This window comes from Comamonas sp. HJ-2, assembly GCF_053615495.1.
This window is the reverse complement of sequence record NZ_JBSIFD010000003.1, coordinates 1-224,073: the sequence shown is the minus strand read 5'-3', so window position 1 is coordinate 224,073 and position 224,073 is coordinate 1. Positions and strand designations below refer to the sequence as shown.

Genomic DNA, 224,073 nt, shown 5'->3' with positions numbered 1-224,073 from the left:
TGCTGGGCCAGTCCGATCTGCTGCGCCTGAATTTTGGCGTCTTCATCCTGCATACCGTGCAGATGTCCATGTGGGTGGCCGTGCCTGCCATGCTGGTGCAGGCCGGTCTGGCCAAGGAGCAGCACTGGCATATCTATCTGCCGGCCGTGCTGCTGTCCTTTCTGGCCATGGGCCTGCTGTTTTCCATGGAGCGCAAGGGCAAGCTGCGCAAGGCCTTGCTGGGAGCCATTGGCCTGGTACTGGTCGTGCAGATCGGTCTGGGCATGCTGGCCGCCAGCGGCACCATTCCGACGGTCTGGTGCATGGCGCTGCTGATGTTTCTTTTTTTCTGCGGCTTCAATGCTCTTGAAGCCACCCAGCCAAGTCTGGTCTCGCGCATGGCTCCGGCGCCGCTGCGTGGTGCGGCCTTGGGTGCCTACAACACGCTGCAGTCGCTGGGCCTGTTTGCCGGTGGCGCTGTCGGTGGTGCAGTCGCCAAATTTGCGGGCGTGCCGGGCTTGTTCATCATGACGGCTGTGCTCGTTGCCCTGTGGCTGGTCGTGACCTGGCCGCTGCGCCCGGTGGGGCGTCACTGACTTACAGCAACACCCTCTGAGGCGCTGTGCGCCTAGGCGGCCCCGCCTTCCCCCTCTCTGCTACGCGGAGGGGGGACGCAGCCCTCGTAGCGGGGCTGCCCTTGCTCGGCTGCTCGCGCGCAGTGGCCCCTTTCCTGCTGGGGCACCATGTATCGCCGTGATGGGATATAGGGCAATCCCGTGCTCGTTATGGCTGGCTTGGGGCAGAATACGAGGTTCATTGGTTCGGGACCTTTCTTGACTACCCGGGCCACTTTTTGAAAAGGTATCTCTATGGCATCCGTCAACAAAGTCATCATCGTCGGCAATCTGGGTCGTGACCCCGAAATGCGCACCTTCCCCAGCGGCGATCAGGTGGCCAATGTGACCATCGCCACCACGGACCGCTGGCGCGACAAGAACACCGGAGAAAACCGCGAAGCCACCGAATGGCACCGTGTGGTCTTTAACGGCAAACTGGCCGAAATCGTGGGTCAGTACCTGCGCAAAGGCAGCCAGGTCTATGTGGAAGGCAGCCTGCGCACCCGCAAGTGGACCGACCAGGCCTCCGGCCAGGAACGCTACGCCACCGAAATCCGTGCCGACGCCATGCAGATGCTGGGCAGCCGGCAGGGCGGTGGTCAGCAGCAAGGCGGCTACGGCAGTGATGATGGCTATGGCGAAAGCAGCTACGAAGCACCCCGCCGTCAGGCTCCCGCTCCCATGCAGCAGCGCCCCGCACCGGCACCCATGCAGCAGCGTCCTGCTCCTGCACCCATGGCTCCTCCCCCCCAGCGCGCAGCTTCGGGGTTTGACGACATGGATGACGACATCCCGTTCTAAATCACGGATAGGTGGCTGTCGCCACTTTGCAAAGATTTGCAAAAAAGCCCGCGCTTTCAACGAGCGCGGGCTTTTCTTATATGGCGACTTGATAGATTGCGGGTGCGATTCCAAAGATGCTGCAGCCGAATGACAGCAAGGTTGAAAATTTCAATCGAATAGCTGGCTTCATCGAATTAGTGCAATAAGATGCAGCATGCAAGCGCGTTTCATCCAGTTACGATTGATGATTCAGCGCTGAATCACACACTCAAGTGGGAGTGGTCCTAGCCAGTGCAGCCAAGCAGGACTTGGCGTTTCCTCAGGAGCTTCGAGCATGCCGACTTTGGTCATCTCAATCGACGGCGCAGTCATCAAGGAAGTACAGCTCACCAAGGAGCGCACGACCTTGGGTCGTCGTCCTTACAACGACATCGTGATCGAGAATCTGGCGGTCAGCGGCGAGCATGCCGTGCTCACCATCTCTGGCGGCAAGGTCAGCATTGAAGACCTGCGCAGCACCAACGGCACCTATGTCAACGGTCGCGCCATCCAGAAGCAGGACCTGCTCAACGGCGACCTGCTGGACATTGGTCGCTACAAAATCCGCTTTCTCGATACCGTGAATGCCGATTCGAGTGCCCCGTCGCCTGCCCAGAGCAGCAAAAAGGCGCTGGCGCATATTTCCGAAGAGGCAGACAGCGGCTATGCCAAAGTCGCCAGCCCCTCCGGGTTTGGTGAAATCTCCAGCTTCAGTTCCACCATCCAGGGCTCGCTCGCCGCACTGCCCGAGCGCCACGCGGTGATTCGCATGCTCACCGGCAGCCTGGCCGGCAGGGAAATACCTCTTTTCAAGGTCGTCACCACCCTGGGCAAGCCTGGTGTAGCCATCGCCTCCATCACCCAGAAGCCCCATGGCTTTGTGCTCACCCAACTGGAGGGAGCAAGCGAAGACCTCAAGCTCAATGGCCAGGTGGTGGGCCCTCTGTCTGTGCCGCTGCTCAATGGTGACACGGTGGACCTGGCAGGCAGCACCATGCGCTTTGTCGTGGAGTGACTGGCCGGCTTGACGGGTGTTAAGCGTGTGACAAATTTGTCACCGCTTGCGATTGGATCGCCAAAATTGTTACTCAAACTCGCGTTCGTGTTGCCAAACGTGTCGTCTGGTGCAGGCTCTGCCTCTGTCAAATTGTTGGCATGCAGCTTGCTTGATACCTTGGGTCTCATCCAACTAGGGAGTTTGAAATGAAGCGTTCCATTCAAAAGGGTTTCACCCTGATCGAACTGATGATCGTTGTGGCGATCATCGGTATTCTGGCTGCCGTGGCTCTGCCTGCTTATCAGGATTACACCGCGCGTGCTCAAATGAGCGAAGCATTCACGCTTGCTAGCGGTCAGAAAGGTGCTGTTTCAGAATATCATGCAAGCAATGGTGCATTCCCTGCAACCAACGCATCTGCTGGAATTGATGGAAATATCACTGGCAAGTATGTCTCTGATGTTGTTGTGGGGACAAGCGGTGTGATTACTGCAACTATGAAGTCGACCGGAATTTCTGATGGAATTAAGGGTAAGAAAATTACGCTGACTCCGACAGCTGGTAGCGGATCTTATACATGGGTTTGTGGAACTGATGCACTTGGAAAGTATTTGCCTTCCTCTTGCCGATAATAAGTTGAAAACAAAGCCCCTTCGGGGGCTTTTTTTTATGAAAAAAATATCTTTATTGTTTTTATTTTTAGCATTTACGATTCCGTATCGTAGTGTGCCATGGCCGTCTTTCTATATGGACGGTTTTGCCTTGCTTTCGGTTATATTTTTTATTTTCTCAAATAAAAGTAATCAAATATATTTTTCAATAAATAAATATACCTTGTTTATATTTTTATTCATTTCCATGATAATAATTCAATATTTATTTAGAAATGATATTTTTTTGCAAAATGTAATTTTAGGTGTTTCTTATTTGGTATTTTCTTTTGCTGCATTTAATTTTTTGGCAACATCTAAAAACGACGATTTTTTTATTGATTTGATTATTGTTGTTATTTTTGCATCAGTAGTAAATGTTGTTTTTCAATTGATTCAGTTCTTTGATGCAGGAGATTGGTGGAGAAATTTTATCCTTCCATTGATTGGAAATAGGCCATATTCAAATTTTGGGCAGCCAAATCAACTTGGAACATTTTATGTTTTCTCTGTTGTGGGTGTAATTTTGTTGTTTGAGTATAAAAAAATAAAACTAATAGAGTTGATATTTTTGACTTTATTGATTAGTTGCGGAATTGCGTTAACTGCATCAAGAACAGCGCTATTATCTATAATTTTGGTTTTTCTGTTATGTGGAGCTTTTGATAGAGACCGTATTAGGCATGGGTCCTATTTTTTGTTTGTGCTCCTTGGCGTTTTTACATTTTATTGTTTTTTCAGCATCTTTTCTTTGTCTAGAGAGATGGTGGGCCAAGATGTCAGCTCTGGTAGATTTGATTTGTGGAATATGATGTTTGAAGCATCACGCCAAAAAATTTGGGGTGGTTGGGGCTTTGATAATACACTAAATGCAAGTTTTGATTTTGTTGATTTTTATCCTGGCTGGTATCATCAAGCAATTGCGCAAACACATAATCTATTTTTTGATTTTATTATTTGGTTTGGTTTTCCAATTGGGGTGGGATTGTTCTCATTATTTTTGTATTCTGTTTTTGATGTTTTTATAAAGAATAAAAATTCAAATAAAATATTAATTTTCTATGGAGCAATGCCATTTTTGGTACATTCTATGTTAGAGTACCCATTGCATTATTTCTACATGCTAATCTTATTCTCATTAACAATGGGGTGTCTTTATAATGGTAATGGGCCAGTGGTAAACATTAGTAAATATTTCTACACACTGCCAGTTTTTGTTTTTTGTGCTATTTTGGGTTTCATTTCTATTCAATATATACAAGTAAAAAATATAATTGACCTTCAACGAAGATCTATTGTCTTAAATGGATTCATTCCTGATCAAGATCCAATTAAAGTTCAAATGATCGATGCATTACAAATACATGCAAATCTATTAAAAAGATCAGAGAATTACTCTAATGAAGACTTTGAAAATTTAGAGAGAGTAATAAAAAAATATCCTGTTGCAGTTAGCTTTAAAAAGTTAATTAACCATTTTGATGATGAAGAAAACTGTTCATCTGCAAAATTTTGGTATGAAAAATCAAAAATAATTTTAGGTGAAATTGATTTCGATAATATGAATGTAAATCCACTAAAGTGCCTCAATAATAATCCGTCTTCCCCCCCCGCTTCTCCATCACCCTGACCCCGCCCATCACCATCCCCTTATCCACCGCCTTGCACATATCGTAGATAGTCAGCAAGCCGACCTGCACGGCGGTCAGGGCTTCCATTTCCACGCCGGTCTGGCCTTTTAGCTCGACGGTGGCGGTGCAGAGAATGGAGCTGGATTCGGGCTCCAGCTCGAACTCCACGGCAACGCGGGTCAGGGCCAGGGGGTGGCACAAGGGGATGAGGTCGCTGGTCTTTTTGGCGGCCATGATGGCGGCGATGCGGGCCACGCCCAGCACGTCGCCTTTTTTGGCCGTGCCAGCCTGCACAATGGCCAGGGTCTCGGGCTTCATGGTGATGCGGCCTTCGGCGACGGCGATGCGATGGGTGCTGGGCTTTGCTCCAACGTCCACCATATGGGCCTGGCCCTGGGCGTCGAAGTGGGTAAGAGAGGACATGGCGGTTCTTTCCGGCTGCAGACGGGTTCGATTCTGCGGCGCAATCAGGGTTGAGCGGGTGGTGGGTGGCGGCTATACCTGGGCATCACAGGCGGGCATCTCGCCGCATCCATCAATCAAGGCATCATAGTGGGGTGTTGAACGGTCGGCATATGGAAGATCCGTATGCTGGCAATGCTGTGATTGCCATGCCATTTTTGATGCCAAAACTGCGTACAGTTCATATTCTAAAAGCGCTGACAGCTTCTGTTTTGATAGCTATTCAGGCCATATCCCCCTTGGCTTCCTCTGCGCAGGCGGCGGGCTTGCCGACCCTGGGCGACGGCGCATCGTCGCTGACCACGGGCGAGGAGCGGCGTCTGGGCGATTCCATCGCCCGCGAACTGTATCGCGACCCGGACTATCTGGACGACCCGGTGCTGCAGGAATATGTGGAAGGCATCTGGCTGCATCTGCAGGATGCGGCGCGCAAGAATGGCGAGCTGTCGCCCGAGCTGGAGGAGCGCTTTGCCTGGACGCTGCTCCTGGGCAAGGACCGCCAGGTCAACGCGTTTGCACTGCCCGGCGGCTATATGGGCGTCTATCTGGGCCTGATCGGCGTGGTCAGCAGCGGCGATGAGCTGGCCTCGGTCATTGCCCATGAAACCAGCCACATCACCCAGCGCCACATTGCCCGCATGATGGCCCAGCAAGGCAAGCAGACGCCGCTGATGCTGGCTTCCATGCTGCTGGGCGCCCTGGCGGCCACGCGCAGCCCCGATGCAGCTATGGCCATCATGATGGGCGGTCCGGCGGCGGTGATGCAAAACCAGCTGAATTTCTCGCGTGCCATGGAGAGCGAGGCGGACCGCATGGGTTACAGCCTGATGTCTCCTGCGGGCTTTGCTCCCCAGGGTTTTGTGAGCATGTTCGGCAAGCTGCAGCAGGCCAGCCGGCTCAATGACAACGGCAGCTGGCCCTATCTGCGCAGCCACCCGCTGACCACACAGCGTATCGCGGACATGGATTCGCGCATTCCGCCCGGCAAGCGCGCGGCCGACCCCGTGCCGACGCTGGAGCATGTGATGATGGCGGCGCGCGCACGTGTGATCTCCAACCCCGGTGTCGAGGTGCGTCGCCAGTGGGCCAGGCTGCCGCGTTCCGGCAGTTTTTCCAGCCTGAGCCAGTTCGAGCAGGTTGCTCAGCTCTATGCCGCGACGCTCAGTGCCATGTATCTGCGCGACTGGCCGCTGGCGCGCGAGATGGCGCAGCGGCTGCTCGCGGCGACGGCGGGCAACGCACCAGCGAATATTCAAGCCAGATGGCTGAATGCCGAGCTTGAATTCAAGGCCGACAACCCGCAGGCGGCCTTGGCGGCCTTGCCGCTACAGTCCGGCAATGCCCCCCAGGCGGCGCCCAGGGTCACGGCCAGCGGCAATCTGGCCGGGCCGCGCGAGGTCGGGCCACGTGAGGCCGGGCCAAGCCTGGCCACGATTGACGTGGTGGAGCAGGTCGCACCACGCAGGCCGCAGCTCTTGCTCAAGACGGAAATCCTGCTCAGGCTCAACCAGGCAGGCTCCATGGCCAGCCCCTTGCAGACCTGGGTGACGGATCATCCGCGCGATGGCTCGGCCTGGCAGACGCTGGCGCGCGTGTGGCGCAGCCAGGGCCAGGAGATGCGCGCCCTGCGGGCCGAAGCAGAGGCCCAGGTGGCGCACTATGACTACGCGGCAGCGGTGGATCGCTTCAAGGCCGCGCAGGATCTGGCCCGCAAGGCCGGCGCCAGTGCCGATTACTTCGAGGCTTCCATCATCGACACGCGTTTGCGTGCCGTGGACGAGTTACTCCGGGAACAGCTGCGCGACAAGGCGGTCAATAAGTAGGCCCAGCACCGAGTAGATCAGCGCACCCAGCATGGCGGCCCAGAAGCCGGTGACATGGAAGCCGCCGAGGATGCCGGAGGCCATCCAGAACATCAGACCGTTGACCACCAGCAGGAACAGGCCCACGGTGATGATGGTCACGGGCAGCGTCAGTATCACCAGGATGGGGCGAATGATGGTGTTGAGCAGGCCGATGACCAGGGCCGCAATCATGGCCGAGCCGAAGCTCTGTACCTGTACGCCGCTGTAGACATAGGCGACCGCGAGAAGAGCCGCCGCGCAAAGAAGCCATTTGACGAGGATTTTCATGCTGGCCAGCATAGCAGCAGGCCGTGTCTGCGGTCATCGCGGCGCAGCATAAAAAAGCCTTGCGAGGTGTTGGCCGCGCAAGGCTTATTTTGAGAGTGCTTGAAGCTCTTAAATCGAGAGCGAGTCGTCGATCACAAAGCCCATCATGGCGGCAATCGCCGCCATGGTGCCGGGCAGATTCCAGCGGCCGCCGGTGGCGCCTGTCTTGGCATTGGCCTTGACGGGAGCGGCTTGCACGACCTCCTGCTTGGGGCGGCGGGCGTCGATGATCTGTGCTGCGCCATGTTCCTGCTGCAATTCGGCGACCAGCTCGGTCAGCGGGCCCTTGGCCAGCACGGCGGTGACCTTGCCTCCTGTCGTCGCCATCACGGGCATCAGCGCCGCAAACAGCTTGTCTGCCCATTTGCCGCGCCAGTTCTCGCGAGCGCGATGGCTGACCCATTTGCTCACACGGTGGGTCATGCGCGGAGCACAGGCCACCAGCAACCAGTGGGAGGAAGCCGCCTGGCTCGATCCCGCCAGTGCCTCGAGCATAGGCTGGGCGTATGTGGCGTCATCCACGTAAACAATGATGGGGTTCAAAGTGCGTCCTAACGGGAACGAAGGTTGAAGAATGCGGCACATCTGTAGGAATGTGCCGACTTGTTTCTATTGTGAGTCGTGAAGGCTGCGGTCAGTTCCCGCATTCCTTCACGAATTGCTGGGTTTTCCAGACTTAGTGGGCTGCAACCGCGGGGCGGCGGCTGGCAATGAACTTGCCCAGGGCCAGAACCAGCAGTGCGCCGCCGATATGGGCTGCCCAATACAGGGTCTTGGAGATCTCGGCCAGACCTTGTGCATCGGTCGTGCCCAGCTTGGGCATCCACAGCCACTTGTCGGTGTTCACGAACACGGGGTCGGTCACGAACATGCCGCCCGCGATCCAGCCCAGCAGCATGCCGCCGGCCACGATGATCATGGGGAAGCGCTCCATCAGCTTGATGACCAGCTGCGAGCCCCAGACGATGATGGGCACGGAAATCAGCAGACCCAGCACGATCAGCAGCATCTGGTGGTCGCCCGAGCTCTGGGCTGCGCCGGCGATGGCGATCACGTTGTCCACGGACATCACCAGGTCGGCGACGATGATGGTCTTGATCGCGGCAAACAGCTTGTCGCTGCCTTCGATGTTGTCGTGACCTTCGTCATCGGGAGCAATCAGCTTGATACCGATCCAGATCAGCAGTATGGCACCCACGACCTTCAGGAACGGCAGCTGCAGCAGCACCATGGCAAAGGCGATCAGGATGATGCGCAGGATGATGGCACCGGCAGTACCGTAGATGATGCCCTTGCGACGTTGCTCGGGCGGCAGCTTGCGGCAGGCCAGTGCGATCACGACCGCGTTGTCGCCGCCGAGCAGGATGTCGATGATGATGATTTGGCCCAGCGCAATCCAGAAGGGCGTGTGGGTCAGAAAGTCCAGATCCATGTGATTTTTCCTCGTTGTGGAATGCCGCCGGTGCAGTCTGCATAGGTTTGGCACTTGACGCCAGCGGGTGAAGACCAAGGTGACGTAAGTCGAAGCGCAAACCCGCGCGAGGAATCGTGCAGGGGCAGACACTTTGATTGACCGTCATCGGCCTATCAAAGGTCTTGCTCGATTGCAGCCTGGCTGCAAACCGTATGGCCGGAAGCTTGCGCTTCGTATTGACGACCATCCGCTCATGACGCAAAGCATGCGCCCGATAAGCTACTCCCCTTCGAAGCTGCGCATTTCAACACAGCAGGCATGGGATTTCAAGTTTCAAACCCCATCTAGTTCACAGGTTTTATATTGAGCAGCCGTCTTGCGGCGCCTTTGCACAAAGCACAGGCAGCTACCAAAAACGAAGCAACCTTGCTGACGCAGGCCTCATGGCTGCGGCTTATGATGCCTGCTCCATGACTGTCATTCACATCACCGACATCGAAGCTGCCATCAATTACTGGCGAGGCCGCGCTCCATCGCCCGACGGCGTGCTGCTGGCACCCGAGGTCAAGGCGCTGGCCGAGGTGTATGCGCTGATGATTCATGCCTGCGAGTCCGAGGTGGCGGTGGAGGGCTTTCCGTCACATGCGATGGCTGCCTGGCTGGCCTGGTTCGACACCATGCCCGATACGCCTTGCATTGCCATCTGTTCCACCAGCCAGGGCGACGAGAAATGCAAGGGCTGCGGCCGCAGTTTCGACGAGGTGCAGCACTGGACGGCCATGGAGCCCGCCGAGAAGCGGGCCGTATGGCGCCGCATCACGGTCGAGGGCGATTCCTGGCGCTTCAACCGCTATGCGGAGCGCGCGGCGGAGCGGCGCGGCCAGAGTTTCTGAAGCTTATTTCCAGCGCGTGGGCTCGATAAACACCGTGCCCAGATTGCTGGACAGCGTGAGCTGGCCTTCCTGAATCGTGGCCTGCAGCTGCATGCTGCGCTCGGCCAGCGCACCCAGTTGCTGGGCCACTTCCGAGTCGATGTAATGCACTTCCAGCTTGCTCTGGCGGGCCAGCTTGCCTTCCAGACCCTTCCACCAGACATGGGCGGCGTGGTTGAAGGGATAGACCAGCATATGGTCGGACTTGTTGCAGGCCTTGGTGATGGGCTTTTCGTCGGGTTGGCCGACTTCGATCCACAGGCGCTTCTGGCCGGTGTAGTCGGTGATATGCACGTCCGGATCATCAGGGTCGGACAAGCCGATGCCAAAGCCCAGCGTGCCGTCACCATTGCACAGGTCTTGCAGCTTCCAGGCGTTCAGCGCCAGGGCCACCAGGCGCACCATCATGCGGTCATCTGTTTCGCTGGGATGGCGCGCCAGTGTCAGATTGTGGTCGGCGTAGTAGTTGTGGTCGATGTCGGCAATCGACAGATTGGCTTTGAAGATGGTGGACTTGATGGCCATGGCGGTGCTGCCCGCAGGCAGTCCTTTTGAAAACTATCAAAAACAAGAGCTGCCAGCGCCAATAAACATTGGCTTTGGCAGCTCTTTGATGCTGAAAAGCTTGAGTATCAAGCGCTAGCAGCTATCCTTTTTGCGGATCAAACTTGCGGTTCAAACGCGCTTGGCCAGCTCGGCAGCCTTGCCGATGTAGGAGGCAGGCGTCATGGCCAGCAGACGGTCCTTGTCGGCCTGGGGGATTTCCAGACCGTTGATCAGGCGGTGCAGGTCTTCGGCCAGCACGGTCTTGCCGCGCGTGACTTCCTTGAGCTTTTCGTAGGCGCCCTGCACGCCATAGCGGCGCATCACGGTCTGGATGGGCTCGGCCAGCACTTCCCAGGCGTGGTTCAGGTCTTCCTGCAGGCGCTCTTCGTTGAGTTCGAGCTTGTTCAGGCCGGTCATCAGCGAAGCGTAGGCCAGCGTGGTGTAGCCGAAGGCCACGCCGATGTTGCGCAGCACGGTGGAGTCGGTCAGGTCACGCTGCCAGCGGCTGATGGGCAGCTTCTCGGCCAGATGCTTGAGCATGGCGTTGGCCATGCCCAGATTGCCTTCGCAGTTCTCGAAGTCGATGGGGTTGACCTTGTGGGGCATGGTGGACGAGCCGATCTCGCCGGCCTTCAGGCGCTGCTTGAAGAAGCCCAGGGACACATAGCCCCAGATGTCGCGCGACAGGTCGATCAGGATGGTGTTGGTGCGAGCCATGGCATCGAACAGCTCGGCCATGTAGTCATGGGGCTCGATCTGGATGGAGTAGGGCTGGAAGCTGATGCCCAGGCCCTTGGGCTCGGCGGATTCCACCACGTTCTTGCTGAAGGCTTCCCAGTCGAACTCGGGCCAGGCCGACAGGTGGGCGTTGTAGTTGCCCACGGCGCCGTTCATCTTGCCCAGGATCTTCACGCCGGCGATGTTGGCAGCGGCCTTTTGCAGGCGCACGACCACGTTGGCCAGTTCCTTGCCCACGGTGGTGGGGGAGGCGGTCTGGCCGTGGGTGCGGCTGAGCATGGGCACTTCGGCGTAGAGGTGGGCCATCTCGCGCAGCTTGGCGATGATGCCGTCGATGGCGGGCAGCAGCACGGTGTCGCGGCCGACGCGGATCTGCAGCGCGTGGCTGGTGTTGTTGATGTCTTCGCTGGTGCAGGCAAAGTGCACGAACTCGGCGGCCTTTTGCAGCTCGGCGCGGCCATCGAACTTGGACTTGATCCAGTACTCCACGGCCTTCACGTCGTGGTTGGTGGTCTTTTCGATGGCCTTGATGGCGTCGGCATCGGCTTCGGAGAAGTTGGCGACCAGCGCGTGCAGATAGTCGCGCGATTCGGCCGACAGCGCGGGGAATTCGGCAAAGCCGGCATCGGACAGGGCGATGAACCAGGTCACCTCGACCTGAACACGGCGGTGCATATAGCCGTATTCGCTCATGATGGGGCGCAGTGCGGACAGCTTGGCGGCGTAGCGGCCGTCCAAGGGAGAGATGGCGGTGAGGGAGGACAGGTTCATGGTGGCGCAATTGTAGGTGCGCTGTATCAGTCGCACGCCGCGCTGGGTTGCTCGGCGGCCGTGACTGGCACGCATGCCGCCCCTTTGCGGCGGCAGCCGTGCCGCCATGCCAGCGCATAGAATCATCGCACCGGCCCGTCGCCGGTGACTCGTGTCATGGAACCGCTGCTATGAAACTAATAGGCTCCACCACCAGCCCCTTTGTGCGCAAAGTCCGCGTCGTGCTGGCCGAAAAGAAGCTGGACTATCAATTCGTCGAAGAGAATCCCTGGGAGGAAGCGCTTGCGCCGGGTACGGGCAATCCTCTGGGCAAGGTGCCGCGCCTGGTGATGGACGGAACGGAGGCCATGTTCGATTCGCGCGTCATCGTCGAATATCTGGACACACTTTCGCCGGTTGGCAAGCTGATTCCGGGCACGGGCCGCGAGCGCGCCGAGGTCAAGACCTGGGAGGCACTGGCTGACGGCATGCTGGACGCTGCCGTTCTGGTGCGGCTGGAGGCCACCTGGCCCGGCCGCAGTGCAGAGCAGCGCAGCCAGGCCTGGATGGACCGCCAGATGGGCAAGGTCCAGGCCGCGCTCAAGGTCATGTCTCAGGGCCTGGGCGAGAAGCCGTTTTGCTGCGGAGGCACGCATCTGACGCTGGCCGATATCAGCGTCGGCTGTGCCCTGGCCTGGCTGGATTTCCGCTTTCCCGAGATGGACTGGCGCGCCGAGCATCCGAATCTGGCCGCCTTGCTGGCCAAGCTGGCGGCACGCCCCAGCTTTGTGAACACCGTGCCCCACTGAGTGGCAGCATGCCGTCAAAGAAAAGGCCACTCGAAAGTGGCCTTTTTTGGGGCATAAAAAAGCTGCGAAGCATCCCGAAACGAATTAAGAGAGGGAGGGAGGAGAAGCGCTCCGGGGATTGTTCAATGGGCGTACCCAAGGGCTTCGCAACTGGAAATTGGTGAATGCAGACCTGTCAGTTCATTGCACTTGACTATCAGATAAGACACTGTTGCAGAAGTTCCTGCCCCCGTGGGTTTCATTTTTGTAACAGTTTGGCAATGCCTGTAGGCAAATCTTGATGGATGCTGCCAGTGCCTCGAAAAGCAGGTGCTCACCAATCTCCGGGCCCTTGGAGCAGTTAGCTGCTTTGCGCTGAGGCGACAGGCCCGAACACCGCAGCCCAGAGCTTGAGTACCGCTTCGCGCTGGGCTTGGGCCTGCTCTGGTTCCAGCTGTCCGGAACGCTCATCCAGTCTTGCCACGTGTTGCAGGCGGCGCAGCTCGCGGTAGGCCTTGGCTGCTTCATAGCCCACTGCCTTGGGCAGCAGGCCCGCGTCTTCGGCGCGCTGCAGCAAGGCGATATTGCCCACATTGGCGATCAGCTCGCGGTGCGCGCCGGATTCGGCCAGCACCAGGTACTGCACGGCAAATTCCACATCCACCATGCCGCCGGGGCTGTGTTTGACGTCAAACAGGCCGCCGCGTACCGGGTGGGCGCCACGCACCCGCTCACGCATGGTTTCAATCTCGTTGCGCAGAGCAGCGGCATCGCGCGGCGCGGTGATGACAGCTTCGCGCACCGCATCAAAACGCTGATGCAGGTGCAGATCGGTCGCAGGCTCGCCTGCAGGCGAGGGAAAGTCGCGGCTGCCCAGCACAAAGCGGGCACGCGTCATGGCCTGGTGCTCCCAGGTCCAGGCGGTGTTGCTGCCGCGCTGCTGCTGGTAGTTGGCATAGGACTCGAAGCTGGTCACCAGCAGGCCCGAGTTGCCGTTGGGGCGCAGTGCGGTGTCGATCTCGAACAGATCGCCCTCACCGGTCTTGACGGTCAGCCAGTTGATGAGCTTGCGCACATAGGCCGCGTAGACCTCGGGCGCGCGGTCATCGTCGTCATCGAAGACGAAGACGATGTCCAGATCGCTGCCGTAGCCGAGTTCCTTGCCGCCCAGCTTGCCGTAGCCCACGATGCCGAAACGTGGCGTATCGCGATGTCGGCTCTTGAGCCGGCTCCAGCACCATTGGGCCGTGATGCGCAGCACGCTGTCGGCCAGGGCGCTGAGGTCGTCGGCCACTTGCTCTACGGTAATGCGGCCTTCGATATCGCGCGCCAGCGTGCGGAAGACTTCGGCATGGTGGGCGCGGCGCAGCAGATTGAGCAGGGTTTCGTCGTCGTCCTCGCCCGTGGACTGCAGGGCGGCCAGGCGCATGGCCAGCTCGTGCTCGAAGTCTGCTGCGACAAAGCGCTCCTTGAGGATGGCATCGCTGGCCAGCTCATCGATCACCCCGGGGTGTTGCTGCAGGTAACGTGCTGGCCAGCGTGCAGCTCCCAAAAGATGTAGCAATCTCTCGTGAACTGCCGGGCGTTCCAGCAGCAAGGCGAGGTAGCTTTCGCGGCGCAGCAGGGGTTCCAGCCACTGCAGAAAGCGTTTGGCAGCTTCTTCGCTGGACTGGCCGCTTTCCACCCATTGCGAGGTGCGCTCCACCAGCCTGAACAAACGAGCCCGCGCCTCGTCGCGCAGGCCGTTGATGCGGGTATTGCTGCGCCAGTCGGCGACCTGCCCGGCCAGCGAGGGAGGCAGGGCCTCGATCAGGTCTTCGATGTCTCTGGGCGTGGGCGGTCCGCCTGCCGCGGCCTTGGCGGCATTGCAGTGGCCGTTGCTGCATTGCTGGGAGTCGCCGCCGAGCAAGGTGTCGAACTCCTGTGCCACCAGTTCGCGGTGCTCGTCCAGCTGGTGCAGAAAGCCGCAGGCATCGGCATAGCCCAGGGTGCGGGCAATCCACAGCAGATCATCGTCGCGTGTGGGCAGCACATGGGTCTGCTGATCGTCCAGATACTGGATGCGGTGCTCCACCTGGCGCAAGAAGATGTAGGCGCGGCTCAGCGCATCGGCAATCTCGGCGCTCATCAGATTGGCCTGCACCAGGCGCTGCAGCGCTTCCAGTGTGGGGCGACGGCGCAGTTCGGGGAACTGGCCGCCGCGCACCACCTGCAGCAGCTGCACGATGAATTCGATCTCGCGGATACCGCCGCGCGAGAGCTTGACGTCGTTGGCGCGCTCGGGATGGCCTGCGCTGCGCTTGGAGGCGTGGTCACGGATCTGGCGATGCAGGCTGCGCAGCGAGTCGAACACCGCATAGTCCAGATAGCGGCGGAACACAAAGGGCAGCACCACGCCGCGCAGGGCCTGGACGTTGGGGGTCTGGATATCGGCCAGCGGCGCTACGATGCGGCTCTTGAGCCAGGCAAAGCGCTCCCATTCGCGGCCATGGATCTGCAGATATTCCTCCAGCGAGGACAGCGAGACGGCGGGGGCGCCTGAATTGCCGTTGGGCCGCAGGGCCAGGTCGACGCGAAAGACAAAGCCGTGTTCGGTGGTGTCGCCGATCAGGCTGAAGATGCCCTTGACGGCACGGCCGAAGTACTCGTGGTTGGAGATCACGCCGCGGCCGTCGGCCTTGCCCCGGGTGTCGCCGTCATGTTCGTAGACGTAGATCAGGTCGATGTCGCTGGAGACATTGAGCTCGCGGGCACCTAGCTTGCCCATGCCTATGACCCAGAACTGGACTTCCTGGCCGGCGGGTCCTTGAGGTGCACCATGCCGGGTGTCGAGTTCGGCGCGCACCTGGGTGCAGGCGCGATCCAGGGCCAGCTCGGCCAGCTCGGTGACGGCCTTGGTCACCACGGCGAGAGGTGCCTGCTGTTCGCAGTCCAACACGATGATGCGCTCCATCACCAGCTGGCGCAGCACGCGCAGCGCCGCGGAGAGGTCCAGGCCGCGCGACTGTAGCGTGCCCAGGGCCTGCTCCATCAGGGCCCGGTCGGGGGCTCCCGGTGGCAAGGCGTCAAACCAGTTCTCGTAACGGCGGTGAAGGCGCTGCACAAAGCGCGAGTACTGGGCCGGGGAAGGAACATTGAGGGCGTTTTCTGCCATTGCTTGCTCTGGGGACTGCATGCGGACCGTGAAAAATGATGTCAGGCAGGCAGGTAATCAGCTCGGCAACGTGTGGTTACCGAAACGCGCACGGGGCGCCGGTCATAATTCCTGCCATTGCTAGGCCACCGATGATCGAACCGAAACCACTCCCAACTCGCCAAATTCATAGGCTGGCCAGCTTGGCACGGTGGTCTCTGGGACTGGTCCTTAGCCTGTGGCTGCTGCTGGCCACCGTGTGGGGGGTGCTCCATTTCTGGATTGTGCCGCGAATCGAACAGTGGCGCCCCGAGCTGGAATCCCTGGCCTCACGCAGCCTGGGTGTACCGGTTTCCATTGGCCGGCTGAATGCTTACCGCTCGGGTCTGGTGCCGACCTTCGAGCTGGGCGACGTAGTCCTGCATGACCCTGCGAACAAGAGTGAGGCCTTGCTGCTGCCCAAGGTGGTGGTGGCGGTCTCTGCCCATTCGCTGATGACCCTGGGAGTCGAGCAGATATATCTGGAAGGGCCGGATCTGACGGTGCGCCGCGATGCCGACGGCCAGATCTTTGTGGCCGGTATTGCCGTGTCATCCGATCCGGGGCAGGGTACCGACTCCGACTGGATCTTCTCCCAGCCCGAAATCGCCATCCGCAGCGGCAAGCTGCAGTGGGTGGACGAGCTGCGCAATGCCGCGCCCTTGCAACTGCAGGATGTGGATCTGGTGCTGCGCAACAAGCGCTGGCACCACTCCCTGCGGCTGGATGCCACGCCGCCAGAGGGCTGGGGCCAGCGCTTTACGGTCATGGGCAACTTCAAGGAGCCTTTGCTGTCGGTGCATGAAGGGCGTCTGGAGCGCTGGAGCGGACAGGCTTATCTGGACTTCACGCATATCGACCTGTCCCATCTGGGCCAGTATCTGGGGCCGCAGGACTGGAAGCTGCAGCAGGGCAAGGGCTCGGTCAGGGCCTGGCTGGATGTGGATCACGGACAGCCCGTGGGCGGGGTGGCCGATGTCGCGGTACAGGCGCTGCAACTCCAATGGCGGGGCAGACCTGAGCCCCTGGCCCTGCAGGCCTTGCGGGGGCGTTTGCGGGCCAAGAATCAGAACGGTTACCAGTTTTCCGTCCAGGGATTGCAGTTCACGGCCGATGACGGCCTGAACTGGCCCAGAGGCGACTTCAGCCTGCGCTATGTGCCGACCGGCGCTTCCGAGCAGGGCAGCCAGGGCGAGCATGGCGAGGTTCAGGCCGATGGCATCGATCTGGCCATTGCGGCGCAGATGCTGCAGCGTCTGCCCCTGCCGGAGTCCGTGCAGACCCAGCTCAAGGCGCTTGCGCCGGCAGGACAGCTGAGTGATCTCAAGCTGTCATGGCGCGGACCTCTGCAGCAGCTGGCGCAGTACAAGGCTTCGGGGCGCTTCGAGCAGCTGGGCTTGCGTTCCCAGGCTTCGCAGGAGGGTCCGCACAGCATAGGTATTCCCGGCGTGCGGGGGCTGAGTGGCAAGTTCAGCCTGGACCAGGACAGCGGCGAGGCAACGCTGACCAAGACGGCGGAGGCCAACCAGGCCATGCTGAGCTTCCCCGGAGTGTTTGAAGACCCCGATATTCCGCTCGACCAGTTCGACAGCCTGGTGCGCTGGCAGCTGCTGGACAAGGGCCAGTCCATCAAGGTGCAGGTGCCCCGGCTGCGTTTCGCCAATGAGGACACGGCCGGCCAGGCCCAGGCCAACTGGCAGTCCGGTGCAGGGACCAAGGAGCAGCCGCGCTTTCCGGGACTGCTGGATCTGCAAGGGCAGCTCAGCCGCGCCAAGGGTGAACGGATTTATCGCTATCTGCCCCAGGATCTGGGCAGCGATGCGCTGCGCTATGTGCGCGAGGCCATCACCACGGGTCAGGCCAGTGCAGTGAACTTCCGCGTCAAGGGCGAGCTCGAGCATGTGCCGTTTGAAAAGCCGGGCAAGGGCGAATTCCACATCAGTGCCCAGGTGCATGATGTGAACTACCAGTTTGTGCCCGGCTATCTGCTGGGCCCCGGCGAAAAGCCCTGGCCGCCGCTGACCAGGCTGTCGGGCGAGCTGGTGTTCGACCGTAACTCCATGCAGGTGCGCAAGGCCAAGGGCTTTCTGGGGCATACCGCCATCGTGGTTGATGAAGCGCAGGCCGGAGTGGCCGACTGGAACCTGACCGAGGTGGAGGTCAACGCTAAGGCTCATGGAGCTCTAGGCGATATGCTGAACCTGGTCCAAGGCTCGGCCCTGTCTGCACTGACTGCCCATGCTCTGGATGGCAGCAAGGCCACGGGCAATGCCAAGCTCAGCCTCAGGCTGCATCTGCCCACCATGCATATGGAGCGCAGCAAGGTGCAGGGTGAAGTGGCACTGGCGGGCAATACGCTGCAGCTGATGCCCGAGGTGCCCACACTCAGCCAACTGCGCGGCAATGTGCAGTTTTCGGAGACCGGCTTTCAGCTCTCGGGCGTGCAGGCCAGAGCGCTGGGCGGTGATGTGCGCATCGAGGGCGGCATGAAGCCTGCCGCCGACGCCGCCACGGCTCCGGTGCAAGTGCGCGTGGACGGTATTGCCACGGCCCAGGGCCTGCGTGACGCCAAGGAGATGAGCGAACTGGTGGCTCTGGGCAAGCATCTGCAGGGCCAGGCCCGTTATGGCTTGCAGATCAAGGTGCTGCACAGCGTGCCGGAAATCAGTCTGCAGTCCGAGCTGCAGGGAATGGCGGTCATGTTGCCGGCGCCCTTGGGCAAGGCGGCCGACAGCACCCTGGCCTTGCGTGTCAACCGCACGGTGCCAGCCGTGGCCAAGCCGCTGACCGATCAGTTCGGCGTGCAATGGGGCAATCAGGCCGCAGCTTTGCTGGAGCGCGATATCAGCGGGGCCCAGGCCCGCATCACACGCGGCAGCCTGGAGCTGGTGGAGTCGGGCAAGGCGGAAGCCGCGTTGCCGCCTGCCGGCCTGCAGGCCAGGGTGCAATTGCCGGTGCTTGATCTGGATGCCTGGAGTCGTTTGTGGCCCGATGGCGCAGGGGGCGCTGCCGATGGACCAGGTGCCGAGGAAGAGAGCTGGCGCCAGTTTGTGCCGCAGCAGCTGGCGCTCAAGGCGCGCGAGGTGAAGCTCCATGGCCGTTCGCTGCACGATGTATCCCTGCAGCTCAGCCATGCCAGCAAGGTCTGGACCAACCAGATCCAGTCACGCGAGCTGGCAGGGCGTGTGGAGTATCGCGAACCCTCTGCGCAGGAGCCGGGCGGCCTGGTCATCGCCAAGCTCTCGCGTCTGAGCATTCCCGACGGCCCGGACGAAGGGCTGGATGCTGCTGCGGAACAGACCGGCAATGTGCGCGAGTTACCGGCCTTGCAGGTCAGTGTGGACGACTTCCAGCTGGGCAAGCGTTCGCTGGGCAAGCTGGATGTGGTGGCGCGCAATCACGGGCTGTCCGTCGGCGCGGGGCAGCGCGAATGGCAGCTGTCGCGCTTCAATATCAGCACGCCCGAGGCGACGTTGACGGCCCAGGGCTCCTGGGGGCTGCGCTCCAGTGACAAAAAGCACCCGGGGCAGACCCAGCTGCAGTTCCAGCTCAATCTGCGCGATGTGGGCAAGCTGCTCAATCGCTTTGACATGCCTGGCGTGGTTGCCAATGGACAGGGCCAGCTGCAGGGTGAAATCAGCTGGACAGGAGCGCCCGTGACGCCGGAGTTCAAGACCATGTCCGGCGCCGTGCATCTGGAGGTGCAAAAAGGCCAGTTCCTCAAGGCCGATCCAGGACTGGCCAAGCTGCTGGGCGTGCTCAGCCTGCAGTCCCTGCCCAGGCGGCTGACGCTGGACTTCCGCGACGTGTTCCGTAACGGCTTCTCTTTCGACTTCATGCGAGGCGATGTCACCATAGAGCGCGGCATTGCCAAGACGAATAACATGCAGATGAAGGGCGTGAACGCGGCGGTGCTGATGGAGGGCTCTGCCGATATCGACAAGGAAACCCAGGACCTGCATGTCGTGGTAGTGCCGGAGATCAACGCCCTGTCCGCCTCCCTGGTTGCGACGGCCATCAATCCCGTGGTGGGGCTGAGCAGCTTTCTGGCACAGATGATTCTGCGTGGCCCGCTGATTGCGGCCACGACCAAGGAGTTCCATATCCACGGCAGCTGGGAAGACCCGCAGGTGACCGAGCTGCCCAGGCGCAGCGTGCCCAAGGCCGGAGCCGACGATGCCGGCAAGCAGCCCGCTGCCGCTCCAAGCTCAGAGGAGAAGCCATGAAGATTGCCGCTCTACAAATGGTCTCGGGTCAGGACGTCGCAGCCAATCTGGCGCAGGCGCGCAGCCTGATGCAGCAGGCTGCCGCCCTGGGTGCGGAGCTGGTGGTGCTGCCTGAGTATTTCTGTGCCATGGGAGCCAGGGACACCGACAAGCTGGCCTACCGGGAGGTTTTTGGCCAGGGGCCGATCCAGGACTTCATGGCCGGGGCGGCCAGGCAGCTGCAGCTGTGGGTGGTGGCCGGCACGCTGCCGCTGCAGGCCGCTGACGACAGCCATGTGCTCAACACCAGTCTGGTCTATTCGCCCGAGGGCGAATGCGTGGCCCGCTACGACAAGATCCACCTCTTTCAGTTCGACAACGGGCGCGAGAGCTATACCGAGGCTGCCGTGGTGCAGGCGGGCAGCCAGCCCGTGGTCTGCGACATACAGGCCAGAAATGGCGTGAGCTGGCGCCTGGGCCTGAGTGTCTGCTATGACCTTCGCTTTCCCGAGCTGTACCGCGCGCTCAGTGCACAGGGGGCCGATCTGCTGCTGGTGCCAAGTGCCTTCACCTACACCACGGGCCAGGCGCACTGGGAGGTGCTGCTGCGGGCGCGGGCGATAGAGAACCTGGCCTATGTGCTGGCACCGGGCCAGGGCGGCGTGCATGAAAACGGTCGCCGCACCTGGGGCCACAGCCTGCTGATCGACCCCTGGGGCGAGGTGCAGGGCCTGCAGGCCAGCGGCACCGGCGTGGTGGCGGGAGAGCTCAATCGTGACCGCCTGCTGCAGGTGCGCCAGCAATTGCCGGCCTTGACCCATCGTGTGCTGTGACTGATCCGCTGAATACCGCTCTTGACGCACTGCCCGAGGACCATCCCGCCCATTGGCCCTGGCGGCGCTGGCGCATGGCCTGGAAGCGCTGGTCGCTATGGACCTTGCTGGTGGCACTGGTGGTCAGCATGCTGGTCACCATGGTCTGGCTGGCCGGACGCTATGAGGCCTCGCAGGTGCAGGAAAAGCTGGAGCGCGACACCGCCAATGCGGTCGGCGATATCCGTGCAGCGCTGGGCCGCAATCTGCAGGACCTGCTGGCGCTGAGCGCCTACAGCAGCAAGCATGCCGCCTGGCGCGAGCATGCGACCGAGCTGCTGCAGCAGCGCCGCGACCTGATGCGCATCGAATGGCGCGGTGAAAACATGCGCCTCATCGAGCATGCCGAGACGCCTTACCGCACCTTGCTGGTCGAGGACGAAAGCCATTTGCCCGAGCTGCATTCGGGCGAGGCACTGACCTGTACCCAGGCCAGACGCGTCAACGGGCCATCGTACTCGCCCAGCCGCTTCCAGCTGCTGGGCGAGGGCCTGGGCACGGAGACCATGCAAGTCTGCATGCCGCTGACGGAGAACGGCCATGTGGTGGGCTATGTGCTGGGCACCTACAGCCTGCAGGGCATTCTGATGGCCCAGGTGGGCAAGTCCCTGCCGCGCACCCAGGAGGTTTCGTTCACCGAGCCGGACGGCACGCGTCTGGCCATGGTGGGGGCGGCCTGGCGCGGCTCGCGCATGTTCACGGCCCAGCAGTTGCTGGATTTGCCGGGCAACACCCTGGTGCTGCGCATGGACAGCTGGCATCACGCGCCCAGCGTTTTTCCGAATGTGATGACGGCGCTGGTGACCGGCATGTCGATCGCGCTGGTGACCGTGGTGGTGGTGCTGGTGCGCGACAACCGCCGCCGCCTGCGTGCGGAGCGCGATCTGGGCGATGCGCTGGCCTTTCGCAAGGCCATGGAGGACTCCCTGGTCACGGGCATGCGTGCACGCGATCTCCAGGGCCGCATCACCTATGTGAACCCGGCCTTCTGCAATATGGTGGGCTTCAGCGCGCAGGAGCTGCTGGGTCTCAATGTGGCGCCTTACTGGCCGCCCGAGCTGGCCCAGGAATATGTGAGCCGACGCGATCAGCGCCTTGCCGGCTTGCTGCCCACACCGCGCCAGGGCCACGAGAGCGTGTTCATGCGCAAGGACGGCTCGCGCTTTCCGGTGCTGATTTTCGAGGCGCCGCTGATCACCGCCCAGGGCCAGCACACGGGCTGGATGAGCGCTTTCATCGATATCAGCGAGCAGCGACGCATGGAGGAGATGTCGCGTGCCTCCCAGGAGCGCCTGCAGGCCACGGCACGCCTTGCGACGGTGGGCGAGATGGCCTCCATGCTCAGCCATGAGCTGACACAGCCGCTGGCCGCCATTTCCAGCTATGCCACGGGCTCGCTCAATCTGCTGGAGCATGAGCCGACTGACCCTCAGGTTCCGCATCTCAAGGACTTGCGCATGGCTCTGGAGCGCATCGGTTTTCAGGCCGACCGCGCAGGCAAGGTCATCAAGAGCGTGCGCGATTTCGTGCGCCGGCGCGACAAGTCCAGAGAGGTGGTGCAGCCCGTGGAGCTGATCGATGCCGTCATGCCTCTGGTCTATCTGCAGGCGCACAAGCTCAATGCAACTGTGCAGCTGGAGCTGGAGCCCGATCTGCCGGGGGTGCTCTGCGATGTCACCATGGTCGAGCAGGTGCTGCTCAATCTGGCGCGCAACGGCATGCAGGCCATGGACCTGCCCGAGCTCAAGGAGAGGGTGTTGACCATGGCTGTCAGGCGCAGTTCTGACGGTAATAACGCGCGTTGGGTAGAATTTTCCATCATGGACTGCGGCGCCGGCATTTCTGCGGAAGTCGCCGAGCAGCTGTTCACCCCCTTCTTCACCACGCGCACCGAAGGCATGGGCCTGGGCCTGAGTCTGTGCCGCACGGTGGTGGAGCAACATGGTGGTCACCTTGATTACCGCCCGCACCTCCCGCAGGGCACGGAGTTTGTCTTCACGCTTCCGGCCCACTGGGAACCCAGAGAGAACTAGGCTTCATGGAACCTGTAACCGACGCTACCGTCTACGTGGTGGACGACGATGCCGATGTCCGAGAGGCATTGGCATGGCTGCTGCGTTCGCGCAGATTGCTGAGCGAGTGCTATCGCAACGCCGAAGAATTCGAGCAGGCCGTGCTGCAGACCAGCCCCGTGACGCGTCGCCCCTGCTGCCTGCTGCTCGATATGCGCATGACGGGCATGAGCGGGCTGTCGCTGTTCAACCGCATGCTGGAGCGCGGCCAGATCGAGGCCATGCCCGTGATCTTTCTCACCGGCCATGCCGATGTGCCGACAGCCGTGGATACGGTCAAGCGTGGTGCCTTCGATTTCTGCGAGAAGCCGTTTTCCGACAACGCGCTGGTGGACCGGGTGGAGCAGGCGCTGGCGCTGTCCGCCGAGCATCTGGCCGCCTTGCAGGCGCGCGAAGAGGTGCGCAGCCGCTTGGACGAGCTCACCGATCGCGAGAAAGACGTGATGAAGCTGGTCGTCGAGGGCGTGCCGAACAAGTTGATTGCCGATCAGCTCGACATCAGCGTGCGCACCGTGGAAGTGCACCGGGCGCGTGTCTTCGACAAGATGCAGGTCAAGTCGGCCGTCGAGCTGGCCAATCTGTTGCGCAACGCCTGAGCGGAAGCCCCCCGAGATGAAAAAAGCCCCGCTTTGCGGGGCTTTTTGCTGGCTGGCGCCTGTCTTACTGAGGAGCGCGCTCGCCCACGAAGATTTCCACGCGGCGGTTGCGCGCACGGCCTTCGTTGGTGGCATTGGAGGCCACGGGCTGGTGCGAGCCCATGCCCTGCACCTGGATGCGGGCGCCGTTGACGCCACGCGATGTCAGATAGTTGCGGGTGCTCTCGGCGCGCTGCAGCGACAGAGGGTTGTTGATGGCATCGGAGCCTGTGCTGTCGGTGTGACCGATGATGCGCACTTCTGCGTTGGGGTTGTTGCGCAGACCTTCGGCAAAGCGATCGAGGATGGGGGCGAAGTTGCCCTTGATGTCGGCGCGGCCGGTGTCAAAGGAGATGTCGCTGGGGATGTCCAGCTTGAGCTGGTTGTCCGCGGTCTGTGTCACGCCCACGCCTGTGCCCTGGGTCGCGGCTTCCATTTCACGCTTTTGCTTCTCGAGGTTCTGCGACCAGATATAGGAGCCCAGGGCGCCGACACCGGCACCGATCAGCGCACCCTTGCCGGCATGGCCGCCAGCAATGGCGCCGATGGCAGCGCCGCCCAGTGCGCCCACGCCTGCACCGGTGGCAGTACGACGCGTGGTGTCCGACATGCCGCCGGTATTGGCGCAGCCGGTGATCAACAATGCAGAGGCCAGAGCGGCCGTCACAGCCATTTGCTTGCGCATAGAAAACTCCTTAGTTTGATAAACGACCCGGAGGGTCTTGCAAACCAGCTTCGCGTAAAAGCTGCAAGGCCACGAGCGTACTGCCAAGAGAAGGCAAAAAAAGTAGGACGCGGGCCAGCGAGCGGTTTCTGATGCAAAAGATTGTCACATGCAGCCCGCGCTGCAGTGGCTGCAGCGCCATGGGCTAAGCTCGATTAGAGCGATCTTGTTCGGGGTCTGCAAGCACTTCTTTGTGCGGCGCAGGCTCGACCGGGGCCGGCAACTCACCCTTTTTTCGACCTGAGAACATGGTCCACCACACAATAGCGACCAAAATGGCCAATGCCAGCAGTGCTTCAAGCAAAATCAGACCCATGAATTTCCATCTCCTGCGCCGTGCTTCACTGGCGCTGATTGTAGGAACCCTGGTGGCATGCACCACCACCAAGCAGCAAAACGACCCGGCATCGGTGCCCGAGATGGCTCCGCATGGCGGGTCGGCTTCCGCAGCCAAGCCGCCGTTCACCGCCAATGTACCGACTAAAAGCCGCTGGGTGGCGGTGGACTGGGGCGAGTTGCCCGGCGTGCCCCAGGATTCCCTGAACGAGGCCTGGAATGCCTGGATCAAGAACTGCGAGCGTCCCAGCACCGTGTTTGCCAATCTGTGCGGCGAGGTACGAAGGCTGAGCATCGCCTCGGAAGACGAGCAGCGCAGCTGGATGATGAACACGCTGCAGCCCTATCGCATCGAAGCGACCACGGGCAGCCCCGACGGCATGCTGACCGCCTATTACGAGCCCTTGTACGAGGCGCGCCGTGTGCAGGGCAACGGCTTCAACGTGCCCATCTATCAGGTCCCGCAGGGCTTTGGCAAGCGCAAGCCCTGGTTCACGCGCCAGCAGATCGACACCAACTCCGAGGCCCAGGCCGCCCTGGCCGGCCGTGCCATTGCCTGGTTGCGCGACCCGGTGGACATGCTGGTGCTGCATATCCAGGGCTCGGGCCGGCTGATGCTGACCGAGGCCGACGGCCGCCAGCGCATGATCCGCGTGGCCTATGCCGGCACCAACGATCAGCCCTACAAGAGCGTGGGCCGCTGGCTGCTCGACCAGAACCTGGTGCGCGATGCCACCTGGCCCGGCATCAGCGCCTGGATTGCCGCCAATCCCTCGCGTGTCAACGAGATGCTCTGGAGCAATCCGCGCTATGTGTTCTTCCGCGAGGAGGCGCTCAATGACTTCGATGCCCAGTTCGGTCCCAAGGGCGCCCAGGGCGTGGCGCTGACGCCGGGCCGCTCGATTGCCGTGGACCGCAACAGCATTCCCTATGGCACGCCGGTCTGGCTGTCCACGCCCGGCCCTACGGTCTCGCTCAATCGCCTGGTGTTCGCGCAGGATACTGGCAGCGCCATTCTGGGCGCCGTGCGCGCCGACTATTTCATGGGCTGGGGGGCCGAGGCCGGTGATGTGGCGGGCCGCATCAAGCAGCCGCTCAAGCTCTGGGCCTTCTGGCCCAAGGCCTTGGCCGGATCGGCGCCGCATCTGCGCTGATGCTAAAAACAGGAGCTGCCAGCGCTTGCCAGTCAATGAATTTCGATAAATAACTATCTGAAATCATTGATTTGAAAGCGCTGGCAGCTCTCTTTTAAAGAGCGTCGGTGAAGTAGCGCTGCACCACGGGCGGCTCCTTGCCCTTGTGAAAGCTCAGCTTGCGGTCGCGCAGCGCCACATCGGCGGTCGTCACGCGCTCGAAGCGGCGCAGATGCTCGGTCCAGGATTCGTCGGTGATCTGCTCCACGAAGCGCTCGGGCTGGCTCATGCTGTGCAGCAGGCTCCAGGACAGCGCGCCCTGGCGCAGGCGGCTGCGCCGGCTCAGCTGCATCAGATCGCGGAAGGCGCCGGCCCTGGCCGGGTCGATCAGGTACTCGATGGTCACCACCACGCGCCCGGCTTCGGGCGTCGACGCTGCAGTCGGCGGCGTGAAGGCGCGCGAAGGGCTGAGGTCTTCCTCGATGTCGCGGTCCGGGTTCAGGCGCTGCACGATCAGCAGGGCCGTCAGCCCGCTGACGGCGGCCACGGCCATGCTGATCTGCACCGAGCCCAGGCTGGCGATCTTGCCCCAGATGGCGGCGCCAATGGCCGTGCTGCCCATAATGGACATCTGGTAGATGGACATGCCGCGTGCCCGCACCCAGTTGGGCAGGGCCATCTGCGCGGCCACGCCCAGCGTGTTGGCCGTGGCCAGCAGGGCCATGCCCGAGAGCATCATGCCCGGCACGGCCACGGCGATATGGGGGGCGAAGGCCACGGTCAGCGTGGCCAGGCTTTGCGCGGCCACGCCGGCCAGCACCGTGCGCTCGCCCGACAGCATCTGGCGTATGCGCGGCAGCAGCATGGCGCCCAGGATGGCGCCCGCGCCCATGGAGGCCAGCAGCAGCGTGAAGGTGCCGGCACTGCCGCTGCCGGCCGTGCCGTGGTCCAGGCGCTGGGCCGTCAGCGGCAGCAGGGCCATGATGGCGGCGGCCTGCAGAAAGTAGCAGACGGTGCGCAGCAGCACGGCATGCATGCGCGGCGACTCCTGGATGAACTGCAGGCCCACGCGCATGGCCGAGCCCAGGCGCTCGCGGCCCAGCGGGTTGGCGGGCTGCTGGCGCTTCCAGCGCAGCAGCACAAAGCCCGAGACGATGGACAGCACGGCGTTGAGCACAAACACCCAGGCGCTGCCCAGGCCGGCAATCAGGGCGCCGGCGACCAGCGGGCCGATGATGCGCGAGGCATTCATGGCCACGCCGTTGAGGGCCATCGCAAAAGGCAGGTGGTGCTTGGGCACCAACTCGGGGATCAGCGCGGAGAACACCGGCCAGCGCATGGCCAGGCCGATGCCGTTGGCAAACACCAGGGCCAGCAGCAGATAGGGCGTCAGCTGGCCCGAGAGCACGGCCAGGCACAGCAGCAGCGCCACGGCAGCCACCCAGAACTGGGTGACGATGAAGTAGCGGCGTCGGTCCAGGATGTCGGCCAGCGCCCCGCTGGGAAGGGCCAGCAACATGACCGGCAGGGTGGAGGCCGACTGCACCAGCGCCACCAGCACCGGCGAGGTGGTCAGCGATGTCATCAGCCAGGCGGCCGCCACATCGTTCATCCACATGCAGATATTGGCCGTCATCCAGATCATCCACAGCATGCGGAAGGTGGGTGTGGCCAGCGGTGTCCAGACGCCCGGGGCCGCGGCAGGCGGCGCGCCTCCGTCATGCATGGCCGAGGGATCTTCCAGCAGCTTGCCTGCAGGGACCTGGCCGGAGTCTGAAGTTATTGGATTGTGGGAAGCGCGTGCTGCGGAATCATCGTGGGCCATGGGACACGATTCTGTAGCAGGAAAGTTGTGCTGACAAATACGTAGTTCCTCACAGCACCAGGCTGCGGCGGCCACCTGTCGCAGTGGTGACGGGTGCTATTGATCAGTGAGCTTGCAGCGCATGCCAGTCAATGATTTCAATGCCGGTATGGCAGGTATCGCCCATGGATCAAGCGGTACGCGCTTCACTTTTGAAGTGCGCCGGCCGGGCTCAGGCATGCGTCAGCGTGCTGGGCAGCGGCAGCGCGCTGCTGGACTTGACCTCGCCCAGCGAAAAAATCGTGTGCACGTCTTTGACGTTGGGCAGGCGCAGCAGCACATTGCGCACAAAACCGGAAAAGCTCTCCAGATCCCTGGCCACGACCTGCAGCTCGAAGGTGCCCGCGCCGCTGATGTAGTGGCAGGAGGTGACTTCGGGCAGCAGGCGAATGGCTTCCTCCATGCGCAGCGTGATGTCGGCCGTGTTCTGTGCGGCATCCACGCGCACAAAGGCCAGCACGCCCAGGCCCAGCTTGTGGCGGTCCAGCGTGGCGTGATAGCCGGTGATGTAGCCCGACTCCTCCAGCGCGCGCACGCGCCGCCAGCAGGGCGCGGCAGACAGGCCCACGCGCTGGGCCAGCTCGGCATTGGTGAGGCGCCCATCCATTTGCAGCTCATTCAGGATGGCCCAGTCGAAGCGATCAAGTTGGTTCATGATTCGCAATTTACAGCAAGATTCTTTCAAAAACTAGGTTAATCCCGGCAATAAAAAGAAAGCTCTATTCGGGGCGTTTTCCGTAAACTTTGCTCAAACAACTTGCGTTCCGTGCCTCTGGCGCAGGAATGCCCAAAGCAATATGCTGCTCTGGTAGCCAAGAGCTGCCACGGGTGGTCACCCACATGGAGACAAGCCATGAATGCCCCTTTGCCCGATGAAGTCCGTCGCGCCCTGGAGTCTGTGACTCTGGACGACAAATATTCCCTGGCCCGCGGCCGCGCCTTTATGAGCGGCGTGCAGGCCCTGGTCCGGCTGCCCATGCTGCAGCGGCTGCGCGATGCGCAGGCCGGGCTCAACACAGCCGGCTTCATCAGCGGCTATCGCGGCTCGCCCCTGGGCACTTACGACCAGTCCCTGTGGGCGGCCAAAAAGCATATGGAGGCGAATCACATCGTCTTTCAGCCCGGCGTGAACGAAGAACTGGGCGCCACGGCCGTCTGGGGCACGCAGCAGCTCGATCTCTATCCCGAGACCAAGAAGTTCGACGGCGTCTTCGGCATCTGGTATGGCAAGGGTCCGGGCGTGGACCGCTGCTCCGACGTGTTCAAGCACGCCAATATGGCGGGCACGGCCCAGCATGGCGGCGTGATTGCGATTGCGGGCGACGACCACATCAGCAAGTCCTCCACGGCCGCGCACCAGAGCGACCACATCTTCAAGGCCTGCGGCACGCCGGTGTTCTTCCCCAGCAATGTGCAGGACATCCTCGACATGGGCCTGCATGCCTTTGCCATGAGCCGTTTCTCGGGCCTGTGGTCGGGCATGAAGACGATCCAGGAGGTGGTGGAGTCCTCCTCCTCGGTCCTGGTGGACCCGGATCGCGTCAACATCATCCTGCCCGAAGACTTTCAGATGCCGGACGGCGGCCTGCATATCCGCTGGCCTGATCCGCCGCTGGAGCAGGAAGCGCGGCTGATGAACTACAAGTGGTATGCAGCCCTGGCCTATGTGCGCGCCAACAAGCTCAATCACAATGTGATCGAAGGGCCCAACGACCGCTTCGGCATCATCGCCAGCGGCAAGGCCTATAACGATACGCGCCAGGCCATGGCCGATCTGGGGCTGGACGAGGACACCTGCCGCGAGCTGGGTATCAGGCTGCACAAGGTCAACGTGGTCTGGCCGCTGGAGGCCACCATCACGCGCGATTTCGCGCGCGGCCTGCAGGAGATTCTGGTGGTGGAGGAAAAGCGCCAGGTCATCGAATACCAGATCAAGGAAGAGCTCTACAACTGGCGCGACGACGTGCGCCCCAATGTGGTGGGCAAGTTCAGCGACGAGCATGGCGGCGAATGGTCGCTGCCCAACCCCAGCACCGACTGGCTGCTGCGCCCCACAGCCGATCTGACCCCCGCCATCATTGCGCGCGCCATTGCCCAGCGCCTGAAGAAGCTGGGCGTGCCCGAGCATGTGCAAACGCGCATGCAGCAGCGTCTGGCCGTGCTCGACGCCCGCGAAGCGGCGATCAAGGCGGCCAAGGAGGTCTCGACCGGCGACCGCACGCCCTGGTTCTGCAGCGGCTGCCCGCACAACACCTCGACACGCGTGCCCGAAGGCTCGCGCGCCGTGGCCGGCATCGGCTGCCACTATATGACCACCTGGATGCCCGACCGCCGCACCAGCACCTTTACGCAGATGGGCGGCGAGGGCGTGACCTGGGTGGGGCAGGCGCCTTTCACCAAGGAAGCCCATGTCTTCGCCAACCTGGGCGACGGCACCTACTTCCACAGCGGGCTGCTGGCGATCCGCCAGAGCATTGCGGCCGGCACCAACATCACCTACAAGGTGCTCTACAACGACGCCGTGGCCATGACGGGCGGCCAGCGCGTGGGCGAGCGGCCCGAAGGCCATTCGGTGCTGCAGATCATGAACAGCCTGCTCTCCGAAGGCGTGGGCAAGCTGGTCATCGTCACCGACGAGCCCGAGAAATACGATGGCGTGAAGCTGGGCGAGGGCGTGACCGTGCACCATCGCGACGAGCTGGATGCGATCCAGCGCCAGTTCCGCGAGCTCAAGGGCTGCACGGCCATCATCTACGACCAGACCTGCGCTACCGAAAAGCGCCGCCGCCGCAAACGCGGCGTGCTGAGCACGCCCGACAAGACCGTGGTCATCAACGAGCTGGTCTGCGAGGGCTGTGGCGATTGCTCGGTGCAGTCCAACTGCCTCTCGGTCGAGCCCGTGGAGACCGAGTTCGGCCGCAAGCGCCGCATCAACCAGAACAGTTGCAACAAGGACTATTCCTGCGTCAAGGGCTTCTGCCCCAGCTTCGTCACCGTCGAGGGCGGTCAGCTCAAAAAGCCCAAGCAGGAGAAGAAGGGCAGCCTGGAGGCTCTTCCCATTATTCCCGAGCCCGTCCTGCCCGTGGCCGAGCAGGCCTGGGGCATCGTGGTGGCCGGCGTCGGCGGCACGGGCGTGATCACCATCGGTTCGCTGCTGGGCATGGCCGCACACCTGGAAGGCAAGGGCGTGGTCACGCAGGATGCGGCGGGTCTGGCGCAAAAAGGCGGCTCCACCTGGAGCCATATCCAGATCGCCAACCGCGCCGATGCCATCTACACCACCAAGGTGGACATGGCCAAGGCCGATCTGGTCATAGGCTGCGACCCCATCGTGGCGGCCACGCCCACCACCTTGTCCGTGATGCAGCCGGGGCGCACCTATGTGGCGCTCAACAGCCATGCCGCGCCCACGGCCACCTTCGTGGGCAATCCCGACTGGCAGTCGCCTGCCGCACGCTGCGCCACGGCGCTGGCCGAGGCCGTGGGTCATGGTGCCCTGGGCAGCTTCGATGCCGAGAAGGCCTCCACGGCCTTGCTGGGCGACAGCATCTACGCCAACCCCATGATGCTGGGCTACGCCTGGCAAAAAGGCAGGGTGCCGCTCAGCCATGCCTCGCTGATGCGCGCCATGGAGCTCAACGGCGTGCAGGTGGCGCGCAACCAGGAGGCTTTTGAATGGGGCCGCCGCTGCGCCCACGATCTGGAGGCCGTGCGCGCTCTGTATCAGGCATCGCAGGTGATCCAGTTCGTCAAGAAGCCGTCGCTGGAGGAAATGCTGGACAAGCGTGTGGAGTTCCTCACGGCCTACCAGAACGCGGCCGATGCCCAGCAGTACCGCGACTTCGTGGCCAAGGTGCGCGCAGCGGAAGAGCCGCTGGCCCAGGGCACGCGCCTGTCCCAGGCCGTGGCGCGCTATCTGTTCAAGCTCATGGCGTACAAGGACGAGTACGAGGTGGCGCGTCTGCACACCGAGGCGGCCTTCACCCAGAAGATCAGCGAGATGTTCGAGGGCGACTACAAGCTCGTCCATCACCTGGCGCCCCCCGGTTTTGCCAAGAAGGACGAGCAGGGTCATCTGCTCAAAAAATCCTATGGCCCCTGGATGCGCAAGGCCATGGGCTGGCTGGCCGGCATGAAGGGGCTGCGCGGCACGGCGCTCGATCCCTTCGGTCGCACCGAGGAACGCCGCACCGAGCGCGCCCTGATCGTCGAATACCGCCAGTGCATCGAAACCCTGCTGACGGGCTTGACGGCCGACAAGCTGGCACTGGCCGTGGAGATCGCCTCCATCCCCGAGGACATTCGAGGCTACGGTCATGTCAAAGAGCACCATCTGGCGGCCGCGCGCATCAAGTGGCAGACGCTGATGACTCGCTGGAATGGCTCGGCTGCAGCTGCTGTGCCTGCGGTCAAGCTGATGGCAGTGAACTAATTGCGCCGAGGTGCATCACAACAAGGCCGGGGCAACCCGGCCTTTGTATTCATGGCCAGAGGCGCGACGCTGGCTAAACTATCTTATTGATAGCTTCCAGCGCCTGTATTGACTGATATTCAAATATAAAACAGTCAGAAAACAATACATGTAATTCGTAAGTAGCTATGCTTTTTGAAGGCGTTGTTGATGTGGGAAGAGAGGTCCGCATCGCATCAGGGAATGCCTGTGCTGCGCGGCTGCCCATGCCAATCTTGGGTACAAGCCAGCCGAATACAATGTCCCGCTGACCTGGCGAGATCGCGCAAGTGCGTGCCTGCCGGGACCTATTCCTGACAAATTCACTCTTTCGGAGTCTTTTTCGTGTTCATTTCTTCTGCTTTCGCCCAGACCGCTCCTGCCGCCGCTGCTGAAGGCGGCTTCATGGGTTCGCTCACCGGCATGCTGCCTCTGGTGCTGATGTTCGTGGTGCTGTACTTCGTGATGATTCGTCCCCAGATGAAGCGCCAGAAGGAACACCGCTCCATGATCGACGCGCTGGCCAAGGGTGATGAAGTGGCTACCGCCGGCGGCATCATCGGCACCGTGACCCGCATGGCCGAGCAATTCATCTACATCGAAGTGGCATCCGGCGTGGAAGTCCAGATCCAGCGCTCTGCTGTGGTGCAAGTGCTGCCCAAGGGCACAGCCAAGTAAGCCTGTCTGCTGTGGATTTTGAGGGGTACGGCGCTCGACCAGAGTGCGCGTACCCGTTGTGCGTTGCTGTAAAACAAAGAGCGCGATCATGAACCGATACCCGGTCTGGAAGTACGCGATCATCGTGATCGCGCTGCTAGTGGGGGTGCTCTACACCCTGCCCAATTTCTTTGGTGAAGCGCCTGCCGTGCAGGTGTCCTCGGCCAAGTCCACCGTGAAGGTGGACAACGCTGTGCTGCAAAAGGTGGAGTCCGCCTTGAGCGCGGCCAGCGTCAAAGCCACTTCGATGTCGCTGGAAGGCACTTCGGTGCGCGCCCGCTTCGATACGCCCGATGAGCAGCTCAAGGCCAAGGACGTCATCCAGAAGGCCCTGATCTCCGACCCCACCGACCCCTCCTACATCGTGGCGCTGAACCTGGTGTCGCGCTCGCCCGACTGGCTGACTGCCATCGGCGCCAAGCCCATGTATCTGGGCCTGGACCTGCGCGGCGGCGTGCACTTCATGCTGCAGGTGGACATGGCAGCGGCCCTGACCAAGAAGGCCGAGAGCTATGCGGGCGATCTGCGCTCTTCGATGCGCGACAAGAACATCCGTCACGGCGGTGTCAGCCGCGACGGCAACAACGTCACCATCCGCGTGCGCGACGAAGCCACGCTGACGGCGGCGCGCAATCTGATCGCGGACCAGTTCCCCGATCTGGCGGCCACTTCCTCGCCTGACGGCACGGGCTTCAAGCTGGTGGCCTCGATCAAGCCCGAGGCCCTGCGCAAGGTGCAGGAGCAGGCGCTCAAGCAGAACATCGTCACGCTGCACAACCGTATCAACGAACTCGGCGTGGCCGAGCCTGTGATCCAGCAGCAGGGTCTGGACCGCATCGTGGTGCAGCTGCCCGGCGTGCAGGACACGGCCAAGGCCAAGGACATTCTGGGCCGTACCGCCACGCTGGAAGTGCGCATGGTGGACGAGTCCGCCGAAGCGCGTGCTGCCGAGATGGGCTCCGGCCCCGTGCCTTTCGGCTCCGAGAAGTATCTGGACCGCAACGGCCAGAGCATCATCGTGCAAAAGCAGGTGACGCTGACCGGCGAGAACCTGACGGATGCCCAGCCCGGCTTTGACAGCCAGACCCAGGAGCCCACCGTCAACCTGACGCTGGACGCCAAGGGCGCGCGCATCTTCAAGGACGTGACGCGTGAGAACGTGGGCAAGCGCATGGCTATCATCCTGTTCGAAAAGGGCAAGGGCGAGGTGGTCACGGCTCCCGTGATCCGTGGCGAAATCGGCGGCGGCCGCGTGCAGATCTCGGGTCGCATGACTACGGCGGAAGCCAACGACACTTCGCTGCTGCTGCGCGCCGGCTCGCTGGCCGCGCCCATGGAAATCATCGAGGAATACACCATCGGCCCGAGCCTGGGCGCCGACAACATCAACCGCGGTATTCACTCCGTGGTCTGGGGCATGGTGGCGATTGCGGCCTTTATGTGCATGTACTACATGCTGTTCGGCGTGTTCTCCACGATTGCTCTGTCGGTGAACGTGTTGCTGCTGCTGGCCATTCTGTCCATGCTGCAGGCCACGCTGACCCTGCCCGGCATTGCCGCCATGGCGCTGGCGCTGGGCGTGGCCATCGACTCGAACGTGCTGATCAACGAGCGTATTCGTGAAGAGCTGCGTGCCGGTGCTTCGCCTCAGGCGGCCATCCATGCAGGCTACGAGAACGCCTGGCACACCATTCTGGACTCCAACGTGACCACGCTGATCGCCGGTCTGGCCCTGCTGGCCTTCGGTTCGGGCGTGGTGCGCGGCTTTGCCGTGGTGCACTGCATCGGCATTCTGACCAGCATGTTCTCTGCAGTGTTCTTCTCTCGCGGGCTGGTCAACCTCTGGTATGGCGGCAAGAAGAAGCTCAAGAGCGTCTCCATCGGTCAGGTCTGGAAGCCTGAGGGTGAGGGGCACCGTTCCGTGGCCGGTCGCGGCAGCAACAACTAAGGAGGAAGATCATGGAGTTCTTCCGCATCAAAAAAGACATTCCGTTCATGAAGTACGCGTTGGTCTTCAACGCGATTTCCTTCATCACCTTTGCGCTGGCCGTCTTTTTCCTGTTCTCGCGCGGCCTGCATCTGTCCGTGGAGTTCACGGGCGGTACGGTCATGGAAGTGGCCTACACCCAGCCTGCCGATATCGGCAAGGTGCGTGAAACCGTTTCCAAGCTCGGCTATGCCGATGTGATCGTGCAGAATTTCGGTACATCCAAGGATGTGATGATTCGTCTGCCCGTGCAAAAGGGCGTGACGACTGCTCAGCAAAGTGAGCGGGTGATCACTGCACTGAAGGCCGAGGATGCCGAGGTCACGCTGCGCCGCACCGAGTTCGTCGGCCCGCAGGTGGGCGATGAACTGATGCACAACGGCCTGATGGCGCTGGGCATGGTGGTGCTGGGCATCATCATCTATCTGGCCTTTCGCTTCGAGTGGAAGTTCGGCGTGGCGGCCATCATTGCCAACTTGCACGACGTGATCATCATCCTGGGCTTCTTCGCCTTCTTCCAGTGGGAGTTCTCGCTCTCCGTGCTGGCAGGCGTGCTGGCCGTGCTGGGCTACTCGGTCAATGAGTCCGTGGTGATTTTCGACCGTATCCGCGAAGCCTTCCGCAAGTTCCGCAAGCTCAGCACCCACGAGGTGATCGACCACGCCATCACCTCGACCATGAGCCGGACCATCATCACTCACGCCTCGACCGAAGCCATGGTGTTGTCCATGTTCTTCTTCGGCGGCCCCAGCCTGCATTACTTTGCGCTGGCGCTGACGATCGGTATCTTGTTCGGTATCTATTCTTCGGTGTTCGTGGCGGCTGCCATTGCCATGTGGCTGGGCGTCAAGCGCGAAGATCTGGTCAAGGCTCCCGCCAAGTCCGGGTCGCAAGATCCCAATGATCCCAACGCGGGAGCCGTGGTCTGACGCTTTGACCATTGCGGCGGGTGCATAACTGCTTCTGCCGCCATTACACTTACGGAATGGCTCTCTCGCAGTCTTCCTCCACCGCGCCTGCGGCCCCGCAACAGCTGGGCTGGCAGGCGCGCTTGCGTTGGGTCCATGGCATTTGTCAGGGCCTGCCCAAGGTCGCTCGGCAACTGGATGAATTCCTCTCCAACCAGAGCAGTGCCGTCTCCACGGCCAAGGAGATGCAGGAGTGGCGCGAGGCCTGGGTCGGCTTTCAGCAGAACAAGGACGCCTGGTTGCAGGCAGGTGCTCAGGCGCTGCAGCAGGCTGCGCGCAAGCCACCCTCTGGTGGAGCCGAGAGCAATGCTTCGGGCTCGGCTCCGCTGACCTTCGAGCTGCTCAGCGACGATGTCGTCGAAAACAGGATTCTTGCCTCCCGCATGGCCCTGGCCATGGGAGAGACGCTGCAGCCCGGCTTCGAGGCCATGCGCCTGCGCATTCAGGCACTGGAGGGCCATGAGCTGGCTTCCCGGGACATGTTCCGTGCCGAGACCGTCTGCCTGCATCTGGTCGAGCAATGGCTGAGCTGCGGCATGGAGCGCAAGCATTTGCTGCGGGCTGTGGAGCCCCTGCAGAATGCGCTGGCACCGCTGATGGAGTCCGAATACAGCATCCTGCACAAGCTGCTGGATGCCAAGGGCGTCAGCAAGGCCCAGGATGCCCCGCTGCGCGTGCGACGTACCGAGGGTGGCCCGTCCACCGGTGCCATGCATCTGGGCGCCAGCAGTGGCTATGGCAATGCGTCCGATGCGGGTTGGACCAACTCTGCCATGCAGTACATGCCGGCCGGTATGGCTGCCGGTCTGGGCGTCGGGACTGGGATGGCTCCGGGCATTGCCCTGCCGCCAGGCGCCAGCGCCGGCCTGGGCATGCTGGCGCGGGCGCGCCATCGCGCGCTGGATGCCATGAATCAGCTGCGCCAGGTGCTGAGCCAGCCTGCGGTCGGCATTCCAGGACTGATGCCTGGCACGCCTGTCGTTCCCATGCCTCCGGCGTCTGCCGCTCTGGCGCAGGCGCTGCAGGAGCAGCAACAACTGATGGCGGCCGAGCTCCAGGCCCAGTATCCGTCTGCGGCCGGTTCGGCCATGGCCATGCCCGCCATGGACTACAGTCCGGCAGCGATCGGCCAGCTGGTCAATCTGGTGCGCGAGCGCTCGGCCGACTGGAAGCAAAAGGCCGAGACCAAGAGCGAGAAGGCGACCATCGAGGTGGTGGCGCTGATGTTCCAGAGCATTCTTTCGGAAGACCGGCTGCCGCCGTCCATTCGCGTCTGGTTCGCGCGCCTGCAGGTCCCCGTGTTGCGCGTGGCCCTGGCCGAGCCGCAGTTCTTCAGCGACCTCAATCACCCGGCGCGCAAGCTGATCGACCGCATGGGCTCCTGCGTCATGGGTTTTGACGCCAGCAGCATCAACGGCAATGCGCTGGAGACCGAGATCCGCCGCGTGGTTCAGGTGATAGAGCAGTACCCTGAAACCGGGCAGAAGGTCTTTGCGCTGGTGCTGCGCGAGTTCGAGGAATTCCTCACCAGGCACTTTGCCCAGAATCGGTCCACGGCCAAGATCACCAGCGTGGCTCAGCAGGTGGAGCAGAAGGAGACGCTGGCCATCCAGTACACCATAGAGCTGCGCAATATGCTCACCGACATGCCGGTGCGCGAAGAGGTGCGAGACTTTCTCTTCAAGTCCTGGGCCGATGTGCTGGCCATGGCCACCGTGCGCTATGGCGCCAAGGATGCGCGGGCCATGCGCCTCAAGCAGGCGGCCAGCGAGCTGGTCTGGTCGGCCAGCGCCAAGCCCTTGCGTCAGGAGCGCGCGCGTGTCATCCAGGGCTTGCCGACCTTGCTGCAGACCTTGCGTGAAGGACTGGAGCTGGTGAGCGTGACCGGCGATGCACAGTCTGCCGCGATCAAGGTGTTGACCGATACGCTGGCCCAGGCCTTCATGTCCAAGACGGCAGCCATTCCGGCCGAGCGTATCGAGGCCATGGCCAAGCGCCTGGCGGAGCTGGAGAAATACATCAGCGAGGACGGCAAGCTCGACGATATGCCGCTGTCCAGCGAGAGCATAGAGCTGATGCTGGGCGTGGATGCGGGCGATCTGAACGTCATTCCCAACACGGACAGCCCGGTGGAGCCCGCCATGCTGGAGTGGGCCCAGTCGCTGGAAAGCGGTCGCTGGTTCACGCTGGACCACAACGGTGCCCGTGTGCAGGTGCAATATGTCTGGCATAGCCGTCGCAAGCATCTGCATTTGTTCGCCTCGCTGGATGGACACTGTTATCTGCTGCAGGCGCAACGCATGGCGACCTATCTGCAGGCCGGCTTGCTCGCGGTGCATGATGCCGAAGCCCTGACGGTGCGTGCCACGCGCGATGCACTGCAGAAAATTCAGGCGAATCCGGAAAGACTGGCCTAAGCCCCTGAGGTGCTTTGCATCTTTCCCCTTTCTCTACGCGCTGCACCAGGGAAGGGAGCGGCCTTTGCTGGGCGTCGCCTTGTCGGGATATGCCGGTTTGGGGCTTCAGCTTTGCGTAAGTCGCTGGTACAGGCCGCCAGGCAGGCGCGCGACCAGGCCGTCGAGCTCCAGTTCCATCAGCTGCGCCTGCAAATGGGCGGCATCCCAGCCCGTGCGATCGCTCAAGGACTCCAGTGTCATGGGGTCATGGCCCAGCGCCTGCAGCAACGGGTTATCCGGTGTCGATGCCTTGTTTTTGGCAGCTTCCTGCGCTGGTTCGGCTCTGGTCGACGCGAGTTTCAGTCCTTGAAGCTCTTCGAGCACGTTGTCAGCGGTTTCCACCAGCTTGGCGCCCTGGCGTATCAGCGCATGGCAGCCCTTGGCCTGCGGCGCGTGGATGGAGCCGGGGATGGCAAAGACTTCACGCCCCTGCTCGTTGGCCAGGCGGGCCGTGATCAGCGAGCCAGACTGCAGGGCGGCTTCCACGACCAGGGTGCCTTGCGACAGGCCTGAGATGATGCGGTTGCGCTGAGGGAAATGCCGGGGCAGGGGCTCGCTGCCCAGCGGGTATTCGCTGATGACCAGCCCATTGCGCGCAATTTGCTGTGCCAGCTTGGTGTGCGCACGCGGATAGACCTGATCGAGTCCGGTGCCGACGACGGCAATCGTGCGGGGGGGAGGGCCTGAGCGGGCCTGAAGTGCTCCCTCATGGGCAGCTGCATCGATGCCGCGTGCCAGACCTGAGACTATGCACAGCCCTTGCTCGGCCAGTGCCTGAGCCATGCTGCGCGCATTGATGACGCCCTGGGCGGATGGATTGCGGCTGCCCACCATGGCCAGGGTGGCGGGGTAGGGAAACCAGGGCCCGGCAGATGCCAGCAGTGCCGCTGGACCTTGGACAAACAGCAGCAGGGGCGGATCTTCGGTCTGCAGCAGGCAGTCCGGATACTGAGAGTTGCCCAGATGAATCACGGTGTGCAAGATACCCGGCGCGGGGGAGCTCAGCCAGCGGGCCAGTGCGCTGCAATGCTGCTCCCAGTCTGCCGGGAGCTCTGTCAGAGCCTTGATCTGCGCCTGAGTGGCGCATTCCGCCCATGTGGACAGCGGCAGCCGCCAGACCGCGTCTGCACTACCGGCGCTGGCCAGCAGGCGGCGTGCCGTGGTGCGTCCGAGACCCGGTGTCAGCAGCAGGCGCAGCCAGGCCAGAATTTCGGCATCGGGTGAGGCATGGAGCGCATCTTGTGAAGGGGACGACACCATGCTCGCGCTCCATTCAGGGCTGGGGCGACTGCAGGCCATCGCCCACATTCACGCCACGCTGGGCCGTGGTGATGAGCGCGTAGGAAACCCGGTCAAACACCTTGAAGACCATGGCATAGCCATTGGCCTCATCGGGCAGCTTCACCCGGTCACGGCTGGGGCTGGTCTTGTCCACGATGACATTGCCCTTGCTGACGAGTTCCAGCACTGCGCCGATGTCCATGCCGTCCTGGGCTCCCTTGTTGATGGCAATGACCTGATTCTGAGCTGCGTTATAGCCCGCCGAGTCACCATAGATGGAGACCACGGCGGCATCTACCGCATGGCGCGGGGCATGGGGCACATAGCTCAGATACTGCTGCTCGGGCGAGGGCAGCAGACGGTCACCTGCGCGGATTTCATTCTTGGAGCGGATGATGTCCACGGTTCCAGGGGTGGTCTGTACAGGCTGGCCTGGCGTGGATTCAAGCAATGTTTCACTACGCGCCACGGTGGCACTGCCCAGGTACTTGGCTTCGTAGCCAAGGATTTCCCCGGTGATGGGGTCCTTGAGCGGCGTGGCATCGCGGAAGATGCGATAGCTCGCGGGCCGGCCCTTGCCGGTGGTGACCAGCGCGCCACCGGAGTTGCGTACATAGGCGCGATCGCCATTGGCCATGAGCACGCGCTTGTCCTGGGTGGCGATGATGCGCGGGGCTTGTGTAAGTGCCTGGCTGTCCACCACCAGCGGCTCGGCCAGGAAGGGCTCGATCAGATGCGGCGGCAGCGTGGGCAGGGCCAGGTCGTTCAGTGACGATTCACGCGTTTGCGGCGACAGGCGCACTACCCCGGAATCGCCGTTGGGGGCCGTGGTCGATAGACGGGCATAACCGTTGCTGCGCACCAGATACAGCACCTGGCCGGGGTAGATCTGATGAGGGTTGGCGATGCTGGAGAGGTTCATGCCCCAGAGTTCGGGCCAGCGCCAGGGCTGGCGCAGATACATGCCAGAGATGCCCCAGAGCGTGTCGCCGCGCTTGACGGCGTACTGTGTGGGAGCGTTGGGCGCCAGTTCGTTCTCGGGGATGCCTTGCTGAGCGACTTGCTGTGCGGTGGAGCGCTGGGTGGCGGTCACAGGATAGCTTTGGGCGTGGACCGAAGTCAGGGCTGCAAGCAATGTGGCTCCAATGCTCAAGGCGCGTGCAGTGGCAAATGCGGTCATGAAGTTCCTTCTGGCGGGATTCGTTTGCTGCAGCGTCCCTCGCGTCGCCGCACTGTGGCCGATCTTGGCATAGCCAGCCAACAAGTCTTACAAATGTGTCGAAATTCTCGATGCAAGGCCTCGATAGATCAATGTTTATTGAGGACGTGACAAGCGTTTGGCGTCAAATGTTGGGACAATAACGACAGATTTACCGAGACACCATGGCCATTCTTCCCATCCTCTGCTACCCCGATCCCCGTCTTCACAAGGTCGCCAAGCCCGTGGCGCAGGTGGATGAGCGCATCCAGACTCTGGTGAAAGACATGCTCGAGACCATGTATGACGCCCAGGGCATCGGCTTGGCCGCGACACAGATCGATGTGCATGAGCGCGTCATCGTGATCGACGTGTCCGAGAAGCGCAACGAGCCCATGGCCTTGATCAACCCCGAGATTCTCTGGGCCAGCGAGGAAAAGCAGCTGGGTGAGGAAGGCTGCCTGTCCGTGCCCGGCATCTACGACGGCGTGGAGCGCTCCATTGCCGTCAAGGTCAAGGCCCTGGATGAAAACGGCAACAGCCGTGAGATCGACGCCGAAGGCATGCTGGCCATCTGCATCCAGCACGAGATGGATCACCTGCTGGGCAAGGTGTTTGTCGAATACCTCTCGCCGCTGAAGCGCAATCGCATCAAGACCAAGCTGGTCAAAGCCCAGAAGCAGGCCCTGAGGGCCTGATCGGAGTGTCTATGTCCCTGCCTCGCCTGCAAACACTGTTGACTGCCAGTCTGCTGGCATTGGGGCTGGCGGGTTGCATGGTGCCCCAGTGGCAAAAGCCTGGCATGCCTCAGGCCGAGGTGGAAAAAGGCATGGGCAAACCCACTCTGGTCGTGCCTCTGCCCGAGGGCGGCCAGCGCCTGGTCTATAGCCAGCAGCCCGCCGGTCAGCAGGTCTATCACATGGACTTCGATGCCCGGCGCAAGCTGGTGCGTGTGGAGCAGGTGCTGGATACCGCGCATTTTTTCGCGTTGCGCAATGGTGTGGATACCCGTGACGATGTCTACCGCATGTTCGGCCCGCCCGCCAAGGTCGAGAGGGTCTACAGCTTCAAAGGTGACATCTGGACCTACCGTTTTCTGGACAATACCGTTGCTCGGCGTGCCCATGTGCACATAGACCCGCAAGGTGTGGTGCAGAAGGTCATGTTCACCGATGAGAGCATTTACTTCAAAGAGCCGCATCTTTGAACATCTGGCAGCCGGCGGCTGCCTTTTTAATTTGTGAGTCCCATGAAAGTCATTTTTGCCGGCACGCCCGAATTTGCGCGCGTGGCCCTGGAGAGTCTGCTGGCTGCAGGTTTTGAAGTTCCGCTGGTGCTGACCCAGCCGGACCGTCCGGCCGGGCGCGGCATGAAGCTCCAAGCCTCTCCCGTCAAGCAGTGCGCCCTGGAGCATGGCATTGCAGTGGCTCAGCCGCTGAGTCTGCGTCTGGACGGCAAATATCCCGAAGACGCCGCTGCCGCCAAGGCCGCGATCGATGCCGCTCAGGCCGATGTGATGGTGGTTGCGGCCTATGGCCTGATCCTGCCGCAATGGGTGCTTGATACGCCTCGCCTGGGCTGCCTGAACATCCATGCCAGCCTGCTGCCGCGCTGGCGCGGTGCAGCGCCGATTCATCGCGCCATCGAGGCCGGTGACGCCGAAACCGGCGTCACCATCATGCAGATGGATGCCGGCCTGGATACCGGCGATATGTGTGTGATCGAGCGCCTGCCGATAGCCGCAGGCGACACCACGGCCAGCCTGCAGGACAAGCTGGCCGCGTTGGGCGGCCGCCTGATCGTGGAAGCGCTGGAAATGGCGGCCTGCGGAGGTCTCAGTCGCACGCCACAGCCTGCCGATGGAGTGAGCTATGCACACAAGATCGAGAAGGCCGAGAGCCTGATCGACTGGAGCGAAAGCGCCGAAGTCATTGCGCGCCGCCTGCGTGCCTTCAACCCCTTCCCCGGTGGCGCCACCAGCCTGGGCGGCGAGGCCATCAAGGTCTGGGAAGCAGAGGCCCAGCAAGGCAGCGGCGCGCCCGGCTCCGTGCTGTCGGCCGACGCCCGCGGCGTGCGCGTGGCCTGTGGCAGTGGCGTGCTCAATATGACGCTGTTGCAGCGCGCGGGTGGCAAGCGTCTGGCCGCTGGCGATTTTCTGCGCGGTTTCGAGCTGCCCGCAGGCGCGCAACTGGGCGAGGGTGCTGGCGAGGTATGACGGATATGGCGTTCACGCTGGGTCAGCGTGCGAAATCGATAGTCAGGGATCCGTTCTTCTGGGTCGGCTCCAAAGAGATGGGCGGCACCGCCCTGGGCATCGCCGCCTGGGGCCTGGTAACCGGCGTGGCCATGGTCAAAAGCGGTCTGTCCGTTCCCCTGGCGCTGCTCATGGGTTTGACTGTCTATGCGGGCAGTGCCCAGCTGGCCGTGCTGCCGCTGATGGCCGTGGGGGCTCCGCTGTGGGTGGTCTGGTTCACCGCCATTTGCGTGAACCTGCGTTTTGTGATTCTGTCCAGCATGTGGCGCAGCTATTTCGCCAAGCTGAGTCTGCGTCACCGTCTGGCGGTCGCCTATTTCAGCGGCGATGTGATTTTCGTGAACTTCATGCGTCGCTACCCAGAGGCCAGGCCGCAGCCTGAGCAACTGCCCTATTTCTGGGGCGCAGCACTGACCAACTGGCTGGCCTGGCAGATCCCGTCCACGCTGGGCATTTTCCTGGCCGACCAGATTCCTCTGTCCTGGGGGCTGGGCTTTGCCGGCGTGCTGGCGTTGTTGGGCGTGTTGCTGTCCATTCTCAAGGACCGTGCAACCTGGGTGGCCTCCATCGTGGCCTGTACGGCAGCTGTGGCGGCTTTTGCGCTGCCGCTCAAGCTCAATATCCTGGTGGCGATCGCAGCTGCGGTGGCTGCAGGCCTGACGGCCGAGCAACTGCAAAAGCAGGCCAGCCGGCTGCCTGCGGTGAAGAATGAGGAGGACCGGTCATGATGAGCAGTTTCTGGGTCATCGTTGCCTGCATCGGTCTGGCCCTCATCACGCTGATCACGCGTGCTTTCTTCATGATCCCCGAGCGTGAACTGCCGCTGCCCGACTGGCTCAAGCGCGGGCTCAAATACGCACCGCTGGCGGCCCTGGCGGCGGTGATTGCGCCCGAGATCGTGATGAGCAATGGTCAGCTGATCAACAGTCTGGCTGATGCTCGACTGCCTGCGCTGGCCGCTTCGGTGGTGTATTTTTTTTACAAGCGCAGCATTCTTGGCACCATTGCTCTGGGCATGGCGATTTATCTGCCTCTGCATATCGGTCTGGGCTGGTAGCTCCAAGACCAGAGAAAACAGGAGCTGCGTGCTCCTGTTTTCATATGGGCTGTCTATAAAAAGGCTTGAAACCAAGTTACAGAGAGCGCAGGATGCTCCTGTTTTTGAGTCGAGTAAGCGTGTAAAAGCGATGCCTGAAAGTGGCGATCACCCTAGAATGCAGGCAGATTTTGCGTTTTTCAACCTTTGTATGGGCGACTTTCGGAGTCGCTTTTTTGCTGCATGAACATCATCCGCTTCTCCGATCTGTGCGCCCAGGGCAAGGCCCAGGGTCAACGTGTTTTCATCCGTGCCGACCTGAACGTACCCCTGAACGACGCTGGTGAAATCACCGAAGACACGCGTGTGCGCGCTTCCGTGCCTGCGATTGAAATGGCTTTGAAGGCCGGCGCTGCCGTGATGGTCACCAGCCACCTGGGCCGCCCCACCGAAGGTGAATTCAAGCCCGAGGACTCGCTGGCTCCCGTGGCCAAGCGCCTGTCCGAGCTGCTGGGCCGCGATGTGCCCCTGGTCGCCAACTGGGTGGACGGCGTGCAGATTGCCCCCGGCCAGGTCGTGCTGCTGGAGAACTGCCGTGTCAACGTGGGCGAGAAGAAGAACAAGCCCGAGCTGGCCCAGAAGCTGGCCAAGCTCTGCGACATCTTTGTGAACGATGCCTTCGGCACCGCTCACCGTGCCGAAGGCACGACCTACGGCATCGCCGAATACGCCCCCATTGCCTGTGCCGGCCCGCTGCTGTCGGCCGAGATCGACGCGCTGAACAAGGCCCTGGCCGCGCCTGCGCGCCCCCTGGCCGCCATCGTCGCCGGCTCCAAGGTGTCCACCAAGCTGACCATCCTCAAGAGCCTGGCCGACAAGGTGGACCAGCTCATCGTGGGCGGCGGCATTGCCAACACCTTCATGCTGGCTGCCGGTCTGAAGATCGGCAAGAGCCTGGCCGAGCCCGATCTGGTGGCCGATGCCAAGGCCGTGATCGACGCCATGGCTGCCCGTGGTGCCAATGTGCCCGTGCCCACCGATGTGGTCACCGCCAAGACCTTTGCTGCCGACGCTGTGGCCACCGTCAAGAAGGCCTCCGAAGTGGCCGACGACGACATGATTCTGGACATCGGCCCGGAAACCGCAGCCCTGTTGGCCGAGCAGCTCAAAAAGGCCGGCACCATTGTCTGGAACGGCCCCGTGGGCGTGTTCGAGTTCGACCAGTTTGCCAATGGCACCAAGGTCATCGCCCAGGCGATTGCCGAGTCACCCGCCTTCAGCATTGCCGGCGGTGGCGACACCCTGGCCGCCATTGCCAAGTACGGCATTGAAAAGGACGTGGGCTACATCTCCACCGGCGGCGGTGCCTTCCTGGAAGTTCTGGAGGGCAAGAAGCTGCCCGCCTTCGAGATTCTGGAAAAGCGCGCCCATGGCTGATTTCCTTGAGAAATGGCGCTAACCCAACTGGGAAGAGCGATGTAAGCTATCAAAAAAGGATCGAATCATCGATCCTTTTTTGCTTTGACGCGAATGAAGATGCAGACACTCTGGGGAAGTAAAAGCAACTCCGCACCGCAAGTGATTGGCGGGACTGTCAGAGTCGCTTAGCATTCAGCCTGCGTTGATGGTGAGCCATGGCGCGCTATGAATTTCTTTTACCCTGAGCGGCCGGGATGCGTATCCGGATTTGTCCACCGGATGGCATGCGGCGTTCGCGTTCCATCCACTGCTTATGTTCGCTTCAACACCTCAGGATTTGTCGGCGCTGATCCAGGCGATGACGACCTCGGTTGCCACCGATACCGCTCAAAACGTGCTCAGTGCCGCTCAATGGGAGCTGTTGGCGCCGTATCTGCAGCCGATCAATCTGGCGGCCAGCGAGGTGTTGTTTGCCGAAGGGGCGCTGGATCGCAATCTGTATCTGGTGGAGTACGGCTCGCTGAGCGTGCATTACCAGGATGCGAAGGAAAGAATCCGCCTGGCTTTGGTGGGGCCGGGGGCGATTGTGGGGGAAGGAGCCTTCTTCGCCCATAGACCACGCAAGGCCACGGTGCAGGCCGCAGCGCCCAGCCGTCTATGGTGTCTGACAGCGCTGCGTTATTCCGAAATTGCCAACCGTCAGCCTGCTCTGGCCCTGGCGCTGCTGACCATGGCAGGTCAGGTACTGGCCCGCCGCGCAGGGGACAGTCGTCGCCGGGTGGCCAGCACCTGAGTGAAGATTTTTTGTGTTTCGACCGGGCTGGGCGCTTGATCCACGTCGGACAAAGGCTAATATTTCGGTAAATGTCACGAGCTGCTCCAGACCCGGAGGCAGAATGTGTCTCGTTGTAAATCCTGCTTGTTCGAGTGTGCTCATGTCCCTGTTCCGATGGTTTTCTCGCGGGCCTCGCCGAGAAGGTAGCACGCAAGCACCGCGCCACGAGGATGATGCAGTAGCGCGTCAGTCGCAGCGCCGTGAGCGCTCCGCCAGACGCGAGCAGCTGTACGTCATCGTGCGCGAAGCCATGGTCAGGGTCGGCATTCTTTCGGCCGGCTACAAGTTCAAGGTGCTCTCGCTGGACAGCGTCGGCCAGCGCTTTGTCGTGATGGTGGATCTGGCTCCTGCATACGCTGCGGATGCTCCGCAGCAAAGGCGTATCGAGACATTGATTGCCGAGCTCGCCAGAACCCGCATGGATGCTGGGGTTCACGCTGTTTACTGGCGCGTGAACGGGCAGCTTCAAAGCGCTGCTAGCCCTGATTTTGCGCAGACGCAGTTTGACGGGGCCGTACCCCCGATGAAGGCGCCACGCCATGCTCCGGTTGCGGCACATTCAGGCCGCTCTTTCGAGCCCATTGACGCGCAGGAAATGGATGCGTTCAAGCAGGCGGTGGCCATGGCTGCTGCATCGCCTGCGAGTGTTCGCCCATCACGCCAGGCGCCATTGCTGGGTCCTGGCTCTGGCCATGAGGAAGGCGGCGAATTTGCCGTCTCCGGACTGGGCTCTCTGGGCACGACGCAGTACGGAGAGCTGCGCTGATCCTGGGCTGGTGCGGGGCTGCTCAGTGCCCGGCAAAGTCAACCAGAGTGAACAGGGGCAGGCCGCTGTCCTTGAGGTGCTTGGAGCCGCCCAGTTCCGGCAGATCCACAATCGCTGCGCCTTCCACCACGGTCGCCCCCAGCTTTTCCAGCAGCTTCTTGCCGGCCATCATGGTGCCGCCGGTGGCGATCAAATCGTCGATCAGCAACACACGGTCGCCGGACTTGACGGCATCGGTGTGCAGCTCCACGGTAGCGCTACCGTATTCGAGCTCATAGGTTTCCTCCACCGTGGTGAAGGGCAGTTTGCCTTTTTTGCGGATGGGCACAAAGCCGACGTTGAGCTCGTGGGCGATCACGGCACCCAGAATAAATCCGCGTGCATCCAGGCCGGCAACCACGTCGGGGCGCAGCTTGGGGTCCATGTAACGGTGAACAAAGGCGTCGGTCATGATGCGAAAGACCTTGGGGTCCTGCAGCAGGGGCGTGATGTCACGGAATTGCACGCCCGGCGCAGGCCAGTCCGGCACGGTGCGGATATGGTCACGCAGATAGTCGTTGACGCTGGTGGAAGTTTGCATGTGTCCGCCTGAGTTCTTGAATGCTCGCCAGTGTATGGGCTCGGGCTTGAAATGCGGGCCAAAGGGGTGTTGCCCGCTGCCCGGCAAGCATGGGCTGGCTAAAATCCGGGCATGAATTCTGATGCTGCCAATTCGCGTCTGATCGACGCACCGCGAGCTTTGAACCTGGCCCGCGAGGCCCTGGATATAGAGGCCGCTGCCTTGCGTGCGATGTCGGTGCGCCTCAATGGCGCATTCACGGCGGTGGTTCAGCGCATTCTGCAGCTGCCGGGCCGTGTGGTGGTCATGGGCATGGGCAAAAGCGGGCATGTGGGCCGGAAGGTGGCCGCGACGCTCGCGTCCACAGGGACTCCCTCCTTTTTCGTGCACCCCGCAGAAGCCAGTCATGGCGACCTGGGCATGCTGACACAGGATGATCTGGTGCTGGCCCTGTCCAATAGCGGCGAGACCGATGAGCTGACGGGCGTGTTGCCTGCCATCAAGCGCATGGGCGTGCCCCTGGTGGCCGTGACCGGCGGTCTGCAATCGACACTGGCCAAGCATGCAGACTGGGTGCTGGACACCCATGTCGACAAGGAAGCTTGTCCCTTGAACCTGGCACCCACTGCCAGCACCACGGCTCAGCTGGCCATGGGAGATGCGCTGGCCGTGGCCTTGCTCGATGCCCGGGGCTTTGGTGCCGAGGATTTTGCGCGCTCACACCCCGGAGGAGCATTGGGGCGACGCCTGCTGACCCATGTGCGCGATGTGATGCGCCGTGGTGTCGATGTGCCCCAGGTTGCCCAGGATGTGAGCAGCGTGGACCTGATGCGCGAAATGAGTGCCAAGGGCCTGGGCTGCTCCGCCGTGGTCAACGCATCCGGTGAGCTGGTGGGGATCTTTACCGATGGTGATTTGCGCCGCTGTGTGGAAGCTGGCGTGGATCTGCGCAGCCGCACGGCGCAGGACGTCATGCATGCCAGGCCTCTGACGATCAAGCCCGATCTGCTGGCGGTGGCTGCGGCACGCATGATGGAAGAGCATGGCATTACCGCAGTGCTGGTGGCCGATGACAACCAGCGCCTGCAGGGTGTGGTGCATATTCGCGATCTGATGCGTGCCAAGGTGATTTGATGAACCGACCTGCTCTGACACCCCGCCAGCAATGGGACCCACAGTTGCTGCTCAAGGCCCAGGGAATTCGTGTGGCCTTCTTTGATGTGGATGGCGTGCTGACCGATGGCGGCCTTTACTTCTCGGGCGAGGGTGAGGTCCTCAAGCGCTTCCATACGCTGGATGGTCATGGCCTGAAAATGTTGCAGAAGGCCGGCATCACGCCGGCCGTGGTGACGGGGCGGGACTCCGCGCCGCTGCGTTTGCGCTTGAAGCAACTGGGCATTGAACATGCGCGCTTTGGCACGGAGGACAAAGTGCCGGCTGCCGAGTCCATCCTGGCTGAACTGGGTCTGCAATGGCCGCAGGCCGCCGCCATGGGGGACGACTGGCCCGATCTTCCCGTCATGCGTCGCAGCCACTTTTCCTGCGCACCCGCCAATGCCCATGACGAGGCATCGCATGTGGCGGATTGGGTCAGTGCCAAGAATGGCGGAGAGGGGGCGGTGCGGCAGTTCTGCGATCTGCTGCTGGCCGCCAATGGTGCTTATGCGGCGCTGCTTTCGGGGTATGGCTCATGAGCGGGCAATGGCGCCGTGTGGGCGACAAGGCCTCGATGTACCTCCCCGTGCTCATCATGGGCCTGCTGGCGCTGGGCACCTGGTGGCTGGTGCGCAATGCTCCCAAGCCGATTGTCAGTGGCGCGGAGAAGGCCGTGCGGCACGACCCGGACTATTTCCTCAAAGACTTCGTCATCAAGAATTTCGAAGCATCGGGTCGCCTCAAAAATCGACTGAATGGCACGACAGGTGAGCACTTTCCCGATACCGATACGCTGGAAGTCTACGACGCACGCATGCTGAGCTTCACGCCTGATGGACGCAAGACCGTGGGCAGCTCCAACCGGGCATTGAGCAATGGCGACGGCTCGGAAATCCAGATGTTCGGCCAGGCCGTCATTCAGCGCGAGCCGGTGCCTGCAACTGCAACCCAGAAGGCCTTGCCTGCCATGCGGCTGGAGAGCGAGTTCCTGCAAATCTGGCCCAATGACGAGCGCGTCAGCACCAACAAAGCTGTGGTCATGACCCGTGGCAACGACAGATTTACCGGTGACAGCATGCAGTACGCGCACCTTGATCAGATTCTGCAGATGCAGGGGCGGGTCAAGGGCGTCATCCAGCCCAGCCAGAAGCCGTAAATCATGGCAGGGCATGGGGCCGGACTCGTCTATATCACCGGTGCCTCCAGCGGCATTGGGCAGGCCCTGGCCTGGTACTACTATCAGCGTGGCTGGTCGATCGCACTGGTGGCAAGACGCACCGTGCTCATGGAGCAATGGGCGCAGTCCATGCGAATGGATGCATCCCGCTACGCCGTTTATGGTGCGGACGTCACGAACATAGCAAGTGCTTGCAGTGCTGCGAATGCCTGTCTTGAGCGCCAGGGCCTGCCTGATGTTGTTATTGCCAACGCGGGTGTCAGCTGGGGTGTGGATACCTCCTTGCGCGAGGATCTTGAGGTCATGCAGCAGGTGCTGGCCAGCAACACCATGGGGCTGGCTGCAAGCTTCCAGCCGTTTATTGCACCCATGGTGCGACGCGGCTCCGGGCGTCTGGTGGGTATTTGCAGTGTGGCTGGTATTCGCGGCCTGCCCGGCCATGCCGCATATTCGGCCAGTAAAGCGGCAGCCATTGCTTACTGTGAGAGTCTGCGTGTTGAGTTGCAGAAATCCGGGGTCTCTGTGACCAGTTTATTGCCTGGCTATGTGGACACTCCGTTGACGAAAAATAATCCGTATTCCATGCCTTTTCTGCTCTCGCCCGAGGAGTTCGCAAGGCGTGCCTTTCGGGTTATAGAGCGCAAAGCCAGATATGCGATTATTCCCTGGCAGATGAGGATTGTCGGCGGCGTAATGCGGGTGCTGCCCGCTTATCTTTGGGATAGATTGACTCTGGGGAAAACCAGAAAGCCCAGGCATCTAAAAAAGGATTGAGTGGAAGACATTGGGAAATGACTATGCATTTGAATGTCTTCAAAAATAAATAAAGGCACGCTATCGTGCCTTTATTGCTGAGCTGTTAAAAGAAGCTCATTCGCCGTGGTTATTGCCACCACCGTAGCCGCCGCGACCACCGTGGCGTGGGCCTGAGCCATAGGGGCTGCGGAAGCCGCCTTCGCCGCGACCACCACCGCCATAGCCACCGCCATCACCGCGACCATAGCCACCACCTTCACTGCGGCCACCGTAACCGCCATCGCGATTACCGCCGCCAAAACCGCCTTCACTGCGGAAGCCGCCTCCATAACCGCCGGAGCGAGGGGGGCGGGGTTCCATAGGGCGTGCCTCATTCACGACGAGGCTGCGACCCCCGAGGGGCTGACCATTCATGCCTTGAATGGCGGCTTGTGCTTCTGCTTCGCTGGCCATTTCCACAAAACCAAAGCCTTTGGAGCGGCCGGTGTCTCGTTCCATCATGACGCGTGCACTTGCTACGGCTCCAAACTGGCTGAACGCCTGCTCAAGATCGTTGTCACGCACACCATAAGGAAGGTTGCCGACATACAGCTTATTGCCCATTAATAACTCCTAGCTCCTCAATGCTTCAATGGCGCGATCGAATTCAGGACGTCCACTGCATATCCATGGGAAAACATGCAAAAAATCCTGAACACCTATTCGCTTGTGAACGGGAAATGCCCGAGAAAGGAATTATGACGGAGAACAATGAAAAAAATAAATGCTCGAAAACCGCATTGCTAACGTTTAGCAACAAAAAAAGGATCCGAAGATCCTTTTTTTGTTATTGGCAATAACTGATTAGTAGCTATTGCGACGGCCGTAGCCTCCGTCGCCACGGCCACCGCCGAAGCCGCCGTCACCACGGCCACCGCCAAAACCACCTTCACGACCGCCGCCGAAGCCGCCGCCGAAGCCGCCGGAGCGGGGAGGACGAGGCTCCATGGGGCGTGCTTCGTTCACGACCAGATCACGGCCGCCACGGTTTTGGCCGTGCAGGCCTTGGATAGCGGCTTGTGCTTCGGCATCGCTGCCCATTTCCACAAAGCCAAAGCCCTTGGAGCGGCCGGTGTCGCGCTCCATCATCACCTTGGCGCTGTTCACAGTGCCGAATTCGCTGAAGCTGTCTTGCAGATCTTGGTCGCGGAAGGAATAAGGCAGATTGCCTACGTAAAGCTTGTTGCCCATGCTGGACTCCTGAAAAAACTTGAAAACGCGATGGAGCCCTAGGGAGTCAGCCTTGGATGACAACATTAGAGACGCTAACGCACTTGCCCCATCCAGAAATTGCTTTCCAGACAAAGACTCAAGCATTATGAGTCACAAGAGAAGCCGTAGTATTACGAAAAGATCAAATTTCGTGCTTGTAACAACATTGTCCTGATGGGAGTTACCCTGAAATACAAAATTTTGAATATCCAAATACGCAGATGTCTTACAGGGTTAAGCATGTAGAATGACGGCTACTTTCTTTGGGGAGTAGGCCGTTCGGCAGCCGTCTGCCGGATGCATGCGTCAACAGACTTGGGTCCTCGTGACCTATGGCGCATGCGGTACCGCGTGCAATGCGTGGTGCGACCGGTCGAGACCATTGATTACGTACCGAGAAAACCTATGAAGAGATAGGCCGGAGTCGGTGCGTGGTCAATGCGTTCTGGCAACTCCGGCCGTCTATCCCCATCATGGAAGCCTTTCTCATATCCACCTCCATCGTCGCCCTGGCCGAAATGGGGGACAAGACCCAACTGCTGTCATTGGTACTGGCAGCCAAGTTCCGCAAACCACTGCCCATCGTGGCCGGCATTTTTGCCGCGACGCTGGTCAACCATGCTCTGGCCGGCGCCGTGGGCAACTGGATCACCACGATGCTAGGTCCCGACGTGCTGCGCTGGATCTTGGGGGGTTCATTCATCCTCATGGCGGGCTGGATGCTGATTCCCGACAAGTTAGATGATGACGATACCGGCAATGGCGCCGGGCGTTGGGGTGTCTTCGGTACGACGCTGATGCTGTTCTTCCTGGCCGAGATGGGGGACAAGACCCAACTGGCCACGGTGGGCCTGGCCGCCAAGTACCCTCTGTCGTATTACTGGGTGGTGGCTGGCACCACGCTGGGCATGATGCTGGCCAATGCACCGGTGGTGTGGTTTGGCGAGAAGATCACCAAGAAGCTGCCGATCAAGACGATTCACCGTGTGTGCGCCGTGATCTTCCTGGTGCTGGGTGTGGCGGCGCTCCTGACCAAAGTGTGAAACTACCGAAAGCATAGCTATTTGCACAAGGCTCAAAAGGCTTGGACAGCTTTGACAGTCTGCTTTTGAGTTCGGTGCAATGAATGCAGTACACTGCACTTTTCACGCGCCGATTTGCCAAAGCTTGCGGGCGCTTTATAAATCCAGCTAAAGACCCGTCCGCGAAGTGACAGCACACCGACCCGGCCTCGTTTTTAGCGATGCCGGGTTTTTTCATATGTCCTTCATCGCGACACCTCAGTTCATGCATTTTGATGAGCCGCTGCCCTTGCAGAGCGGTGGCTCCATCGCCGACTACGATCTTGCCTTCGAGACCTATGGCCAGCTCAATGCCGACAAGAGCAATGCCATCGTGGTCTGTCATGCGCTCAATGCCTCCCACCATGTAGCAGGCAGTTACGAGGGCCAGCCCAAGAGCGAGGGCTGGTGGGACAACATGATCGGTCCGGGCAAGCCCGTCGATACCGACAAGTTCTTTGTCATCGGCATCAACAATCTGGGCTCCTGCTTCGGCTCTACCGGCCCCATGCACACCAACTCGGCCACGGGCAAGCCCTATGGTGCGGATTTCCCCGTGGTGACGGTGGAGGACTGGGTGGATGCGCAGGCGCGTCTGCTGGACCGCCTGGGGGTCGGGAAGCTCGCCGCCGTGCTGGGCGGCAGCCTGGGCGGCATGCAGGCCCTGTCCTGGTCGCTGCGCTATCCCGAGCGCATGCGCCATGCCGTGGTGGTGGCCAGCGCGCCGAATCTCAACGCCGAGAACATTGCCTTCAACGAGGTGGCGCGTCGCGCCATCGTCACCGACCCGGATTTCAACGGCGGCCATTTCTATGAGCATGGCGTGGTGCCCGCGCGCGGCCTGCGCATCGCGCGCATGATAGGCCACATCACCTATCTGAGCGATGACGTGATGAACCAGAAGTTCGGCCGCAGTCTCAGGGCCCCCGCGCTCCTCGCCGAGGGGGGCGACCCGACTCGGGGCGGCCCGGCGCCGGAGCGGCGCGATTACCTGTACAGCACCCAGGATGTGGAGTTCCAGATCGAGAGCTATCTGCGCTACCAGGGCGAGAAGTTCAGCGGCTACTTTGACGCCAACACCTATCTGCTCATCACGCGCGCACTGGACTATTTCGATCCGGCGCGCGCTCATGACGGCGATCTGACCCGGGCGCTGGCCGTGGCCAAGGCCCGGTTTCTGCTCGTGAGCTTCACGACGGACTGGCGCTTCGCACCGGCGCGCAGCCGAGAGATCGTCAAGTCGCTGCTGGAGAACAACCGCGACGTCAGCTATGCCGAGATCGACGCCCCCCATGGTCATGATGCGTTTTTGCTTGATGACCCACGCTATATGGGCGTGATGCGCTCCTATTTTGAAGGCATTGCCAAAGAACTGAACACCGCCGAACGCGCAGGAGAAGCCGCATGACCGAGTTGACCACCATGAAAGCCATTGCCCAGTTGGTGCCCGAGGGCGCACGCGTGCTGGACCTGGGTTGTGGCGACGGCGCGCTGCTCGAGCATCTGGTGCGAGAGCGCGGATGTACGGGCTATGGCGTGGAACTGGACGACGCCAATGTGCTGGCCTGCACGCGCCGTGGCGTGAACGTGCTGCAGCTCAACCTGGAGGACGGCCTGGCCATCTTCGGCGACAACAGCTTCGATGTGGTGCTGCAGATCGATACGCTGCAGCATTTGCGCAATGCCGAGGTGATGCTGCAGGAGACGGCCCGCATCGGCAAGCAAGGCGTGGTTGCCTTTCCCAACTTTGCACATTGGCAAAATCGCTTCTCCGTGCTGCGCGGGCGCATGCCGGTCACGCGTCGCCTGCCTTACCAGTGGTATGACACGCCGAATATCCGGGTGGGCACCTACAAGGACTTCGAGGTGCTGGCCACCAAGAACCGCTTGCGCATTCGCGACTCCTTCGGTCTGCAAAACGGTCAGGTGGTGAGGAGCCTGCCCAATCTGTTGGCGACAACGGCGGTGTTCCACTTCGAGCATGCCTGATTGCTGCTCTTGAAACAGTAGCTAATTACGATTCATTGGCAATGAATCGGGTATTGATTCACATCGAATTCATTGTCTGACACGAGCCGGAAGCTCTTAAATCTGAGAGGGCAGCACTCCTGCGACAAAGCGGTACTGCTGCTACCGCGATGCAAAAATGTAAGCATTTGATTCATAATCAACTGCTTATTTTTTTGATCTGAATCAATGCGCCGACGCTTCGGCTGGTGCGCGCCTTGCCATGCGTTTTAGTTCCCGTCTCATTTTTTGCTCGGCTGCACCTGCAGCCTTGTTTGTTTTGGCGCTGCTTAGCAGCCAGTGGGGGCTGACCCGCACACAGTCCGATTTCAACGACTACCTGAGGAACAACCAAGCCGTGGTGGCTCAGTTGCAGGAGCTGTATGCCCAGGGTCTGCAATCGGGCCAGGCACTGCGCAATATCGTGATGGATCCGTCGGACGGGCAGGCCGTGCAGAACCTGGGCAATGCCCGTCGGGCCTATGACGCCGCCTATGACGATCTGAGCCGGCGCGTGCAGGGAACGGCCATGGAAGTCGCCGTCAAGAGCCTGCAGGCCTTGCGCCAGGCCCAGTCCGAAGCGCAGGACCAGATCGTGACTCTGGCGGCCGAGGACTATGACACCGCCGCGGCCGCGCTCAAGACTCGGGAAACCCCGGCCTGGCGCAAGCTGCGCGAAGCCGTGCTGCAACAGCTCAAGGCGGCCCGCGATGCAGCCGAAGCATCGCATGCAGCCACCCGTGCCAGCGCCCAGCGCATGCAGCTGTGGTCGGGTCTGCTGGCCCTGCTGGCCGTGGTCATCTCGGCCACGCTGCTCTGGGTGATGGTGCGCACGCTGCGCAGCGAGTTGGGCGGAGACCCGGCCGATGCGCGCAAGGCGCTGCGCCGCGTGGCCGATGGCGATCTGACCGATGGGGGCTCGGGCAGCATGGCCGGGGGGCTGATGTCCGATCTGCAAACCATGCGCGGCGCGCTGCGCGAACTGGTCCAGCGCGTGCATGGCGCATCGGTGCAGATGCAACATGCCTCCAGCGAGATTGCTCAGGGCAATGCCGATCTGTCTGCACGTACCGAAAGCCAGGCCAGCGCGCTGGAGGAAACGGCGGCCAGCATGGAGCAGCTCAACGCCACCGTGCGCCAGAACGCCGATAGCGCCCAGACGGCCAATCGGCTGGCGCAGAACGCCTCGCAAGTGGCCCGGCAGGGCGGTGCCGCAGTAGCGCGCGTTGTGCAGACCATGCAGGACATCAACATCAGCAGCTCGCGCATTGCCGACATCATCGGCGTCATAGACGCCATCGCCTTCCAGACCAATATCCTGGCACTGAACGCGGCTGTGGAGGCTGCACGCGCTGGTGAACAGGGCCGAGGATTTGCCGTGGTGGCCAGCGAGGTGCGCGCCCTGGCGGGGCGCAGCGCCGATGCGGCCAAGGAAATCAAGACGTTGATCACTGCCAGCGTGGAACGCGTGGCAGACGGCAGTGCGCTGGCCGACCAGGCAGGTCACACCATGGACCAGATCGTCAGTGCCATTCACCGCGTGACGGACATCATGGGCGAGATCAGCGCAGCGAGTAGCGAGCAGAGCGCAGGCGTGGCCCAGGTCGGCGAGGCTGTCATGCAGATGGACCAGGCCACGCAGCAAAACGCTGCCCTGGTGGAGGAAAGCGCAGCCGCTGCCGAGGGGCTGCGCCAACAGGCAGAAAGCCTGCTGACGGAGGTTTCCCGCTTCCAATTGGAGCGGGGGGCGCTGGCATTGCGCTAAACCCTGATCGCCATGTTAATGCCTGCGGCGCAGGCACCGGCATTGGCGCACAATCACGGGCATGGCGCGGGCCCGTCATGGCTCGTAGCCCCGTCACTGAAGGAGCCGACCATGAACGCACGTACTCCCACCAATCTGCTGCAGCCACAGGACGCGCTGCAGCACATCACCGAGCAGTGGGACCAAAGCATTGTCCCCGAGCTGACGAACTACATCACCATCCCTGCCAAGTCGCCCATGTTTGCCCCCGACTGGGAGCAGCAAGGCCATATCGCCACCGTGCTGCGCAATGCTGCGGCCTGGGTGGAAGCGCAGAAGGTGGCCGGGCTGACGCTGGAAGTGATTCAGCAGCCGGGTCGCACGCCGGTCATCTTCTTTGAGGTGGAAGGTACGGCCGAGAAGGCCTCGACCAGCCCCACGGTGCTGATGTACGGCCACCTCGACAAGCAGCCCGAGTTCGAAGGCTGGCGCAGCGATCTGGGTCCCTGGACGCCCAAGTACGAGGACGGCAAGCTCTATGGCCGTGGCGGCGCCGACGACGGCTATGCGGTCTATGCCAGCGTGGCGGCGATTCAGGAGCTCAAGCGCCAGAACGTGCCTCACCCCCGCATCGTGGCCATCATCGAGACCTGCGAGGAAAGCGGCTCGGCCGATCTGCTGCCCTATGTGGATGCCTTGCGCCCGCGCCTGGGTGATGTGGGCCTGGTGATCTGTCTGGACAGCGGCGCCGGCAACTACGACCAGCTGTGGCTGACCACCAGCCTGCGCGGCATGGCCAGCGGCACGCTCAAGGTGCAGATCCTCACCGAGGGCGTGCACTCGGGCGATGCCTCGGGCGTGGTGCCCTCGTCCTTTCGCATCATGCGACAGGTGCTGGACCGTCTCGAGGACAGCAAGAACGGCCGCGTGCTGCCGCAGAGCTTTCACTGCGAGGTGCCAGACGAGCGCATGGCGCAGATCCGCGCCACGGCGGAGATCCTCGGCGAGGACGCCTATGCGCGCTTTCCCTGGGCGCATTACGACTGCGGCGGCTCGGCCCGTGTGTCCCTGCCCACGACCACCGATCCCGTCCAGGCCCTGGTGCGTCGCACCTGGGAGCCCACGCTGAGCGTGACGGGTGTGGAGGGCATGCCCAATCTGCAAAATGCCGGCAATGTGCTGCGCCCCTACACGGCCTTCAAGCTCAGCCTGCGCCTGCCGCCGCTGGTCGATGCCGCAGCCTGCGTGCAGGAGATGAAAGCCCTGCTGGAGGACAACGCGCCCTATGAGGCCAAGGTGACCTGGGAAGGCCTTTCCAGCTCCAGCGGCTGGAATGCGCCGGGCATGGACGGCTGGTTCGAGCATGCGCTCAATGCCGCCAGCCAGGCCCATTTCGGCGCCGGCTGCGGCTATATCGGCCAGGGTGGCACGATTCCGCTGATGAATATGCTGAGCAAGGGCTTTCCCAAGGCGCAGATGATGGTCTGCGGCGTGCTCGGACCCAAGAGCAATGCCCACGGTCCCAACGAGTTCCTCCATGTACCCTATGCCAAGAAGCTCACGGCGTCGGTGGCTGAGGTGATTGCCGCCATGGCCCGCCATCAGACGGAGGCGGATCAGGCCTGATCGCGGCATTGAAAATAGCTGCCGACGCTTTTCCAGAAAGCGCCGGAAGCTATCCTTTTGGTGGCGATAGTGTTGAATTCCCAGGGGCGGGCCGAGGATTGCCACGGTTGACGCGGGCGGGGGGCGGCTGCATCCTGCAAGCTCTTGCCAGCTGAAGAGACCGTGCATGACGCCTACCGATACCCGTACCCAGACGACGCCCCGGCTGCTGCATATGGCCGCATCGGACGCCACCCAGCTTGCGCTGCGCGACTGGCCGCTGGCGCCGGGCGTCAAGCCCCGTGCCCAGGTGCTGCTGGTGCATGGCCTGGGCGAGCACAGCGGCTGCTATGCCGCGCTGGCGCAGCGGCTCAACGAGCTCGGCTTTGCGGTGCGGGCCTATGACCAGTATGGCCACGGCTTGTCGGGCGGGCCGCAGGGCGGCCTGACCAGCGATATGCGCTTGCTCGACGATCTGGCCGTGGTGCTCGATGCCACGCGTGCTGCCATGCCCAGGCATCAGCCCCTGGTGCTGTTGGGGCACAGCCTGGGTGGACTGGTAGCTGCGGATTTTGTCGCGTCCGGCCTGCGTCATGTGGATGGGCTGGTGCTGTCCTCGCCGGCGCTGGCCCTGCATCTGTCGGGTGTGCAGAAGGCGCTGGTGGCGAGCCTGCCCAGGCTGCTGCCCAATCTGCGCGTGGCCAATGGCGTGCAGTCCGCGCATCTCTCGCATGATCCGGATGTGGCTCTGGCCTATGACGCCGATGCACTGCAACACCGGCGCATCAGCGCCCGGCTGGCGCGCTATATGGCCGAGGGTGGCCGCCATGTGCTGTCCAAGGCCACGGCCTGGTGCGTGCCCACGCTGCTGCTATGGGCGGGCGAGGACAAGCTGGTCAACCCGGCCGGCAGCGCCGCCTTTGCCGCCCAGGCGCCACGCGATCTGGTGCAGTCCCAGTGCTTTGAGGAGGCCTATCACGAGATCTTCAACGAGAGCCCCGAACTTGCCGCGCCGGTTTTTGCGCGGCTTGAGCAGTGGCTGGAACAGCAGTTTCCAGCCCCCTGATTACCACTGCTGTGGCGGCTGCTTGCGGCCTTTTTCCACGGGGTTGGCACGCAGTTTTTCCGCAGGGTAGGGGCGCAGAAACTCCTTGGCCTTGTTCACCTTGGCATTGAGCCAGGCGTCGTATGCGCCTTCGTTAAGGATGGCCGGCATGGCCTTGTCGTTGCCGGGCTGGCCGTAGCGGTTCATCAGCGCATGGGCATTGGCATTGATGGTGATGAGGGCGTAGCTGACGATGACCTCGCCGTCCTCGCCCACCCAGCGCGCCCAGACGCCGGCGGCGCCCATGGGCTGGTTGTCCACGCGGGTGATACGGGTCGGCAGGGGCTTGCCGGGGCGCAGGTCGTCGACCTGAAAGGCCTGCAGCGGCACGATGCAGCGCTGGCCTGCCAGCCAGGCATCGCGAAAGGCCGTTCCCGTGGTCAGATTGTCGATTTTTGCATTCACCAGCTTGAGCGCGCGCAGGCGGCCGTCCGAGGCCGATTTGACCCAGTGCGGCACCAGACCGAAGCTGGCCGGCACCAGCAGCCGTTCCACCGGCAGTGCGGGTGCTCCTTCTTCAGGAGCTGTAAACGTACGTCCCAAGAGCGTTGCAGAGGACTCTGTGGCAGCGTTGATGATGATGCAGCCGAGGCGGCGCGGGGTGATGATGCTTTCGGGCCTGGGCTCGGGAGCCTCAACGCGAAAGTTCTGCAGATAAAACTCGGGCTTGGCCAGAGAGAGATGACAGCTGCTCATTGATTTACTCCAGGGCCAGCAGGGACAGGGCGGCAACAGATGCCGTTTCAGCGCGCAGCACGCGGGAGCCGAGGCTGGCAGGCTTCCAGCCCTGCTCCAGTGCCCAGTCTTCTTCCTGGGCGGTCAGGCCCCCTTCGGGGCCATGCAGCACCCATACTGCCTGAGCATCGCCGGCGGCAGTACGCAGCGGTTGATTGCCTTCGCGCAGCGACAGCACCAGACGCGTCGCATCGGTGGCAGGGGCATCCTTGCTGCGCAGCCAGTCGGCCAGCGGCAGGGGAGCGTGAATCACGGGTACCTGGTTGCGACCGCATTGCTCGCAGGCCGAGACGGCAATCGACTGCCAGCGCTCGATCTTTTTGTCGGCGCGGTCGCCCTTGAGCTTGAGCACGCTGCGCGCCGCCATCACGGGCTGGATGCTGGCGACACCCAGCTCGGTGGCTTTTTCCACCAGCCAGTCCATGCGCTCGTTGGCGGGCATGCCGACGACCAGGTGCACGGCACGTGCGGCTTCGCGCTCGGCGGGGCTGTGGCTGTCCACGCGCACGCCCACATCGCTGCGGCCCATGTGGGTGATGGTCGCCTGGAACTCGCCGCCGGTAAAACCGTTGCCGGTCTGGCCCTCAAACAGGGTGATGACATCGCCGGGCTGGTGGCGCAGCACCTGCACATGGCGGGCGGCACCTGCAGGCAGGTCCAGCTCGTTGCCGATGTACAGTGGAATAGGGCAGTGATAGCGCGGCATAGGGGAAATTGATATTTGTTACTTGCGGTTAGAGCTGCTTCGCAGCCTGTAAAACTGGCACCCTCTAACCTAGGGACACCGCGCAAGGGCCGCCCCGCAGCACTGGTGTCGTCCCCCTCCGCGAAGCAGAGAGGGGGGAAGCCGCAAAGCGGCTCAGGGGGGGTGTTCACATCCGCCCGTAGGCGTAACCGACCTGCGTCTGGATACCCTCGATCTCGTCGATCAATTTAAGGAACGGGCCCAGCGCGCGGTAGCGGTTGCAGGTGGATCGGATGTAGTGGATGAAACGAGGCGCATCGGCCAGATACTTGGGCTTGCCGTCGCGCAGCGTCAGGCGCGCAAAGATACCCGCAACCTTGAGGTGGCGCTGCAGACCCATCCATTCAACCCCACGGTAGAACTCGCCGAAGTCATCACCCCAGCCGCTGGTGCTGTTGGCGCCCAACAGGCCGGCCTTGCGGGCCTTTTCCCAGTAACGGATGGTGATGTCGATGATGAAGTCCTCTTCCCAGCTGATGAAGGCATCTCGCAGCAGGCTGGCGATGTCATAGGTGATGGGGCCGTAGACGGCATCCTGGAAGTCCAGCACGCCCAGCGGCGCGCCGCTTGCCACAGGCTGCATCAGGTTGCGCATCATGAAGTCACGGTGCACATAGACGCTGGGAGCCTGCAGATTGTGGGCGACGATCTGATCGAAGGTCTTGCCGAGCAGGGCCTGCTGCTTGTCGTCCAGCGTGAACTGGCGGTGCTTGGCGATGTACCAGTCGGGAAACAGCTGCAGCTCGCGGCGCAGCAGGGCCTCGTCATAGAGAGGCAAGCTGCCGGTATTGCCGGCCTTGGAGGCCAGTTGCCAGTCCAGCAGCACCTCGATGGCCGAGCGGTACCAGGCTTCGGCATCCTGGGGTTTTTCGGGGTTCAGAGCCTCGATGACGGTCTGGCCGCCCAGGTCGCTGAGCAGCATGAAGCCATGAACGGCATCCCAGTCCAGGATCTGCGGCACGCACAGGCCGGCCTGGTTCATCAGGCCCTGAACCTTGGCAAAAGGCGCGCAATCTTCCTTGTCTGGCGGCGCGTCCATGACGATCAGGCTGCTTCCATCGCTGCGATCCAGGCGCAGATAGCGGCGAAAGCTCGCATCGGCCGAAGCGGGGCGCAGGGTTGCGGGAAGCAACTGGTGCTTTTGAGCCAGCGGTGCCAGCCAGGCGTCGAATGCGGCGTGGCGGGCAGAATCTGCCCAGGCAACGCCAACTGTGGGGGTGATAGGAGCGGTCATGGATAATCGGATTTTACAAACCGATGCCGCCGCATCTGTGGACAGTGGTGCTAGGCTCTCGGTTTTATGTTGACGTGTGCCAGGGCACGCGCGCTTTTGACGTTCAAGATCATCGTGCAATCCCCATCCCATCCGCGAGATTTCCTACCTGCCTGCCCTGCCCGTTCGACGCGTGCGGGAGCTGCTCGGCCGGTGATTCGTCCTCTGGCATGGGCTGTGGCACTGGCATGGGCGGGTGCTGGCATGCAGGCCTATGCCCAGTCGGCCGAAACGACAGCGTCGTCCTCCGCCAACGTTGCGGGCGAGTTGCCAGCCCTGGAACTCAAGTCCAGCAGCCTGTTACAGGAGAGCTATCCTCAGGAAGTGCGCGACCAGCAGCCCAGCTATATCAAAGGTGACAGCCTGTCCGGTCAGCCCGATATCAAGGCCTCGGTCCATGGCGATGCCGAGTTGCGCCGCGGCGACACCATGATCCGAGCGGACAAGCTCGACTATGCGGTGCCGGACGACAGGATCAACGCCGTGGGCTCGGTCCACATCAACCAGGCCGGCAATGTCTATGAGGGAACAGCGCTGGACCTGCAGATGGATGCCTTCAAGGGCCAGTTCGACAATGCCAACTATCGCTTTCTGGCCACGGGCGGCCATGGCGAGTCCTCGCGAGTGGATTTCATCGACAAGGATCGTTCGGTCGTCCATGACGCCACCTACACCACTTGTCAGCGCGATGACGAGGCCAGCTGGGAGCCGAGCTGGGTGCTTAAGGCCAGGACCATTCATCTGGACATGGATGAAGAGGTGGGCGTGGCCGAAGGCGCCAGATTGCAGTTCAAGGGTGTGACCGTTCTGCCCGTGCCGCGCATGAGCTTTCCGCTCTCGGACAAGCGCAAATCGGGCCTGCTGCCGCCCATGATAGGCATGGACAAGCTTGGCGGCATCGAGTACTCGCAGCCTTATTACTGGAATATCGCACCCAATCGCGATATGACCATCACGCCCTCGCTGATGACCAAGCGCGGTGTGAACCTGACGGGACAGTTCCGCTATCTGGAGCCCAGCTACTCGGGCGAGACCTATGCCAGCTACATGCCGGGCGACAATCTGCGCAACCGCGATCGCTGGGGCTACTCCTGGCAGCATCGTACGAACTTCAGCACGCCGATTGGCGGTCTGGGGCTGAGCCTCAATCTGAACCGCGTCAGCGACGGTGATTACTGGCGCGACTTCCGCCTGGCTCCCGTGGCGCTGCGCCAGCGCCTGCTGCCCAGCACGGCCAATCTGAGCTGGGCCAAGGGCGATGGGGTGCTGAGCCTCAATGTGCTGCGCTATCAGGTGCAGCAGGATGTGACTTCGCCGATTGCGCCGCCCTACAGTGTGGTGCCGCAGCTGCAGTACCGCTATACGCCGCTGGACCTGCCGCATGGGCTGGATTTCTCCGTGGTGGCCGACACCACACGCTTCGAGCTGATTCGCCCCATCACGGGTCAGGTCGGCAACAATGGCCAGCGTAGCTATGTGCAGGCGCAACTGAGCCGGCCATTTCTGTCTCCCGGCGCCTTCATCACGCCCAAGCTGATGTTGCATACCTCCATGTATCAGGCCGATCAGCTGATGAGCAACGGCAGCAAGAGCGCCAACCGCACTCTGCCCACCTTCAGCCTGGACAGCGGCCTGATCTTCGAGCGCGACACCTCCTGGTTCGGCAAGAATCTGTTGCAGACCTTCGAACCCCGAGCCTTCTATACCTATACGCCCTATCGCGATCAGAGCATGCTGCCGCTCTACGATACGGGTCGCAGCGATTTCAACTTCGCGAGTATTTTTTCCGAGAACGACTATGTCGGTCAGGACCGCATTGCCGACAACCATCTGATGACGCTGGGCGCGACCTCACGCTTCATCGACCCCGAAAGCGGTGCGGAAAAGCTCAAGCTCGCCGTGGCCCAGCGCGTTCGCCTGTCCGATCAGCGCGTGCTGCTGCCCGGTGAGGTGGCTGCTACCAGCAAGCTGTCCGATATCCTGCTGGGTGCGGCTTTCAACTGGACCGACAAGTGGTCGCTGGAAGGCACGACCCAGTACAACAAGGACTTGAATCGCACGGTGCGTACCACGGCCACGGCGCGTTACAGCCCGGGCAACTATCGCACCTTCAACATCGGTTACCGCACGCAGCTGGATACGGTCACCAAGAAACCCTCCAGCGAACTGGTGGACGTGGGCTGGCAATGGCCCATCAACGACCTCTGGGGCGACAAGGGCAAGGAACTGGGCGCCGGTCGCGGCCAGGGCGGTGGCCGCTGGTATGCCGTGGGTCGCCTCAACTACTCCATCAAGGACAACAAGCTGGTGGATACCGTGGTCGGCCTGGAATACGACGGTTGCTGCTGGATTGGCCGTGTGGTGCTGGAACGCCTGCAAAGCTCGGTCATCCAGTCGAATCTGCGTCTGCTGTTCCAGATGGAGTTCGTGGGCTTCTCGCGCCTGAGTTTTGGTGCCGATCCCACCTCCAGCCTCAAGCAGAATGTGCCGCGCTATCAATATTTGCGTGAGGCGGTGACTCCGCCCAGCCGCTTTACCAATTACGATTAATCAAGGCTTTTTTCATGCGTTTTTTCTCCAAGACATCCAATGCATGTGCTGTTGCCGTGGCACTGGCTGTAATGGCTGCCGGTGTGCAGGCCCAGGGCCTGAAGAGCCTCGGCAGCAAGGCCAAGGCTGGCAATGACTCCTCCATCTCGCGCGCATTGGAGGCGACGGCCCAGCCCTCGGGGCGCCAGGCTCCGGTAGCTGCACAGGGTGTTCGCTCGGCCGATTACATCGTGGCCGTGGTCAATTCCGAACCCATCACCAATAACGAAGTGCGTGCGCGCATGGAGCGCGTTGCGCAGAATGTGACCGAGCAGGGCGGGCAGTTGCCGTCCCAGAGAGAGCTGGCCCGCCAGGTTCTGGAGCGCCTGATTGTCGAGCGTGTGCAGTTGCAGGAAGCCAAGGACACGGGCATCAACATTGACAACATGACGGTCGATCAGGCCGTGGCCAATGTGGCGCGCCAGAACAATACCGACAAGGCCGGCCTGGTGTCGCGCCTGAAGGCCGAAGGGATTTCCGAAGCGCAGTTCCGTTCGGAGATTCGCAACCAGATGCTGATGCAGCGTGTGCGCGAGCGTGATGTGGACGGTCGCGTCAAGGTCGGGGAAGCAGACATCGATCGCTATCTCAAGGACCAGAAGCGCCCAGGCGATGCGGCTGCGGGTGCCGCAGCCAATCTGGGCCACATCCTGATCACCGTGCCTGAAAACGCCAGCCCTGCCGTGGTGGCGGAGCGCGAGGCCAAGGCCAAGCAGGCGGCAGAAGCCGCTCGCAAGAACCCCGACTTCATCGCTGCCGTGCGCGAGTTTTCGGATGTCCCCAACGGTCAGGGTGGCGGCGCCATGGGCATGCGCCCCATGAGCGATTACCCCGAGCTGTTTTCTCAGCAGGTGGGCAATTCGGCAGTCGGTGCCATCGTCGGTCCGTTTCGTTCGGGCGCTGGTTTCCACGTGCTCAAGGTGCTGGAAAAATCTCAGGCCGGAGCACCTGTATACATCACTCAGAACCACGCCCGCCATATTCTGCTGACCGTAGGCGATGGCATGACCGAAGCCCAGGCGGCCAAGCGTCTGGAGGACTACAAGCGTCGTGTGGAAGCCGGTCAGGCCACCTTCCAGCAACTGGCCCAGGAGTTCTCCAAGGACGGCAGCGCGCGCAACGGCGGTGATCTGGGCTGGTCCTCGCCCGGCCAGTTCGTGCCCGAGTTCGAACGCGTGCTCGACAACCTGCAGCCGGGCCAGATCAGCAACCCCGTGGTGTCGCGTTTCGGCGTGCACCTGATCCAGCTGATCGAGCGCCGCCAGGAAAAGCTCACCGAGCGCGAGCAGCGCGAAATGGTGCGCAACGTGGTGCGCGAGCGCAAGGCCGAGCAGGACTACGAAACCTGGCTCAAGGAGCTGCGCGGCAAGGCCTTTGTGGAATACCGCGAGCCACCCCAATAAGCCCATTCAATCCGCTTGAAGTGCCCGGTAGTGTCATCATTGCGCACCGGGCATCGGAGCTCCCCCTCATTCCAAGCGGTGCCCAGGCACCGCTTTCGCATTCATGAAACATATTCCCCGCAAGCGCTTCGGCCAGAATTTCCTGACCGACGGCGCCATCATCGACAACATCGTCCAGGCCATCGACCCCAAGGCGGGCGAACCCATGGTCGAGATCGGCCCCGGCCTGATGGCGCTGTCCCAGCCCCTGGTCGAGCGCCTGGGCAAGCTCACCGTGATCGAGCTGGACCGGGACCTGGCGGCCCGTCTGCGTCTGCGCGACGATCTCGACGTAGTCGAGTCCGATGTGCTCAAGGTGGACTTCCGCGCGCTGGCTGCGCGGCTGGGCGTGGCCAAGTTGCGCGTGGTCGGCAATCTGCCCTACAACATCTCCAGCCCCATTCTTTTCCATCTGCTGGAGCAGGTGGATGTGGTGCAGGATCAGCACTTCATGCTGCAAAAAGAGGTCATAGACCGCATGGTGGCGGACGCCGGCACCTCGGCCTACGGCCGTCTGTCGGTGATGCTGCAGTGGCGCTACGCCATGGAAGATGTGCTGTTCGTGCCGCCGGGCAGCTTCAATCCGCCTCCCAAGGTCGACAGTGCCGTGGTGCGCATGATTCCGCGCGAGCAGCCTGCGGATCTCGATCCCAAGCTGCTGGAAGAGCTGGTGCAGGTCGCTTTCAGCCAGCGCCGCAAGATCCTGCGCAACACCCTGGGCAAGTGGCTGGAAGCCAAGGGCTTTGCCGGCGAGTTCGATCTGCAGCGCCGCGCGGAAGAAGTGCCTGTCGCCGAATTCGAAGCCCTGGCGGCACAGCTCTCCTGAACTTGGATAAAAAGGCTTCAATCGCTTTTGGGAAAAGCGATTGAAGCTATTGATTTAGTAGTTCAATCGGTGGCCTGCAGCGCATCGCCGAGTGCGTTAATCAGCCGCTCGATCTCGGCCTGTTCGCTGATGAAGGGCGGTGCCAGCTGAATCGTGTCGCCGCCGTAGCGCACATAGAAGCCGGCCTCCCAGCATTTCATGGCGATCTCATAAGGGCGCCTGGCGGGCTCGCCAGGCAGGGATGCAATCGTGATGCCCGCCGCCAGGCCGATATTGCGGATGTCCAGCACATGCCTGGCGTCCTTGAGGCTGTGCACGGCCTGCTCGAAGAAGGGGGCCAGCGCGCGCACGCGGCCCGGGCCGTCTTCGCGCTGCAGCAGATCCAGTGCCGCAATGGCTGCCGCGCAGGCCACGGGATGGGCCGAATAGGTATAGCCGTGGGCAAATTCCAGCATGTACTCCGGCCCGCCGGCCGCCATGAACTGCTTATAGATGGCGGGCGTGACCATGCAGGCTCCCAGCGGTTGGGCGCCGTTGCTGACCTGCTTGGCGATATTCATGATGTCCGGCGTCACGCCAAAGGCCTCGGCCGCCGTCATCGCTCCGAGGCGGCCAAAGCCCGTGATGACCTCGTCGAAGATCAGCAGGATGTCGTGCTGGGTGCAGATCTCGCGCAAACGCTGCAGATAGCCGGTGGGCGGAATCACCACCCCGCCCGAGCCCGACATGGGCTCCACGATCACGGCGGCGATATTGCTGGCGTCATGCAGGGCGATCAGATCGAGCAGCCGGTCTGCCAGGGCGCGTCCGTCTGTCTGGGGCTGGCCCTTGAAGAACGAACCGGGTGGCGGCTGGGTGTGCGGCAGATGGTCGGCTTCGACCCCTTGGCCGAACATCTTGCGGTTGCCCCCCATGCCGCCCACCGAGATGCCGCCAAAGTTCACGCCGTGATAGCCCTTCTCGCGCCCGATCAGTCGGGTCTTGCTGCCCTGGCCCCTGGCGCGCCAGTAGGCGCGCGCCATTTTCAGCGAGGTGTCGGCCGCTTCCGAGCCCGAGCCGGTGAAGAACACATGCTCAAGCCCCTGGGGCATCAGTGCCACGATGCGGTTGGCAAGCTCGAACGAGGCCGGGTGGCCGAACTGGAAGGCGGGAGCGTAATCGAGCTGCAGCGCGGCCTTGCCAATGGCCTCGGCGATCTCGCGGCGGCCATGGCCCAGCCCCGAGCACCACAGGCCCGAGAGGCCGTCGAAAATGCGCCGGCCATCGGCATCGCTGTAGTAGGCGCCCTGTGCGCCCGTGATGATGCGGGGCCTGGCCTTGAAGTTGCGGTTGCCGGTGAACGGCATCCAGTGGGCGCTCAGCCATTGTTCGTCGTGGCGCGCGAGGTCTGCGGATGTCTGGCGGTCTGCAAGCTGCATGGGAACTCCTTGGATTCCCGGCCATTGTTGGCCTTGGGCCCGGTTTGGCAAATAGCCGCAAACCCATGGGCGCGAGTCCGAATTGGCATCTTCAGCATGACTTATCCACAGTATTTTCTGATGCCGGAGAGTCAGGTTCGGATGATTTCCTGGCGTGAATGATCAGAAGCTCACAAAGAGCCTGGGATATTCAAGATTTACCCATGGCTTATCAAAAGGCTTGTGCACATGATTTCTACAGATCGCGAAGATGGCCGTTGCAGTCGCCCAGCATGGCCAGGGACTGCAGCAGCCATTGCGCAAAAGTGGTGGGGTGGTCGGCGTTCATGGACGGCTCTCAGGCGCTCAGTGCCTGTCCGGCAAGCGCTTGCTGCTCGCGTTTCTTCAGGCGGCGCTCCCAGATTTTTTCATGGAAGAAGAAGGCAAAGGCCTGGACCGTGGGCTCGAGCAGGCTCAGCGTCAGCGAAGCAATCAGATTGCCGGTCACGGCATAGGCGACGCAGGCGGCCACGGTGATGTGTATCACGTAGTAGCTGGCGGTCTTGGTCAGCGTGAGCTGGTTCTGGCGCAATGTCTTGATCAAGCGTGTCATCTGTTTCTCCCTGTGCGATGAATGAATGGTAGGGAGGATGGCGATGCATTTCCAATTGAGAATCATTACCATTGCGATAGCGCCTACAGACTGCTGCGAGATGAACGGCTTGCTAAGCTATGTGCCGGATTTTGATTGAAATTGGCTGTCAGTCTTTGACTGATAAGCGTTGACAGCTATTGATTTGAGAGTTTTTGATGACGGAGTCGATGCCAATCCAGCTGCGCGCGCTGGGAGCGGACGATGTGGATGCCGTGATGCGCATACAGCAGCATTGCTATGGTGCGGACTTTGCCGAGCCGCGCGAGGTGTTTGTGCGCCGTTTGCGGACGGCCGGGCATTGTTCCTGGGCGGCCGAGCAGGGCGGGGAGCTGGTGGCCTATCTGGCAGCCTATTGGTCGCGCCCCGGAGCCATCACGCCGCTCAACGGCGACTTTGCCGAATATGACGACGCCAGCGTGCTCTATCTGCACGATATGGCCGTGTCCGAGGCTGCAGCCGGCCAGGGCCTGGCGCGGCGCATGGTCCAGATCCTGAAGGCGCAGGCCAGAGCGCGCGGCGTGCAGCGCACGGCACTGGTTTCGGTGCAGGGTTCGCGGCTTTACTGGGAGCGTCAAGGCTATGTGGTCGAATCCGTGACAAATGCTGCGCAGCAGCAACATTTGGCCAGTTACGGCGAAGGAGCGCTCTATATGGTGGGATTTATCTGACACATCGTCGGGTTGGGACAAGGATAATGCCGGCCATGCCCAATCGCTGGAAACCCAATGTGACTGTCTCGGCCATCATCGAACGCGATGGCCGTTTTTTGCTGGTGGAAGAACAAACGGCGGATGGACTGCGTCTGAACACGCCGGCCGGTCATCTCGACCCTTCCGAAAGCCCTGTCGATGCCTGTGTGCGCGAAGTCATGGAAGAGACGGCCTACAGCTTCACGCCCACGGCCCTGGTCGGCATCTACATGAACCGCTTTGTGCGCACGCGCACGGGCTCGGACATCACCTATCTGCGCTTCGCCTTCACGGGCGATCTGGGCATGCACCATGCCCAGCGCCATCTGGACGACGGCATCGTGCGCAGCGTCTGGCTCTCGCTCGATGAGCTCAAGGCCACCGAGCATCTGCATCGCAGCCCCATCGTGCTGGAGTCGGTGGGCGATTATCTGGCCGGCCAGCGCTATGACATAGGCCTGATTCATGCCGATGCCAGCATCTACAAGGTGCCGCAGCTGACGCGCCCGGTACCCGAAGAGGCCGGTGCCACGCTGGACGATGTGCTGGTGCAGATTCACTGATATTGGCATTCGGCAGTTGTGACAGGCGTGCAGGCCGGGGCTGTGCACAATGCCCTGTATGTCTGTAGCCAGCCTGATTCGACTCATGACACTGGCCGCCCTCTGGGGCGGCAGTTTTTTATTCATGCGCGTGGCCGTACCCCATCTGGGGGCCGTGCCCACGGCCGTGGGACGCGGCCTGTTTTCGGCGCTGGGCCTTGGCGCGGCGTTGTTTGCCATGGGCTACCGGCCCAGGCTAGGACGCTATCTTTGGTCCTTGCTGGGGCTGGGTGTCATCAATTCCGGCATCCCCTTTCTCATGTACGCGCTGGCGGCCCAGGTGCTGCCATCGGGCTATAGCGCCATCTTCAATGCCACCACGCCTCTGGTTGCGACCGTGGTGGGAGCGCTGGTGTTTGCCGAGGCGATCACGCCCGCGCGTGTGGTGGCGGTGCTGCTGGGGATTGGCGGCGTGGCGGTGCTGGCCCAGGCCGGGCCGCTGGATCTCGGCAGTGCCGTGCTGGGAGGCATGGCTGCCTGTTTTGTGGCCACGGTCTGCTATGCGTTTTCTAGCTATCTGACGCTCAGGCTGGCCGGTGCCAATGCGTGCGTGGACACGCGCGTTGCCGTTTTCATCAGCCAGCTCGGTGCGCTGATGGTGCTGACGCCGGCGCTGCTCATCGACATGGCGCTGGAGCCCGGCATGCTGGCCAGGCTGCAGGCCGCTCCGCTGCTGGCATGGGGCAATGTGGCGCTGCTGGGCTTGCTGAGCACGGCTCTGGCCTATGTGTTGTATTTCCGGCTGATTGCCGATGAAGGCCCGCAAAAGGCGCTGACCGTGACCTTTATCGTGCCCGTGTTTGCCGTGCTCTGGGGCTGGGCCCTGCTCGATGAGTCCTTGACCATCGCTCATGCCATGGGTGGCGGGCTGATTGCGCTGTCGCTATGGCTGGTGCTGCGCCCCAAGGCGGATTGAGTCGGTATCACCAGGCTGCGGGCAGGCGCAGCTGCAAAAGCTCCAGAAAGGACTGCGCCGCATGCGGCAGCGTGCGGCCGGCCAGGGTCTGCACCTCGATATCGCGCAGATCCATGCCGCGGTCGCTGAGCGCCACGGCCACGAGCGCGCCTGTGGCCACCATGTCGCGGGCGGCGATTTCGCTGGCCACGGCAACCGCCGTGCCCTGGGCCGCAAAGTTCAGCAGCGTCTTGCCGTGATTGCTCTCCAGGGCCGGCGCCAGCATCAGTCCCTGGCGGCTGCAGGCTGCATCCAGCAACTGGCGTACGGCCGTGCTGGGTGGTGTCAATGCCAGCGGATAACGCACCAGCCTTGCCAGTGCCACGCTGCGCTCCTGCGCCAGTTCATGGCCGGATGCCACCAGCGCCAGCACGGGCGCGGCCACGCGGCAGGCGACGGCGATGCCTGGCTCGGGGGCCCGGCTGAAGCACAGGCCTATGTCGGCCATGCCGGTGCGCACGGCATCGGATACTTCGGGCGTTGGCAGCACCGTCACCTCGAAGACGATGCCGCCGTGCTCGCGCTGAAAGGCCGCGCACAGGCGCGGCAGAAATTCGCTGGCGAAGGCGTCGGAGCTGGCGATGCGCACCTTGCCGCTGCGCAGGCCCTGCAAGGCCTTGATCTCGTCGAGTGCGCGCTCGGCGTCCAGCCCCGAGCGGCGCGCATGATCGGCGAGGATCTCGCCGGCGGCGTTGAGTACCATGCCGCGCGGGTGGCGCTCGAACAGCGGCGTGCCCAGCCGCGCCTCCAATGCCGCAATCTGGCGGCTGATGGCCGAGGCCGCCACATGCAGTCTTGCCGAAGCCTCGGTCAGCGAGCCGCATTGCGCGACTTCGTGGAAGTAGCGCAGCGCGGTGTCTTGGAGCAGCAAATGGCGGGACTCGGGCATGGCAGTCGGTGAAAGCAAACCACCATTGTGATCGGTTTGCTGTTTTGGCAATGATGGCTTGCAAATTTGCCGATAGCGGCAAATGCCTTGGCTTTCTAAGATGTCCCGTTCGATGGTTGCCGGGCAGCGGCGACCTCTTTCGAACAAGCTGTCATTTCACCGGGAGTTGCCATGCGGGCACGGTTTACTGTTTCAACGACGCGCCGACAGTGGCTCCAGGCCGCAACGGTCTTGGCCGGTGGTTTGCTGGTCTTGCCGGCCCTGGCCCAGGGCGAGGCTGCCTGGCCCGGCCGACCGGTACGGGTGATCGTGCCGTTTCCGGCCAGCGGCGCGACCGATCTGGTGGCACGCGTGATCGCGCAGCGCGTATCGCAGGAGCTGGGCCAGCAGCTGGTCATAGACAACCGGCCCGGCGCCGGCGGCACCATAGGCACGGCCGAGGCCGCCAAGGCGGCGGCCGACGGTTACACCCTGCTGTTCACCACCAGCAGCACGCATGCGATTTCGCCGCATCTGATGCCCAGGCTGGCCTACAAGGCGGACAAGGATTTCAGTCCCATCGCGCACACGGCCGACGCGGCCAGCGTGCTGCTCGTCACGCCCTCGCTGCCGGTCAAGAGCGTGCAGGAGCTGATTGCCTATGCCAGGGCCAATCCCGGCAAGCTCAATTACGCCACCAGCGGCAACGGCACCATCGTGCACCTGAACACCGCCGCCTTTGCCGCGCAGGCCGGCATACAGCTCGCCCATGTGCCCTACAAGGGCACGGCGCAATCGATCACCGATCTGGCGGCAGGCCAGGTGCATCTGCTGTTCGATTCCATCCCCACGGGCATGCCCCATGTGGCCAGCGGCCGCCTGCGTGCCCTGGCCGTGACCGGCGACAGGCGCAGCACGCTGGCTCCGAATCTGCCCACGGTGGCCGAATCGGGCCTGCCAGGCTATTCCTCGGTCACCTGGTTCGGCGTCTACGGCCCGGCCGGCATGAAGCCCGAGCTGGTCGGCCGGATCAACCAGGCCTTCAACCGCGCCATCCAGAATCCCGAGGTGATCGCCAGCCTGGCCAAGCAGGGCGTGGAGCCCGCCAAGCCGCAGACGCCCGCGCAGTTCGCTGCCATGGTGCAGGCCGACAGCGCGCGCTGGGCCAAGGTCATCAGGGACAACCACATTACTTTGGAATGACATATGCAACCCCCTGTGCGGCTGCGCCGGGGGACGGCATCCTCGGCTAGGCGCCTCCCGCCGTGAGGCGGCTCTTGCTCGATGCCTCTGGCCTGGGGCGCGCCAGTTTGAAGCGTTAAGCGCGGCGCCCATGAATCACTGATCGGACTTAGATATGACCAACCTCGTCAAGGACTGGACGCTTCCCTATGCCTCGCACCGCTCGCCGGTGCTGGGGCGCAATGTGGTCAGCACTTCGCAGCCGCTGGCCGCGCAGGCCGGCCTCTCCATGCTGCAGGCCGGCGGCAACGCCGTGGATGCGGCGCTGGCCGCGGCGATGACGCTGACCGTGGTCGAACCCACGGGCTGCGGCATCGGCAGCGACGGCTTTGCCATCGTCTGGGACGGCAAGGAGCTGCACGGCCTCAACGCCTCGGGCCGCTCGCCTGCGGGCTGGACGCCCGACTACTTTGCCCAGCTCGGCGGCATTCCGGAAAAGGGCTGGAATGCCGTGACCGTGCCCGGCGCCGTGTCGGCCTGGGTGGCGCTGTCCAAGCGCTTCAGCAAGCTGCCCTTCGCGCAGGTGGCCCAGCCCGCCATCGACTATGCACGCAACGGTTTCCCGGTCTCGCCCACGATTGCCACGCTGTGGGAGCTGGGCGGCAAGAAACTGGGCGACCAGCCCGGCTTTGCCGAGTGCTTTCTGCCTGGCGGCCGCGCTCCCCGGGCCGGTGAGGTGTTCAGGAGCGAAGCCCATGCGCGCACGCTGGAAGAGATTGCCGAGACCCTGGGCGAGTCCTTTTACCGAGGCGCGCTGGCCAGGAAGATGGTCGAGCATGCACGGGCCTGTGGCGGCGTGATGAGCGAGGAAGACCTGGCCGAGCATCAGGCCGACTGGGTGGGAACGGTGTCGCAGAAGTTTGGCGATTCGGTGATCCACGAGATTCCGCCCAACGGCCAGGGCATTGCGGCGCTGATGGCGCTGGGCATGCTGGACGAGCTGGGCGTGGGCAAGCAAGACCTCGACGGCGTGGACAGCGTGCACCTGCAGATCGAGGCCATGAAGCTGGCTTTTGCCGATCTGCACCAGTACAACGCCGACCTGGACCATATGCGCGTCACCCCCGCGCAGCTGCTGGACCGTGGCTATCTGCGCGAGCGCGCCCAGCTCATTGACCGTGACAAGGCCAGCCTGCCCAGCTATGGCGCACCGCGTCCCGGCGGCACGGTCTATCTGGCTGCGGCCGATGCCAGCGGCATGATGGTCTCCTTCATCCAGTCCAACTACATGGGCTTCGGCTCGGGCGTGGTCGTGCCGGGCACCGGCATCAGCCTGCAGAACCGCGGCCATGGCTTTACCACCGAGGCCGGTCATGCCAATCAGGTCGGCCCGCGCAAGCGCCCCTCGCACACCATCATTCCGGCCTTTGCCATGCATGCCGACGGCAGGCCGCAAATGGCGTTCGGCGTCATGGGCGGACCCATGCAGAGCCAGGGCCATCTGCAGATGGCGCTGCGCGTGCTGCGCTACGGCCAGAACCCGCAGGCTGCGGCCGATGCGCCGCGCTGGCGCGTGACCGGCGGCAAGGGCGTGGCCGTGGAGCCGTCCTTCGATGCCGCCGTGGTTGAGCAGCTGCGCGCACGCGGCCATGAGGTCAGCGTCGAGGCCGGCCATGGCGTGTTCGCCTTTGGCGGCGCGCAACTGGTGCTGCGCGATGGCGAGCACTACATCGCGGGTTCCGATCCGCGCAAGGACGGGTGCGCGGTGGGGTATTGAGGTCCCCCCTGAGCGGCTGCGCCGCTTCCCCCAAGGGGCGACGTGCAACGGGACGACGGCCTTGCTGCGGGGCGGCGCGGCCGGCGAGGCCCTTGCTTGCCGTCCCAGGTTTGGGGCGCGCCATCTTTTGCGGCAACGGGCTAGCCCGTATTCCAGCCCGCCTAAGCGCGGGTTTCCGAATGGCGAAGCGGCTCTCCTGTCAAACCCTGGTGCCCTGGGGCGCGGGGCTCTCTATCGTTGCGGGCAGTGAACCGGAGACTGCCCATGATCATCCGCCGCAGCTTGCTGGCCCTGCTGGCCGCCCTGACTTCCGTCCCTTGTGCCGCGCTGGCGGCTGCCTGGCCTGAGCGGCCGATCACCATCATCGTGCCGGCCGCTGCGGGTGGCACCACGGACATCGCGGCGCGCGTGCTGGCCGAGAAGATGGGCAAGGATCTGGGTGCGCCGGTGGTGGTGGAGAACAAGGGCGGGGGTGGGGGCTCCATCGGCACGGCCCAGGTGGCGCGCGCCAGGCCCGATGGCTATACGCTGCTGATGGGCAACATCGGCCCGGTGGCCATCAATTTCAGCCTCTACCGGCAGTTGAGCTACAAGGAGAGCGATCTGCGCGGCATCACCAATGTGATCTCCGTGCCCAACATCCTCGTGGTCCATGCGGACTCGCCCGTGCGTAGCGTGGGCGAGCTGGTGGCGCAGGCCAGGACGCGGCGCTTGAATGTTTCCACCTCGGGCGTGGGCCAGTCGCCCCATATGTCTTCGGAGATGTTCCGACAGAAGGCCGGCATTGAGGTCACCCTGGTGCCTTTTCCGGGCGCCGCACCCGCCGTCACGGCCCTGCTGGGCCAGCAGGTCGACTACATGATCGACAACCTGCCCAGTTCCATGCCACACATCAAGGCCGGCAAGTTCCGCGCCCTGGCCATCACCAGCGCCACACGTTCGACCCAGTTGCCCGAGGTGCCGACCATGGCCGAAGCCGGCGTACCCATGCAGGTCACGGCCTGGTTCGGTCTGCTGGCCCCGGCCGGCACGCCCGATGCCGTGGTCGAACGCATCCAGCAGTCCGCCCGCCGCGCCATGCAGACGCCCGATGTGCGCCAGCGCTTCGCCGACCTCGGCGGCATGCCCGGCGGCGAGACGCCGGCCGAGTACGACGCCTTCATCGCACAGGAACGCAAGAGCTGGGCCCAGATCGTGAAGGCCGCCGGCCTGTCGCTCGAATAACTTTTCCCTCATGCCTCCTCCCATGCCAGACGACATTGTCCCTGTCTTGAGCCAGAGCTTTGGCTCGCTGCCGGAACTGATCGCTTTCCAGGCTGCACGGCGCCCGCGCCACGTCGCCCTGGTGCTCGGCGACCAGCGCCTGGACTACGCCGCGCTGCAGGATGGTATGGAGCGTGCCGCCCTGAGCCTGCAGCGCCAGGGCCTGGGCCCCGGCGACGTCGTGGCCATCTGCGCGGGCAGCTCGCCCGAGTACATGCTGGCCTTCCTGGGTGCGCTGCGCGCGGGCGTGGCCGTGGCGCCGCTGGCTCCTTCGGCCACGGCCGGCCATCTGAGCGCCATGCTGAACAACTGCGGCGCGCGCCTGGTGCTGCGTGACCGCGAGACGGCCCTGCAATGGCCGCTGCAGCCAGGCATAGGCCTGCAATGCGTGGCGCTGGACGATGCACCCGAAGCCGGCGCGCCCTGGTCGCAGTGGCTGGCGGAGCAAGGCACGCCCGCCGCCATCGATCCCCGACCAGACTGGGCGTTCAACGTTATCTACTCCTCGGGCACGACCGGGGTGCCCAAGGGCATCGTCCAGTCCTGGGCCATGCGCTGGGCTCATGTGCAGCGGGCCATCGTCAACGGCTACGGGCCTGCGGCCGTCTCGCTGTGCGCCACGCCGCTGTACTCCAACACCACCCTGGTCGCGGCCCTGCCCACGCTGGGCCTGGGCGGCACCCTGGTGCTGATGCGCAAGTTCGACGCCGGGCACTACCTGGAGCTGGCCGAGCGCCACCGCGCCACGCACACCATGCTGGTGCCCGTGCAATACCAGCGGCTGATGCAGTACCCAGGGTTCGACGATGCCGACCTGAGCCACCTGCAGCACAAGTTCTGTACCAGCGCGCCCTTCCATCCCGCGCTCAAGGCCGAGGTGCTGCGCCGCTGGCCGGGAGCGCTCATCGAGTACTACGGCATGACCGAGGGCGGCGTGCGCTGCGAGCTGCACTGCCATGACCATCCGGGCAAGCTGCACACCGTGGGCCGGCCCGGACCCGGCGCCGACATCCGTTTCATCGATGAGCTCGGCCGCGAGTTGCCGCCCGGCGAACAGGGCGAGATCGTGGGCCGCTCGGCCGGGATGATGAGCGGCTACCACGGCCTGCCCGACAAGACGCGCGAGGCCGAATGGTTCGACGCCGAAGGCCGGCGCTTCATCCGCAGCGGCGACGTGGGCAGGCTCGACGAGGACGGTTTCATCGTGCTGGGCGACCGCAAGAAGGACATGATCATCACGGGGGGCTTCAACGTCTACCCCAGCGACATCGAGTCCGTGCTGCTGCAGCACCCGCAGGTGGCCGAATGCGCGGTGATCGGCGTGCCCTCCGAGCAATGGGGCGAAACCCCCGTGGCCTATGCCGTGGCACGGCCCGGCACGGAGCCATTGGCTGCGCATCTGCGCGACTGGCTCAACGCCCGCCTGGGCAAGACCCAGCGCGTGGCCGAACTGCGGCTGGCTGCCAGCCTTCCGCGCAGCGAGATCGGCAAGGTGCTCAAGCGTGCCCTGCGCGAGCAGTACCAGCCCGAGGCCTTTTCCTCTTCATGAACCGAGAGCACGCCATGTCCCTGTCCACACGCCGCCGCATGCTGATCTGCCTGGCCCTGGCCGCCAGTGCCCTTTGCGCCACAGCCCTGCCCGCCGCACGGGCCGCCGAGGCCTGGCCGGCCAAGCCCATACAGCTGGTCATTCCCTATCCGCCCGGAGGCAGCGCCGACCTGCTGGGCCGCCCGCTGGCCGTGCAACTGCAGCAGCAGCTGGGCCAGCCCGTGGTGCTGGAGTACAAGAGCGGCGCGGGCGGCACGCTGGCCTCGCAGTACGTGGCACGTGCCAAACCGGACGGCTACACCGTGCTCATGGTGCTGGCCGCCCACGCCATCAACGACAGCCTCTACCCCAAGCTGTCCTACGACACGCGCAAGGATTTCGCTCCCGTGTCCCTGGTGGCCAACCTGCCCATGATCGTCGCGGCCAGCGGCAAGCTGCCCGCCAGGAACATCCAGGAGCTCATCCAGGCGGCCAGGGCCAACCCCGGCAAGCTCAGCTTCGGATCGGCGGGCAACGGCAACACCGGCCACCTGGCGGCCGAATACTTTGCCAGCATGGCGGGTGTGCGCATGACCCACGTTCCCTACAAGGGCAGCGCGGGGGTGGTCAATGCCATGCTGGCTGGCGATATTGACCTGACCTTCGACAGCATCTCCACCTCCATGCCCCACATCCGCAGCGGGCGCATGCAGGCGCTGGCCGTCACCAGTCCGAAGCGCTCGGCACTGGCGCCCGAGGTGGCCACCATCCAGGAACAGGGCATGGCAGGCTTCGACGTGACCGGCTGGTACGCCGTCATCGCGCCGGCAGGCACGCCGCCTGAAGTCACCCGGCACCTGAGCCGCGAGATCGCCACCGCCCTGCGCCAGCCCGCGCTGCAAGCCCAGCTGGCCGCTGGCGGCTACGAGCCCGTGGGCTCCACGCCCGAGGCGCTGCAGGCCCATATCGACCGCGAGATCACGCGCTGGGCTGCCGTCGTCAAGGCGACGGCAGCCCGTGTGGATTGAAAATCACGCCCTGAGCGGATGCGCCGGGGACGAGACCTTCGCTGTGGGGCGGCGCGGCTGGCCAGGCTCTTGCTTGGCGTCCCTGCTCTGGGCTCTGGCGGATTGGGCTGCGTTGTCACAAAAGCTGCACCTGCTGCGTCTAAGGCTTGGTGCCTGTCACACTGGGTGGCTGGCCCGGCCTATTTGCAGGAGACATCACGTGAGCCCCACTTCCCACACTGTGCCGCCCGCCGATGCGGGACTGCAGGATTTCGAGCGCCATCGCCCGCGCCTGTTCGGGCTGGCCTATCGCATGCTGGGCCAGCGCGCCGAAGCCGAGGATCTGGTGCAGGATGTCTGGCTGCGCTGGCAGGACAGCGAGCGCACCTCCATTGCCCAGCCCGAGGCCTGGCTGGTGACCACGGCCACGCGGCTGGCCATAGACCGGCTGCGGCGCCTGCGCGTGGAGCGCGAGCACTATGCGGGTTTCTGGCTGCCCGAGCCGCTGGTCCAGCCCTGGACCGAGGCCGCGCCCTCGGCCGAGGAGCTGCTGGAGCAGGCCCACGATGTCTCCACGGCGCTGCTGTTCGTGCTGGAGCAACTGACGCCCGAGGAGCGCGCGGCCTTTTTGCTGCGTGAGGTCTTCGATGCCGACTACGCCGAAGTAGCCCAGGCGCTGGGCCGCAGCGAGGCCGCCTGCCGCCAACTGGTGCACCGCGCGCGTGCCCATGTGAAGGCCGGGCGGCCGCGCTTCGAGGCGCCCGCACAAGCCCATGCCGAGCTGTTGCGCCGCTTTGCCCAGGCTGCACGGGGCGGCGATCTGGCGCAGATCCAGGCGCTCTTCGCGCCCGATGCTGCGCTGATCAGCGACGGTGGCGGCAAGGTGGCATCCTTTGGCCGAGTGCTGGAGACCGGGCGCCGCCTGGCGCTGCTGTACTTCGCCACGGCCCGGCGCCTGCGCCGCGACGGGCAGGAGCAGACCCTGCATCTGGCGCGGGTCAACGGCCTGCCGGGTCTGGTGCGCTGCGTGGACGGCCGGGTGGAGTCGGTGCAGACGCTGCTGGTCGAGGACGGACTGATCCGGCGCATCTACACGCTGCGCAATCCGGACAAGCTGACCCGCGTGCTGGTGCCGGCTGCCTGATGGGCGGGGCCTGTCGAAGAAGGCGAAGAAAACAATAGCTGTTACCGCCAGTCAGTCAACAAATTCAGATTGTTTTATCGCTGAGTTTGTTTCATACAGAGCGATAGCAGCTATGTTTATTGATGGTCAGGCGATGGATGACGAGGCCTGTCACAAACCGCAGAGCTGCCGCGTCTAAGAGGTATGGGCCGGCCGCAGGGGCGGGCCTGCAACGTCCCTCAAGGAGTATTCACATGGCCGACATCGCCAACCCCACCGCCAGCCCTATTGCCATCCCCACGCCGCGCCTGGACTTCCGTGCGCTGGCTCCCGAGCTCTACAAGGCCCAGGCCGGCCTCAACGCCCAGATCGCGCGCTCCAGCCTCGGTGTGCAGCTGCTGGAGCTGGTCTATCTGCGCGTCTCGCAGATCAACGGCTGCGCCTTCTGCGTGGACATGCATGTGCGCGAGCTGCTGTCGCGCGGCGAGGACCTGCAGCGCATCAACAGCGTGGTGGTCTGGCGCGAGGTGGACTTGTTCGAGATGCGCGAGCGCGCCGCGCTGAATTGGGCCGAGCGCTGCACCCAGCTGAGCCAGGCCCATCCCGGGCAGCAGGACTTCGAGGCCCTGCGCCCCTACTTCAGCGAGCGCGAGATCGTGGAGCTCAGCTACGCGATCGGTTGCATCAATGTCTGGAACCGTCTGTGCGTGGGCTTTGCGGCTCCCGTGGAGAAAAAGCCCATCACAGTCTGAGCGGCTGTACGGCTTCCCCCGTGGCACGGCGCCCGTTGCACGGCGCCCTCTCTCGCTGCGCGGGAGGGGCGACGGCCTCGCTGCGGGGCGGTGCAGCCGACGAGGCACCGTCGGCGATGCCCTTGCTCGTCAGCCTGACCTGACTGCGTCCCACTCATGCCTTATGCATCGGCGCGAGCGGGGTTGTGCTCTCAGTTCTGAGTGATCTTGCGTTCCTTGACCACCTTGCCCCATTGCTCGTATTCCTTCTTCATGAAGGCCGCGAACTCGGCCCGCGTCGTGGGCTGGGGCGTCAGGCCGTGGACCTTGAGCGCCTCGGCCACGCCGGGGTCCTTGAGCACCTTGACGATTTCCAGGTTCCAGCGATCCAGCACGGGCGTGGGGGTCTTGCCGGGGGCGACGAAGGCATACCAGTTCAGCGCCTCGAAGCCGGGGAAGCCCGCTTCGGCCACGGTGGGGATATTGGGCATATAGGCGGGGCGCGTCAGACCCGTGGTGGCCAGCGGAATCAGCTTGCCTGTCTCGACATGCGGCAGGGCCGTCGGGGGCGCGGCAAAGTAGGAGGTGACGCGCTCGCCAAGCAGGTCCTGCAGGGCCGGCGCGCCGCCCTTGTAGGGCACGTGAACCATCTCCACGCCAGCGCGCTGGTTGAACAGCTCGCCCGCCAGGTGCGAGGCCGAGCCCGCGCCAGTGGAGGCATAGTCCACGCTGCCGGGGCTCTTCTTGGCCTTGGCCACGAACTCGGCCAGGTTCCTCACGCCGGCGCCCTTGTGCACCACCAGCACATTGGGGAAGTTCACGCCGCCCGAGATGGGTGCCAGGTCGGTGAAGGGGTTGTAGCCCACCTTCATGATGTGGGGCGCAATCGTCAGGGGACCGATGGAGCCGAACAGCAGCACCGAGCCGTCGGTCGGTGCCTTGGCCACGAACTGGTGGGCGATATTGCCGCCCGCGCCGCCCTTGTTGTCCACCACCACGGTCTGACCGATGTTCTCGCCCAGCTTCTTGGCAATCATGCGCGCCGCCGCGTCGGCGGCGCCGCCTGCGGCAAAGCCCACGACCAGGGTCACGGGCTTGTTGGGCAGCCAGTCGGGAGCGGCCTGTGCCGCCGAGCCCAGGCTCAGCAGAGAGGCGGCCACGGCCGTGGCGCGCAGGAAATGGCGTTTGTTCATCATGGGATGTCTCCTTGGTCGGAAAGGAATGCCGGTATTCCGGCTGATTTTTTTGAAAGCAGGCACGGCGGGCGTGCCTGTCATGGGGCTTCGTTCAATCAGCGCCGAGGCCAATGGGGCTGGGCTCGCGCTTTTCGGTGTTGTGGCGCAGCAGTGCAGCCGTGCGGAACACGCCGTGGGCAAACTTGCCGTAGGGCAGGGTGGCAAACAGCGCAATCACGGCGCCCAGGTGCAGGCACAGCAGCAGTGCCAGCGCCGGCGTGGCGCGGCCCAGCCATAGCGCAAGACCGCTGGCGGCCACCAGGAACAGCAGGGCGATGAAGGCTAGGTCCATGGGCTTTTGCCTGGCGTCGCCATGCAGCGGATGGCGTGCGCGGTTCAGCATCCAGAGGCCGGCCGTGCCGATCATCAGGCTCACGCCGCCCAGGGCGCCCAGAATCTTGGGCAGGCTGGGTAGCTCGTAGGGAGCAGGCAGATCGAAGACATAGTGATAGACCGTGGCCAGGCCTGTGGCCGCAAAGCACAGCATGAAGCCGTAGAAGGTCAGGTGGTGGAAGCGGCGGCGCTTGAGCGTGTACTCGTCGTCCTCGTTGTGGCAGCCGTCGCCATGGCCGCCGTCCAGGTATTTCAGGCGCAGCACGTCGTGCGTGGCTTCGGCAGCGGCAGGGCCGCTGACATCCACATTGCTGGTGGCGGGCTTCACATCCTTCCAGAAGCGGCGCACGCCCATGAACAGCGCGAAGACCACGAACAGGAACACCGGCGCAAAAATGCCGACCAGCAGATTGTGCGGGAACAGGTTGTAGAAGTTGTTGCCCAGATTGCCGCTCCACAACTGGCCGATGCCGCCTTGCGCCGCGACGGCCAGCGCCAGGAACAGGAAGAGGCCGGCCACCAGTGCCAGGGACAGGGTCAGGCCGTTCTTCTGATACAGCGTGCCCATGGCGGGCGGCCAGGCATAGTCGGCATAGGTCTGGCCGCGCACTTCGGCCATGGCCTTGGGGATGTTGATGCCGAATTCATGCGGCGGCGCGTACTGGCAGGCGTGCAGGCAGGCGCCGCAGTTGTGGCAGAGATTGGCCAGGTAATGCACATCGGCCTTGCCGAACTCCAGACGGCGCGTCATGGCCGGGAACACGGCGCAGAAGCCTTCGCAGTAGCGGCAGGCATTGCAGATCTGCATCACGCGCGCCACTTCGCTTTCGGCAGCGGTTTCCGTTGGGGCGGGGAGGATGGGAATCACCTTGCCGGTGGCCAGGGTCTGGGCTTCCTTGCCCAGTTCTTGCAGGGATTTCAGGGTTTGCATGTCAGTATCAATGATGTTGAGCGTGATTCGCATCACTTGAAACTGGCGTGCTCCAAGTCAGAGACGCCGAGCAAGGGCCGCCCCGCAGCGAGGGCGTTGTCCCCCTCCCAAAGAGGGAGGGGGAAGCGGCGAAGCCGCTCAGGGGGTGTTTCATTTCAGTCCTTTACGGCGCCATGGATAGCGGGTTTGCCGGCAGCCGCGAGAGCAGCATTGCGCCCGGCAATGCGGCCAAAGGCCGTGCCGATCGACATGCCCACACCGGCCGTGTAGCCCTTGCCCAGCACATTGCCGGCCATCATCTCGCCGGCCACGAACAGGTTCTGGCTGGGTTGATCCTTGAAGCGCACCGCGGAGGTGTCGTCCACCTTCAAGCCCAGATAGGTGAAGGTCACGCCGGGGCGCAGCGCATAGCCGTAGTAGGGGCCGGTGTCGAGCGGGCGCGCCCAGTGCGTCTTGGCCGGAGCCAGGCCTTCGGTGTGGCAGTCGTCCAGCGCGGTATGGTCGAAATGGCCGACCTTGCAGCTGCCGTTGTAGGCGTCGAGCGTGGCCATGAAGGTGTCCACGTCCAGACCCAGCTTCTGCGCGAGCTCGGGCAGGGAATCGGCCTTCACGCCGGGGAACACCGGCGGCATGAAGCGGCCTATGGCCTTGCTGTCGATGATGGAGTAGGCGATCTGGCCGGGCTGCTGGGCTACCAGACGGCCCCAGATCGCATAGCGCTTGGGCCAGAAGTCCTCGCCCTCGTCATAGAAGCGCTGGGCATCGCGGTTCACCACCACGCCCAGCGATACGCAGTCGATGCGCGTGCAGATGCCGCCGTCGTACAGCGGGGCGCGGGCATCGATGGCCACCATGTGCGCCTGCGTGGGATCGCCCAGGCCGTCGGCCTGCTGCTCTTGCAGCATATGCTTGAGCAGCAGGCCCTGGTTGAAGGCCGTGCCGCGGATGATGAAGTTGTCGGCCGGCCATTCGCCGCGCTCGTTCTGGCCCCAGGCCTCGCGCAGCCATTCGCGGTTGGACTCGAAGCCGCCCGCTGCCAGCACGCAGCTTTTGGCCGTGATGCGCTGGCTGCCATCCTTGGTCTTGACCCAGGCAGCCTGGAACCGGCCGTTCTCGATTTCGAGCTTGTCCACGGGCGACTCGTAGCGGATTTCCACGCCCAGCTTTTCGGCGCTGCGGAAATAGGCGTTCACCAGCGCCTTGCCGCCGCCCATGAAGAAGGCATTGGTGCGCGCCACATGCAGCGCGCCCGACAGCGGCGGCTGGAAGTGCACGCCATGCCTGCGCATCCAGTTGCGGCAGGTCGAGGAGGCCCGGATCACCATGCGCGCCAGATGCTCGTTGGTGATGCCGCCCGTGACCTTGAGCAAGTCTTGCCAGTACTCTTCTTCGGGATAGGCCTCGACCAGCACGTCCTGGGGAGCGTCGTGCATGCAGCGCAGATTGCGGGTGTGGCCGGAGTTGCCGCCGCGCCATTCGCGCGGTGCAGATTCAAGCAGCAGCACGCGGGCACCTGCTTCGCGCGCCATCAGCGCGGCGCACAGGGCGGCATTGCCACCACCGATGACGAGTACATCGGTGTCAAAGGCTTCAGTTTTCATGATGGGCTGCCACGGGGCGGTGCCTGCAGCGGTTCAACGTGGGGAAATGTCCTCTGTCATCCCCGCTGCCGGAGCGCGGTTGACAGGGTCAGATTGGAGTTGAACGCCACTGTAGTGAGCACAGCCTCACCCGTGCAGCGGGGCTAGGGGATGGGGGTATCACCAATCGTGATGGATTGCTTGTGCCGCAGGCCGAAGGCGGCGCGATGCGGCCTTGCGCCACGGCTTGCAACCCCGGAGGAAGGCACCAGGGCCGCTGCGCTGCAGCCCCGGCCAGCCTCAATGCACGGTGACGAGCGCGTTGAAGAGCAGCACCATGAGCAGGCCCACCACGGCCACGATGGACTGCACGACCGAGATGGTCTTGGTGGCTTCGCCCATGGTCATGCCGAAGGACTCCTTGACCATCCAGAAACCGGCGTGGTTGGCATAGTTGAAGAACAGCGAGCCGCAGCCGATGGACAGGGCCAGCAGGGGCAGGTTCAGGCTGGGGTCGGCCCCCGCCAGCGGCGCGAGCAGGCCGGCAGCGCCCACGATGCCCACGGTGGCCGAACCCGTGGAAACGGACAGCAGCATGGCGATCAGCCAGCCCAGGATCAGCGGCGGGAAGGCGAACTGCTGGGTCAGATGGACGATGGCATCACCGACCTTGGCGCTGGTCAGCATCTGCTGGAAGGCGCCGCCACCGGCAATGATCATGATGATGGAGGCAATCGGCTTGAGGCTCTTGCCCAGCGCGTCGCGCAGCTTTTCGGTATCGCCGCCACGGGCCATCACCAGGGCCACGATGGCGAACAGCACGCCCAGCAGCATGGCGATCAGGGGGTTGCCCAGGAAGCTGGCCACATGCATGGCCGCCGCATCCTTGGGCAGCAGCATCTCGGCGACGGCGTGGATCAGCATCAGAATGGCGGGCAGCAGGGCCGCCAGCACGCCCAGGGCAATGCTGGGCTGCTGGCCGGCAGTGGCTTTCTCGGTGATGGTGAACTGGTCCAGCAAGGCCTGGTCGGGCTTGGTGCTCATGCGCGGGGCGATGAAGGCGCCATACAGCGGGCCGCCGAGAACCATGGCCGGAATCGCCGCCAGAAAGCCGTACAGCATGGTCGGGCCGACCGTGGTCTTGAGGGTGGCGATGGCGGTCAGGGGGCCGGGATGGGGCGGAACCATGCCGTGCATGGCCGCCAGTGCCGAGATCACGGGCACGCCGACGTAGACATAGGCCGAGCCCTTGAAGCGGGCCTGGCCTTCCAGCTTGCGCGCCACGCTGAAGATCAGCGGCAGCATGACCACCAGGCCGACCTCGAAGAACATCGGAATGCCGACGATGAAGGCCACCAGGGTCATGGCCCAGGGGATCATGCGATCGGAGGAGTGCCTGAGAATGGCTTCGGCGATCTGCTCGGTGATGCCTGCATCGGCCAGGATCTTGCCCAGCATGGCGCCCAGCGCGATCACGACGCCTACGGCGCCCAGCGTTTTGCCCGCGCCATTGGTCAGCTGGTTGACGATGGTTTCCGGATCCATGCCGGTGGCAAAGCCGACGCCGACCGAGACGATGAGCAGGGCCAGCAGCGGGTGCAGCTTGATGCGTGAAACAATTAATGCAACCAGCACCAGCACGCTGACCAGGGCGGTCAGCAGCAGCTGAATATCGAGAGATGTCATAAATGAACCTTGGTTTTGGCTGGCTGTCCTGAAGCGCACTTCACATCCAGCACGAGGCAAGGCTCATATTAAAAAAGCGCACTCGCACCCGCTGTAGGCTGGCGCCGTCGGCGGGGTGCAAGATGGATGTCGAGATGCGGCCCAGGGGGCGCAACAGCAATGTTGTAATGAAGATCTAGGTTTGCCACCAGGTATGAGCTTCACATGGCAACAAAGTTGCTGTGGAAATTACGTAAGCGCTGTCAGGGCCCGGGTTCTGATTTCCGGCTGCACCGTCGCATGCCGGCTGTTGGAGAGCGCGCTCAATCCGTCAGGGAGGCGCCGCGCCAGACTCCTGACTGCACCAACTGGCGTGCGCAATCCATCAGCACTACGCGGGCGGCAAGAGCTGCTGGCGAGAGCTCGTCGTCGGACAGGCTGCACAGCGCGGCCTTGCGCCGCACCGAGTCATCGGCGATTTGCGACCACTGAAAACGCTCGGCAGCATCACGGTACATGCCCACGGCCGACCAGGGCTGGACTGTGGCGCCCATGCCGGCAGCGACCGCTTCCATCAGCAGGGACAGCGAGTCGATTTCCATGGCCATCTGCGACTGGACACCGGCGCTGGTGAACGAGGCCATGATGGAGCTGCGCAGGCCGTGGCTGCCCGAGGGCAGGATCAGCGGCACTTGCTGCAACTGCTCCAGGCTGATGGGCACTTCATGCTGAATCTGCGGCGCCACAGGCTGCTGGCGCGACTGAATCAGAAACAGCTGTTCTTCGAGCAGCGGCATCACGCTCCATCGCCGGGCGCTCTGAGTATCGAAAAGGATAGCCAGATCCAGCTGTCTGGCGTTGAGAAGACTGGTCAGATGCCCCGAGAGGGCTGACACCATGTGCAGGCGCACCTCAGGGTAGCGCTCGCGCATGGCTCGCATCAGCGGCAGGCCCAGCACATTCGCAATCGTGGGCGACAGGCCCATGCTGACGGCGCCCGACAGCCGCGCCTGCTGGGCCGCATGTATGGCCTGCTGGGCATGGCGCAGGGTGAGCTGGGCCTGGTGAAAAAAGGCCTGGCCGGCCTCGGTGGGGATGACGCCGCGCGGCGTGCGCTGCAGCAGCCGGGTCGAGAGTTCCGACTCCAGGCGGCTGATCTGCTGGCTCAGCGCCGACTGCACCATGTCCAGATCCAGCGCCGCCCGGCTCATGGAGCCCAGTTCAACAATTCGTACAAAGTAGCGCAGCTGGCGCAGTTCCATGGCAAATCCTCACGCCCGCAGCAGTTGACGGGCGCTGGGATAATCGCATACCTATGAGCAACAAGCAGCGTGTCGTGGTGGGTTTGTCGGGCGGTGTGGATTCCGCCGTCACCGCCTATCTTCTCAAACAGCAGGGCCACGAGGTCGTCGGCATCTTCATGAAGAACTGGGAAGATGACGACGACAGCGAGTACTGCTCGTCGAATATCGACTTTGTCGATGCGGCGGCCGTGGCCGACGTGATCGGCATCGAGATCGAGCATGTGAACTTCGCCGCCGACTACAAGGACCGCGTGTTCGCAGAGTTCCTGCGCGAGTACCAGGCCGGTCGTACGCCCAATCCGGACGTGCTGTGCAATGCGGAGATCAAGTTCAAGGCCTTCCTCGACCACGCCATGCGTCTGGGCGCCGAGAAGATTGCCACCGGCCACTATGCACGCGTGCGCCAGAATCCGTCCACCCAGCTGTTCGAGCTGCTCAAGGGCCTGGACAACAGCAAGGACCAGAGCTATTTCCTGCACCGGCTGAACCAGGCCCAGCTGTCCAAGGCCATGTTCCCCGTGGGCGAGCTGCACAAGACCGAGGTGCGCCGCATTGCCGAAGAGATCGGCCTGCCCAATGCCAGGAAGAAGGACTCGACGGGCATCTGCTTCATTGGCGAGCGCCCGTTCCGAGACTTTCTGAACCGCTACATCAGCAAGGAGCCGGGTCTCATCCTCGACGACCGCAACCGCAAGCTGGGCAAGCATGTGGGTCTGTCCTTCTACACGCTGGGGCAGCGTTCGGGTCTGGGCATTGGCGGCGTCAAGGAAAAGGGCGCGGCCCGTGGTGCGGGCGACCATGCGCCCTGGTTTGTGGCGCGCAAGGAAATGGACAAGAACATTCTGCGCGTGGTGCAGGGCCATGACCATCCGCTGCTTCAGTCACATGCCTTGCTGGCCGATCAGGTCAGCTGGGTGGCCGGCCATGCTCCGGCCGAGGGCAAGGCCTACGGCTCCAAGACCCGCTACCGTCAGCCCGATTCGCCGGCGCTGATTTCCCAGGCCACGGAGGCCGGTTTCCGTCTGGACTTTCCCGAAGCGCAGTGGGCTGTCACCCCTGGTCAGTCCGCCGTGCTCTATGACGGCGATGTCTGCCTGGGCGGCGGCATCATTGCGCAGGTCGACCCTGCGGCCACTCGGTAATCGCTAGTAATCGCGGTTTTCATCAAACCACTGCTGGGCCTGCTCATGCGTCAGCTTCAGAGCCAGCGCCGCAGGTAGTTGTGCCAGCTGCTGCACGGCCAGCCCCAGGTCTTCACGTTCGCTGGTTTCAATGCCCTTGACCGTGTTGAAGCGGGCGGCAAAGGCCGTCAGTGCAGCTTGCACATGACCAAGGCTGCTGGCCGCGCCAATTTCCTGCTCTGCCAGCTCATAAGCTGCATGCGCAATCCTGGCGCGGGCCGCGGGCCAGCCCGCAAATGGACGCCCATATTCCTTGGCCCACCATTCGGGCTTGCGCAACTGGCTGACGGATGTGTAGTCAGCCCAGGGTCGTGCCTTGGCACGATCCTTGAGTTGCTGGCGCAGGTGTTTGCCAGTGGCTTCTTCCACGTTGTAGGCGATGAAGAAGTCCAGCTCCGGCCAGGTCGACAGCGCAGGCAGTCCCGACAGATGGCGCATAAAACGCAGTGATAGCGCCTTGAGCTGCGTACATGATGAAAGCTGAGCCAAATCGCTGTGGTTACCCCACAGGGAGAGCGATTCCAGCTTCGAAAACTGCAGCAGGTTTTGCAGCGAAATGGGTTGCTTTCCCGCTCCATTGCTCAGCTCCAGCGTGGTGACCTGTTTCAGGCAGCCCATGTCGGGCAGCTGGAAGGCTTCGCCGGCCGGGTTCTTGCTGGTGGCCGGGCTCAAACTCAGGCTTTCAGGCAGGCCTGCGGTGACGGTGATTTGCTCCAGATTGCCATGCAGATGAAGGCGCATGCCCTGCTGCGGCAGCTTCAGGTGGATGTGGCCCTGATTGCCCGCTTGCAGATGAATGCTCAGTTCGCGAATCTGTGACTGGCTGGCGTCGATATGTACATCTTGCTGCAGCTGTGGGTACCAGCTGAAGTTTTCGATAGTACGCAGCTGCGCCCATGTGAAGAAGCCGCTGTCATTGCCCGTGTAGTAGAAGCTGCGTGGCCAGGGCGAGCCGGCGGGCGTGGCAAAGGGGTCAAAGCAGGACCAGAGCACGCAGGCGTCGGCAGGCAGCCACAGGTCCGCTGTTCTCAACAGCGTCCTGGGGCCAAGGGTCAGGCTGCCCTGACCGGGGCTGGTTTTGAGCCTGTGCGGCGCGTCAGGCGTCAGCTCAAGGTTGAAGACGCCGTCTTCATGCGGTGTTCCGTCGATAAGCAGGGGCATGCAGAAAGCTTAGCGCAGTTACCAGATGCTCTGGGGAGACGGCACGGCGCTCTGTACTTCGGTGTGACGTTGCACCTTGCCGAACAGGGGCAGGCTGGCTCGCAGCTCGGTGCGGCCGGGGCTGGACTGTATGACCAGAGTGCCTTGCAGGCGCTCCAGTCGCGCCAGCATGCTGCGCATGCCCACGCCCATGCTGTTGATCTGTGTGCTATCCAAATCAAAGCCCGTGCCGTTGTCCTCGATCTGCAGCTGCAACTCCCTGGCGTCGGGAATCTCCAGCCGAACCTGGACCTGGCTGGCGCGGCTGTGTTTGATGACATTGGTCAATGCCTCTTCCAGCACGCGGGTCAGGGTCAGGCACTGAATGGGGCTGGGCGCGTGAGTCCAGTATTCGGGCAGACACCACTTCACCTGAATGTCCAGCTCCTCGAACAGCCGTGCAAAGCGGTGGCGCAGCGGAGCAAGCCACTGCATGGGTGTCTCGGGAACCTGGATGGCGGTGCTGGTGCCGGTATCAATCATCTGACGCAGGTCGTCACGCATGAGCTTGAGCATGGACAACACCTGGGCATTGGGCAAAGGGGCGCTGCTCTGCTCGACCAGTGCAATGGAGCGCACCAGAGAGCCGCCCAGACCGTCGTGCAGATCCTGGGAAATGCGCAGACGTTCCTGCAGGCGGGAGTGGCTCAGAGCCAGATGGTGCTCCCTCTCCAGGGTCTGGCTCAGGTCGTCGCAGGCCTGTGTGACGGTGAGACTGAGTTCGTGGTTGAAGTGCTCGATGCGGCGCATATTCCACACGACCTGCCGCCCCAGCAACCACGCGATCACCAGCATGCTCAGCAAGGTGGTGTAGGGAGTCAGCGTCAGATTGTGATCCAGGGTCTTGGTCAGCAGCAGCAGGTCGTGCACGCCGATGGCCAGGTAGAGCACGAAGCAGAGGCTGAAAGCGATGTGGGCTGGCGTGCGTGTCTGCAGCGCGCGCAGTGGAAACAGCAGGCAGACCAGAGCGCAAAGACAGAACATCAGCAGCCAGACGGCCTGGCTCAGCGCCATCTGTGCATCGGGCACAGACAGGGCGAATACAGCACAGAGGCTGCATATGCCGGCCAGCGTACGTTCCAGACGCATGAGGCGTAATTCCGCAAAGCGCAGCGTAAAAATGCAGAAGGTGTAGGTAAAGGCAATGAAAACCAGCAAATTGCCCTTGGCAAAGGCCGGCGTGCTGCTGAAGGGCCAGGGATCAGTCATGACCATAAAGCAGAGCATCAGTGCCCAGCACATCAGATTGAGTGCGTACCAGCCATAGAGTTTTTGATTGCGGTTGTGGAGCCAGGCAAACGAAAACAGCAGACATAGCACCAGGCTGACCGTGATGCAGACCATATAAATGGTGCGCAGGTTCCAGGTGGCCTGCGCCGTCCATTGCTTGAGCTCGGCTGGATGGCCTATGCGCAGCCGCCCCAGGCCTGGCGTCTGGCTGCTGAGCCCGTGGACGCGCACCCAGATGCTGTTGCCCTGCTCCTTGAGCAGCGCCTTGGGCAGCAGCCAGTAGCGTGGCATATTCCAGCTGCGGCTCAGCGGCTCCACCAGCGATTGATCGCGCCAGATCAGTTCTGAATTCACGAACACCTCGCCCGCCATCACGATATTGACGACGGCCAGCGCCACGGGCTGATCGCGCCCGCAGGGGCTCTCCCAATCGATGCGGTACCAGGCGGCACCGTCATAGCCGGGCCAGCGTTGACTCCAGTCATCCAGCCCCGGCACATCCACCCATTGCAGCAAGGCCGCATCGGGTGGAGGCCCCTCGGGTAGTGCCTTGGCCGACTGGCGAGCCACAATGCGCGGTTCACAAAGCAGGTCCTGAGGCCTGAGCTCCTGTGCCCATGCCACGCCGCAACTCCAGCCCATGACGAGCGCAAATATCAGGCGCAGCAAGAGAGCCGACCGCTTGAACATTCAGCTCAGCAAACCGCGTGCCCGGGCCTCGCTGACCGCCTTGGTGCGCGAAGGCACGGCCAGCTTGCGGTAAATATTCTTCACATGGCATTCCACGGTGTAGCGCGAGAGAAAGAGCGACTCTGCGATCTCCCGGTTGGTCATGCCGTCTGCGACCAGCTTGAGGATCTGGATTTCGCGGGCGCTGAGTAGGGCTTCGGGCGGCATCTCCTTGTGTGCTTCCGTGGGCTGGGAAGGCTGCAACTCGGCAATGATGCGCCGTGCAATGAAAGGGTCGATGGGGGCGCCACCGCGCAGCACACTGCGTATGGACAGGGTGACCTCCAGGTCGTCGCGCTCCTTGAGCACATAGCCGTTGGCCCCGGCACGCAGCGCCGACAGAATGGCATCCTCGGTGCTCCAGGCGGAGATGACCAGAATTCCCATGCCGGGGTCGGCGGCGCGCAACTGGCTGATCAGCTCTATGCCGCTGCCGTCGGGCAAGCCCAGGTCCACCAGTGCCATGGCGACCGGATGCTCCGCCAGCCGGGCGCGTGCCTGCCCCAGGGTTGCAGCAAAGATGAGAGCATCATCCGCATATCCGAGGCCATGCAAAATGCTTTCCAGCCGATTGCGGATCAACGGCTCATCCTCCACCACGATCAAGGGGCTGGGGAGAATGGACTCTGTAGGGAGGGAAAAAGTCTCTGCCATATTGTGTGAGGTGCCGCTGGTTTTCGTATCCCACTGTTACCGAGATCAAGTCGCTTGGCTATCACTGAAAACTGGTAATTTGAGGTGCCTGCGGAGTCTGTCCCAAAACGGAAGCGAACCCCGTGGCCTGCAATTCCCATGACGTCAGAAGCAATACGCCGATAGCGGCTCCAGGAGGCAGTTGGCTAAACTTCCCTGCATTGATCACGCCTGGCTTTGCAATGCCGGGCGTTTGTCCGTTCAAGGTGCAACGGACAGAGAACTCAGGAATATTTTCCATGGATGCCATGCTCGGTGCCGATTTCTGGATCGGCTTGTTCAAGATCGTCTGGATCAACATCATTCTCTCGGGTGACAACGCGGTGGTCATCGCTCTGGCCGCACGTGGCCTGCCGCCGCAGCAGCAGAAAAAAGCGGTGCTGCTCGGCTCGGGTGCCGCCGTGGTGTTGCGTATTGCCTTGACGGTGGTGGCAGCCAAGCTGATGCAGCTGCCATTCGTCGAGGTGATCGGTGGCCTGCTGCTGCTGTGGATTGGCGTGGGCCTGCTCAAGGGCGAAGATGAAGAAGAGGATTCCGGCAGCGTGGCCAGGCAGGGCATGATGGCTGCCGTTCGCACCATTTTGCTCGCCGATCTGGTCATGAGTCTGGACAATGTGATCGCCGTGGCTGCTGCAGCGGGCGGCGATATGCTGCTGCTGATTCTGGGCCTGGCCATCAGCATTCCGCTGGTCATCTTTGGCTCCACGCTGATGATCAAGCTGATGGAGCGTTTTCCGGTCATCGTCACTTTGGGCGCGGCACTGATTGGCTGGGTGGCCGGCGAAACCATCACCAGCGACCATATGCTCGAAGGTTTTGTACGGATCAATCCCTGGGCGCATTACGCAGCGGCCGCTTGCGGCGCCGTGCTGGTGATTGCAATGGGCAAGTGGATGCAGCTCAAGTCCGCCGCTCAGGGCGGCACAGCCTGAGCCTTTGGTTCTGAAAGCAAAAACGCCCGCATTCAAGGCGGGCATTTGGTGTCGTGTGCGCCGCAGCAGCCGACCTATAGGAATGAGTAAAAGCAGCGGAAGGGAATCTTGCGCTCTGCCCAGAAGTCCGCAGTATCGCGGAACACGTCCAGCAACTGCTCGCGCACTTCCTTGTCGAACTTGGGAGTGGTCGGAATCTGGTCGAGCACCACCACAAAACCGGGTTGCGGGCCGGATTTGTTGATCGGATCGGTCATGCAGTCATACAGCGCATCCCAGTTCTTGCCAAAGTGTGCCGGCAGGTAGAACTGGGTGGACAGCAGCTCGAAAACATCGGCCTTGGTCTGGGCATGGGCCAGATTGGCATAAAGGAAATGGGAGCCCAGCGCCTCTGCTGCTGCCTGAAGATCAGGAATGCGATAGGCGCGAATGGATTGCACGATGTTCGGGCGAACATTGCGCAACGGTGTTTCCGAGGGCTTACGAAGTGGCGTGTCCATCTCCGTGATTCTTTCTAAAAACATCAAAACTGGTGGCAGAGTCGGTACTGACAGCGCTGTAGGCTGTCTGCGCAAACCGCCGCTGCGGAATTCAAGAGGTCAAAAGCCGCTGTGTGGCGGGCCTGGAGGGCATCTTTTAACTTCATTGGACGATTTGCTGAAAGCTGTTGTAGTGGTCGCCCGTGTAGAAGCAGGCATCGGGCACCTGGGGCTGCAAGCCGCCACAGACTATGCGTCGCGCACCCCGGTTTTTCGCGCCTGGCGTGCGCACGGTGTATTCGCGGTAATAGCCTCTGGCCTGGCGCGGAAGTATGCGCTCACGGTTTCCGAATACCGTGCCGTCCTTGTCGCTGGAGAACGGGCCGCCCTGGAGTATGCGGCCATAGGTGGTGCGGCCTTCGCGCGGCAGTTCGGCCAGGCTCACGGTCTCAAAGCCGGGAACGGTGGCACCGACTTCCGGCGCTTTGCGCGCCAAAGCCGCAGGGGATGCCAGCGCAAAAGCGGCACCCAGCATCAACGCTAAACCCGTCTGATATACCTTGGCTGCAGCGGCCTTGAGCATTCACTAAACCTTTCAGAATCTCAGGTAATGCCTGAAATTTCGACCCGTAAGTGTGACGGATAGGCCCTGAAAATGCAAGTTGCGCCTATTTTTTGTGCACTCTGAGAGAGGCCGCTCACGGCCCCTAGAGGTTGCGTCCTGATCGCCTTGGCGACAAAAAAGCCCTGCCAGCAGTGCCGTACAGGGCTTTCTCTGAGGCCAAAGTGCTTATTCGCCGTGGGCAGCGATTTCAGCCTCCACCTCGCGGTGCTTGGCCATGATCGTGGCCGAGGGCTCTTTGTCCAGCAGGCTGATTGCTATGATTGCGATAGCGGAAAACGCAAATCCGGGAACGATCTCATAGAGCTTGAACCACTGGTAATGCTGCCAGACCAGAACCGTGACCGCGCCCACGACCATGCCGGCCAGCGCGCCGTTGCGTGTCATGCGGGCCCAGAGCAGCGAGATCAGCACCAGCGGGCCGAAGGCGGCGCCGAAGCCGGCCCAGGCATTGCTGACCATGCCCAGCACCTTGGCCTGGGGGTCCTGCGCAATCAGGATGGCGATCACGGCAATCGCGAACACCATGGCACGGCCGAACCAGACCAGCTGCTTCTGGCTGGCGTTCCTGTGCAGAAAGGTTTTGTAGATATCTTGCGTGAGGGCGCTGGAGCAGACCAGCAATTGGCAGGACAGGGTACTCATCACGGCCGCCAGCACGGCGGCCAGCAGCACACCGCTGATCCAGGGGTTGAACAGCAACTTGGCGACTTCCAGGAACACGAGTTCATGGTTGCCGTTGACGTTTGTCGCAATATCGGGGCGGCTGGCAAAGAAGGCAATGCCGAAGAAGCCCACGGCCACGGCGCCTCCCAGGCACAGCATCATCCAGCTCATGCCGATGCGGCGCGCGTTGGGAATGGTCTTGATCGACTCGGCCGCCATGAAGCGCACCAGAATGTGAGGCTGGCCGAAGTAGCCCAGACCCCAGGCCAGCAAGGAGACGATGGCGATCGCTCCCTGGCCCTGGAACATGTCGAAGGCACCGCTGCGCGCAGTTTCGATGATGGCCGCGCTGGCACCCACGCCACCATCGGCATAGATGACCATCAGCGGCGCGAGGATCAGTGCGGTGATCATCAGCGAGGCCTGGATGGTGTCGGTCCAGCTCACGGCCAGAAAGCCGCCGATGAACACATAGGCCATGGTGGCCACGGCACCCACCCACAGGGCTGTCTGGTAGTCCATGCCGAACATGGACTCGAACAGTCGGGCGCCCGCGACCACGCCGGAGGCACAGTAGACGGTGAAGAACACCAGAATCACGAGCGCCGTGACGATGCGAAGCAGGCTGCTGCCATCCTCGAAGCGGTTGGTGAAGTAATCGGGCAATGTCAGCGCATTGCCCACCTTCTCGGTATAGACGCGCAGGCGTGCCGCCACAAAGCGCCAGTTGAGCCAGGCACCGACGCACAGGCCGATGGCAATCCACGAGGCCGACAGGCCGGTGGCAAATACCGCGCCGGGCAGGCCCATGAGCAGCCAGCCGCTCATGTCCGAGGCTCCGGCCGACAGCGCCGTGACCACCGAGCCCAGACTGCGCCCGCCCAGGATGTAGTCGGACAGGTTGGACGTGGCTTTGTATCCCGCCCAACCTATGAGCAGCATGCCCAGCAGGTAGATGGCAAAGGTGACTATGGTTGGTGTATTGGCGGTCATGTCGGCTCCGGATCGGCGCAGCGCCATCGGCATGTGGGTTTCATGCCCGGCGAAAACAAATCCGCCAGCGGCCTCCTGGTGGGAGACCTGCTGGCGGGTATCGGTCTGCAATTGGACCAGTTATTCGACAGCCCAGTGGGGCATGTGGCTGAAAACCGCGCTACTGGCTGTCCTGCGGCGCATTCAGTGGCGCGGCAGGCGGCAGTGGTGTGCCTATATCGCTCCAGCTTGAAGGCGCGGGGGCTTTGCTCGGTGCAGGCCCAGGCATCATCTCGCCGGGAGCCAGCCCGGGGCTGCTGTCGAGGTCAGGCGGCTGGGCGCTGCTGTCGGCCGGCGCCGGCTGGCCGCCGGTCGAGGGCGGCGCTGCCGGCGTGCTCTCTATGATGTCGACCTCGCTGCCATTGCTTCTGTTGGGCGCTGGATGGGCGGGAGTTGTCGGCGCTGTGCGATCGGGATCGTTGCCCTCATCTGCGGGCCCGCTCCATTCCTGAACCTTGTCGCGCAGACGGCCCACGAGATCGCTCCACCAGTGGCTGGTGTTGGGCTCGGTGAACCGGGCCTTGGCATTGAGCAGCGGGCTGCGCATGGCGCGCGACATGAAGTCACCCACCATGGGCAGGGCGCTGCGCGAACCCTGGCCCCACTGGTCACTCCTGAGCGTGATGCGCGCATCGTTGAAGCCGGCCCAGGCACCAGCCACGATCTGCGGGTGCATGAGGATGAACCAGCCGTCGGCATTGCCCTGGGTGGTGCCGGTCTTGCCGGCCACATCGGCGCGAATGCCGTATTGCTTGCGAATCGCGCGGCCCGTGCCCTTGTCGATCACGGCGCGCATCATCTCCAGCAGACCGTAGTTTTCTTCCTCGTCCCAGACCTGATCGGGTTTGGGCGGGGTGAATTCGGCCAGCAGCTCGCCGTCGGCATTCTCGATACGGGTGACCAACTGGGGCGGAATATAGCGGCCGGAGTTGGCGATGCTGCCGTAGGCGTTGACCATTTCCAGCAGCGTGACGGGGCTGGAGCCCAGCGCCAGCGAAGGCACGGGCTCCAGCGGGCTCTGGCGCACGCCCAGGCCGCGGGCCAGCTTGATGACGCGGTCCATGCCCACTTCCTGGCCCAGCTCGGCAGTGATGGTGTTCTTGGAATAGGCCAGGGCATCGCTGAGCTTCATGGGCACGCCCGTGGGCTCGACGGCATCGCTGGGACGCCATACCTCGCCGCCGGGCAGCTGGATTTCCACGGCTTCGTCCTTGCGCGTGTCCTCGGGCCTGGCGCCACGCTGCAGGGCTGCGCCATAGACAAAGGGCTTGAAGGTGGAGCCGGGCTGGCGACGTGCCTGGGCCACATGGTCGAACGCATCCTGGGCATAGTCGCGGCTGCCCACCCAGGCCAGCACGGCCGAGGTGCGCGGGTCTATGGCCAGAAAGCCGGCCTGCACGCGGGTCTTGTCCTCGCGCAGCTGCCTCATGAAGGTCTTGTCGGCCAGCAGCTTCTTGAGCGCCTCTTCTTCGCTGATATCGGAAGGCTTGCTGCTTCTGGCGAGCTTGCGGAAGGCCTCCGTCTCGCGCACCAGCTGCAGTACCAGGGCGTTCTCGGCGCTCCAGCCGTCGCGGTGGCTCCAGTTGTTGTTGGCAATGCCCTGCAGCGTTTGCATCTGGCGGTTAACGGCCTGCTGTGCCCAGTTCTGCAGGCGTGAATCCAGGGTGGTGCGCACCACCAGACCGTCGGTATAGATGTTGTAGTCGTTCTTGTCGGCCCAGGCGATCAGCCATTTGCGCAGTTGCTGGGAAAAATGCGGCGCCATGCCCGTGGGTTCCTCCTGGCGCTCGAAGTCCAGACGCATGGGGCGTTTCTTGAGGCGCTCGAACTCATCGTCCTTGAGCTCGCCGCGCTTGACCATCTGGCTCAGCACGGTGTTGCGCCGGGCAATCGCGCGGTCGGGATTGATCACCGGGTTGTAATAGGCATTGCCCTTGAGCATGCCCACCAGCGTGGCGCTTTCCAGCACCGTGAGCCTGGCGGCCGGTTTGTCGAAATAGGTGCGCGCCGCCATCTCTATGCCATAGGCGTTGTAGAGAAAGGGCACGGTGTTCAGATAGGTCTCGAGAATCTCGTCCTTGGTGTAGAGCGCTTCGATCTTGAAGGCCGTGATCGCCTCCTTGAGCTTGCGATTCACATTGCGGGCACGACCGATTTCCGTGGGATAGAGATTGCGCGCCAGCTGCTGGGTGATGGTCGAGCCGCCCTGGGGATTGCCTCCCAGCGTATGGATGGCCGAACCCACGGTGCGCGTGAAGTCCATGCCATGGTGTTCGTAGAAGCGGTGGTCTTCGGTGGCCACGAGGGCCTTGACCACGGCGGGCGAAATCTGCTCCAGCGGCACCCACTGGCGGTTGCTGCGCTTGAACTCGCCGATCAGCTTGCCGTCGGCGCTCAGGATTTGCGCAGGCTGCTCGAGCTTGGCCTTGCGGATGTCGCTGATGCTGGGCGTGAATGGAATCAGCAGCAGCACATAGACGACAAACAACACCGGCAAGGCCGCGGCAAACCACAGCCATTCACGCCGCGTCGGCCAGCGACGCCACCAGGGCAGGGCTGCAATGCGCTGGCCCGCTGTGCTGGCGCGAGCGCGCAGCCACAGAGCTGTGGCCTGAGCTACCCATTTTTCTTTCAATTCGTTCAAGGACAAACGCACGTGGCAAGGCAGCCCGCCAAGGGCCGCAAGAAGGCAAGACTGCGAAGAATGCCCAAAAAACAGGCGCTCTGCTTGCGGAGATAGTTTTTTCTATGGTCGCAGCCCCGGTATTGTCTCCGTGGCGTGGCTGCGCGGGCTTGTTTCCAATGGTGAGATGTTTTGCCGACTGCCTTAAGCTTGGGGCTTCACTTTGGCGGGAGAGCAGCATGGCAAACAGTGTTTATGACTTTGAGGCCACCGATATCCAGGGGCGCAGCACTCCTCTGTCGCAGTATCAGGGCAAGGTATTGCTGATCGTGAATACCGCCAGTGCCTGCGGCTTCACGCCCCAGTACAAGGGATTGCAGGCACTGCACGAACAGTATGCGGACCGGGGCCTGGTGGTGCTGGGCTTTCCCTGCAACCAGTTCGGAGCGCAGGAGAAAGGCTCGGATGACGAGATCGCGAGCTTTTGCGAGCTGAACTTCGGCGTCAGCTTCCCGCTCATGCACAAGATCGAGGTCAACGGCGACGGTGCGCATCCGCTGTATCGCTGGCTCACCTCCGAAGCGCCAGGCGTGCTGGGCACCAAGTCCATCAAATGGAATTTCACCAAATTCCTCGTGGGCCGTGACGGGCAGGTGATACGCCGCTACGCGCCCCAGGACAAGCCCGAGAAGCTGGCCGGCGATATCCAGGCGGCTCTGGGTTGATGCTGCTGTTATCGTTTCGATAGCTGACGGCGATTACCCAGCAATTGCTGGAGGCGGTTTTGATGCTCAGTCTTCCGACAAGGTCTTGAAGGACTGGGCCAGATGGTCGAGCAGCGCGCGTACGGCGGGCAGCTGACCGCGACGCGAGGCGTAGACGGCGTGGATGATTTCGGGGCGCGGCTCCCAGCCCGGCAGCACCTGCACCAGCGTGCCGCTGCGCAGGTGCTCGCGCACGAACATGCTGGGCAACTGCACCACCCCGGCGCCCAGCAGAGCCGCATCGCGCAGGGCCAGCATGGACTGTGTCACCAGCCGCGGCTGGTGCCTGACCTCGGCGCGCACGGCGTCGGGTCCGTGCAGCACCCAGCGGTGGGTTTCCTGCACGCCGCCCATGTCCAGGCTGGGCCAGGCCGACAGATCCATGGGGCCGCCGGGCTGACCCAGGCGCTGCAGCAGCTCGGGTGCGGCCACCAGGCATTGCCGGCGCTCGGCCAGCGTGCGCAACACCAGATCGCTGTCCTGCAGCGGTGGCGGGCGCACGCGCAGGGCCAGATCCAGGCCTTCGCCGACCACGTCCACGCGCCGATTGGTCTCGTCCACCTGCAGCTCCACGCGCGGATACAGGCGCATGAACTCGCCCAGCATGCGGCCCACGCGTGAGGCCAGCAAGGCCACGGGGCAGCTCATGCGCACCTTGCCGCAGGGCTCGGAATGCACCAGCGCCACGGACTCCTCGGCGGCCTCGGCCTCGGTCAGCATGGCGCGGCAGTGCTGGTAGTAGCGCTTGCCCACCTCGGTCACGGCAAAGCTGCGCGTGGAACGCAGCAGCAACTGCGCGCCCAGGCGCTCTTCGAGCAGGGCCACGCGGCGGCTGAGCTTGGACTTGGGCAGGCCCAGTGCGCGGCCTGCGGGCGCGAATCCGCCGTGCTCCACCACCTGGGCGAAGTAGTAGAGCTCGTTGAGATCGGGCAGCTTCATCGTTTTAAAAATAGAACTCTGAGACTGAATATTGTGGACTACACAAGTCATCGTTCCAAATTCATACTTTCTCCATGTTCAACGCCTGTGGCATCCATAGGGACTGCAGGCCAGCCGCAAGGAGAAATGTCATGCTCAAGAAAATCCTGGGTGTCTACGAAGCCCCCCGTCCCCACTGGGTGGGCAACGGTTTTCCGGTGCGTTCGCTGTTCAGCTATGGCGACCACGGCAAGGCACTGAGCCCTTTCTTGCTGCTCGATCACGCCGGTCCTCAGAGCTTCACGCCCACCACGGCGCGGCGCGGCGTGGGCACGCATCCGCACCGCGGCTTCGAAACCGTGACCATCGTCTACGAGGGCGAAGTGGCCCACCGCGACTCCACGGGTGCCGGCGGCACCATAGGCCCCGGCGACGTGCAGTGGATGACGGCGGCCTCGGGCATCCTGCACGAGGAGTACCACTCAGAAGCCTTTGCCAAGAGCGGCGGACCGCTGGAGATGGTGCAGCTGTGGGTCAACCTGCCGGCCAGGGACAAGATGTCCGCCCCCGGCTACCAGACCCTGCTGAATGCCGACATCCCGCAGGTCGCGTTGCCGGACGGCGCGGGTCATCTGCGCGTCATCGCCGGTGACTATCTTGGCAGCCAGGGGACCGCCTATCGCGGCCCGGCGAGAACCTTCACGCCCATCGATGTCTGGGATGTGCGGCTGAACGCCGGAGCTACCACCGAGCTGCAGGCCCGAGCCGGCCACACGCTGGCGCTGGTGGTGCTGCACGGCACGCTGCTGGTCAACGGACAGGAGATTGCCCGCGCCGGACAACTGGTGCATATGGATCGCGCTGCGGACAGCGTGCATCTGGAAGCCAACAGCGACGTCACGCTGCTGTGGCTGTCGGGCGAACCGATTGACGAGCCCGTGGTCGGCTACGGCCCCTTCGTCATGAACAGCGACGAGGAAATCCAGCAGGCGCTGGAGGACTTCCGCAGCGGCCAGTTCGGCCGCATCCCGGCGGCCGAGCGCAATGCGTCCACGGCCGTACCGAACCACTGAGTCCTCAGTGCCATTGCGTCCCCGGGCCTGCAGCGATCCGCAGGTCCGGGAAGCGAAACCCTCTCCCCTTCGTTCCCGACTCCAAGGAGACTTCCATGAGCATCCAGACCGCAGCCATCCCCGCCAATTTCAACGGTACCAAGCCCGTGATCGATCCGGACAACGTGGCCATGCTGCTGATTGACCACCAGAGCGGCCTGTTCCAGACCGTGCAGGACATGCCGTTCACCACGCTGCGCCGCCTGGCCAGCACTCTGGCCAAGATCGCTTCGCTGGCCAAGATCCCTGTGATCACCACGGCCTCCGTGCCCCAGGGTCCCAACGGCCCGCTGATTCCCGAAATACACCAGAACGCACCTCACGCCACTTACGTGGCGCGCAAGGGCGAGATCAATGCCTGGGACAACGAAGACTTTGTCAAGGCCGTCAAGGCAACAGGCAAGAAGCAGCTCATCATCGCCGGCACCATCACCAGCGTCTGCATGGCCTTTCCCTCCATCGCTGCTGTGGCCGATGGTTACCAGGTGTTTGCTGTCATCGACGCGTCGGGCACCTACTCCAAGATGGCCGAGGAAATCACTCTGGCCCGCATGCTGCAGGCCGGCGTGGTGCCCATAGACACCGCGGCCGTGGCCTCGGAGCTGCAAAAGACCTGGAACCGCGACGACGCGGCCGAGTGGGCCCAGGCCTATACCGGCATCTTCCCCAGCTACCAGTTGTTGATCGAAAGCTACGCCAAGGCGCAGGAAGTGATCCAGAACCACGAAGTGCTGGATTCCCAGCGCGTTTGATTTCCCTCACCCCCTCCACTACCTCTGAAGGAGATCGTCATGAGCAACAAGCCCTATATCCGCCTCGACAAGGACAATGCCGCCGTGCTGCTGGTGGATCACCAGACCGGCCTGCTGTCCCTGGTGCGTGACATCGACCCCGACAAGTTCAAGAACAATGTGCTGGCCCTGGCCGACATGGCCGAATACTTCAAGCTGCCCACGATTCTGACTACCAGCTTCGAGAACGGCCCCAACGGCCCGCTGGTGCCCGAACTCAAGGAAAAATTCCCCACTGCCCCCTATATCGCGCGTCCCGGCCAGATCAATGCCTGGGACAACGAGGACTTCGTCAAGGCCGTCAAGGCCACGGGCAAGAAGCAGCTCATCGTGGCCGGCGTGGTGACCGAGGTCTGCGTGGCCTTCCCCGTGCTGTCTGCCCTGGCCGAAGGCTTTGAGGTGTTCGTGATCGCCGATGCCTCGGGCACCTTCAACTCCATGACCCAGCAGGCCGCCTGGAGCCGCATGGAGCAGGCCGGTGCTCAACTGATGACCTGGTTCGGAGCGGCCTGCGAGCTGCACCGCGACTGGCGCAACGATATCGAGGGGCTGGGGACGCTGTTCTCCAACCATATCCCCGACTATCGCAACCTGATCAACAGCTACACCACGCTGACCGCCGGCAAATAAGCCCTGCGGCTTCAGACCCAAGCCCGCAAGCTTTTGCAGCCTGCGGGCTTTTTGCTGTCAACTTATTGAAACTGATAGCTTTAGACGCTTGATGGGTAAGCGCTCAAGCCTGTTTTTGCTTCAAGTCTGGCAGGCAGCTTGCGCTGTTCTGATCCGCGTCGTGCATGGGCTCGGCCTGAGCAAAGTTCTTGCTGTAGGCGATGCCCCAGTTGCGCATGGCGATCAGCACCGGCTGCAGGCTGCGGCCCAGCTCGGTCAGCGCATAGTCCACGCGCGGCGGCACCTCGGCATACACCGTGCGCTCGACGATGCCGGCTTCTTCCAGCTCGCGCAGCTGCAGCGTCAGCATGCGCTGGGTAATGCCGGGGATGGCACGGCTCAGCTCGCCAAAGCGCTTTTTGCCATGCAGCAGCTGGAACAGAATGATGGGCTTCCAGGTGCCGCCCATGACCGACAGCGTCACCTCCACGGCGCAGCCGCTTTTGCTGTTCAATCGTTTCATGGGCACCTCGCTGCAGCTCCAAAGTGCAAGCATCCTAGCGCCAGCCCGCATTCATGCATTGCTTACATTTTTAATACTACCCAACAAATATGTTGGTACTGGTGGAGGCTGCGCATTGACGGCACCATGCAAAGCATCTGTTTCACCTCTTGAGGAGCACTCCATGAAAGTCATGCAACTGGCCGCGCCCGGCGGTTTCGAAAACCTGAAGCTTGTCGAGCTGCCCGCACCCGCGGCGCCTGCTGCGGGCGAGATCCAGGTGCGCATTCACGCCAGCTCGCTCAACTACCATGACCTGGGCGTGGTGCGCCGCCCCGGCGCGGCGGCCGACGGCCGCATCCCCATGGCCGACGGCGCAGGCCTGGTCACGGCCGTGGGCGCAGGCGTGACGGAATTTGCCGTGGGCGATGCCGTCGTCTCCACCTTCTTTCCGCAATGGCTGTCGGGCCGCCATGTGCCCTCCGACTTCCAGCTCGTGCCTGGCGACGGCGTGGACGGCTTTGCACGCGAATTCGTGAACCTGCCCGCCACCAGCTTTACCCATGCCCCCGAGGGCTGGAGCCATGCCGAGGCCGCCACGCTGACCACGGCCGGCCTCACGGCCTGGCGCGCGCTGGTGGTGGACGGCCATCTCAAGGCCGGCGACACCGTGCTGGTGCTGGGCACGGGCGGCGTCTCCATCTTCGCACTGCAGATGGCCAAGAGCATGGGCGCCACCGTCATCGCCACCACCTCCAGCGCGGCCAAGGCCGAGCAGCTCAAGGCATTGGGGGCCGATCTGGTGATCAACTACAAGGAGCAACCCGAATGGGGCGACGCCGTGCTGGCCGCCACCGGCGGTCGCGGAGCCGACATCGTGGTCGAGGTCGGCGGCCCCGGCACCTTGCCTCAATCCATTCGCGCCTGCGTCGTGGGCGGCCATATCGCGTTGATCGGCGTGCTGACCGGTTTTGCGGGCGCCGTGCCCACGGTGGAGATGATGCGCAAGCAGCAAACCCTCAAGGGCCTGATCGTCGGCAGCCGAGAGCAGCAACAGGACATGGTGCGCGCGCTGGAAAACTTCGGCTGGAAGCCCGTGATCGACAGCCGCTATCCGCTGGAGCAGATGGTGGCGGCCTTCGAGCACCAGGCAGCGGGCAAGCACTTTGGCAAGATCTGCCTCGAATATTGATGGCTGATGGCGCTTTGTGCGCCTGGGCTTGAGGCTGATTGGGCATGTGGTTCTTGAGGGGCCACATGCCTTATTTGCTTTCAGAGGGCGGGTCTCGGCCCGCCTGCCGACTCACTTTCTTGCTTGTGACGGAAGGCCGCCCCCAAGAAAGTGAGCAAAGAACACAGCTCCTGCTGCCCACGTTCCCTTTGCTGCGCTACGGGGCAGCCTGCGCCGTCAAGCTCTTGCTGCTTGCGGCAAAGCTCACTGCGCGCTTTCAGCGCTCCGTTCAAACAGGTTGCCGCAGATTTGAAGTTGAAGCGTCTGCACTCTACGGTGCAGCCGCCAGGACCAAGAGGCCGCCATCACAGGCGTGGGCAAAAGGGGCAATACCGGATGCGGGATAGCTTCTTTGTGCTTTTGATAGCTGCTTTCGTTTGCTGAATAAGCGTTGTGGGTCAATTTCGCCACAACTCTTGCCGGCTGCCTGCTCCCACCCGTGTGTCTGCGCCTGCGGCACGCGGTTCGGGCTGAGGGCATTGGCACCGCAGAGTGCCAATGCATCGTGAACAAATTTGCGGCAACCTGTCTGAGCGGCGCGCGTAGTGCAAAGCGAGTTTTGCCGCACCGCAGCCTGAAATGCGTGGCGCAGGTTTGCCCGGAGGCGAAGCCGCAGGGACGCGGACAGTCGGGTTGTGCTCTTTGCTCACTTTCTGGCGCGCCAAAAAGTGAGTCGGCAAGGCGGGCCGAGACCCGCCCTCTGAATTCAAACCAAGCAAAGCGCTAAAAAGAATAGCTATAGCCGCAAGCTAGGCAAGCCCCACAGCCCAAAAACTCAATCCTCAGAACCCAACACCACCCGCGCCGTCAAAGCCGTCCTCCCCGGCGACGACTCAATCCCCAGCAGTCCGCCGACCCGCGCAATGCGCACAGCCATGGAGCGCATCCCCACGCCCAGACCCGATGCATCCACGGCCTGCACATCAAAGCCTACGCCGTCGTCCTCGATCTCCAGCAGCAGCTCCTGCGCTTGGGGCTGCACCAGGGACAGGCGCACATGACGCGCCTGGCTGTGCTTGATGACATTGGTCAGCGCCTCTTCGATCAGCCGGGTCAGAGCCAGGTATTGCAGCGCGTTGGGCGGCTGACTCCAGCTTTGCGGAAACTGCCAGTCGCAGCGCACACCCAGGGCCTCGAACAGATCGTTGAAGCGGCGGCGCAAGGGGGCCAGCCATTCCTGTGGAGTGGCTGGCACGCGCACCTGGGCCGAGGCGTTGCTGTCTATGCTTTGGCGCAGATCGTTGCGGATGAGCTTGAGCATGGACAGCACCTGGGGCCGGGTCATGGCATCGCTGCCCTGCTCGACGGAAGCAATCATATGGACCAGCTCGCCGCCCAGGCCGTCGTGCAGGTCGTGGGTCAGGCGCAGGCGCTCCTGCAGGCGCGCGTTGGAGAGCTTCTGGGCTTCCAGTTCGGCCCGCAGATGCTCGGATTTTTTCTGCTCGGTGATGTCGAAGGTGAAGCCGATCAGCGCTGTGGGCTGGCCCTGTTCGTCGCAGAGCACATGCACCACTTCCTTGACCCAGACAAAGCGGTTGTCGCTGGTCAGCGCCCGGTACTCGGCCTCGTGATCCACACCCGCCAGGCACAGCTCCACGCAGCGCGAGACGGTTTGCTCGCGCTCGTCGGGGTGGATGCGTTCGGCCCAGTCGTTCACGGTCTCCCAGCTCTCGGGGCTCCAGCCCAGCAGATCTGCGATCTGCGGGCCGATATAGCTGTATTTCTTCGTGGTCCAGTCAATCTTGAACGGAATCGCCAGGGTGGATTCCAGCAGCGTCTGGTAGAGGCCGTTGTCCGTGTCGGGTTCAAGGGTGCGCAGGCGGGGGCGGGCTTCAAGCATGGGACGCTCCTGTCAGATCGAGAAGAGGGTGGGTGGTGGGCAACTCGTTCCAGAACCAGTAGAAATAGCCGCCTTCGGTCTGCAGCAGGGTCTGGGTTTTGACGCTGGAGCGCTCTATCCCGCGCCAGCAGGCCAGGGCCGAGTTGCGGTTGCCGTGCAGATCCAGGCAGGTCTGCCCTGGTAGATTGGGCCGGGGCGGCACATACAATGCCATGCCGCGCGGCAGCCAGAGGTCGGCGAGACAGATTTTCTGCTGCTCAGGCCAATACTTTCCCACCGAAATCACCAGCGGCAGGTGAGGGTCGATGGAGGTGAAGACATGCGGGAAATCGTGATGCTCGAGGTCGGTGCAGACCTTGCCCAGCAAGCGGTAGCCGGTTCCCTCATAAGGTGAGCGGTGTCCGGCAAACATGCCGTATTCATAGTCGACCAGCGAAAGATGTGGTTGGGGACTGGTGATGCGAATTCCCTGGCCCGGTGCTATCAGCGTCATGCCGAACGCCGCTGCAGTTTGATGCGTGACTGCAATGGCTTCGTACTCGACCTGATCGGCCTGGAACTCCAGCCGGGTCTGATTGCCGTACTTGGGGTCGGGGCGGGTGGTGGTGGCAGAAAGGACGCGGTATGCGTTGCCGATGGCGACCTTGGGGTCACTGGCGACAGGCTCAAGCAGCGTCAAGCCTGTGGGCGGCTCCGCGCAATAGTGCGGGAACCCGTGGATATTGCAGAAAAACGGTGTCTGCGACAGATCGACCGCAGTCGGCGCATCTTCTTTGATGAACAGCACGGGATCAAAAAACTCTTGCGCCATGGCCTGTCACTTCGCGGTGATTGATAGCAGAGATCGCTGCCCTGTGCGCTGCTACTGCACCGGCAGCCAGGGGGTGATTGATAGCTCAGTCAGTGCTGCAGTCTAAATCAAGGGGCTGACAAAGGCCCGGGCGCACAGATCCCGTGGGCCGCACGCCTTGCCTCTTGCGGATTTGTGCTTTGCTTTCGATAGCTGAAAGCGATTGCTGCATCATCGCTGCGACGCTGCAGAATCTTATTTCACGAGCACCGATTCGCCAATCGCGAAGAACTGCCCGCCCGCCACATAGTGCAGGGTGCGCAGCTCGGCAGGCGCGGAGCCGAACTCCCAGTGTCCATTGCGGAACACGCGCTCGTCGGCCCAGGCCGCCACGACTTCGGCGATGAACAGGTCATAGCTTTGCTGGTTGTGCGGCTCGGGGATCAGCTTGCAGACCAGCCAGGCGGCACAGCCTGCCACCAGCGGTACAGCTAAGCCCGGTGCGTCGAACAGTTGCACGCCATGTTTGACGAGTTTGTGGGGTTCGGTGACGGCGCTGTCCGTGCCTATGCCCACCGTCAGCGCGGCCTGGGGTACGGTGGGCAGTTGCACGGCAAAGAGGCCGCTGCCCTCGACCAGCGCACGCGTGCGCGTGGCCTTGTCGAGCACCACGCTGATCTTGGGCGGCGCGAAGTCGAGCGCGCAGGCCCAGGCAGCGCTCATGGCATTGCGCTCGCCCGCATGCTGGGCCGAGACGATGACCGTGGGGCCGTAATTGAGCAGGCGGTAGGACTTGTCCAGGGGAACCGGGGTGAAATGGTCTGGCAGCATGGTGGGCTGAATATGGGTGACAGAAGAGGGCGGCAAGCTCCCGTTACGATGGCTTGCCGATTTCCCATCTTCGCCCGAAACAGGGCTTTTCCAGGAGACAACCATGTTTAGCCACATCATGCTGGGTGTAAATGATCTGGAGTCCAGCAAGCGCTTTTATGACGCGCTGCTGGGTCAGCTGGGCATTGCGCCCGGCGTCGCCAACAAGAACCGCTTCTTCTACCGCAGCCCCACGGGCGTGTTTGCCATCTCCACGCCCATCAACGGCGAATCGGCCAGCTCGGGCAATGGCGCGACCACGGGCTTTCTGGCCCAGTCCACCGACCAGGTGAATGCAGCCCATGCGGCAGGCCTGGCCGCGGGCGGGGTCTCGATCGAGGACGCGCCGGGCTGGCGTGGTGACTCCATGTATCTGGCCTATCTGCGCGACCCCGACGGCAACAAGATCTGTCTGGCCTATCGCCCAGCGAAGGCATGATCCAGGCTGCCTAAACCAGGGCCGCGCAAGCGGCCCTTTTGTCTTCAGCGGTGGGGATCAAAAACAGGAGCTGTCTGCGCTTGCCGGGCAAGGCCTTGAGCCCAGAGCGGCAACAGAGAACACGGTCATGCCCGACCTGCAAGCGGTGATGCTGTGCTCGCCGCCGGTGCAAAACCGGGGCAGGCGGCACAATGGCTGCTTTGCAGCGCGGGCGGACGTCCGGGGCCTGCACCACATTCAGCAATTTTTTCATGACCAACACCACCACTCCTGCCGAAGACCATCTGTGCGACGCCTGTGCCGGCATTCAGCGCAACTGGCGCAAAGCCCCCGGCCATGCCGAACTGATGCAGCGCGGCAACCGCAAGGAGGAGCGCGGCTCGAGCACGGCGACGGTGACCCGCTATGTCTGCGAGCGCTGCGGCACGGTGTGGGACTACGAGAACAACAAGCAGGACCAGCGCAAGGGCTGGTCCGTGGTTGGCAGAATTTAACCCCCTGAGGCGCTGCGCGCCTTGCCCCGGTGGGGCCGCCCAGGCCCTTGCTGGCTGTCTCTTTCCTGAGTCAGCGTCGGTTTTTGAAGTTTCGGCGTCTTCGGGCGCCGTTTGTTTTTTGAAGGAGGCTGCGTGCAATCAGCAAGCAACGAGTGGTTTGACGAGGCGTATTACCAGCGCTTTTACTTTGACAAAAAGACCAGCGTGATCGATCCCGAGCACGCGCGGCGGCTGGGTGCGTTTGTCTGCTCGTATCTTGCGTATCTGCGCGTGCCCGTGCAGCGGGTGCTCGACGTGGGCTGCGGCATAGGCCTGTGGCGCGAGGCGGTGCAAACGCACTTTCCGGGCGTGCAGTATCAGGGCGTGGAGTTCAGTCCCTATCTCTGCGAGCGCTATGGCTGGGAGCAGGGCTCGGTGGTGGATTGGCAGCCCAAAGACGGCCAGCCTTTCGATCTGGTGATCTGCCAGGGCGTGCTGCCCTATCTGAGTCCTGCCGATTTGAAAAAGGCGCTGGCCAATCTGGGCCGGCTGTCGCGCGGCGGTCTCTACATCGAGGCCGTGGCACGCGAGGACTACGAGCGCGACATCATCGACGAGGAACTGACCGATCCGCGCCTGTATCGCCACCGCGCCGAGTTATACCGCCGCGGCCTGCAGCCTCACTTCAAGGAGCTGGGCGGCGGCGTATGGCTGAGTCGTCAGGCCGATATGCCGCTGTTCGAACTGGAGTGCGTTGGGGGCTGAAGCCTCTTGTTCTTGGTGATTTCGGGGCCTGCACCTATATTGCGGGGCTTGCGAACTCACAAGGATATGCAGATGCCTCATCGCTGGATCAAACGCTGCGGAGTCTGGACCGCTGCCATGGCTGGCGCTGCCCTGCTTCTGGCCTGCTCGGACTCCAAGACCGAAGCCACTGCGCCCTCGGCACAGGCCCCGACCGTTGCACCGGCCCCCGCGCCTGCACAGCCAGCAGCCCAGGCCAGGCGTGTGATTGACCAGTTGTTCAGCACCGAAACCATAGGCATGAATCTGGCCTATGTGGAAAAGATTGCCGGCCCGGCCATGCGCTCGGAATTCCACCGCCACCAGTTCCGCGCCGACGGCTGCGATATCACCCTGGTCAGCGACGAGGCCGACAAGGTGATCGAGTCTGTCGAGATCGATATCGCACCCAGCTGCAATCTCTCGCTCAAGAGCGTGCTGAATGTGTCCGAGGGCCAGCCCGATATCAAGCTCGGCGATCTGACCTTTGGCGGCTTCGAGCCTCTGCTGGACAGCCGCTACTACGCCGACTGCCTGACGCTGTGCGGCAATGCCGCCGACCCCGTGGTCTATCTGGAGGCCAAGGGTTCGCGCCTGACCAACTTCATCAATTATTCGGTGCAGGCCCCCATGGTGGACGGCAAGGTGCTGGATGCGACTGCCGCCTGGCGCGATGCCATGGTCAAGGCAGAGTCCGAGGACTATGTACTGGACACGCGCTTCAACTGCGAGCCGGATCGCTTCAGGAATGTGATTTCCACCGGACTCAGGAATGCCAGGCCCACGGTGTTCAGCTTCGGTCGTGGTCCGACCTTCGAGCAGGGCGACTGCGACTAAGCGGCGCTCCTGCAGCATCAGCACTGGATTTGGCAAAGGCGGGACAATCCGGGCATCTGTCCGAATCCGCTGGTGTCCGTCTTGCCTGCTTCCACGCCTTTGTCCCCTGCCGCTCTGACTCCGCAGAAAACTCTTGCCTCCACGCTGTCTCCGCATGCCGTCTCGCGCTTGCGCCAGGCGCGGCTGGCACGAAGCACGCGCCCGTTCCTGGCGCGTGGCGGCCCCAAGGGCGAGCGCTGCGAGGGCTGCCGCTTGCGCCCCTCCCACTGCATGTGCGCACTGCGCCCCGAGCTGGCCACGCGCGCGGCCTTCTGCCTGCTGATGCATGATGCCGAGCCGCTCAAGCCCAGCAACACCGGCTGGCTGATCGCCGATGTGGTGAAGGACACCCATGCCTTCGGCTGGTCGCGTACCGAGCTGGATCCGCAGCTGGAGGCCTTGCTGGCCGATCCGCAGTGGCAGCCCTATGTGGTGTTTCCCGGCGAATATGCGGAGCCTGCCGAGCGTGTGCTGGAGACGCTGGACGGCGGCGACAGCCGTGCGCTGCAGCCCGGCAGGCGCCCGCTGTTCATACTGCTGGACGCGACCTGGTCGGAGGCGCGCAAGATGTTTCGCAAAAGCCCGTATCTCGATGGCTTTCCCGTGCTCAGCCTGCACCCGGATCTGATCTCTCGCTATCAATTGCGGAGATCCAAGCGCGACGACCATTTCTGCACCAGCGAGGTGGCGGCCCTGTGCCTGGAGCTGGTGGGCGATGCCGGCGATGTGCAGGCCGGCCAGGTACTGGAGAGCTATCTGGGCGTGTTCACCGAACGCTATCTGCAGGCCAAGCACCAGCAGCCGGTCGATGAGGCCAGTAGCGCCCACCAGCGCCTGCGTGAACTGATGGGGGCAGCCACCGCCAAGCGCGACGTATGAGGCGCAGTGCAGGCATAAGCATTCCACTCAAAGCGATAAGCGAACAAGGACAATCGGCTCAGGGCCTCATGACTGCATGAGGTGTGTGCCGGATCGGGTGGGTGATAAGCGCCGATGACCAGGGGTCTCGGCGCTTTTGTTTTTGGGAGTGGGTGATGGGCATGTCCTTGAAATGGGTTGGTCTGGCAGCAGCGCTGGTATGTGCAGGTTCGGCCATGGCTGCGGGCAAGACTGAGGCGGCGAGTTCCAATATCGGCTCTGGTATCGACACGGTCGTGGATCTGTCCGCATCGCCCACGTTGCAGCGCTGGCAGGCCGGCGGCACCGTGGTGCTGGGAGTAAGAGAGGCAGCAGTTCCCATGTCCTACGCGATCGGTGCCAACGAGAAGTTCGTCGGCTATCACATGGACCTCTGCGAGCGCGTGGTGCATGCGATCGCGCCCAGGGCCCAGCTCAAATACATGGTGCTGACGCCGCAGAACACCATGCCGCTGATCAATAACGGCACGGCCGATTTCAATTGCGCCAGCATGACCAACAACCTCACGCGCCAGAAGCAGGTGGCGTTTGGTTTGACCACCTATGTCAGCGAGGTGCGCATGGCCGTGCGTGCCGACTCGGGCATCACCTCGTTCAAGCAGCTGCAGGGGCGCAATGTGGGCGCCATCACGGGCACGACGGCGGTGCAGATTCTGCGCAAATACGCCAGCGACAACGAGCTGAACTTCAAGACGCTGATGAGCAAGGATCAGTTCGAGAGCTTTCTGATGCTGGAGTCGGGTCGCGTCGATGCCTTTGTGCTGGACGACAACATGCTGGCCGGCGTGATCGGCCAGAGCAAGAATCCCAAGGGCTACAAGATCGTGGGCGAGGTGATTGGTGCCGAGCCGATTGCCATCCAGTTCAGCAAGAACGACCCGCAGATCAAGAAGGCCGTGGACGGCGCCATTTTGCAGATGATCCGTTCGGGCGAGCTGCACAAGCTCTACAACAAATGGTTCATGCAGCCCATTGCGCCCAAGAACGTGAACCTGAACCTGCCCATGGGCGAGGTGCTCAAGAAACAGCTGGCCGCGCCCAACGACACGCCGCTGGAGCAGTTCGTATTGCCCCAATAAAGCACTGGAGCGGCGCCAGTCGATAGACTGCATGGCAAACCTCAAGGGGAATGATTGCCGTGCTGGAGTACCTGGTCTATCCGCTGATTGCGCTGCTGTTCGTGGCAGTCTTCACGCGCGAGGTGATTGCGCCCGCCTCGCGCAATCTCTGCGACCGGCGCTGGCTGATCTACAGCAGCGCCCTGGGCGCGCTGACGCTGGTCTGCACGCTGGCGCTGGGCTGGTTGCTGGAGGAGCGCATTCGCCAGCATGCGCTGCTGGATGTGGGCGCACGCTGGAACCCGCTGCTGGTGGGGCTGCTGAGCTTTTTCATCACCAGCTTTGTCTTTTACTGGTGGCATCGCGCCACCCATGCCTCCGATCTGCTGTGGCGCGTGTTTCACCAGCTGCATCACAGCGCGCGGCGCATCGAGGTGCTGACCTCGTTCTACGCCCATCCGCTGGACTCCTGCGCTGCCATGCTGCTGAGCGTGATCTCCAGCTATTGGGTGCTGGGTGCCAGCCCGGCTGCGGCGGCCGTGGCCCTGGGGCTGACGGCGGCCTTCGACCTGTTCACCCATGCCGATATGCGCACGCCGCGCTGGCTTGGCTATGTGCTGCAGCGCCCGGAAATGCATACCGTGCACCATCAGCATGGCCACCATGCGCAGAACTACGGTCTGCCGCTGTGGGACATGCTGTTCGGAACCTGGACCAACCCCGCCGAGCGCGCGCAGAAGCTGGGCTTTGATGACGACAAGTCCGAACGCGTGGCCGAGATGCTGCTGTGGCGCGATGTGCACCAGAGTGCACCCGCCTGCGGGCGCCGCAAGTCATCTTGAAGCTTCGAATTTGATAGCTGATGATGCCGATGGGTGGAGCTCGGCATGCTGTTTTTGTTCTTAATTGTTAACACGGCTTGCCAAGACCCTGCCAGAGCCCGGCAAGCTCTGCCCCTGGTTTGGGGCGGTGGAAAAAATCTGTTCAAATTGGCCCGGTCTGTTCACCTGTCAACAGACGCCAAGCCGTCTGGCTGTGGGCATTCATAACAATCTGCCGTCTCACCGTCAGTGAGCTGAAGCAGACAAATCGCCTGCCAGGTTCCGGCCCCCCGAGCGCGTTTTCATGCGCTCAGTGACCCCCGGGTCGCTGCAAAGAGCTGTTACTGCCTCTTTGCTCAAACTCTGAATACTGCTTCAGCCATGTCTTGTGCATGGCTGTGATTGTTTGTCTGCAAGCCCGGCCCGTGCCAGGGCGAAAGGAAAGGTGTCCGGTTTTGGTGGAGTCGGCGTTCAAGCTGCGCTACAACCCAGCGCTCGATGGATTGAGAGGCATAGCCATTGTGCTGGTGCTGCTCTCGCATGCACATGCCCCGATGTTCGATGGCGCCTTCTTCGGCGTCGATCTGTTCTTCGTGCTCAGCGGTTTTTTGATCACCTCCTTGCTGCTGATGGAGTATCGGCAGCATGGCAAGCTCGATTACTGGCGCTTTTACCGTCGCCGCTTCTTCCGTCTCATGCCTGCGCTGGCACTGTTCCTTGGAGCCTACTGTGTGTTCGCGCCTTTTATCTGGCCCGATCTGACGGACATCTATTCGGACGCACTGGTCTCCATTCTCTATCTGGCCGATTACGGCATTGCCTTCTTCGACAGTCCGGACACGCTGCTGCACATGTGGTCGCTGTCGGTGGAGGAGCATTTCTATCTGATCTGGCCGCCGCTGCTGGTTCTGCTGCTGCGCAAGGCCACGCCTGGCCGAGTCTGGGCGCCGCTTGCGGCGCTGTGGCTGCTGAGTACGCTGTGGCGCATCTTCTGGGTGGTGCAGGGCCAGCAGTTCTACGAAATCTTTTTCCGCTTCGACACGCGGGCCTCGGGTCTGCTGGCCGGCGCCTTGCTGGCGGCGCTGATGATGGAGCGCCCTCAATGGATAGAGCGTCTGCAGTCGCTGCGCGCCTACACCATGTGGTTTGTGCTGGCCGTGCCGCTGATCATGGAGCTGGAGTGGGACAACCAGCACGCCATGGTCTGGGGCATCACGGTGGTGGAATGCGCGGCCCTGGTCGTGCTGTTGGCCGTGCAAAAGCCCGCGGGACTGGTCTATGAAATGCTGACGGCACCGGTGCTCATCAAGCTGGGCCAGCTGTCCTATGGCATCTACCTCTGGCATTACCCGGTGGTGCGCTATCTGCGTGCCGATTACTCCTGGCCCGTGACCGTGGTCGCAGGCCTGCTGATCTCTACCGCGCTGTCGGCACTGTCGTTCTACACGGTGGAGCGCTGGGCCATGCGCCACCGCGACCTGGGAGCGAGCAAGAAGCCTGAGCGCCAGCCTCAGGCACGCCAGGAACCCGCGCTGCGCGAGGCTACGCGCGGCTCGTGATCGCCCTAGAAGCCTGAGCCGGGCTGGGCCAGGTACTCGGCCTCTTGGGCGGTGCTGGCGCGGCCCAGAATGCTGTTGCGGTGAGGGAAGCGGCAAAAGCGCTCTATCACCACCTGATGGCGATGGGCGTAGTCCAGCGTTCCGGCCAGATATTCGCGCAACTCGGCGTCCTTGGCGCTCTGCAGCAAAGCCTCGAAGGCGGCCACGCTGCGTTGCTGCATGGCCGGGTCTTCGGCATGTTCCAGCGGCAGATACATAAAGACGCGGGCAACCTCGGGCAGTTGTTGGTCGCTGCCGGCGTCGATTGCCTGTAGCGCCAGTGCCAGGGCCTGCGCGTCACCTGCAAAGCTCTTGGGAGTGTTGCGATGGATATTGCGCGTGAACTGGTCCAGCAGGATCACCAATGCCAGCTGCTGCCATGGACCCTGGGTTGCCCAGTGCTGCAGTGCACCGCCCAGGGCGGCTTCCACGGCAGTGCCAAAGCGCTGGCGCAGTTCCTCGTCGAAGGCCGCCGATTTGGTGAACCACTGCGCCTTGTGCTTCAGGGCATCGGCATTGCCAGGCCTGGGGCTGCCGAACCACTGGGTCAGAACTTGGTCGGGCAGGCTGGTGTCCTGGGCGGCGGCGGTCAGCGCCTCATGGCTGACGGGAAGGGAATTTGCAGTCATGCAAATCATTGTGCATGCACTGCCGCTAGCGTTGACAGTCAACCCTGGATGGCGTCGGACGTTAGATAACAGTCTTTTACCTGCAGATTGCATCAGATAGGGAACTGCGAACACCCATCGAGACTCTGTGGAATAGCAGGCTCAGAGACAATGGGTTGATCAAAAACCATAGCTGACAGCGTTGGTTTATCAAGTGTTTGCATGGGTTTTGAATCAGGTTTTACGGAGTTCGGTGGTCGTGATGAATCGGCGCGCATGGTTGGCGGTGACAGTGTTGGGATTGGGAATGGCTGCCACGGGCTGCTCGGGCAAGTCCGTGCCCAGCAGCGTGAGCGTGAGCCAGCAGAAGCTGCAGGAGATGCTGGCCAGGCGTTTCCCCAGGCAGTTTCCCGTGGCGGGTTTGCTGCAGCTGGACCTGAAGGCGCCGCAGCTGAGCATGCTGCCCGAGCGCAATATGCTCAACGCCGTGATCCCGGCCGAGCTCAGCGGCAAGGTGCTCAAGGAGCAGTACAGCGGCCTGCTCAATGTCGATTTCGCGCTGCGCTATGAGCCCACCGACCGCACCTTGCGCGCCTACCAGATCAAGGTCAACCAGCTGAGCATGGACGGGCTGTCGCCCGCGCTCAGCGATATGCTGGGCACCTATGCCACGGCATTGGCCGAGCAGGCCATGGGTCAGGTGGTGCTCTATCAGTTGCAGGACCAGGATCTGGCCCTGGTCGATGCGCTGGCCATGGAGCCTGGCGCCATCACCGTCACCGCCCAGGGGCTGACAGTGGCCCTGGTGCAGAAGGCCAGCGCGGGCAGCAAGCGCTGAGCTGCCAGGTGGCAAAAAAGCCCGCAGGCGTCTGCCTGGCGGGCTTTTTTTCGGGGTCATGCGGCGCTCAGCGGGGCTTGGCGACGGGCTCCAGGCCGGTGTCACGAATCGTCTTGGCGGCGGCGGGCGAGGTGTAGTACTTGAGCAGTTGCTCCAGCCCCTGCGGGTTGGTTGAGGTACTGGCCGTGCCGGCCGAGAAGATGGTGTAGTGCTGCACCGAATCGGGCAGGGTGCCGACATAGCTGATGCCCTCGATGGGCAGCAGTTCGCTGACCTGCTGCAGGCCGATTTCGGCCTCGCCTCGCGCCACGATGGTGCCCACGCGCTCGGTCACGATCTTCCTGCTCTTGGGCATGACCTGATCGTGAATGCCGAGTTTCTTGAGCATCTGGGTTTCGTAGTAAGTACCGCTGGCGCTGGCCGAATAGGCAATGCTCTTGGCGTTGAGCAGCACCTGACGCAGCTTGTCCTCGCTGCTGATGTCGGGGATGGGGGCACCCTTCTTCACGGCCACGCCCACGGCCGAGCGCACCAGGTCAATCTGGGTGCCGTTGCGCACCAGGCCCTTGGCGGCCAGATCGTCGAGCGCACCGCGCGCCAGAATCACCACATCGGCCTTCTCGCCCTTGCTCAGGCGATTGGGAATGGAGGTGGGCGAGGCCCCCATTGACGAGCCATAGGCCGACTCCACCGCCAGGCCGGTCTGGGCCGTGAACTGAGGCACCAGCAGCTTGTGCGCTGCGGTGAAGCCGCCCGAGGTCATGAGACGCACGGGCTCCTTGGGCGTGCTGCTTGGCTGCTGGGCGCAGCCTGCGGCCAGCGCCACAGCGCTGATCAGCAGGGCTCGGCGGACGGTGAAAAGGGGAAACGGCTTCATCAATGTCTCTCTGTATTGGGCGGGCGGGATAGGCCTTGAACCCTTTTGGAATCAACGCAGGCAGCTACTTTCGTCATGGCTGCTGCGGCTGACCGGATTGTGAAAAGCTGCGGCTATTGCGTCCAATACCGTTTGCGTCTGGACTTGATACGAAAATCGTCCTATGGATTTGCGCCGTCTGACCTGTTTTCTGGCTGTGGCCGAGGAGCTGAATTTCAGCCGTGCGGCCCAGCGCTTGCATATGAGCCAGCCCCCGCTGAGCCAGCAGATCCGTCTGCTGGAGCAGGAGATGGGGGCGCAGTTGTTCGAGCGCTCGCGCCGCGCCGTGGCGCTGACGCCGGCAGGCCTGCTGCTGCAGGACAAGGCGCGGCAGATCGTGGAGCTGCACCAGCAGGCGGGCGAGCTGGTGCGCATGGCAGCCCATGGCCTGGCGGGGCGTTTGCGCATCGCCTTCACGGCATCGGTGCCGCTGTTTGACGAGTTCTCCACCATGTTGCGCGACTTTCGCAGCCGTCACCCGCAGGTGGAGCTGGATCTGCAGCATATGACCACGGGCGAGCAGATCGCGGCATTGACGGCGGGGCAGATCGACATCGGCTTCATGCGGCCCTCGCCGACGTTTCGCATCCCCGTGCCGATTAGGGAGCAGACGCTGTGGCGCGATGAGCTGAAGCTGGCCCTGCCGGTGGCACATGCCAAGGCGGCTGCGGGCGAAGCACTGGCACTGAGCAGCCTGGCCGACCAGCCTTTTGTGCTGCACCCGGCCGTGCTCGGCGGTGGTCTGCACGAACATATTCTGGCGCTGTGCAGCGAGGCCGGCTTTGTACCACGCATCGTCCAGCCGGCACGCGAGACCTCGACCATGATGGCGCTGGTGGCCGCAGGCCTGGGTCTGTCCATCGTGCCCAGCGTCTATGAGCGCATCTGCCCGCCCGGCGTGGTGCTGCAGCCGCTGGCCGACGCCGCGCGCCATTCGCGCATCGCGCTGGTCAGCATGCAGCAGGCGCCGTCACCCTGCGTGCAGATGTTCTGGCAGTTGCTGCGCTAGGGCGGCCTTCGCCGGCATCAGTCCGCGCGAATATTGGCGGCTCGGATGACGTCGCCGAGTTCCCGGGTTTCGGCCTGGATGAAGCTGCCGAACTGAGCCGGTGTTCCTCCCAGGGGCGTGGCACCCATATCGGCCAGCGTCTGGGTGACCGCAGGCGTGGTCAGCGCCTTGTTGAGTGCAGCGTTCAGCGTCTGGATCACGGCCTCGGGCGTTCCCTTGGGCGCTACCAGGCCCCACCATACGGTAGCTTGCACATCCACGCCCAGGGAGCGCGCAGTCGGCACCTGAGGCAGCAGGCGCGAGCCATTCTTGTTGAGCACCGCCAGTGCGCGCAGGTTGCCGCTGTTCACATGACCCGCGACTTCCAGCGGGTTGATCGCCATAAAGTCCAGACGCCCGCCCAGCAGATCCGTCACGGCGGTGGAGCCACCCTTGTAGGGAATATGGACGCCCTTGAACTGCCCGACTTTTTCCAGCAAGGCACTCGCCATATGGCCCGAACTGCCCACGCCTGCCGTGCCATAGGACAGGGCGCCGGGCTTGGCCTTGCCCGCTGCAATCAGTTCGGCCAGGCTTTTGTACGGTGACTTGGCGTTGACCACGACCACCAGTGGCGCCTCGCCGATGCGCCCTACCGGAATCAGGTCGGTCGCGGGGTCGAAGCTGAGCTTGGAGTACAGCGCCTTGTTGGTGGTCAGCGTGTTCGAGGCCGTCAGCAGCGAATAGCCATTGGGCGCGGAGCGTGCCACTGTCGCCATGCCGATATTCGTGCCGCCTCCGGGCTTGTTTTCCACCACGATGGACTGACCCAGAAACTCCGCCATGGGCGTGGTGACCAGCCTGGTCACGATGTCCACGCCTCCGGCCGGCGAATACGGCACGACGACCGTCACGGCGCGCTCCGGAAAGCCTGCGGCAGCGGTCGCACCGCTGGCCAGCATCAGCCCTGCAGCCAGCACGGTAGCGCCTAGGCTCAGCACTTGCCGCCGGCTCGGCAAAGCGCAGGCAGGCGTCTTTGCGCCGGTGAAAAAAGAATCGGGCCTCCCAGGAAGCTGATGCATGTCATATCTCCGTGTTCACTTCTTGTAGACACCCAATATCACCCGCTGAAGCGCCGTCTTCGATGAGGGAATCTGCGTACCCGCATCTGGCCATCCCAGCCATCGGCAGCGCTGCCTGCAAGGCCGCATGACAACCGTTAGGATGCTCGGGAGCTCTGTGTCGTGGCTTGCCAGGCCACGCTGCCACCCCCATGCGGGGCCGCAGAGATTACCAAAACGCTCCGAAGGAATCCCATGACGCAACCCCAAGTCCTCGCCGATTTTTCCGTGACCCGCAAATGGCCCGCGCAGCACCCCGAGCGCATCCAGCTGTATTCGCTGCCCACCCCCAACGGCGTGAAGGTATCGATTGCGCTGGAGGAAATGCAGCTGCCCTACGAGGCGCATCTGGTCAGCTTCCAGACCAATGACCAGCTCACGCCCGAGTTTGTCGGCACCTTCCCCAACAACAAGATTCCCGCCATCATCGACCCGCAAGGTCCGGGCGGAAAGCCGCTGGCGCTGTTCGAGTCGGCGGCCATCCTGATCTATCTGGCCGAGAAGAGCGGCAGCCCGCTGCTGCCCGCAGACCCCGCGGCGCGCTACGAGACGCTGCAGTGGCTGATGTTCCAGATGGGCGGCGTGGGACCCATGTTCGGCCAGGTCGGCTTCTTCCACAAGTTCGCAGGCAAGGACTTCGAGGACAAGCGCCCGCGCGACCGCTATATCAACGAGTCCAAACGCCTGCTGGGCGTGCTGGAGCAGCGCATGCAGGGCCGCGAGTGGATCATGGGCGCGCAGATCACGATTGCCGACATCGCCATCTGGCCCTGGGTGCGCAATATGGTCGACGAGAACGGCTACAACGCCGCCGAGCTGGTGGGCTGGAACGGGTTTCCAGAGCTGCAGCGCGTGCTCAAGGCCTTCATGGCCCGCCCGGCGACGCAAAAAGGTCTGAACATTCCGCCGCGCGGCTGAGCGCCGACCAGGGCAGTACGGGCTTGCCGCTGTTGCAAAAGCGGCAAGTACTGTCCCAGCGGTGATGTCTTTCAAACCCATGGGCTGGCCTTATCTTCGAGACTTAGGGCCCTGCAACTGGCAGCGGCCTCTCAAGAGGAGAACTCCATGACCACGAATCGCCAACCCATTCTGGAAAGCGCCCCCTTGGGGCCGCGCTGGCCCTGCCTGGATCCCTTTCTGTTCTGCGCTCACCACGATGACAGCTATCCGGCCAGCAACGGAAAGATGGGCGTGCAGGCCGTGGAGTTCGAGGGGCGCGAGATGGGCAGCGACTTCAGCGCCCGCAACGGCTTCTCCATGTACCACGGCGAGCCGATTCCGGGCTTTCCGGGCCACCCGCATCGCGGCTTCGAGACCGTGACCCTGGTGCGCAAGGGCCGCATCGACCATGCGGACTCGCTGGGGGCAGCCGCGCGCTTCGGCGGAGGCGATGTGCAGTGGCTCACTGCCGGCAAGGGCATCCAGCATTCGGAGATGTTCCCGCTGCTGAACAGCGACAAGCCCAATCCGCTGGAATTGTTCCAGATCTGGTTGAACCTGCCCGCCAGGAACAAGATGGTGGAGCCCCATTTCACCATGTTCTGGAACGAGCAGATCCCGCGCCTGAGCTTCAGCGATGCGGCGGGCCGCAAAACCACCGTGACCGTCGTGGCTGGTGCCCTGGACAGTGCGGACAAGGCCTTGCCGCCTCCACCCGAATCCTGGGCCTCCCAGGCCGACAGCGATGTGGCCATCTGGACGCTGGAGCTGGAGCCCGGTGCCCGCTGGACCCTGCCCAGGGCAGCCGGTGACCAAACTCACCGCATGCTCTACTTCTTCGTAGGCAAGAGCATGACTGTGGGTGGCGAAGCCGTGAGCGGACATCTGGCCATGCATGTCGACGCTCAGCGCGAGCTGGAGCTGGTCAACACCGGCGATGTTAGTGCAGAGCTGGTGCTGCTGCAGGGCAAGCCGATCGGCGAGAAGGTGGCGCAATACGGCCCCTTTGTGATGAACACGCAGGAGGAGATCATGCAGGCCATGCAGGACTACCGCCGCACCCAGTTCGGCGGCTGGCCCTGGAAGGACAGTGACCCGGTGCATGGCACCGAGAACCGCCGCTTTGCGCGCTACCCGGGAGCCGACGTCGACGAGCAGCCTCCCGTGCTGGCTGCCACCTGAAATTGCGCTGCTGGAGGCGGTTGCTCAAACGCTGCGACAATGTGCGCCTGACCGCCATGACCCATGCTGGCCGTGGCGGCTTTGTTTTGGAGCCGCTCAAACCGCTGCCTGCGATGGGCCGAATGGTGCGAGTCGCTCGTGGAATCTCCAAACTGTCATGAACATCACCAAAGACACTGCCGTCACCATCAACTACAAGATTCACGAGCTGCTCGCGGGCGGCGTGGCCGTCAAACTGCTGGACAAGGGCGATGTGGCCTATCTGCACGGCGGCTATGACAATATCTTCGCCAAGGTCGAGGCCGCTCTGGACGGCAAGCAAAAAGGCGATGTCGTGACCGTGGACCTGGCCGTGGCGGACGCCTTCGGCGAGCGCGACGAAAGCCTCAAGCGCACCATTCCCAAGGGTGAGTTCCCTGCAGGCGTGAAGGTGGGCGGCCAGCTGCGCGGCACCAACGACCAGGGCCTGCCCCAGATCTACAACGTGGTGAAGATCAAGGGCCCCGTGGTGCTGCTCGACGGCAACCACCCTCTGGCCGGCTTCGCGCTGCGCTTCAGCGCGGTGGTCAACGAGGTGCGTGCGGCCTCCGAGGAAGAAATCGCCCACAAGCATGTGCACGGTGGTCACGGCCATCACCACTAAAAACATAGCTGTCAGCGCATGCTCATAAAGTATTTCGGCATTATTTCAAGCTGAAATCCTTTGTCTGAAAGCTCAAGCTGCTATCAAAACAAAAAAGGCCCCCGGATTTTTGTCCGGGGGCCTTTTTTCAGGAATGAATCGCTCAGGCGGTCAGGCGATCCAGCGCTTCGCGGTACTTGGCCGCCGTCCTGTCGATCACTTCCTTGGGCAGGCGGGGCGCGGGAGCCTTCTTGTCCCAGGCCTTGCCGTTGACCTGGGCCTGCTCCAGCCAGTCGCGCACGAACTGCTTGTCGTAGCTGGGAGGGTTCTCGCCCTTGGCCAGTGCGTCCTCGTAGCCTTCCACGGGCCAGTAGCGCGAGCTGTCGGGGGTCAGCACCTCGTCCATCAGAACCAGGGTGCCGTCTTCGGTCAGGCCGAACTCGAACTTGGTGTCGGCAATGATCATGCCCTTGGTCAGCGCGATCTCGGCCGCTTCCTTGTAGATGCGGATGGCGGTATCGCGGATCTGGGCCGCGAGCTGCTCGCCCACCATTTCCACAGTGCGCTCGTAGGTGATGTTCTCGTCGTGGTCACCCATTTCGGCCTTGGCCGCGGGGGTGTAGATGGGCTCGGGCAGCTTGGCCGCGTTGGTCAGGCCGGCGGGCAGCTTCACGCCGCAGACCGATTGCGATTCCTGGTATTCCTTCCAGCCGCTGCCGGCCAGATAGCCGCGCACCACGGCTTCGATCAGCACGGGCTTGAGGCGCTTGACCAGCATGGAGCGGCCTTCGACCTGCTTGACTTCCTCGGGCTTGACCACGGACTCGGGCGCTTCGCCGGTCAGGTGGTTGGGGCAGATATGGCCCAGCTTGTCGAACCAGAACAGCGCCATCTGCGTCAGCAGCACGCCCTTGCCGGGGATGGGCTCGCCCATGATCACGTCAAAGGCGGACAGGCGGTCGGAGGCCACCATCAGGATGCGGTCGTCGCCCACGGCGTAGTTGTCGCGGACCTTGCCACGTGCGAGCAGGGGCAGCGAGGCAATGTTGGAGGTATGCAGGGCGGAGGGCTGGGTGGTCATGGTCGAGATAGGGCTGTCAGGCAATTCAGGCGTGCAGTCGGTCAGCAGGCGCCTGAAAGCCCAAGGGGCTGCCAGCGTCGCAGGCCCGAGAGGCGGCTGCGTAAAAACGCGATTTTAATGGCGCAGGCAGGGGTTTGGACGGTCACGGTCTTTGCCAGTGCGTGCCTGCTGCGATCGAGGCCCTGGGGCATGCCGGCGTATCCCTTGCATGCGGGCCAAAGCCACTCATTGTGGCGTCAAAACCGCCTGTCATCAAACCGACAAACAAGGCCCCTGGCGAGCCTGCGCTATCACGGTCATTTCGTTGCCTTTGGCGTGGGGCGGGCGCATAGTGGGTTCACAGCAAAGACGAATGCGCATTCCGAACTGCCAGGCTGCGGCACAGCCATCAGGCGCTGTGAAACCGCAGTGATTTCACCGAGAGCTAAGGAGTGTTTTGTTATGAATTTGACGATTAGCGGGCATCACCTGGAGGTCACTCCCTCGCTGCGCAGCTATGTCATGGCCAAGCTGGAACGCATTCTCAGGCACTTCGATCAGGTTGTGGACGTGAAGGTACTGCTCACAGTCCACAAGCAAAAGGAAAAAGACAAACGACAGCGCGCCGGTTGCACGGTGCGCGTGAAAGGGCAAGACTTGTTCGTGGAGACGCAGCATTTCGACCTCTATGCCGCCGTGGACGCCCTGGCCGATAAACTCGACCGTGTGGTGATGCGCTACAAGACTCGTCAACAAGGCCCGCGTGCCACAGCCAAGCGACTGGACTCCGGGGGCTTGCAGCTGGCGCAGGTGTCAGCTTGATGAAAGCGAGGCGCAAACCTAGCTTTTGCGCCGGTTTGTTGCAGGGCTGTCGCCTTGTTACAACGCTAAAAGCGCCGCCCTACGGGGCGGTTTTTGATGGTGATCAGGGTTTCCCCACGGTTTTCAGCGCTGCGGTGCATAATTGTTGATCACACCATGAATCGCCTAGCTTCTATCCTTCCCGCCGCTCAAGTGCTTGTGAGCGTTGATGTCACCAGCAAGAAACGCGCTTTCGAGGAAGCGGGTTTGCTCTTTGAGAGCTTGCATGGTCTGTCTCGTGCCCTGATCACCGATAGCCTGTTCGCACGCGAACGCCTGGGCTCTACCGGTCTGGGGCATGGAGTTGCCATTCCCCATGGCCGCATCAAGGGCCTGACGGCTCCCATGGCGGCCGTGTTCCAGCTGGCCAACCCCATCGGCTTCGATGCGCCCGATGAGCAGCCGGTCGGCCTGCTGATCTTTTTGCTGGTGCCCGAGGCGGCGACGCAAAAGCACCTGGAAATCCTCTCCGAGATCGCCGAGCTGCTCAGCGACAGCCAGTTGCGCGAGCGCCTGAAGTCGTCCACCGATGCGCAGCAGCTGCACGGCATGATCGACAGCTGGCAGTCCTCCATCACCTCCCAGGCCTGAGTCCTGGCCCTTCTTTTTGACTGACAGGGCCTTGCCATGAGACCCAGCGCCATCAGTGCCGACGTACTGTTCGAGGCATTTCGCAACTCCAGCCTGCGCTGGCAGTGGATAGCGGGGCTGGGCGCCTCCGAGCGCCGCTTTGACGAGATGGCCGTGCGCTCGGCCCGCTCGGGTGCCGATCTGGTGGGCTATCTCAACTACATCCACCCCTACCGTCTGCAGGTGCTGGGCGAGCGTGAAATCGCCTATCTGACCAATGCCACCTCGCAAGACTGCTTGCGCCGCATTGCCCGCATCGTCACGCTGGAGCCGCCGGTGCTGGTGCTGGCCGACGGCCAGGACGCTCCCGACGAGCTGATCTCCATGTGCGAGCGCGCGCATATCCCGCTGTTCTCCACCAAGGAGCAGTCGGCCTTTGTCATCGACGTGCTGCGTGCCTATCTGTCCAAGCATTTCGCCGATCGCATCACCATGCACGGCGTGTTCATGGATATTTTGGGCATGGGCGTGCTGATCACGGGCGAATCGGGCCTGGGCAAGAGCGAGCTGGGGCTGGAGCTGGTCACGCGCGGCAACGGTCTGGTGGCCGACGATGCGGTGGACCTGTATCGCATCAACCAGACCACGGTCGAAGGCAAATGCCCCGAGCTGCTGCAGAACCTGCTTGAAGTGCGCGGCATCGGCCTGCTCGATATTCGTGCCATCTTTGGCGAGACGGCAGTGCGTCGCAAGATGCGGCTCAAGCTCATCGTGCACCTGGTGCGCAAGGAAACCATGGAGCGCGAATACGAGCGCCTGCCCGCCGAGCCGCTGACCCAGGACGTGCTGGGCGTGCCCGTGCGCAAGGTGGTGATTCAGGTGGTGGCGGGCCGAAACATCGCCGTGCTGGTGGAAGCCGCAGTGCGCAATGCCATTTTGCAGCTGCGCGGCATCGACACTTACCAGGAATTCGTGATGCGCCACCGCCGCGCCATGGAAAGCGGCGAGTCGTTCTAGACCAGCTGCAGCCTGCCTGGCTGGGACGTCGGAAAGATCTGCTGCAGCTGCGCTGTGTTCAAGCCGTACATGCGCGCAAACAGGCCGCCGAGCAGGGAGCGGTATTCGTTGAGCACGGGGTAGTCGCGGTTCTGGAACAGCGCTTTTTCGGTGACTTCGATCTGCTCGCCCAGCACCTTGCCGCCGGCCTGGGCCGAGAGGCCGCCGCCGAGAAACCAGTAAGCCGTGCCATGGCCGTGGTCCGTGCCCTTGTTGCCGTTTTCGCGGAAGGTGCGCCCGAACTCGCTGATCACCGCCACCATGGTATGGCGCCAGGCCTCGGTTCCCATGGATTCGGCGAACGTCGCCAGGCCCTGGCTCAGGTCGCCGAGCCGGTTGGCCAGATTGCCGCTGGCGGCGCCCTGGTTGACATGGGTGTCCCAGCCTCCGATATCGACAAAGCCCAGGTCGAATTGCTCGCGCATCAGATGCGCCATGCGCTGGGCTACCAGGCTGAAGCCCTTGGCACTGATGGCATTGCGCCCGGCCTGGTCCATTTCCTCCTGCATGCTGCGCTGCACGGCACGCTGTACCGCAAAGCCTTCGCGCACCGGAGCTTCCAGTGCCGAGCCCTGGTACATGGAGGCAATGATCTGGCTGCGCTGCTCGTCCAGCGCAGACTTGCGCACGGAGGCCAGCGCCATGTTCGCCACCTGGGCGCTGCCGCGCAGGCATAGCGGCAGCTGGGCGGTGAAGGCCATGGGGCTGAGGTTGAGCCGGCTCTGGCTGTCGGCCTGCAGTACCCGGGTCAGCCGGTTCAGAAAGCCGCTCTGATAGCTTTTCCCGCCTTCCTGGGGCTGGCCCAGCTCGATCGAGTCCTGGGTTTCGAAATGGCTGCGCGAGAGGTCGTTGCTGCCCGCGAACGGCACAAAACAGGCCTGGCCCTGTTCGTACAGCGGCAGCAGACTGCTTTGCAACGCGGGATGCAGTCCCCATTGAGAGTTCAGGGCCAGAGCCCCGTCGGCCGATCCCGGGCGGGCAATGGCGATGCTGGGCCTGGCCTGATAGTAGAAGTCGCTATGGGTTGGCACCAGCAGGCTGTTGCTGTCGTAGGCGCCGCGCAGGAAGACCAGCAGAAAACGGGGCGAGCCGCTTTGCAAGGGAGCGGCCAGACCTTGGCCCAGCTGGCAGAACAGCGGCAGGGCAGCGCCGAGGCTGAGAAATTGACGTCTTTGCATGGCTGCCCTCCTTAGCGGAACATCATTTCGGGGGCGGAGAGGAAAAAGCTGTTCCAGTCCGCCGGATTCCTGGCCTGGGCCAGTGCGGCGCGTGTGGCGGCACCCAATGCCGGCACGCGAGCCTGGACGCTGCTGCGCTTGTCCAGGTCGGGATAGGGCGGCTTCTCCAGCGGCTGCTGCGGGCTGCTGCGGAACAGCAGCGCGCCGCGGCTGCCAATCTGCCTTGCCACCTCGAAGCGGGCATTCATCTGGCCGGAGCTGGACCAGTCCGACTGCGTCACGGGGTAGCCGTCGGGTGTTTCGTGGCCGTATAGCGGCTGGCCCAGCTGGTTGAGCCAGTTCTGTACCGGCCCCACATCGCTGGCCACGCGCTGGTCGTATGCCAGGCGTGTGGCGCCCAGCACATAGTGGACCGGGTCCTTGAAGCCCTGGCCGAACTGCTGAGCCTGCGGGTCGCTCAGCAGGGCCGCCAGCGTGGCGGCAATATCGCCATGGCTGCGCTCGAAGGCCTGGGCCGTGCGCTCGACCACGGGCTGGGGCGGCTTGTCGCCAAGAAAATAGACGCAGAGCTTGCGTGCTATGAAGCGCGCAGTGACGGGCGAAGCCACTATGCGGTCTACTGCCTCGTTGACCTGGGCCAGTCCGCTTTTTTCCAGCGGCCTGCCGAGCAAGACCTGGGGCGTGTAGTCGTGGCGATTGGGGTTGAATTCGAAGAAGCCATGGCGAACGTAGTCGCCCTGGCGTTCGGGGCGCATCCTGGGCGGCGGGGCATCGGCCTCGCGGGTGGAGAAGCCCACACCGGTCAGCACATGGGCCATGGCCTGCACATCGGCCTGGGTGTAGCCGCTGCCCACGCCCATGGTGTGCAGCTCCAGCAGTTCGCGCGCGTAGTTTTCATTGATGCGCCCGGCGGCATTGCTGGCATTGTCCAGATACAGCAGCATGGCCGGATGGCGCATGCTGGCCGTCAGCAGCTCGCGGAATTTGCCCAGCGCATGGGGGCGAATGGCCTGCTCCTCGTAGTCGCCCACCCACATGCGCACATCGCCCTTGCGGGTGCTGACGTTGAAGTGATTCATCCAGAACCAGGTCATTTGCTCCTGCAACTGATGGGGCGAATAAAGCGCGCGCCAGATATGGCGTTTCTGGGCTTCGCCGCCCAGCTGGTTGAGCTGGCGTTGCAGCTCGCTGCGCAGTTTGGCGGCCTCCTCGGGATCCTGGCTGTTGCGAATGGCCAGGCGCTGGTCGGCAATTTCGCGCTGGATCTGCGCCATGGGCTTCTGGCTGATGCCCAGGGCGTCGATGTGCTGCTGCACCTCGGGCGGCATGGGCGCGGAGGAGGGGCTGAGCTGAGCGGCCAGCCAGCGCTTGAGGCCTTGCTGCTGCAGCCGGGCCGCATCATGGTCGGTGGCGCCCCAGGTGACCCGGTCCAGCCATTGCTGGCTTTGCCGCGCGCTGGGCTTGTCGGGCAGGGCGCTGCTGTTCAGCGCCTGCAGAACCTCGGGGCTGGGGCGGCCCGATGAGGGGGCCAGCGGTGCGCAGGCGGTCAATGCGAGGACTGCCAGACAGAGCAGGCCCTGGACAGGTGAAAACGGTAGCAGCCGCATGAACCGGGTCTCCTCAAGCGCGGGAATGACTGCAGCATACGCAGTCCGGCTCGCGTTTGGTTTGAGGCTTGATGGAGCTATGTAAAGAAGTTCTCACCAAATGTAAAAAGGGCAAGACATCTGCATGTCCTGCCCCCTGGGTTCGCCGTCGCGTTTTGCGTTCTTACTTGGCGGCGCGTGTGGCGCATTCGGCGCACTGGCCGTAGAGCGCCATGGAGTGATCCTGGATCACCCAGCCCTTTTCCTTGGCGATCAGGTTCTGGCGCTTCTCGATCTCGGCGTCATAGAACTCCTCGACCTTGCCGCAGCTGGTGCAGACGAAGTGGTCGTGGTGCTGACCTTCGTTGAGCTCGTAGACGGCCTTGCCGCTTTCGAAGTTGCTGCGGATCAGGATGCCGGCCTGCTCGAACTGGGTCAGCACGCGGTAAACCGTGGCCAGGCCGATGTCCGAGCGCTCGTCCAGCAGCACGCGGAAAACATCTTCCGCCGTCATGTGACGCTGGGCGCCCTTCTGGAAGATTTCCAGGATCTTCAGACGCGGCAAAGTGGCTTTGAGGCCCGTGCTTTTGAGTTCATCAATATTTTTCATGTCGGCTCTCTTGGTGGACTACGGGCACATGGAAGGCTGGACTCACTTGTTTAAGGAGAAGCTTTACACGCAGATAAAGGGAATCTCCAAGTGTCTCCGGGGCCTGCCGCTACAATGAACCCGATCATATCCCTATGCCATTACCCATGCATGTTCAAGCCCGTAGCCGCGCAGGTCTGGCCCTGACGTTGGCAATCGCAGCGGCACTGGCCGGCTGCAACAGTATCGATGGCGCCGCGCACCGTGTCGCCAATGCCGTCACTCCTTACAAGGTCGATGTCGTGCAGGGCAACTTCGTGTCCAAGGAACAGGTCGAGGCCTTGCAGCCCGGCATGAGCCGCCAGCAGATTCGCGACATTCTGGGCACACCTCTCGTGACCAGCGTGTTCCACGGCGATCGCTGGGAATACGTGTTCACCATCAATCGCCCCGGTGTGGAGTCGCAGATCCGCAAGCTCACCGTCTTCTTCAATGGCGACGCCTTTGTGCGCGCCGAAGGTGACGAGATGCCTTCCGAGGCCGATTTCGTGGCCAGCCTCAAAGGCATGAAGGGCACGCCCAAGGTTCCGCAGCTGGAAGCCAGCGAAGCCCAGCTGGCCAAATATCCCGCACGCAATAACACCGAAGCTGAGCAGGCTGCGGCCAATCTGCCGCCCGCCGCCACCAGCTATCCATCGCTGGAATCGCGTTAAGCATCAGAACAGGTTGTTCCCCGCTTGCAGAAAGCGGTGGATGCTCTCTTTTTATGACGGCGTGGATGTGATCCTGCCGTCTTTCATTTGATCGAGTGATAGCGCCATGACCGCATCCACCACCCATTCCTCCACCCCTCAGCGCGTTGCTGTGGCGGGTGCCTCCGGCCGCATGGGCCATATGCTGATCGAAGCGATTCTGAACAGCAGCGACTGCGTGCTGGCTGCGGCACTGGACCGCGCCGACAGCCCTGCCATCGGCACCGATCCTTCTGCATTCCTGGGTAAGCCCAGCGGGCTGAAGATCGAAAGCGATGTGCGCGCAGCCCTGTCGAAGGCCGACTGCCTGATCGACTTCACGCGCCCCGAAGGCACGATGGAGCACCTGGCCGTCGCGGCCGATCTGGGCGTTGGCGTGGTCATCGGCACCACAGGCTTCTCGGATGAGCAAAAGGCGCAGATCGCCGAGTTTGCCCAAAAGACTTCCATCGTTTTCGCCCCCAATATGAGCGTGGGCGTGAACGTGACCTTCAAGCTGCTGGAGATGGCGGCCAAGGCCTTGCAGCAAGGCGGCTACGACATCGAGATCGTCGAAGCTCACCATAAGCACAAGGTCGACGCACCTTCTGGAACGGCCCTGAAGATGGGCGAAGTGATCGCCGAAGCCCAGGGCACCAAGCTGGCCGACCGCGCCGTGTATGAGCGCTTCGGCCACACCGGCGAGCGCAAGGCCGACACCATTGGCTTTGCCACCGTGCGCGGCGGCGATATCGTGGGCGATCACACCGTGCTGTTTGCCGGTACCGGCGAGCGCATCGAGATCGCGCACAAGTCCAGCAGCCGTGCCGGCTATGCCAACGGCAGCCTGCGCGCCGTGGCCTATCTGGCCGACAAAAAGACTGGCCAGTACGATATGTACGATGTGCTGAATCTGCGCTGACCGCGCAATTTGCAAAGGGGCCGTGACGGCCCCTTGCTATTTCTGGGAGCGAGGTGAGCGATGTCTGCAGGAATGTGGCAATGGCTGGCAGAGGGCGATGCGGTCACATGGGCGACGGCGGCCTTGATGCTGCTGATGTCCGTGCTCAGCTGGGTGGTCATCCTCTACAAGCTCTGGTTTATGGCCGTAGCGCGCCGCAGCGTGCCGCAGGCCGTGGCTGCGTTCTGGCAGATGCCCGATCTGGTCCAGGCTATGGCGCAGGTCAAGGCGCTGGATAGACAGGGGCTGGTGCAGGCCATGGCCGATGCCGTGGCGCAGGGCGGAGCGGCAGTGCAAGGCTCTCTGGCACAAAGCGCGGCGCAGGGGCAGCGGCTGTTGCGCAGCCTGCGTGAGGCTCTGGGTCAGGCATCGACCCAGTTGCAATGGGGTCAGACCTTGCTCGCCACCATTGGTGCAACGGCACCGTTTGTGGGCCTGTTGGGTACGGTCTGGGGCATTCACCATGCATTGGGAACGCTGGCGGGCAGCGGTCAGGTCGATATCGCTCAGCTTGCCGGGCCTGTGGGTGAAGCCCTGGTCATGACGGCCGCTGGTCTGGCTGTCGCTTTGCCTGCTGTGCTGGCCTATAACCTGCTCGGGCGTTCGGTCAGCCAGCTGGAGGCTGTGCTGGAGGGGTTTGCCCATGATCTGCATGCCCAGTTCGGAGTGGATGCTTCATAAAGGATGGCGTCATGGCATTCGGTCGCATGAGCCGCCGTCAGGGGGCGGAAACTCCGATCAACACCATCAATGTCACGCCGCTGGTGGATGTGATGCTGGTGCTGGTGGTGATCTTCATTCTGGCTGCTCCCATGCTGGCTGCCACCTTGCGCGTGCAACTGCCCAAGGCGCAAACAGCAGTGCAGCAGACTGCCGTGAGCAAGAGCGATGCCTTGATGGTGGAGGTCAGCCCCACCGGCGAAATCTGGATTCAGGGGGGCGTGGCGGACGATGCGGCAGTGCAGCAGCAACTGGAAGAGCTGGGGCGGCGCAATCCTCAGGCCGAGGTGCAGTTGCGTGCCGACACCAGCGTTCCCTATGGTCGCGTGGTGCAGGTCATGGGCTGGGCCCACGCAGCAGGCCTGACGCGCATCGGCTTTGTCGCGGAGCCTGAATCGAAGGCTGGCATTAACTGACGGCCCGAGGCGTAAAAACGCTTACTTTTTGCAAATTACCGGTCGGCACTTTTTGCTTTGGCTCAAGGGCAAAGCTCATAGAACCTACCCTTGTTGCTATCTCTTTCAAATCCGGGAGAAGCTGCCTCCACAATGGTCAAAGCCCCTGTCCTTTGCTGGCGTAACAAGCCCCGATGGGCAGAACAAGGTTCTGGCGTTACGATGTTTTCGCCTGCCTTTATGGCACCCCTACAGATTTCGCCGCAGCGGTTGCGGCATTTGGTGACTAGGAGGATTTGCATGCAAGTACAGGTTCATGCCGACGATTCCATCCAGGGTGGAGAGTCTCTGGCTCAATGGGCGCAGGAGGAGATCAATGCCAAGCTGGCCCGCCTGAAGGAGTATGTGGTGCGTGTGGAGGTCTTCCTCACGGGCGTTGATGCCCTCAAGACCACGGGCGGCCCAGGCAAACGCTGTGTGCTCGAAACCCGGGCCACAGGTCGCCCCCCCATCGCAGTGAATGCGGAAGCCGAAAAGGTCAAGGAGGCCTTCAGCGCAGCGATTGAAAAGCTCAAACGCGCGGTGGAGACCGATCTTGGCAAGCTCAAGGACAAAAATCTGCGTGAAAGCGTGCGCGGCGTGGATGACCCCAGTGACGAGAATGCCGCAGTGGCTTGAATATGAAGCGTTTTTGGCTTCCTGCCCTTTGAATATAGGCATACCAAGCTATTAAAAGCATATCAACCCAAAAGGGCATGTTCATGGCGAACATGCCCTTTTGCATTGTCGATAAAGAGTGCGCTTATGCAGCGGTCAATGCGCCGGCCTGGGTCAGCTTGTCGGCGACCAGCAGCTTGTTCATTTCGGTCCGGCTCATGATGCCCAGTTCTTCCGCCACCACGGCAATCTGCTTGCCGTTGGCAATGGCGGTCTTGGCAATTTTGGCGGCCTTTTCGTAGCCGATCAGAGGGTTCAGCGCCGTCACCAGCGTCACCGACTCGGCAATGCGGGAATCCAGCAGCGCTTCATTGGCCACAATGCCTTCCACGCAGTTGACTTGCAGCGTCTTGCAGGCGTTGCTCAGGTGGCTGAGGCTTTTATGCAGAGCCCAGGCCATCAGCGGCTCGAAGGCGTTGAGCTGCAACTGGCCGGCTTCCACGGCCATGGTGATGGCGGCATCGTTACCTATCACTTCAAAGCAGACCTGGTTCATTACCTCGGGAATCACGGGATTCACCTTGCCGGGCATGATGGATGAGCCGGCCTGGCGCGCCGGCAGCTTGATGTCTGCCACTCCTGCTTGAGGGCCCGAGGAGAGCAGGCGCAGGTCATTGCTGATCTTGGAGAGCTTGACTGCAACACGCTTCAAGATGCCGGAAATGTCGGCAAAGGCGCCGGTATCTCCCGTGGCGGCGATCAGATCGCCGGCTTTGACGACGGGGACGCCCGAAATTTCAGCCAAGGCCTTGGTCACGGCTCCGGCGTAGCCTACGGGAGCGTTGATGCCGGTGCCGATGGCCGTGCCACCCATGTTCACCTCGGTCATCAGATAGGCGGATTCGCGCAGACGCTTTTCATCGTCGGCGATCATGGCAGCAAAAGCGGAAAACTCCTGGCCCAAAGTCATGGGCACGGCATCTTGTAATTGTGTGCGGCCGATTTTCAGGATATGGGTGAATTCGCCGGCCTTGGCTTCGAAAGCAGAGCGCAACTCGGCCAGGGCGATCAGCAGCTTCTGGATGCCAGCGTAGGTGGCAAGCTTGACGGCTGTGGGGTAGGAGTCGTTGGTGGACTGCGAAGCATTGACATGATCATTGGGGTGGATCACGTCGTAAGTGCCTTTGGGCAATCCCAGGTGCTCGAGTGCACGGTTGGCGATCACCTCATTGGCGTTCATATTCGTGGAGGTGCCGGCGCCGCCCTGGATCACATCGACTACAAACTGCTCGTGCAGCTGGCCGGAAATCAGATCATCGCAGGCTTGGGAGATAGCGGTGGCTTGTTTGAGATTGATGGCGCCAAACTGCAGATTGGCCTGGGCCGCTGCCTTTTTGACAAAGGCAAACGCGCGGATCAGCTCGGGCATGTGCGCGACCGAGTGACCGGTGATGGGGAAGTTCTCCACTGCGCGTGCGGAATGAACACCCCAATACGCGTCGGGAGGGATGGTTTTGATGCCAATGAAGTCATGTTCTTGACGCATTGATCGGCTTTCTTTGCAAAGTTGAGTTGGGCAGGACGTGGCAACGCCCCGGACGAAAAGCGGCGGTCGCATTCTCGTGGCCAGGGCGTTGGCTCGATTATGAAAGCTTGGCGTGCATGAGTCCAAACGTTTCATGCATAACGTCTGGCTTGCCTTCCCTTGAAGAGAGTGTGTTGCCTCTAAAAGCTTTCAAAATTCATCAAAAACTTGCAAAGATGCTTTTATTTTTCTTTTTGAGAAATTCAATTCGCACCAAATTGGTGCGAATTGAATAAGCGCCGGCAGGATTATCTGGAGGCGCGCAGGCTGACGCCAGCCAGTGAGGGAGAGTGCAACGACTTCAGAGGCGAAGCCACGGGCTTGCCAAAACGGCGTGGCTGGCCGTTGACGAGCTCCGCATCGGTGGCCGCCTCTGCCTCCCATTGCTGCTGGGCCTGTTGCATTTCTTCGGTGGTGCGGGCCACAAAGTTCCACCACAGCAAGATGGCCTCATCCATGGGTTCGCCTCCGATGATGATGAGGCGGCTGCCGGGCGTGCATTCCAGCTGCACTTCCTGCGTGCCCACGGGCAGGTAGATCAGCTCCTGCGAGGGCAACACCTGGCCTTCAACCTTCACCTCGCCTGACAGGCTCATCACCGCATGCTCGAAGTCGGCGCGCAGCGGCATGGTGGCGCACGCTTGGCCAGCCGTGCCGCAGGCCAGAAGGTCCACGCCCATCAGCGGGGAGTGGACTTCTGCGGGGGCCGCCAGACCGAGGGCTTCACCGGCCAGCACGGTCACGGCAAAGTCGCCGATCTCGGTCCTGGGCAGGTCGGGGTAATGCTGGAAGCGGGGCGCGATATGGCGATGGCTGTCGGGCAAGGCAATCCACAACTGGGCTGCATGCACGCCCAGTGTCTGGGCTTCTTCGGAGTGGGCAATGCCGTGGCCGGCCGTCATCAGATTGACCTGGCCGGGGCGGATGATCTGCTCGCTGCCCAGGCTGTCGCGGTGCAGTACCTCGCCCTCGATCATCCAGGTGAAAGTCTGCAGGCCGATGTGAGGATGGGGCCCGACCTGCATGCCGGGTGGAGGGGGGACGGCCGGGCCGGCGTGGTCGAGGAAGCACCAGGCCCCTACTTTGCGCAGCGCGGCCTGAGGAATGGCTCGGTGGATGGGGATGCCGCCGACATCGGCTATACGGGTGGGCAGACGTTGTAAGTTCTTTGATTCACTCATGACAAATCCTGACGGCGAGGGGATTCGAGTGTCAGGGATATGCGGTATTCGCGCAATCAGACGGCAGAATGCAGCAACGCCTTGCACGCAGTTACATCACTGTGAGGATTCAGCCAATAGGCTGACACGGGCTCCGCCAGGAGTCGGCTAAGTTAAGGCGTAGGCCGCTAGCAGTGGCTTTCACGTTGTGCAATTCGTGCGCAGCGACCTAACAACTGCAGGAGGAATAAACATGAACGAACACAGCACTCAAGGCAACCAGATCTCGGCAGTCGAGATCCAGCTGTATCCCGAGCACTTTGCCGCTCGCGTCACAGGCAAGGTGGAGCATCGTGTCGGAGATGGTCCGTCCGAGCAGATTCCCATGGGCATAGAGATGAAGGTCGATACCGCCATCGCCAGCTACGTGCTGTCCTGGGTCGATCCAGAGGACCAGCAGCCCGAAACCGCATCTCTGGCCAAACGCGAGTTCGAACACTATGTGGAAGTGGGTGCGCTGGAAGTGACGGTGTAATCAAGTTACACACAACAGCGACCAAAGCCCTGCCGGTGACTGCAGGGCTTTTTTTATCGCCAGGCAGTTCCCAAGATGAAGGCGGCCCTCCCTAAGGAGGCGAGTACCACGCGGTGGGGGCGTGAGGTGTTCATGCCTGCGCGGCTTCGGTCAAGGCGGTGGGGATGGAAACCTTGCCTTCCAGCAGCTTGTGGACGGGGCAGGCATTGGCAATCTGCAGCAGGCGCTGGCGCTGCTCGTCGTCCAGCTCGCCATGCAAGGTGATGCTGCGCGTGATCTGGTTGGCGTCCGCGGGCTTGCCTTCGGGGTTCAGCTGCAGATCCACATCGACATGGCTTAGCGGCCACTGCTTGCGACCCGCATACATATGCAGGGTGATGGCCGTGCAGGCTCCCAGGGCCGAGAGCATGAGCTGCATGGGGTTGGGCGCGGTGTCGGCGCCGCCATCATTCACGGGTTCATCGGCATGCCAGACATGGCCTTGGGCATCGGTCAGAGTGATGCGGTACGGGGTGGGGCTGCTTTGTGCGTGTGCGCTGTGAATCATTCGCTGCTTCTCCATAAAACCTGGGCCACTTTAAGCGCTCCCTGCAATCCTTGCAGTCATATCCGTTATCGATTCAAGGCGGTTTGGCCAGCCAGCACGGCTGCAAAAGCGTTTGCGGGGTTTCTGGCAAGCGAAAAAAGCAATATGCCGGCTGTTTATCGGTATTTGGATTCAGGGCGAATTTCTACCGCAGAATTCCGCAATGACCCGATTTCAAAGAAAAGTCGGGCAATACCAGAGCGGATTAGGTCACTGCAAGCGGGCTTGCAGATGATTCATCAAACCGAGAGTGGGAGAGCAGACATTGAATTCGATACGTGGTGTTCACCAAAAAGGTGATTCTTCCGAGTGGAAAATCCCTCCGTTCTGGCAAAAGCTCAATAGCTTTTTTCTGTTTCCTCTGCAGACCGAACCTTTGCTCTATGCATTGCTGTTGTCGGCATGCAGTTATGGCTTGATGTTCGGGTGGATTGGAGTCTTGTTTGTGGGCCTGGGCTTGATGCTGGCAGTCAGCCGTTATGCATTCAAGGTTTCGGCACTCGCCTCGCGTGGAATTACTCATAGCTCCGATTTCCGGTCCAGTCAGGTCGATGAGGACTGGAAATGGCTGCCCTGGAAATTCTTCGGGGTACTCGTCGTTTTCGGAATATTTGTGGGCTTTATGGCGACCCGCAGCCTGACCTTGGGCGTGATTGCCAATCTGTTGGTGGCCTTCCTGATTCCTGCCACCTGGATGGTGCTGATCAATACCAATAGCCTGAGCTCGGCCGTTAATCCCTTCGAGCTGCTGGCCACGATTATCGGTATCGGCAAGTCCTATCTGCTGCTGTGCTTTTTCCTGTTTCTGCTGCAGCAGGGCTCGCCCATGGTTCTGGCGATGCTGCTCAAGGTTGCGGCGCCCGGATTGGTGCTGCCCCTGGTGAGCTTTGTGATGATTTATTTCAGCTGGGTGATGGCGGCCATGATCGGCTATGTCATGTACCAGCATCATGCCGCTCTGGATATCGATCCCGTGCAGGCACCCGAGGGGCCTGCGACCGTGCAGATCGACCCTGCGGCCCTGGAAGCCAGGCGTCGCGATGCGCTGGTGGCCAGGCTGGTGCAGGACAACAAGATGGACGAGGCTGTGAACCAGGCGCGCGAATGGCAGCGGGAGGACTATGAGAGCCTGCCCGATTGCCGCCGTTACTTCCGGGTGCTCAAGCTGACCGAACGCGCGGATGCTCTGGCGGAGCTGGGCCAGCGTTTCATTCCCATGTTGCTCGCCCAGCAGCGCGCCAGCGAGGCCCTGGAAGCCTGGGTGAGCTGCGTCAAGCGCAAGCCGGACTTCAAGCCCGACTCGGCCCAGCTCAGTTACGAGTTGGCACAGCAGGCCTGGAAGGCCGGCAAGCCCAGGTATGTGTTGATCCTGGCCAAGGATTTTGAGAAGCGCTTTGCCGGCAGCACTCTGATCCCGCCCATGCTGGAGCTGGTGGTGCGCGCCTACAAGCAGGGCGTGGAGCAGCCCATGCAGGGGGTGGCCGTTTACATGCGCATGAAGCAGCTCTTTCCCGAGCACGAGAGCACCAAGGAGGCGCAGTGGGTGCTGCGTGATGAGCTGCAGGAGCTGGAGGCCAAGACCTGAGCGCGGCAAGGCGTTGGCTAGCGCTGTTGTGCCAGCCAGCGCGTGAGAGCTTCCTCAGGAGCCGATTGCTGCAGCGCAGGCAGCCAGGCTTTGGCATCCTGCACACGCCCGGCCTGGGCCATACCGTTGACCAGCAGCAGCAAGCTTGCCGGCCATTGGGGATGGTCCGCCAGCTTGTGCAGGGAGCGGCAGAGCTTTTCGGCCTCGGGCAGGGCTCCCAGGCGCACGAAGCTGCGCACCAGTCCATGCATGGTGTCGGCGCTCATGCGCATGCCGGGCTGTGCGCGCTGCTGATAGCTGCGATAGCTGGCCAGCTGCAGCTGGCGTTCGGCGTCCGTGGTGGCCGGCAGCTTGAAGATGCGTCGCGCCGCAGCATGAAAGTCTTCGCTGGCGGGTTGATGGCGCGAGCTTTCAAACCAGGCCCGCAGAATGGCCGGGTCCGAGGGGGCCAGGCGTGCTGCTTCACGCCAGGCCGGAGCGGCGCGGCCAAATTCCAGCGCATCGGTATGGCGCTGGGCGCGGGCCACGGCTTCGGCCAGCGGCCGGGCGGCGGCGAGGGCCTGCTCTTCTTCGTTGACTGGCGTCGCGACGGTCTGCAGACGCATATAGCTCCACATCAGCAGGGCGCCCGTCAGCAGACCGCCAAAGTGCGCCATATAGGCCACCTGCTTGCCGCCCAGCAGATGCTGCAGCAGCTCCACGCCCATCCAGACCGGCAGCATGATCAGGGCCGGCCAGCGCGCGTAGTTGAAGTAGAACAGCAGCATGTAGAAGAAGCGGATGCGGCGCATGCGGTACATCACCGCATACATGGCCATGAGGGCCGAAATCGCACCCGATGCCCCCAGGCCGTAACCGCCCATGCCGGCATAGAACATCAGCGCGAACAGCGAGGCGCCGATGCCGCCGATCACGTAGAAGGCCAGATAGGTGAAGGCACCCAAAGCCAGCTCCAGGGTGAAGCCGAACAGAAACAGAAACACCATATTGCCCAGCAGATGGCTGGTGCTGCCATGCAGAAAGATGGAGGTGAAGGCCTGCAGGGGCTGCCAGCCGGCGCCATTCTCATAGCTCATGGACCAGCGCTCGGTAAAGCTGCCGCGCGGCTCGTGGGGCGCGAAGGCGGCACGTGCAGCCTGCCACTGCGCATGGCGTGGGTGGCTGGCGGTGATGACCTGGCCGTCCAGCAGGCGCTGGCGGAATTTCTTCTCCTCCCACAGCAGCGCATAGAGCTGGGCATAGGCCTTGTGCTGATAGAGCTTTCGCACGGCCTGCAGCGTGTGCTGGTCGAAGCGCTTGCTGCCCTGGGCGGATTGCTCCTCCAAATAGGCCAGAAACGGTGGCAGCTCCAGCGTCGGCAAAGCGGTCTGGGCATATTGCTGGGCCGCTTTTTCCACGGCCTGTTCCTCGGGCGCCTGCCAGCCCCAGAAGATCACGCAGTTGATGATGATGAGCAGCACCGTCATCCAGGGCGGTGAGCGCCAGGAAGGCTTGTTCTCAAGAGGAATCGCAATAAACATGGCGGCCTTGTCCGAGGAAGTGGCCGCGCTTCATGCTCTTGGGCGTTGGTGGCGGCTGCGTGTTACAAATGTATCCGAGACATGCTCCGGCCGGCTCCGGTCTTGCGGGACGAAAAAAAGCCAGCATGGCGTCCCATACTGGCTTTTTGATAGCTGTCAGCGCTTATCTGATAAGCGATTGAGCCTATTTTTGCATGTAATCGTGAAGATTACTTGGCCACCACGCGCACCATTTCCAGGCACTTGTTGGAATAGCCCCACTCGTTGTCATACCAGGACACGACCTTCACAAAGGTCTTGTCCAGGGCGATACCGGCTTCGGCATCGAACACGGAGGTGCAGGTCTCGCCGCGGAAGTCGGTGGCGACGACCTTGTCTTCGGTGTAACCCAGCACGCCCTTCAGAGCACCTTGGGACTGGGCCTTCATTTCGGCGCAGATTTCTTCGTAGGTGGCTTCGCTGTTCAGCTCCACGGTCAGGTCGACCACGGACACGTCAGACGTTGGCACGCGGAAGGACATGCCGGTCAGCTTCTTGTTCAGCTCGGGGATCACCACGCCCACGGCCTTGGCAGCGCCAGTGCTGGAGGGGATGATGTTTTCCAGAATGCCGCGGCCACCGCGCCAGTCCTTGTTGGAAGGGCCGTCCACGGTCTTTTGCGTGGCGGTCGCTGCGTGCACGGTGGTCATCAGGCCGCGCTTGATGCCCCACTTGTCGTTCAGCACCTTGGCCACGGGAGCCAGGCAGTTGGTGGTGCACGAAGCATTGGAGATGATGGCTTCGCCCTTGTAAGTGCCGTGGTTCACGCCGAACACGAACATGGGGGTGTCGTCCTTGGAAGGAGCGGACAGGATGACCTTCTTGGCGCCTGCGTCGATGTGCTTCTGGGCGGTTTCCTTGGTCAGGAACAGGCCGGTGGACTCGATCACGATGTCGGCGCCGACTTCGTTCCACTTCAGGTTGGCGGGATCGCGCTCTTGGGTCAGGCGGATCTTCTTGCCGTTGACGACCAGGGTGTTGCCTTCGACAGAAACTTCACCGTCGAAGCGACCGTGCACGCTGTCGTACTTCAGCATGTAAGCCAGATAGTCGGGCTCCAGCAGGTCGTTGATGCCGACGATTTCGATGTCGGAGAAGTTTTGCACTGCGGAGCGCAGCACGTTGCGGCCAATGCGGCCGAAGCCGTTGATACCAACCTTGATCGTCATAGTTGCCTCGTAGATAGTGAGTAATGAAAAACCGGAGCGGATTGTGCCCGGACTCGGCACCCTGGGCCTGGTCCGGATGGCTGAGGACTGCGGGTGAGCAAACTTCAGCCGGAAAAAAGGGGCACGAGGCCCCTTTTGCGCTTACTTGCCAGCGTTCTGCAGGGCGACCTGCACGGTGTCGGCCACATTCTCGGCGGTGAAGCCGAAGTGCTTGAACAGCACACCTGCGGGAGCGGACTCACCGTAGGTGTCGATACCGACCACGGCGGCGCAGCCGTACTTCCACCAGAAGTCGGTCACGCCCATTTCCACGGCGATGCGGGGCAGGCCGGCGGGCAGCACGGCCTTCTTGTACTTCACATCCTGCTTGTCGAAGGTCGTGGTGCTGGGCATGGAGACCACGCGCACGGCGATCTTGCGTTCGGCCAGCTGCTTCTGGGCAGCCAGAGCCAGCTGCACTTCGGAGCCGGTGGCGATGATCACGGCCTGGGCCTTCTTGCCCTTCAGGCCCACATCCTTGGGCTCGGAGAGCACGTAGGCGCCGCAGGCGATGTTGTCCAGCGCGTCTTCGCTCTTGGGCGAGTAAGCCAGATTCTGGCGGCTCAGCAGCATGGCTGTGGGCTTGTTCTTCTGGCTCAGGGCCACGGTCCAGGCCACGGCGGTTTCCGTGGTGTCGGCGGGGCGCCACACGTCCAGACCGGGGATCAGGCGCAGGGAGGCTGCGTGCTCGATGGACTGGTGGGTCGGGCCGTCTTCGCCCAGGCCGATGGAGTCGTGCGTGAAGACGTGGATCACGCGCTGCTTCATCAGCGCGGCCATGCGGATGGCGTTGCGGCTGTAGTCGGAGAAGGTCAGGAAGGTGCCGCCGTAGGGGATGAAGCCGCCATGCAGCGCCACACCGTTCATGATGGCGGCCATGCCGAACTCGCGCACACCGTAGTTGATGTGGCGGCCGATCTGGCCTTCTTCGGTCTTGACCACGGCACCCTTGTCGTCCACGCGGAAAGAGGGGGTGGACTTGGTGTTGGTCAGGTTGGAGCCGGTCAGGTCGGCAGAGCCGCCCAGCAGCTCGGGCAGAGCGGCTGTCAGGCCTTCCAGAGCCAGCTGGCTGGCCTTGCGGCTGGCCACGGTGGCGCCGGCGTCATGGGCGTCGGAGGCGATCTTGGCGGCGATTTCACCGAAGTTGGCGGGCAGATCGCCAGCCATGCGGCGCGTGAACTCGGCAGCTTGCTCGGGGAAGGCGGCGGTGTAGGCTGCGAACTTTTCGTTCCAGGCAGCTTCGGCCTTGGTACCCAGATCCTTGGCGTTCCAGTCGGTGTAGACCTCGGCAGGGATCTCGAAGGGGCCATGAGTCCAGCCCAGAGCAGCGCGGGTCAGTGCGATTTCTTCGGCACCCAGAGGTTCGCCGTGGGCCTTGGCCGTGTCCTGGCGGTTGGGCGAGCCTTTGCCGATATGGGTCTTGCAGCAGATCAGTGTGGGCTTGTCGGCGCTCTTCTTGGCGGCGGCGATGGCCTTGTCCAGGGCGTCCACGTTGTGGCCGTCCACGGCGCGGATCACGTTCCAGCCGTAGGCTTCGAAACGCTCGGGCGTGTTGTCGATGAACCAGGGGGCAACCTTGCCGTCGATGGAGATGCCGTTGTCGTCGTACAGAGCGATCAGCTTGTTCAGCTTCCAGGCACCGGCCAGCGCGGCGGCTTCATGCGAGATGCCTTCCATCAGGCAGCCATCGCCCAGGAACACATAAGTGTGGTGGTCGACGATCTCGTGCTTGTCCTTGTTGAACTCGGCAGCCAGCAGCTTTTCAGCCAGTGCGAAGCCCACGGCATTGGTGATGCCCTGGCCCAGAGGGCCGGTGGTGGTTTCCACGCCGACAGTGATGCCCACTTCGGGGTGGCCGGCAGTCTTGCTGTGCAACTGGCGGAAGTTCTTCAGCTCTTCGATGGGCAGGTCGTAGCCGCTCAGGTGCAGCAGCGCATAGATCAGCATGGAGCCGTGACCGTTCGACAGAATGAAGCGGTCGCGATTGGCCCAGTGAGGGTTCACGGGGTTGTGCTGGAGGTGGCGGCTCCACAGCGCTACGGCCATGTCGGCCATGCCCATGGGGGCACCGGGGTGGCCGGAATTGGCTTGTTGAACGGCATCCATTGCGAGTGCACGGATTGCATTCGCCATATTTTGAGTGTTGGCCATCAGGGCGCTCCGAAAAGGAGGGGTAATTCTGCTAAGCCCGTCATTTTAATGGAGGCCCAATTTTCGCAGGCGGGATGCGGGTCAATGCTCTACAGTGCAACCCCAGAAACAGGTGTCTTGCGCACCTCAAACCGTGTTGAAAAGCTGATTGCAATGACTGTAGAAAACGCTGCTTCCCTCCTGGTGCAACCCCCTGCAATGCTGCTGGCCGCAGGCCGGGGCGAGCGCATGCGGCCGCTGACCGATATCACGCCCAAGCCGTTGCTCAAGGTGCAGGGCGTGCCGCTGCTGCAGCTGCACCTGCAGGCGCTGCTGGCTGCCGGCGTGGCGCGGGCCGTCATCAATACCGGCTGGCTGGGGATGCAGATTCCCGCGTATTTCGGCGATGAATTCGTGCCGCAGCCCGATGCGGGTGCGAGCGCGAAGCTATCGCTTTCCTATTCGGCGGAACCCGAGAAAGCCTTTGAAACCGCGGGCGGAATCAGCCGCGCCCTGCCGCAGCTGGGCCGGGTTTTCTGGCTGGCCGCAGGCGATGTCTATGCGCCGGATTTCTGCTTTGCGGTGCAGGATGCCCAGGCGTTTGCGCACAGCGATGAACTGGCCCATCTGTGGCTGGTGCCCAATCCTGCACACAATCCGCGTGGCGACTTTGGTCTGAGCGAGGACGGCAAGGCGCTGGATCTGCCTGCCGACGACGAACGCCCGCGCTATACCTACAGCACGATTGCGCTCTTGAAAGCCGAGCTGTTTGCAGCACCGTGGTTCGATGTGCAGCCCGGAAACCCCGAAGGCCTGCGCGCCCCGCTGGCCCCGCTGCTGCGCCGCGCCATGCAGGACCGCCGCGTGGGGGCCTCGCTCTACACCGGTCGCTGGGTCGATGTGGGCACGCCCGAGCGACTGGCCCAGCTCAATCAGGGCTGAGACATGAGCGCACGCAGCATCGACTGGCAAGGCCCGCACATCGTCCACGCCTGCACTGCGCAGGCTGGCTGGGGCCAGTTGCTGCTGCTGACCGGGGACGGCGGCTTGCATGCGTTGAAGCTGCCAAGCGGCCGGAGCCAGCAACTGGCGCAGCTGGATTTGCCAGAGCCGACACCGCCTGCGCCGCAGTGGCCGCATGGCTTCAAGGTGCATTGCGCGCTCAGTGGCGACTATGCGGTGATTGCAGATGATGGAGGCACATTTGGCGTGCTGGTGAATTTGCGTACGGGCGAGCGCGTCATGCAGCTTTTTGGGGGCGACTACCACCCCAGAACCGTGCCTTTTTCCATCGCATTTGTCCAGCACCAGGGCCGCGATGTGCTGATTCACCGCACGCAGTGGAACCGGCTCGATGCCATGGATTGCGCGACGGGCGAGAACCTGACCGAGCGCGATGGGCTGGCGTTCGAGCAGCCGCACTATCTGGATTATTTTCATGGCCGTCTTCTGCCCAGCCCTTCGCAGCAATGGTTGCTGGACGACGGCTGGGTTTGGGCACCCGTGGGCATTCCCGCCGTGTGGTCGCTGCCCGCCTGGCTGGATGGCAATCGCTGGGAGTCCGAGGACGGCCCCTCGCGCAAGCGGCTGGCGCAGGGCGAGGGCTGGGATCTGCCCTGCGTGTGGCTGGATGACTCGCGCGTCGCGATCTGGAACGTCGGCAACTGGGATGACGATGGCTTTGGCGACTGCCTGCATGCGCCGGGCGTGGTGATCTTCGATATCCATGCGCCTGTGCCCGAGGAAGGCCATGCGGGCCAGCTCTGGCCCATGCCCGGCCTGCCGCCTGCCCGACATCTGCACTGCGTGAGCGGTCGCTTGCTGGTGGTGGGCGAAGGGCAGGGCTGGCTATGGGATGTGCCAACCCGCGAGCTGCTTTGTCACTGGCCGGATTTCGCGCCCCAAGGCTGGCATGCGCAGCGTGGCGAGCTGATCGAGTGGTCGGCGCAGCAGATCAAAATACTTATCCCATGAATTACCTTGAAAACCATGGCGACAAAGAGCTAGAAGCTATGAGTTGAGGAGCTTCTCTGTGGATTGCACGAATGCTTGTCATGGCAAGCGTCTGCTATGCTTTTTAATTTTCTGACTGGCGCAACCGGATGCAAATCCACAGTTCCTCTTGTGGCCGTCATCGGGTGAGTGCATGCAAATCGTTTTCTTCATGGCTCTGGTGGGGCTGGCCGCGTTCTGCCAGAACCTCACGGGCTTCGCGTTCGGGCTGATCTTTGTGGGCGTCGCAGGCGCCACGGGCCTGATGAATATTGCCGATGCGGCCAATGTGGCCTGTCTGTTGTCCATTATCAACGGCGTCAGCTATATGCGCGCCTACCGCTTCGAGCCGGACTGGGCCATGCTCAAGCCCATGCTCATCAGCAGCGTGCTGGGTGTGGTCGGCGGGGTGCTGCTGCTGCACTGGCTCAGCGGCAATACGCTCAACGGCCTGCGCATGCTGCTGGGCCTGGTGATCGTGCTGTGCGCCATGCTGCTGCTGATGCAGAAGAAGGCGTTGGACCAGCCATCCGGCCCTGTCTCCATGTGGGTGGCCGGCGTGTCGTCGGGGCTGCTCGGTGGTTTGTTTGCCACGCCCGGCCCGCCCATGGTCTATCACCTCTATCGTCAGCCGCTGGATCGCATGCTGGTGCGCCACTGCCTGTTTGCCATGTTTGTTTCCTGTTCCTTGCTGCGCGCTGCCATGGTGGCTGTGGAGGGGCAGCTGAACTGGGCGGTCATGGGCTGGACGGCACTGGCCTTTCCTGTCGTCACGGGCGTGACCTGGTGGAGTGCCAGACATCCGCCCGCCTGGCCCAAAAGGCTTGTGGAATGGCTGGTCTGCGGCCTGCTGATCCTGTCTGGGGCAAGCCTGCTCTGGTCGGGCTGGCGCGCGAGCCAGCCCGAGGCCCTGGTGCCCGGTGATGCGATGGCGCTGCTGGCCGCCGGGATTCAGACCGGCACAAGGGTAGGAGCGCAATAGCTGACATCCGCAGATGTAAGCTGATGTACAGATACCCGGCCAGCATTACGATATGCCCATGACTTCTGTATATGCCCAACGCCGCGCACGCTTGGCCGCCCAGTTGGGCGACGGCGGTGTCGCCATCATTCCCACGGCCCCCGAGCTGCATCGCAACCGCGATACCGAGTATCTGTATCGCCACGACAGCTACTTCTACTACCTCACGGGCTTTAGCGAGCCCAATGCCTGTCTGGTGCTGACCAGCGACGGCAAAAGCGTGCTGTTCTGCCAGCCCAAGGATCTGGAGCGCGAGGTCTGGACCGGCTATCGCCTGGGCCCCGAGGCGGCCAAGACCAAGCTGGGCATGGCTCAGGCCTTCTCCAGCGATGAAATCAATTCCCGCCTGCCGCGCCTGCTGGAAAACCGTGAGCGCGTCTGGTTCCCCTTTGCCACCCACAAGGGCCTGGCCGAACAGGTCGAAGGCTGGCTCAGCCAGGTGCGCGCCCGCTCGCGCTTTGGCGTGCTCTGTCCCACACAGCAGGGCGATGCCTGTGCGCTGCTGGACGAGATGCGTCTGGTCAAGGACCTGCATGAGCAGGACATCATGCGCCGAGCCGCGCAGATCAGTGCCCAGGCCCATGTGCGTGCCATGCAGCGCTCGGCCCGCATGATCCGCAATGGCGAGGAGGTGCGCGAATACCATCTGGACGCCGAGCTGCTGCACGAATTCCGCCAGCATGGCTCGCAGTACGTGGCCTACGGCTCCATCGTGGCAGCCGGTGCCAATGCCTGCGTGCTGCACTATCAGGCCGACAAGGCGCCGGTGCGCGCGGGCGAGCTGGTGCTGATCGACGCGGGCTGTGAACTGGATGGTTATGCCAGTGACATCACGCGCACCTTCCCGGCCGACGGCAAGTTCAGCGGGGCGCAGCGTGCGCTGTACGACCTGGTGCTGGCCAGCCAGGAAGCGGCGATCGCCGTCACCAGGGCCGGCAATCGCTTCAACGACCCGCATGACGCCACCGTCGCCGTGCTGGCCCAGGGCATGCTGGACCTGGGACTGCTGGACCGTACCAAGTACGGTACGGCCGAGGATGTGATCGAGTCGCGTGCCTACTTCCAGTTCTACATGCACCGCACCGGCCACTGGCTGGGCATGGATGTGCATGACTGTGGCAGCTATGTGGAACCCAGCGAGCTGGGCGTGGTCAGCGAGCGCAAGGACCCGATCTCGGGCGAAACCATTGCCAATCGCCCCAGCCGCATCCTGCGCCCCGGCATGGTCACGACGGTAGAGCCGGGCATCTATGTGCGTCCTGCACCCGGCGTGCCCGAGCAGTTCCACAACATCGGTATCCGCATCGAGGACGATGCCATCGTCACCGAGACCGGCTGCGAGCTCATCACCCGCGGCGTGCCGGTCAAGGCCGACGAGATCGAAGCGTTGATGCGTGACTGAGAGGCCTGAGCCAGGGTTCAACATGCCGCAGACCTTTGCCCACCTGTCTCATCGCGCTGCGGCCAGGCCACAGTCTGCCGCGCGCATGGGCTTGCTGCTTTGGTTGCTGGGTTTGCCAGGCGTGGTGGCGCTGGCCTGGACGACGCCGCCGGCCTGGCTGGCCGCTCTGGCCAGTGGCGGCTCCGACATTGTGGTCGGCTGGGCCGCGACGGCGGGGCTGAGCGTCCTGCTGGCGCTGAGCGTGGGCCTCGGGGTCCGGCTGGGCCCGAGGCTGGGCTTGAGCGCACCATTGATTCATGCCGTGGCCGAGGGGCGCATGCCCTGGCGCGGCGTGCGCGTGCTGAGCCTGCCCGGCGTGGCGGGCGGCGTGATCGGTGCCGCCTGGCTGGTGACGTTGGCCGTGGTCTGGCCCGAAAGCATGTCTTTTGTGGACCCGGCCTACGGCCTGCCGCTATGGCCCAAGCTGCTCTACGGCGCGATTACCGAAGAGTTGCTATTGCGTCTTGGCATGCTGACCGGCGTGATGTGGATGTTGTGGAAGGCCTTCGGCAGCCCCAGGCAGCGCCCGGACTGGCGGCTGGGCTGGGCGGCGATTGCATTGGCTGCCTTGCTGTCCGGCTGCATTCCGGTATTTCTGGGCTGGACCGTGGTCGGCGAGCTTCCGGTGCCGGTCGTACTGCAGCTGTTGGTGTGTGAAAGCGTCTACGGGTTGCTGGCGGGCATCATGTTCTGGCGCTACGGACTCGAGGCCGCCATGCTCACGCATGTGGTGACCTATCTGCTCTCGCACGGGCTGATCTGAGGCCGGCACATTTGAACCTGCCGGGCAAAACTGTTTCGACGCGGTCTTTGATGCGCTGCAGCAGGCACGCCGATTCGGGCGCGAGTTTCGCTCTTATGCTTCTGAATCAGTAGCTGCAAGCGCTTGAAATATAAACATTTCATGCTCGATGTGGCCTGAGTTCAATAATGGACATGCGCAGGCAGCTACTGTTTTTGTGGTCCTGTGGCTGGCTTGTCGGGTGCGGCAGCAGCGTGCAAGATGCAGTCATGTAACCGCATTCGTGCCAGAATTGAAACCCGATTACATTCCATCGCGAGAGAGACATTTCATGCAAGTGAGTCGTGCTACCAAGATCGTCGCCACACTGGGCCCCGCTTCCAGCGATCCGCAACTGCTTGAACAAATGGTGCGCGAAGGCGTGAACGTCGTGCGCCTGAACTTCAGCCATGGCAAGGCGCAGGACCATATCGACCGTGCCACCATGGTACGCGAGGCTGCCCAGCGTGCAGGCCGCGAAGTGGCCATCATGGCCGACCTGCAGGGTCCCAAGATCCGCGTCGGCAAGTTTGCCGAGGGCAAGGTCATGCTCGAGCCTGGCGAGCGCTTCGTGCTCGATGCATCGCGCACCGAACTGGGCGACATCAACGGCGTGGGCCTTGATTACAAGGAGCTGCCCCGTGACGTGAAGGCCGGCGATGTGCTGCTGCTCAACGACGGCCTGATCGTGCTGACCGTGGACGCAGTGCGCGGTGAAGAGGTACACACCGTCGTCAAGCTGGGTGGCGAGCTGTCCAACAACAAGGGCATCAACAAGCAAGGTGGCGGCCTGACGGCTCCCGCACTGACCGCCAAGGACATGGAAGACATCAAGACCGCGATGTCCTTCCAGGCCGACTACGTGGCCGTGAGCTTCCCCAAGAACGCCACCGACATGGAAATGGCGCGCCAGCTGTGCAATGTGGCCGCTGCCCAGTACGGCCACAAGCCCGGCCTGATCGCCAAGATCGAGCGTGCCGAGGCCATTCCGCGCCTGGAAGAGATTCTCAAGGTCTCCGACGGCATCATGGTTGCCCGTGGCGATCTGGCCGTGGAAGTGGGCAATGCCGCCGTGCCCGCGCTGCAAAAGAAGATGATCCGCATGGCGCGTGACATGGACAAGGTGGTGATCACCGCGACCCAGATGATGGAGTCCATGATCACCAACCCCGTGCCCACCCGTGCCGAAGTGAGCGACGTGGCCAATGCCGTGCTGGACGGCACCGATGCCGTGATGCTGAGCGCCGAAACCGCTGCCGGCAAGTACCCGCTGGAAACAGTGCGTGAAATGGCCGCCATTTGCGCCGCTGCGGAAGCGGCCGAAGACCGCGTCAAGGATGCCGACTTCAGCAACAGCCAGTTCAAGCGTACCGACCAGGCGATCGCCATCGGCGCGCTGTTCACCGCTCATCATTTGGGTGCCAAGGCCATCGTGGCGCTGACGGACTCCGGCTCGACAGCGCTGTGGATGAGCCGTCATCGCATCCATATTCCCATCTACGCTCTGACACCCAAGCTGGCCACGCAGCGCAAGATGGCGCTGTACCGCAACGTGCGCCCGCTGCTGATGGACACCAGCGCCGAGCGCGACATGGCGCTGGACCAGGCCAAGGGCCATTTGCTGGCCCGCGGCATCGTGCAGTCCGGCGATGTCTACGCCATCACCTGCGGCGAGCCCATGGGCCAGCCCGGTGGTACCAATATGCTCAAGATCTGCAGGGTGGAGTGAGCCCCCTGAGCGGCTATGCCGCTTCCCCCCGAGGGGGACGGCATCTTCGCTGCGAGGCGGCTCTTGCTCGATGCCTCTGACTTGAAGCATGCCTCATCAAAAAAGCTGCCAGTGCTTATGAATAAAGCGCTGGCAGCTTTTGTTTTTGTAGCGTGCTTCAGGCGATCTGGGGTTGCAGGCGGCGCTTGAGCTGTTTGCGGCGCTGCGCTTGTTTGAGCTGCAATGCGCTGCGCCAGACGAGTACCGCGCTGACGGTACCGACCAGCATGCCGGCCAGAATATCCGAAGGGAAATGCACGCCGAGCACCACGCGGCTCAGTGCCACGCTGGTGGCGAGAAGCCATGCGACAACAACCAGCCAGCGCTGGTGTCTTCCCACGCCCAGGTTGATGCCCTGAGCCAGGGCAAAGGCGCCGGCGGCGTGCATGCTGGGAAAGCTGGCGCTGGCACCATGTGCTATCCACTGCATGCCCATTCCCAGCTGCGCCGGCCTGGGCATGGGCAGGCCCCAGCGAATCAGACGGCAGGTCACCCAGGCACATGCCATGGACAGCAAGGCCAGTTGCAGGCTGCGCCGCCAGCCCTTGCCAAGCGCCAGCATGGCGGCAATCACGGGCAGGGCGCACAGGCCGGGCAACCAGTTGGAGGCGAAGCGCGAGGCCTGAATCCACCACAGCGGGCTCTGGGTGTTGGCATTCAGAAAGTGAAATACGGGGGCATCGAAAAGCAGCATGAATGACCTTTGCGTGTGTGCTGAGCTCAGTCCTGGGCAAGCAGCTCGTCGGGGGAAAGGGCTGCATCCGCCGGTACCTGATGCGCCAGGCGGCGGGTGGTCAGCAGATCGCAAAACCAGCTTGCCGTCCAGCACAGCCAGGCGGTCCACAGCGTGTGGCTCATGAAGTGGGCACCGCGCATCTGCTGCGCCAGGCCCAGGGCAAAACCCGCAAGCAGAGCCGCGACAAGCCACAGGCGCGCTGCGCGCGGCAGGTCGTGGCGCAGCGCGAAGTAGCCGCTGATGAAGGCAAAGCCCGCCGAGGCGTGACCGGCAGGAAAGCAGTGGCCGCCGCCGCCATCTATGACACCCCAGGCCCAGTGCGAGACATAGTGGCCTACACCGCCGAAGTCGGCGAGGTCCCAGGGGCAGCTGGTCACGCTGATGCGTTTCATCAGCGCCATGATGATGAGCGAGACCAGTGCGCCCACCACCAGTTGTATCCGGCGTGGGTAAGACACTTTTCGCATCCAGCCGATAGGCCACCAAATCATCAGGCTCAGCCCCATGACGATGGCCCAGGCCAGTTTGCGCGCACCTTCATGGGCAATGTTGACCATGAACCAGTCGTTCTGCAGGGCAAAGCCCTGGCTGCTGCCAAACCAGTGCGCCATGGGCATGTCCAGGCTGCTCATGTCCCAGGCCAGCACGCAGCTCAGGGCAATGACAGTCCAGCTCAGCAGGGCTGGAGCGGAGGCTTGGCGAAGAGGCGGGAGGGGGAGCGAGGGGGCGGACGACTTCATGGCCGCCACGATAGAAAGCGCTTCTTAACAAGCGCTTAAGAGCAGGCTCAGCCCTGGGCCGCCCATGTGCTGCGCAGGCGCTTGAGATGCGGCACGATGCGCAGATGACGGCGACGGCGCAGCTGGAAGGCAATATGCCAGACGATGAGCGCGCCGCTGATGCCTACCAGCGCGCCGGCCATCAGATCGGACGCAAAGTGCACCCCCAGATGGACGCGGCTCCAGGCGATGCCGATGGCGGCTATCCAGGCCAGCCAGACCAGCGGTTTGCGGTGGCGGGTTGCGCCCAGGCTGAGGGCCATGGCCAGGGCAAAGGCTCCGCTGGCATGAAGGCTGGGAAAGCCGGCACGTCCGCCATGCTGAATCCATAGCGTGCCCAGATTGAGCTGGAACGGGCGCGGAGCCGGGAAGCCCCAGCGTATGAGTCTGGCGATCAGCCAGGCCGTGGCCATGGACAGCAGCAGCATCAACATGGTGCGGCGTGTTGCCGGTGAGCCGAACACCAGGGCGCTGAGGACAAGAATGCCGCTGAGATTGGGCAACCAGGCCGAGAGTGCACGTGCCAGCTGGATGCTGAACCAGTGCGTCTGGACATCGGCATTGAACAGCGCAAACAGAAATGGATCGAAGAAGAACATGAAGGCGCTGCGGCAGATTGCGGCAATGGAGGGTGGCAGATGTTAAAGCGAAATGCTGGCTTGCGGATGTCAAGCCCATGCGCGATCAGGGGAGGTGGGTGTCGGCGTTGACCAGCCAGTTGAGCGGATTGCGAATTGCCGCGCACAATGCGTGCATGCGAATTCTGGTGGTCGAAGACAACGAAGGCATTGCAGCAGGGCTGCGAACCAATCTCATGCAGCGCGGCTATGCGGTGGACGTGTGCGCCAGCGTGGCCGAGGCCTGGCATGCCCTGAGTGCCGAGCGCTTCGATGCCGTGTTGCTGGACCTGGGTCTGCCCGACGGTGATGGCAGCGAGGTCGTGCGCCGCCTGCGCCTGCAGACAGGACGGCCCGGTGTGCCGCAACTGCCCGATCCGGCCACGCCGGTGTTGATCCTCACGGCACGCGATCAGGTGCAGGACCGGGTCGCGGGGCTCAATCTGGGGGCCGATGACTATCTGGTCAAACCCTTTGACATGGACGAACTCGAGGCCCGCCTGCGCGCCATGATGCGCCGCGCGGCCGGTCAGGCATCGCCGGTGATCCGCCATGCGGATCTGGAGGTGGACCCGGCTGCCCGCACCATCCGGCAGGCGGGGCAGAAGGTGGAGGTTTCACCGCGCGAATTTGCCGTGCTCTGGGCCTTGTTGCTTGCGCGCGGGCGGGTGCTGTCGCGCCCGCAAATCGAGGAGCATCTCTACAGCTGGGGCGATACGGTGGAGAGCAATGCCGTGGAGGTCTATGTCCACCATCTTCGCAAGAAGCTGGGCCAGAAGATCATTGTGACCATGCGCGGCGTGGGCTACTTCATGCCGCAGGAGCAGGAGTGAAGGCCATGCCGCAAACCGGCATGCGCCGCAGCTCGCTACAGCTGAATCTGCTGGCCTGGATGTTGGGCGCGCTGGCGCTGGTCTGGGGCAGCTTCGTCATCTGGGGCTACCAGACCGGAGTGCACGAGGCCGATGAGCTGACCGACGGACACCTGGCAGGAGTGGCTGCGCTGACCTTGAACTGGCATGTGCAGGACGATGTGCCGGTCGGACAGACCACGGCTGTCCAGCCGCCTGCAGGCCTGCACGCCCACGACTATCAGGAGTCGCTGAGCGTGGTGCTCTGGAATGCGCAAGGACTGCTGATCTCGCGCACCGGACAGGCGCCTTTGCCGGATTTCGACATCGAGCAGGGCTTTGCCACGATTGGGGCGGATGAACGCAAGGCCTGGCGCAGTTATACCCAGTGGAGCCACGACAAAACCGCCAAGGTCACGGTGATGATCGACCTGGCCGAGCGCGACAGTCTGGCCGACGATATCGCCATGCAGATGATAGAACCGGGTTTCTGGCTGCTGCCGGTGATCGTGATTGCGCTGGGTGTGGCCATGCGCCGCGGCATGCGTCCTCTCAATCAGCTCACGCAACGCGTGGAGGCGCTGGATCTGGGTCGTGACCAGCGCCTCTCCGATGCCCATGTGCCGCGCGAGCTCTCGCCCATGGTCAGCTCGATCAACACCTTGCTCGACCGCCAGCAGGAGGCATTGGAGCGCGAGCGCAATCTGGCCAATGAAGTGGCCCATGAGCTGCGCACGCCACTGGCCTCCATCGCTTTGCAGGCCCAGGCGCTGAAGTCGGAGGGGCAGACCGATACCGCTGTCATGCAGGCCGCGCTGCAGCGCATCGGCCGGGACGCCCTGCATGCCGGCCATGTGCTCGATCAGTTGCTGACCCTGGCCCGGGCTGGACGCGGCATGCTGGATGCCCCTTTGCAGACCGTGAACTGGGCCGATGTGGTGCGCAATGTGGCGGCGGCGCAGGCCCAGCATGCATGGCAGCGTGAAGACATGATCTCCGTGGAGGCCCCGCAGGAGCTGCCGGTGCGCGGCAATGCGCTGCTGCTCGATTCGGCACTGCGCAATCTGGTGGAAAACGCCGTGCGCCACACGCCGATAGGCACGCAGATCGAGGTGCAGGCCGGCCTTGACAGCGTCCAGGAACGGGCCTGGGTGCAGGTCTGCGATGACGGCCGACGTGATGCCGCACCGGACCATGTGCCGCCCGTGGACAGCCTGCATCTGGGCCATGAAATCGTCAGCCGTGTCATGCAGGCCCATGGCGGGCGCTTCATGGTGGCCGAGGCGCCGCAAGGCTTCACCACCTGCTATCGCATGGAATTACCGCTAGCCGGTTAAAATACCCGGTTACTAAGCGGTTACCGAAGCGTGGCCGCTGGTCTTTCCCCGGGCCACAGCTGTCGTGCGGCGCACTGCAGTGATTCATCGCCGGGGGCGTTGCCTCTCAAAACTTTGAACGGAACCCACCATGCCTTTGATCTCGATGCGCGAAATGCTGGACCATGCTGCTGAAAACGGCTATGGCATCCCCGCCTTCAACGTGAACAACCTGGAGCAGGTCCAGGCCGTGATGTCGGCGGCTGACGAAGTCGGCGCGCCCGTGATCCTGCAGGCCAGCGCCGGTGCCCGCAAGTACGCCGGTGAGCCCTTCATCAAGCACCTGATCCAGGCGGCTGCCGAGATGTATCCCCACATCCCCCTGGTGATGCACCAGGACCACGGCACCACGCCTGAAGTCTGCCAGGGCGCGCTGAACCTGGGCTTCGGCTCGGTGATGATGGACGGCTCGCTGATGAGCGACGGCAAGACCCCTTCGTCCTTCGACTACAACGTGGACGTGACCCAGAAGGTGGTGGCCATGGCCCACCAGATCGGCGCCACCGTGGAAGGCGAGCTGGGCTGCCTGGGCAACCTGGAAACCGGCGAAGCCGGCGAAGAAGACGGCATCGGTGCCGAGGGCAAGCTGGACCACAGCCAGATGCTGACCGACCCCGAAGAAGCCGCCGTGTTCGTCAAGGCCACCCAGCTGGACGCACTGGCGATCGCCATCGGCACCAGCCACGGCGCCTACAAGTTCAGCCGCAAGCCCACAGGCGACATCCTGGCGATCTCGCGCGTCAAGGAAATTCACGCCCGCATTCCCAACACCCATCTGGTGATGCATGGTTCCTCCTCCGTGCCCCAGGAACTGCTGGCCATCATCAACCAGTACGGCGGCAAGATGAAGGAAACCTACGGCGTGCCCGTGGAAGAGATCCAGGAAGCCATCAAGTACGGCGTGCGCAAGATCAATATCGACACCGACATCCGTCTGGCGATGACCGGCGCCGTGCGCAAGTTCCTGGCCGAGAACCCCGACAAGTTCGACGCCCGCGAATGGCTCAAGCCTGCCCGCGAAGCGGCCAAGCAAGTCTGCAAGGCCCGCTACATCGAGTTCGGCTGCGAAGGCCAGGGCGCCAAGATCAAGGGTTACAGCCTGGAGCAAATGGCCAAGAAGTACGCTGCCGGCGATCTGGCCCAGCTGGTCAAGTAAACTCAGGTTTGATAGCTGTCAGCGCTTTACCAGTAAGCGCTGGAGGCTGAAAACACTCAAAGCCCGCGGCCTGGTGCCTGCGGGCTTTTTTCATGGGTTTTGACTTCTGTTACCAAGGTGACCCGGCTTGTTTCCTAGGGTTACTACAGTATCGAACGACCGTGCTTTTTATCACAATGGCCGGATCAGACGATAAGACACGGAGACAGAAGAATGAGTGACCGTCCTTGGCTGAATGCATATCCAGAGGGAGTTCCTGCGGACATCGATGCGTCCCAGTATCCATCGCTGGTGGCCTTGATGGAAGAGGCATTTGCCAAGCATGCCGACAAGGTGGCCTATTCCTTCATGGGCAAGGAGCTGACCTTCGCCCAGGTCGATGCGCAGAGCAAGCTCTTTGCCGCCTATCTGCAAAGCCTGGGGCTGCAGCGCGGCGACCGCGTGGCGCTGATGATGCCCAATATTCCCCAGTACCCGGTGGCCGTGGCCGGGGTGCTGCGTGCCGGCTATGTGCTGGTCAACGTCAACCCGCTCTACACGGCACGCGAGCTCGAGCATCAGCTCAAGGATTCGGGTGCCAAGGCCATCGTCATCATCGAGAACTTCGCCAAGACCCTGCAGGACGGCATGCATGGCAGCGCCGTGCAGCACATCGTGCTCTGTGCCATGGGCGACGAGTTGGGGCTTTTGAAGGGCATGCTGGTCAATTACGTGGTGCGCTCCGTCAAGAAGCTGGTGCCGCCCTTCAGCCTGCCCGGTGCCGTGCGCTTCAAGGATGCACTGGCCAAGGGGCGTGGTGCGTCCTTGAACGCACCGGTGCTCAAGGCAGACGACATGGCTCTGCTGCAATACACGGGCGGCACCACGGGAGTGAGCAAGGGGGCTGTGCTGCTGCACAGGAACATCATCGCCAACGTGCTGCAGTCCGAAGCCTGGAACGAGCCCGCCATGAAGAAGGTGCCGGCCGGCGAACAGCCCACCAGCATCTGCGCGCTGCCGCTCTATCACATCTTCGCGTTCACGGTGAACATGATGCTGGCCATGCGTACCGGCGGCAAGACCGTGCTGATCCCCAATCCGCGCGATCTCAAGGCCACGCTCAAGGAGCTGTCCAGACATCGTTTTCACAGCTTTCCGGCCGTCAACACCTTGTTCAACGGACTGGCCAACCACCCCGACTTCGGCACCGTGGATTGGAGCCATCTCAAGGTCTCGGTGGGCGGCGGCATGGCCGTGCAGAGTGCCGTGGCCGAGCTGTGGCTCAAGAAGACCGGCTGCCCCATCTGTGAGGGTTACGGCCTCTCGGAGACCAGCCCCTCGGTGACCTGCAACCCGGTCACGGCCACGGCTTACTCGGGCACCATAGGCGTGCCCCTGCCCAGCACCTATGTGAAGCTGGTCGGCAGCGACGGCCAGGACGTGAGCGAGCCGGGTCTGCCCGGTGAAGTCGCCGTGCTGGGCCCTCAGGTCATGGCCGGTTACTGGCAGCGCCCCGACGAGACCGCCAAGGTCATGACGGCCGATGGCTACTTCCTCACCGGCGACATCGGCACCATGGACGAGCGCGGCTTTGTGAAGATCGTGGATCGCAAGAAAGACATGGTCATCGTCAGCGGCTTCAATGTCTACCCCAACGAGGTCGAGGACGTGGTCTCCAACTGCCCCGGCGTGCTGGAGTGCGCGGTGGTCGGCGTACCCGACGAAAAGTCCGGCGAGGCCATCAAGCTCGTCGTCGTCAAAAAAGACCCGGCATTGACGGAGCAGGCCATCCGCGACTACTGCCATGCCAATCTGACTGGCTACAAGCGTCCGCGCCACATCGTCTTTCGCACCGATCTGCCAAAGACTCCCGTGGGCAAGATCCTGCGCAGGGAGCTGCGCGACGCCTGAGAGTTTTTCATCTTGTCCTTCAAGGCGAGTTCACAGGAGCGCTTGGCGCTCCTTTTTTTATGCCCGTTTTCAGGCCCGTGCCTGTGTGGGCGGGGCAAAACGCCACACCGATACCTGTCTCCACCGCAGCAACAAGGAAATGTGCTTGTTGATATCGGGCAAGTCTTCTTATAATTGTTTCGCTAAATGAACCTGGTTTTATTAGTAAAACAAAAAGCAGGTCGCTTTTTGTGTTCACCAACGGTTTCAGGAGAGACATATGAGCGAGATCGCACAAGACAACAGCGCCCGTACTTGGGATCGCCCCGAAGGCTCCAGCTTTGAAGACTGGATGAGCACACGCATTGCGCGCTTTGCCACGCGCAAGTACGACTTCGATGCCCTGAAGTTCCAGGCCGACTTTGATCCCAAATACCGCCGCGGCCAGATGCGTTACATCGGCACGGGCGGCACGGGCGTGGCCTCCGACAGCAACACCATTCCGTCGGAAAACTTCACCTTCTCCACCATGGTGATTCCCGCCGGCCATGAAGGCCCTTCGCATCTGCACACCGATGTGGAAGAAGTGTTCTTCGTGATGCGCGGCAAGCTCAAGCTGGTGCTGGAAAAGGACGGCGAGCGTTTCGAGACCATCCTGACCGATCGCGATGTGGTTTCGGTGCCGCCCGGCGTGTACCGCGAAGAGATCAATGTCGGTGATGAAGATGCGCTGATGTGCGTGATGCTGGGCGCCAAAAAGCCTGTCACCCCGACCTATCCGCCCGAGCACCCTCTGGCCAAGATCAAGCGCTGAGCTTTGTCATGCACGAGGATTTGCTGTCGCTGAAACAACAGCTGCTGCAGACCGGTTTTCCCGAGCGGCTGGTGAAGCTTCCGCAGAAGGCCCAGGTCGCCTGGCGCGAGGCTGGCGACGCCAGCTCCGATTTTGCGGTGGTGCTGCTGCATGGCATCAGCTCCGGGGCTGCATCCTGGCTGGATGTGGCGCTGCAGCTGGGTGACAAGGCGCGCGTTCTGGCCTGGGATGCACCTGGCTATGGCGTGTCGACGCCGCTGGCCCAATCGGCGCCTGCCGATGCCGACTATGCGCAGGTGCTGGCCCAGTCACTGCTGGTGCTCGGTGTGCGGCGCTGCATCCTGGTCGGCCATTCCCTGGGCGCCCTGATGGCGGCCAGGCTGGCAGTCACGGCGGCCCCCGGGCTGGTCGAGCAACTGGTGCTCATCAGCCCGGCGGGCGGCTACGGCGCCCCAGCCAAGGCCGAGCAGCAGGCCAAGGTACGCGAGGGCCGCCTGGCGGCTCTGGCCGAGAAGGGCGTCGCCGGTCTGGCGGCCGTCATCGATCAGCGCCTGGTGTCCTCCGAGGCTCCTGAATCCGTGCGTGCATGGGTGCGCTGGAATACGGCGCGCATGCAGCCGCAGGGCTATGCGCAGGCGGTCGAGCTGCTTTGCGGCAGCGATCTGGCACAGGCACGGGGCAGACTTGGCATGCCGGTCGAGGTTTGGGTCGGCGAGCACGATGTGGTGACTACACCTGCAGCTTGCAAGTCCTGGTCCGAACTGCTGGGCGCGCACTACGGTACGCTTGCGGCTGCCGGTCATGCTTCACCCGTGGAACAACCAATGGAGGTCGCGCATAGGCTGGCATCTTTGTTGAACCAAAGCTATTGCCCCAATACCAGCTGATTGCTATGAGCGAAACCTCCGAGATTTCAACCAACGAACAAGACCGTTACACCGTGCCCGCTCTGGACCGAGGACTGCGCCTGCTGGCCTGCTTTGGCCCGGCGCAACCGGTCTGGAGCGCACCCGAGCTGGCGCGCAGCCTCGAGCTGCCGCGCTCCACGGTGTTTCGCATGTTGACCACGCTTGAAAACTCGGGGTATCTGCAGCGCAGCGGCACCGAATACCGGCTCGGTCTGGCCGTGCTGCGCCTGGGCTATGACTACCTGTCCACCCAGCCGCTGGCGCAACTGGCCGAGCCTGTGCTGCAGGCCTTGTGCGATGAGCTGGGCATGACCAGCAATCTTGCATTGCGCGACGGCACTTCCGTGGTCTATGTGGCACGCGTCACTCCGTCCGGAGCATTCCAGGGCGCTGTGCGCGTGGGTTCGCGTCTGCCGGCGCATGCGACGGTGCTGGGACGAGCCCTGTTGCATGACATGGACGGCGCGCAGCTGCGCTCGGTGTTTGGTGGCGAGGAACTGCCCCAGTTCTCCGAGAGCACGCCGCGCAATATCGACGAGCTGCTGCGCCTGCTGGCCGAGGATCGCGAGCGTGGCTATGCCATGGGCGAGGGCTTTTACGAGCCTGGCGTTTCGAGTATTGCAGCGCCGGTGCGCGCCGCAGACGGGCGGGTGGTTGCGGGGTTGGCCATGGCCATTCCGTTTACCGAGCTGGGGCCCGAAAAAACCCAGCTCTGGGTGCAGAAGGTGCAGCAGGCGGCAGAGACTCTGTCCGCTCATTTGCGCCAGCAGCACCCGGACCATTTGCGCTGACCCCGATCACGCCGGGCCAGCGCATTTTTCAGGAGGCTAGAGATGAAAAATATTGCTTTGATTGGCTGCGGCGCGATTGGCTCCAGTGTGCTGGAGCTTTTGAGCGGAGATACCCGGTTGCAGGTGGGCTGGGTACTGGTTCCCGAGATCACGCCAGCCGTGCGCGAGACGGCTGCCCGCCTGGCGCCACAGGCGCAGCTGCTGCAGGCCCTGCCCGGCGATGCGGTGCCGGATCTTCTCGTGGAATGCGCGGGTCATGCAGCCATCGAGGAGCATGTGCTGCCGGCGCTTGCGCGTGGTATTCCTGCGGTCATCGCATCCATAGGCGCCTTGAGCGCACCGGGCATGGCCGATCGCGTACAGACTGCGGCCGAGACCGGCAAGACGCAGGCCCAGCTGTTGTCGGGCGCCATCGGCGGCATTGATGCCCTGGCTGCGGCGCGTGTCGGCGGCCTGGAGACGGTGCTCTATACGGGCCGCAAGCCGCCCAAGGCATGGAGCGGCACCCCGGCCGAGCAGGTCTGCGATCTGGACGGCCTGACCGAGGCCTTCTGCATTTTCGAGGGCTCGGCGCGCGAGGCCGCACAGCTCTATCCCAAGAATGCGAATGTGGCGGCCACCTTGTCGCTGGCCGGACTGGGGCTGGACAAGACCATGGTGCGTTTGTTTGCCGATCCTGGCGTTCAGGAGAACGTGCACCAGGTCGAGGCGCGGGGTGCTTTCGGCGCCATGGAACTGACCATGCGCGGCAAGCCTCTGGCGGCCAATCCCAAGACCTCGGCGCTGACCGTGTACAGCGTGGTGCGCGCCGTGCTCAACAACGTGGCGCCGCTGGCCATCTGATCCGGCGTCAGGCCATTGGCGTCATGCACACCGTTGGCTCTGGCACCCCTCTTGCTTGTTGTTGCAAGCCTGTAAGCAGACCTTCCCACTTCAGCATGGTGTCACGCCTGTGCGAATTTTTCCTTGCGTATCGTCAAACAGGGTGCGCATCGAACATCGGCCGGCTTGACACCTCCACCCTCTGGAACCCTCATGCAACGCTCCGACTTTCTCAAATCCTGCCTGGCGCTGGCCAGCGTCCTGGCCCTGCCCGTCGCCCATGCGGCGACTGCCGCCGAACAACTGTCCAGCGGTCAGTTCACCATCATTGCGCCGTTCCCCGCCGGCGGAGCGGTGGACATCCTGTCCCGCATCCTGGCCACGGGCCTGACTGAGGAGTACAAGCAGGCCTCCATCGTCGACAACCGCCCCGGTGCCAACGGCAATATCGGCATCGACATGGTCAAGCGCGCCAAGCCCGATGGCCATACGCTGCTGGTCGTGCCTCAGGGCAATCTGACCATCAATCCCACGCTGATGCCCAAGCTGCCCTACAACGTGTTCGGCGACTTCGTGCCCGTGGCCTCCATGGGGCGTGCGGCCAATGTCATCGTCGTCAATCCCCAGGTACCGGCCAAGACCATCCAGGAGCTGGTGGCACTGTCCAAGTCCAAGCCCAACTCCATCAGCTACGCCTCGCCCGGCGTGGGCTCCAGCCTGCACCTGGCTGGCGAGTTGTTCAAGGACAAGTCGGGTGCCGACATCATGCACGTGGCCTACAAGGGCTCGGGGCAGGGCCTGAACGATGCCCTGGGCGGTACCATCCCCATGCTGATCGCCAACATGCCCACCGTGCTGCCCCATGTGCAGTCGGGCAAGCTGCGCGCCCTGGCCGTGACCGATGCCACGCGCTCGAGCTTCCTGCCCAATGTGCCGACACTGGCCGAGGCCGGTGTTCCGGGTATTGCCGTTTCGTCCTGGTATGGCGTGCTGGCTCCGAAGAACACACCGCCCGAAGTGGTCAAGCAGCTGGCCGAGGACATCGACAAGGTCATGAAGACCCAGGCCGCGCAGAACCAGCTCAAGGCCCAGGGCATGACCCCCTGGGTGGTCAAGGGCGATGCCTTTGGCGAGCTGATCCGCAAGGAGACTGCACTGTGGGCGCCCGTGGTCAAGAGCCACAATATCGTGGCGCAGTAAACCGTCATGCTCTAATCGCGCCTCTTGCGCTTCCCACAAAAGCGGCCCAGTGCCGCTTTTGTGCTTTCTTTTGTGCTTTCACCAGGGCCTAGAGGCCCATGTTCGGAGTATCCCCATCCATGACGCTTGCCATTCTCAGCGCTCTTGCCGAAGAACAACACGGCCTGGTCGACGCCATGCAGGACATGCAGTGCCTGCGCCATGCCGGGCGCGACTTCTGGCTGGGCCGGCTGCACGGGCATGAGGTGGTGTGTGCGCTGTCGGGCATAGGCAAGGTGGCTGCCGCCACCACCACCGCCGCGCTGATCGAGCGCTTTGGCGTGCGCGGCATTCTGTTCACCGGAGTGGCCGGCGGCATCGGCGCGGACGTGAACGTGGGCGATGTGGTGATCGCGCGGAGTTTTTTACAGCATGACATGGATGCCTCGCCGATCTTTCCGCGCTGGCAGTTGCCCGGCTACGGCTGCAGCACCCTGGCCTGCGACGAGGCGGCGACGGATCGACTGGTGCAGGCCGCCGACTCGGCGCTGCGCTCGGGCATCGTGGCCTCGTATGCTTCGGCCCGCGTCCATGAGGGCCTGATTGCCAGCGGCGATCAGTTTGTCAGCTCGCGCCAGGCCAGCGCACAGCTCAGAGCCGATCTGGAGGCCGCCGGCCATGCCGTGCTGGCCGTGGAGATGGAGGGCGCTGCCGTGGCCCAGACCTGCCTGGATTACGGCACGCCGTTTACCGCAATGCGCACCATCTCGGACCGGGCGGACGACAGCGCCCATGTGGATTTTTCGGATTTCGTGCGCACCGTGGCAAGCCGCTACGCGCAACGCGTGGTGCTGGATTTTCTGCGCCTGACGCCCGTGAAGAAGCAGGCTGTTTGCTAATCTTTTGATAGCTGTAAGCGATTGATAAATATGAGTTTTAAGGTGTTTTAAGCCTGAAATTATTCATTGATGTTCGCTATAAGCTATTGATATTGATGACTTCGATCCAGCCTGCCGACAACTGCAGACTGGATACCTTCTGTTGCCCCGTTTTCCTTTCAACCGCGCTTGTCGCGGTTTTTTTACGCCCGTATGTCGCTGTGGTGTGCTGACTACGGGTTTTTCCGGGTATTGACTCAAAAGAAGCTCACTAAACTGCAGTCTTGTTTCAAGAAAAAAGTGTCATTTCATATTTGAAACAAACAAGGTTTAAGATGACCCTCAACACCATGCCTTCCACCGGTCAGCTCGCTGGGCGCCGGATCCTTGTGACCGGCGCTGCCCGCGGCCTGGGTTTTGCTTTTGCTCAGACGCTGTGCCAACAGGGGGCACAGCTCGTCTTGGCCGATCTGCGTGCCGAATTGCTGAGCGAAGCCGTAGCCAGGCTGCGCGCCATGGGTTTCGAGGCTCATGGCATCGCCTTTGATGCGAGCAACCCGGCCTCCATAGAACAGTGCGCACAGCAGGCCGTGCAGACCCTCGGCGGCCTCGACGGTCTGGTCAACAACGCGGCCGTGACGGACTCCGGCGGCAAGGGCATGGACGACATCGCCCTGGAAAAGTGGGATCAGGTGATGAACGTCAATGTGCGTGGTGTCTGGCTGATGACCCGTGCCTGCCGTGCGGCGCTCAAGGACAGCGGGCGCGGCGCCATCGTCAACCTGGCCTCCGACACTGCCATGTGGGGCGCTCCCAACCTGATGGCCTATGTGGCCAGCAAGGGCGCCGTGATGGCCATGACGCGCTCCATGGCGCGCGAGCTGGGCGTGGATGCCATCACCATCAATGCCGTGGCTCCGGGTCTGGTGCTGGTCGAGGCCACCGAGTACGTGCCCGAGCATCGCCACCGCCTCTACATCGACCAGCGCGCGCTGCAGCGCGAGCAGGGCCCCGAGGACGTCTCGGGTGCCGTGTCCTATCTGCTGTCGGACGGCGCGCGCTTCGTGACGGGCCAGGTGCTGCCCGTCAACGGCGGCTTCGTCATGAACTGAGCACCCCATGAGCGACAACGACAACGTCTCCGCCGACGGCGGCTCCGACAAGTACATGGTGCCCGCGCTGGAGCGCGGCCTGCGCCTGCTGCAGGAGTTCGGCCGCGGCAATGCCACGCTGGGCGCTCCCGAGCTGGCGCGCCGCCTGCAACTGCCGCGCGCCACGGTGTTCCGCATGCTCAACACGCTGGAGAGCATGGGTTTTCTGCAGCGCGCCGAGGGCGGCAACGATTACCGGCTGGGCCTGTCCGTGCTGCGTCTGGGCTTCGAGTTCCTGTCCTCCATGGACCTGACCGAGCTGGGCCAGCCCGTGATCGCGCGGCTGTGCGAGGCAATCCGATTCCCCTGCAACATCGTGGTGCGAGACGGCCGCTACATCGTCTATGTGGCCAAGGTCACGCCGCCGACACCGCTGACCAGCTCGGTGCGCGTGGGCACGCGGCTGCCCGCCCATGCCACGCTGCTGGGTCGCATCCTGCTGGCCGACCTGTCGCTGCCGGAGCTGCGCGACCTCTATCCCGAAGAGCAACTGGAAGGCCATTCGCCCAATACGCCCAGGACCGTGATCGAGCTCTTCGACCTGGTTCAGTCCGATCGCGAGCGTGGCCATGTAGCCGGTGCGGGCTTCTACGAAAGCTCGATCTCCACCATCGCGGCGCCCGTGCGCGATCACAGCGGCCGAGTCATCGCAGCCCTTGGGGTAACCCTGGCCTCGGCCCAGATCGACCTCGAGCGCCAGACGGAGCTGGTGCCGCGTGTCTGTGCGGCGGCCACCGAACTGTCGGAGCTGCTCAACTACCGGCCGCATTCCAGCGCGCAGGTTCTGTCCATCACTTCAAGGCGCGCAGGAGGCGGCCATGCATGATTTCACACTCGACGCGACGGCCGTCGTCACCGGCGGCTCTTCGGGCATAGGCCTGGCCACGGTGGAGCTGCTGCTGGCCCAGGGCGCACGCGTGGCCCTGTGCGGCCGCAATCCCGAGCGCCTGGAGCAGGCCGTCAAGCAACTGCTGGAGCGCCATCCCGAGGCCGGCGCGCGCCTGTTCGCCCAGGCTTGCGACGTGCTCGATGCCGAGCAGGTGCAGCAGTTCGCCCGCGCCAGCGAAGCGGCTCTGGGCCCGGCTTCCATCCTCGTCAACAACGCCGGTCAGGGCCGTGTCTCCACCTTCGAGAACACCAGCGACGAAGCCTGGACCGAGGAGCTGCACCTGAAGTTCTTCTCGGTGCTGCATCCCACGCGCGCCTTTCTACCGCAGCTTGAGCGCGGCGAAGGCTCGGCCATCGTCTGTGTGAACTCGCTGCTGGCTTCCCAGCCGGAGCCGCACATGGTCGCGACCTCGGCGGCGCGCGCCGGCCTCAAGAACCTGGTGCGCTCCATGGCCACCGAGTTCGCGCCCAGGGGCGTGCGCGTCAACGGCATCCTGGTCGGTCTCATCGAGTCCGGCCAGTGGCGCCGCCGCTTCGATGCCCGCGAGGACCGCAGCCAGACCTGGGAGCAGTGGAGCGCCGAGCTGGCTTGCCAGAAGTCCATTCCGCTGGGCCGCCTGGGATCACCCGCTGAAGCCGCCCGCGCCATTTTCTATCTCGCCACGCCGTTGTCGTCATACACGACCGGCAGCCATATCGATGTTTCCGGAGGCCTTTCCCGCCATGCCTAACGCAACCCAAATCACCGTCGGCGCCGTCATTGCCGAATTCCTCGAGCACTGCGACGTGAAGGCCGCCTTCGGGGTGATCTCCATTCACAACATGCCCATCCTCGACGCGATGTTTGCACGCGGCAAGCTGCGCTTTGTGATGGCACGCGGCGAGGCCGGCGCGGGCAATATGGCCGACGCCTGCGCGCGTTCCACCTCCAGCCTGGGCGTGTGCATCACCAGCACCGGCCCGGCTTCGGGCAATATCGCCGGCAGCCTGGTGGAAGCCTATACGGCCGGCACGCCGCTCTTGCACATCACGGGCCAGATCGAGACCCAGTACCTGGACAAGAAGCTGTCGTACATCCACGAGGCGCCGGATCAGCTGACCATGCTGAAGTCCGTCTCCAAGGCCGCTTTCCGCGTGCTGAGCGCCGAGACCTGCCTGTCCACGCTCAAGGCTGCGGTACAGACCGCGATGACCGCCCCCACGGGCCCGGTCAGTGTGGAGATCCCCATCGACATCCAGCAGGCGCTGATAGACATGCCCGCCGACCTGTCGCCGCTGCCGGTGGCTGTGCTGGCACCCAGCGAGGCAGCGCTCGATGCACTGGCCGAGCAGCTGGCCAAGGCCAGGCGCCCGCTGCTGTGGCTGGGCGGCGGCGCCCGCCATGCCGGCGCTGCGGTGCAGCGCCTGAAGGCCCTGGGCTTCGGTATCGTGAGCACCGGCCAGGGCCGCGGCATTGTGGCCGAGGATGACCCTGCATCTCTGGGCGCCTACAACATCCAGAAGCCCGTCGAAGCCTTCTACCAGCGCTGCGACGCCATGCTGGCCGTGGGCACGCGCCTGCGCAGCAACGAGACGCTGAAGTACGAACTCAAGCTGCCGCGCCCGCTGTTGCGCATCGACGTGGACGCCGCTCAGCAGGGCCGCTGCTATATGGATGACGGTTTTGTCTGCGGCGACTCGGCCCTGGCCCTGAACGGCCTGGCCGACCGCCTGGAAGCGCGCGGCTACCGGGCCGACCCCGAGCTGCTGGCCGACCTGCGCCAGGTGCACGATGAAGTCGTGGCCACCATGCGCGACGGCCTGGGCCCCTACAGCGCCCTGGTGCAGCAGCTGCAGCAGGCCGTGGGCCGCAACTTCAACTGGGTGCGCGACGTGACCGTCTCCAACAGCACCTGGGGCAACCGCGAACTGCGCTTCTTCGAGTCCAACGCCGGCGTGCACGCCACGGGCGGCGGCATCGGCATGGGCATGCCCATGGCCATCGGTGCAGCCATCGGCGCGGCCGAAAGCGGCTCGGGCCGCAAGACCCTGGGCCTGGCCGGCGACGGCGGCTTCATCCTGAACCTGGGCGAGCTCGCCACTCTGGTGCAGGAAGAGTGCGACACCATGATCGTGCTGATGAACGACCAGCGCTATGGCGTGATCCAGAACATCCAGGACGCCTCTTACGGCGGCCGCCGCTGCTATGTGGAGCTGCACACGCCCGACTACGCCCAGCTGTGCGCGTCCATCAAGCTGCCCCATGCCCGCGTGAGCCATCTCGACGAGCTGCCCGCTGTGCTCGAAGGCGCCTGGGGCAAGAAGGGGCCCTTCCTGCTCGAGATCGACATGCGCGCCATCGGCAGCTTCAAGACCACGTTCTCGGGCCCGCCGGTGAACAAGCTGGACCAGATCCCGGCCACCACCAAGGCTCAGTGAGGAGTTTCACCATGTCCAAGCTAGAACTGCTCCCCATCAATATCGCCGGCGAATGGCGCCTGGGCGGCGGTGACGAATCCGCCACGCTGTACCCCGCGACCGGCGAGGTGGTGGGCCGTCTGCGCGCCCCCAGCCTGGCCGATGTGCAAGAGGCCATAGAGAAGGCCGATCACGCCTTCCGCACCAGCGGCTGGGCCCAGAAGAAGCCCCATGAGCGCGCCGCTGTGTTGCACCGCGTGGCCCAGCTGATCCGCGAACGCGCCGAGCCTCTGGCCCAGCTGCAGCGCCTCGATAACGGCAAGCCCATCAGCGAGACGCGCGCTCTGGTGGCCAGCGCCGCCGGCACCTTCCAGTTCTTCGCGGCGGCCTGCGAGACCATGGAAGAGACCATCACGCCCTCGCGTGGCGACTTCATGACCATGAGCGTCTACGAGCCCATGGGCGTGGTCGCGGCCATCACGCCGTGGAACTCGCCCATCGCCAGCGAGGCGCAGAAGCTTGCCCCCGCGCTGGCGGCCGGCAACGCGGTGGTCGTCAAGCCTGCCGAAGCCACGCCGCTGCTGGCACTGGAGCTGGCGAAGATCTGCGAGGAAGCGGGTGTTCCGAAGGGCATCGTCAGCGTGCTGCCCGGCCGAGGCTCGGTGATCGGCGACGCCATCACCAAGCACCCGCTGGTCAAGCGCGTGTCCTTCACGGGCGGTACCTCCACCGGCAAGCACATCGCCCGCATCGCGGCCGACAAGATGATGCCCGTCTCGCTGGAGCTGGGCGGCAAGTCGGCCACCATGGTGCTGGAAGACGCCGACCTTGACCACGCCGTCAACGGCGTGCTCTACGGCATCTTCAGCTCCTCGGGCGAGTCCTGCATAGCGGGCTCGCGCCTGTTCGTGGCGCGCAAGCTCTATGGCGACTTCATGGAGCGCCTAACGGCCAAGGCCGCCGCCTTGCGCGTGGGCGATCCGGCCGACGAACGCACCCAGATGGGCCCGCTGATCACCGCCAAGCACCGCGAATCCATCGAGAGCTATGTGCAGCTGGGCCTGTCCGAAGGCGGTCAGCTGCGCACCGGCGGTCACCGCCCCGAGGGCGTGCTGTATGAGCGCGGCTACTACTACCGCCCGACCATCCTCGAAGGCGTGAGCAACAACGACCAGATCTGCCAGCAGGAGATCTTCGGCCCCGTGCTCGTGGCCATGCCCTTCGATGACGAAGAGGCCTTGCTCGAGCAGGCCAACGACAGCGTCTACGCGCTGGCCGCCGGCATCTGGACACGCGACTACAAGGCCGCGTGGCGCATAGGCCGCGCGGTGCAGGCCGGCACCGTGTGGATCAACACCTACAAGCAGTTCTCCATCTCCACGCCCTTCGGTGGCTGGCGCGACAGCGGCCTGGGCCGCGAGAAGGGACGGCTGGGAATACAGCAGTACATGGAGCAGAAAAGCATGTACTGGGGTTTGAACGAGAACCCCATCGCTTGGGCGAATTGAAGGAGCACGACATGAGCGTACTGGGCATTGACGAAATCAGCTACGGCGCCGACGACCTGGCGGCCTGCCGCCAGTTCTTCCTCGACTGGGGCCTGAGCCTCGCCGAGGAGCAGGCCGACCGGCTGGTGTTCGAGACACTGAACGGCTGTCGCGTGATCGTGGCCGCCACCAATCACCCCGATCTGCCGCCCGCCATCGAGCCCGGCCCCACGCTGCGCGAAGTGGTCTGGGGCGTGGAAAGCGAAGCCGACCTGGCTTTGTATGCAGATCGCATCCGCGCGCTTCCAGGCTTCGTCCAGGGCAATGGCCGCATCGGCTGCACCGACCCCAACGGCCTGGCCGTGCGCCTGCAGCTCACGCAAAGACGCGATGTGCAGATGCAAAGCGCCGAGTACAACACCTGGGATCGCAAGGGCCGCATCAACCAGGCCAGCCCGGCCTATGAGCGCGCCCAGCCCATCGAGGTCGGCCATGTGGTGTTCTTCGTCAAGGACGTGCAGGCCTGCGAGCGCTTCTATGTGGAGAACTTCGGCTTTGCGGCCTCGGACCGCTATCCCGAGCGTGGCGCTTTTCTGCGCACCGCGCCCGATGGCGGCCACCACGACATCTTTTTGCTGCAGCGCCCCGACAAGCATGCGGGCCTGAACCATGTGGCCTTCACCGTGCGCGACATCCACGAAGTCTTCGGCGGCGGCATGCATATCTCGCGCTGCGGCTGGGACACCCAGCTCGGCCCGGGTCGCCATCCCGTGTCCTCGGCCTATTTCTGGTACTTCAAGAATCCGGCCGGCGCCCTGGTCGAGTACTACGCCGACGAGGACCAACTGACTGCCGACTGGCAGCCGCGCGAGTTCGAGCCCGGTCCGACGGTGTTTGCCGAATGGGCCATCGACGGCGGCATTGACGGCAACACCCGACGCCAGAAGGGCGCGGGCGCCGCCGACGGCAAGTTCCTGACCGACAAGAAGCATTAAGAGGCATTGGCAGCGTCGGCTGGCCGGCATCCCTTCCACCACGATTCCACAACCCCACGGGCTATTCCATGAAGAACATTCGTCGCCAGGTAGTTATCTCTGCTGCATTGCTGGCTGCAGCCCAGATGTCCGGTTCCGCGCTGGCGCAAGCTTATCCGAGCAAGCCCATCACCATCGTCGTGGCCTATCCGGCCGGCGGCGATACCGATGCCATGGCGCGCCTGTATGCAGAGAAGCTGGGCCAGCGACTGGGCCAGCCCGTGGTGGTGGACAACCGGCCCGGTGCCAGCGGCACCCTTGGCAGCTCCCATGTGGCCAAGGCCGCACCCGACGGATATACGCTGCTGCTGGCCCCCAACACCTTTGCGTTCGCGCAGTCGGTTCTGAAAATCAGCGGACCCGCTGCGTATGACGTGCTGAATGGTTTCACTCCCATTGTTCAGACCTGCACGATGCCAATGTTCATAGCTGCTGCAGGCAGTAGCGGCATCAAGGACCTGAGCAATCTGGTCACTCAGGCCAAAGGCAAGGAACTCACTTTCGCAAGTCCGGGCAATGGTTCACCGATGCATGTTCTGGGGGAAATGTTTGCCCGGAATGCGGGCATTCGGCTGACACATATCCCCTACAAGGGCGTGGCTCCGGCGGTGAACGACATGCTGGGCGGCCATGTGCCGCTGACAGTGATGACCTATGGCCCGATCGGGCCCTATGCCGGAGGCAAGATTCGCATGCTGGCCGTCATGGATACCAAGCGTTCGCCACTGGCACCTCAAATTCCGACGATGGCGGAGCAAGGATTTCAGACACAGGACGGTACTGCCTGGCAAGGGATATTCGGTCCCAAGGGCATGCCTGCAGACGTTGTCAATCTGCTGAACTCCCATTTCAACGAGATCCTGAAACAACCCGATGTGGTGGCAAAGATGGCGGTTTTTGGTGCATTGCCCGCAGGTGGCGCTGCAGCACAACTGGCCAAGACCAATGCTGATGATCATCAGCGCTTCACCAAGATCATCAAGGACCTTGGTATCCGGGGGGATTGATTCTCAGAATGACAAAGGAACGTTATGAGCGCTAACGAGCAACTGTTGCTGACGATTGTGATGAAGCACCACCCGGGCTTAACCCTGGACGATGTGCAGGCACGAATGAAGCAAAGCGACTGGTGGGAAAGCTTTCCGCCGGAAGGCACGCGTGTTGTCTCCTGGACGGTTGCTATGGGCATGGGGCAAATTCTGACGCTGGAGCTACCTCCCGAGAAACTGCCACTCGTCAACCTGGAGCTGGAGCGCCGTGCCTGGGGCGTCTTCACGACGGAGTGCTACCCCACGTATGACTTCGTACCGGTGCGCGACCGCATTCGCGAGCGCGTGCGGGCAGGCGGGCAGTAGGACCGCAGGCAAAGCTACGACAACTTCCCACGGAGGAACTATGACTGACCGATACCTTGACCCTCACCAAGCGCGCAAGCGCCAGCCCACCACTTACGAAGACTTGCTGGGTGATGCCATCGAGCGCGCTTATGCCGCAGGCATCCATGACTTGTCGGGCCTGGTTCAGGCGCTCAACGGCAGCGGCCTGGCCAGCCCCAGCGGATCGACGTGGACCGAGGAGGTCTACCGCCGTGAAATCGCTGCGCTGGCCAAGTAGCAGGCTTTGATTCCACCCATTTTCGATATTTCGCGAGGCACACCATGAACACCATCGCCATTCATGCCGATCCGGTCGATCAACTGCTGGAGGTCGGTCTCAAGGATCTCTGGTATCCGATCTGCCCATCATCCTTTATCCAGGAGAAGCCGGTTTCGCTGCGTCGCCTGGGCCGCAAGCTGGCGTTGTGGCGCGACCACGATGGCGTGCTTCACGCGCTGGAAGACCGCTGCCCGCACCGCGGCGCGCCGCTGTCGCAAGGCGTCATCCTGGGTGACCGCCTCTCTTGCCCGTACCACGGCGTTGAAGTGCGCTGCGATGGCACCGTGACGCGCGTGCCCGGCAGCCCCGGCTGCAAGCTGGAGGGCTCGCGCCCGACCTTCCATTTCCATGTCAAGGAGGCCGCGGGTGCGGTGTTCCTCTACAACAGCAGTGTGCCCGTCGATGAGCCGCCCCCGCTGGTGCTGCCCGAGCAACTGACGAACGATGAGGAATACAGTCACTTCCTGTGCTACACCGAATGGAAGGGCGACTACCGCTATGTCCTCGACAACGTGATGGACCCGATGCACGGCACCTTCCTGCACAAGCAGTCGCACTCCATGGCGGAGGGGGATGCCGAAGCCAAGTTCGGCGTCCGCTCGACCGATACCGGCTTTGTGTTCGAGAAGGAAGGCCAGCGCAACGTCAACTTCGACTGGACCGAGTGGGCCGATACCGGTATCCACTGGATGCGCCTGGAAATCCCTTACCCGAAGACCGGCGGCCCTGGCGGCAACTTCATCATCTGCGGCAGCTATACGCCTATTGCTTCCAATATGGCTGCCGTGTTCCATTGGCGCTGCCGCAAGCTTCCGAAGGGCTGGGAGCGCGACACCTGGCGCTTCCTCTACCAAAATCGCCTGGAAGCACGCCATTGGCATGTGCTGGAGCAGGACCGCACCATGCTGGAAGACATGGAGCCGGATGCTAATCAGCATGAAAATCTGTACCAGCATGACCTGGGCATCGTGCGACTGCGTCGCCATCTGAAAAACCTAGCGCAAGAGCAGATCGATGCGCGGCAAGCAGCGGGAACGGCAGCATGACGCAATTGACTGTTCGTCGGGTGAGTTGTCCGTCCGTGCCCGATCTGCCGCATGCGACCTGGTCCAACGCCCTGGTCGTGGGCAACGAGGTGGTGTTGTCGGGCCAGACGGCACATCCGGCCAGCCGCGATGCCAGCGAGGCCGGTACTCCCTTGTCGGCCTATGACCAGACCCTGGTGGTGCTGCGCAAGATCCAGGCCTTGCTGGAGGCAGCTGGCGGCGGCGTACACAACATCACCAAGCTGGTTGTCTATGTCACCGATATCTCCGACAAGGACGGCGTAGGCCGTGCGCGACGTGATTTCTTTGGTAGCACACCTTGGCCCGCATCCACGCTGGTTGCGGTACAGGCTCTGGTCTTTCCGGAGTTGAAGGTCGAGATCGACGCGTTTGCCAGGCTGGACGTCGATCTGCGCCAGGCCGGTTGAGCGAAACAGCCTTGTCGATAAACCAACTTCGTAGTGAGACCCCCATGTCTGCATCCATGCTCCAAGCCTTTGTGCACACGCTGCGCTTCGAGGCCCAGGACACCATCAGCGTGGAGCTGCGCCCGGTCGATGGCGGCGATTTCCCGGCTTTCACGGCCGGCTCGCATATCGACCTGCACCTGCCCAACGGGCTGGTGCGCAGCTATTCCCTGTCCAACGACAGCAGCGAGCGCCACCGCTACGTGGTCGGCGTGCTGCGCGACCGTGCCAGCCGCGGCGGCTCGCGTTGCGTGCACGAGTCGCTGCGCGTGGGCATGCCCATCACCATCTCCGAGCCGCGCAATCACTTCGCGCTCGACGAGGCAGCGACGCATTCGGTGCTGGTGGCCGGCGGCATAGGCATCACGCCCATGCTGTGCATGGCACGCCGGCTCAAGGCCCTGGGACATTCGTTCGAGATGCTGTACTTTGCGCGCGAGCGCAAGAGCGCGGCCTTTCTGGCCGAGCTGCAGGCCCTGGGCATGCCGCTGCATCTGCACTTCGATGCGGAAGCGGGCGGACCGCCCGACCTGAAGGCATTGCTGGCGCAGCGCGCACCCGATGCGGGCCTGCACCACTATTCCTGCGGCCCGACGCCCATGCTCGACGCTTTCGAGAAGTTCTGCGCAGAGCTCGGCCATGCCAACGCCCATATCGAGCGCTTCACGCCGGTGGAAGTCAAGGCATCGTCCGATGCGCGCAGCAACTACACGGTGGAGCTCAAGCGCAGCGGCCGCTTCATCGAGATCACGCCCGAGAAATCCCTGCTGGACACGCTGCTGGACGCCGGTGTCGATGTGGACCACAGCTGCTGCGAAGGGGTCTGCGGCTCCTGCGAGACCCGCGTGCTGGAAGGTGTGCCCGACCACCGCGACTCGGTGCTCAGCCCCAAGGAGCGCGCCGGCAACAAGGTCATGATGGTCTGCGTCTCCGGCTGCAAGAGCGAGCGCCTGGTCCTGGATATCTGAACCGCTACATCAGATCTGCGAAAAACCACCACCCCTAGAGGAGACAAACCATGAAATCCATCCATACGCCGGCCCTCGGCGTGGCGCTAGCCTGCCTGGCGTCTTTGCCCGGTGCCGCTTCGGCACAGTCCAAGGTCGAGCTCTTCGGCGTCGTCGACGTCGGCGTTGCCCATCTGGGCGGCTCGGGAGCCTCCAAGACCGGTCTTTCCACAGGCGGTGCCAACATCAGCCGCCTGGGCTTTCGAGGCACAGAGGACCTGGGCGGCGGCCTGAAGGCGGGATTCTGGCTCGAGGCCGGCCTGGATGTGGACAGCGGCGCCGGCAAGGCCACGGGCGGCGGTCTGAGCTTCAACCGCCGCTCCACCGTCAGCCTGATGGGCAACTGGGGCGAGGTGCGCTTGGGACGCGATGATTCGGCCACCTTTCTGAATACGCTGATCTTCGACCCCTTCCTGACCAACGGCGTTGGCGGCACGGGTGCCTTCACCATGCTGGGCATTCCGGGCGTTCCCTCGACCGGCGGTGCACCCATACAGATCAGCAATGCCGTGAGCTACTTCCTGCCCCAGAACCTGGGCGGCTTCTACGGTCAGGCCCAACTGGCATTCGGCGAGCAGCCCAGCGGTGCTCCCAACAAGCGCGAGGGTGACTACCGTGGCCTGCGCCTGGGTTACCGCCAGGGGGCGTTCAACGGCGCGCTGGCCACGGGCCGGCTCTACGGCAATACCAGCGACACCAATCTGACGGCGAACAACGTAGGCCTGTCCTACGACTTCGGCGTGGCCAAGCCCATGCTGCTGTGGGCCTCGGAAAAGCGCGGCGGCACCAAGATCACGGCCGTGCAGCTGGGCGTGACCGCTCCCGTGGGCAATGGCGAGGCCCGTGCCTCCTTCGGCCACTACAACCTGTCCGGCAGCAATGCGGACTGGAACAAGATCAGCGTGGGCTATGGCTACAACCTCTCCAAGCGCACACAGGTCTACGGCACTTATGCCTTCCTGAAGAACAAGGGCTCGGCAGCAAAGTCCATCGGCGTGCAGGGGCTGAGCGCTCCCGGCACCACGCCCGGCGGCAACTCCAATGGCCTGGAACTGGGCATCCGCCACTTCTTCTGATCCTGCCCCGTTGGGCCGGCATGGGCCGGCCCCGGGGTTTCGGCGGCAGCACGGCTGCCGTACCGCGCGCCCGCCAGGACGTGCGCCCTGGCGGGGCCGGCGGGTGCCGGTCCCGGCTTTTCTCTCTCTCAACGCTAGCCGGACTCCTATCATGAAAGACTCACGCTCGTTGCGCTGGTGGGGCGTGGTCACGCTGTTCGTGATCGTCGCCATTTCCTACGTGGACCGGATCAATATCTCGGTCCTCATCACCGATCACGACTTTCTGTCGCACATCGGCCTCACCCCTGACGACCGAACGCGCCAGGGCCTGCTGGCCACGGCCTTCATGGTCGGCTACGGTGTTTCGTCCTTTGTGCTCACGCCGTTCTGCGCGGCGTTGTTCGGCGTGCGCCGCAGCCTGTTCGCGGGGCTGCTGCTGTGGGGCGTGGTGACTTTTCTGTCGCCGGCCATGAACAGCTACGGCTTGCTGCTGGCATCGCGCATTCTGCTGGGCGTGTCCGAGGGGCCTCTGTTCTCGCTGGCAGGCAGCTACATCAAGGCGCATTTCGAGAGCCGCGAGAACGGCAAGCCCAACTCCCTGGTCAATATGGGCACCGGGCTCGGCCTGGCGGTGGGCTATCCCTTCGTTGGCTACCTGGTCGTGGGCCACAACTGGGAGACCTCGTTCCATGTGCTGGGCCTGATCAACGTGTTGCTGGGCGTTCCGCTGGTCTGGGCCTTTGTGCGCATGCCCAAGGTGGAGACCGGCATGCCCAAGCCCCAGTCGGTGGGCGAGGCCGTGGGCCAGGTCGGCCAGATCGTGCGCGGTGCCATGCACACGCGCTATCTGTGGCTGATCACCATTCTCACGGCGGCCTTTTTGTCCTATCTCTGGGGCAGCAGCAACTGGCTGCCCGCCTATCTCAAGGAGTCGCGCGGCTTTTCCATGCGCGAGATGGGCTGGCTGGCTTCGCTGCCGCAATATGCGAGCGTGGCGGCGGTCTTCGTCGGCGGCATGATCATCGATCGCATCGCGCGCCGCCAGGTGCCGCTGATCTTTGTTTTCGGCAGCCTGGGCGTGGCGATTGCAGTGTGGCTGGCCATCCATATGGAAGACCGCTATGCAGCGGCCTATTGCCTGATTGCCGCCAACTTCTGCTGGGGGCTGATGAGCCCGGCCATTCCGAGCACCGTGCAGCATTGCGCGCGGCCCGAGCATGTGGCCAGCGCCTATGGCGTGGTCAATGGTGCGGGCAGTCTGGTCGCGGGCTTCATGCCGGCCATCATGGGTGCGGTGATAGGTGCGCTGTCGGCCCGCGGCGGCGTGGCGGCGGGATTCTTTGCGGGCTTCGCGGCGCTGATAGGCACGCAGGTGATCGTGATGCTGTGCGGCATCGTGCTCTGGGTGCGCGAGCGCGGTGAGGGTAGTGCAGCGTAAGCTACCCTCAACCTATTCAGTGGAAGCAGTCTCAGATCATCCTGACTTATGCATCTGTGATGCTGCTCAGACGATAGCTTCTGCAGTGCAGTGACCTTGTCTCTGCGACCTGTGGATTTTCAGTCCTGGGCCTGCGCTTGACTTCATCCCATGCGTGCATGGGGCAGGGCTGAGGTTGACTGCGTCAATGCACTTGGTCCTTGGTGCTGGCAGACTGGAACTGCGGTAATGAGCGATGGCGAACATCGCATTCAGCGCGTCCGCGACCATGTGGAACAAGCGCGCGAACTCATCGAACTGGGATGCAAGAGGCAGTCCCGTCGGCATGCGACCGGGATCAGCGCAAAGCTGCCTCCATGAGCGGTTTGTGTGCCATACAACGATCACCTGTGCATCCTGACCCCGGCGCAGCGTCAGCGTGGCCCGGCGCCGGGTTTGACCGCAGCGCCGGGCAGTAACTGAGGGCGGTGCTTCTGCCGCTGCGGGGCCATAGTCGCGAGCGGACCGCTGCCTGGATGCGACGGGAGGGCGGTGGCGATCTCGGCGAGGTATCCAGGAGAACCCTATTGCACAACGCCTAAGAACTACTTAGTCTTCGTTTCTGAATATTTCAAATATATTTACAGTCTATTTAAAGACGAAGTATTTCACCGCTCATCTGGATTCCGTGCGCTGATGCAGCGTGCGTTATCCCAAAAAACGGTTTCGTGCAACGGACTTGCGCGGAACTGAAGGCGGTGTTCTTAGGTGGTTTTTTACAAGGGTAGTTTTATGGAAGCGAACATCTTTACCGGCACCATTCCTGCACTCATGACTCCATGCACCGCACAAGGCACGCCAGATTACGACGCGCTGGTCGCCATGGGCAAAGAGCTCATGGCCGCAGGCATGAGCGCTGTTGTGTATTGCGGATCCATGGGGGATTGGCCTCTTCTCACGGCAGAGCAACGCCAAGAGGGCGTGGCCAGGCTGGTGGCCGCAGGTATCCCGACCATTGTGGGGACCGGCGCGGTGAACTCGAAAGAAGCCGTGGCTCATGCCGCCCACGCTGCGAAAGTGGGAGCACAGGGGTTGATGGTGATTCCTCGGGTGTTGTCGCGCGGCACTTCCCTGGCTGCGCAGAAAGCCCACTTCACTGCTATTTTGGAAGCCGCCCCGAAGCTGCCGGCCGTGATCTACAACAGCCCACACTACGGCTTTGCAACTCGCGCCGACATGTTCTTTGAGCTGCGCGCCAAGTACTCCAACCTGATCGGCTTCAAGGAGTTCGGTGGTGCAGAAGGCCTGCGCTATGCCGCAGAGCACATCACCTCGAAAGACAACGACGTCACATTGATGGCGGGTGTCGACACCCAGGTGTTCTATGGTTTTGTGAATTGCGGTGCGACGGGTTGCATTACGGGCATTGGCAATGCACTACCCAAGGAAGTTTTGCTCCTGGTTGAGCTGAGCAAAAAAGCAGCCCAGGGAGATGTCGTTGCTCGGCGTCAAGCTCAGGAGTTGGATGCTGCACTGGCCGTGCTGTCGTCCTTTGACGAAGGCACGGATCTGGTTCTGTACTACAAGCACCTGCTGGTCCTCAACGGCAAGAAGGAGTACACGCTGCACTTCAATGCAAGCGATGTATTGACCGACTCACAACGCCGGTATGCCGAATCCCAGTATCAACTCTTTCGCAACTGGTATGCCGCCTGGTCCAAGGGCCTGAGTCATTGATCCAGCGTGAGTCAGCTCCCCGTGGGGAGCTTTTTTTGGGGCATCGATCCAGATCGGAAGCTTGCATCTTCCAGGAACCAGGGTTAGCAGTTTCGCCGGGTTTCCAGGCAAACACCTATTGGATCAATTGAAAAAACTTCTAATATATTTAATATATTTTTGAGATGTATTCAATCTTCTGCGCCTCATTTCGTCAAATCTAAAGAACCTATATGGACGATACAACCCGACCCGCTACCGCCATCAAGCAGCCGCCATGGATTGTGCGCTGGGTGCTGGATGCCTCTGATGCGCTGCTGCGCATGGAACGGTGGTTGCTCACCTTCGCGATGTGTTTTCTGACCGCACTCATTTTGCTCAATGTGGTGACACGCTACAGCGGCATGCCGCTGTACTGGGTGGATGAAGCGGCGGTGTACACCGTGGTCTGGCTCACCTTCATCGGTGCTTCGGTCATGACGCGCCTGCGACTGGATTTTGCAGTGACGATGCTCACTGATAAGCTGAGTCATCGCAACGCGCGGCGTGCCAAGGTGATTGCCACGGTCGGAGTGCTGTTTTTTTCTTTGGCGCTCTTTGCGATGTGCTGGCGTTGGATGGATCCCATTGGTATTGCCTGCAAGGGGTTTGATGCCAAGGAATACGCGGCGGAGTCGTTTAACTTTCTCTATACCGAACACACCCAGACGCTGGAGTGGCCGGTCTGGGTGCTGCAACTGATCATGCCGATCTTCGCAGTCTGTATGAGCCTGCATGCACTTGCCAACCTGTTGGAAGACATGAGCCTCGCACCCAAGCGCCAGCACCCTGGCTTTGCGGCAACCAACCCGGACGCGGTGAACTGACATGCTGACCTCCATTTTCTTCATCGCAATCATGATGGTGGGTGTTCCCATCGGCCTCTGTCTTTGCCTTTCGGGGATTTTTTATATCTACAACACCGAGAACACTGTGTTGCTGCAGTCCTTTCCTTCCCAGATGTTCGGGGGGGTGGACAGCTATGGCCTGATCGCCATACCGCTATTTATCTTGATCGGTGAGGTCATGAACAGCGGCGGCATTACACGCCGGCTGGTGGACTTGTCGATGGCCTTTGTGGGCTCCATTAAGGGCGGGCTTGCCTATGTGAATATCCTGGCCAACATGCTGGTGTCATCCATCATTGGCTCCGCAACGGCGCAAGTGGCCATCATGTCGCAGGTGATGGTGCCGGAGATGGAGAAGCAAGGCTATGACAAGACCTTTGCTGCAGGCCTGACCGTGTATGGCGGCATGCTGGGTCCGATCATTCCGCCGTCGGTGATGTTTGTGGTCTACAGCGTGCTGGCCCAGGTCGCGGTGGGCGATATGCTGATCGCAGGCATATTGCCAGGTGTTCTGTTGACGGTGCTGTTCTTTGCAGTCATTGCCTGTATGGGCGTGATCTACAACTATCCACGAAGCCCCAAGCGAACCTTGCTCGAACGGGCCAAGACCGTGCTGGTTTCCAGCCCGACATTGTTGATTCCGCTGGTCATCGTGGGTTCCATCCTCACCGGCTTCGCCAACCCTACGGAGGCTGCCGCTGTGGGCGCGATCAGCGCAGTGTTGGTCGGTCGCTATGTGACCCGTGAATTCAAATACTCAGATCTGGGCGCGATCATGCTGCGTTCGGGCATCTACTCGGCCATCGTGCTGTTTCTGGTTGCAGCAGCGGCAGTGTTCTCGTGGTTGTTGATATACGGCAAGGTGCCTCAGATGGTCGCTGCCTGGGTGCAGACCGTGGCGCATGACCCGATTACCTTCCTGCTGCTGGTCAACGTGATTTTGCTGGTCATTGGCACGGTGATCGACGGCATTCCCGGCTTGATCATGACCGCGCCGATTCTTCTGCCCATCGCCACCGAGATCTACCACATCGACCCCCGCCACTTTGGAGTGGTGATCGTCATCAACCTGGTGCTGGGATTGATGACGCCGCCGGTGGGGCTGAGCTTCTTCGTGGCTGCAGCGGTCACTGGTGCCAAGCCGGGTCCCATGTTCATCGTCACGTTGCCATTCTTCATCATCAGTTGCGTGGCACTTGTCATGCTCTCGCTGTTCCCCAGCTTGTCGTTGGGCTTGCTGAACTGATCCGATTCTTCGCCCTGCTTCGCCTTTCCCTCTACGGAGTTTTTCATGACACTCAATCGACGCCACTTTCTTCAGACCACGGCTGTTGCCGCTGCTCCACTGGCCTTTGTGACGCCTTCGCGTGCGGCTGCGGCCAAGGAACTGCGCTTAGGCGTCATCACGCCTGCTGGGCATTCGTGGAATCGCGCGGCGGTGCAGTTTGGAGAAGCTTTGGCGAAAGAAACCAATGGCAGGCTCAAGGTGACCGTCTTTCATTCGGGTCAATTGGGTAATGAGTCGGCCATGATGCAGCAGCTGCAATCGGGTGCGCTGGACATGGGGTGGATTCAGGCGGCAGAGCTGGGAACGCGTGTTCCGAGCGTAGCCTCGATCAACGCGCCATATCTTGTCCGATCCACTGCTGCTGTAGCGAAGCTGGTCAAGACGCCTGCAGCCTTGAAATTACTGGATGTGCTGCCGCGCGAAACCGGCTGCATCGGTTTGGGCTGGGGCATCACCGGCATGCGTGTGGTGTTCTCGAACAAGGAGATCAAGACGCCCAATGACCTCAAGGGTATGAAGCTGCGTATTAATCCGACGCCGGTTTACCGTGACTTCTACCAGTATTTCGGGGCAGCGCCGACGCCCATTCCCACACCTGCGGTGTTCGATGCCATGACCAATGGACAAGTGGATGGGCTCGAGGCGGATATAGAGCTCTCTTGGAGCCAGCGCTTTGACAAGGTGTCGAAACTGATGATGCCCATGAACGCGCTGTTCATGCCTGTGGCACCACTGTTCTCGGGTCGTATCTGGGCTACGCTGGATGGGAAGGACCGTGACCTGATTCGCCAATTGACCAGCCAAGCCTTGGACGGCCAGATCAACGATATCGTGACGACAGAGGTTGGCCTGCTGGAGAAACTCAAGAAGGAGTCGATTGTCATTCGCGATATCAATGCCTTTGACAATAAGCCTGCGATTGATGCCTTCGACAAGATCTGGCTGCCCAAAGCGCCTCAGATTGCAGAACTGCGCGCGGTGGGAGCCAAGCTCTGATTGATGATCAGGGGGCGCCGATTGGGAGGCGCCATGAATATGCACAGCAGGCCGCCCCCCCCTGGGAGCGGTCTGCTGTTTAGCTTTCGATAATGCGTCTGGCAAAAGCTTCCAGATAGTCCATCAGGCGGTTGGCGCCGGTAATGGCGGCCGCTTCATCCCCGGTAGAGATACCCTGAGCCAGCTCCAGATGAGCAAGTGCGCCTTCAAGGATATCGCCTTCATGCTGGTAGGCATACCAAAAACGTCTGCACTGCACGATCAAAGGCGTGACGCTTTTGACTGCTGAACGGTTGCGGCTGGCAGTATGGATGATGGCATCGAGCGCATGATCCTCATGCATGTACTCTTCCAGGTTGCCGCGCTTGGCTGCAGCGACCATCTGCTTGGCACATTGGAGGATATCTTTGCGCTGCTGCACCGAGGCTCGCCGGGCAGCGCAAGCCGCCAACAGATTCTCCAGAACCCTGCGTGTCTGGATGACGTCCAGGTGCTCTGCCAGATCGATGTTGGAAACCAGTAGTCCGCGGCGCGGCTGCTGGACGATCAAGTCGATAGAGATCATGCGCAGCAATGCCTCGCGCACAGGCGTCCGGCCCATGCCAGTGCGCTCTGCCAGCTCCGCCTCCACGATGGGACTTCCAGGCTCAAGTTGCATGGTCGACAGCATGGTTTCAATGGCGTCGTAGGCAAGGTCTGCAGCACGGCGCTTCACCGTAGGCAAAGTCTTGGTTTTTGTGGCAGCGGCTTTTACACGTGCAGCTGGAGATTTCTTGGAAGTTGGCATCAAAAAAGCGTGCTGTCGCCATCGTGTCGCAAGAGCAGAGATGGCGGGGTTTTGATTATATTGATCCGATATTTAGAATACATCATGGGCTTGGCGCTTGGTGCAGCCTGTGACAAAACTCTTCATCTGAATCCTTCCTCCTCAGCAGAGGCATGCGAGCATGTTCTCATGAGCCTAGTTCAACAACTGCTGGATGTCACGCAGCAAGGGCTCGGGGATCTGCACATATCCATTGGCTAGACTGCGACTTCTTGCGGTAAAGCGGCGTTGGGAAGGCAGGCGCGCCCCTTGGCCGGTAATACTCTCGAACAGCTTTTCAGCACGTTGACGCTCTTCGATGAAATTGCCCGGGCTGAAAAATTGGGGATCAAATGCGATAACGATTTCGCCATGACAAGGGGTTGCACCGGCGCCGTCGTCGATGCGCAGGGATTCAGCACTGGTCATGTCGCCAATCAATGGCCCGGCCAGCAGCTCGATCATGGTCGACAGGGCCGAGCCTTTGTAGCCGCCAAAAGTCAGCATGGCGCCTTGTTGGAGTACGGTTGTGGCATCGGTACTTGGGGCGCCTTCGGCGTCGACCCCCCAGCCTTCGGGCAGTGCGCGACCGCTTCTTTGGTAGAGCTCAATTTCACCGCGGGCCACTGCGCTGGTCGCAAAGTCAAAAATGTAGGGGTGTGCACCGACCCTGGGCCAACCAAAGGCGATCGGGTTGGTTCCGAAAACAGGTCGGCTTCCGCCCGCCGGGGCCACCCAGGAATGGCTGGGAGTCATGGCTAGGGCCGCAACGCCATGCTCGACCAAGGCTTCGATTTCGGGCCACAGGGCTGAGAAGTGATAGCAGTTGTTGATGGCCAAGGCTGCGATCCCGGTTTTCCGGACCTTCTCGAGCAGTACTTTGCTGCCCACCTCGAAAGCGAGTTGTGAGAAGCCGCGCTGTGCATCGACGGCGACGACGCCAGGTCCGCGGTCGCTGATGATGGGTATGGCATCGCGCACGACAGCGCCATGCTGAAGCGTGCGAGCGCACGATAGAACACGGTACATGCCATGCGAATGGCACTCGTCGCGCTCTCCCGCTGTGATCACGCGCGCAATCGCTTGCGCATGTTCGGCAGACAGGCCGAGGTGAGTAAATACGCGATAGGCCAGGTTGTGCACCTCATCCAGCGTCAGTGCCGTGTGGCCTGGTTTCGATGCGGTTGTTTGAGCACTTTGGCCAGGGTGGTTCAGGTCGATGTTTGGCATGAGTTCCATGGCGTGCTCCTGTGCTTGGTTATGGACTGCTTGTTGACGTGCCCTGGTTGCGCTGAATGGCAAAGAAGCCTGTCAAGATTGGTGGAAAATTTTATAAGGATAATTTAAATATATTAACAAGATACTTTATGATTTTCAAAGGCGCTCATATTCCTGACGAGATCGTGCGTTATCCAGGCGTTGCTTGCACTTCCTGGTCGGCTGGAGCTCTGCCATTCCGATCCATAAACACATTAGGAGACAAAGATGCAAATTACTGGCGAAATGCTTATCGGCGCGAGTTCGGTGCGCGGCACAGAAGGACAGCAGCAAGCGTTCGATCCCCGCATGGATCAATTCATCGCAACGCCCACGTTCGGTATGGGAGGGCAGGCCGAAGTGGACCGGGCTGCCCAGTTGGCGGCGCAGGCATTTGATCCCTACCGTCAGCTGTCGCTTGCCAAGCGTGCAGAATTTCTGGAGCTGATTGCCGACAACATCATGGCTTTGGGCGATGCCCTGATCGAGCGCGCCATGGCCGAAAGCGGCTTGCCGCTGGTGCGCCTGCAAGGCGAGCGTGGGCGCACGGTTGGACAGTTGCGGCTGTTTGCCAAGGTGGTGCGCGATGGCCGTTTTATGAGCCCCGCCATCGACCACGCACAGCCCGAGCGCACGCCGCTGCCACGTGCCGACCTGCGCCTGGCCAAGATGGCACTGGGCCCGGTGGCGGTGTTCGGTGCGAGCAATTTTCCGCTGGCGTTCTCGGTGGCAGGGGGCGATACGGCGTCGGCCTTGGCTGCCGGTGCCCCTGTGGTCGTCAAGGCCCACAGCGCCCATCTAGGCACTTCCGAAATGGTGGGTCGAGCGATTCAGAAAGCGGTCAGAGATTTGGGGTTGCCCGAAGGGGTGTTTTCCCTGCTGATGGGCGCCGGGCGCAAGCTGGGTGAAGCATTGGTAGCACATCCTGCCATCAAGGCCGTTGGCTTTACCGGATCGCGCCAGGGAGGGCTTGCGTTGATGCGCATCGCCAACGCACGCCCGGAACCCATTCCCGTCTACGCGGAGATGAGCAGCATCAACCCGGTGTTTCTGATGCCGGCCGCCCTGGCCGCGCGTGCAGAGTCGATAGGGCGCGGTTTTGCCGATTCGCTGACGATGGGGGCGGGGCAGTTCTGCACCAATCCTGGGATGGTGGTGGTCATTGGTGACCGCAATGTGCAGCGCTTCATCGATGCCGCAAGCCAGGCGCTTGCCACCAAGCCGGCCCAGACCATGCTGACGCCGGGCATTCACCAGGCCTTTGATGCCGGCGTTGCCAAGGTTGGTGGTGCGGAAGGTGTGGAGAAAGTTGCACAGGGGCAGCCTGCGGATGGACTGCACAATGCTGCGCAGGCCGCGCTGTATGTGACGGATGTGCAGCGCCTGTTGTCATCGCCAGTGCTGCAGGAGGAGATGTTTGGCCCGGCCTCTATTGTCATTCGGGCCAAAAACTTCGATGAGGTTCTCCAACTGGCTGAGCAACTGGAGGGCCAACTGACAGTGACGCTGCAGATCGATCCCGCAGACTATGCCGACGCGCAGCGCCTCATCCCCGTGCTGGAGCGCAAGGCGGGACGCATCTTGGCCAATGGTTTTCCGACCGGAGTCGAGGTATGCCACGCCATGGTGCATGGAGGTCCTTTCCCATCCACGTCCAACGCTATGTTCACTTCTGTGGGCGCCAGCGCCATTGACCGCTTTCTACGCCCGGTGTGCTATCAGGATTTGCCGGATGTGCTGCTCCCAGCGGCTGTACAGCAAGCGAACCCACAGGGACTTGCCCGAGTGATCAATGGCGATCTAGAGGCGCGTTGACTGGTGGCAAGCGCGCTCTGCTGTTTCAAGGAGAGGGCGCTTGCCTGTGTCGATGTGTGAGCGACCAGTTGTGCCGGGCATGTGTTATTTCAGCCAGCCGCGTTTGCGGAAGTACAGCATGGGGCCGACGGCGCTCAGAATCATCAGGGCGATCACGTAGCCGTAGCCGAATTCCCACTCCAGCTCGGGCATGAACCTGAAGTTCATGCCGTAGACGCTGGCAATCAGCGTGGGCGGCAGCAGAGCCACGCTGGCCACCGAGAAGATCTTGATGATCTTGTTCTGATTGATGTTGATGAAGCCGACCGTGGCGTCCATCAGGAAGTTGATCTTGTCGAACAGAAAAGCCGTGTGACTGTCCAGCGACTCGATGTCGCGCAGAATCTGGCGTGCCTCCTCGAACTGCTCGGCGTTGAGCATCTTGGAGCGCATCAGAAAGCTCACGGCGCGGCGCGTGTCCATGACGTTGCGGCGGATGCGGCCGTTCAAGTCTTCCTGGCGGGCAATGGCACCCAGCACTTCCTTGGCCATCTCGTCGGTCACATCGCCGGACAGCACCATCTTGCTGGCTTTTTCCAGGTCGTCGTAAATGCGCTCCAGCGTGTCGGCAGAGTACTCGGCATCGGCGTCAAACAGCTTGAGCAGAACGTCCTTGGCATCGTCGATCAAGCCGGGCGCACGGCGCGCTCGCATGCGCAGCAGGCGAAAGACAGGCACATCCTCGTCGTGGATGGAGAACAGCACGCCATGGCTGCGCAGCGCTGCGTTGTGCTGGTTGACGATGAAGGCCACGCGCACCGAGCGGGGGTCTTCGTCGTCGTCGATCAGAAAGTCGCTGCGGATATGCAGCTCGCCGTTGTCTTCTTCGTAAAAACGCGCCGATTCCTCGATGTCGTCGTCCATCGCATCCTCAGGGATGGACAGTTCATAGTGCTGCTTGATCCAGCGCTTTTCTTCGAGGGTTGGCGATTCCAGATCGACCCAGACGGGGCGAAAGCGTTCCAGGTCTGCCAGGGACTCGATTTCTTCCTGAACGAGTCGACCATTGGCTAGCGTAAAGATGTTGAGCATCAGCTCACTCCCGGTTGTTCTTGAGGTTCTGCAGGGATCAGGGCGCTTTCAACCCCCACAGTCTGTACCGGGAGCTGAAAGCTACCAACTAGGGTAGGTTTCCACGGATGTCTTTCAGTAATTCGAAGCCAGTGATTATGCTACGTTGCACTGCAGCATGTCGCGTGCGGCATAGTTGGGCAAGTGGGTAAGCGGGGCTTGTCGCCCGCCTGTCACAGCCCCTTGGTAAACGCGTCGGCCTGCACCAGATCGGCCCAGGCACCGGCCTTGGCCTGCGGCGCACGCAGCAGATAGTTGGGGTCGTAGGTCACCACCGTGGGCACGCCCGCAATGTGGTGCGGCTCGGCCCGCAGCCGGCCCAGCGCGTCATGGCGGCCCAGCACGGCGCGTGCACTGGCCAGGCCCAGAACCAGCACGCAGTCCGGGCGCAGCTCGCGCAGCAGAGTCTCCAGGGCGGGTTGCAGCGCCTGGGCATGGCTGAGATCGGCATCGGGTGGCGCGCGGTGCAGGGCGGCGCTGAAGACACGCGGTTTTTCCTGCAGTCCGAGGGCACGCAGCATATTGTCCAGCAGCTTGGCGGCATCGCCCTGCAGCGCCGTCTGGGCGCTGTCGGCCGCAGGCCTTTGCGCCGGGCTCAGCAGAGGCGGGTTGGCGGCAGGCTCCAGCAGGATCAGCCAGCCGCCTTGCTCGGCGCTGTGCACATGCTGCGGCGCATGGGGGTAGACCAGCTGGGCGGGACTGATGGTCCAGCCGAGGCCTGGCTCGCCGGCCGGGCCTGCGGCGGGTTGCTGCACAAACTGACGAGGCTCGTGCGCCCGGTGACCGGACAGATTCTGGGGCGGTGGGCTGGCGGGCCTGGCGGTCTGGGCGGGCGGTTGAACCGGTGCCGGCGCTGCCTCGGCCGCAGGTGCAGCGGCCTGAGCCACGGGCGGGCTTACGGGGGCGGGCGGCGCCGTGCGCATCGCCGGTGCCGCGACGGACTCCGCGACCGGTGATGGTGCGGCGGCGACTGCAGCGACAGCAGCAGTTGCTGCTGGTTCCACGGGGTCGGGCAGCCAGACGGTGATGCCCATGGCTTCCAGCATGGCCCGCTGGCGGGCATCCAGGTTCAGGGCCATAGTTTCAGACTCATGAGCACCGCATGTTCGCGCGGGCCGTTGGGGTTGGGATAATAGTTCTTGCGCAGGCCGACTTCGGCAAAGCCGTGCCTGAGATAGACCTCACGGGCGCGGGCATTGCTTTCGCGCACTTCCAGCCAGATCCACTGGGCATTCTGCTGCCGTGACCATAGAGCCAGCGCATCGAGCAGCACGCGAGCCCAGCCCTGGCGCTGGCAGGCCGGGTTGACGGTGATATTGAGCAGATGCACCTCGTCCAGCGCCTGCATGGCGACAAAGTAGCCCAGCAACTGATGATCGGCATCGACCAGCAGCTGTATCTGGTAGCCGGCCACCATGGCATCCTGGAAGTTGCCGCGCGTCCAGGGATGGACATAGGCCTGCTCCTCGATCGGGAGCAGGGTTTCCAGCCAGAGCGCGGACAGCGGCTCGAAATGCACCAGGGATGCCGCGTCCTGGGCGCTGGCGTCGGCGGCGAGTGTGGAGCTGCTGGGCAAGGTCATTGGGCGCTTATCGGGAGGCGATGCCGGTTGCATCGGGTGTGAGGGCTGCGGCGGCCTTTTCGGCTTCGCGCTCGGCCGTGGTTTTTGCCACTTTATCGCGGATATAGCGCGGCAGCGCCTCTTCGGCCGGTACCGCGCAGCCTTTTGCCAACAGTGCCGGTGCCAGGCGCAGCATGGCCGTGGCTGTGGGCATGGCGTGCACATGGCGGGCGGCTGGTGCCAGCAGCTCGGGGTAGACGGGCTGGGCATTGCCCGCCACGGCATGGCCGGCTGCAGCCTGCAAAGCCTCGGGGGCGCACAGGCCGAAGTCCTCGGGCTCGATCCACTGGCCGTCCACATAGCAAAAGGCTGCGTGATAGACCTCGTGCATGCGCGCGTCGAGCACGGCCTCGACCTCGGTGCAGCCATGCAGATGACGGGCCTCTTCGGCCACGGTGAGCAGCGAGTCCACGGGCAGCACGGGAACCTTGGCGGCAAACGCCAGACCCTGGGTGATGGCGCAGGCCGTGCGCAGGCCCGTGAAGGAGCCGGGGCCGCGCCCGAAGGCAATGGCGTCCAGCTGCGCGAAACTCAGCCCCGCATCCTTCATGAGCTGGCGTATCGCCGGCAGCAACTGGGCCGACGACTGCTGCGCGCCAGGCCCGCTGTGCTGCCAGATGGCATCGCCACGCTGGACGGCAACAAACAGGGTATCGGTACTGGTGTCGATGGCGAGAAGATTCATGTTCGGCGGGGCGTCAGCCGCAGGCGGGCTGGAGCGCAATACGGGCTGCACTGGGCTGCAACAGACGGCAGCATAGCCCTGCATTATCGGACGCCCGCTGCCAGCTTGCCGCGGGCGCTGCCAATGCCCGGCATGGGCGAAGCCCGGCGTAGACTCTGGCCCCATGCTGCAGACCCCCTTCTTTCTTCGCAAGACCCTGAGCGCGCTGGGCGCATCGTTGCTGGCGCTGCTGGCCCAGTCCTCGCTGGCGCAGTCTCCGCCTGCCGACACCCGCATTCCCGCCGCCGTGGACGCGGCGCTGCAACGCGCCAAGATTCCGCGCGACGCCGTATCGCTGCTGGTGATGAATGTGGATGGAAAATCGCCACCGAGCCTGGCCTGGCGCACGCACCAGGCCATGAATCCGGCCTCGGTCATGAAGCTGGTCACCACCTATGCGGCGCTAGACCAACTGGGCCCGGCCTATGTCTGGCGCACGCCCGTCTATCTGGGCGGTCCGGTGGTCGATGGCGCCTTGCGCGGCAATCTCTACATCCAGGGTCAGGGCGACCCCAAGCTGGTGCTGGAGCGCCTGTGGCTGATGCTGCGCCGCCTGCAAGGCATGGGCATCAAGGTCATCGTGGGCGATATCGTGCTGGACCGCAGCGCCTTTCAGCTGCCCACGCATGATGCGGCGGTATTCGACAACGAGCCCTGGCGGCCCTATAACGCCTCGCCCGATGCGCTGCTGATCAACTACAAGGCCGTGGCGCTGAATATTGCTCCTGATACAGGAGCTGGTGTCGCTCGTATTCAATACGATCCACCGATGTTTGGTATGGAAAACCAGCAGACAGTTGCGCTAGCTGCTCCTACTTCTGATTGCGGCGACTGGCGCAGCAAGATGCAACTGGACATGAACAATCCGCAGCGCATCGCCTTCAACGGCAGCTATCCGGCAAGCTGCGGCGACAAGAGCTGGTCCATTGCACCGGCGCAGCCCGAGCGCTTTGCGGCCAAGGCCATAGAAGGCATGTGGCGCGAGTTGGGCGGCAAGCTCACCGGCGCCGTGCGCGACGGCAGCGTGCCACAGGGCCTGCAGCCGGCCTTCCAGCTGGAGTCTCCGGCGCTGTCCGAAGTGGTGCGCGACATCAACAAATACAGCAACAACATCATGGCCCAGCATGTGCTGCTCACGCTGGGCATGCAGCGCACCGGCGTGGCCAGCTTCGACTCCGCGCGCCAGTCGCTGGCACAGTGGTGGGCCGCGCGCTGGGGCAATGCCGAGCAGCCCGTGGTGGACAACGGCGCAGGCCTGAGCCGCAATGCCAGCATCACGGCCAGCGGCCTTGGGCAGATGCTGCAGAACGCCTGGGTCTCGCCCGTGATGCCCGAGTTCGTCTCCTCCATGCCCATTGTCGGCGTGGACGGCACGCTGCGGCGCAGCAAGAGCCGGTTTGTGGGCGCCGCCCACCTCAAGACCGGTAGTTTGCGCGACTCGGCCGCGTTGGCCGGCTATGTCGACGGTGCCAGCGGCCAGCGCTATGTGCTGGTGGCCATGGCCAACCATGCCAATGCGGCCGCGGCACGCACGGCCTGGGATGCACTGGTGGACTGGACGGCGGCCCAGTAGCCGCCCGGGGCGGCGCTCCATCACCGCTACATCGCCGCCCTTTGTCCGCCTCGACAAACCGGACCCTGGTCCGGTTTTTTTGTTGGGTGACAGCCTGATGACCCGCTTATTGGGCGTTGGATTTTTGTCCGACCATCGGTAATTGCCCGATAACAACGCGGGGATGAGTGTCGCTAGGATGACGCTGAGGAAAAAAGCACGACCGTGCGATTCACAACACCTCAGGAGAACATCATCTTGGCAAGCAAACTCAAACTCTTGGCGGCTGCAATGGCAACGGTGGGCCTGCTGGCGGCCTGCGGCGGCGGAGGGGGGGCCGATACCACCCCCAAGGCCAAGGTCACCTCGGTCAAGGTCATGGGCGATAGCCTCGCGGACAGCGGTACCTTCGGTTTCAAGTTCACGGTACAGGGCTCGGCGCCCACTGGTGCTGGCTCGACCATGATCTGGCCCGAGCGCATTGCCGACCAGTTCAGCCAGAGCTTGTGCGCGCACTTTCGTGCCGGTGACGAGAATCTCACGACTTATCAGGAGGTCGCCACCTGCACCAACTACGCCGTGGGTGGTGGCCGCGTGAACCCGCTGGATGCGCCGACATCGCCCAAGTCGGTACTGGTTCAGATCCAGGCCGCATCCAAGGCAGGCTTCAGCGCCGATGATCTCGTCGTGATCGATGGCGGTGCCAACGATGCCGCCGATGTGATCGGGGCGCTGATTGCCGCAGCCAAGGGCAATTCGCAGCCGCTGAACGCCATGGTGGCCTGGCTGGATTCCAAGGCTGCGGGAACGTCCACGGCCCTGATGACACAGGCCGGAGGCGATGCCTCCAAGTTCGCCGGCCTGGCGGCGGGTGCCTATCTGCAGACCCTGGCCAAGACTCTGGCCGGCTCCATTGCGCAGAATGTGGTCGCCAAGGGCGCCACGCGTGTGGCCGTGCTGAATGTTCCTGCCATCACCAAGACACCGCGCTTCCAGATGGTCCTGGCCAGCATTGCCCAGGCCGCAGGCGGCGGGGATCAGGGGGCTGCTGCGGCCGCCAAGCAGGAAGCGTCATTCGATGCCCTGGTACAGGTCTTCAACAACCAGCTGGCTGCCAGTCTGGCAGGCCAGACCCAGGTGGTGCTGGTCGATTTCTACACCGAGTTCAAGAGCCAGATCAGCAACCCGGCACAGTACGACTTCGACAACGTGAAGGACCCGGTCTGCCCGATCACTGGCGTGGACGAAAGTGGCCTGCCCAGCTACACATTCCCTACCTGCACGGCAGCGGCCCTGAGTGCCACACCCGGCAAATCCAGCCCTGACTGGTGGCAGCACCATGTCTTTGCTGACAGTTTCCACCCCACGCCTTACGGCCATCAGCAAATGAGCCAGCTGGTTTCTCGCTCTCTGGCCCAGAAGGGCTGGTTGTAAATCCGTCCGCACCTCAATAACAAGGAGACAAAACCATGAAGATTTCTGTGCGGATCATTGCAGCCGCTGCTGCGCTGGCGGCCTGCGGTCTGGCCAGCGCCCAATCGGCCGGAAGCTGGATGGCGCGTGTCGGCGTGACCCATCTGTCGCCCGATGTGAGCAGCGGCAATCTGTCGGCACCATCCTTTCCCAACACCAAGGTCGACGCCGGCAGCAATACCCAGCTGGGCGGCGGCATCACCTATATGGTGACCGACAATCTGGCGCTGGACGTGCCTCTGGCCACGCCCTTCAAGCATGATCTGTCGGGAGCCGGCTCGATTGCCGGCGTGGGCAAGCTGGGCAGCACCAAGGCGATACCGGCGACGCTGATGCTGCAGTACCGCTTCAACGAGGCCAAGGCCGCGTTCCGCCCCTATCTGGGCGTCGGTGTGACCTATGCTCATTTCTATGGCGAAAAGACCACGGCTACGCTCAACGGCCTGACAGGGGGCACCCAGGCGAATCCGACCACCGCCGAGCTCGACGACAAGTTCGGTGCGCTGGCGCAGCTGGGCTTTGTCTACAACTTCAACGAGCGCTGGTTTGTGGATGCCTCCTACTCCAAGAGCTTTCTGAAGACCAAGATCCACCTGTCTTCGGGCCAGAGCATCAGCGTCAGACTCAATCCCGATGTGTTCTCCGTGGGCATAGGCTACCGCTTCTGAGGCGGCGCGGCCTACACGAAAAATCCGGGCGGGTCCCGGATTTTTTGGCTGCGGCTTCAGTTGTAGTGCTGGGCCGAGGGCTCCTCGCCATGCACGGCCCAGCGGCCCAGGGCCTGGAGCTTGTAGTCCAGCGGATCGTGCAGGGTATGGGTGCGCACATTGCGCCAGAAACGGTCGAAGCCGAGATCGGCATGGGTGCCGCGCGAGCCCACCACATCGAACATCTCCTGGGTGGCGAACAAGGTGCAGCGATGCGCCATGACCTTGGCTTCGAAGACGGCGATGGCGACCTCGGCGCGTTCCGCCGCGCTCAGCCCAGGGCCGCGCTCCCAGGCTTTTTGCAGCAGATCTGCGCCGTGGTCGGCCATCAGGGCCGCCCCCGAAATCTGGGCCTGCATTTCGCCCATGCGACGCAGCAGATAGGGATCGTCGGTGGCGCGCTCCACCGCCGAGCCCAGCCAGGGCCGGCCATGTTCGCGCGCATAGTCGCGTGCCTGCCGGCGAGCGCCCTGGGCCACGCCGACAAACAGATTCACCAGCACCAGCTGCGCCAGGCAATTGCGCAGCGTATGAAAGGCCGTGACCTCGGCGCTCTCGTCGCGCATGACGGCGCTGGCAGGAAGCTGGACGCGATTGAACTGAACCGAGCCGCTGTCGGTCTGGCGCTGGCCCATGGGGTTCCAGTCATCCTTGACGGCAATGCCGGGCGAGGCGGTTTCAAGCAGGCCCAGAACCGGCTGCGCATGGCCTGCCACACTGGCCGATACCGTCAGGTAGTGAGAGCCGCGCGTGCCCGAGCAAAAGCCTTTCAGACCGTCGAGCACATAGCCGCCGGCGAGCTCCGAGCTGCGGGGCAGGGCCTGCAGACGCGTGTCGCGCGGGTTCAGCGCATTGCCCCACCAGCCGTTCTCGTCGATGGTGCGGCGCAGCCAGAGGCGCTGCTGCTGGCGCGAGCCATAGATCAGCACGGTGGCGACCTGGAGCTGGTGAAACGCCAGCACATGGGCCAGGGCGCTGTCGACGGCGGCCAGGGCGCGCACATGGCGGTAGATGTCGGGCCAGTTCAGCGCATCGCCGCCATGTTCGCGCGGAATCGCCAGGCGCAGCAGGCCGGCATCGCGCAGCAAGGCTTTTTCCGCTGCCGCATGGCCGCCCTGGCGGTCGCGTGCGACGGCGGTTTTTTCCAGGGTGCCGAGTACATCGTTGAAGTGGCTGGAGAACATGGTCAAGAAGGTAGAGAGCGGAAAAGAGGCGGACGGTCAGTGGCAGATGGCTCCGTCTTCCAGCAAGGAAGCTTCCAGAGCAATCGTGCTGACGCGGTTGTCCTGCGCGCGTTGCTGCAGACCGCTGCGCTGCCACTGCTGGACGGCGTGCTGCAGCCAGCGGGTGGACTGTGCATCGGCTTTGGCCAGACGGATATGGGCCTGATCCGTGGAGCGAAAGCGGTTGCCGAGGCGGGTGTAGAAGCGCCAGTTGTCCTGTTGCAGCAGGCGCGTGATGACCTCGGGCGACTCGGCCAGAACATGGCATTTGCCGGCCAGGAAATCGCTGACTGCATGAATGCTGGAGGGCGCGAAAAGAGGCTGCAGGCCCTGGGTCTGCAAGGTGTTGGCAGAGGCCTGACCCGTGGCGACGCAGGCCGTGGGTCTGGGGGCGGCCTTCTGCGCCACATGCGGCAGCCAGGAGCTCCAGTGACCGGGGGCATGGCGGCTCCAGAGGGAGGCCTGCTGCTTGAGCACCAGCAGTTGCAGGCTCTGCGGCATATAGCTGCCGCCGGTCTGTCGATCGGCAGCGGTCGGGCCATCCCGCGGCGCCACGCCTTCGAGCACCAGGTCTGCATCGCTTGCGGGGCTGATTTTGACGCTGGTGCCCAGTTGCCGGCCCAGCCAGTCCGCCAGGGCCTGGTCGTAGACATCGGGTTCTGGCGACAAGGCTTCGCCGGGCAGGGCAGGGCGCGCATAGCTGCGCAGGGCCACATGCAGCACGCCATTGCGCCGGGCCTGCTGCAGCACCGGGCCTGCAGTCTCGATGTCGCCGAGCTGCGGCAAGGCGGGCCAGAGCACGCCAGCGCCGGCGGCAGCGGCCGCCAGCGCGGTACCGACAATCGCCAGGCGCCGCCAGGACTGCACCGGCCTACTCATGGAATTCCAGCCCGCTGCGCCAGCGCGTCAGGCGCTTTTCGAGCAAGGCCAGTCCATAGTTGAGCGCCAGGCCCAGAACGGCCAGCAGCACGATGCCTGCATACATGCTGGGGATCTGGAAGATCTCCTGAGAGTTCAGCGTGAGAAAGCCCAGGCCGGCATGCGAGCCGATCATCTCGGCGGCGACCAGCGCGGTGATCGAATAGGCGCCCGCCAGCCGGATGCCGGTGAAGATGGACGGTGCCGCCGCCGGCAGGATGACCTTGAAGAAGATGAAGCCGCGCGAGGCCCCCATGGACAGCGCCGAATGAATCAGCAGCTTCTCTACCTGCTTGACGCCGCTGATGGTGTTGAGCAGCACCGGCCAGAAGGCCGCCCAGAAGATGATGGCGATCTTGGACGCCTCGCCGATGCCGAAGAACAGCAGAAAGACCGGAAACAAGGCCAGGGCCGAAACCTGACGGAACAGCTGCAGCAAGGGGTCGACAAAGGCCTCGAAGCGGCGTACCACGCCCATCAGCAGGCCCAGTGCCACGCCTGCCAGTATGGCCAGAATCAGCCCTGCCAGAGAGCGCTGCAGGCTGGCCGCCACATGCTTGCCTAACTGGCCGGTCTGCGCCAGCTCGACAATGGCCGCCAGAACAGCGGATGGCGGGCTGAGAAAGGCCGAATTGACCAGTCCCGCGCGCGGCAGGAATTCCCAGATGGCAAAGAACAGCAGCACGCAGGCTGAGCGCTCCAGCCATTGGAGCCCGAGTTGCCGGGAGGAAAGCAGCGACACCGGCTTGGCGGGGCGCCGGGATGGGGATGCGGCCAGTTGGCTCATATGGCAAATCCTCGCAAGACCAGGCTGAAATCAGGGGCGGTGGGCAGCAGCGGTGCCAGCGGTTGCTGGCGGTGGCCACTGGCAAAGGCGACTTCGTCGCGCAGCACATCCCAGGCCTGTTCGCGCAGCTGCACAAAGGCCGGGGCGTGGCGTATCTCGGCTGGGCGCGGGCGCGGCAGCGCTATGTCCAGAACGGATTTGATGCGACCGGGTCGGTGCGTCATGACGGCGATGCGGTCCGACAGATAGATGGCTTCATCGAGGCTGTGAGTGATGAAGACGATGGTGGTCTTGTGCTGCTCCCAGATGCGCAGCAGCTCGGACTGCAGTATTTCGCGTGTCTGGGCATCCAGGGCGGCAAACGGTTCGTCCATCAGCAGCAGGCTGGGCGAATAGGCCAGGGAGCGGGCGATGGCCACGCGCTGACGCATGCCGCCCGAGAGTTCGTGAGGGTAGCGCTGGCCGAAGCCGGCCAGCCCCACCAGGTGCAAAAACTGCTCGGCAGTCTCCCGGCGCTCGCGTTTGGGAATCTTGCGGATCTCCAGCCCGACCTCGATGTTCTGAAGCACGGTGCGCCACGGAAACAGCGCATAGCCCTGGAACACCACGCCCTGCTCGCGGTTGATGCCGCTGGCCGGCTGGCCGTCGATGCTGATGCTGCCGCCGGTCTTGCGCGCCAGCCCGGCCAGCACATTGAGAAACGTGGACTTGCCGCAGCCCGAGGGTCCGAGGAGGGTGAAGAACTCGCCTTCACGGATATCGAGATTGAAGTCCTGCAGGGCGGCGATCTGCTGCTTGCGGCCGCGCTCGTCGGCAATGGCGAAATCCATGCGCACATCGCGTGCCCGGATCTTGATGGCGGAGCTGGAGTCGTCGAGGGCCGCGCTCATGTCGCCGCTCCCTTGGCAAAGGGGTTGAACTCGTTGGTGTACACATCCTTGACCGCCACCTTGCCCGGCTGCAGCTTGCCTTCACGCTCCAGCACGTCGATGTAGTACTGGATGGGCGGCTCGGTGATGATCTGGTCGTCCACATAGGCATAGCGCTCCACATGCTTGAGCTCCATGCCCAGGCGCTCGGCCGTGTAGCGGCGCGCTTCGTCGGTGTTGGCATTGACCCAGTTGCCGGCCTTGGCGATGGCCGTGACCACATCGCGCACGGCCTGCGGGTTCTCGCGCGCAAACTTGCCGTTGACGCTGTAGGGGGCCATGCCGCCCAGGCCGCGGTCCAGGTCGTAGTCGGTCCACAGGCGCTGCAGCTCGGGGTTGGCTTCGGCACCGCCTGAATGGGGTGGGTGGATGATGGCCAGATCCACATTGCGGCCGATCACGGCCTGCTCGCCCTGGTTGTCGGGAACCACCAGGAAGTTGATCTTGTTGACATCGGCGCCGTGCTCGCGGAAATAGGTCTTGGAGACAAATTCGGCGCAGGCGCCGAAGCTGTTGAAGCCTATGGTCTTGCCTTCCAGATCCCTGGGCGTGCGGATGCCCGAATCCTTGCGCACGAAGTACTTCATATGCGGCGCCTCCTGCAGCGTCTTGCTGCCGGCGGCAATCACCTTCATGTCGGCCCCGGCCGCAATGGCCGAAATCACCAGCGGCACCATGCGCGAGCCGAAATGGATGTCGCCCGTGCCGACCAGCGGAATGATCTGGGGGGCGGCAATCTTGCCCACGTAGTTGGGGCGGGTCGAGGTACCGTCGAAGTAGCCCAGTCTGTCGGCCAGATAGATCAGGTCGAAAGAGGGGTTGTCGGGGTAGTTGAAGGGAACGACCTTGCCGTTTTGTGCCGTGCGGCTCGTTTCGCTGCTGGCCTGGTTGTCGGAGCGCGAGCAAGCCGCCAAGCCCAGGGATGCTGCACTGATGGACAGAAGCTTGCCAAGCGCGTCGCGACGGGTTCCCATGGCTCTAACCTTTGAAGTTGCTTTGAAGCGACCAAGGTTAGAGAAGGTGTCTAATAAAGAAAACGAATAAAAATTTGTATCTTTACTTGGAAATCAGCTAAGAGGCTGCTCAGCCCGCAGCCGCTGCACGCTGCAGGCGGTCGCGCACGCCTTCCCAGTCTGCAGTGTCGGGCGGGGTTTCGATCCAGATCAGCTTGGCGCCCCAGTCATCGAAATTGCGCAGCATGCCAAACAGCTCGCGGGCCACGTCGCGCGGCTCGTCGGACATGCGGCGCAGCAGCAGCTGGGTCGTTGTGACATTGAGGGGGCTGCGGTGATAGATGGCGATATTCCTGCCATCTTTGCCCAGTATGTCCAGCGCCGATTGCAGCTGCCTGGCATCCATGAGCCGCACCTTGGCGTTGGGCGCGTAATGCGCCAAAAGCGTTCCCGAAGCACGCGGGGTATCCGCAGTCAGCTCTTCTTTCGAGAGCGGTCGCAGGCCGCAGGCACGCGCTATATCGTCGCGCGTAACGGCGCCGGGGCGCAGCAGCACGGGCACGCCCCGCGTGCAGTCGACGATGGTCGATTCAATGCCCACTTCGCAGGCGCCGCCATCGAGCACCAGCAGTTCCTCGCCAAACTCGGTGGCCACATGCTCGGCCGTGGTGGGGCTGACGCGGCCGAACTTGTTGGCGCTGGGGGCCGAGACGCCCCAGACCGGCGGATCGAGCTGCTGGCAGGCCTTGAGCACCGCATGGGCCACGGGGTGGGAGGGGCAGCGCAGGCCCACGCTGTCCTGACCGCCGGTCGATGCCTTGGCTGCATGCGGCAGGCGCGGCAGGATCAAGGTAAGTGGCCCCGGCCAGAATGCGTCGATCAGCTGCTGGGCAAAGACCGGGACTTCCTTGGCATAGCGCGTGATGGCGGCCGCGTCGGCCACATGCACGATCAGCGGATGGTTGGCCGGGCGGCCCTTGGCGGCAAAGATCTGCGCCACGGCCGCATCGTTGTCGCTGTCCGCGGCCAGGCCGTAGACCGTCTCGGTGGGCAGGCCCAGCAGCCGGCCTTGCTGCAGCGCAGCAGCAGCGGCTTGCACCGAGGCTTCCAGCGTTCCATCCAAGATCATTTCAATTCCTCTTTCATGCACTGCACCGCCGTATGTGCGGTGCTTTTGCGCTTGCAGAGCATCAGCGAAGGACGCCGAGCAAGGGCCGCCCCTTACGCTCAGGGCGTCGTCCCCCTCCCGCGTAGCGAGAGAGGGGCGCCCGGCTAGGGGGAAGCGGCGGGGCCGCCTAGGCAAAGCCGCTCAGGGGGTGTTATCAGAACGCTTCAATGCCGAGGATCTCGGCCGCCTTCAAAGCAGTTTCACGCGCTTTTTCGGGACTGGCCGCGGTGATGTTCAAGTGGCCCATCTTGCGGGCCGGCTTGGCATCGACCTTGCCGTACAGATGCAGGTGGGCACCCGGCAGGGCCAGGATCTGATCCCAGGCCGGAGCCTGTGCACTGTCGCCGTCCTTGAACCACAGGTCGCCCAGCAGGTTGAGCATGACGGTGGCGCTGTGCTGGCGCGGCTGCACCAGGGGCAGATTGGTCATGCAGCGCACTTGCAGCTCGAACTGCGACACATCCATTGCGTTCTGGCTGTAGTGGCCGCTGTTGTGCGGACGCGGGGCGATCTCGTTGACCACCAGCTGGCCGTTGTCCAGCACAAAGAATTCCACGCAGAGCACGCCCACGTAATCGAGGCCGATAGCTACGGATTTCGCAGCGGCTATCGCTTGCTCTGCCTGTGCTGCGGGCACGTTTCCTTCGTAGACCTCGGTCACGGCCAGAATGCCGTCGCGATGCAGATTGCGCTGCACGGGCAGGTTGACGATGTCGCCATTGCGGCCGCGCGCCACGATGACCGAGCACTCATGCGCCAGCGGCAGCATTTTTTCGAGCACGCAGGCCACCTGCTTGAGCTCGTCCCAGGCCTTGATCAGCTCGTCGCGGGTCTTGACGCGGACCTGGCCCTTGCCGTCATAGCCCATGCGTGCGGTCTTGAGGATGCCGGGCAGCAGCGCGTCGTTGACGGCCGCCAACTGCTCGGCCGTCTCGATCACGGCATAGGGGGCGCAGGGCACGCCGCACTTCACGAAGTGGGCTTTTTCGGCGGCGCGGTCCTGGGCGATCGCCACGGCCGAGCCGGCGGGCGATACGGGCAGGCTCTCGGCCAGCTTGTTCAGCGAGCCGGCGGGCACGTTTTCGAATTCGGTGGTCACGGCCGCGCAGAGTCGGGCCAGCTCGGCCAGGCCCTGGGCGTCCTCATAGCCGGTGCGCACATGCTGATGGCTGACCAGGCCAGCGGGGCTGGTCTCGTCCTTGTCCAGCACGGCGGTGAAATAACCCATGGCCTGTGCGGCATGGGCAAACATGCGGCCCAGCTGACCGCCGCCCAGCACGCCGAGCGTCGCACCCGGCAGTATCACTTGCGTGTCGCGGGCGCTCATGCGTTCACCGGCAGGGTCATGTTGCGGGCCGCTTCGGTCTGCTCTGCGCGGAAGGCCTCGAGCTTTTTGCGCAGCTCGGCATCCTCGTTGGCCAGCAGGGCCACGGCAAACAGGGCCGCATTGGCAGCACCGGCATTGCCGATGGCAAAGGTGGCCACGGGCACGCCCTTGGGCATCTGCACGATGGAATGCAGCGAATCCACACCCTGCAGGTGACGGCTGGCCACGGGCACGCCCAGCACGGGCACGGTGGTCTTGGCGGCAATCATGCCGGGCAGGTGGGCAGCACCGCCGGCGCCGGCGATGATGGCCTTGAGGCCACGGTCGGCAGCGGCTTCGGCAAAGCGGAACATGTCGTCCGGCATGCGGTGGGCCGATACGACCTGTGCTTCAAAAGCGATACCGAATTGCTGGAGGATGGCAACTGCGTGTTGCATGGTGTCCCAGTCGCTGCTGGAACCCATGACCACGCCAACTTGGATGGGGTTCATGTTCTTCAGGGCGCTGCCGCCCGGCCTAGTGGAACCCCTGATTTTACGGTTTTGCCGCATTGCCGCCTGACTGTGGGGCATAGCCGTCCGGGCAAAGCAACTATGACTCCCGGATATGGGCCGCCGCGTTATCGCGTGCAAAGCCCAGCACGCGGTCCCTGAAGACATGAATGACCCAGGCCAGCGTGACCAGGATCTGCAGGCTTAGAGAAGCCCAGGGCACATAGCTGACCCAGGCGCCGGCTTGCTCTATGCCGTCCGGTGAGCCCATCCACATGGCCACCACGGGCTGAACAAACATGGCACCTGTATAGCCGCCCATGCCATAGGCCAGCAGCGGCGCGGCGATGTTGAGGATCAGCCAGGCGATGACAAACGAGGCCAGGGGAGACTTGAGCCTGCCCGCCAGCAGGGCGAAGCCGGTCAGCAGCAGGCAGTCACGCAGCAGATGCAGACACAGATAGAAGGTAAAGCTGTTGAGCTTGCCGCTGATGGCCGCCTCAAGTGACTGGGGGGCGAACAGCAGCAGCAAGGCCATGGCAAAGCCCAGCAGCAGGCTGACCGGCCACAGCGGCAGTGCCTCCAGCGCCTCGCGCCAGCGCTGGCGCGAGGCCGACCATTGAACCTGGCGCCAGGCGCGCAGATGCTGGTCCATGTGCTGCAGGGCGACATAGGCGGTGCCGATCAGCGCGATCCAGGCGGTGCTGCTGAAAAATTCGGCAATGCCCAGATTGAGCGAGCCGGCTGTGAAAAATCCCGTCAGCGCCAGACCCAGAGGCCAGGCCCAGGGCAGGGTGCGTACATCGAGTCGGGTGCAAAGCTGGCGCCACAGGGCCAGCAGCCCCAGGCCCAGCACCAGCGCACCGGCCAGATAGGCCAGGCCCAGGCCGCCCACATTCAGGCCCCACCAGAACACGGGCTCGGCGTCGATGTCCACCATGCCCTTGTAGACATGGTCGATAAAGGGGCCGGGGGCGAAGAACAGGATCAGCAGAGGCAGCAGTGCCGCTCGCCGGCGATTGATGGGCCTGTCCCTCAGCCCCCAGCTCATGAGCACGGAATTCATGGCCCAGGTCTGCAGGCCCAGGCCCCAGATCACGGCCAGGCCAATCGTATGCTGCAGCTTCAGGGGCTCCAGCGCCCAGAAATGGGTGATGCCCGCCACGGCCAGTGCAAACCACAGCACGTACAGCCAGGCCGGCAAGGTGGCGCCCAGCAGCTTGCCCCAGGCCATCTGCCAGGGCGTGAGCACGGACAGACGTTGCCAGTCCCAGGTGTTCTGGCTGGCTTCCTCGGCCAGGCTGCGCCCGGCCAGCACGCTGCCATAGATGATGGCTGCCAGATACAGGCCGGCAATGGCGGTCATGCTCAGGGTGCCGGGCAGTCCCTTGGCGGAGGACAGGGCGAAGGGCAGCGCCAGTATGAGCAGGCTCAGGCCCAGGCTCCAGGCCAGCAGCGAGGGGCGCCAGTTCAGCCAGAGCTGGCGCTGGAATTCGGGATTGCGTTGGCTCATGCTTGCTCCTGACTTTCGGTATCGCGGGCCTGGGCAGTGCGCGCATAGCGGTCCTGCAGCCGCTCGCGCACCGGGTAGAGCGCGGCGACGGGAATGCCGGCCTGCACCAGCTGGGCCAGCCATTGGGCGCGTGCGCTGGCGGCGGCTGGCAGCCAGAGTTGGATCGGGCGACGGCCCGTGGTGTCGAAGTCCTGCACCGAGGTGCTCAGCAAGGCCTGACGCAGGCGCGCCTCCAGGCCTTCGCCTGGCTCCACGGCCACTTCCAGCGCATAGAGCAGGGGCTGCTGGCCGGCGACGGCGGGCTGGCCCTCGTCATGGGCGTTCTGCAGCGCCTCGTGGCTTTCGATGCGGCCGTCGCGGATGCTCAGGATATGGGTGCAGTACTCGTCCAGCTCGCTGAGGATGTGGCTGGAGACGATCAGCGTCATGCCCTGGGCCTGCAACTGGCGAAACAGCGTCGAGAGGCTGCTGCGCGCATCGGGATCGAGGCCGCTGGCCGGCTCGTCGAGCAGCAGCACGCCGGGCTGGTGGACGATGGCCTGGCCGATCGCCACGCGCTGGCGCTGACCGCGCGAGAGCTCGGTCGGGTGGCGGTGCAGCAGCTCCGTCAGGCCCAGCTGGGCGGCCACCTGCCGTACGCGGGCATCCACGTCACCGGGTGCAACGCCCATGGACAGGGCCGAGTACTGCAGGCAGCGCATCACGCTGAGCCGGTCATACAGACCATAGAAGTCCGAGAGATAGCCCAGGTGACGGTGCACCTCGCGCGGCTGTTCCTCGACCGACAGGCCTTTGACACGGATATGGCCGGACAGCGGCTGTTCGAGGCCGGCGATGCAGCGCATCAGCGTGGATTTGCCGGCGCCGTTGGGGCCGACGAGTGCCGTCACGCTGCCCGCTGCGATGGACAGGCTCACGCCGTCGAGGGCGCGGTGGCCCGGGTATTCAAACACCAGTTGTGAAACTTCAATCAAGTCTGCGCTCCTTGGTTCGCAAGCAATATAGCCCAGGGGTGAGCGCGGCTGCGGGGCGGTTACTCTTGAAACCGTAGCTACTTGCGCATGTCATCCATTGGTTTTCAGCATAAAACACCTTGAATCGACCTTGAAACATGCGCAGGCTGCTCCCATCTGAGGAGCAAAGACCCGGCCCGCTCTGGTCTATGGCTTGCGCTCGCGCATTTGCGTGGAGAATCGCAGCATCGCGCGGTGGCCACTCTGCTGGAGTGACCGGTTCGCAGATTTTTCAGCGCCGCTGCCCGGGTGGCAGCGCACAAGCAGCATTGGGAATCACATGATTGACGTCACCCTCGAGAATTTTGAAGCCGAAGTCGTAGCCGCCTCCATGGCCGTACCCGTGCTGGTGGACTTCTGGGCACCCTGGTGCGGCCCCTGCAAGACGCTGGGCCCGGTGCTCGAAAAGCTGGAAGTCGCCTATGAAGGCCGCTTTAAGCTGGTCAAGATCGACTCCGATCAGGAGCAGCAGCTGGCCAGCATGTTCGGCATCCGCTCCATCCCGACCTGCGTGCTGATGATCGGCGGCAAGCCTGTGGACGGCTTCATGGGCGCCCAGCCCGAAGGCAAGCTGCGCGAGTTTCTGGACAAGCATCTGCCCTCCGAGGGCGAGCTGGCGGCCGAGGCTGACGCCGACGAAGCCCAGGCCCTGCTGGAGTCCGGCGACACCCAGGCCGCGCTGCAGAAGCTGGCCGATGCGCTGGCGGCCGACCCGGCCAACGACGATGCGCGCTTTGACTATGTGCGCCTGCTGATCGCCACCGGCAGCTTCGAGGAAGCCGCGGCCCTGCTGGCAGAGCCCGTCAAGCGCATTCCCCAGCCGCTGCGCTTCGAAGCGCTGAACCAGTGGCTCAAGGCGCTGGAATTCGCCGTCCAGGGCGACAATGCCGACGTGGCCAAGTACGACGCCGCCATCGCCGCCAACAAGCGCGACTTCGACGCCCGCTTCGGCCGTGCGCGCGCGCTGCTGGCCCACAGCCAGTGGACCGATGCCATGGACGAGTTGCTGGAAATCATCATGCGCGACAAGACCTGGAACGAGCAGGCGGCGCGCAAGCTCATCGTCGGCGTGCTGGAGCTGCTGACCCCGCCCAAGCCCAAGAAGCAGGACGCTGTGCCCGGCAAGACCAGCGGCGGCATCGAGCTGCTGGGCAAGAACAGCGCCGAGCAGGATGAGGCGACGGCCCTGGTCAACAGCTATCGCCGCAAGCTGAGCATGGCGTTGAATTAAAGGCTCCCCCTGGCCGGGCGCCCCCGCCGCGAGGCGGCTCCTGCTTGGCATCTCTGACTTTTGTACGCGCCAGTTTTTGACATGGTGGGATCAATGAATCAGATTCTTTCCACGGCCTTTAATGGCCTGTTTTTGTATCTGGGGCTGGCGCTGGCATTCGCGGTGCTGGCGGCCGTGCTGCGCTCGCCGCGCTTCAAGGGCTGGCGCGGCGAGCGGGCCGTGCAGGCTGCGATCCGCCGGCAGCTCGATCCGCTGGTCTATGTGGACATGCACAACGTCACGCTGCCCACGGCGGATGGCGGCAGCACGCAGATCGACCATCTGATCTTTTCACCCTACGGCCTGTTCGTGCTGGAAACCAAGAACTACCAGGGCTGGATCTTCGGCACCGAAAAGCAGCGCGAATGGACGCAGCAGATCTTCAGAAAGCGCAGCCGCTTCCAGAACCCGCTGCGCCAGAACTACAAGCACATCAAGACCTTGCAGTCGCTGCTGGACATCGCGCCCGAGCATCTGCACTCGGTGATCGCCTTTGTGGGCGACTGCGAGTTCAAGACCGAGATGCCGGCCCATGTCACGCGCGGCCTCGGCTTTGTCGGCCATATCCAGAGCTTTGCCGAGCCCGTGTGGAGCCCCGAGCAAATGCAGGCGCTGCTGGACAAGCTCGAAGAACTGCGGCTGCAGCCCGGTCGTGCCACCGACAGGCGGCATGTGGCGCATGTCCGGCAGTTGCAGGCGGCCAGCAAGGCGCGCAAACCCAGGCAGGAGCCGGTGGCGGAAGCCGCTGCCCATCTGGTCAAGCCGCCCGTGCCCGAGGCCGTGGATATTCTGCTGGAGCCAGTCATGCCGGCGCCGCCTTCGGCAGCGGTCGATAGGGATCTGTCGGCGCAGGTGTCGCCCGCCCAGCCTGCCGTTGCGGCTCCTGCCAGGTTGGCTGACACTGCGGCAGAGGCTGCAGAGCCGGTGCGGCACGGACGGGTCGATGCTGTGCCGGTCTGCCCGCAATGCGAGTGGCCGCTGCGCAAGTTGCTGATGCAGCGCGGGCCGCTGGCGGGGCAGGCCATCTGGCGCTGTACCAATGCGGCGGCCTGCAGCTTTGTGCACGGTGATCAGGTGCTTGCGCAAGCGTCTGAGACTCCTGAATAATGAGCTTCAAGCGCTTTGTCTGTATGCGTTGAAGGCCGCAAAGGTGTTTGTGATGACTGCTTTCTCGAAGCTGCATACCTTTCTTCGCCCGGCATTGAGCGCACTCTTGCTGTTGGGGAGCCTGGCAGTCGGCGCTGCGGATGCAGGGCCTGCAGCGTCCGAAGGCGAAGCCATGGCTGCCGTGCCGGCCCCGCTTCTCGATACCTACTGGAAACTGGTGCAGCTGGGTGACGGCCCGTATGTCAGCGCCTATGACAATCAGCCCGAGCCGCATCTGGTGCTGGAGACCGGTAGCGGCCGTTTTCATGGCGCGGGCGGCTGTAATCGCCTGCGCGGCAACTACAGCCTGGATGGGCGCTGGCTGCGTTTTTCGGCCGTGGGCGGCACCCGCATGGCCTGCGTGCAGGGCATGCGCCGGGAGCAGCTGCTGCTGGCCACTCTGGCTCAGGTCAGCAGCTATGTCGTGCAGGGGCAGAAACTGGTGCTCAGCGATGCCGAGGGGCGTGCGCTGCTGCGACTCGAGGCCGTGTATCTGCGCTGAACCTCAGTGCGTGAGTTGTGGGCTTGAGGACTTGAGTGACGAGGCATTGCCCAGCGAGCGAATCGGTATGCCCATGTCCTGCGGAATATCGCCCGACAGCTGCAGCGCCAGATAGCGGGTGCAGCAGACGCGCAGAAAAGAGCTGAAGTTGTCCACCGCTCCGCGCTCGGCCAGCAGCTCGTCGTAGAGCTTGGTGCAGAGCTGGGGAACGGTATAGCCGTCCCGCGCGGCAATCTCTTCGAGTACCTGCCAGAACAGGTTTTCCAGCCGGATGCTGGTGGCGACTCCATGCAGCCGGATGGAGCGGGCCCGGTGGGCCCAGAGCTGCGGATCGGCGCTGATAAAGACCTGGCACATGGCGCGACTCTCCAAAACAAAAACCGGGCCATGGTGTGGCCCGGCGACTGCTGCGTCAAGAGGTGAACTCTCGAATTGATAGCTTGCTACGCTTGGTGGAAAAGCGCTGGAGGCCGATTTCAGTGCGAAATCTTCGTGCCCAGCAGAGCGAGAAACTGGGCGATCCAGGCAGGATGGGCAGGCCAGGCCGGGGCGCTGACCAGATTGCCTTCGGTATGGGCCTGGTCGACGGGAATGTCGGCATAGCTGCCTCCGGCCAGTTCCACTTCGGCGCGGCAGGCGGGGTAGGCCGAGCAGGTGCGGCCCTTGAGCACGCCGGCCCCGGCCAGCAACTGCGCGCCATGGCAGACGGCGGCCACGGGCTTGTTGGTGTCGAAGAAGTGACGTACGGCGGCGCGCACGCTTTCATAGCCGCGCAGATACTCGGGGCCGCGGCCGCCGGGGATGACCAGGGCGTCGTACTGCTCGGGCTTCACATCGGCAAACGTGGCGTTGAGCGTGAAGTTGTGGCCGGGCTTTTCGCTATAGGTCTGTGCGCCTTCAAAGTCGTGGATGGCGGTCTTGATCTGGTCGCCGGCCTTTTTGTCGGGGCAGACCGCGTGCACGGTATGGCCCACGGCCAGCAGGGCCTGGAACGGGACCATGGTTTCATAGTCCTCGCAGTAGTCGCCGCAAATCATCAAAATCTTCTTGCCTGCCATGGTCTGTCTCCTTTTGAAGTGTCAAACCATTGTGGACAGGCAAGTGGCGCCGCGGGTATTAACGGGCTACTACATCGGGACGGGCGGGCGGATAGTGGGTGCCGTAGTCCGACGAGCGCTGGTACAGCGTCAGCCCGAACTGCGGCAGCACGCCGATCAGATGGTCGAAGATTTCGCCCTGTATGCCTTCGTACTCCACCCAGACGGTGGTGTTGGTGTAGCAGAACAGCTGCAGTGGCAGCCCCGTGGGCGATGTCTCCATGGTGCGCACCATGAGGAACATGCCCGGGCCTTTGCCAATGCGCGGGTGGCCCATCAGATAGGCGTAGGCATAGGCCTTGAAGGCGGCCAGATTCGTCACCTGGTGGGCCGCGATGGCCTGGGTTGGCATGGCGGCCTCGGCCGCGCCGGGCATGGCCTGCAGGCCGTCGCGCTCGCTCCAGTAGGGTTGCAGCAGCGCGATATGGCCCATGCCCGCGCGTTCCTCGGATGAAAGCAGGTGCACGGTGTTGGCGTCCAGGTTCAGCGAGCGCATGATGCGGCGTCCGCCCGAGTCGAACATGCCGCGCCAGTTCTTGAAGCTGTCCGTCATCAGCCGCCAGGTGGGAATGGTGGTGATGGTCTTGTCCCAGTTCTGCACCTTGACAGTATTGAGCGCGATATCGGTCACAAAGCCGTCGGCGCCGACCTGGGGCATCTCTATCCAGTCGCCCACGCGCAGCATGTCGTTGCTGCCGAGCTGAACGCCGGCGACAAAGGAGAGGATGGTGTCCTTGAAGACCAGCATCAGCACGGCCGACATGGCGCCCAGGCCCGAGAGCAGCAGCAGCGGCGAGCGGTCCATCAGCGTGGCCACGATGAGCACCACGGCAAAGCTGCAGACCAGCAGCTTGCCCAACTGCACATAGCTCTTGATGGAATGGGTCTGGACGGCGGCCTTGCGTGCCTCGTCGCGTTCATGGGCCTCGTTCGTGGCATTGAGCAGATCGCACAGCGCGCGTGCCAGGTGGTAGAGCGTGAAGGCCACCGCCACATTGGTGATCAGCGTGGTCCAGCGCGGCTCCAGATGCGGCACGCCTTGCACGCCGAACTGCACGATCAGCGAGGGCACGACCTTGGCCAGGCGGCGCAGCACCTTGTCGTGCATGAGGATCTGGGCCCAGCCAGTCCTGAGGGTGTCGCGCATACGGCGAAAGACCTTGAGCCCCAGCCACTGGGTCAGCCAGCCGGCCACAAGAGCGGTCAGGGCCAGGACGCAGAGCGAGGCCAGCATTTGCATGGCGGGATTCCAGTCAGAAACAAAAGACCAGCGGGAAAGCAAGAGCAGCTCCTCAGAAGAATGGACCGGGGCAGGAGCGCAAGTCTGGCAACTTCGGGCAGAAGGCAGGCGATGGCGTCGGGCACGTAAACAGGCCGGTAAGACCGGCTGGCGTGCAAAAAGTTCAGCAATGTGTGAACAGCCACTAGCTTACGCAAAGCCGTATTTCCCAGCGTGGCGTGCAGGAAGGCCGCAGGGATGGCGCAGCGGGTTCTGCGGTCATGCAAGGCTAAAACGGCGCAAGCGGTCGGGCAGCCTAAAATCCCTGCTGATTTCAGATTTCTACCTTGCCGGGTCCCAAGTGGGGCTGGCGGCCACTGCACTGCACCATGCAAGAAAAATTCAACCACATCGAGGTCGAGCGCGCCGCGCAAGACCACTGGCAAGCCAAGGACGCCTACCGCGTCACCGAAGACGGCAGCAAGCCCAAGTACTACGCCTGCTCCATGCTGCCCTACCCCAGCGGCAAGCTGCACATGGGCCATGTGCGCAACTACACCATCAACGACATGCTCACGCGCCAGCTGCGCATGAAGGGTTACAACGTCCTCATGCCCATGGGCTGGGACGCCTTCGGTCTGCCAGCCGAGAACGCTGCGCTGAAGAACAAGGTGCCGCCCGCCAAGTGGACGTACGAGAACATCGCGTACATGAAGAAGCAGATGCAGGCCATGGGCCTGGCCATCGACTGGAGCCGCGAGGTCGCGACCTGCGACCCCGAGTACTACAAGTGGAACCAGTGGCTGTTCCTCAAGATGCTGGAAAAAGGCATTGCCTACCGCAAGACCCAGGTGGTGAACTGGGACCCGGTGGATCAGACCGTGCTGGCCAACGAGCAGGTCATCGACGGCCGCGGCTGGCGTACCGGCGCGCTGGTGGAAAAGCGCGAGATTCCCGGCTACTACCTGGGCATTACCCATTACGCTCAGGAACTGCTGGATCATGTGCAGGTCGGCAACGAGAAGGCCACCTTGAATGGCTGGCCCGACAAGGTGCGCCTGATGCAGGAGAACTGGATCGGCAAGTCCGCCGGCGTGCGCTTTGCGTTCACGCATGAGGTCAGGAACGCTGCGGGCGAACTGATCGGCGATGGCAAGATGTATGTCTTCACCACGCGTGCCGACACCATCATGGGCGTGACCTTCTGCGCGGTTGCCCCCGAGCACCCGCTGGCGCTGCATGCGGCGGCCTCCAGCCCCGAACTGGCAGTCTTCATCGAGGAGTGCAAAAAGGGCGGTACGACCGAGGCCGAGCTGGCCGTCAAGGAAAAGGAAGGCAAGCCCACGGGCCTGTTCGTCACCCACCCCATCACCGGCGCGCAGGTCGAGGTCTGGATCGGCAACTATGTGCTGATGAGCTATGGCGACGGCGCCGTGATGGGCGTTCCGGCCCACGACGAGCGCGACTTCGCCTTTGCCAACAAATACGGCCTGCCCATCAAGCAGGTGGTGGCCGTGGAAGGCCAGGCCGCTTATGACGACAAGCAGTGGAGCGACTGGTATGGCGACAAGGAGCGCGGCGTACTGATCAACTCCGGCGACTTCGACGGTCTGAACCACAAGGATGCGGTGCAGGCCGTGGCCAAGATTCTGGGCGACAAGGGCCTGGGCGAGCTCAAGACCACCTGGCGTCTGCGCGACTGGGGCATCAGCCGTCAGCGCTACTGGGGCACTCCCATCCCCATCATTCATTGCGCCGATTGCGGTCCTCAGCCCGTGCCCGAGAAGGACCTGCCCGTGGTCCTGCCCCAGGATCTGGTGCCCGATGGCTCCGGCAATCCCCTGGTCAGGAGCGAAGCCTTCCACGCCGGCGTGGTCTGCCCCTGCTGCGGCAAGCCTGCCCGCCGTGAAACCGACACCATGGACACCTTCGTGGACTCGTCCTGGTACTTCATGCGCTATTGCGACGCCAAGAACGGCGAGCAGATGGTGGCCGACGGCGCCGATTACTGGATGCCCATGGACCAGTACATCGGCGGTGTGGAACATGCCATCCTGCACCTGCTGTATGCGCGTTTCTGGACCAAGGTCATGCGCGACCTGGGCCTGGTCAAGATCGACGAGCCCTTCACCAAGTTGCTGACCCAGGGCATGGTGCTCAACCACATCTACAGCCGTCGCACGGCCAAGGGCGCCAAGGAATACTTCTGGCCCAAGGATGTGGAGCATGTGTTCGACGACTCCGGCAAGATCATCGGCGCCAAGCTCAAGGTCGAAGTGGACAGCGCCGACGGCCTGCTGCCCGTGGGTACCGCCATCGATTACGAGGGCGTGGGCACCATGTCCAAGTCCAAGAACAACGGCGTGGACCCTCAGGATCTGATCGAGAAGTACGGCGCCGACACCGCACGTCTGTACACCATGTTCACCTCGCCTCCCGAGCTGACTCTGGAGTGGAACGACGCCGCCGTGGAAGGCAGCTATCGTTTCCTGCGCCGCGTCTACAACTTCGGCAGCAAGCTGACAGGCATGGACATGGCTTCCGCCGTGCAGGGCGTGGCCGGCGCCAAGTCGCTGGACGATGTGGAATTCGGCAAGGCGGCCAAGGCCTTGCGTCTGGAAATCCACAACGTGCTCAAGCAGGTCGAGTACGACTACTCGCGCATGCAGTACAACACCGTGGTGTCCGGCGCGATGAAGATGATCAATGCGCTGGAAGACTTCAAGGCCCTGGATGACACCGGTGCCAAGGTGGCGTTGATCGAAGGCTTCGGCATTCTGCTGCGCGTGCTCTACCCCGCAACGCCCCATCTGGCGCATGTGCTGTGGAGCGAGCTGGGCTATGCCAACCACCTGGGCGATCTGCTCGATGCCCCCTGGCCGCAGGTCGATCCCAAGGCCCTGGTGCAGGACGAGATCTCGCTGGTGCTGCAGGTCAACGGCAAGCTGCGCGGTGCGATCCTGGTGTCCGCCACTGCCGACAAGGCTGCCATTGAGGCGGCTGCGCTGGCCAACGAGGAGTACCAGAAGTTTGCCGAAGGCCGTGCACCCAAGAAGATCATCGTGGTGCCGGGACGTCTGGTGAATATTGTGGTGTAAATGGCTCCCCCCTGAGGCGCTGTGTGCCCAGGAGGCCCCGCCTTCCCCCTCTCTCGCTTCGCGAGAGGGGGACAATACCTTCGCTGCGGGGCGGCTCTTGTTCTGTATTTCTGGAGCAGGAGGCGATGCTCGCAGCAGGGCTTGAAGATTAGAGGACAGTTGATGCAAAAACGTACGCTGCTGGCCGCCATGGCCTTGACGCCTTTGCTGGGTGCCTGCGGCTTTCGCCTGCGCGGAGCGCCGAATTTTGTGTTTCGCTCCATTTACGTGCAGGCGGGGCGTGGTGCGCCCGTGGGCACTTTGCTGCGTCGCAGTCTGGAGTCGGTCAGCGATCAATTGACCGTGATCAAGGACCCGGCTTCGCCCGATACTGCCGAAGTGATCTGCCAGATCATCAGCGAGCAGGCTCAGCGCGTGATCATTGGTTCCAATGTGGCTGGTCAGGTGCGTGAAATCGAGCTGCGCCTGCTTGTGCGCTTCTCGCTGCGCACGCCCGGCGGCGACGGGCTGATCGAGCCGGTCGAAATTCGCCAGATCCGCAACGTGACCTATAACGAAACCAATGCCTTGTCCAAAGCTGCAGAAGAGGAAATGCTGAACAAGGACATGCGCAACGACATCGTCCAGCAGATCATTCGCCGCCTCGGCGCAGTGAAGAGCCTACAGGTGTCATAAGCCATTGCCTGAGTGGCTGCGTGGCGGGGCGGCGCTTGTGCCGTTCCCGAGAGGAGGTCGAGAGTCTCCAGCGTTGGCTCGATAAATCTGATAGCTGCTGATGCTTGAATTCAGGGCGTTTCAGATACTTTTTATAGAAAACTTTTCTCCATGCAGCTTGCGCTGAACCAGCTTCCCTCCCATCTGGCCAAGGGCTTGCGCTCGCTCTATGTGCTGCATGGCGACGAGCCCTTGCAGCAGCAGGAAGCGGCCGACGCGATCCGTGCCGCGGCGCGCGCTCAGGGCTATACCGAGCGCAGCAGCTACACCGTCATGGGCGCGCACTTTGACTGGAGCGGCGTGCTGGCGGCCGGCGGCAGCCTGAGCCTGTTTGCGGACAAGCAGATTCTGGAAATTCGCATTCCCAGCGGTAAACCCGGCAAGGACGGCAGTGCTGCGCTGCAGCAACTGGCCAGCAGCGCCCAGGGCAACGACAGCACGCTGACCCTGATCAGTCTGCCGCGCCTGGACAAGGCCACCAGGACCGGGGCCTGGTTTGGGGCGCTGGACGGCAACGGCGTTTCCATCCAGATCGATCCCGTGGAGCGCGGCGCGCTGCCGCACTGGATTGCACAGCGTCTGGCGTTGCAGAACCAGCGTGTGGCTGCCGGTGAAGAGGGCCAGCGCACGCTGCAGTTCTTTGCCGACCGAGTGGAAGGTAATCTGCTGGCAGCGCACCAGGAAATTCAGAAGCTGGCCCTGCTCCACCCCGAGGGCGAGCTGAGTCTGGCGCAGGTGGAGCAGGCGGTGCTCAATGTGGCGCGCTACGACGTGTTCAAGCTGTCCGAGGCCGTGCTTTCGGGCCAGGTGGCGCGCAGCATGCGCATGCTGGACGGCCTGCAGGCCGAAGGCGAGGCCGAGGTGCTGGTGCATTGGGCGCTGGCCGAGGACATTCGAAACATCAAGCGGGTCAAGGACGCCATGGCGGGCGGCAAGCCCCTGCCCATGGCACTGCGCGAGAACCGCATCTGGGGCCCCAAGGAGAGACTGATGGAACGGCTGCTGCCGCGTGTCAGCGATGCACGCGCGGCCGAACTGCTCCAGGCTGCCCATGCCGTGGACGGCATTGTCAAAGGTTTGCCCAGCGCGGGCTGGCCGCGCGACAGCTGGCAGGCCCTGCGGCAACTGGCCATGCAGCTGGCCCAGGCCGGGCGCTGATTTGCGGCTCAGCCGGGATTGGCGGCTAGCTGGGTTTGGGCCTTGTCGGCCCATAGGCGCAGATTGTCCAGCAGGTCCTTCTGGCTGAAGGAGCAGCTTTCCTCGGTGAACAGCGCGCTGGATTCGAGCCGGTCCAGCAGGTTGAGCAGCACCTCGCCATAGCGTGGTGGCAGTGCCTCAAGCAATGTGGTCGCGGCGCGTGCCTGCTGGCCCAGGGCGCTGGCGCTGATCTGCGAGTGGGCGAGCTGCTCGAATCCGCTGCGCAGCTGCTGGAGCTGGCGGGCGCTTTCCTGCAGCGCTGTGGTGTTGTGGCTCATAAGTCTCCTTGCGATTCAGAGGCTGAGTGTAGGTGTCAGCAGGGCCATAAACCCCCTCGTGCTCGGGCTTGTCTGCGCAACTTGCTTATCTCGGCGAAAATCACGCCATGAACGCGCTCAATACCGTCGAATACATGCACAACCTTGGTGTACAGGCAAAATCCGCCTCTGCACTGATGGCGCGTGCGTCTGCAGCTACTAAAAACAAAGCACTCAAGGCGCTGGCCCGTCTGCTGCGCGAGAACGTCGAGCCGCTGCAGATCGACAATGCTCGTGATCTGGAGCGCGCCGTGGCCAATGGCCTGTCGGCACCCATGGTCGACAGGCTGCGTCTGACGCCCAAGGTGCTGGAGACTTGTGCCGAAGGTTGCGAGCAACTCGCCTCCATGCCCGATGTGATCGGCGAGATCAGCGGCCTCAAGCAGATGCCCAGCGGTATCCGCGTGGGTCAGATGCGTGTGCCCCTGGGCGTGTTCGGCATGATTTATGAAAGCCGCCCGAATGTGACCATCGAAGCGGCCAGCCTCTCGATCAAGAGCGGCAATGCCTGCATTTTGCGCGGCGGCTCGGAGGCGATCGACTCCAACAAGGCGCTGGCCAGGCTGGTGGCCCAGGCGCTGGCCGAGGCCGGCCTGCCCGAAGACGGCGTCAAGCTGGTGGAGACCACCGACCGCGATGCCGTGGGTCAGCTCATTGCCATGCCCGACTATGTGGACGTCATCATCCCCCGGGGCGGCAAGGGCCTGATCGAGCGCATCAGCCGCGAGGCCAAGGTGCCCGTCATCAAGCATCTGGACGGCAATTGCCACACCTATGTGGATGACCCCTGCGACATCGCCATGGCCGTAAAGGTGGCCGACAACGCCAAGACCAACAAGTACAGCCCCTGCAACGCCAGCGAAAGCCTGCTGGTGGCACGCGCCGTGGCTGCAGACTTCCTGCCCAGGATCGGTGCCGTCTATGCCGCCAAGGGCGTGGAGATGCGCTGCGATGCCGAGGCGCTGGCCATTTTGCAGACTGTCAAGGATGCCAAGCTGGCCCAGGCGGTGGAGCAGGACTGGTACGAGGAATACCTGGCGCCCATCATCAGCGTGAAGCTGGTGGACGGTGTGGACGAGGCCATTGCCCACATCAACAAGTACTCCAGCCACCATACGGAGTCGATTCTGACGACCAATCACCTGCACGCACAGAAATTCCTGCGCGAGGTCGATTCGGCCAGCGTCATGGTCAATACCAGCACCCGCTTTGCCGATGGCTTCGAGTTCGGACTCGGTGCCGAGATCGGCATCAGCACCGACAAGTTCCATGCGCGCGGGCCGGTAGGTATCGAAGGCCTGACTTCGCTCAAATACGTGGTCCTGGGCGACGGCGAAGTCCGTTCCTGAGATCCACCCGCCGACGAGGGCTGTTTGCGGCCCTCATCGGTCTGAATTGATGCCGCAGCTTGGATCCCTTTCCATAACACCATGAAAATCATTATTCTGGGTGCCGGGCGCGTAGGCCAGAGTGTGGCCGAAAGTCTGGTGTCCGAGCAAAACGGAATCACCGTCATCGACACGGATGCGCGAGCATTGCGTGAGCTGGAGTCGCGCTTCGACCTGCGCGGCGTGGTCGGCAACGGCATCGATCCCCAGGTGCTGGCCGAGGCGGGCGCCAAGGATACCGACCTGCTGATCGCCTGCGCCTCCATGGACGAGACCAACCTGGTCTGCTGCAAGATTGCCCAGGCCGTGTTCGACATTCCGACCCGCATTGCGCGGGTGCGCTCGTCCAGCTTTGCGGTGGATGATCCGGTGCTGGGCAAGGAGGGTTTTGCGGTCGATCGCATCATCTGTCCCGAGGAATCGGTCACCAATTACATCCGCAAGCTCATCGAATACCCGGAAGCCATGCAGGTGCGCGCCTTTGCGGGCGGTCGGGCCGCTCTGGCCTCGGTGCGCGCACGCGCCGGCGCGCCTGCCGTGGGCCTGCAGATTGCCCAGGTGCGAGAGCGCATGCCCGAGCTGGCCATGCGCATCGTCGCGATCTACCGCCGCTTCATGGACGAGCCAGACCGGTTCGTGCGCTGCGACGGGGCCACGCGCATAGAGCCCGGCGACGAAGTCTTCATGCTGGCCGCGACCGAGCATGTGTCCGAGGCTCTCAAGGCCATCAACCTGCCCGAAGGCCGCCCGAGCCGGCCGGTGTTCCGCATCATGATTGCGGGCGGAGGCCAGGTCAGCCTGCGGCTGGCCAGGAAGCTGGCGCAGACGCCCGGGCGCTTTCACGTCAAGATCATCGAGTCCAACGCCCAGCAATGCCTGAGCCTGTCGTCGGTGCTGCCTGCCGAAGTGCTGGTGCTGGAGGGGGATGCCACCGACGAGGCCCTGCTGGAGGAAGAGGGCATCGAGGAGGTGGATCTGTTTCTCGCGCTGACGGACGATGACGAGGACAACATCATGTCCAGCCTGCTGGCCAAGCGCATGGGCGCACGCCGTGTTCTGTCGCTGATCAATCGCCGCGCCTATGCCGACCTGATGCACGGCACGCAGATCGATATTGCGCTGTCGCCGGCGCAGGCCATGCTGGGCGAGTTCCTGGCCTACGTGCGCCGCGGCGATGTGCAAGCAGTGCACAGCCTGCGCCGCGGCGTTGCCGAGGCACTGGAGATCGTGGCGCGCGGCGACCGCAAGAGCTCGCGTGTGGTGGGGCGCAAGGTGGAAGAGCTGCGCCTGCCCGAGGAGGTGCATATCGGTCTCATCGTGCGCGGCATTCCAGAAGGCAAGACCTGCGAGGAAGTGGCGGGGGCGGCACTGGAGACCGAGGTCATCATTCCGCGCAGCCATACCGTGATCGAATCCGGCGACCATGTGGTGTTCTTCCTGCCCAACAAGCGGCTGGTGCGCAACGTGGAAAACCTGTTCCGCGTCAGCGCCACCTTTTTCTAAGCTGCGCTCATGAAAGATCTGCTCCCTGTCCTGCGTGTGCTGGGCATGCTGATGATTATGTTTGCCGGCGCCATGCTGCTGCCCTTTGGCATCTCCTGGTTCACGCAGGATGGCATCTGGCGTATCTATCCCTGGTCGATCGGACTGACGGTTGGCGTGGGCCTGTTGCTGTGGGGGGGTCTGCACCGCCACAAGCAGGATCTGCAACCGCGTCATGGCGTGATTCTGGTGACCCTGGTCTGGGTGGTGCTGCCGCTGTGCGCCATGGTGCCGCTGATGATGGGGCTGAACCGGGTGGGCATCTCCATCAGTCTCACCCATGCCTACTTCGAAGCCGTATCGGGCCTGACGACGACCGGGGCCACGGTGCTCAGTGGTCTCGATAAGCTGCCGGTGTCCATCAATGTCTGGCGTACTTTCATGCAATGGATGGGCGGCATGGGGATTCTGATTCTGGCCGTGGCCGTGTTGCCACTGCTGGGTGTCGGCGGCGCTCAGCTTTTCAGGGCGGAAGCTGCAGGTCCCGTCAAGGACACCAAGCTCACGCCGCGTATTACCGAGACGGCCAAAGGCCTGTGGGGTGTGTACGCGCTGTTCTCCATTGGCTGTTTTCTGACCTTCTGGGCCTGCGGCATGCAGCCGCTGGATGCGCTGATGCATATGTTCGCCACGGTGAGCCTGGGCGGGCTGTCGTCGCACGATGCCAGCTTCGCCTATTTCAACTCGCCGCTGCTGGAGGCCGCGGCCTTGCTGTTCATGTTGCTGGCCAGTTGCAACTTTGCGCTGTACTTCGTGGCCATGCGCAAGGGGCGCATCGATAGTTTCATGCGCGACCCCGAAATGCGCGCCACGATCGGCGTGCTGCTGGGTTCGGGCCTGCTGGTGGCGCTGCTGCTCTGGGTCAAGGGGGTCTATGGGCCGCTCGATGCCTTGCGCAACGGCATGTTCCACACGGTCTCGGTCGCCACGACCACCGGGTTTTCCACCACGGACTATCTGTCCTGGCCGGTGTTCATTCCCGTTCTGTTGTTGCTGCTGTCGGGGGTGGCCACCAGCGCGGGCTCGACCGGCGGCGGCATCAAGATGGTGCGCATGCTGATTCTGGTCAAGCAGGCCAGGCGCGAGATGACGCGTCTGGTGCATCCGCGCGCCGTGCAGCCGGTGCGGCTGGGCGATGCGGTGGTAGATAACCCGATGATTTTTTCGGTGCTGGCCTACATGCTGGTTTACGGTGCCACCGTCATTGTGCTGAGCATGGTGTTGCTGCTGACCGATCTCGACCCTCTGACCGCCTTCTCTGCCGTGCTGGCCAGCGTGCACTGCATGGGGCCGGGCCTGGGGGCCGTTGGGCCCGCATCCAACTACACGGTGTTGACGGATTTCCAGATCTGGGTGTGTACTCTGGGCATGCTGTTGGGGCGGCTCGAGATACTGAGTTTCATGGCTTTGCTGTCACCGGCGTTCTGGCGTCGTTGAAACAAAGACTGGGGAAAACACCTATCTCATGCTTCAATCTCTACAATTGCCCCCCACCATCGTCTCCTGAGGGTATTTATGGTTCCACATCTCGTCACGGCTTTGACCGGCCCCATTAACGAACTTGAGCAGCGCATTCTCGACTCCATGCCTGCCATTGAGCGTTGGTTCCGCCTGGAATGGATGGAGCACACGCCGCCGTTCTACTGTTCGGTGGATATTCGTAATGCGGGTTTCAAGCTGGCACCGGTGGATACCAACCTGTTTCCAGGCGGCTGGAACAACCTGACCGATGAAATGCTGCCACTGGCTGTCCAGGCTGCGATGGCTGCCATCGAAAAGATATGCCCCGAGGCGCGCAATCTGCTCATCATTCCCGAGAACCACACACGCAACACCCACTATCTGGCCAGCGTGCTGCAGCTCAAGCGCATCTTCAGCATGGCGGGTCTCAATGTGCGCATCGGCTCCATCAGCCCCGAGATCAAGAAGACGCTGTCCATCACGCTGCCCCTGGGCGACGAGATCAAGCTGGAGCCGGTGATCCGCAGCAAGCGCCGTCTGGGCCTCAAGGATTTCGACCCTTGCACCATTTTGCTCAACAACGACCTCTCCACCGGCGTGCCCGGCATCATCGAGGAGCTGTACGAGCAATACCTGCTGCCGCCGCTGCATGCAGGCTGGAATGTGCGCCGCAAGAGCCGTCACTTCCAGAGCTACGAGGAAGTCGGCAAGCGCTTCGGCAAGCTGCTGGGCATCGACCCCTGGCTGATCAACCCCTTGTTCGGTCATGTGGAGAACATCGACTTTGCCGAAGGCACGGGCATGGAGGCCCTGGCCGAGCAGGTGGACGTGATCCTCTCCAAGGTGCGCCGCAAGTACAAGGAATATGGCATCAAGGAAAAGCCGTTTGCCGTGGTCAAGGCCGACAACGGCACTTATGGCATGGGCGTGATGACCGTGCGCGACGCCAAGGAGCTGGCTGCGCTGCCGCGCAAGAGCCGCAACAAGATGGGCGTCATCAAGGACGGCCAGACCGTGCATGACGTCATCGTGCAGGAGGGCGTGCTGACCTATGAGCGCATGCACAACGCCGTGGCCGAGCCTGTGGTCTACATGATGGATCGTTACGTGGTGGGAGGTTTCTACCGCATGCACCCCGAACGCGGCGAGGACGAGAACCTCAATGCCCCCGGTGCGGGCTACGTGCCCCTGGCTTTCCAGCAGAGCAACCACCTGCCTCAGGCCAGCGCGCGTCCGGGCGCCAGCGCACCCAACCGCTTCTATATGTATGGCGTGATAGCACGTTTGGCCATGTTGGCGGCCAGCTACGAGTTGGAAGCCACTAATCCCGACGCAGAAATCTACGACTGATTTCGCAGGCGCTGAGGACAGCGCACAATGCCGACAATTTGATCACTTGGTGACTGCCTTACGAGTCGCTTCCTGAATCGTGCAAAATTCGAAATCCTCGCTAGGCGCCCTGACCCTGGGCGCGATCGGTGTCGTCTACGGAGACATCGGAACCAGTGTTTTGTACTCGGTCAAGGAGGTTTTCGGCTCAGGCTATGTGCCGTTCACGCCGGACAACGTCTATGGCGTGCTCTCGGTACTGTTCTGGACGCTCACGGTCATCGTCTCCCTCAAGTACGTGACCCTGGTGCTGCGCGCCGACAACAACGGCGAGGGCGGGCTGGTGGCCATGCTGGCCCTGGCCTCCCAGACGGTCAAGGACAGGCCGCGACTGTCCGGCACGTTGTTTCTGGTGGGTATGTTCGGCACCTCGCTCTTCTATGGCGATGGTGTTATCACTCCGGCGATTTCCGTGCTCTCGGCGGTTGAGGGCCTGGAAGTCATCTCGCCGCATTTCACCAAGGCCGTGATTCCGCTGACACTGGTGATTCTGTTTCTGCTGTTCTTCGTGCAAAAGCGCGGCACCGCAGGCATAGGCAAGTTCTTTGGCCCTGTCACCGTGACCTGGTTTGTCTGTATCGCCCTGCTGGGCGTGCACCAGATCATGGGGCATCCGGAAATCCTGGCGGCACTCAGCCCGCATTACGCGGTCCGCTTCATCTGGAACAGCCCGGGCATCAGCTTCATCATTCTGGGCTCGGTCGTGCTCTGTGTGACGGGTGCCGAGGCGCTGTACGCCGATCTCGGGCACTTCGGCAAGAAGCCTATCCGCCTGGCCTGGTTCAGCGTTGCCATGCCGGCGCTGACCTTGAATTACTTCGGTCAGGGCGCTTTGCTGCTGGCCAATCCCGAGGCAGTCAAGAACCCGTTTTTCATGATGGCACCCAGCTGGGCGCTGCTGCCGCTGGTCATCATGGCCACCATGGCCACGGTGATCGCCTCGCAGGCGCTGATCACGGGAGCCTTCAGCGTGACGCGTCAGGTCATTCAGTTGGGCTACTTCCCACGTTTTGAGGTACGCCACACCAGTGTGAAGGAGACCGGCCAGATCTATATGCCCCTGGTCAACTGGGGCCTGTTTGTGGCGATTGCGCTGGCTGTTCTGCTGTTTCGCAATAGCGGCAATCTGGCGGCGGCCTACGGTATTGCGGTGACGCTGGACATGCTGATCACCACCATGCTGACCTTCTTTGTCATCCGCTATCGCTGGAACTATTCGCTGGCCTTGTGCCTGCTGGCGACGGGCTTCTTCTTCGTGGTGGATCTGGCTTTCTTCGCCTCGAATCTGCTCAAGCTGTTTGAAGGCGGCTGGTTCCCGCTGCTGATCGGTGGCACGGTCTTTACCCTGATGATGACCTGGCGCCGAGGGCGCGAGCTGCTGCATCAGAAGTTGCAGGCGGATGCGCTGGATCTGCGTCAGTTTCTGGAGTCCACCTGGCGTCATCCGCCCACGCGCGTTCCCGGTACGGCGGTTTTCCTCTCGGGGGAGCCCGGCACCGTGCCGCATGCGCTGCTCCATAACCTCAAGCACAACAAAGTGCTGCATGAGCGCAATCTCTTTGTGACGGTGCGCAACCACGAAGTGCCCTGGGTCGGGATGGACAAGCGGGTGGAGGCAGAGTCGCTGGGCGGCGACTGCTGGGAAGTCATCATCCACTACGGCTTCAAGAACGAGCCCGATGTGCCTGCGGCGCTGGCGCAGCTGCGTACCCAGGGCTGCAAGCTGGACTCCATGTCCACCAGCTATTTCCTGTCGCGTGATGTGATCATCCCGCGCATGAACAACTCCATGGCGCACTGGCGCGAAAAGCTGTTTGCGCAGATGCACAAGAACGCGAGCCGGGTGGCTGATTTCCTGCACCTGCCGAGCAACTCGGTAGTGGAGCTGGGCTCCAAGATCGAGCTGTAAATACTTTGAGTCAAATAGGCCTTTGGCTCTTTATCAGCAAGCGCTGATAGCTATTGATTTTGATGTGATGATGGGCTTCGTCATTCGCGCTTACGCGGAGTGCATCATTTTGGGTGGGGCTGGTGCCAGAATGCACGGATGCGCTTTTTCAAAGACTTGAGCCCTGCCGCCGTGGCCGCAGGCTTTGTGGCCGTGCTTGTGGGCTTTACCAGTTCGGTGGCCCTGGTGTTTCAGGCAGCGCAGGCGTTTCATGCCACGCCTGAGCAGATTACTTCCTGGATTTGGGCGCTGGGCCTGGGCATGGGTCTGTGCTCGCTGGTCCCGTCGCTGATTCTGCGCATGCCGGTCATGGTGGCCTGGTCCACCCCAGGGGCGGCGGTGCTGGCGACCGCCGGGCTGGCGGGCGGTTTCTCCATGGGGGAGGCGATCGGCGCCTTTATTGTCAGCGCGGCACTCATCATTCTGGTGGGGGTGACCGGCTGGTTCGAGCGCATCATGAACCGCATCCCCATGGAAATCGCGTCGGCCCTGCTGGCCGGCGTGCTGGCCAAGTTCGGCATGCAGGCTTTCTCTGCGGCCGAGACCAATCTGTCCCTGGTGCTGGTCATGCTGCTTGCCTATCTGCTTTCGCGGCGTATGGCGCCTCGCTATGCGGTCATCATCACCCTGCTGGCCGGAACCGCCTGGGCGGCGCTGAGCGGGCAGATGCAGTGGTCGGCCGTGCATGGCGGGCTGGCCATGCCGGTCTATACGGCTCCCGAGTTCTCGCTGCAGGCGCTCATCAGCCTGGCGTTGCCCCTGTTTGTCGTGACCATGGCTTCGCAGAATCTGCCGGGAGTGGCGGTGATACGTGCCACAGGCTATCCGATACCCGTCTCCAGGGTCATCAGCATGACGGGCGTGGCGACCTTGCTGCTGGCGCCGTTTGGCGGTTATGCCCTCAACCTCAGCGCCATCACGGCGGCGATCTGCATGGGAGGCGAGGCGCATGAGGATAGGGACAAGCGCTATACCGCTGCTGCCGTTTGCGGACTGCTATATATTTTGATAGGTGTCTTTGGTGCGGTGGTCACCGGTCTGCTGACGGCCTTTCCCAAGGAGCTGGTGGCCTGCATCGCCGGACTGGCCCTGCTGGGCTCCATAGGCGGCGGCATGGCGACGGCCTTCAAGGAGGAAAAGCACCGAGAGGCAGCGCTCATCACCTTTCTGGTCACGCTCAGCGGCGTTGTCATCGCAGGGGTGGGCTCAGCCTTCTGGGGTGTGGTTGCAGGCAGCCTGGCCCTGCTTGTCCAGAGCCTGCGTGCGCGCAGGACCTGAGTATCTGCCGTCATATTGTGGTGTTTTGCCCGGCTGGGCATGATGCCGGTATCTACCTCTACCGCTAGAGTTTTTCACCATGCAAATACTGTTTGTTGCCGATCCGCTGGAATCCTTTGTCATCTACAAGGACTCCACCTTTGCCATGATGCGTGAGGCTCAGCGCCGAGGTCACCAGATCGTGGCCTGCGAGCCCCGCCATATCTCCTGGCAAAGCGGCGGCAAGGTCATGGCGCAGGTGCGCCATATCAGCCTGACCGGGGAGCAAGACCGCTGGTTCGAGGAGACGCGAAGCGCTTTGACGGCACTGGCAGATTTTGATGCCATCGTCATGCGCAAGGATCCGCCCTTCGATTCCGAGTTCTTCTACGCCACGCACATGCTCGGTCAGGCCGAGCGTGAGGGCGCCAAGGTCTTCAACAAACCCAGCGCACTGCGCGAGCATCCCGAAAAGCTCGCCATCATGGAGTTTGCACAGTTCATCTCGCCGACACTGGTCACGCGCAGCGCCCAGGACATCCGTGCTTTTCATGCAGAGCACAAGGACATCATCCTCAAGCCGCTGGACGGCATGGGGGGGATGGGTATCTTCCGAGTCGGCGAAGACGGCCGCAATTTAGGCAGCATCATCGAAACCCTGAATCAGGGCGGCTCCACCAGCGTCATGGTGCAGAAGTTCCTGCCCGACATCGTTCATGGCGACAAGCGGGTGCTCATCATCGGCGGCAAGCCCGTGCCGTTCTGCCTGGCACGCATTCCGCAGGGCAATGAGGTGCGCGGCAATCTGGCGGCTGGCGGCAAGGGGGTTGCCCAGGCATTGGCGCAGCAGGACAAGGCAATTGCCGAGTTCATTGGGGGGCGTTTGGTGCAGCGTGGCCTGCTATTGATCGGACTGGATGTGATTGGTCACAACGTCACCGAGATCAATGTGACCAGTCCCACCTGCTTCCAGGAGATCTTTGATCAGACCGGCTGCGATGTGGCAGCACTGTTTGTTGATGCACTGGAGCAGGCAGCTAGCGCCTGAGAAGCGACAAAGAACCCCGGCAGGCAAGGCCTGCCGGGGTTCTTTGTCTGGATGTCCGTGTGGATGTTGCCTGGCCTGCCAAAATCTGTGTACAATGCAAGGCTTCACTGAGCGAAATGCAAATTTTTGCTAGCCGATCCGAAAGAAATCAGGCGGCAAAGTTGTGATAGAATTCAAGGCTTCGCTGATCGCAGCAAGCAACGAGATTCAAGATCGGGTTTTCCGGTTTTGCACTCGGTTCCTTAAAAAAATACAGCCGATAAGCGTGGGCGTTTGAGGGCAGGCAGCCAGTTCTTCGGAACAAGCTCTTCGGAGTTATCAAACGCTCACAAAAACAGTAATGAGGAAGAATTAATTCTTCTTGATTCCGTCAAGTGAGTGA

The 224,073-nt window shown here is 62.8% G+C and carries 206 protein-coding genes (1 of these 206 only partly in view); 130 read left to right on the top strand and 76 right to left on the bottom strand.

Translation table 11 applies throughout. The features are described 5' to 3' along the window. From ACWGXF_RS04485 to ACWGXF_RS04465, 5 genes are all read left to right on the top strand, one after another. Positions 1-575, top strand: partial view of an MFS transporter gene (locus tag ACWGXF_RS04485; RefSeq protein WP_452101712.1) — the 3' end only. Its footprint begins 598 nt before the window's first position; only the last 575 of its 1,173 coding nucleotides appear in the window; its start codon lies beyond the left edge, outside the window; the stop codon is at positions 573-575. A gap of 273 nt (positions 576-848) precedes the next feature. Beyond that, on the top strand, positions 849-1,397 hold the full coding sequence (gene ssb / locus ACWGXF_RS04480) for a single-stranded DNA-binding protein (RefSeq protein ID WP_003064700.1): 549 nt from the start codon (positions 849-851) through the stop codon (positions 1,395-1,397). 316 nt (positions 1,398-1,713) lie between these two features. Continuing rightward, entirely contained in the window at positions 1,714-2,433 is a 720-nt protein-coding gene (locus ACWGXF_RS04475; RefSeq protein ID WP_039050359.1) for an FHA domain-containing protein, read from the top strand. A 188-nt stretch (positions 2,434-2,621) separates the two neighbouring features. Then, a complete protein-coding gene (locus ACWGXF_RS04470; RefSeq protein WP_256629289.1) occupies positions 2,622-3,047 on the top strand; it encodes a pilin in 426 nt (141 codons plus the stop codon). Continuing rightward, positions 3,010-4,695: an O-antigen ligase family protein gene (locus ACWGXF_RS04465; RefSeq protein WP_452101711.1), complete on the top strand. Its 1,686-nt coding sequence runs from the start codon at positions 3,010-3,012 to the stop codon at positions 4,693-4,695. The genes ACWGXF_RS04470 and ACWGXF_RS04465 overlap by 38 nt, the downstream gene beginning before the upstream one ends. On the opposite strand, the gene moaC is transcribed toward ACWGXF_RS04465, so the two are convergent. Beyond that, positions 4,652-5,119, bottom strand: a complete 468-nt coding sequence (gene moaC, locus ACWGXF_RS04460; RefSeq protein WP_452101705.1) for a cyclic pyranopterin monophosphate synthase MoaC — start codon at positions 5,117-5,119, stop codon at positions 4,652-4,654. The genes ACWGXF_RS04465 and moaC overlap by 44 nt on opposite strands. A 200-nt stretch (positions 5,120-5,319) precedes the next feature. Between moaC and ACWGXF_RS04455 the strand changes: the two genes are divergently transcribed. Continuing rightward, positions 5,320-6,981 (top strand): M48 family metalloprotease, encoded by a 1,662-nt coding sequence (locus ACWGXF_RS04455; RefSeq protein WP_452101704.1) that lies wholly within the window; start codon positions 5,320-5,322, stop codon positions 6,979-6,981. On the opposite strand, the gene ACWGXF_RS04450 is transcribed toward ACWGXF_RS04455, so the two are convergent. The 3 genes from ACWGXF_RS04450 to ACWGXF_RS04440 form a co-directional block, all read right to left on the bottom strand. Then, positions 6,940-7,290 (bottom strand): phage holin family protein, encoded by a 351-nt coding sequence (locus ACWGXF_RS04450; protein ID WP_034348032.1) that lies wholly within the window; start codon positions 7,288-7,290, stop codon positions 6,940-6,942. The genes ACWGXF_RS04455 and ACWGXF_RS04450 overlap by 42 nt on opposite strands. A gap of 108 nt (positions 7,291-7,398) precedes the next feature. After that, positions 7,399-7,872, bottom strand: coding sequence for a hypothetical protein (locus ACWGXF_RS04445; RefSeq protein ID WP_034351037.1), 474 nt, complete (start codon positions 7,870-7,872; stop codon positions 7,399-7,401). A gap of 133 nt (positions 7,873-8,005) precedes the next feature. Next, complete coding sequence (locus ACWGXF_RS04440; RefSeq protein WP_003066777.1) at positions 8,006-8,761, bottom strand: TerC family protein; 756 nt, start codon at positions 8,759-8,761, stop codon at positions 8,006-8,008. Positions 8,762-9,186: 425 nt separating this feature from the next. On the opposite strand from ACWGXF_RS04440, the gene ACWGXF_RS04435 reads away from it, so the two are divergent. Continuing rightward, entirely contained in the window at positions 9,187-9,636 is a 450-nt protein-coding gene (locus tag ACWGXF_RS04435) for a DUF3717 domain-containing protein (RefSeq protein WP_452101703.1), read from the top strand. 3 nt (positions 9,637-9,639) lie between these two features. Here the strand turns inward: ACWGXF_RS04435 and ACWGXF_RS04430 are convergent, their stop codons facing one another. Together ACWGXF_RS04430 and purB are read right to left on the bottom strand one after the other, a co-directional pair. Beyond that, positions 9,640-10,200, bottom strand: coding sequence for a YaeQ family protein (locus ACWGXF_RS04430; RefSeq protein WP_012840346.1), 561 nt, complete (start codon positions 10,198-10,200; stop codon positions 9,640-9,642). A 150-nt stretch (positions 10,201-10,350) separates the two neighbouring features. Next, the gene (gene purB, locus ACWGXF_RS04425) at positions 10,351-11,730 is read right to left on the bottom strand and encodes an adenylosuccinate lyase (protein WP_034382447.1); all 1,380 of its coding nucleotides are present in this window, start codon (positions 11,728-11,730) and stop codon (positions 10,351-10,353) included. Positions 11,731-11,900: 170 nt separating this feature from the next. Between purB and ACWGXF_RS04420 the strand changes: the two genes are divergently transcribed. Continuing rightward, positions 11,901-12,518 carry a glutathione S-transferase C-terminal domain-containing protein gene (locus ACWGXF_RS04420; protein WP_054074271.1) on the top strand — a complete coding sequence of 206 codons (618 nt, stop codon included), beginning with the start codon at positions 11,901-11,903 and terminating at the stop codon, positions 12,516-12,518. A gap of 340 nt (positions 12,519-12,858) precedes the next feature. Here ACWGXF_RS04420 and glnE read toward each other — a convergent pair whose 3' ends face one another. Further along, positions 12,859-15,651, bottom strand: coding sequence for a bifunctional [glutamate--ammonia ligase]-adenylyl-L-tyrosine phosphorylase/[glutamate--ammonia-ligase] adenylyltransferase (gene glnE, locus ACWGXF_RS04415; protein WP_452101702.1), 2,793 nt, complete (start codon positions 15,649-15,651; stop codon positions 12,859-12,861). A 182-nt stretch (positions 15,652-15,833) separates the two neighbouring features. On the opposite strand from glnE, the gene ACWGXF_RS04410 reads away from it, so the two are divergent. Genes ACWGXF_RS04410 through ACWGXF_RS04395 form a run of 4 tightly spaced genes read left to right on the top strand, consistent with a single transcriptional unit; the run spans position 15,834 to position 23,414 of the window. Next, a complete protein-coding gene (locus tag ACWGXF_RS04410; protein WP_452101701.1) occupies positions 15,834-19,895 on the top strand; it encodes a YhdP family protein in 4,062 nt (1,353 codons plus the stop codon). After that, the gene (locus tag ACWGXF_RS04405; protein ID WP_003066791.1) at positions 19,892-20,707 is read left to right on the top strand and encodes a carbon-nitrogen hydrolase family protein; all 816 of its coding nucleotides are present in this window, start codon (positions 19,892-19,894) and stop codon (positions 20,705-20,707) included. Before ACWGXF_RS04410 ends, ACWGXF_RS04405 begins: the two co-directional genes overlap by 4 nt. Then, positions 20,704-22,779 carry a two-component system sensor histidine kinase NtrB gene (locus tag ACWGXF_RS04400; protein ID WP_003066794.1) on the top strand — a complete coding sequence of 692 codons (2,076 nt, stop codon included), beginning with the start codon at positions 20,704-20,706 and terminating at the stop codon, positions 22,777-22,779. Before ACWGXF_RS04405 ends, ACWGXF_RS04400 begins: the two co-directional genes overlap by 4 nt. 5 nt (positions 22,780-22,784) lie before the next feature. Next, a complete protein-coding gene (locus tag ACWGXF_RS04395) occupies positions 22,785-23,414 on the top strand; it encodes a response regulator transcription factor (RefSeq protein WP_003066795.1) in 630 nt (209 codons plus the stop codon). 64 nt (positions 23,415-23,478) lie between these two features. On the opposite strand, the gene ACWGXF_RS04390 is transcribed toward ACWGXF_RS04395, so the two are convergent. Both ACWGXF_RS04390 and ACWGXF_RS04385 read right to left on the bottom strand, forming a co-directional pair. Then, positions 23,479-24,138, bottom strand: a complete 660-nt coding sequence (locus ACWGXF_RS04390) for an OmpA family protein (RefSeq protein ID WP_003066797.1) — start codon at positions 24,136-24,138, stop codon at positions 23,479-23,481. Between the two features lie 184 nt (positions 24,139-24,322). Then, positions 24,323-24,493, bottom strand: coding sequence for a hypothetical protein (locus tag ACWGXF_RS04385; protein ID WP_003072234.1), 171 nt, complete (start codon positions 24,491-24,493; stop codon positions 24,323-24,325). Here ACWGXF_RS04385 and mltA point away from each other — a divergent pair. Beyond that, a complete protein-coding gene (gene mltA, locus ACWGXF_RS04380; protein WP_034351018.1) occupies positions 24,492-25,667 on the top strand; it encodes a murein transglycosylase A in 1,176 nt (391 codons plus the stop codon). The genes ACWGXF_RS04385 and mltA overlap by 2 nt on opposite strands. A gap of 94 nt (positions 25,668-25,761) precedes the next feature. Here mltA and ACWGXF_RS04375 read toward each other — a convergent pair whose 3' ends face one another. Then, positions 25,762-27,471 (bottom strand): MFS transporter, encoded by a 1,710-nt coding sequence (locus ACWGXF_RS04375; protein WP_256629266.1) that lies wholly within the window; start codon positions 27,469-27,471, stop codon positions 25,762-25,764. 211 nt (positions 27,472-27,682) lie between these two features. Next, positions 27,683-28,165 carry an Lrp/AsnC family transcriptional regulator gene (locus tag ACWGXF_RS04370; RefSeq protein ID WP_003060152.1) on the bottom strand — a complete coding sequence of 161 codons (483 nt, stop codon included), beginning with the start codon at positions 28,163-28,165 and terminating at the stop codon, positions 27,683-27,685. A 198-nt stretch (positions 28,166-28,363) separates the two neighbouring features. Here ACWGXF_RS04370 and ACWGXF_RS04365 point away from each other — a divergent pair, with 198 nt between their 5' ends. The 5 genes from ACWGXF_RS04365 to ACWGXF_RS04345 all read left to right on the top strand — a co-directional run bounded on the left by ACWGXF_RS04365 (position 28,364) and on the right by ACWGXF_RS04345 (position 38,049). Then, positions 28,364-31,942 carry an indolepyruvate ferredoxin oxidoreductase family protein gene (locus tag ACWGXF_RS04365; protein ID WP_452101700.1) on the top strand — a complete coding sequence of 1,193 codons (3,579 nt, stop codon included), beginning with the start codon at positions 28,364-28,366 and terminating at the stop codon, positions 31,940-31,942. Between the two features lie 363 nt (positions 31,943-32,305). Beyond that, on the top strand, positions 32,306-32,638 hold the full coding sequence (gene yajC / locus ACWGXF_RS04360; RefSeq protein WP_003066810.1) for a preprotein translocase subunit YajC: 333 nt from the start codon (positions 32,306-32,308) through the stop codon (positions 32,636-32,638). Positions 32,639-32,726: 88 nt separating this feature from the next. Then, positions 32,727-34,625: a protein translocase subunit SecD gene (gene secD, locus ACWGXF_RS04355; protein ID WP_256629260.1), complete on the top strand. Its 1,899-nt coding sequence runs from the start codon at positions 32,727-32,729 to the stop codon at positions 34,623-34,625. Between the two features lie 11 nt (positions 34,626-34,636). Then, complete coding sequence (gene secF, locus ACWGXF_RS04350; protein ID WP_003066813.1) at positions 34,637-35,593, top strand: protein translocase subunit SecF; 957 nt, start codon at positions 34,637-34,639, stop codon at positions 35,591-35,593. Between the two features lie 56 nt (positions 35,594-35,649). Beyond that, the gene (locus ACWGXF_RS04345; RefSeq protein WP_256629258.1) at positions 35,650-38,049 is read left to right on the top strand and encodes a DUF1631 domain-containing protein; all 2,400 of its coding nucleotides are present in this window, start codon (positions 35,650-35,652) and stop codon (positions 38,047-38,049) included. Between the two features lie 105 nt (positions 38,050-38,154). Here ACWGXF_RS04345 and dprA read toward each other — a convergent pair whose 3' ends face one another. After that, positions 38,155-39,348, bottom strand: coding sequence for a DNA-processing protein DprA (gene dprA / locus ACWGXF_RS04340; RefSeq protein ID WP_256629256.1), 1,194 nt, complete (start codon positions 39,346-39,348; stop codon positions 38,155-38,157). Positions 39,349-39,361: 13 nt separating this feature from the next. Next, positions 39,362-40,549, bottom strand: coding sequence for a LysM peptidoglycan-binding domain-containing protein (locus ACWGXF_RS04335; RefSeq protein ID WP_256629254.1), 1,188 nt, complete (start codon positions 40,547-40,549; stop codon positions 39,362-39,364). A 203-nt stretch (positions 40,550-40,752) separates the two neighbouring features. Between ACWGXF_RS04335 and def the strand changes: the two genes are divergently transcribed. The 8 genes from def to ACWGXF_RS04295 all read left to right on the top strand — a co-directional run bounded on the left by def (position 40,753) and on the right by ACWGXF_RS04295 (position 46,877). Then, positions 40,753-41,265, top strand: a complete 513-nt coding sequence (gene def / locus ACWGXF_RS04330) for a peptide deformylase (RefSeq protein ID WP_003072256.1) — start codon at positions 40,753-40,755, stop codon at positions 41,263-41,265. A gap of 11 nt (positions 41,266-41,276) precedes the next feature. Further along, the gene (locus ACWGXF_RS04325; RefSeq protein WP_012840333.1) at positions 41,277-41,774 is read left to right on the top strand and encodes a membrane protein; all 498 of its coding nucleotides are present in this window, start codon (positions 41,277-41,279) and stop codon (positions 41,772-41,774) included. A 42-nt stretch (positions 41,775-41,816) separates the two neighbouring features. Further along, the gene (fmt, locus tag ACWGXF_RS04320; protein WP_012840332.1) at positions 41,817-42,782 is read left to right on the top strand and encodes a methionyl-tRNA formyltransferase; all 966 of its coding nucleotides are present in this window, start codon (positions 41,817-41,819) and stop codon (positions 42,780-42,782) included. Continuing rightward, positions 42,779-43,549 (top strand): AzlC family ABC transporter permease, encoded by a 771-nt coding sequence (locus ACWGXF_RS04315; protein WP_452101699.1) that lies wholly within the window; start codon positions 42,779-42,781, stop codon positions 43,547-43,549. The genes fmt and ACWGXF_RS04315 overlap by 4 nt, the downstream gene beginning before the upstream one ends. Continuing rightward, a complete protein-coding gene (locus tag ACWGXF_RS04310; protein ID WP_003066830.1) occupies positions 43,546-43,878 on the top strand; it encodes an AzlD domain-containing protein in 333 nt (110 codons plus the stop codon). Before ACWGXF_RS04315 ends, ACWGXF_RS04310 begins: the two co-directional genes overlap by 4 nt. A gap of 222 nt (positions 43,879-44,100) precedes the next feature. After that, positions 44,101-45,294: a phosphoglycerate kinase gene (locus tag ACWGXF_RS04305; protein WP_003066833.1), complete on the top strand. Its 1,194-nt coding sequence runs from the start codon at positions 44,101-44,103 to the stop codon at positions 45,292-45,294. Between the two features lie 295 nt (positions 45,295-45,589). After that, positions 45,590-46,069, top strand: coding sequence for a Crp/Fnr family transcriptional regulator (locus tag ACWGXF_RS04300; RefSeq protein WP_012840329.1), 480 nt, complete (start codon positions 45,590-45,592; stop codon positions 46,067-46,069). A 142-nt stretch (positions 46,070-46,211) separates the two neighbouring features. Next, on the top strand, positions 46,212-46,877 hold the full coding sequence (locus ACWGXF_RS04295) for a hypothetical protein (protein ID WP_256629248.1): 666 nt from the start codon (positions 46,212-46,214) through the stop codon (positions 46,875-46,877). Positions 46,878-46,899: 22 nt separating this feature from the next. Here the strand turns inward: ACWGXF_RS04295 and ACWGXF_RS04290 are convergent, their stop codons facing one another. Beyond that, positions 46,900-47,457 carry an adenine phosphoribosyltransferase gene (locus tag ACWGXF_RS04290; protein WP_003066840.1) on the bottom strand — a complete coding sequence of 186 codons (558 nt, stop codon included), beginning with the start codon at positions 47,455-47,457 and terminating at the stop codon, positions 46,900-46,902. A 111-nt stretch (positions 47,458-47,568) separates the two neighbouring features. On the opposite strand from ACWGXF_RS04290, the gene ACWGXF_RS04285 reads away from it, so the two are divergent. Genes ACWGXF_RS04285 through ACWGXF_RS04270 form a run of 4 tightly spaced genes read left to right on the top strand, consistent with a single transcriptional unit; the run spans position 47,569 to position 50,542 of the window. Continuing rightward, positions 47,569-48,570, top strand: coding sequence for a KpsF/GutQ family sugar-phosphate isomerase (locus ACWGXF_RS04285; RefSeq protein WP_003066843.1), 1,002 nt, complete (start codon positions 47,569-47,571; stop codon positions 48,568-48,570). After that, positions 48,570-49,130, top strand: coding sequence for a KdsC family phosphatase (locus ACWGXF_RS04280; RefSeq protein ID WP_034350998.1), 561 nt, complete (start codon positions 48,570-48,572; stop codon positions 49,128-49,130). The genes ACWGXF_RS04285 and ACWGXF_RS04280 overlap by 1 nt, the downstream gene beginning before the upstream one ends. Then, on the top strand, positions 49,127-49,747 hold the full coding sequence (gene lptC, locus ACWGXF_RS04275) for an LPS export ABC transporter periplasmic protein LptC (RefSeq protein WP_256629246.1): 621 nt from the start codon (positions 49,127-49,129) through the stop codon (positions 49,745-49,747). Before ACWGXF_RS04280 ends, lptC begins: the two co-directional genes overlap by 4 nt. Positions 49,748-49,750: 3 nt before the next feature. Continuing rightward, complete coding sequence (locus ACWGXF_RS04270; protein ID WP_003066849.1) at positions 49,751-50,542, top strand: SDR family oxidoreductase; 792 nt, start codon at positions 49,751-49,753, stop codon at positions 50,540-50,542. 96 nt (positions 50,543-50,638) lie between these two features. Here the strand turns inward: ACWGXF_RS04270 and ACWGXF_RS04265 are convergent, their stop codons facing one another. Both ACWGXF_RS04265 and ACWGXF_RS04260 read right to left on the bottom strand, forming a co-directional pair. Continuing rightward, positions 50,639-51,127 carry an RNA recognition motif domain-containing protein gene (locus ACWGXF_RS04265; protein WP_003066850.1) on the bottom strand — a complete coding sequence of 163 codons (489 nt, stop codon included), beginning with the start codon at positions 51,125-51,127 and terminating at the stop codon, positions 50,639-50,641. Positions 51,128-51,367: 240 nt separating this feature from the next. Further along, positions 51,368-51,754: an RNA recognition motif domain-containing protein gene (locus ACWGXF_RS04260; protein ID WP_003066853.1), complete on the bottom strand. Its 387-nt coding sequence runs from the start codon at positions 51,752-51,754 to the stop codon at positions 51,368-51,370. Positions 51,755-52,248: 494 nt separating this feature from the next. Here ACWGXF_RS04260 and ACWGXF_RS04255 point away from each other — a divergent pair, with 494 nt between their 5' ends. The 6 genes from ACWGXF_RS04255 (at position 52,249) to ACWGXF_RS04230 (ending at position 59,258) form a co-directional block, all read left to right on the top strand. Continuing rightward, complete coding sequence (locus tag ACWGXF_RS04255) at positions 52,249-52,818, top strand: TMEM165/GDT1 family protein (protein ID WP_034406527.1); 570 nt, start codon at positions 52,249-52,251, stop codon at positions 52,816-52,818. 217 nt (positions 52,819-53,035) lie between these two features. Further along, on the top strand, positions 53,036-54,244 hold the full coding sequence (gene metX, locus ACWGXF_RS04250; protein WP_087865774.1) for a homoserine O-succinyltransferase MetX: 1,209 nt from the start codon (positions 53,036-53,038) through the stop codon (positions 54,242-54,244). Continuing rightward, positions 54,241-54,825 carry a methionine biosynthesis protein MetW gene (metW, locus tag ACWGXF_RS04245; protein ID WP_003066861.1) on the top strand — a complete coding sequence of 195 codons (585 nt, stop codon included), beginning with the start codon at positions 54,241-54,243 and terminating at the stop codon, positions 54,823-54,825. The genes metX and metW overlap by 4 nt, the downstream gene beginning before the upstream one ends. Before the next feature lie 298 nt (positions 54,826-55,123). Continuing rightward, positions 55,124-56,608, top strand: a complete 1,485-nt coding sequence (locus ACWGXF_RS04240; protein WP_452101698.1) for a methyl-accepting chemotaxis protein — start codon at positions 55,124-55,126, stop codon at positions 56,606-56,608. 111 nt (positions 56,609-56,719) lie between these two features. Further along, entirely contained in the window at positions 56,720-58,213 is a 1,494-nt protein-coding gene (locus ACWGXF_RS04235) for a M20 family metallopeptidase (protein WP_452101697.1), read from the top strand. Between the two features lie 166 nt (positions 58,214-58,379). Further along, the gene (locus tag ACWGXF_RS04230) at positions 58,380-59,258 is read left to right on the top strand and encodes an alpha/beta hydrolase (protein WP_256629235.1); all 879 of its coding nucleotides are present in this window, start codon (positions 58,380-58,382) and stop codon (positions 59,256-59,258) included. Here the strand turns inward: ACWGXF_RS04230 and ACWGXF_RS04225 are convergent, their stop codons facing one another. From ACWGXF_RS04225 to ACWGXF_RS04215, 3 genes are all read right to left on the bottom strand, one after another. Beyond that, complete coding sequence (locus ACWGXF_RS04225) at positions 59,259-59,993, bottom strand: SOS response-associated peptidase (RefSeq protein WP_003066875.1); 735 nt, start codon at positions 59,991-59,993, stop codon at positions 59,259-59,261. Positions 59,994-59,997: 4 nt separating this feature from the next. Continuing rightward, the gene (locus ACWGXF_RS04220; RefSeq protein ID WP_256629233.1) at positions 59,998-60,738 is read right to left on the bottom strand and encodes a 16S rRNA (uracil(1498)-N(3))-methyltransferase; all 741 of its coding nucleotides are present in this window, start codon (positions 60,736-60,738) and stop codon (positions 59,998-60,000) included. Positions 60,739-60,904: 166 nt separating this feature from the next. Next, a complete protein-coding gene (locus ACWGXF_RS04215) occupies positions 60,905-62,011 on the bottom strand; it encodes an aminoglycoside phosphotransferase family protein (RefSeq protein ID WP_256629231.1) in 1,107 nt (368 codons plus the stop codon). A gap of 243 nt (positions 62,012-62,254) precedes the next feature. On the opposite strand from ACWGXF_RS04215, the gene ACWGXF_RS04210 reads away from it, so the two are divergent. The 3 genes from ACWGXF_RS04210 (at position 62,255) to rsmA (ending at position 66,907) form a co-directional block, all read left to right on the top strand. After that, a complete protein-coding gene (locus ACWGXF_RS04210; RefSeq protein ID WP_452101710.1) occupies positions 62,255-64,600 on the top strand; it encodes an LPS-assembly protein LptD in 2,346 nt (781 codons plus the stop codon). Positions 64,601-64,614: 14 nt separating this feature from the next. Then, the gene (locus ACWGXF_RS04205) at positions 64,615-66,042 is read left to right on the top strand and encodes a peptidylprolyl isomerase (protein WP_256629229.1); all 1,428 of its coding nucleotides are present in this window, start codon (positions 64,615-64,617) and stop codon (positions 66,040-66,042) included. A 103-nt stretch (positions 66,043-66,145) separates the two neighbouring features. After that, positions 66,146-66,907 carry a 16S rRNA (adenine(1518)-N(6)/adenine(1519)-N(6))-dimethyltransferase RsmA gene (gene rsmA, locus ACWGXF_RS04200; RefSeq protein WP_003072305.1) on the top strand — a complete coding sequence of 254 codons (762 nt, stop codon included), beginning with the start codon at positions 66,146-66,148 and terminating at the stop codon, positions 66,905-66,907. Positions 66,908-66,969: 62 nt separating this feature from the next. On the opposite strand, the gene ACWGXF_RS04195 is transcribed toward rsmA, so the two are convergent. Next, on the bottom strand, positions 66,970-68,325 hold the full coding sequence (locus ACWGXF_RS04195; RefSeq protein WP_452101696.1) for an aminotransferase class III-fold pyridoxal phosphate-dependent enzyme: 1,356 nt from the start codon (positions 68,323-68,325) through the stop codon (positions 66,970-66,972). A 337-nt stretch (positions 68,326-68,662) separates the two neighbouring features. After that, positions 68,663-68,917, bottom strand: coding sequence for a DUF2061 domain-containing protein (locus ACWGXF_RS04190; protein ID WP_019042669.1), 255 nt, complete (start codon positions 68,915-68,917; stop codon positions 68,663-68,665). Between the two features lie 197 nt (positions 68,918-69,114). Here ACWGXF_RS04190 and ACWGXF_RS04185 point away from each other — a divergent pair, with 197 nt between their 5' ends. From ACWGXF_RS04185 to ACWGXF_RS04175, 3 genes are read left to right on the top strand one after another with little or no spacing between them, the layout of a single operon-like run. Beyond that, a complete protein-coding gene (locus ACWGXF_RS04185) occupies positions 69,115-69,627 on the top strand; it encodes a GNAT family N-acetyltransferase (RefSeq protein WP_256629223.1) in 513 nt (170 codons plus the stop codon). Between the two features lie 26 nt (positions 69,628-69,653). Further along, entirely contained in the window at positions 69,654-70,211 is a 558-nt protein-coding gene (locus tag ACWGXF_RS04180) for an NUDIX hydrolase (RefSeq protein ID WP_003066904.1), read from the top strand. Between the two features lie 58 nt (positions 70,212-70,269). After that, on the top strand, positions 70,270-71,166 hold the full coding sequence (locus ACWGXF_RS04175; RefSeq protein ID WP_452101695.1) for a DMT family transporter: 897 nt from the start codon (positions 70,270-70,272) through the stop codon (positions 71,164-71,166). A 7-nt stretch (positions 71,167-71,173) separates the two neighbouring features. Here the strand turns inward: ACWGXF_RS04175 and ACWGXF_RS04170 are convergent, their stop codons facing one another. Next, positions 71,174-72,094, bottom strand: coding sequence for a LysR family transcriptional regulator (locus tag ACWGXF_RS04170; RefSeq protein ID WP_256629219.1), 921 nt, complete (start codon positions 72,092-72,094; stop codon positions 71,174-71,176). Between the two features lie 171 nt (positions 72,095-72,265). Here ACWGXF_RS04170 and ACWGXF_RS04165 point away from each other — a divergent pair, with 171 nt between their 5' ends. From ACWGXF_RS04165 to ACWGXF_RS04135, 7 genes are all read left to right on the top strand, one after another. Beyond that, positions 72,266-73,276, top strand: a complete 1,011-nt coding sequence (locus ACWGXF_RS04165) for a Bug family tripartite tricarboxylate transporter substrate binding protein (protein ID WP_256629217.1) — start codon at positions 72,266-72,268, stop codon at positions 73,274-73,276. A 154-nt stretch (positions 73,277-73,430) separates the two neighbouring features. Further along, complete coding sequence (locus ACWGXF_RS04160) at positions 73,431-75,032, top strand: gamma-glutamyltransferase family protein (RefSeq protein ID WP_256629215.1); 1,602 nt, start codon at positions 73,431-73,433, stop codon at positions 75,030-75,032. Between the two features lie 264 nt (positions 75,033-75,296). Further along, positions 75,297-76,256, top strand: a complete 960-nt coding sequence (locus ACWGXF_RS04155) for a Bug family tripartite tricarboxylate transporter substrate binding protein (RefSeq protein WP_087865022.1) — start codon at positions 75,297-75,299, stop codon at positions 76,254-76,256. 22 nt (positions 76,257-76,278) lie between these two features. Continuing rightward, positions 76,279-77,844: a class I adenylate-forming enzyme family protein gene (locus ACWGXF_RS04150; RefSeq protein ID WP_256629213.1), complete on the top strand. Its 1,566-nt coding sequence runs from the start codon at positions 76,279-76,281 to the stop codon at positions 77,842-77,844. A gap of 14 nt (positions 77,845-77,858) precedes the next feature. Further along, positions 77,859-78,851, top strand: coding sequence for a tripartite tricarboxylate transporter substrate binding protein (locus ACWGXF_RS04145; RefSeq protein ID WP_256629212.1), 993 nt, complete (start codon positions 77,859-77,861; stop codon positions 78,849-78,851). Between the two features lie 199 nt (positions 78,852-79,050). Further along, complete coding sequence (locus ACWGXF_RS04140; RefSeq protein ID WP_256629210.1) at positions 79,051-79,974, top strand: RNA polymerase sigma-70 factor; 924 nt, start codon at positions 79,051-79,053, stop codon at positions 79,972-79,974. A gap of 233 nt (positions 79,975-80,207) precedes the next feature. Continuing rightward, positions 80,208-80,705, top strand: a complete 498-nt coding sequence (locus ACWGXF_RS04135; RefSeq protein ID WP_003066920.1) for a carboxymuconolactone decarboxylase family protein — start codon at positions 80,208-80,210, stop codon at positions 80,703-80,705. A 191-nt stretch (positions 80,706-80,896) separates the two neighbouring features. On the opposite strand, the gene ACWGXF_RS04130 is transcribed toward ACWGXF_RS04135, so the two are convergent. The 5 genes from ACWGXF_RS04130 to ACWGXF_RS04110 all read right to left on the bottom strand — a co-directional run bounded on the left by ACWGXF_RS04130 (position 80,897) and on the right by ACWGXF_RS04110 (position 87,690). Continuing rightward, positions 80,897-81,880 carry a Bug family tripartite tricarboxylate transporter substrate binding protein gene (locus tag ACWGXF_RS04130; protein WP_256629207.1) on the bottom strand — a complete coding sequence of 328 codons (984 nt, stop codon included), beginning with the start codon at positions 81,878-81,880 and terminating at the stop codon, positions 80,897-80,899. A gap of 91 nt (positions 81,881-81,971) precedes the next feature. Next, a complete protein-coding gene (gene tcuB / locus ACWGXF_RS04125) occupies positions 81,972-83,183 on the bottom strand; it encodes a tricarballylate utilization 4Fe-4S protein TcuB (protein WP_256629205.1) in 1,212 nt (403 codons plus the stop codon). A gap of 155 nt (positions 83,184-83,338) precedes the next feature. Then, the gene (gene tcuA / locus ACWGXF_RS04120) at positions 83,339-84,784 is read right to left on the bottom strand and encodes an FAD-dependent tricarballylate dehydrogenase TcuA (RefSeq protein ID WP_256629203.1); all 1,446 of its coding nucleotides are present in this window, start codon (positions 84,782-84,784) and stop codon (positions 83,339-83,341) included. A 279-nt stretch (positions 84,785-85,063) separates the two neighbouring features. Then, positions 85,064-86,449 (bottom strand): GntP family permease, encoded by a 1,386-nt coding sequence (locus ACWGXF_RS04115; protein ID WP_256629201.1) that lies wholly within the window; start codon positions 86,447-86,449, stop codon positions 85,064-85,066. A gap of 302 nt (positions 86,450-86,751) precedes the next feature. Continuing rightward, on the bottom strand, positions 86,752-87,690 hold the full coding sequence (locus ACWGXF_RS04110; RefSeq protein ID WP_256629199.1) for a LysR family transcriptional regulator: 939 nt from the start codon (positions 87,688-87,690) through the stop codon (positions 86,752-86,754). 53 nt (positions 87,691-87,743) lie between these two features. Here ACWGXF_RS04110 and mnmA point away from each other — a divergent pair, with 53 nt between their 5' ends. Next, the gene (gene mnmA / locus ACWGXF_RS04105; RefSeq protein WP_087865968.1) at positions 87,744-88,874 is read left to right on the top strand and encodes a tRNA 2-thiouridine(34) synthase MnmA; all 1,131 of its coding nucleotides are present in this window, start codon (positions 87,744-87,746) and stop codon (positions 88,872-88,874) included. Between the two features lie 3 nt (positions 88,875-88,877). Here the strand turns inward: mnmA and ACWGXF_RS04100 are convergent, their stop codons facing one another. From ACWGXF_RS04100 to ACWGXF_RS04085, 4 genes are all read right to left on the bottom strand, one after another. After that, positions 88,878-90,074 carry a protein phosphatase 1 regulatory subunit 42 gene (locus ACWGXF_RS04100; RefSeq protein ID WP_256629196.1) on the bottom strand — a complete coding sequence of 399 codons (1,197 nt, stop codon included), beginning with the start codon at positions 90,072-90,074 and terminating at the stop codon, positions 88,878-88,880. A gap of 18 nt (positions 90,075-90,092) precedes the next feature. Further along, positions 90,093-92,033 carry a sensor histidine kinase gene (locus tag ACWGXF_RS04095; protein WP_256629194.1) on the bottom strand — a complete coding sequence of 647 codons (1,941 nt, stop codon included), beginning with the start codon at positions 92,031-92,033 and terminating at the stop codon, positions 90,093-90,095. After that, positions 92,034-92,726: a LuxR C-terminal-related transcriptional regulator gene (locus ACWGXF_RS04090; protein ID WP_039050329.1), complete on the bottom strand. Its 693-nt coding sequence runs from the start codon at positions 92,724-92,726 to the stop codon at positions 92,034-92,036. 61 nt (positions 92,727-92,787) lie between these two features. Beyond that, entirely contained in the window at positions 92,788-93,006 is a 219-nt protein-coding gene (locus ACWGXF_RS04085) for a hypothetical protein (RefSeq protein WP_256629192.1), read from the bottom strand. On the opposite strand from ACWGXF_RS04085, the gene ACWGXF_RS04080 reads away from it, so the two are divergent. Then, positions 93,005-93,697, top strand: coding sequence for a TerC family protein (locus tag ACWGXF_RS04080; protein ID WP_256629190.1), 693 nt, complete (start codon positions 93,005-93,007; stop codon positions 93,695-93,697). The two genes, ACWGXF_RS04085 and ACWGXF_RS04080, sit on opposite strands and share 2 nt — an antisense overlap. 74 nt (positions 93,698-93,771) lie before the next feature. Here the strand turns inward: ACWGXF_RS04080 and ACWGXF_RS04075 are convergent, their stop codons facing one another. The 4 genes from ACWGXF_RS04075 to ACWGXF_RS04060 all read right to left on the bottom strand — a co-directional run bounded on the left by ACWGXF_RS04075 (position 93,772) and on the right by ACWGXF_RS04060 (position 99,152). Next, positions 93,772-94,197 (bottom strand): barstar family protein, encoded by a 426-nt coding sequence (locus ACWGXF_RS04075; protein WP_003072350.1) that lies wholly within the window; start codon positions 94,195-94,197, stop codon positions 93,772-93,774. A 142-nt stretch (positions 94,198-94,339) separates the two neighbouring features. After that, on the bottom strand, positions 94,340-94,759 hold the full coding sequence (locus tag ACWGXF_RS04070) for a ribonuclease domain-containing protein (RefSeq protein WP_003066953.1): 420 nt from the start codon (positions 94,757-94,759) through the stop codon (positions 94,340-94,342). Positions 94,760-94,966: 207 nt separating this feature from the next. After that, on the bottom strand, positions 94,967-96,457 hold the full coding sequence (gene putP / locus ACWGXF_RS04065) for a sodium/proline symporter PutP (protein WP_440588468.1): 1,491 nt from the start codon (positions 96,455-96,457) through the stop codon (positions 94,967-94,969). 160 nt (positions 96,458-96,617) lie between these two features. Beyond that, the gene (locus tag ACWGXF_RS04060; RefSeq protein ID WP_452101694.1) at positions 96,618-99,152 is read right to left on the bottom strand and encodes a transglycosylase domain-containing protein; all 2,535 of its coding nucleotides are present in this window, start codon (positions 99,150-99,152) and stop codon (positions 96,618-96,620) included. Between the two features lie 206 nt (positions 99,153-99,358). Between ACWGXF_RS04060 and ACWGXF_RS04055 the strand changes: the two genes are divergently transcribed. Further along, positions 99,359-99,844: a glutathione peroxidase gene (locus ACWGXF_RS04055; RefSeq protein ID WP_012840289.1), complete on the top strand. Its 486-nt coding sequence runs from the start codon at positions 99,359-99,361 to the stop codon at positions 99,842-99,844. A 66-nt stretch (positions 99,845-99,910) separates the two neighbouring features. Here the strand turns inward: ACWGXF_RS04055 and ACWGXF_RS04050 are convergent, their stop codons facing one another. After that, positions 99,911-100,822, bottom strand: a complete 912-nt coding sequence (locus tag ACWGXF_RS04050; RefSeq protein ID WP_081007695.1) for a LysR family transcriptional regulator — start codon at positions 100,820-100,822, stop codon at positions 99,911-99,913. 131 nt (positions 100,823-100,953) lie between these two features. Here ACWGXF_RS04050 and ACWGXF_RS04045 point away from each other — a divergent pair, with 131 nt between their 5' ends. From ACWGXF_RS04045 to ycaC, 3 genes are all read left to right on the top strand, one after another. Continuing rightward, positions 100,954-101,874 carry a pirin family protein gene (locus ACWGXF_RS04045; RefSeq protein WP_256629184.1) on the top strand — a complete coding sequence of 307 codons (921 nt, stop codon included), beginning with the start codon at positions 100,954-100,956 and terminating at the stop codon, positions 101,872-101,874. A gap of 95 nt (positions 101,875-101,969) precedes the next feature. Further along, a complete protein-coding gene (locus tag ACWGXF_RS04040) occupies positions 101,970-102,665 on the top strand; it encodes an isochorismatase family protein (protein WP_256629183.1) in 696 nt (231 codons plus the stop codon). A gap of 39 nt (positions 102,666-102,704) precedes the next feature. Then, on the top strand, positions 102,705-103,334 hold the full coding sequence (ycaC, locus tag ACWGXF_RS04035) for an isochorismate family cysteine hydrolase YcaC (RefSeq protein WP_057094054.1): 630 nt from the start codon (positions 102,705-102,707) through the stop codon (positions 103,332-103,334). 103 nt (positions 103,335-103,437) lie between these two features. Here ycaC and ACWGXF_RS04030 read toward each other — a convergent pair whose 3' ends face one another. Further along, complete coding sequence (locus ACWGXF_RS04030) at positions 103,438-103,836, bottom strand: winged helix-turn-helix transcriptional regulator (protein ID WP_012840283.1); 399 nt, start codon at positions 103,834-103,836, stop codon at positions 103,438-103,440. A gap of 163 nt (positions 103,837-103,999) precedes the next feature. Between ACWGXF_RS04030 and ACWGXF_RS04025 the strand changes: the two genes are divergently transcribed. Beyond that, the gene (locus ACWGXF_RS04025) at positions 104,000-105,007 is read left to right on the top strand and encodes a zinc-dependent alcohol dehydrogenase family protein (protein WP_256629179.1); all 1,008 of its coding nucleotides are present in this window, start codon (positions 104,000-104,002) and stop codon (positions 105,005-105,007) included. A gap of 814 nt (positions 105,008-105,821) precedes the next feature. On the opposite strand, the gene ACWGXF_RS04020 is transcribed toward ACWGXF_RS04025, so the two are convergent. The 3 genes from ACWGXF_RS04020 to ACWGXF_RS04010 all read right to left on the bottom strand — a co-directional run bounded on the left by ACWGXF_RS04020 (position 105,822) and on the right by ACWGXF_RS04010 (position 108,507). Beyond that, positions 105,822-106,886 (bottom strand): sensor histidine kinase, encoded by a 1,065-nt coding sequence (locus ACWGXF_RS04020; RefSeq protein WP_045839359.1) that lies wholly within the window; start codon positions 106,884-106,886, stop codon positions 105,822-105,824. Then, positions 106,879-107,697: a hypothetical protein gene (locus ACWGXF_RS04015; RefSeq protein ID WP_087865938.1), complete on the bottom strand. Its 819-nt coding sequence runs from the start codon at positions 107,695-107,697 to the stop codon at positions 106,879-106,881. Before ACWGXF_RS04015 ends, ACWGXF_RS04020 begins: the two co-directional genes overlap by 8 nt. A 234-nt stretch (positions 107,698-107,931) precedes the next feature. Further along, complete coding sequence (locus ACWGXF_RS04010; protein ID WP_452101693.1) at positions 107,932-108,507, bottom strand: flavin reductase family protein; 576 nt, start codon at positions 108,505-108,507, stop codon at positions 107,932-107,934. Between the two features lie 103 nt (positions 108,508-108,610). Here ACWGXF_RS04010 and ACWGXF_RS04005 point away from each other — a divergent pair, with 103 nt between their 5' ends. The 8 genes from ACWGXF_RS04005 (at position 108,611) to ACWGXF_RS03970 (ending at position 115,473) form a co-directional block, all read left to right on the top strand. Next, the gene (locus ACWGXF_RS04005) at positions 108,611-108,985 is read left to right on the top strand and encodes a VOC family protein (protein ID WP_003072386.1); all 375 of its coding nucleotides are present in this window, start codon (positions 108,611-108,613) and stop codon (positions 108,983-108,985) included. Between the two features lie 251 nt (positions 108,986-109,236). Beyond that, a complete protein-coding gene (locus ACWGXF_RS04000; protein ID WP_003066979.1) occupies positions 109,237-109,479 on the top strand; it encodes a hypothetical protein in 243 nt (80 codons plus the stop codon). A gap of 132 nt (positions 109,480-109,611) precedes the next feature. Next, the gene (locus ACWGXF_RS03995; RefSeq protein WP_256629173.1) at positions 109,612-110,223 is read left to right on the top strand and encodes a class I SAM-dependent methyltransferase; all 612 of its coding nucleotides are present in this window, start codon (positions 109,612-109,614) and stop codon (positions 110,221-110,223) included. A gap of 72 nt (positions 110,224-110,295) precedes the next feature. Beyond that, a complete protein-coding gene (locus ACWGXF_RS03990; protein ID WP_012840278.1) occupies positions 110,296-111,078 on the top strand; it encodes a hypothetical protein in 783 nt (260 codons plus the stop codon). Positions 111,079-111,159: 81 nt separating this feature from the next. Then, positions 111,160-111,996 (top strand): tRNA-uridine aminocarboxypropyltransferase, encoded by an 837-nt coding sequence (locus tag ACWGXF_RS03985; protein ID WP_256629170.1) that lies wholly within the window; start codon positions 111,160-111,162, stop codon positions 111,994-111,996. Positions 111,997-112,151: 155 nt separating this feature from the next. After that, on the top strand, positions 112,152-113,114 hold the full coding sequence (locus ACWGXF_RS03980) for a transporter substrate-binding domain-containing protein (RefSeq protein WP_054074308.1): 963 nt from the start codon (positions 112,152-112,154) through the stop codon (positions 113,112-113,114). Between the two features lie 50 nt (positions 113,115-113,164). Then, positions 113,165-113,935 carry a sterol desaturase family protein gene (locus ACWGXF_RS03975; RefSeq protein WP_003066987.1) on the top strand — a complete coding sequence of 257 codons (771 nt, stop codon included), beginning with the start codon at positions 113,165-113,167 and terminating at the stop codon, positions 113,933-113,935. Between the two features lie 434 nt (positions 113,936-114,369). Next, entirely contained in the window at positions 114,370-115,473 is a 1,104-nt protein-coding gene (locus tag ACWGXF_RS03970; protein ID WP_087865009.1) for an acyltransferase family protein, read from the top strand. Between the two features lie 5 nt (positions 115,474-115,478). Here the strand turns inward: ACWGXF_RS03970 and ACWGXF_RS03965 are convergent, their stop codons facing one another. Then, positions 115,479-116,150: a DUF924 family protein gene (locus tag ACWGXF_RS03965; RefSeq protein ID WP_256629158.1), complete on the bottom strand. Its 672-nt coding sequence runs from the start codon at positions 116,148-116,150 to the stop codon at positions 115,479-115,481. Positions 116,151-116,427: 277 nt separating this feature from the next. On the opposite strand from ACWGXF_RS03965, the gene ACWGXF_RS03960 reads away from it, so the two are divergent. Beyond that, positions 116,428-116,958 (top strand): hypothetical protein, encoded by a 531-nt coding sequence (locus tag ACWGXF_RS03960; protein ID WP_003066992.1) that lies wholly within the window; start codon positions 116,428-116,430, stop codon positions 116,956-116,958. Between the two features lie 67 nt (positions 116,959-117,025). Here the strand turns inward: ACWGXF_RS03960 and ACWGXF_RS03955 are convergent, their stop codons facing one another. After that, the gene (locus ACWGXF_RS03955) at positions 117,026-117,835 is read right to left on the bottom strand and encodes a substrate-binding domain-containing protein (protein ID WP_452101692.1); all 810 of its coding nucleotides are present in this window, start codon (positions 117,833-117,835) and stop codon (positions 117,026-117,028) included. A gap of 163 nt (positions 117,836-117,998) precedes the next feature. Between ACWGXF_RS03955 and ACWGXF_RS03950 the strand changes: the two genes are divergently transcribed. Then, positions 117,999-118,883: a LysR family transcriptional regulator gene (locus ACWGXF_RS03950; RefSeq protein ID WP_256629155.1), complete on the top strand. Its 885-nt coding sequence runs from the start codon at positions 117,999-118,001 to the stop codon at positions 118,881-118,883. A gap of 17 nt (positions 118,884-118,900) precedes the next feature. Here ACWGXF_RS03950 and ACWGXF_RS03945 read toward each other — a convergent pair whose 3' ends face one another. Next, positions 118,901-119,944 (bottom strand): Bug family tripartite tricarboxylate transporter substrate binding protein, encoded by a 1,044-nt coding sequence (locus ACWGXF_RS03945; protein ID WP_256629153.1) that lies wholly within the window; start codon positions 119,942-119,944, stop codon positions 118,901-118,903. Positions 119,945-120,178: 234 nt separating this feature from the next. Between ACWGXF_RS03945 and ACWGXF_RS03940 the strand changes: the two genes are divergently transcribed. The 3 genes from ACWGXF_RS03940 (at position 120,179) to ACWGXF_RS03930 (ending at position 122,747) form a co-directional block, all read left to right on the top strand. Beyond that, positions 120,179-120,901, top strand: a complete 723-nt coding sequence (locus ACWGXF_RS03940) for a glutathione binding-like protein (RefSeq protein ID WP_054074310.1) — start codon at positions 120,179-120,181, stop codon at positions 120,899-120,901. A 147-nt stretch (positions 120,902-121,048) separates the two neighbouring features. Next, on the top strand, positions 121,049-122,104 hold the full coding sequence (locus ACWGXF_RS03935; RefSeq protein WP_256629150.1) for a pirin family protein: 1,056 nt from the start codon (positions 121,049-121,051) through the stop codon (positions 122,102-122,104). A 157-nt stretch (positions 122,105-122,261) separates the two neighbouring features. After that, entirely contained in the window at positions 122,262-122,747 is a 486-nt protein-coding gene (locus ACWGXF_RS03930; RefSeq protein WP_003067008.1) for an FKBP-type peptidyl-prolyl cis-trans isomerase, read from the top strand. A 142-nt stretch (positions 122,748-122,889) separates the two neighbouring features. On the opposite strand, the gene ACWGXF_RS03925 is transcribed toward ACWGXF_RS03930, so the two are convergent. Then, complete coding sequence (locus ACWGXF_RS03925; protein ID WP_003067010.1) at positions 122,890-123,807, bottom strand: phosphoribosylaminoimidazolesuccinocarboxamide synthase; 918 nt, start codon at positions 123,805-123,807, stop codon at positions 122,890-122,892. A gap of 441 nt (positions 123,808-124,248) precedes the next feature. Between ACWGXF_RS03925 and hpf the strand changes: the two genes are divergently transcribed. The 3 genes from hpf to hprK all read left to right on the top strand — a co-directional run bounded on the left by hpf (position 124,249) and on the right by hprK (position 126,234). Then, positions 124,249-124,608: a ribosome hibernation-promoting factor, HPF/YfiA family gene (hpf, locus tag ACWGXF_RS03920; RefSeq protein WP_003067012.1), complete on the top strand. Its 360-nt coding sequence runs from the start codon at positions 124,249-124,251 to the stop codon at positions 124,606-124,608. Between the two features lie 156 nt (positions 124,609-124,764). Then, positions 124,765-125,238, top strand: coding sequence for a PTS sugar transporter subunit IIA (locus ACWGXF_RS03915; RefSeq protein ID WP_034347954.1), 474 nt, complete (start codon positions 124,765-124,767; stop codon positions 125,236-125,238). A 36-nt stretch (positions 125,239-125,274) separates the two neighbouring features. Continuing rightward, complete coding sequence (gene hprK, locus ACWGXF_RS03910) at positions 125,275-126,234, top strand: HPr(Ser) kinase/phosphatase (protein ID WP_003060345.1); 960 nt, start codon at positions 125,275-125,277, stop codon at positions 126,232-126,234. Here hprK and ACWGXF_RS03905 read toward each other — a convergent pair. The 3 genes from ACWGXF_RS03905 to fur form a co-directional block, all read right to left on the bottom strand. Beyond that, positions 126,231-127,451 carry a DUF1501 domain-containing protein gene (locus ACWGXF_RS03905; RefSeq protein ID WP_256629145.1) on the bottom strand — a complete coding sequence of 407 codons (1,221 nt, stop codon included), beginning with the start codon at positions 127,449-127,451 and terminating at the stop codon, positions 126,231-126,233. The genes hprK and ACWGXF_RS03905 overlap by 4 nt on opposite strands. A gap of 11 nt (positions 127,452-127,462) precedes the next feature. Continuing rightward, entirely contained in the window at positions 127,463-129,058 is a 1,596-nt protein-coding gene (locus ACWGXF_RS03900; RefSeq protein ID WP_256629144.1) for a DUF1800 domain-containing protein, read from the bottom strand. Positions 129,059-129,221: 163 nt separating this feature from the next. Then, positions 129,222-129,647, bottom strand: coding sequence for a ferric iron uptake transcriptional regulator (gene fur, locus ACWGXF_RS03895; protein WP_003060349.1), 426 nt, complete (start codon positions 129,645-129,647; stop codon positions 129,222-129,224). A gap of 146 nt (positions 129,648-129,793) precedes the next feature. On the opposite strand from fur, the gene ACWGXF_RS03890 reads away from it, so the two are divergent. The 5 genes from ACWGXF_RS03890 (at position 129,794) to ACWGXF_RS03870 (ending at position 133,111) form a co-directional block, all read left to right on the top strand. Beyond that, the gene (locus ACWGXF_RS03890) at positions 129,794-130,339 is read left to right on the top strand and encodes an outer membrane protein assembly factor BamE (protein WP_003061572.1); all 546 of its coding nucleotides are present in this window, start codon (positions 129,794-129,796) and stop codon (positions 130,337-130,339) included. Positions 130,340-130,445: 106 nt separating this feature from the next. Then, positions 130,446-131,279: a 4-hydroxy-tetrahydrodipicolinate reductase gene (gene dapB, locus ACWGXF_RS03885; RefSeq protein WP_054074318.1), complete on the top strand. Its 834-nt coding sequence runs from the start codon at positions 130,446-130,448 to the stop codon at positions 131,277-131,279. Between the two features lie 60 nt (positions 131,280-131,339). Then, positions 131,340-131,999: a MotA/TolQ/ExbB proton channel family protein gene (locus ACWGXF_RS03880; protein WP_452101691.1), complete on the top strand. Its 660-nt coding sequence runs from the start codon at positions 131,340-131,342 to the stop codon at positions 131,997-131,999. 11 nt (positions 132,000-132,010) lie between these two features. Continuing rightward, positions 132,011-132,454 carry an ExbD/TolR family protein gene (locus ACWGXF_RS03875; protein ID WP_039050311.1) on the top strand — a complete coding sequence of 148 codons (444 nt, stop codon included), beginning with the start codon at positions 132,011-132,013 and terminating at the stop codon, positions 132,452-132,454. 279 nt (positions 132,455-132,733) lie between these two features. Further along, positions 132,734-133,111, top strand: coding sequence for an HPF/RaiA family ribosome-associated protein (locus ACWGXF_RS03870; RefSeq protein WP_003060358.1), 378 nt, complete (start codon positions 132,734-132,736; stop codon positions 133,109-133,111). 124 nt (positions 133,112-133,235) lie between these two features. On the opposite strand, the gene ACWGXF_RS03865 is transcribed toward ACWGXF_RS03870, so the two are convergent. Both ACWGXF_RS03865 and ACWGXF_RS03860 read right to left on the bottom strand, forming a co-directional pair. Continuing rightward, positions 133,236-134,636: an aspartate ammonia-lyase gene (locus tag ACWGXF_RS03865; RefSeq protein ID WP_256629138.1), complete on the bottom strand. Its 1,401-nt coding sequence runs from the start codon at positions 134,634-134,636 to the stop codon at positions 133,236-133,238. A 287-nt stretch (positions 134,637-134,923) separates the two neighbouring features. Further along, positions 134,924-135,856, bottom strand: coding sequence for a pirin family protein (locus ACWGXF_RS03860; protein ID WP_012840259.1), 933 nt, complete (start codon positions 135,854-135,856; stop codon positions 134,924-134,926). Between the two features lie 232 nt (positions 135,857-136,088). Here ACWGXF_RS03860 and ACWGXF_RS03855 point away from each other — a divergent pair, with 232 nt between their 5' ends. Beyond that, positions 136,089-136,370 (top strand): hypothetical protein, encoded by a 282-nt coding sequence (locus ACWGXF_RS03855; protein ID WP_003072434.1) that lies wholly within the window; start codon positions 136,089-136,091, stop codon positions 136,368-136,370. Positions 136,371-136,500: 130 nt separating this feature from the next. Here the strand turns inward: ACWGXF_RS03855 and ACWGXF_RS03850 are convergent, their stop codons facing one another. Further along, complete coding sequence (locus ACWGXF_RS03850; RefSeq protein WP_012840258.1) at positions 136,501-136,917, bottom strand: OsmC family protein; 417 nt, start codon at positions 136,915-136,917, stop codon at positions 136,501-136,503. A gap of 457 nt (positions 136,918-137,374) precedes the next feature. Between ACWGXF_RS03850 and ACWGXF_RS03845 the strand changes: the two genes are divergently transcribed. Beyond that, positions 137,375-138,541, top strand: coding sequence for a hypothetical protein (locus ACWGXF_RS03845; protein WP_229227780.1), 1,167 nt, complete (start codon positions 137,375-137,377; stop codon positions 138,539-138,541). A gap of 17 nt (positions 138,542-138,558) precedes the next feature. On the opposite strand, the gene ACWGXF_RS03840 is transcribed toward ACWGXF_RS03845, so the two are convergent. From ACWGXF_RS03840 to tkt, 3 genes are all read right to left on the bottom strand, one after another. After that, positions 138,559-140,061, bottom strand: coding sequence for a rhomboid family intramembrane serine protease (locus ACWGXF_RS03840; protein ID WP_256629118.1), 1,503 nt, complete (start codon positions 140,059-140,061; stop codon positions 138,559-138,561). Positions 140,062-140,270: 209 nt separating this feature from the next. Further along, positions 140,271-141,269: a type I glyceraldehyde-3-phosphate dehydrogenase gene (gene gap / locus ACWGXF_RS03835; RefSeq protein ID WP_003060372.1), complete on the bottom strand. Its 999-nt coding sequence runs from the start codon at positions 141,267-141,269 to the stop codon at positions 140,271-140,273. A 141-nt stretch (positions 141,270-141,410) separates the two neighbouring features. After that, positions 141,411-143,459: a transketolase gene (gene tkt, locus ACWGXF_RS03830; protein WP_012840255.1), complete on the bottom strand. Its 2,049-nt coding sequence runs from the start codon at positions 143,457-143,459 to the stop codon at positions 141,411-141,413. A 153-nt stretch (positions 143,460-143,612) separates the two neighbouring features. Between tkt and ACWGXF_RS03825 the strand changes: the two genes are divergently transcribed. The 6 genes from ACWGXF_RS03825 to pyk all read left to right on the top strand — a co-directional run bounded on the left by ACWGXF_RS03825 (position 143,613) and on the right by pyk (position 150,402). Further along, positions 143,613-144,380: a nucleotidyltransferase family protein gene (locus ACWGXF_RS03825; RefSeq protein ID WP_256629115.1), complete on the top strand. Its 768-nt coding sequence runs from the start codon at positions 143,613-143,615 to the stop codon at positions 144,378-144,380. A gap of 3 nt (positions 144,381-144,383) precedes the next feature. After that, positions 144,384-145,412: a hypothetical protein gene (locus ACWGXF_RS03820; RefSeq protein WP_256629114.1), complete on the top strand. Its 1,029-nt coding sequence runs from the start codon at positions 144,384-144,386 to the stop codon at positions 145,410-145,412. A gap of 172 nt (positions 145,413-145,584) precedes the next feature. Beyond that, entirely contained in the window at positions 145,585-146,412 is an 828-nt protein-coding gene (locus ACWGXF_RS03815) for a sulfite exporter TauE/SafE family protein (protein ID WP_256629113.1), read from the top strand. A gap of 58 nt (positions 146,413-146,470) precedes the next feature. Then, positions 146,471-147,853, top strand: a complete 1,383-nt coding sequence (locus ACWGXF_RS03810) for an aminopeptidase P N-terminal domain-containing protein (RefSeq protein ID WP_256629112.1) — start codon at positions 146,471-146,473, stop codon at positions 147,851-147,853. 22 nt (positions 147,854-147,875) lie between these two features. Next, entirely contained in the window at positions 147,876-148,655 is a 780-nt protein-coding gene (locus ACWGXF_RS03805; RefSeq protein ID WP_012840250.1) for a CPBP family intramembrane metalloprotease, read from the top strand. Between the two features lie 310 nt (positions 148,656-148,965). Continuing rightward, positions 148,966-150,402, top strand: a complete 1,437-nt coding sequence (gene pyk / locus ACWGXF_RS03800; RefSeq protein WP_004340286.1) for a pyruvate kinase — start codon at positions 148,966-148,968, stop codon at positions 150,400-150,402. A gap of 157 nt (positions 150,403-150,559) precedes the next feature. Here pyk and ACWGXF_RS03795 read toward each other — a convergent pair whose 3' ends face one another. The 3 genes from ACWGXF_RS03795 to ACWGXF_RS03785 are packed head-to-tail and all read right to left on the bottom strand — an operon-like array spanning position 150,560 to position 152,555. Then, complete coding sequence (locus ACWGXF_RS03795; protein WP_012840249.1) at positions 150,560-151,135, bottom strand: phosphatase PAP2 family protein; 576 nt, start codon at positions 151,133-151,135, stop codon at positions 150,560-150,562. Positions 151,136-151,161: 26 nt separating this feature from the next. After that, a complete protein-coding gene (locus ACWGXF_RS03790; RefSeq protein WP_054074325.1) occupies positions 151,162-151,917 on the bottom strand; it encodes a phosphatase PAP2 family protein in 756 nt (251 codons plus the stop codon). 47 nt (positions 151,918-151,964) lie between these two features. Further along, on the bottom strand, positions 151,965-152,555 hold the full coding sequence (locus ACWGXF_RS03785; protein WP_256629108.1) for a phosphatase PAP2 family protein: 591 nt from the start codon (positions 152,553-152,555) through the stop codon (positions 151,965-151,967). Between the two features lie 155 nt (positions 152,556-152,710). On the opposite strand from ACWGXF_RS03785, the gene ACWGXF_RS03780 reads away from it, so the two are divergent. From ACWGXF_RS03780 to ACWGXF_RS03645, 28 genes are all read left to right on the top strand, one after another. Further along, positions 152,711-153,406, top strand: coding sequence for a response regulator transcription factor (locus tag ACWGXF_RS03780; RefSeq protein ID WP_004340295.1), 696 nt, complete (start codon positions 152,711-152,713; stop codon positions 153,404-153,406). Positions 153,407-153,411: 5 nt separating this feature from the next. Beyond that, on the top strand, positions 153,412-154,761 hold the full coding sequence (locus ACWGXF_RS03775) for a two-component sensor histidine kinase (RefSeq protein WP_039050380.1): 1,350 nt from the start codon (positions 153,412-153,414) through the stop codon (positions 154,759-154,761). Positions 154,762-154,891: 130 nt separating this feature from the next. Further along, a complete protein-coding gene (gene fba / locus ACWGXF_RS03770; RefSeq protein WP_004340312.1) occupies positions 154,892-155,956 on the top strand; it encodes a class II fructose-bisphosphate aldolase in 1,065 nt (354 codons plus the stop codon). 213 nt (positions 155,957-156,169) lie between these two features. Further along, positions 156,170-157,846, top strand: coding sequence for a long-chain-fatty-acid--CoA ligase (locus ACWGXF_RS03765; RefSeq protein ID WP_012840246.1), 1,677 nt, complete (start codon positions 156,170-156,172; stop codon positions 157,844-157,846). 259 nt (positions 157,847-158,105) lie between these two features. Further along, the gene (locus tag ACWGXF_RS03760; protein ID WP_003072476.1) at positions 158,106-158,639 is read left to right on the top strand and encodes a cupin domain-containing protein; all 534 of its coding nucleotides are present in this window, start codon (positions 158,106-158,108) and stop codon (positions 158,637-158,639) included. 8 nt (positions 158,640-158,647) lie between these two features. Then, a complete protein-coding gene (locus ACWGXF_RS03755; protein ID WP_039050302.1) occupies positions 158,648-159,526 on the top strand; it encodes an alpha/beta fold hydrolase in 879 nt (292 codons plus the stop codon). A 5-nt stretch (positions 159,527-159,531) separates the two neighbouring features. Next, complete coding sequence (locus ACWGXF_RS03750) at positions 159,532-160,338, top strand: IclR family transcriptional regulator (protein WP_004340321.1); 807 nt, start codon at positions 159,532-159,534, stop codon at positions 160,336-160,338. 42 nt (positions 160,339-160,380) lie between these two features. Further along, the gene (locus ACWGXF_RS03745; protein ID WP_256629102.1) at positions 160,381-161,181 is read left to right on the top strand and encodes an aspartate dehydrogenase; all 801 of its coding nucleotides are present in this window, start codon (positions 160,381-160,383) and stop codon (positions 161,179-161,181) included. A gap of 192 nt (positions 161,182-161,373) precedes the next feature. Continuing rightward, positions 161,374-162,360 carry a Bug family tripartite tricarboxylate transporter substrate binding protein gene (locus ACWGXF_RS03740; protein WP_012840242.1) on the top strand — a complete coding sequence of 329 codons (987 nt, stop codon included), beginning with the start codon at positions 161,374-161,376 and terminating at the stop codon, positions 162,358-162,360. A gap of 119 nt (positions 162,361-162,479) precedes the next feature. Next, entirely contained in the window at positions 162,480-163,238 is a 759-nt protein-coding gene (locus ACWGXF_RS03735; protein ID WP_054074331.1) for a 5'-methylthioadenosine/adenosylhomocysteine nucleosidase, read from the top strand. 314 nt (positions 163,239-163,552) lie between these two features. Continuing rightward, positions 163,553-164,329: an SDR family oxidoreductase gene (locus ACWGXF_RS03730; protein ID WP_039050300.1), complete on the top strand. Its 777-nt coding sequence runs from the start codon at positions 163,553-163,555 to the stop codon at positions 164,327-164,329. Positions 164,330-164,336: 7 nt separating this feature from the next. Next, positions 164,337-165,194, top strand: a complete 858-nt coding sequence (locus ACWGXF_RS03725; RefSeq protein WP_012840239.1) for an IclR family transcriptional regulator — start codon at positions 164,337-164,339, stop codon at positions 165,192-165,194. Then, positions 165,187-165,987, top strand: a complete 801-nt coding sequence (locus ACWGXF_RS03720; RefSeq protein WP_039050299.1) for an SDR family oxidoreductase — start codon at positions 165,187-165,189, stop codon at positions 165,985-165,987. Before ACWGXF_RS03725 ends, ACWGXF_RS03720 begins: the two co-directional genes overlap by 8 nt. After that, entirely contained in the window at positions 165,980-167,674 is a 1,695-nt protein-coding gene (locus tag ACWGXF_RS03715) for a thiamine pyrophosphate-binding protein (protein ID WP_039050379.1), read from the top strand. Before ACWGXF_RS03720 ends, ACWGXF_RS03715 begins: the two co-directional genes overlap by 8 nt. An 11-nt stretch (positions 167,675-167,685) precedes the next feature. Then, a complete protein-coding gene (locus ACWGXF_RS03710) occupies positions 167,686-169,161 on the top strand; it encodes an aldehyde dehydrogenase (protein ID WP_256629098.1) in 1,476 nt (491 codons plus the stop codon). Positions 169,162-169,172: 11 nt separating this feature from the next. Continuing rightward, positions 169,173-170,135, top strand: coding sequence for a VOC family protein (locus ACWGXF_RS03705; protein ID WP_256629096.1), 963 nt, complete (start codon positions 169,173-169,175; stop codon positions 170,133-170,135). A gap of 68 nt (positions 170,136-170,203) precedes the next feature. After that, positions 170,204-171,181 carry a Bug family tripartite tricarboxylate transporter substrate binding protein gene (locus tag ACWGXF_RS03700; protein WP_256629095.1) on the top strand — a complete coding sequence of 326 codons (978 nt, stop codon included), beginning with the start codon at positions 170,204-170,206 and terminating at the stop codon, positions 171,179-171,181. A 24-nt stretch (positions 171,182-171,205) separates the two neighbouring features. After that, complete coding sequence (locus tag ACWGXF_RS03695; protein WP_012840233.1) at positions 171,206-171,529, top strand: hypothetical protein; 324 nt, start codon at positions 171,206-171,208, stop codon at positions 171,527-171,529. Between the two features lie 40 nt (positions 171,530-171,569). Then, entirely contained in the window at positions 171,570-171,788 is a 219-nt protein-coding gene (locus tag ACWGXF_RS03690; protein ID WP_012840232.1) for a recombinase-like helix-turn-helix domain-containing protein, read from the top strand. A 44-nt stretch (positions 171,789-171,832) separates the two neighbouring features. Next, positions 171,833-172,876: an aromatic ring-hydroxylating oxygenase subunit alpha gene (locus ACWGXF_RS03685; RefSeq protein ID WP_012840231.1), complete on the top strand. Its 1,044-nt coding sequence runs from the start codon at positions 171,833-171,835 to the stop codon at positions 172,874-172,876. Next, positions 172,873-173,304 carry a RidA family protein gene (locus ACWGXF_RS03680; RefSeq protein ID WP_041744375.1) on the top strand — a complete coding sequence of 144 codons (432 nt, stop codon included), beginning with the start codon at positions 172,873-172,875 and terminating at the stop codon, positions 173,302-173,304. Before ACWGXF_RS03685 ends, ACWGXF_RS03680 begins: the two co-directional genes overlap by 4 nt. A gap of 44 nt (positions 173,305-173,348) precedes the next feature. Next, positions 173,349-174,311, top strand: coding sequence for a PDR/VanB family oxidoreductase (locus tag ACWGXF_RS03675; protein ID WP_256629092.1), 963 nt, complete (start codon positions 173,349-173,351; stop codon positions 174,309-174,311). 50 nt (positions 174,312-174,361) lie between these two features. Next, a complete protein-coding gene (locus tag ACWGXF_RS03670; RefSeq protein ID WP_452101690.1) occupies positions 174,362-175,426 on the top strand; it encodes a porin in 1,065 nt (354 codons plus the stop codon). A 151-nt stretch (positions 175,427-175,577) separates the two neighbouring features. Then, on the top strand, positions 175,578-176,846 hold the full coding sequence (locus tag ACWGXF_RS03665) for an MFS transporter (RefSeq protein WP_039050292.1): 1,269 nt from the start codon (positions 175,578-175,580) through the stop codon (positions 176,844-176,846). A 771-nt stretch (positions 176,847-177,617) separates the two neighbouring features. Then, positions 177,618-178,562, top strand: coding sequence for a dihydrodipicolinate synthase family protein (locus ACWGXF_RS03660; protein ID WP_256629088.1), 945 nt, complete (start codon positions 177,618-177,620; stop codon positions 178,560-178,562). Between the two features lie 212 nt (positions 178,563-178,774). Next, on the top strand, positions 178,775-179,407 hold the full coding sequence (locus tag ACWGXF_RS03655) for a TRAP transporter small permease (RefSeq protein WP_452101689.1): 633 nt from the start codon (positions 178,775-178,777) through the stop codon (positions 179,405-179,407). Position 179,408: 1 nt separating this feature from the next. Further along, positions 179,409-180,674, top strand: coding sequence for a TRAP transporter large permease (locus ACWGXF_RS03650; RefSeq protein WP_034382281.1), 1,266 nt, complete (start codon positions 179,409-179,411; stop codon positions 180,672-180,674). Positions 180,675-180,719: 45 nt separating this feature from the next. Continuing rightward, positions 180,720-181,712, top strand: a complete 993-nt coding sequence (locus ACWGXF_RS03645) for a TRAP transporter substrate-binding protein (protein ID WP_012840222.1) — start codon at positions 180,720-180,722, stop codon at positions 181,710-181,712. Between the two features lie 79 nt (positions 181,713-181,791). On the opposite strand, the gene ACWGXF_RS03640 is transcribed toward ACWGXF_RS03645, so the two are convergent. Both ACWGXF_RS03640 and ACWGXF_RS03635 read right to left on the bottom strand, forming a co-directional pair. Next, on the bottom strand, positions 181,792-182,502 hold the full coding sequence (locus ACWGXF_RS03640) for a GntR family transcriptional regulator (protein WP_012840221.1): 711 nt from the start codon (positions 182,500-182,502) through the stop codon (positions 181,792-181,794). A 171-nt stretch (positions 182,503-182,673) separates the two neighbouring features. Beyond that, a complete protein-coding gene (locus ACWGXF_RS03635) occupies positions 182,674-183,756 on the bottom strand; it encodes an Ldh family oxidoreductase (protein WP_012840220.1) in 1,083 nt (360 codons plus the stop codon). 246 nt (positions 183,757-184,002) lie between these two features. On the opposite strand from ACWGXF_RS03635, the gene ACWGXF_RS03630 reads away from it, so the two are divergent. Beyond that, positions 184,003-185,589, top strand: a complete 1,587-nt coding sequence (locus ACWGXF_RS03630; RefSeq protein ID WP_012840219.1) for an aldehyde dehydrogenase (NADP(+)) — start codon at positions 184,003-184,005, stop codon at positions 185,587-185,589. 84 nt (positions 185,590-185,673) lie between these two features. Here the strand turns inward: ACWGXF_RS03630 and corA are convergent, their stop codons facing one another. The 4 genes from corA to tsaB all read right to left on the bottom strand — a co-directional run bounded on the left by corA (position 185,674) and on the right by tsaB (position 189,005). Beyond that, positions 185,674-186,660 (bottom strand): magnesium/cobalt transporter CorA, encoded by a 987-nt coding sequence (corA, locus tag ACWGXF_RS03625; RefSeq protein WP_054074335.1) that lies wholly within the window; start codon positions 186,658-186,660, stop codon positions 185,674-185,676. A 212-nt stretch (positions 186,661-186,872) separates the two neighbouring features. Beyond that, entirely contained in the window at positions 186,873-187,778 is a 906-nt protein-coding gene (locus ACWGXF_RS03620) for a uracil-DNA glycosylase family protein (protein ID WP_012840218.1), read from the bottom strand. Then, entirely contained in the window at positions 187,769-188,281 is a 513-nt protein-coding gene (rimI, locus tag ACWGXF_RS03615; RefSeq protein WP_452101688.1) for a ribosomal protein S18-alanine N-acetyltransferase, read from the bottom strand. The genes ACWGXF_RS03620 and rimI overlap by 10 nt, the downstream gene beginning before the upstream one ends. 7 nt (positions 188,282-188,288) lie before the next feature. Then, complete coding sequence (gene tsaB, locus ACWGXF_RS03610; RefSeq protein ID WP_034394625.1) at positions 188,289-189,005, bottom strand: tRNA (adenosine(37)-N6)-threonylcarbamoyltransferase complex dimerization subunit type 1 TsaB; 717 nt, start codon at positions 189,003-189,005, stop codon at positions 188,289-188,291. A 163-nt stretch (positions 189,006-189,168) separates the two neighbouring features. Here tsaB and dacB point away from each other — a divergent pair, with 163 nt between their 5' ends. From dacB to ACWGXF_RS03595, 3 genes are all read left to right on the top strand, one after another. Further along, positions 189,169-190,617, top strand: coding sequence for a D-alanyl-D-alanine carboxypeptidase/D-alanyl-D-alanine endopeptidase (gene dacB / locus ACWGXF_RS03605; RefSeq protein WP_452101687.1), 1,449 nt, complete (start codon positions 189,169-189,171; stop codon positions 190,615-190,617). Positions 190,618-190,854: 237 nt separating this feature from the next. Continuing rightward, positions 190,855-192,030, top strand: a complete 1,176-nt coding sequence (locus ACWGXF_RS03600; protein ID WP_012840214.1) for an SGNH/GDSL hydrolase family protein — start codon at positions 190,855-190,857, stop codon at positions 192,028-192,030. A gap of 35 nt (positions 192,031-192,065) precedes the next feature. Beyond that, on the top strand, positions 192,066-192,737 hold the full coding sequence (locus ACWGXF_RS03595; RefSeq protein WP_004340371.1) for an OmpW/AlkL family protein: 672 nt from the start codon (positions 192,066-192,068) through the stop codon (positions 192,735-192,737). A gap of 56 nt (positions 192,738-192,793) precedes the next feature. On the opposite strand, the gene ACWGXF_RS03590 is transcribed toward ACWGXF_RS03595, so the two are convergent. The 10 genes from ACWGXF_RS03590 to ACWGXF_RS03545 form a co-directional block, all read right to left on the bottom strand. After that, complete coding sequence (locus tag ACWGXF_RS03590) at positions 192,794-193,960, bottom strand: acyl-CoA dehydrogenase family protein (RefSeq protein WP_256629076.1); 1,167 nt, start codon at positions 193,958-193,960, stop codon at positions 192,794-192,796. 36 nt (positions 193,961-193,996) lie between these two features. Further along, positions 193,997-194,878 carry a hypothetical protein gene (locus ACWGXF_RS03585; RefSeq protein WP_054074338.1) on the bottom strand — a complete coding sequence of 294 codons (882 nt, stop codon included), beginning with the start codon at positions 194,876-194,878 and terminating at the stop codon, positions 193,997-193,999. Beyond that, positions 194,871-195,704 (bottom strand): ABC transporter permease, encoded by an 834-nt coding sequence (locus tag ACWGXF_RS03580; RefSeq protein WP_054074339.1) that lies wholly within the window; start codon positions 195,702-195,704, stop codon positions 194,871-194,873. Before ACWGXF_RS03580 ends, ACWGXF_RS03585 begins: the two co-directional genes overlap by 8 nt. Further along, positions 195,701-196,594, bottom strand: a complete 894-nt coding sequence (locus ACWGXF_RS03575; protein ID WP_054074340.1) for an ABC transporter ATP-binding protein — start codon at positions 196,592-196,594, stop codon at positions 195,701-195,703. The genes ACWGXF_RS03580 and ACWGXF_RS03575 overlap by 4 nt, the downstream gene beginning before the upstream one ends. After that, positions 196,591-197,607: an ABC transporter substrate-binding protein gene (locus ACWGXF_RS03570; protein ID WP_012840209.1), complete on the bottom strand. Its 1,017-nt coding sequence runs from the start codon at positions 197,605-197,607 to the stop codon at positions 196,591-196,593. Before ACWGXF_RS03570 ends, ACWGXF_RS03575 begins: the two co-directional genes overlap by 4 nt. A gap of 109 nt (positions 197,608-197,716) precedes the next feature. Further along, positions 197,717-198,715, bottom strand: a complete 999-nt coding sequence (locus ACWGXF_RS03565) for an L-threonylcarbamoyladenylate synthase (RefSeq protein WP_039050284.1) — start codon at positions 198,713-198,715, stop codon at positions 197,717-197,719. A 193-nt stretch (positions 198,716-198,908) separates the two neighbouring features. Further along, positions 198,909-200,081, bottom strand: coding sequence for a 5-(carboxyamino)imidazole ribonucleotide synthase (locus tag ACWGXF_RS03560; protein WP_054074341.1), 1,173 nt, complete (start codon positions 200,079-200,081; stop codon positions 198,909-198,911). Continuing rightward, complete coding sequence (gene purE / locus ACWGXF_RS03555; protein ID WP_003072555.1) at positions 200,078-200,572, bottom strand: 5-(carboxyamino)imidazole ribonucleotide mutase; 495 nt, start codon at positions 200,570-200,572, stop codon at positions 200,078-200,080. Before purE ends, ACWGXF_RS03560 begins: the two co-directional genes overlap by 4 nt. Before the next feature lie 100 nt (positions 200,573-200,672). Next, on the bottom strand, positions 200,673-202,085 hold the full coding sequence (locus ACWGXF_RS03550) for a hypothetical protein (protein WP_452101686.1): 1,413 nt from the start codon (positions 202,083-202,085) through the stop codon (positions 200,673-200,675). Beyond that, the gene (locus tag ACWGXF_RS03545; protein ID WP_054074343.1) at positions 202,082-203,059 is read right to left on the bottom strand and encodes an ABC transporter ATP-binding protein; all 978 of its coding nucleotides are present in this window, start codon (positions 203,057-203,059) and stop codon (positions 202,082-202,084) included. The genes ACWGXF_RS03550 and ACWGXF_RS03545 overlap by 4 nt, the downstream gene beginning before the upstream one ends. 319 nt (positions 203,060-203,378) lie before the next feature. Here ACWGXF_RS03545 and trxA point away from each other — a divergent pair, with 319 nt between their 5' ends. From trxA to ACWGXF_RS03530, 3 genes are all read left to right on the top strand, one after another. After that, entirely contained in the window at positions 203,379-204,329 is a 951-nt protein-coding gene (gene trxA, locus ACWGXF_RS03540; RefSeq protein ID WP_054074344.1) for a thioredoxin, read from the top strand. A gap of 93 nt (positions 204,330-204,422) precedes the next feature. Continuing rightward, positions 204,423-205,475, top strand: a complete 1,053-nt coding sequence (locus ACWGXF_RS03535) for a nuclease-related domain-containing protein (RefSeq protein WP_054074345.1) — start codon at positions 204,423-204,425, stop codon at positions 205,473-205,475. Between the two features lie 52 nt (positions 205,476-205,527). Next, positions 205,528-206,016 (top strand): META domain-containing protein, encoded by a 489-nt coding sequence (locus tag ACWGXF_RS03530; RefSeq protein WP_054074366.1) that lies wholly within the window; start codon positions 205,528-205,530, stop codon positions 206,014-206,016. Between the two features lie 3 nt (positions 206,017-206,019). Here ACWGXF_RS03530 and ACWGXF_RS03525 read toward each other — a convergent pair whose 3' ends face one another. The 3 genes from ACWGXF_RS03525 to ACWGXF_RS03515 form a co-directional block, all read right to left on the bottom strand. After that, positions 206,020-206,373 (bottom strand): ribbon-helix-helix domain-containing protein, encoded by a 354-nt coding sequence (locus ACWGXF_RS03525; RefSeq protein WP_054074346.1) that lies wholly within the window; start codon positions 206,371-206,373, stop codon positions 206,020-206,022. A 119-nt stretch (positions 206,374-206,492) separates the two neighbouring features. Further along, positions 206,493-207,074 carry a DJ-1/PfpI family protein gene (locus tag ACWGXF_RS03520; RefSeq protein WP_003060496.1) on the bottom strand — a complete coding sequence of 194 codons (582 nt, stop codon included), beginning with the start codon at positions 207,072-207,074 and terminating at the stop codon, positions 206,493-206,495. A gap of 58 nt (positions 207,075-207,132) precedes the next feature. Beyond that, the gene (locus ACWGXF_RS03515) at positions 207,133-208,353 is read right to left on the bottom strand and encodes a mechanosensitive ion channel family protein (RefSeq protein WP_039050278.1); all 1,221 of its coding nucleotides are present in this window, start codon (positions 208,351-208,353) and stop codon (positions 207,133-207,135) included. A gap of 368 nt (positions 208,354-208,721) precedes the next feature. Between ACWGXF_RS03515 and leuS the strand changes: the two genes are divergently transcribed. The 3 genes from leuS to holA all read left to right on the top strand — a co-directional run bounded on the left by leuS (position 208,722) and on the right by holA (position 213,302). Beyond that, on the top strand, positions 208,722-211,430 hold the full coding sequence (gene leuS / locus ACWGXF_RS03510) for a leucine--tRNA ligase (RefSeq protein ID WP_256629068.1): 2,709 nt from the start codon (positions 208,722-208,724) through the stop codon (positions 211,428-211,430). A gap of 162 nt (positions 211,431-211,592) precedes the next feature. After that, entirely contained in the window at positions 211,593-212,105 is a 513-nt protein-coding gene (locus ACWGXF_RS03505; RefSeq protein ID WP_256629066.1) for an LPS-assembly lipoprotein LptE, read from the top strand. Between the two features lie 150 nt (positions 212,106-212,255). Then, complete coding sequence (gene holA / locus ACWGXF_RS03500; protein WP_004340437.1) at positions 212,256-213,302, top strand: DNA polymerase III subunit delta; 1,047 nt, start codon at positions 212,256-212,258, stop codon at positions 213,300-213,302. A gap of 8 nt (positions 213,303-213,310) precedes the next feature. Here the strand turns inward: holA and ACWGXF_RS03495 are convergent, their stop codons facing one another. Further along, positions 213,311-213,619, bottom strand: a complete 309-nt coding sequence (locus ACWGXF_RS03495) for a hypothetical protein (RefSeq protein ID WP_012840194.1) — start codon at positions 213,617-213,619, stop codon at positions 213,311-213,313. Positions 213,620-213,726: 107 nt separating this feature from the next. Here ACWGXF_RS03495 and ACWGXF_RS03490 point away from each other — a divergent pair, with 107 nt between their 5' ends. From ACWGXF_RS03490 to gshB, 7 genes are all read left to right on the top strand, one after another. After that, positions 213,727-215,007, top strand: a complete 1,281-nt coding sequence (locus ACWGXF_RS03490; protein WP_039050276.1) for a glutamate-5-semialdehyde dehydrogenase — start codon at positions 213,727-213,729, stop codon at positions 215,005-215,007. Between the two features lie 81 nt (positions 215,008-215,088). Then, the gene (gene trkA, locus ACWGXF_RS03485; RefSeq protein ID WP_004340446.1) at positions 215,089-216,549 is read left to right on the top strand and encodes a Trk system potassium transporter TrkA; all 1,461 of its coding nucleotides are present in this window, start codon (positions 215,089-215,091) and stop codon (positions 216,547-216,549) included. 9 nt (positions 216,550-216,558) lie between these two features. Continuing rightward, entirely contained in the window at positions 216,559-218,025 is a 1,467-nt protein-coding gene (locus tag ACWGXF_RS03480; protein ID WP_039050275.1) for a TrkH family potassium uptake protein, read from the top strand. A 78-nt stretch (positions 218,026-218,103) separates the two neighbouring features. Next, the gene (gene gshA / locus ACWGXF_RS03475) at positions 218,104-219,399 is read left to right on the top strand and encodes a glutamate--cysteine ligase (RefSeq protein ID WP_004340452.1); all 1,296 of its coding nucleotides are present in this window, start codon (positions 218,104-218,106) and stop codon (positions 219,397-219,399) included. Positions 219,400-219,478: 79 nt separating this feature from the next. Then, a complete protein-coding gene (locus tag ACWGXF_RS03470) occupies positions 219,479-221,347 on the top strand; it encodes a potassium transporter Kup (protein ID WP_004340454.1) in 1,869 nt (622 codons plus the stop codon). A gap of 138 nt (positions 221,348-221,485) precedes the next feature. Then, positions 221,486-222,664: a benzoate/H(+) symporter BenE family transporter gene (locus ACWGXF_RS03465; protein ID WP_256629060.1), complete on the top strand. Its 1,179-nt coding sequence runs from the start codon at positions 221,486-221,488 to the stop codon at positions 222,662-222,664. Between the two features lie 79 nt (positions 222,665-222,743). After that, positions 222,744-223,691, top strand: coding sequence for a glutathione synthase (gene gshB / locus ACWGXF_RS03460; RefSeq protein ID WP_256629059.1), 948 nt, complete (start codon positions 222,744-222,746; stop codon positions 223,689-223,691). Positions 223,692-224,073: the final 382 nt, after the last annotated feature.

Excerpts from the sequence above, each read along its gene's own strand:
- dacB (WP_452101687.1), top strand. The coding sequence starts at position 189,169 with ATGCTGCAGACCCCCTTCTTTCTTCGCAAGACCCTGAGCGCGCTGGGC.
- ACWGXF_RS03845 (WP_229227780.1), top strand. The coding sequence starts at position 137,375 with ATGTTCGGGTGGATTGGAGTCTTGTTTGTGGGCCTGGGCTTGATGCTG.
- ACWGXF_RS03870 (WP_003060358.1), top strand. The coding sequence starts at position 132,734 with ATGCAAGTACAGGTTCATGCCGACGATTCCATCCAGGGTGGAGAGTCT.
- tsaB (WP_034394625.1), bottom strand. The coding sequence starts at position 189,005 with ATGAATCTTCTCGCCATCGACACCAGTACCGATACCCTGTTTGTTGCC.
- fur (WP_003060349.1), bottom strand. The coding sequence starts at position 129,647 with ATGAAAAATATTGATGAACTCAAAAGCACGGGCCTCAAAGCCACTTTG.
- ACWGXF_RS03575 (WP_054074340.1), bottom strand. The coding sequence starts at position 196,594 with ATGAGCGCGGCCCTCGACGACTCCAGCTCCGCCATCAAGATCCGGGCA.
- ACWGXF_RS04265 (WP_003066850.1), bottom strand. The coding sequence starts at position 51,127 with ATGGGCAATAAGCTGTATGTCGGCAACCTTCCTTATGGTGTGCGTGAC.
- ACWGXF_RS03585 (WP_054074338.1), bottom strand. The coding sequence starts at position 194,878 with ATGAGTAGGCCGGTGCAGTCCTGGCGGCGCCTGGCGATTGTCGGTACC.
- ACWGXF_RS04315 (WP_452101699.1), top strand. The coding sequence starts at position 42,779 with ATGACGGATATGGCGTTCACGCTGGGTCAGCGTGCGAAATCGATAGTC.
- ACWGXF_RS03725 (WP_012840239.1), top strand. The coding sequence starts at position 164,337 with ATGAGCGACAACGACAACGTCTCCGCCGACGGCGGCTCCGACAAGTAC.
- ACWGXF_RS03705 (WP_256629096.1), top strand. The coding sequence starts at position 169,173 with ATGAGCGTACTGGGCATTGACGAAATCAGCTACGGCGCCGACGACCTG.
- ACWGXF_RS04295 (WP_256629248.1), top strand. The coding sequence starts at position 46,212 with ATGTCCCTGTTCCGATGGTTTTCTCGCGGGCCTCGCCGAGAAGGTAGC.
- ACWGXF_RS03570 (WP_012840209.1), bottom strand. The coding sequence starts at position 197,607 with ATGGGAACCCGTCGCGACGCGCTTGGCAAGCTTCTGTCCATCAGTGCA.
- ACWGXF_RS03950 (WP_256629155.1), top strand. The coding sequence starts at position 117,999 with ATGGATTTGCGCCGTCTGACCTGTTTTCTGGCTGTGGCCGAGGAGCTG.
- tkt (WP_012840255.1), bottom strand. The coding sequence starts at position 143,459 with ATGGCCAACACTCAAAATATGGCGAATGCAATCCGTGCACTCGCAATG.
- ACWGXF_RS03765 (WP_012840246.1), top strand. The coding sequence starts at position 156,170 with ATGAGTGACCGTCCTTGGCTGAATGCATATCCAGAGGGAGTTCCTGCG.
- ACWGXF_RS03685 (WP_012840231.1), top strand. The coding sequence starts at position 171,833 with ATGAACACCATCGCCATTCATGCCGATCCGGTCGATCAACTGCTGGAG.
- ACWGXF_RS03855 (WP_003072434.1), top strand. The coding sequence starts at position 136,089 with ATGAACGAACACAGCACTCAAGGCAACCAGATCTCGGCAGTCGAGATC.
- ACWGXF_RS03740 (WP_012840242.1), top strand. The coding sequence starts at position 161,374 with ATGCAACGCTCCGACTTTCTCAAATCCTGCCTGGCGCTGGCCAGCGTC.
- ycaC (WP_057094054.1), top strand. The coding sequence starts at position 102,705 with ATGAGCAACAAGCCCTATATCCGCCTCGACAAGGACAATGCCGCCGTG.
- ACWGXF_RS04270 (WP_003066849.1), top strand. The coding sequence starts at position 49,751 with ATGGCAGGGCATGGGGCCGGACTCGTCTATATCACCGGTGCCTCCAGC.
- def (WP_003072256.1), top strand. The coding sequence starts at position 40,753 with ATGGCCATTCTTCCCATCCTCTGCTACCCCGATCCCCGTCTTCACAAG.
- ACWGXF_RS03515 (WP_039050278.1), bottom strand. The coding sequence starts at position 208,353 with ATGCAAATGCTGGCCTCGCTCTGCGTCCTGGCCCTGACCGCTCTTGTG.
- ACWGXF_RS03465 (WP_256629060.1), top strand. The coding sequence starts at position 221,486 with ATGCGCTTTTTCAAAGACTTGAGCCCTGCCGCCGTGGCCGCAGGCTTT.
- ACWGXF_RS04455 (WP_452101704.1), top strand. The coding sequence starts at position 5,320 with ATGCCAAAACTGCGTACAGTTCATATTCTAAAAGCGCTGACAGCTTCT.
- ACWGXF_RS03735 (WP_054074331.1), top strand. The coding sequence starts at position 162,480 with ATGACGCTTGCCATTCTCAGCGCTCTTGCCGAAGAACAACACGGCCTG.
- ACWGXF_RS04115 (WP_256629201.1), bottom strand. The coding sequence starts at position 86,449 with ATGACATCTCTCGATATTCAGCTGCTGCTGACCGCCCTGGTCAGCGTG.
- ACWGXF_RS04010 (WP_452101693.1), bottom strand. The coding sequence starts at position 108,507 with ATGCTGCCAGACCATTTCACCCCGGTTCCCCTGGACAAGTCCTACCGC.
- ACWGXF_RS04195 (WP_452101696.1), bottom strand. The coding sequence starts at position 68,325 with ATGCAGCTTGCAGACCGCCAGACATCCGCAGACCTCGCGCGCCACGAC.
- metX (WP_087865774.1), top strand. The coding sequence starts at position 53,036 with ATGTCCTTCATCGCGACACCTCAGTTCATGCATTTTGATGAGCCGCTG.
- ACWGXF_RS04280 (WP_034350998.1), top strand. The coding sequence starts at position 48,570 with ATGAACCGACCTGCTCTGACACCCCGCCAGCAATGGGACCCACAGTTG.
- ACWGXF_RS04150 (WP_256629213.1), top strand. The coding sequence starts at position 76,279 with ATGCCAGACGACATTGTCCCTGTCTTGAGCCAGAGCTTTGGCTCGCTG.
- ACWGXF_RS04305 (WP_003066833.1), top strand. The coding sequence starts at position 44,101 with ATGAACATCATCCGCTTCTCCGATCTGTGCGCCCAGGGCAAGGCCCAG.
- secD (WP_256629260.1), top strand. The coding sequence starts at position 32,727 with ATGAACCGATACCCGGTCTGGAAGTACGCGATCATCGTGATCGCGCTG.
- dapB (WP_054074318.1), top strand. The coding sequence starts at position 130,446 with ATGACCGCATCCACCACCCATTCCTCCACCCCTCAGCGCGTTGCTGTG.
- ACWGXF_RS03930 (WP_003067008.1), top strand. The coding sequence starts at position 122,262 with ATGAACATCACCAAAGACACTGCCGTCACCATCAACTACAAGATTCAC.
- rsmA (WP_003072305.1), top strand. The coding sequence starts at position 66,146 with ATGAAACATATTCCCCGCAAGCGCTTCGGCCAGAATTTCCTGACCGAC.
- ACWGXF_RS04335 (WP_256629254.1), bottom strand. The coding sequence starts at position 40,549 with ATGACCGCATTTGCCACTGCACGCGCCTTGAGCATTGGAGCCACATTG.
- ACWGXF_RS04030 (WP_012840283.1), bottom strand. The coding sequence starts at position 103,836 with ATGAAACGATTGAACAGCAAAAGCGGCTGCGCCGTGGAGGTGACGCTG.
- ACWGXF_RS04160 (WP_256629215.1), top strand. The coding sequence starts at position 73,431 with ATGACCAACCTCGTCAAGGACTGGACGCTTCCCTATGCCTCGCACCGC.
- secF (WP_003066813.1), top strand. The coding sequence starts at position 34,637 with ATGGAGTTCTTCCGCATCAAAAAAGACATTCCGTTCATGAAGTACGCG.
- ACWGXF_RS03825 (WP_256629115.1), top strand. The coding sequence starts at position 143,613 with ATGACTGTAGAAAACGCTGCTTCCCTCCTGGTGCAACCCCCTGCAATG.
- ACWGXF_RS03565 (WP_039050284.1), bottom strand. The coding sequence starts at position 198,715 with ATGATCTTGGATGGAACGCTGGAAGCCTCGGTGCAAGCCGCTGCTGCT.
- trkA (WP_004340446.1), top strand. The coding sequence starts at position 215,089 with ATGAAAATCATTATTCTGGGTGCCGGGCGCGTAGGCCAGAGTGTGGCC.
- ACWGXF_RS03760 (WP_003072476.1), top strand. The coding sequence starts at position 158,106 with ATGAGCGAGATCGCACAAGACAACAGCGCCCGTACTTGGGATCGCCCC.
- ACWGXF_RS04215 (WP_256629231.1), bottom strand. The coding sequence starts at position 62,011 with ATGACCGCTCCTATCACCCCCACAGTTGGCGTTGCCTGGGCAGATTCT.
- gshA (WP_004340452.1), top strand. The coding sequence starts at position 218,104 with ATGGTTCCACATCTCGTCACGGCTTTGACCGGCCCCATTAACGAACTT.
- ACWGXF_RS03680 (WP_041744375.1), top strand. The coding sequence starts at position 172,873 with ATGACGCAATTGACTGTTCGTCGGGTGAGTTGTCCGTCCGTGCCCGAT.
- ACWGXF_RS03525 (WP_054074346.1), bottom strand. The coding sequence starts at position 206,373 with ATGTGCCAGGTCTTTATCAGCGCCGATCCGCAGCTCTGGGCCCACCGG.
- ACWGXF_RS04075 (WP_003072350.1), bottom strand. The coding sequence starts at position 94,197 with ATGGACACGCCACTTCGTAAGCCCTCGGAAACACCGTTGCGCAATGTT.
- ACWGXF_RS04210 (WP_452101710.1), top strand. The coding sequence starts at position 62,255 with ATGCAGGCCTATGCCCAGTCGGCCGAAACGACAGCGTCGTCCTCCGCC.
- ACWGXF_RS04260 (WP_003066853.1), bottom strand. The coding sequence starts at position 51,754 with ATGGGCAACAAGCTTTACGTAGGCAATCTGCCTTATTCCTTCCGCGAC.
- ACWGXF_RS03790 (WP_054074325.1), bottom strand. The coding sequence starts at position 151,917 with ATGAAGTCGTCCGCCCCCTCGCTCCCCCTCCCGCCTCTTCGCCAAGCC.
- ACWGXF_RS03700 (WP_256629095.1), top strand. The coding sequence starts at position 170,204 with ATGAAGAACATTCGTCGCCAGGTAGTTATCTCTGCTGCATTGCTGGCT.
- ACWGXF_RS04465 (WP_452101711.1), top strand. The coding sequence starts at position 3,010 with ATGCACTTGGAAAGTATTTGCCTTCCTCTTGCCGATAATAAGTTGAAA.
- ACWGXF_RS04045 (WP_256629184.1), top strand. The coding sequence starts at position 100,954 with ATGCTCAAGAAAATCCTGGGTGTCTACGAAGCCCCCCGTCCCCACTGG.
- ACWGXF_RS03780 (WP_004340295.1), top strand. The coding sequence starts at position 152,711 with ATGCGAATTCTGGTGGTCGAAGACAACGAAGGCATTGCAGCAGGGCTG.
- purE (WP_003072555.1), bottom strand. The coding sequence starts at position 200,572 with ATGAACCCCATCCAAGTTGGCGTGGTCATGGGTTCCAGCAGCGACTGG.
- ACWGXF_RS03650 (WP_034382281.1), top strand. The coding sequence starts at position 179,409 with ATGCTGACCTCCATTTTCTTCATCGCAATCATGATGGTGGGTGTTCCC.
- ACWGXF_RS03505 (WP_256629066.1), top strand. The coding sequence starts at position 211,593 with ATGCAAAAACGTACGCTGCTGGCCGCCATGGCCTTGACGCCTTTGCTG.
- ACWGXF_RS03490 (WP_039050276.1), top strand. The coding sequence starts at position 213,727 with ATGAACGCGCTCAATACCGTCGAATACATGCACAACCTTGGTGTACAG.
- ACWGXF_RS04155 (WP_087865022.1), top strand. The coding sequence starts at position 75,297 with ATGATCATCCGCCGCAGCTTGCTGGCCCTGCTGGCCGCCCTGACTTCC.
- ACWGXF_RS04285 (WP_003066843.1), top strand. The coding sequence starts at position 47,569 with ATGAATTCTGATGCTGCCAATTCGCGTCTGATCGACGCACCGCGAGCT.
- gshB (WP_256629059.1), top strand. The coding sequence starts at position 222,744 with ATGCAAATACTGTTTGTTGCCGATCCGCTGGAATCCTTTGTCATCTAC.
- tcuA (WP_256629203.1), bottom strand. The coding sequence starts at position 84,784 with ATGAAAACTGAAGCCTTTGACACCGATGTACTCGTCATCGGTGGTGGC.
- ACWGXF_RS04165 (WP_256629217.1), top strand. The coding sequence starts at position 72,266 with ATGCGGGCACGGTTTACTGTTTCAACGACGCGCCGACAGTGGCTCCAG.
- ACWGXF_RS04180 (WP_003066904.1), top strand. The coding sequence starts at position 69,654 with ATGCCGGCCATGCCCAATCGCTGGAAACCCAATGTGACTGTCTCGGCC.
- ACWGXF_RS03795 (WP_012840249.1), bottom strand. The coding sequence starts at position 151,135 with ATGCTGCTTTTCGATGCCCCCGTATTTCACTTTCTGAATGCCAACACC.
- mnmA (WP_087865968.1), top strand. The coding sequence starts at position 87,744 with ATGAGCAACAAGCAGCGTGTCGTGGTGGGTTTGTCGGGCGGTGTGGAT.
- ACWGXF_RS03660 (WP_256629088.1), top strand. The coding sequence starts at position 177,618 with ATGGAAGCGAACATCTTTACCGGCACCATTCCTGCACTCATGACTCCA.
- ACWGXF_RS03900 (WP_256629144.1), bottom strand. The coding sequence starts at position 129,058 with ATGCGGCTGCTACCGTTTTCACCTGTCCAGGGCCTGCTCTGTCTGGCA.
- hprK (WP_003060345.1), top strand. The coding sequence starts at position 125,275 with ATGAGACCCAGCGCCATCAGTGCCGACGTACTGTTCGAGGCATTTCGC.
- ACWGXF_RS03880 (WP_452101691.1), top strand. The coding sequence starts at position 131,340 with ATGTCTGCAGGAATGTGGCAATGGCTGGCAGAGGGCGATGCGGTCACA.
- ACWGXF_RS03590 (WP_256629076.1), bottom strand. The coding sequence starts at position 193,960 with ATGTTCTCCAGCCACTTCAACGATGTACTCGGCACCCTGGAAAAAACC.
- ACWGXF_RS03980 (WP_054074308.1), top strand. The coding sequence starts at position 112,152 with ATGGGCATGTCCTTGAAATGGGTTGGTCTGGCAGCAGCGCTGGTATGT.
- ACWGXF_RS04025 (WP_256629179.1), top strand. The coding sequence starts at position 104,000 with ATGAAAGTCATGCAACTGGCCGCGCCCGGCGGTTTCGAAAACCTGAAG.
- ACWGXF_RS03925 (WP_003067010.1), bottom strand. The coding sequence starts at position 123,807 with ATGACCACCCAGCCCTCCGCCCTGCATACCTCCAACATTGCCTCGCTG.
- ACWGXF_RS04405 (WP_003066791.1), top strand. The coding sequence starts at position 19,892 with ATGAAGATTGCCGCTCTACAAATGGTCTCGGGTCAGGACGTCGCAGCC.
- ACWGXF_RS04345 (WP_256629258.1), top strand. The coding sequence starts at position 35,650 with ATGGCTCTCTCGCAGTCTTCCTCCACCGCGCCTGCGGCCCCGCAACAG.
- ACWGXF_RS03775 (WP_039050380.1), top strand. The coding sequence starts at position 153,412 with ATGCCGCAAACCGGCATGCGCCGCAGCTCGCTACAGCTGAATCTGCTG.
- gap (WP_003060372.1), bottom strand. The coding sequence starts at position 141,269 with ATGACGATCAAGGTTGGTATCAACGGCTTCGGCCGCATTGGCCGCAAC.
- ACWGXF_RS03695 (WP_012840233.1), top strand. The coding sequence starts at position 171,206 with ATGAGCGCTAACGAGCAACTGTTGCTGACGATTGTGATGAAGCACCAC.
- ACWGXF_RS03860 (WP_012840259.1), bottom strand. The coding sequence starts at position 135,856 with ATGAGTGAATCAAAGAACTTACAACGTCTGCCCACCCGTATAGCCGAT.
- ACWGXF_RS03750 (WP_004340321.1), top strand. The coding sequence starts at position 159,532 with ATGAGCGAAACCTCCGAGATTTCAACCAACGAACAAGACCGTTACACC.
- ACWGXF_RS03940 (WP_054074310.1), top strand. The coding sequence starts at position 120,179 with ATGACGCAACCCCAAGTCCTCGCCGATTTTTCCGTGACCCGCAAATGG.
- ACWGXF_RS04175 (WP_452101695.1), top strand. The coding sequence starts at position 70,270 with ATGTCTGTAGCCAGCCTGATTCGACTCATGACACTGGCCGCCCTCTGG.
- ACWGXF_RS03890 (WP_003061572.1), top strand. The coding sequence starts at position 129,794 with ATGCATGTTCAAGCCCGTAGCCGCGCAGGTCTGGCCCTGACGTTGGCA.
- ACWGXF_RS04015 (WP_087865938.1), bottom strand. The coding sequence starts at position 107,697 with ATGGCGCAAGAGTTTTTTGATCCCGTGCTGTTCATCAAAGAAGATGCG.
- ACWGXF_RS04145 (WP_256629212.1), top strand. The coding sequence starts at position 77,859 with ATGTCCCTGTCCACACGCCGCCGCATGCTGATCTGCCTGGCCCTGGCC.
- ACWGXF_RS04385 (WP_003072234.1), bottom strand. The coding sequence starts at position 24,493 with ATGGGTCTGATTTTGCTTGAAGCACTGCTGGCATTGGCCATTTTGGTC.
- ACWGXF_RS04080 (WP_256629190.1), top strand. The coding sequence starts at position 93,005 with ATGGATGCCATGCTCGGTGCCGATTTCTGGATCGGCTTGTTCAAGATC.
- ACWGXF_RS04040 (WP_256629183.1), top strand. The coding sequence starts at position 101,970 with ATGAGCATCCAGACCGCAGCCATCCCCGCCAATTTCAACGGTACCAAG.
- ACWGXF_RS03665 (WP_039050292.1), top strand. The coding sequence starts at position 175,578 with ATGAAAGACTCACGCTCGTTGCGCTGGTGGGGCGTGGTCACGCTGTTC.
- ACWGXF_RS04000 (WP_003066979.1), top strand. The coding sequence starts at position 109,237 with ATGACCAACACCACCACTCCTGCCGAAGACCATCTGTGCGACGCCTGT.
- ACWGXF_RS03850 (WP_012840258.1), bottom strand. The coding sequence starts at position 136,917 with ATGATTCACAGCGCACACGCACAAAGCAGCCCCACCCCGTACCGCATC.
- ACWGXF_RS03815 (WP_256629113.1), top strand. The coding sequence starts at position 145,585 with ATGCAAATCGTTTTCTTCATGGCTCTGGTGGGGCTGGCCGCGTTCTGC.
- ACWGXF_RS03745 (WP_256629102.1), top strand. The coding sequence starts at position 160,381 with ATGAAAAATATTGCTTTGATTGGCTGCGGCGCGATTGGCTCCAGTGTG.
- pyk (WP_004340286.1), top strand. The coding sequence starts at position 148,966 with ATGCAAGTGAGTCGTGCTACCAAGATCGTCGCCACACTGGGCCCCGCT.
- hpf (WP_003067012.1), top strand. The coding sequence starts at position 124,249 with ATGAATTTGACGATTAGCGGGCATCACCTGGAGGTCACTCCCTCGCTG.
- ACWGXF_RS04085 (WP_256629192.1), bottom strand. The coding sequence starts at position 93,006 with ATGGAAAATATTCCTGAGTTCTCTGTCCGTTGCACCTTGAACGGACAA.
- ACWGXF_RS04375 (WP_256629266.1), bottom strand. The coding sequence starts at position 27,471 with ATGGCCCACGATGATTCCGCAGCACGCGCTTCCCACAATCCAATAACT.
- ACWGXF_RS03905 (WP_256629145.1), bottom strand. The coding sequence starts at position 127,451 with ATGCAAAGACGTCAATTTCTCAGCCTCGGCGCTGCCCTGCCGCTGTTC.
- ACWGXF_RS03480 (WP_039050275.1), top strand. The coding sequence starts at position 216,559 with ATGAAAGATCTGCTCCCTGTCCTGCGTGTGCTGGGCATGCTGATGATT.
- ACWGXF_RS04170 (WP_256629219.1), bottom strand. The coding sequence starts at position 72,094 with ATGCCCGAGTCCCGCCATTTGCTGCTCCAAGACACCGCGCTGCGCTAC.
- ACWGXF_RS04135 (WP_003066920.1), top strand. The coding sequence starts at position 80,208 with ATGGCCGACATCGCCAACCCCACCGCCAGCCCTATTGCCATCCCCACG.
- glnE (WP_452101702.1), bottom strand. The coding sequence starts at position 15,651 with ATGGCAGAAAACGCCCTCAATGTTCCTTCCCCGGCCCAGTACTCGCGC.
- ACWGXF_RS03710 (WP_256629098.1), top strand. The coding sequence starts at position 167,686 with ATGTCCAAGCTAGAACTGCTCCCCATCAATATCGCCGGCGAATGGCGC.
- ACWGXF_RS03595 (WP_004340371.1), top strand. The coding sequence starts at position 192,066 with ATGAAGATTTCTGTGCGGATCATTGCAGCCGCTGCTGCGCTGGCGGCC.
- fba (WP_004340312.1), top strand. The coding sequence starts at position 154,892 with ATGCCTTTGATCTCGATGCGCGAAATGCTGGACCATGCTGCTGAAAAC.
- leuS (WP_256629068.1), top strand. The coding sequence starts at position 208,722 with ATGCAAGAAAAATTCAACCACATCGAGGTCGAGCGCGCCGCGCAAGAC.
- ACWGXF_RS03865 (WP_256629138.1), bottom strand. The coding sequence starts at position 134,636 with ATGCGTCAAGAACATGACTTCATTGGCATCAAAACCATCCCTCCCGAC.
- ACWGXF_RS04390 (WP_003066797.1), bottom strand. The coding sequence starts at position 24,138 with ATGCGCAAGCAAATGGCTGTGACGGCCGCTCTGGCCTCTGCATTGTTG.
- ACWGXF_RS03810 (WP_256629112.1), top strand. The coding sequence starts at position 146,471 with ATGACTTCTGTATATGCCCAACGCCGCGCACGCTTGGCCGCCCAGTTG.
- ACWGXF_RS04290 (WP_003066840.1), bottom strand. The coding sequence starts at position 47,457 with ATGCAAACTTCCACCAGCGTCAACGACTATCTGCGTGACCATATCCGC.
- ACWGXF_RS04130 (WP_256629207.1), bottom strand. The coding sequence starts at position 81,880 with ATGATGAACAAACGCCATTTCCTGCGCGCCACGGCCGTGGCCGCCTCT.
- ACWGXF_RS03820 (WP_256629114.1), top strand. The coding sequence starts at position 144,384 with ATGAGCGCACGCAGCATCGACTGGCAAGGCCCGCACATCGTCCACGCC.
- mltA (WP_034351018.1), top strand. The coding sequence starts at position 24,492 with ATGAATTTCCATCTCCTGCGCCGTGCTTCACTGGCGCTGATTGTAGGA.
- ACWGXF_RS04225 (WP_003066875.1), bottom strand. The coding sequence starts at position 59,993 with ATGAGCAGCTGTCATCTCTCTCTGGCCAAGCCCGAGTTTTATCTGCAG.
- ACWGXF_RS03990 (WP_012840278.1), top strand. The coding sequence starts at position 110,296 with ATGCCTCATCGCTGGATCAAACGCTGCGGAGTCTGGACCGCTGCCATG.
- ACWGXF_RS04430 (WP_012840346.1), bottom strand. The coding sequence starts at position 10,200 with ATGGCCATCAAGTCCACCATCTTCAAAGCCAATCTGTCGATTGCCGAC.
- ACWGXF_RS03840 (WP_256629118.1), bottom strand. The coding sequence starts at position 140,061 with ATGTTTATTGCGATTCCTCTTGAGAACAAGCCTTCCTGGCGCTCACCG.
- trxA (WP_054074344.1), top strand. The coding sequence starts at position 203,379 with ATGATTGACGTCACCCTCGAGAATTTTGAAGCCGAAGTCGTAGCCGCC.
- ACWGXF_RS04365 (WP_452101700.1), top strand. The coding sequence starts at position 28,364 with ATGAATGCCCCTTTGCCCGATGAAGTCCGTCGCGCCCTGGAGTCTGTG.
- moaC (WP_452101705.1), bottom strand. The coding sequence starts at position 5,119 with ATGTCCTCTCTTACCCACTTCGACGCCCAGGGCCAGGCCCATATGGTG.
- ACWGXF_RS04235 (WP_452101697.1), top strand. The coding sequence starts at position 56,720 with ATGAACGCACGTACTCCCACCAATCTGCTGCAGCCACAGGACGCGCTG.
- purB (WP_034382447.1), bottom strand. The coding sequence starts at position 11,730 with ATGAACCTGTCCTCCCTCACCGCCATCTCTCCCTTGGACGGCCGCTAC.
- ACWGXF_RS03915 (WP_034347954.1), top strand. The coding sequence starts at position 124,765 with ATGAATCGCCTAGCTTCTATCCTTCCCGCCGCTCAAGTGCTTGTGAGC.
- ssb (WP_003064700.1), top strand. The coding sequence starts at position 849 with ATGGCATCCGTCAACAAAGTCATCATCGTCGGCAATCTGGGTCGTGAC.
- ACWGXF_RS03550 (WP_452101686.1), bottom strand. The coding sequence starts at position 202,085 with ATGAGCCAACGCAATCCCGAATTCCAGCGCCAGCTCTGGCTGAACTGG.
- ACWGXF_RS03690 (WP_012840232.1), top strand. The coding sequence starts at position 171,570 with ATGACTGACCGATACCTTGACCCTCACCAAGCGCGCAAGCGCCAGCCC.
- ACWGXF_RS03495 (WP_012840194.1), bottom strand. The coding sequence starts at position 213,619 with ATGAGCCACAACACCACAGCGCTGCAGGAAAGCGCCCGCCAGCTCCAG.
- ACWGXF_RS03645 (WP_012840222.1), top strand. The coding sequence starts at position 180,720 with ATGACACTCAATCGACGCCACTTTCTTCAGACCACGGCTGTTGCCGCT.
- holA (WP_004340437.1), top strand. The coding sequence starts at position 212,256 with ATGCAGCTTGCGCTGAACCAGCTTCCCTCCCATCTGGCCAAGGGCTTG.
- ACWGXF_RS04395 (WP_003066795.1), top strand. The coding sequence starts at position 22,785 with ATGGAACCTGTAACCGACGCTACCGTCTACGTGGTGGACGACGATGCC.
- ACWGXF_RS04190 (WP_019042669.1), bottom strand. The coding sequence starts at position 68,917 with ATGACACGCTTGATCAAGACATTGCGCCAGAACCAGCTCACGCTGACC.
- ACWGXF_RS03965 (WP_256629158.1), bottom strand. The coding sequence starts at position 116,150 with ATGATTTGCATGACTGCAAATTCCCTTCCCGTCAGCCATGAGGCGCTG.
- ACWGXF_RS03560 (WP_054074341.1), bottom strand. The coding sequence starts at position 200,081 with ATGAGCGCCCGCGACACGCAAGTGATACTGCCGGGTGCGACGCTCGGC.
- fmt (WP_012840332.1), top strand. The coding sequence starts at position 41,817 with ATGAAAGTCATTTTTGCCGGCACGCCCGAATTTGCGCGCGTGGCCCTG.
- ACWGXF_RS04420 (WP_054074271.1), top strand. The coding sequence starts at position 11,901 with ATGAAACTAATAGGCTCCACCACCAGCCCCTTTGTGCGCAAAGTCCGC.
- ACWGXF_RS04205 (WP_256629229.1), top strand. The coding sequence starts at position 64,615 with ATGCGTTTTTTCTCCAAGACATCCAATGCATGTGCTGTTGCCGTGGCA.
- metW (WP_003066861.1), top strand. The coding sequence starts at position 54,241 with ATGACCGAGTTGACCACCATGAAAGCCATTGCCCAGTTGGTGCCCGAG.
- ACWGXF_RS03720 (WP_039050299.1), top strand. The coding sequence starts at position 165,187 with ATGCATGATTTCACACTCGACGCGACGGCCGTCGTCACCGGCGGCTCT.
- ACWGXF_RS03935 (WP_256629150.1), top strand. The coding sequence starts at position 121,049 with ATGACCACGAATCGCCAACCCATTCTGGAAAGCGCCCCCTTGGGGCCG.
- ACWGXF_RS04050 (WP_081007695.1), bottom strand. The coding sequence starts at position 100,822 with ATGAAGCTGCCCGATCTCAACGAGCTCTACTACTTCGCCCAGGTGGTG.
- ACWGXF_RS04095 (WP_256629194.1), bottom strand. The coding sequence starts at position 92,033 with ATGTTCAAGCGGTCGGCTCTCTTGCTGCGCCTGATATTTGCGCTCGTC.
- ACWGXF_RS04325 (WP_012840333.1), top strand. The coding sequence starts at position 41,277 with ATGTCCCTGCCTCGCCTGCAAACACTGTTGACTGCCAGTCTGCTGGCA.
- ACWGXF_RS03755 (WP_039050302.1), top strand. The coding sequence starts at position 158,648 with ATGCACGAGGATTTGCTGTCGCTGAAACAACAGCTGCTGCAGACCGGT.
- ACWGXF_RS03875 (WP_039050311.1), top strand. The coding sequence starts at position 132,011 with ATGGCATTCGGTCGCATGAGCCGCCGTCAGGGGGCGGAAACTCCGATC.
- ACWGXF_RS03730 (WP_039050300.1), top strand. The coding sequence starts at position 163,553 with ATGACCCTCAACACCATGCCTTCCACCGGTCAGCTCGCTGGGCGCCGG.
- ACWGXF_RS04090 (WP_039050329.1), bottom strand. The coding sequence starts at position 92,726 with ATGGCAGAGACTTTTTCCCTCCCTACAGAGTCCATTCTCCCCAGCCCC.
- corA (WP_054074335.1), bottom strand. The coding sequence starts at position 186,660 with ATGCTCAACATCTTTACGCTAGCCAATGGTCGACTCGTTCAGGAAGAA.
- ACWGXF_RS03670 (WP_452101690.1), top strand. The coding sequence starts at position 174,362 with ATGAAATCCATCCATACGCCGGCCCTCGGCGTGGCGCTAGCCTGCCTG.
- lptC (WP_256629246.1), top strand. The coding sequence starts at position 49,127 with ATGAGCGGGCAATGGCGCCGTGTGGGCGACAAGGCCTCGATGTACCTC.
- ACWGXF_RS03620 (WP_012840218.1), bottom strand. The coding sequence starts at position 187,778 with ATGGCCCTGAACCTGGATGCCCGCCAGCGGGCCATGCTGGAAGCCATG.
- ACWGXF_RS03675 (WP_256629092.1), top strand. The coding sequence starts at position 173,349 with ATGTCTGCATCCATGCTCCAAGCCTTTGTGCACACGCTGCGCTTCGAG.
- ACWGXF_RS04310 (WP_003066830.1), top strand. The coding sequence starts at position 43,546 with ATGATGAGCAGTTTCTGGGTCATCGTTGCCTGCATCGGTCTGGCCCTC.
- ACWGXF_RS03785 (WP_256629108.1), bottom strand. The coding sequence starts at position 152,555 with ATGTTCTTCTTCGATCCATTTCTGTTTGCGCTGTTCAATGCCGATGTC.
- tcuB (WP_256629205.1), bottom strand. The coding sequence starts at position 83,183 with ATGCAAACCCTGAAATCCCTGCAAGAACTGGGCAAGGAAGCCCAGACC.
- ACWGXF_RS03580 (WP_054074339.1), bottom strand. The coding sequence starts at position 195,704 with ATGAGCCAACTGGCCGCATCCCCATCCCGGCGCCCCGCCAAGCCGGTG.
- ACWGXF_RS04435 (WP_452101703.1), top strand. The coding sequence starts at position 9,187 with ATGGCTGCGGCTTATGATGCCTGCTCCATGACTGTCATTCACATCACC.
- ACWGXF_RS03945 (WP_256629153.1), bottom strand. The coding sequence starts at position 119,944 with ATGCATCAGCTTCCTGGGAGGCCCGATTCTTTTTTCACCGGCGCAAAG.
- ACWGXF_RS03535 (WP_054074345.1), top strand. The coding sequence starts at position 204,423 with ATGAATCAGATTCTTTCCACGGCCTTTAATGGCCTGTTTTTGTATCTG.
- ACWGXF_RS04110 (WP_256629199.1), bottom strand. The coding sequence starts at position 87,690 with ATGGAACTGCGCCAGCTGCGCTACTTTGTACGAATTGTTGAACTGGGC.
- ACWGXF_RS04230 (WP_256629235.1), top strand. The coding sequence starts at position 58,380 with ATGACGCCTACCGATACCCGTACCCAGACGACGCCCCGGCTGCTGCAT.
- ACWGXF_RS04005 (WP_003072386.1), top strand. The coding sequence starts at position 108,611 with ATGTTTAGCCACATCATGCTGGGTGTAAATGATCTGGAGTCCAGCAAG.
- ACWGXF_RS03975 (WP_003066987.1), top strand. The coding sequence starts at position 113,165 with ATGATTGCCGTGCTGGAGTACCTGGTCTATCCGCTGATTGCGCTGCTG.
- ACWGXF_RS04470 (WP_256629289.1), top strand. The coding sequence starts at position 2,622 with ATGAAGCGTTCCATTCAAAAGGGTTTCACCCTGATCGAACTGATGATC.
- ACWGXF_RS03530 (WP_054074366.1), top strand. The coding sequence starts at position 205,528 with ATGACTGCTTTCTCGAAGCTGCATACCTTTCTTCGCCCGGCATTGAGC.
- ACWGXF_RS03715 (WP_039050379.1), top strand. The coding sequence starts at position 165,980 with ATGCCTAACGCAACCCAAATCACCGTCGGCGCCGTCATTGCCGAATTC.
- ACWGXF_RS03655 (WP_452101689.1), top strand. The coding sequence starts at position 178,775 with ATGGACGATACAACCCGACCCGCTACCGCCATCAAGCAGCCGCCATGG.
- ACWGXF_RS04070 (WP_003066953.1), bottom strand. The coding sequence starts at position 94,759 with ATGCTCAAGGCCGCTGCAGCCAAGGTATATCAGACGGGTTTAGCGTTG.
- ACWGXF_RS04220 (WP_256629233.1), bottom strand. The coding sequence starts at position 60,738 with ATGCCGCGCTATCACTGCCCTATTCCACTGTACATCGGCAACGAGCTG.
- ACWGXF_RS03520 (WP_003060496.1), bottom strand. The coding sequence starts at position 207,074 with ATGGCAGGCAAGAAGATTTTGATGATTTGCGGCGACTACTGCGAGGAC.
- ACWGXF_RS04100 (WP_256629196.1), bottom strand. The coding sequence starts at position 90,074 with ATGCCCCTGCTTATCGACGGAACACCGCATGAAGACGGCGTCTTCAAC.
- ACWGXF_RS03960 (WP_003066992.1), top strand. The coding sequence starts at position 116,428 with ATGGCTGCCACGGGCTGCTCGGGCAAGTCCGTGCCCAGCAGCGTGAGC.
- rimI (WP_452101688.1), bottom strand. The coding sequence starts at position 188,281 with ATGACCTTGCCCAGCAGCTCCACACTCGCCGCCGACGCCAGCGCCCAG.
- ACWGXF_RS04055 (WP_012840289.1), top strand. The coding sequence starts at position 99,359 with ATGGCAAACAGTGTTTATGACTTTGAGGCCACCGATATCCAGGGGCGC.
- ACWGXF_RS03805 (WP_012840250.1), top strand. The coding sequence starts at position 147,876 with ATGCCGCAGACCTTTGCCCACCTGTCTCATCGCGCTGCGGCCAGGCCA.
- ACWGXF_RS04300 (WP_012840329.1), top strand. The coding sequence starts at position 45,590 with ATGTTCGCTTCAACACCTCAGGATTTGTCGGCGCTGATCCAGGCGATG.
- dprA (WP_256629256.1), bottom strand. The coding sequence starts at position 39,348 with ATGGTGTCGTCCCCTTCACAAGATGCGCTCCATGCCTCACCCGATGCC.
- ACWGXF_RS04185 (WP_256629223.1), top strand. The coding sequence starts at position 69,115 with ATGACGGAGTCGATGCCAATCCAGCTGCGCGCGCTGGGAGCGGACGAT.
- putP (WP_440588468.1), bottom strand. The coding sequence starts at position 96,457 with ATGACCGCCAATACACCAACCATAGTCACCTTTGCCATCTACCTGCTG.
- ACWGXF_RS03955 (WP_452101692.1), bottom strand. The coding sequence starts at position 117,835 with ATGAAGCCGTTTCCCCTTTTCACCGTCCGCCGAGCCCTGCTGATCAGC.
- ACWGXF_RS03630 (WP_012840219.1), top strand. The coding sequence starts at position 184,003 with ATGCAAATTACTGGCGAAATGCTTATCGGCGCGAGTTCGGTGCGCGGC.
- ACWGXF_RS04255 (WP_034406527.1), top strand. The coding sequence starts at position 52,249 with ATGGAAGCCTTTCTCATATCCACCTCCATCGTCGCCCTGGCCGAAATG.
- ACWGXF_RS04370 (WP_003060152.1), bottom strand. The coding sequence starts at position 28,165 with ATGAACCAACTTGATCGCTTCGACTGGGCCATCCTGAATGAGCTGCAA.
- ACWGXF_RS04440 (WP_003066777.1), bottom strand. The coding sequence starts at position 8,761 with ATGGATCTGGACTTTCTGACCCACACGCCCTTCTGGATTGCGCTGGGC.
- ACWGXF_RS03635 (WP_012840220.1), bottom strand. The coding sequence starts at position 183,756 with ATGGAACTCATGCCAAACATCGACCTGAACCACCCTGGCCAAAGTGCT.
- ACWGXF_RS04450 (WP_034348032.1), bottom strand. The coding sequence starts at position 7,290 with ATGAAAATCCTCGTCAAATGGCTTCTTTGCGCGGCGGCTCTTCTCGCG.
- ACWGXF_RS04020 (WP_045839359.1), bottom strand. The coding sequence starts at position 106,886 with ATGCTTGAAGCCCGCCCCCGCCTGCGCACCCTTGAACCCGACACGGAC.
- ACWGXF_RS04475 (WP_039050359.1), top strand. The coding sequence starts at position 1,714 with ATGCCGACTTTGGTCATCTCAATCGACGGCGCAGTCATCAAGGAAGTA.